Here is a 227,454-nt window from a genome sequence, read left to right as displayed (position 1 = left end):
GCGCTCCACCGGCCTGTCGCTCGCCTATAACTTCGCGGTGACCATCTTCGGCGGCTTCGCCCCGCTGATCGTGACCTGGCTGATCACCTCGAGCGGCAGCAAGCTGGCACCCGCCTACTACGTGATCGCCGCCGCCGTGGTGAGCTTCATCGCGCTGCTGTTCATGCACGACCGCACCGGCAAGCCGCTGCAATGACGGCCGCGCCGGCGCCGGATTGCGCCGGCGAGCCATGAACGGATAAAAAGAAGCCAACCGCGAGGTTGGCTTTTTTTTCAGGGCGGCGGATCGCGGGCGGGCGGCGCCGCCCCGAGCGAGCGCAGCAACCGCCAGGCCATGAAGCCGAGCACGCCCACCGCCACCAGCAAGGCGCCCCACAACACCAGGCGCCGCGTATCGGCGGACACCGCCGCGGACTGCGGCGAGGCCGTCATGCCCGCGATATGCGCGTTGCCGATTACCGGCGCGGGACCGGCGAGCAGTTCGTCGCGCGCAACGCGCCCGGGCTCCGGCGCCGTCCCCTGCGCCTCGCCCACCGCCAGCGAAAACGGCGCCGCGCCGCGCGCAACAAAGGTCAGCACGGCTGGCCGCCAGCCCAGCGCCAGCTCCGGCATGCCGCTGCCCAGGCCGCCACTGCGCCCCGCTACGCTCAGGCGCCAGAAACGGTCGGCATTGCGGCTGATCGCCAGCGGCGCATTTTCCTGCTCGGTACCGCCGGCGCCCGCCAGGCGAAAGAGTTGCATGCTGCTGGCCAGGCGCCAGGCCGATTGCGCATCGGGGCGCGACCACAGCGTGGCCTGCGCCACGGTATTGGCCTGCGGCAGGCGGATGCGCACGCGCTCGGCGGGAAAGCGGCCGCCGCTGTCGAACAGGTACTCGTCGCCGGTTCCCGCCTGTGTGGCGACGATACCGTCGCGCCATTGCAGCGACAGCGGCGGCGGCGCGCTTGCCGCCACGGTTTCGACCTGTACGCGCAGCGGGACCGGCGGCGTGCCCAGCCACTGCAGCCGCAGGTAACGCGCGCGCACGCGCGCAAGCGTCACGCGGTCCTGTGTGAGCGTGCTGCCGTCGCGCGTCAGGCGCAGCAGTTGCGCCGTGCCCGCGCCCTGCCATTGCTGCAAGTCGTCGCTCGTGGTCACTTGCACGCCGCCCTGGAAGTCGCCTTCGGGCAAGCCGATCACCACCGCGCTGGCCGCCGCGCGCAGCTGGCTCAGATCCAGCAGCCAGGCCGCCGGCTTGCCGGCGGGCGGCGGCGGGCTGGCCGCGCGCAGCGCGCCGTCGCTGCCGATCACCACGCCCATGGGCGCGCCCTGGACCGGTGCGCGCGCCGCCGGCAGCGCGAACCACGGCACTTCGTGCAGCGTGCGCACTTCGGCGGGCGCCTCGGCCGGCAGCGCCAGCGCATAGGGCAACAACTCGCCGGCGCCGTTGCGCACGCGCAGGTCGCCGAGTCCGCCTTGCCGCGCGTGGGCGTAGACGCTGGCATCCAGCGTCACCGCGTAGTACGCCGCGGCGCCTTCGGTGACCAGCGCGAAGCGCTCGGCCCACGCCAGGCCCGGGGCCAGCAGCGCCACGACGGCGCCCAGGAGCAGCGCCTTGGCCGGCCTGCCGGGGCCGGGGGAAAACCGTGTCATGCGGCCTCCTTCGCCTTCGGCGGCAAGGGCGAGAAATAGCCGATCAGCAACAGCAGGACGCCCACGCCGATAAACGAGATGATCCGCTCGATGCCCTTGACGAAGGACAGGTCGAGCAGGAACAGCTTGATCACCGTCACGCCGAGCAGCGCCCCGCCCACGAACCACAGCACGCGCGTGCCGCGCCGGGTGGCCGCCACCATCACGATCAGCGCCAGCACGGTCCAGAACACCGACAGCGAGGCCTGCACCAGCGTGGATGCGCCCAGCTCCTGCAGCGTGTAGGGCACGCCGGACCAGTGATGAAGCGTGCGCAGCAGCATCGCGTTGAGCCAGACGAAGAGCGTGGCCGCGGCGATGCCCCTGAGCCCGTCAGCGTACGGCTCCACCGGCATGCCGATGCGCCGCGCCCGCGCGAGCCACAACATTGCCACGCCGTAGACCAGCACCTGCACGAGATCCAGCGGATTGAGCAGCGGCACGCGGCCGAGGGTGGCGCCGGCCTGGGTCAGGTTGGCGTACAGCGTCCACAGCCACATCAGCACCACCAGGGGCGCCGAGGCCACGGCAAACAGGCGCAGCAGGCTGTCGCGCCGCGCCCAGACCATCCCGGCCAGCGCGAACGCGCTCCAGCCCGCCAGGAAGACCAGTTGCAGGTTCAGCGAGCGCAGTACGTCCGCCACGCCATAGCCGATGCCGAAGTGATGATGCAGGGTGCGCAGCAGGACCGCGTTGAACCACAGGAAGGCGGTGGCCAACGCGGCGTACTCCAGCACGCGCGGGCAGCCGGCCAGCCCCAGCGCGGCAAGGCGGCGCAACCACAGCACCAGCGCCAGCGCGGCGAGCAGCTGCGCCACGTCGAGCGGGTTGAGCAGCGGCAGGTAGAACAGCGGGGCGGCATCGCCGTCGCTGGCCACGCTGGCCACGCTCCACAGCCACAACAGCGCCGCCAGTGGCGCGGCGCCCCACAGCAGGTAGGCGCGCGCGAAGCGGGCCACCGGCCAGCGCAGGCGCCAGCCCCAGGCCGACAGCAGCGCCAGCAGCGCGCCGTAGCCGTAGGCCCACGCGCTCCAGCTCCACGCGCCTTCCGGCACGTAGGCGCGCAAGCGCCAGTAGCCCTCCGTGGTCAGCAGCATGCACAGCGTCCCGAACAGCAGCGCATGGTGTGGCGCCAGCAGCGCATCGGGCACATCGTCCTGCAGGCGTCGCAGCAGCACGTAGGTCGCAGCGAAGACCGCCAGCCAGGCCAGCGCGCCCGTGCCGGCCAAGGGCGAGGCCAATCGGGCCGCGCAGCTCAGCGCTGCCAGCACGGCCAGCAGCGGTGCCACGGCCAGCGCCGGCATGCCCGCCAGCGGCCATGCCAGGCCGCGCCGCGCCAGGTGCGCCAGCCATCCGCCGAGCGCCACGAACAGCGCCAGCAGCTCCAGCAGGGCCCGCGGCTGCCAGCCTCGCTGCATGTGCCAGTGCAGGATTTCGGCCACGCCGCCGCCCAGCCACCACAGCAAGCCCCAGCCGGCCGCCGCCAGGCCCAGCGGCGCGCACGGCGCGTACCAGGCGCGTGCCTCGGGCCGTCCGTGCAGGCGCCAGCCGCTGAAGATGCCTGACCCGGCCAGCAGCAAGGTGCCGATATAGCGGCTGTTCAGCACAGGCCACTCCAGCCGGGCGGTCTCGGACAGGCTGCCCGCGGCGAAGGCCATGCCGCCAGCCAGTTGCAGCAGCAAGCCGCTGGCCAGCGCCAGGCGGCGCTGCTGGCGCACGCCCAGCCACACCACGGCGGCGCCCTCCACCGCCCACACCGCGCTGGTGGTGCGCCCGTCGAAAGCCAGCGGCACGGCCAGCGTGGCAAAGATGACGCCAAGCGCCAGCATGGCCTCGAACAGCAGCCCCAGGCGCTCGCGCCGCGCCGACAGCCATGCGGCCAGGCCGAGGTAGAAGGCCGCCAGCGCGACCGCGCTCCATGCCATGGCAAACGGGATATTGCGCACCAGCGCGGCCTGCAGGCCCATCGCCAGCAGCGGCGTGCCGAACACCAGCGTGCCGTCCACGTAGTCCTTCAGGCTGACCTGCCGGCGCAGCGCATAGAGCAGCGCGATGCCGGTGTACATCAGGAAGAACAGGATCAGGAAGGGCTCGGTGCTGGCCAGCAGCGCGGGGCGGTAGTTGAACGCGCCCCATGCCGTGCCGATGCCGAAGGTGAAGGCAAAGCCGAGCAGGTTGAGCTGGCGCCAGGCGCGGAACCAGGCAATGGCGAAGATGCCGGCGTTGAGCAGCGCGTAGTAGCTGAACAGCATCACGTGGCTGCCGCCGCCGGTGGAGATCAGTACCGGGGCGAGAAAGCCGCCGGCGCTGCCCGTGAATGCCAGCACTGCCGCGTTCTGCAGCACCGCCAGGCCGCCGGCCAGCACGCAGATCGCCACCAGCAGCGGGAAGGCCGCCGCCGCCGGCAGCAGGCCATACAGCTTGGTGGCGGCGAACACCGTGAGGTACAGCACGCCCACGCCGCCGCCCTGCAGCACCAGCGCGTAGGTGGCGCGGCGCTCGCGCAGGAGCCAGCCCATCGCCAGCAGCGCCACCGCGCCGGCGGCCACGCCGGCAAGGCGGAACTCCACCGGCAGCATCGCGTTGTCGGACGCGTACTTGAGCAGGAAGGCTACGCCGAAGAACAGGATCAGCACGCCGACCCGCACCACGCTGTTGCCGCCGAGCAGCCAGTCGCGCGCGGCAGACAGCGCGCGCTGGACAAAGTCCGGCTCCTGCGGGCCGAGCGGCGTGGAGAGCGGCGGCGCGGGCGGAACCACCGCCGGCGATACCGGCGGCTGTGCGACCACCGGCGGCACCGGGATCGCCGCGGGCATGGCAATGGATGGTGGCGCTGCCGCCGCGGCCGGGACAGGGACCAGGACAGGGACCCGGACCGGCATCTCGCCTGCCTCGGTCGCGGACGAGGAAGGCTGCGCAACCGCCGGGTCCTGGAGCGCTTGCGCGCCCGCCGCGCCGCGCAGCTGCGCCAGCTCACCCCTGAGCGCGGCCAGTTCGCGCTCGAGGTTGGCCACGCGCGCCGCCAGCGGCAGCGGCGCCTGGCCGGCAGCGTCCTGCGTGGCGCCCTGCGCAGTGCCTGCGGGAATCTCCCACGCATCGCCCGGCGCGCGCGGCCGCGCCGGCCGCTCGCTCACCAGCCAGCCAAAGCCGAAGCCCAGCACGGCGCCCGTCAGGGCGCCCCCGAAGCCGGCCGCCACCGCGCCCAGCACCATGCCAATCACCGCGAAGATCCAGCGCATCAGTTATGTGTCGCCTTACAGGTTGACCAGGGGTTGATGCAAGATGAAGCGAAGCGAGCCATTGGGGTGCCCGGCGCGGCCGGCAGGGCCGTTCAGTCCTCGTCGTCGCTATGGATATTGATGACGTGGCGCGCCTCGAACCACAGCGGCATGCCGGGTGCCATTTCCTCGGTGCAATAGGGCTGGTTGTCGAGATCGCCGCTGTAGAGGCCGCCCTCTCGCCCGGTGACCACCACCCACATGCGCTCTACGTGCTGCTCCTCGCGGTCCTGCTCGTCGGTGGTGAGGATGCGGAAGATCAGCTTGACGATCTGGCCGGGCTGCAGCGCCTGGCGCTGCTCCAGCGGCGGGAGCCAGAAGGTTTCGGGATAGGCCGCGGCGATGGCGTCGCCATCGTCGAGCTGCCAGCCGTCTTCTTCCAGAGTGGCTAGTCGTTGTTCCATGTCGGTGTCGTGCATTGATGGGTTTAGGGGTTCGCACCCTCGATGGCACATCGTATCAAATGCCCTCATCGTGCATCACTGGCATGCGTCGCGGACACGACAGGCCACGCCGGCGGCCTTAAGATGACGCCTCCAAGGAGAAAAGCCAAGATGCCTGCCAAGAAGGAAGCCACCACGCCAGAACGCCAGCGCTGCGGCTGGTGCGGGACGCTGGAAGACTACTGCCACTATCACGACACCGAATGGGGTTTCCCCGTCGACGACGACCGCCGCCTGTTCGAGAAACTTTGCCTCGAAGGCTTCCAGGCCGGCCTGAGCTGGCTGACCATCCTGCGCAAGCGCGAGGCGTTCCGCCGCGGCTTTGCCAATTTCGATATCGAGAAGGTGGCGCGCTTCGGCGAGAAGGATATCCAGCGCCTGCTGGGGGATGCCGGCATCGTGCGGCACCGCGGCAAGATCGAGGCAGCCATCAACAACGCGCAGCGCGCCCGCGAGCTGCTCGAGACCGAGTCTTCGCTGGCAGCCTATTTCTGGCGCTTCGAGCCGGAACCGGCAAGCCGGCCCAAGGTGCTGACACCCGAAGTGCTGCGCACCATGGCGATCTCGCCGGAATCCACGGCGCTGTCCAAGGACCTGAAGAAGCGCGGCTGGCGCTTCGTCGGCCCCACCACGATGTATGCGCTGATGCAGGCGATGGGGCTGGTCAACGACCACCAGGACGGCTGCACCACGCGCGAGCAGGTGCTGCGCGCACGCAAGACGTTCAAGGTACCGCGCTGAACGGGCACCGGGCGGACCTGAGGCAGACGTAAACGCGGGGAGGCCCTGGCGACAGACGTATACGTCGTTTCGCGAGGCAGGCTGACGCGTATACGTTCACCCCGCCCGCCTCCGCAATGATTGCCTTAAGTCTTTCAGTATTGTTTACGTATACATAAATAGTAGTAGTAGGTAAACGCACCCATTTCCCGTGGATAAGCTGGTTTTCCCCTTTCGATTCAGTGACTTGCAGGAAAGATAAGTCATAGGGGAATACCCCTATGACTCGGGATATCTTTGTGCGTATACGTGAAGTGCTCTTGGCGCCACGAAGTTGTACGTATACGTCCCACAGCCCACCCCCAGCCAGGCCACAGCTTTCCGGCCCACTTATCCCCAGGACGAGGCGTGGTTATCCACAGTCGCAGCCTTCTGAAGTCCTAACATCCGCCGCCGAAAACGCTGAATCCACTGGCAGCCCACCGGGACCGACGGCGCATCGTGACCGGCGCCGCCGGCTGAGCCCCCGCCCCTGCCTGTGTTGCCCGCCGGCCAACCTTTGCGCAGCGCACCTGTCTGCGAACTTCCAACATGTGGCCGCCGCCAAGTGGCGGCGCATCCCCATTCGCGCCTCCGATCCGTTGCGGCGGGGATGGCACGGTCCATGCGGTCAGAGCATCAGGCGCGGGGCCGATGCCCGCCCTCCCGTCCCCGGGGCCCCAGGCCCCTTCGGAGAACCGCAAATGAAGATCCAATGCCCCGAGCGCCCAGAGAGCCATGCCGTCCCGCGGCTGCGCGTGGCATTGCGTAAACTGCGGCGCGCGGTGCTCCTGGTTCGGGTGCTCGGAATGTGCATGCAAAGCATCGCCTTCGCCCCGCCCGCGGCGCAGGCGGGCCCTGCGCTCACGCCCGACCAGGCCCAGCCGCCGGGCTACCTCGAAGCCGTTTCCACCGGCTACGGCAACGGCCGGGCGTTCAGCGCGCCCGAGGGCATCGCTGCCTTGCGCTTGCCGCGCGCGGTTGCCCCCGACGCGCGCTCGCCCTCGGTGCCGTCCCCGCCGGCACCGGCACCCGCCGCCACCCCGGTGATGCCCGTCCCGGGCAAGCCGAGGCGTGCGCAGTGACGATGGCGCCGCGGACCGCGCCGCATGCCCGGCAGTCGGTACGCACTCGCACGAACGCGCGGCCGCGCCCGGCGCGATTCTCCTGTTCAGAAGTGCGCGAACGCCTACACTGAAAGAGCCCCTAGCTGCCCGGTGGAGGACAATGTGACGCTTGCGCCTTACGTTTCCGCCTTGCTTGCCTTGCCCCTGTTGGGGCTGGCCGGCGCGGCCCATGCCCAGCCGACGATGCCCTCTGCCGCCAGTGCAGCGGTGAGCGACGCCATTTCCACTGCAGTGCAGCGAGGCGAGACGCCTTACCGCATGCCACCCACGGTCGCCAGCGAAGATGGCGAGTCCCTGCGCGTCGCATGCGCCGGGCTGTTGCAGAAAATCCGCACGGCGCAAGCGCAGCAGCCCCTGGTCGGCACCCGGCGCAGCATCGAGGCAACGCCCGGACTGACCAGCCCCAGCGCCGCCCGCGAGTCTGCGATCCATGCGCTGGAGTCCGACTACCGGGCGCGATGCACGACGGCCCGCGAAGGCGGCTAGCGACGCGGCCGCTGGCCGCGTGGTCGCACCCCCGTTGAAGAAGGCCAGCCGCCCGCGGCTGGCCTCGGTATCTGATGGTTGAGGGAGTCGCTGCCCCTCAGCCAAAAGCCGTACGCATAAATCATCCCGGCGCCGATGATTTCCGACACGCTTCCTGCGTGGCCACCGGACTCGGCGCGCGCCCCCCCCGTATCCACGACAACCCGGCCAGCCGGCTGCCGACCGCGCCACCGGCACTCCGCTAGCCAGGACACAGCAGCTGCGGCTGCGGCTGCGGCTGTCGCAACAACACACTTCGGCGGTACATCAACCCCGCGCCACGGGATGTATCGGCCATCGTCCTCATACCTTCCCGACACATCTTCCGGCCCGCCCTGAGCGGGCGGCCAGCGCTGCTTCCCGGCAGGTCCTCGCAGGGCCGCGCGCCGCCGCATCCCGAGCGCGGCAACGCTGCCGCGCCTGCCGGCTGCGCGCATTAGTTTCATCCACGTGACAAAGCCATGGCCATGCGGCTTAGACCTCGTCCCACTTTCGGCTAGGCCGTCTAATGCTTCTGGTCACTGTCGCTATGGGACGTATTCGCCAAATAATGCTCCGCACAAATAGGAAAAAACAGCAGGAAAGAGCGAGCGAGAAAAGTCATGGCGAGCACCCGAATGACCCGGCAGACCGCCCTGGCGGCAGCCGCGGGATAGAACAAATAAGCATCAGGAAACAAGTCCGCCGCAGTGCACGGCATTGCAAGGCGAGACGGTATTGGATGGGAATGACAGGGCGTAGCGCGCGACGAGCCGGTGGCGCCCTGGTATCTGGTTGAGTTTCAGCAAGGACATGTTTCGGTCGGCCGGCCTGGCCCGTTGCGTTGCGACGGTGCCTTCCGGCCGGCTGGGTGATGCCCGTCTCTCAGGTTGCATCGCAATGGCGCCGGCAAGGATATGTCGCACGCCAAGGGAGACGTTTTGCTTGTCGTTAGCAGTGCAATCCGGGGGAGTAACCGTGAACGCATCCCAGCAGAGTCGCAAGCGATTGCGAACCACGCTCAAGACCACAGCCGTGCTATTGGCCCTATTCGCCCGCGAACATTGCGCCGCAGAAGCCGTGCGGCAGGCAGCGCCGCGTCCGCAGCCGGCAGCCCGGGTGGAACAGCCGGCGGGGGCCGGGGAGAAGGATCAGACCCGGGAGCGCATCTTCGGCCTGGCCGAGGGTGGCTCGCCGAAGCTGGCGCTGGAACAGGCAACGGCGCGTCCGGACGTATTCGCGCTCCGCGACCTGCTGCTGCTGGAGCATCTTGTCGTAGCCCAGCAGATCCGTTGGGCACGACAGCAGGCCAGTGCTTCCAATGACCAGGACCGCCTGGTTCCGGCCGATGGTGCGCTCGCCGCGGCCGATTCGCTGCTGGCCCGGGTGGAGGCGCAAAAGGGGGACGATTTCAACGGCGTGCGGCGCACCGTCCAGGCCGACCGGCTGACTGCCTTGTCGGTGCGCGGGCGCATGAAGGAAGCCGCCGCGCTGTACGAGCAGCTCTCGCAGACGAACGAACCGTTGCCGGCCCCGGCCTACGTCGCCGCGGGCGATGCCTACGCCTATCTCGACAAGCCCGACCTCGCCGCGCGTGCCTACGAACTGTCCCTGCAGACGACGGTCGAGCCGCTCAAGGAAACCACCGAGCCCTACGCGCTATCGCTGCCGACGGTGCAGGAGAGCCTGTTCTTCGCCTACCTTGACCAGGGGCACTACGAAGCGGCGCGTGACCTGGTCGCGAACATGGCGCGCAACACGCCGGCGCACGACGAATTGTCGGAAGACGCAGACAAGACCAATCCGCAATACGGGCGGGTCAAGAAGCTGCAGGCGCAATACCTGCTCTATACCAATCACGTGCATGAGGGCGTGCAGGCGCTCGATGCGCTGCGCAAGGACGCGCCGTTCGACCCCTCCTTGCTGACCGCGCGCGCCGACGGCTCGCTGGTCCTGGAGCGCCCGTACGCCTCGCAGAGCATCTACCGCCAGGCCCAGGCCGACCACCCCGGCGATATCGAAAGCCTGGTGGGCATCGGCAAGACCGCGCTGGAGCTGCATCAGTATGACCAGGCCAACGCGGTCGCCAAGGTGTTCGATGGCAATTTCCCCGACAACAACAGCGTCAAGAACTTCCAGCGCGAGTACCACGTCTACGAGCGCCCGCAACTGATCATCGACGCCATTGGCGAACGCGGCAACGCGGCGCTGGCGGATCACGCCTGGGGCGTCGACACGCGGCTGTACTCGTCGCCGCTGGCCGACTACTGGCGCGTCTTCGCCCACCAGTACTCCGCGCGCGGCGATACCGGCGATGGCCTCAGTGTCAGCCGCATACGCAACGGCATGGGCGGCGAATTCCGGCGCGACGGCTGGGAAGCCTCGGCGGAGGTGCATCGCTCCACCGGCGGCCAGGCCAAGACCGGCGGCACGGGCACGCTGGCCTTCCAGCCCACGGACCGCTGGCGCTTCGGCGCCGGGGTCGACTCCGACGACAACACGCTGCCGCTGAAGGCGTACCAGGCTGGCGTCACCGGCCGCTCGGCCAACGCAAGCGCGCGCTTTTCGCAGGACGATCAGCGCTATTTCAACGTGCTGTATGGCGCGTCCCGCTACAGCGACACCAACCTGCACCAGCAATGGCTGGGCACCTGGTACGAGCGGTTGCTGAACCAGCCGCGCCACCAGGTGTCGATCTGGCTGGATGTCGGCACGAGCAGCAACACGCTGGACGGCACCGCGTACTTCAATCCGCGGCGCGACTACGTCGCGCAACTGCGCACCATGTACCAGTGGACGCCGTGGCGCTACGCCGAGAAGTTGTTCAGCCAGCGCGTGTACGTCACCGCGGGCGGCTACCGGCAGGACGGCTTCGGCGACAGCATGCTGTGGGAAGCCCGCCTCGAGCAGTACTGGCGGCTGGGCCGCAAGGCTTCGCTGACCTACGGCATCGGCGTCGGCAGCCGCCGCTTCGACTCCAATCGCGAGACGACCAAGCTGATCTACCTCAACCTCAACGTTCCCCTATAGGCCATCATGAATAAGCTGAACCGCCGAAAATTCATCGGGCTTGCCGGCGCGCTGTCGGTCACCCATAGCGTCCATGCCGCCTATGGGCTGTCCCTGCTGCCGCCGGCGGACCGGGACGACGGGCTGACCTTCCGCGTGCTGGCCTTCCACGATATTCGCGACGACCTGCGCGCCGATGTGGGAACCGTGGCCGACACCTGTGCCATCAGCACCGCCACGCTCAACAATATCTTCGCCTGGCTCAAGGGCAACGACTTCCATCCGGTCAGCGTCGAGCAGATCGTCGCCTCGCGCAACGGTGGCCCGCGGCTGCCGCCGCGCGCGGTGCTGCTGACCTTTGACGATGCCTACAAGAGCCAGTACACCAAGGCCTTCCCGCTGCTGCGTCAGTACAACTATCCTGCCCTGGTGGCCGTGGTGTCGCGCTGGACCGGCACGCCGCAGGAGGACCCGGTGCGCATCAGCCACAAGTCGGTGATGGCGCCGGGCTATTTCATGAGCTGGGAAAACCTGCGCGAAATGGCGGAATCCGGGCTGGTGGAAATCGCCTCGCACACCCACGACATGCACCACGGCGCCGTGGCCAACCCCCAGGGCAATGAATTGCCCGCGGCCAGCGCGCACCTCTACTTTGCCGACCTGAAGCGCTACGAGACCGACCAGGAATACGAGAGCCGGGTCGGAGGCGACCTGAAGAAGTGTTCCGACCTGATCCAGGCCAACACCGGCATCCGGGTGCGCTCGATGGTATGGCCGTATGGCATGTACAACGCCGCGCTGATCGGGGCATCGCACAAGCTCGGCATGAGCGTGCACTTCACCCTGGACGACGGGCCCAATACGCCCGACGTGCCCTTGACCAAGGTCCGTCGCCTGCTGGTTTCCTACGACTGGGATGCCGGCGTCATGATGGGCCAGTTCCGCCAGCAATCGGCCTACCGCGGCGACAACCAGCCGGTCGAACGGGTGGTCAACGTCTCGCTCGACGATGTGTACGATCCCAACCCGGACCGGCAGGAAGCCAGGCTCTCGCGGCTGATCGACCGGATCAAGGATCTCGAGCCGAAGTCGGTCTACCTGCAGGCCTATCACGACCCCGACGGCAGCGGCACCGCCCAGGCGCTCTACTTCCCCAACCGCCACATGCCGGTTCGCGCCGACCTGTTCTCGCGCACGGCCTGGCAGCTGATCACCCGCGCGGGGGTGCAGGTCTACGCGGCACTGCCGGTGCTTTCCTACAAGCTGCCGGCGGGCCACCCGGCCGAGTCGCGGCTGGTGGGCGTGTTGCCGGGCTCGCCGCCCACGCAGTTCGATCCGCGCCAGCGGCAGCGGCTCAGCCCCTTCGATCCGCTCGCCCGCGGCGTGATTCGCGATATCTACTACGACCTGGGCAGGTACACCGCGCTGAACGGCGTCGTGTTCGGCGAGGATGCAAGCCTGAGCGATGTCGAGGATGCCAGCGATGCGGCCCTTGCCGTCTACGCCGACTGGGGCCTGCCGCGCGAACTCGCGGCGATCCGCGCCAACCCCGACCTGCTGCAGAGGTGGTCGGGCGCCAAGCTCCAGTACCTGATCGACTTCACCAGCCAGCTGGGGGAAATCGTCAAGGACTACCAGGGCGGCGGCAATGTGCTGACCGTGCGCAGCCTGCCTGCCAACGCGGTCCTGCGTCCCGACGCGGGCATGCGCCTGGCGCAGGACATCGATGCCTTCGCCGCGCACTACGACTTCGTCAACCTGATGGCCTTCGCGGACACGGGCGGACCGCCTTCGACGCCGTGGCTGGAAAGCCTGGCGCGCGCGGTGGCGGCGCATCCCGGGGCGCTGCCGAAAACCATCTTCGCGCTGCAGACGCTCGACGGCCGCACGCAGGCCCCCATCGCCAGTACCGACTTGCTCCAGCAGATGCGGCAGTTGCGCATGGCGGGCGTGAAGCACCTCGGCTATTGCCCGGACCAGTTCATGGTGAACCAGCCGGACCTGGCGGTGCTGCGGGACGTCATGTCCATGCAGAACCTGGTACGGCCGCGCAGTGGCATGAAGGTCTAGCCAACGAGCACAGAAGAACAAGTGGGGGAAATGATGAAGAGCACCGCGAGCCTGATATCGAATTTCGTTTTCTACTATCCGCTGTTCATGTCCTATCTATGGATGACCGGCGGACTGCTCCACTACTTCCTGGTCGAGAGGAAAGAGCGCATGAAGAAGCGCGCAGACGCGACGCTCGACTGCCCCAAGGTCTCGGTGATCGTGCCGTGCTTCAACGAGGAGGACAACGTACGCGAGGTGATCGCGAACCTGGCGCAACTGCGCTATCCCAACTTCAACATCATCGCCGTCAACGACGGCAGCCGCGATGCCACCGGGGCGATCCTCGACGAGCTGATCGACCAGTACCCGCAATTGCTGGTGATCCACCAGAACAACAATGAGGGCAAGGCCATCGGACTGACCACCGCGGCCATGCTGACCGATGCCGAGTACCTGCTGTGCATCGACGGGGATTCCTTGCTCGACCGCGAGGCGATTGGCTGGATGCTGCGCCATTTCCTGCGCGACGCCGGGGTTGGCGCGGTGACCGGAAATCCGCGCATCCGCACCCGGACCTCGCTGCTGGGCCGCATGCAGGTCGGCGAGTTCTCGTCCATCGTGGGCCTGATCAAGCGGACCCAGGAGATGTACGGCCGCCTGCTCACCGTGTCCGGCGTAGTCTGCATGTTCCGCAAGAGCGCGCTGCGCAACGTGGGCTACTGGAGCCCCGACATGCTGACCGAGGACATCGACATCAGCTGGAAACTGCAGGTCAACGGCTGGCGCCTGCACTTCGAGCCGCGCGCGCTCAGCTGGATCCTGATGCCGGAGACCTTCAAGGGCCTCTTCAAGCAGCGCCTGCGCTGGGCGCGGGGCGGCATCCAGGTGTTGCAGAAGTACGCGGCGCCCATCGTCATCAAGAACAAGCCGATGATGTGGCCGATCTTCCTCGAGTACTCGATCAGCGTGATCTGGGCCTACTGCATGCTCTTCACCCTGGTCATGACGGCGGCTACCGCGCTGTTCGACCTGCCCGAGGCGTGGCGCTTCGCGGGGCTGCCGCGCGGGGCCGGTGTCTTCCTCTTTCTGACCTGCTGCGTGCAGATCCTGGTGGGCTGCGTCATCGATCGCCGCTACGACACCAAGCTGCTGCACTACTTCCTGGACACGATCTGGTACCCGGTCGCGTTCTGGACCATCAGCATGGTCGCATCGGTGATCGCCTTGCCCAGCGTGCTGCTGCACCAGCGCCGCACCCGGGCCAGGTGGGTCAGCCCGGACCGCGGCATCCGCGAAGGCGCGCCCGCGTCCACGCCGCCTACGTCACCGGCGCCGGCGTATGCCAGCCGGCTTGAAGAGCATTCTTGAGGAGGAGTGAGAAATGAAAGAACCGATCATTGACGCATCCGGCACGACGTTGCAGCAGTATCTGCAACAGCATGCGCGAGGCAAGGCAATCCGACGATATGTCTGGTACCGCCTGGTACGGCCCGTGGTGCTGGCATCGATCTGGGTGGCGGCTGCGTTCTACATCTACTGGTGCGTGGTCTCGGCGGGGAGCACCGAGTTCTCGCTCAAGGAGATCGTTCCCGATGCCCTGACCATCCTTGGCATGGGCCTGGTGTTCACGGTGTGGACCCTGGTGCGACGCCTGGAGAAGAGCGAGGTGGACCCGATGCGCAAGGCCCGCACCGTGCCCGGCTCCACGCTCGACCTGGCCAAGGATGTGGTGCTGTCGGTGGGCACCGGCCGCCGGCTGGTGGCCTATCACGACGAGGACGGCCTCGTTTCGCACGTGGCACAACTGCAGAGGGAGGCGGCCTGACCAGCATCGGCGGTTCGGCCTCGCGCAGGCAGCCAGGAGGTTGCCGCGCGAGGCCAGCGCGAACCAACTTCTGTATTCTCACGGGGAATCATCATGTGTGGCATTGTCGGCGCTATCGCGCAACGTAATGTGGCACCGGTCCTATTGGAAGGATTGCGGCGCCTGGAATATCGCGGCTACGACTCCTGCGGCATCGCCGTGCTGCAGGACGGAGAACCCAGGCGCGCGCGCAGCATGTCGCGCGTGGCCAAGCTGGCGGAGCAGGTCGGGCAGACCCGGCTCGAAGGCACCATCGGGATTGCCCACACGCGCTGGGCGACCCATGGCGCGCCGCTTACCCGCAATGCCCACCCGATCTTCTCCAGCGGCGAGATCGCCCTGGTTCACAACGGCATCATCGAGAATCACGATGCGCTGCGTGAATCGCTGCGCGCACGCGGCTACGAGTTCGATTCGCAGACCGACACCGAGGTCATCGCGCACCTGGTGCACCACTGCTTTCACCACGAAGGCGGCGGCGACCTGTGCAAGGCCGTGCGGCTCGCCCTCGCCCAGCTGCATGGCGCCTACGCCATCGCCGTGTTCTCGCGCAACCAGCCGGACCTGGTGATCGGCGCGCGCTCGGGATCGCCACTGGTGGTGGGCCTGGGCGACGACGGCAACTACCTTGCCTCCGACACCATGGCGCTGACCGGCAGCGCCGAGCATTTCATCTACCTCGAGGAAGGGGACCTGGTCTCGCTGTCGCGGGACGGCGTGCATATCCTGGACGCCGAAGGCGAGGCGGTCAGCCGCGAGATCCGCAAGATCGAAGCGACCGCCTCCGCCGTGGAGCTCGGTCCGTACCAGCACTACATGCAGAAGGAGATCTTCGAGCAGCCGGCCGTCATCGCCGACTCCACCGAACACCTGGAAGGGTTCGCGCCTGCCCTGTTCGGGGAGCAGGCCGAGGGCGCGTTCGCCGACATCGATTCAGTGCTGATCCTCGCATGCGGCACCAGCTACCACTCCGGCCTGACCGCCAAATACTGGCTGGAGTCGATCGCGCGGATGCCCACCAGCGTGGAAATCGCCAGCGAGTACCGTTATCGCGACAGTGTGCCGAACCCGCGCACGCTGGTGCTGGTGATCTCGCAGTCCGGCGAGACGGCGGACACGCTGGCAGCGCTCAAGCACGCGCAGGCGCTTGGCCACCGCCATGCGCTGGCGGTCTGCAATGTCGCCGGCAGCGCCATCATGCGCCAGGCGAACCTGCATTTCCTGACCCGCGCCGGCGCCGAGATCGGGGTTGCCTCGACCAAGGCGTTCACCACCCAGCTGGTCGGGCTGTTCGTGCTGGCGGCCACGCTGGCCAAGCAGCGCGGCCTGCTCGGCGCCTGGCAGGAGGCCGTCATGCTGCAGCAGCTGCATCACCTGCCGGCGGCACTGAACGGCGTGCTGGCGCTGGAGCCGCAGATCATCGCCTGGGCAGGCTCGCTGGCGCGCAAGGAGAATGCGCTGTTCCTCGGGCGCGGCATCCACTACCCCATCGCGCTGGAGGGCGCGCTGAAGCTCAAGGAGATTTCCTACATCCATGCCGAGGCCTATGCCGCCGGCGAGCTCAAGCACGGGCCGCTGGCGCTGGTGACGGAGGAGATGCCGGTGGTGGCGGTCGCGCCCAACGATGCCCTGCTGGAGAAGCTCAAGTCCAACCTGCACGAAGTGCGCGCACGCGGCGGTGAGCTCTACGTCTTCTCCGACGCCGACAGCATGATCGTCAGTGCGCCCGGGCTGCACGTCATCCGCATGCCGGAGCACTACGGGCTGCTCTCGCCGATCCTGCATGTGGTGCCGCTGCAGATGCTGGCCTACCACACCGCCTGCGCACGCGGGACCGATGTGGACAAGCCTCGCAATCTGGCCAAGTCCGTCACGGTGGAGTAGCGATGAGCTCGTTCGCCATGATGCGAAGCGCGACGCTAGTGCTCGCCGGCGCGCTGTTGTGCGCGCCGGCGGGCGCGCGCAACGACAGCCGCGGCGCCGGCCGCAACGACGCCCGCGCGCCGGCCAAGGTCCGCCCCGATGTCGATCAGCGCGCCTATATGCACGGCATCGGCGCGGCGGCCGGCCCCGGGGATGTCACCTACGTCTTCTTCAGCAGTTCCGGCCTGCCGCCGCGCGGGCCGGATCGTAATCGCAACTGGAGCCACGACATCTATGTGGCCGAATGGAGGCCTTCGCAGGCGAACCTGGGCAAGCCAAGGCTGCTGGTGGCGGAGAAGGAAGCCCAGGAGCCGGTCTCGGTAGCGCAGAATGGCGCGGGCCGCATCATGCTGACCTTCGAGGACGGCTCGAATACCGCCAACGGTGTCAGCCAGCGTTACCGCGTGTACGCCGCGGACCTGCAGCCGCAACAGGCGAAGTCGGTCGACGTCTGGTCCGGCGGGCACTCCGGGCACGTCGCGCGGGTAGGCGAGAGCTTCGTGGTGTTCTACTCGGACGACTGGATCGACGGCGGCGGCGTGGACAACCTGGGCACCGGCAACGGCGTCTACCTCAAGGCCTACGACGCCAACGGGCAGTTGCTGCGCAGCACCGACGTGGCTCGGGACAAGCGTGAATGGTGGCCATTGATCGCCGGTTCGGAAGACCACGCCTTGCTGGCCTGGCAGGAGTTCGTCCCCGGCGAGACGCACGCCAGGCTGAAGACGGCGGCCTATCGGCCAAGCGATGGCGCGCTGACCGGCACACAGGTGCTGAACGACAACCTGAAGTACTACACCTATGGCGTGACCTACGTCCCGGACCTCAAGCGCTTCCTGGTGGTGGGCACGACCGGTGCGGGCAAGGGCTTCGCCCATCTGCTCGACGCCGGCGGCAAGGTGACCGCCTCGCTCGCCTGCATGCCTGCCAGCGTGCGCGAGGCCGGCATCACGGTGGTCGGCGATACGGCGTTCACGCCCGCGCAGGACGGCCGCCTGCTCCAGCTGAAACTGTCGGCCGATGCCGTCGAGCTGCGCGGCAGCCAGGCATCGCCGATTCCGTGGACCATCCAGGGCAGCCTTGGCCTGGTGCGCTCCCGCTCACCGACGGTACTGCACTGGGTGTCGCTGACGCCGGAGGGGCTGCGCGAAGCCGACTTCGATCCGGGCCGGATGACGCCACCGACGGCGGCGGACCTGTGCGGATAGGGAACCGGGACTGCATCAGGTCTTTCTCCTGTGCACTGTCTTTGCTCAGTAGTCCGCCAGTGTCTCGCCGTCGACTTTTACGAGCTGATCCAGGCGCAGGGTCTCCCCAGTCTTGAGCGTCAGGTATTCAACGCCACCGCGGCCGTACACGTCGGTGATGGTGGCGGTGCGCTGCTGTGGTGTGCCATCGGCGTCACGATAGTGGATCTGCACGGGCTTGCGCACGGTGGCGAGGTCTTCCAGGCGGTCGTGGAACTCGCAGCTGATGGGGCGGTACGGGGCGGCTGTGCTGGTCATGGCAATGGATCCTGTGTGCTTGTTCGTCCGCTATCTTTCACGACAGCGCTGTGCTCGCGGCGGCCACCTTGTCAGTGGATTTCACCGGTCTCAGGTACGGGCGCCATCGGTGTAAGGGTCGAACCTGCCGACCCTGGCACCGTCCGTGTATGGGCTGCGCGCGCCATCGGAGTACGGATCGGCTACGCCGGTGACCGAGCGGGCGCCACTCGTGAAAGGATCGCGCGCGCCTGCATTGGACCAACCCGCGGCTTGCACGGCGGCAGCGTTCAGCAGGGCGACGGCGACAGTGGCGCAGCGGGCGATGGTGGTGATCGTGCTCATGGTATGCATTCTCGTTTCGGGTGAGTTATTACCGTATGCGATTGCATCGCATACGATGTATATGTGATGGTAAGACGGTCAGGGAATCACGACGTAAAGACGTTCAGCGCCACGTCGATATTGCCGCGCGTCGCCTTCGAGTAGGGGCAGATTGCATCGGCGACGTGGGCCAGTTCCGTCGCGACATCCTGCGGCAGGCCCGGCACGCGCAGGTTGAGCCGTGCCTGCAGGAAGTACTCCGCGCCGGTCATGCCCAGGTCGACTTCGATATCCACGGACAGGTCGGACGGCAGCTCCAGCTTCATTTCCTTGGCCACCAGGCCGACCGCGGCGATGTAGCACGCCGACCAGGCGCCCGCGAACAGCTGTTCCGCGGTCGGATGCGACTGGACGGCAGGGAACACGTGCTCCGGGGTGGCGCTGTTGCCAGGCGACAGCGCAATGTCCAGCGCGCCATTGTGGCCGCGCGAGGTAACGCCGGCGTTGCTGTGGGTGGTGTGGGTCTTGCCGGTGAAGAGGACTTTCTCGATCTTGCTCATGGATTGAATCTCCGTTGCTTGTCTGGTTTGTTTGTATCGTATTCGATTTGATCGCATGCGATGGAATGCATAATGGAACATGCGTCTGGCCTTGTCAAGGAAAAATATCGAGTGCCCGCAGCGGAGCGGGGGAAAGCGCCAGGGGCGCGGCCGTCGCCATCTCCCCCGTGACCAGGCTGGCCGGAACTTGTGCAGTGAGCGCTACCGCACGCGAACTCACCAACGGGCGCGGTTTCCCGGACACTTCCGGGTGAACAGGCCCTGGGAGCCAGTTGGGCGGATTTTGGACAACAAATCGGCTTCGGGTAAGAAAAAGGGCCTAGCACAGTGCTAAGCCCTTGAATTTGGTGGACCGAAGGAGGATCGAACTCCCGACCTCTGCATTGCGAACGCAGCGCTCTCCCAGCTGAGCTATCGGCCCATGACGAACGATTGTAGCGCAGTTTTCCTCGTCGTATCAATCATGCCGCGGTGCCGGTGTTGCCGTCCATGCCACGCACGATCGGCAGGTTCAGCGGCCTGGCCGTGACCTCTCCGGAGGCGCGCAGCCACTGGGCCATCAGGTCCCAGACCGGTGGGCTGCCGGACTGGCGGGCCTCTTCGGAAACCGGGGCCCAGCCGGCAACCTTGTAGGTCTTCGCGGCATCGACGGGCTGGCCCTTGAGGCGCATGTCGGTGATGCGCCGGCCCATGCCTGCGTTGGGTTCGATGGTGTACTGCAGGCCGCCCACGCGCACCATGTCGCCGCCCTGCTGGTAGTACGGATCGGGGTTGAACAGGTTGTCCGCCACGTCTTCCAGGATGGTCTTGATGGTCTCGCCCGTCATGCTGGTGACGGTGGTGTGCGGATAAGTGATGGCGGTCTGGTCCATCAGGTGTTCCATCGTGATGGCCTGCCCGGGCAGCAGCGTGGTGCCCCAGCGAAAGCCGGGCGAGAAGGCGATCTCGGCACCCTGCACTTCCATCAGGCCGTCGAGGATGAGCTGGTCGAAGGTGCCGTTGAAATTGCCGCGCCGGTACAGCAGGCCGCTGTTGCGCGCCAGCACTTCGCCGAGCTGCTTTTCGTACGGTGCGCGCACGCGGGCGATGAGCGCGTCCATGGCCGGGTCGGCGGCGAGGTAGTTGGCGAACACCGGCAGCAGGCGGTAGCGGAAATCGCGGATCTTGCCGCCCCTGACGTCGAAGTCGAGCACGCCGAGGAACTTGCCGTTGGAGCCGGCGTTGGTGACCAGCGTGGTGCCGCCGGCGTTCCTGACCGCCACCGGCGCGGGCATGCCATCGTGGGTGTGGCCGCCGAGGATGGCGTCGAGCCCGCGCACGCGCGAGGCGAGCTTGAGGTCCACGTCCATGCCGTTGTGCGAGAGCAGCACGACCACCTGCGCGCCCTTGGCGCGCGCCTGCCCGATGACCTGCTGCAGGTTTTCCTCCTGGATGCCGAAGGTCCAGTCGGGCACGAAGTAGCGCGGGTTGGCGATGGGCGTGTAGGGAAAGGCCTGGCCAATGATGGCGACCGGCACGCCGTTCATCTCGCGGATCACGAAGGGATCGAAGACCGGGTCGCCGAAGTCGTTGGTCTTGATGTTCTGCGCGAGGAAGGCGACCTTGCCCTTGAAGTCGCGCTCGACGATCTCGGTGACGCGCTCGGCGCCGAGCGTCATTTCCCAGTGTGGCGTCATCACGTCCACGCCGAGCGCGAGCGCGGCGTCGACCATGTCCTGCCCGCGCGTCCACAGCGCGGTGGCGGAGCCTTGCCAGGTATCGCCGCCGTCGAGCAGCAGCGCGCCGGGGCGGCCGGCCTTGAGCTGCTTCACGAGCGTGGCCAGATGGGCAAAGCCGCCTACCTTGCCGTAGCGGCGCGCGGCCTCGGTGAAATCGAGATAGGTGAAGGCGTGCGCCTGGGCGCTGCCGGGGGCGATGCCGTACTGGCGCAGCAGCGCCTGGCCGACCAGGTGCGGCGGCTTGCTGGCGTAATCGCCCACGCCGAGGTTGACGTTGGGCTCGCGGAAATACAGCGGGCGCAGCTGGGCGTGGCAGTCGGTGAAATGCAGCAGGTGCACATTGCCGAAGCGCGGCACGTCATAGAGCTTGCCCGCGGCCTGTGCGGCCTGCGCGTCGGTGGCGGGAAAGGCCATGCCGCCGGCACCGGCGATGGCCAGCACCTGCAGGAACTCGCGTCGGTTCATTGTCTCTTCCTGTGGATTGCGCGCCGGTGCCAGCGTGCAGCAGCGCGCGGCCCGGCGTCTGTCGTGGTCTGCCGCCTCGCCGCTACCGTGCCGGTTGCGGCTTCATCGCCGGCTGCGCATGCCTGCCCAGCGCCGCGACTTCTTCTTCCAGCATCTCGCCGACTTCCTTCTGCACTACCTTGCCGCCGGCGTCGATCACGTACAGCTCCGGCAGCCCGCGCCGCTTGCCGAGCACGGCGCGCAGCGCGGGCGTGTCCATGGCGGCGGGGAAGGTGTAGCCGTGCCGGGCCATGTAGGCACTGGCCTCCTTCGGCTCCTTGTCGATGCTGACGGCCAGCACCTGCAGCCCGCCCCTGGCGCCGCCCGTGCTGTCGTAGAGCTTTTGCAGGCGCGGGTTCTGCAGGGCGCAGAACGGGCACCACGACGCCCACACCTCCAGCACCAGCGGCTTGCCGGCCCACTGCGCCGGCGCCACGGTGCTGCCGTCGAGCAGCCGCACCGCCGGCAGGTGCACGATGTCGCCTACCTCGAGCGCAGCGGCAGCACCGCTCCACGCCAGCGCGGCGAGCAGCAGCGTGCCGCCGATGCCGCGCGCGAGGCGGGTGGGCTTCATGGCGGCGTCCTTACTGGTTCACCGGCGAGGCCGGGTCGAGCAGCAGCGCCATCACGTCGCGGATCTGCTGCTCGGTGAGGATGCCCTTGTGCCCGAAGCGCGGCATGTTGGAGCAGGCCGTGTACGCGCTGGAATCCCAGATCTTGCCCCAGGTGTACCTGACCACTTCCTGCGAATTGCCACGCAGCTTGCCGTACTGGTACAGCGAGGGGCCGATATTGCCGAAGGAGATCTCGGCCTTGGTCATCTGGTGGCAGGCGTAGCAGTTGGCGCCGTTGACGCCGCCGACGGGATCCGAGAACTGCATGCCGCGCCCGTTCTGCGCGGTCTTCTCGCCTTCCTTCCAGTCGCCGAGGTACTGGCCGTCGGCCGGGTACTTGACCTGCTTGAGCTCGATGGCCTCGATCTTCCTGGCCACCGCGGCCGGCACCTTGGTGCGGTCTGGGTAGTCGCTGCACGCCTTCTGCATGGCATCGCGGTCGAGCACGCCTTCCACCGTGGCGGGTCCCTTGGACGAGAAGGAGCCATCGATGAGCTTCTTCATGTCGGCATCGCTCACCGCGGCGGTCGTGGTGGCCGCGGCCGCTTTCGCGGTGGCCCTGGCCTTGACGGGCTTCACGCTGTCCTGGGCATGGGCGGTGCCCGCGCAGGCCAGCATGGCGAGGGCGGCGGTGGCGGCGAGCGCGGCTCGCTTCGCTTGTTTGGCTTGGTTCATTTGTGCTCTCCCTGGCTCAGCGCTTCAAGGCCGGGCCATCGTAGGTGCCGCCGTTGGCGTTCTTCGCCAGGAACAGGCTCAGCGCGGTGATCACGTCGGAACCATAGGCGGGCTCGGGAAAGCGCTGCTGGCGCAGGCAATCGTAGAGGCGGTGCTGCATCGTGCGTACCTCGCCCTGGGAGACGCGGTAGGCCGGCCAGGTGGTGTAGGCCGCCTGCGCGCCCTGCGGGGTCAGCAGGTTGGGCAGTTCCTGCAGACGGATGCGCTGGCCGTCCACGGCGTGGCAGGTGGCGCAGGCGAAGTCGTAGGCGCCGCCACGATAGAAGAACATCTTCTGGCCGAGTGCGTAGACGCGCTTTTCCTCGGGGTGGCTGAGCTGCACGTTCATCTTCACGCCGCGCGATTCGCCGGCCAGGAAGGAGGCCAGGCGCTCGATGTCGGACGGCTTGCCGGTGGAGCCAAACGGGTTCTTCAGCGCCTCTTCCTGCGTCAGGCCCTGCAGCGTCACGCGGCAGTAGGCCAGGCGCTGCTCCAGGTCCATCACGCGGCCGGTGTCCTTGAAGAAGCGCGGCAGCTCGGCGTAGGCGCCCTTGGTCACGCCCGGGCCCTTGCCGAGGTCGCATTGCTCGAGCGAAGCGTTCTTCGGCCCGGCGGGCTTTTTCCACAGCTCCTCGCCGGCGGCTTCCCACAGCTCGGCGGGATTGCCTTCGGCCAGCATCTGCCGGTACTTGGCGATTTCCTCCGCGGTGCTGCCCTGGGCGTGCACCGCCGGTGCGGTGGCGGCGGCCGTGATGGCCAGCGCCACGGTGCCGGCCAGCGCCAGCGCGGCGCCCGCGTGGCGGCGTCTGATGGTTTTCATGGGGCTCTCTCCTCGTGGCCTTGCGAGGCTGCCGCCATGTGGCGCCAGCTGCGCGGGCCGTCTTATTGCTCGTCTTTGCGCTGCCGTCTTCCCGGCGCCGTGCCCGTCAGGTGCGAGACGGCGCTCAGGGCTTGATATACGCGTAGCCTTCCTCGAACTGCAGGCGCGCCACTTCGACCACGCCGGCCGGCACGACCTTGGCTTCCATCGACAGGCTGGACTCCGGGATCTTGCGCGCCGTCAGCGTGTTGCGGCAGACGCGGAACTCCACGCCCGAGCTGGCCAGCGAGGCGATCGCCGCCTCGAAGGTATTGCCGCGCGCATCGCGCGCGCCGTCGATGATGAAATCCACGCCGTAGCCCAGCGCCACCACCACGATCTTGGTGTCGGGGGCGCCGTTCAGGTGATTGCGCAGGTTGCCCATCGCGCGCACTGCCTGGTCCGTGCCTTCTGACAACTGATAGACCACCTTGACGCGTTTGCCCTTGCCCGCAGCCGGTGCCGCCGCCGGGGCCGCCTGGGCCGCCGCCTTGGCCGACAGGCCGATGGCCGCCAGCGCCGCCGTGGCCCGAATGAATGCTCGCCGCATGATCGCTATCCTTCCGGTCGCGCCCCCGCGCGCAACATGCGCCGGCCCGGGCCCGACATTCGACCTGAACCATAGCAGAGGATGCCGCCGGCCGCTTGCCCGGGTGGGGTCAGGAAATGGTGGCTTCGTCGGTCCGCTTGTCGCCGCGGTTGTCGATCCACGTCACCGTGACCTTGTCGCCCTTGGCGCCGCCCTTGAACTTGAAGTTCAGGAACGGATCCTTGGAGACGGCCGGGCCGAACTGGGCCTGGAACACGTCCTTGCCCTTGCACTGGACCGTCACGCTCTGGATATGCCAGGCCGGGATGGTCTTGCCGTTCGCGTCCTTGCGCTGGCCGGTTTCCATGTCGTGCTTCATCAGGATCTTCACGTCGACCACGCCGCCATTCTCGGCGGCGCGTACGCGCATCGGGTCTGCCATGTTCTCTGCTCTCTCGGTGATGGTTCGGGTGCGGTAGGTTCGGTGGGCGGCGCGGGCTTCAGCCGCCGCAGCCGCCGAGCGTCACCTTGATTTCCTTGGACGCCACATACCATTTGCCGCCAGCCTTGACGGCGGCGTATATCACCGAGGTCTGCCCCATCTTCACGCGGGTGGAGACGAAGGGCTCGGTGCCCGCCGGGATGGTGAAATCCGCGGCCAGCGTATTGGGGTTCTTTTCCACCAGAATGGCGATCTGCTCGGTGCCGGGGATGTTGCTGGTCACGGCGACCGGCACCACGGCGCCGTTCTCGGCGATATCGGGCGCGGTGAAGACGATGGCGGTGCTCTTCTCGGTACTGCTGCCGCCAAGCGCCTTGATCACGTCGGCCACGCTCTTGCCGTCGAAGGCGGTCTTGTTCCACTCGGCAGCCTGGGCTTCGCTGATCAGGCCGGTGGCGGCCATCAGGGCGAGCACCGAGGTGACCCGCAGCACGTCTCGTCGTTTCGAATTCATTGTTTCCCGTACTCCTGCGTTTTTCGTTCCGGCTTGGTTTTCATGGCCGCCGCGCCGTGCGGCGCGGCAGCGGGCGGTGCATCGCCGCCTGTCTTCGGGGACGTTTGCGCGCCCCCTGGGGTCCCGAAGCCGTGGCCGGTCCGGGCAGGGCTTGCCCTGGATGCCTTACTTCGCCGGGGCGCCTGCCAGCACCCACTCGACGACCGTCTTCAGGTCGGCATCGCTCAGGCCCGCGTTGGCAGGCATCGGGACCGGACCCCAGACCCCCGCACCACCGGCCTTGACCTTCTTGGTCAGCGTGGCCAGGGCGTTCTTGTCGCCCTTGTACTTTGCAGCCACATCCTTGTAAGCCGGGCCGACGAGCTTCTTGTCGACCTGGTGGCAACCCATGCAGGCATTCTTGTTGGCGATTTCCTGGGCCTTGGCGGCGTCGACAGCTGCGTTGGCCGAGGCCGCGCAGGCCAGCATCAGGGTTGCAATGACAAACTGCTTCATGTTTCTGCTCCGAATCGTGAGAGCCGTGGGGACGGCGGTGAGCCGCACGCTTGCGCGGCGGCATGCCGGCCGCACCACCGGGGCATGGAAGCGGCCAGTGCGCTATTTTGCCTCAAGAATCCACCCCACCACGGTGCGCAGGTCCGAATCGGGAATCTGCGCCTGGGGCGGCATCGGCATGCTGCCCCAGGCGCCCTGCCCGCCGGCCCTGATCTTGCCGGCCAGCGCGTCGAGCGCGTCCTGGCCCTGGTACTTGCGCGCGATGTCGGCAAAGCTCGGACCCACCAGCTTGCGGTCCGGCGCATGGCAGGCGGTGCACTGGTACTGCCCGGCCAGTTTCGCGCCTGCCGCCAGGGCTGTCCCGCCCGTTGCCGCCGCCGGTGCGCCACCGGCCGCCACGCCGCGCGTGGGCCCCACGGTGCGCTGCTGGGCGGCGAGATCGCCGTGCGCGTCGCGCGCATAGGCGGGCATGGACGACACCACCTTCACCGCGTCCGCGCAATGGCGCATGCAAGCCGTGTTGCGCGTATCGGGCCGGCCGCGCCCGGGCCACATGCCGTGCTGCAGCGTCATGCCGTCGCGGTTCGGCATCTTCTGCTGCACCTCGCCGATGTTGCGCTCCGACAGCGTGAAATCCGCCGGCACGATATCGCCCAGGTTGAGCAGGTAGGCGGTGACCGCGTAGACCTCGTCCGCCGACAGGCTGCGCGGCGCGTTCCACGGCATGGCGCGGTGGATGTAGTCCCACAGCGTGCTGACCGTGCTGACCTTCATCAGGGTGGTGCGGTAAGGCTGGTTGCCGGTCAGGGACGCGACCCGCCCGCGCTTGATGTCGTCGGCCGTGGTGCCGCCGACGATGGGCGAGAACACCTCGTTGGATTCGCCGAAGTCGCCGTGGCAGGAGGCGCACTTGCCGTCCCAGATGGCCTGGCCCTGCGCCACCGTGCCGCTGCCGTGCGGCAGGCCCCGGAAATCCGGCCGCACGTCGATGTCCCAGGCCTTGACCTCGGCTTCGGTGGCGGGGCGGCCGAGCGCGGCACGTGCGGCACTGGCTGCAGGCGCGGCGATCGCATGCAGGGACGCCAGCGCGGCCGTCGCAGCAAGGGCGAGGGCGAGCGCGCGCAAGCGCGCGGACTCAATCCACGTGGACATTGGAGACCTCGCCGCTATCGGACACCTGCCAGCTCTGGATGGCATTGTTGTGATAGATCGAGCGCGCGCCGCGCACCGCGCGCAATTGCGCCAGGCGCGGCTGCACGTAGCCCGTCTCGTCGACGGCGCGGCTTTGCAGGATGGCGGGCGCGCCGTCCCACACCCAGTCCAGGTTGAAGCGCGTCAGGCACTTGGACAGCACCGGCGTCTCCAGCCGCGCGCTGCGCCAGTTGCGCCCGCCGTCCACGGAGACATCGACGCGGCGCACGCGCCCGCGGCCCGACCATGCCAGCCCGCTGATGTTGTAGAAGCCCCGCCCCACCATCTGCTGCCCGCCCGAGGGCGTGGTGATGACGGACTTGCATTCCTGGACCGAGGTGTACTGCCGCAGCTTGCCGTCCGGCATCATGTCGACGTAGTGCACGGTCTCGTCCTTGGTGTTCCACGGCTGGTCGCCCAGCTCGAGCCGGCGCAGCCACTTGACCCACGACACGCCCTGCACGCCCGGCACCACCAGGCGCAGCGGGTAGCCGTTCTCGGGGCGCAGCATCTCGCCGTTCATGCCCCAGGCGACGATGATCTCGTCGGCCAGCTCCATCGGGATGGTGCGCGTCATGCCCGAGCCGTCGCCGCCCTCGGCCAGCAGGAAGCGCCCGCGCCTGAAGTCCGCGCCGGCATCGTCGAGCAGGACCTTGAGCGGCACCCCGGTGAACTCGCAGCACGACAGCATGCCGTGCGTGTACTGCACGGTCGGCACCGCCACGTTGCCCCACTCCATGCCGGTGTTGGCGCCGCACTCGATGAAATGCATGCGCGACACGGCCGGCAGGCGCATCAGGTCGTCCATGGTGTAGACGCGCGGCGTCCTGACCAGGCCATTGAGCATCAGGCGGTGGCGCGCCGGGTCGATGTCCTGCCAGCCCTGGTGGTGGCGCTCGAAGTGCAGGCCGTTGGGCGTGATGATGCCGAAGAAGCCCTGCAGCGGCGCGAACGCCACCGAGGCGGCGGAGACCCGCGTGAGCCCCGGCGATTCGCGCCGCACCAGGTTTTTCTCATAGGCCGAAGGCTGGCCGTAGGGGTGCGCGGCGACCGGCTGGCCCAGCGAGGTGGCCCACGGCTGCGGGGTGAGGATGGCGTCGTCGCCGGCGCTGCCGGCGGCGCGCGCCTTGCCGCCGACACCGGCCGCCAGCGCCGCGGCGGCGCCCAGGAAGCTGGTGCGCAGGAAGTCGCGGCGCGCGCTGCCGGGCTCTCCCCAGCCGTGCTGCGCGACGTCCTGACGTAGCGATGCGCTGACGAAATGCTCCGGCGCGCGCACGATGCGTCCGGGGCGGATCTGGTCCGGCACTGCGGTCTCCTCCGGCCCGCTCGTGCGGCACGGGATGTGCCGCCGGCATGCCTGTTGTCGTGCGGCGCCCGTCTCGCACGGGGCGCCGGTACAAGCCTGGCGCCGTGGCCGCGGCGCTAGCGGGCCCGCCTGCGCGGCGCGGGCGCGGCCTGCGGCATGAAGCGGTCGACCATGCCCGCGGGCAAGGCGCTGTCTTCGAGCCGGCTGGCCACCTGCACGCACACCGTGCGGCACAGCTCCACCACGCTTTCGTCGGCGATGGCGTAGAACACCAGGTTCGCTTCCTTGCGCCGCGACAGCACGCCGGCGCGGTACATGGCGGTGAGATGACGCGACACATTGGTCTGCGACGAGCCCACCGTATCCACCACGGTGCCGACCGGCTTCTCGCCGTCGCACAGGGCGTGCAGGATCTTCAGCCTGGTGGGTTCGGCAAGCAGGCTGAAATACCCGGATACCTTCTCGAATACGCGATCCATCTCGTCCATGGCGTTCAATATATTCGTATATGCGTGATTGCGCATATAGTGTTTACACCGGTGTGGTGCATTTCCGCGTGTGCGCTGCGTGATGCCCGAAATGCAAGCCGGTCGCCCGCACCCGCACCCTCGCCTTATCCGAGCATGTCGCGCCAGATGGCATCGGCCCACGCCTGCGCGTAGATGCCTTCCAGCGCGTTGGGCGCGGGCGACAGCCCGCCCGCGCCGGGCACCGTGACCATGGTGCGCTCCTGCGCGTCGTAGCGATGCACGCTGGCGATGTGGATGGCCTCGCGCGCCGAGGTGAAGCTGTAGCAGGTGTTGTTGTAGAGCGGCTGCGGATTGGGCGCCCGCCCCGCCAGCAGCGCGACGATGGCCGCGGCGGCGACCTTGCCGTGCTGGTTGGCCATATGGCCCGACTTCGGCATCAGCGGTGCGATCTGGATGGCGTCGCCGAGCACATGGATATTGGCCGCGGCCTTGGCCTCGAAGGTAAGGAAATCCACCTCGCACCACTTGCCGTTGGCCGTGGCCAGCCCGCTGGCCACGGCGATCGCGCCGGCGCGCTGCGGCGGCAGCAGGTTGATCACGTCGGCGCGCTCGTCGTCCTGCACGTCGAACTTGAGCGTGCCCGTGGCGGGATCGACGTCGACCGTGTCGTACTGCGGCCGGTACTCGATCATGTTCTTGTAGCGCGTGGCCCAGACCTGTTTGAACAGCGCGCCCTTGGAGGTGACATCCGGGTTGGCGTCGAGGATAAGCACCTTGCTGCGCGGCTTGGCGCGCAGCAAGTAGTCCGCCGCCAGGCAGGCGCGCTCGTACGGGCCGGGCGGGCAGCGGTAGGGTGCGAGGGGGATGGTGATGGCGAAGGTGCCGCCGTCGCGCATGGCTTCGAGCTGGCGGCGCAGGGCGACGGTCTGCGGCCCCGCCTTCCAGGCGTGCAGGATCTGTTCGCCGCCGGGCTTGCCGAGGCCGGGAATCGCGCCGGACAGCACCTCCACGCCGGGCGACAGCACCAGCCGGTCATAGGAAAGGGTGCCGCCGCCGGCGAGCCGCACCACGCGGCGCGCCGCGTCGATCGCGCTGACATGGTCGCGCACCACCTTCACGCCGTGGCGCCCGGCCAGCGCATCGTAGGACAAGGTGATGTCGCCAATGGCCTTGCTGCCGCCGAGCACAAGATTGGAAAGCGGGCACGAGACGAAGCGGTCATCGGGCTCGACCAGCGTGACCTCGATGCCGTGCCCGCTCCATTCGCGCAGGTAGCGCGCCGCCGTGGCGCCGCCATAGCCGCCGCCCACCACCACCACTTTTGCCGCGCGGGTGGCGGCGGCCGCCCGCGTCGCCTGCATCGCCTGCGCGCCGAGCAGCGCCGTGCCGGCGAGCGTGCCGAGGAATTCGCGTCTTTGCATGGGAAGTTCTCCTGGCCTGGCCGGATTTCAGCGCGCCCTGGAGGCGCCGTCGAGATGAAGCGAAGCGGTCCTGGACAGGCGCGCGGCCGCAGACAGTGCAAGCGGTCCGGCAAGGCCGCGCAGCGACGCCAGGATATGTTTGACAGTGCCTCTTAGCGGACTGCGGCGAACCAGGCCGCGATCGCCTCGATCTGCTGGTCGGTGTAGCCCTTGGCGATCTGCTGCATGACGGTGGCTTCGCGCTTGCCCTGCTTGAAGTCCTGCATCTGCCGGACCAGTTCGGAGCGGCTGCGGCCGGCCAGGCCCGGCACCGCGCTGTTGGCCGGCGCGCGCCCGGCGGGGCCGTGGCAGCCAGCGCAGGCGGCGGCCCAGTCGCGCGCCTGCAGCGCGGTGGCGCCCGCCTCCTGGGCGGCTTGCGCGTGCGCGGCCCGGGCCGTGGCCAGCAGCGCGAGCGCGGCAACGACAAGGGTGACGAAAGGGATCGCTCGTACGGAAATGGGGATCATGGGATCGGCTCCGGTGCCGCGCCGGGCGGCGTGCCAAACCCTATCATATCGGGCGGGCCAATGTGATGCGCAATCCGCAGATCGAACCGCGGATTGCGCCGCCGCGCTGATATGCCGGCGCTGTAACGGGTACGCGCAAAGGCGAGCCGGGGGCCAGCTTTGCGCGTCACCCGCCCCGCTGCCCGCCTCAGGGCAGGTTGCGGCCCGGCGGCAGCGCCACCGGGGAGCTGACCGGCGCCGCGACCGGGCTGCTGGTGGCGCCGGGCGCCGTGGTGTCGGGCGCCGGCTGGACCGGTGCCGGCTGCGCGGGCTGGGCCGGTGCCGCGCCGGAACTCTCGCCCTGCGGCGGGTTCTGCGAGCTGGCGGTGGCATCGAGCCTGGCGCGTTCTGTCTCGCTCACGTAGTCGAAGGCCTTGACCACCTTGACCACGCCGCTGGCATTGCGCGCCACGTCGGTGGCGCGGTCGCCCTCGGCCGGGGTGACCACGCCCATCAGGTAGACCACGCCCTTCTCGGTGACGACCTTGATCGAGTTGGACGGGATGCCTTCGGTGGTGATCAGCATGGTCTTGACCTTGCTGGTGATATACGTGTCCTGGCTCTGCGTGGCGAACGAAGGCGACGACACGATCTCCAGCTCGTCGATCACCTCGCGCGCATTGGGCAGGCCGCGCACGTACTGCTCCACCTGCTGCTTGACGTCGTTGTTCTTGGCCTCGCCGGTCAGCAGCACCTTGCGGTTGTAGACCGTGACGCTGATGCGGGCCTGGCCGTTGTAGCGCGAGTTCAGTGTGTTCTCGGCCTCGAGCTGCAGGCCGCGGTCGATGGCCTGGGTGCCGGTGGGCCGGCGGTCGGTGGCCATGGTCACGCCGCCGGCCATGGCGCCGGCGAGCACCGGGAAGCAGCCGGCCAGCTGCGTGGCGGCCACCGTCAGCACCGCGACCGTGGTGGCGGTGCGGGCCAGGCGGGCCAGGCGTCCGGCAGGCCGGACGGTGCGGGATTCACGCGGGTTGGGCAGAGTCGTCATGCGGTCCTTGCTGAAAGCGGTGAGGCAAAAATGGGCCATGAAGCAGGGTTGCGGGAAATGGCGACAGCGCGTGGCGCGCCGGGCGGGCTCAGCCCTCGCCCAGCAGCGCCTCGTCGATGCCGTCGCACAGGCAATGCAGGGTCAGCAGGTGGACTTCCTGGATGCGCGCGGTGCGCTCGCTGGGCACGCACAGGCTGACGTCGAACTCGTCGAGCAGGCCGGCGACTTCGCCGCCGCCCTTGCCGGTCAGCGCGACCACGCACATGTCGCGCTGCTTGGCGGCCATCACCGCGGCCACCACGTTGGCAGAGTTGCCTGAGGTGGAGATGGCCAGCAGCACGTCGCCCGGCTGGCCGAGCGCCTGCACCTGCCTGGAAAACACCACGCTGAAATCATAATCGTTGCCGACCGCGCTCAGGATGGAGCTGTCCGTGGTCAGCGCGATCGCCGCCAGGCCCGGGCGCTCGCGCTCGAAGCGGCCGATCAGCTCGGCGGCGAAGTGCTGGGCGTCCGCGGCCGAGCCGCCGTTGCCGCAGGCGAGGATCTTGTTGCCGCTGGTGAGCGCGCCCACCATGCGCTCGATCGCCGCGGCGATATGGGGTGCCATCACCGGCGCGGCCTGGCGCATGGTGTCGGCGCTGTCGAAGAAATGTTGCTGGATGCTATCGATATGCATGGCTCGATCGGCCCTGTTTGGTGTCGCTGCCTGTGTCCGGGCGCGGGGCGAGCCGCGCGATACCGCGCATTATGACGCACCCGCCCGCGCGGGCTGCCGCCCGCTAGCCGCCATCGGCCCCGAAGGCGCCGCGGATCCATTCGAGCCGGCCCGGCTCCAGCGCCACCACGTCGAGCCGGCAGCCCGGCTCGCCGCCCGCTGCCGGCTGCGCGGCCAGGAAGTGGGCCGCCGCCAGCAGGATGCGCCGCTGCTTGGCCGGCGTGACGCTGGCCGCCGCCCCGCCAAACGTCCGGCTGGCGCGCTCGCGCACCTCGACGAAAACCAGCGTGCCGTCGGCCTCGCGCATGATCAGGTCGATCTCGCCGCCTTTGCAGCGATAATTGCGAACCACGAGCGCGAGGCCGTGCCGCTCCAGGTGGGCCAGCGCGCGTGCCTCGGCGCGGGCGCCCTGCGCCTGCGTGGTGGATTTGAATGATGGATTCAACGGAAGTTCTCAAGCATGACTGACTGGATCTCCCTGGCGGCCGGCCAGTCCTACCCGTCCGGCACCCTGTACGTGGTGGCCACGCCGATCGGCAACCTGGCCGATCTCTCGCTGCGGGCCCTGCATGTGCTCGGCCTGGCCGACGCGATCGCCTGCGAGGACACCCGCAACACCGGCCAGCTGCTCACGCGCGTGGGCCTGCACCGGCCCCTGCTGGCCGTGCACGAGCACAACGAGCGCGAGGCGGCCCAGCGCATCAATGCGCGCCTGGCCGCCGGCGAGCGCATTGCCTATGTATCCGACGCCGGCACGCCCGGCATCTCCGACCCCGGCGCGCGCCTGGTGGAAGCGGCCCGCGCGGCCGGCCACAAGGTGGTGCCGCTGCCCGGCCCGAGCGCCGCGGTGGCCGCGCTGTCGGTGGCCGGCGAGATGCTGGACAGCGGCGGCGGGCGCTTTACCTTCGCCGGCTTCCTGCCGCCCAAGGCGCGCGCGCGCGCCGAAGCCATCGCCGCGCTGGCCACGCTGGATCACGCCTGGGTCGTCTATGAGGCACCGCACCGCATCGCCGATACCCTGGCCGCGCTGGCTGCGGCGCTGCCCGGCGAGCGGCGTCTGCTGATCGGCCGCGAGCTGACCAAGCTGTTCGAGGAAATTCCCGTGCTGCCGGTCGGCGAGGCGCCGGCCTGGCTGGCCGCGGACGCGTCGCGCGCCAAGGGCGAGTTCGTGCTGGTGGTCGAAGGCGCGGCGCCGGCCGCGCAGGATGCGGGCCAGCCCGATGCGCGCGCACAGCAGGTGCTGGGGCTGCTGCTGGCCGAGCTGCCGGCCAAGCGGGCCGCCAAGCTGGCCGCCGCCATCACCGGCGCGCCCACCGATGCGCTGTACCGGCTGGCGCTGGCGCAGCGGGCCGGCGACGACGCGGACAGCGAAGACTAGGACCGGCGCGCCGGCCGCGGCGCGGACCCGGCAAGGCTGCATGGTCCGCATCGCAGGCTCAGCGGTGCTTGCGCCGGGCCGCCGGCTTGCGCGTCTTGCGGGCCACGCGCACGGGCTGCTCGTCCGGCTTGTCGGACAGGTCGGGGCCGCCATTGGCGTCGTCGCCGCCATCGCCGCCGGCATCGTCGCCCGGCGCGATCTGCGGACCCAGCGCGGCGACCTCGCTGCGCGACAGGCGGCGGATCTCCACCTGGGTCGAGCCGTGCTCGGTAAAGCCAAGACGCCTGGCGGCGCCGTAGGAGACGTCGAGCACGCGGTTGCTGTGATACGGGCCGCGGTCGTTGATGCGCACCACCGCTACCTTGCCATTGCGCAGGTTACGGACCAGCACCCAGCTGTCGAGCGGCAGCGAGGGATGGGCGGCGGTCATCGCGCGCATGTCGAAGCGCTCGCCGTTGGCGGTGCGGCGGCCGTGGAAGCCTTTGCCATACCAGGAAGCGGTGCCGCGCTGCTCGTAAGAGCCGAGATCGGGCCGCAAGCCCTCGAACGAGCCCTGCCCGCCATCGGCGAGGCCGTCGTTGCCGCCCCAGCGGAACAGGCCCCAGCCATTGCCGCTATCCTTCCCCCCATCTTTTTGCGCCTGATCCTGCCCATTGGACCTGGCGTCCCTGCCACCTTTGTCCGGCCTGGCGGCCTTGCCGGGCTTGGCAGGCTTGGCCGTGGTGGCGGTCGGCGCGCTTTCCTGCTCTTCGCCTCCCGGAGGCAAGGCGCAGGCCGCCAGCGCCAGCGCACAGGTGGCGTGCAGGCACAGTCGGGCGATCCGCCCGGGGCGGGAAAGTAGGGGTGGTAACCATGGCATCGCGCGAGTCTAGCATCAGGCAGTTGGGCCTATGCTCTTGATTTTGTTACGAATTGTCTGTAACAAAATCGAAAAATCACGAAAAAGCCGCCGCGACGGCGTACCCGTTGCAGCGGGCCGCGGGGCGCAGGCCCAGTCCTGGCAAGGCTTTGCGGTGTGATGCGGGCATGGCTTCGCGGCGCCGGCAGCCGCCCGGCACGGCCCGACGTGGCGGTGTGCCCGACGCTACAATGCACGACATCGTGCGCCGGCCCGGCGGCTCGCGCGCACGCAGAACCCACATTCCAGGTCCATCCCCGCCTTCTCATGCAAGTCCTCCTGATTCCCGTTACGCCCTTCCAGCAGAACTGCGCGCTCCTGATCGACGAGACCACCGGCCGGGCCGCGGTAACCGACCCCGGCGGCGACCTCGAGCGCATCCACGCGGCGCTCAGGGAACGCGGCGTCACGCTGGAGAAGATCTTCCTGACGCACGGCCACCTGGACCATTGCGCGGGTGCCGCGGCACTGGCGCGCGAGCTGGGCGTCCCCATCGAGGGCCCGCATGAGGACGAGCGCTTCTGGATCGACCAGTTGCCGGAGCAGACGCACCGCTTCGGCTTCGGCCATGCCGAAGTGTTCGAACCCCAGCGCTGGCTCGATACCGGCGACACCGTGCAGTTCGGCAGCGAGACGCTGGAGGTCTACCATTGCCCCGGGCACACCCCGGGCCACGTGGTGTTCTTCTCGCGCGCGCACCGGCTTGCCATCGTCGGCGACGTGCTGTTCGCCGGCTCGATCGGACGCACGGATTTTCCGCGCGGCAACCACGGCGACCTGATCCGCTCGATCCGCACGCATCTCTGGCCGCTCGGTGAGGATGTCACCTTCGTGCCCGGCCACGGCCCGGTCTCGACGTTCGGCGACGAGCGCAAGAACAATCCCTATGTGGCGGACCACCTGATCGACGCGGGCTGAGCGCCGCCGCCCTTTCCGGACTTCCTCTTCTCCGAGCAGCCATGGCCAAGCGACAGGCACCCGACACCCGCCCCGAGATCTATGTGAGCACCGACGTGGAAGCCGATGGCCCCATCCCGGGCCCGCACTCCATGCTGTCCTTCGCCTCCGCGGCGATGCTGGCGGACAAGACCGTGCTCGGTACCTTCTCGGCCAACCTGGAGACGCTGCCCGGCGCGGCCGGCCATCCGGCGCAGATGCAGTGGTGGCTGACCCAGCCGGAAGCCTGGGCGGCCTGCCGCCAGAACCCGGAGCCGCCGGCGCAGGCCATGGTGCGCTATGTGGAGTGGGTGGAAAGCCTGCCCGGCAAGCCAGTCTTCGTGGCCTTTCCGGCCGGCTTCGATTTCACCTGGATGTTCTGGTACATGATGCGCTTCGCCGGCCGCTCGCCGTTCGGCTGGGCCGCGCTCGACATCAAGACGCTGGGCTTCGCCATGACCGGCCTGCCTTACCGCAAGACGGTCAAGCCCGCCCTGCCCGAGGCCTGGAAGGATCCCCTGCCGCACACGCACGTGGCGCTGGACGACGCGCTGGAGCAAGGCGCGCTGTTCTGCAATATGCTGGCCGAGTTGCGCGCGCGCGAGGCCGCGGCGGCGGCGGTCAGCCCGCCCGGCACCGCGCCGGGCTGACCCGGGCGGTGCCGGGCGGGGCACCGCGATGTCACGCGAAGCTCGCATCCTGCGTCGCGCCGCCTATAGTTAAGTCGTATATGGTCCCGAACCATCCGCGTTCCGGGTTGCCACGCCGCCATCCCATATACGGCCCTAGCGTCCCGGCCGGCGCGTGCCACGCCCAGGAGGTGTTGCCCATGCGTTTCCACCCGGAGCTGCATATCAGGCAAATGGCCGGCCGGCTGCACTGGCCGCACCTGCACTGGCCACATCCGATGCAACACAGGCGCGAGGAGCGCCCCCGCCGCGACCAGGCGCACTGGCATTCGCTGCAGGAAGACGCCGAGGTCGCCAAGGCCACGCTCTACGTCAGCGCGGTGACGCTGGTGATCCTGCTGGTGGTGCTTGCGGCAATCGCTTTCGGTCAGGAGGCCATGCACTGGCTGGGTGTTCATTAGACGACCCGCCTGAAGCAGTCGTGTCTGTCTGACCGGGCCGGCCCCCACCTTGCGTGGGGGCCGGTTTTATTTGAGGGATTGACGGGGTGCGATCTGCCCGCCGCGGGGCTCAGGGCTAGCAAGCCCCGCGTGCCCGGGGACTTCCGTTTGCAGCCCGCGGCAACCTCAGGCCAGCAGCGGCACCACGTTCTTGGGCGGCCGCCCGATCGCCGCGCGGCGGTTACGCACCACCACCGGACGCTGCAGGAGGATGGGATTGTCGGCGACCGCGTCCAGCACCTCGGCATCGGTGAGGCCCGGATCGGCCAGGCCCAGCTCCTTGTAAGGCGCTTCGTTGTCGCGCACCATTTCGCGCACCGACACGCCGAGCATGGTGTGAAGCTGCTTGAGCGTGGCCAGCGTCGGCGGCGTCTTCAGGTATTCGACGATTTCCACGGGCTCGCCCAGCCGCGCTGCGGCAGCTTCGACCAGCGCCAGCGTCTCGCGCGACTTGGAGCAGCGGGGATTGTGATAGATGGTGATCATGGCGGTCTTCCTAGTCCGATACCCTGCGCACGGACGCGCAAACCCGCACTATACAAGCGGCACGGCGCGACCGCATCCCGCTCAGCCGGCGCCCGCCCGGGCCGGTGCAAGCGCGCGCACGGCCGCCACGGTGGCCCGCAGCCCGGCACGCAGCGGCTTGTCATGGCGCAGCACCAGCGCCAGCGTGCGCGCCAGCGGCGGTGCCAGCGGGCGTACGGCGATGCGTGCGCGCGGCTGCCCGGGCGGCAGGGCCATGCCGGGCAGTACCGAATAACCCAGGCCGGCGCCGACCAGTTCCTTGATGGCCTCCACGCTGTCCAGCTCCATCACCGGACGCGCGCTGATGCCGGCGCGCAGGAACCACTCGTCCACCAGCCGGCGCGTATTGCCGCCGGGCGAGAACAGCACCAGCGGGCGTCCGGCCAGGTCGGCGGGCGCCACGGTGGCCGGCAAGGGCTCGTCGTCGGCAGGGCCGATGGCGACGAAGGGGTCCTGCAGCACCGGCGTGATGTCCAGCGTGCGTCCCGCGGCCGGCAGCGTGACGAAAGCCAGGTCCAGCGCATTGTCTTCCACCGCCTTGAGCGCTTCGCCGGTATTGAGCGTGCTGACCACGATCTCCAGCGCCGGCAGGGTGCGGCGCAGTTCGCGCAGCACCGAGGGCAGCAGGTAGATGCAGGCGGTGGCCCCGGTGCCCAGCCGCACCCGCCCGATCACGCCGCCTGCGTGGCGCGCCATGCTGTCGTCGGCCGCCGCCAGCGCGCCGGCCACGCCACGCGCGTGCGCCAGCAGGTCTTCGCCGGCAGCGGTGGCGACCACGCGGCGCCCCACCCGCTCCAGCAGGCGCAGGCCGTAGCGCTGCTCGAGCTGGCGCACCTGCAGGCTGACCGCCGGCTGGCTCAGGCCGAGGCGCTCGGCGGCGGCCGAGAAACTGCCCAGCTCGCAGACCAGGGCGAACGCTTGCAGGAAATCGGGATTGAGGTGGCGCATGGCAAATAGCGAACGGCGGCGGCAAGCAGGATCGGGCAAGCGGCAAGCGGGCAAGCTGCAAGCGGCGAATGGCAAAGAAATACTTATGCACGGCATAAGTCAGCGAAGCTTCCTTTATAGCATCGCGGCGCGGTAAGGTAGCGGCACTACCTGATCGCCCAGCGTTCCCTCCGGGGTTCGCTCCTGCCCCAGACATTGCCGCCCATGAAGACGCCTCTCGCCACCCTTTCCGCAGCCTCGGCCACGCCGCTGGCCGTGGCCAACGCCACCGCCGCCGTGCAGGGCGGCGCCAGCCCGTCGGTACGCGATGCGACCGCGGCCGACATCCCCGCCATCCAGGCCATCTACGCGCACCACGTGCGCCATGGCCGCGCCTCCTTCGAGGAGGTCGAACCGGGTGTGGACGACATGCGCCTGCGCCACGCCGAGGTCAGGCGCCAGGGCCTGCCCTACCTGGTGGCCGAGCGCGGCGGCCAGGTGCTCGGCTATGCCTATGCCTCGGCCTACCGCACGCGCAGCGCCTACCGCTTTGCCATCGAGGACTCGGTCTATATCGACGAACGCCATCGCGGCCAGGGCCTTGGCCTGGCGTTGCTGGCGGCGCTGGTGTCGCGCTGCGAGAACGGCCCGTGGCGGCAGATGGTGGCGGTGGTGGCCTGCACCGCCAGCGGCGAGGGCGCCGGCTCGCTGGCCCTGCACGAGCGCTTGGGCTTCCGCACCATCGGGCGCTTGCAGGCGGTGGGGTTCAAGCACGGGCAGTGGATCGATACCGTGCTGATGCAGCGCGCGCTGGGCGACGGCGACGAGAGCCTGCCGGCCGGGCACGCCGCCAGGCTGTAGCGCCTGGCGCGCGGCGCCAACGCCGCGAATCATATCGGAGAATAAAAAATGGCCGCTTGAAAGCGGCCAGATTATTTATCCCCTGAATGCCCGGGTTCCGGGCCGGTGCCATACGGCCCCGGAGCACCAGCCCGGAACTCAAGCAACCTTGCTCCGGGCGGCGGCGCCAACGCACCGACGCCCGGATGCCCGCCCGCCGCGAACCCGTTGCAGCGGGCGGCGAGCCGGTTCAGCCCATCAGGTCCGACAGCGCCAGGGCCACCACCTTGGTGGCGCGGTTCAGGTCGTTCAGGCGCAGGTTCTCGTCCGAATTGTGGCCGCGGGCTTCCATCAGCGTGCGCGGGCCGGCGCCGTACAGCACGGTGGGAATGCCGCGTGCGGTGTAGTGGCGCGCATCGGTGTAGAGCGGCACGCCTTGCACGGGGATCTCCACGCCGAACACTTCCTCGGCGCGGCTCTTGAGCGCGTCGATCAGTTTCTCCACGCCCGGCAGCTCGGACAGCGGCTCGGCCAGGATGATGCGCTCGACCTTCGCTTCGATGCCCGGGCGCTGCGCGGCGGCCTTCTCGACCACGGCGCGGATCTCGCCTTCGGCATCGAAGCCGATTTCCTCGGGGATCATGCGGCGGTCGACACGGAAGGTCACCAGGTCAGGCACCACGTTGGTATTGATGCCGCCCTTGATCAGGCCGACGTTCAGCGTGGCGGTATCGATGCCCGGCGTCTTCGACTTGCGTGTGGCCAGTTCGGCGCGCAGGCCGTAGATGGACTGCAGGATATGGGTGGCGGCCTCGATGGCGTCCACGCCGGTATGCGGCATGGCGGCGTGGCCCTGCTTGCCCTTGACCGTCACTTCCACGTGCAGGCAACCGTTGTGGGCCGAGGTGATGCCGTAGGAGAAGCCCGCCGAGATGGCGTAGTCGGGCTTGCTCAGGCCCTGGTCGAGCAGGAACTTGGGACCGATGTCGCCGCCGGTTTCCTCGTCGTAGGTGAACTGCAGCTCGACCGTGCCATTGAGCTTTGCGCCCTGCTTCTCGGCTTCCATCAGCGCCAGCACCGCGTAGGTGTAGGTGGCGAAGTCGGACTTGGACACGGCCACGCCGCGGCCGTACATGACCGGGCCGTGCTCGCTGTCGCCGATCTCGGCGCCGTACGGGTCCTTGGTCCAGCCCAGGCCCGGGGGCACCACGTCGCCGTGCGCGTTCATGGCGATGGTGGGGCCGCCGCTGCCGAAGGTCTTGCGCACGACCAGGTTGGTGGCGCTGATCATGCCGGCGGCCTTGACCAGTTCGTCGGGCACCTTGTGTGCCTCGACCTGGAAGCCCAGCCCTTCGAGCAGGACCTTGGCGCGGCTGCCGTGCGCGTCGCAGTCACCGGGCGGATTGTCGGAGGGCACCTTGACCAGCTCGGCCAGGAAGGACTCCTGCGCGGGGCGCTGCGTGTCGATGTAGGTGGTGAGCGTGGTCTGCAGCGGGCTTACGTTGTCTCGTGCGGTCATATCCTGTCTCGGCGGTTTTCGGTTTTCGGTATAGCGGTATTGCGGGAATGTGGTTGCTGCCGCGCTCTTATCGCTGCGGCGCGGAATGCTTGTCGAAGTGCTCGACGAAATCGGTGAACACCGCGGCCGCGCTGGCGGCATCCCCGGCGGTCATGATCTCGGTGGGGTGGTGGCTGATGCCGCCGTTGCCGCAGCGCACGAACAGCATGGCCACGTCGGCGATGGCGGCGATCGCCATGGCGTCATGGCCGGCGCCGGACGGCAGGTGCCGCACCGGCAGGCCCTGGCGGGCGATGGCATCGGCCCACTGGCGTTGCAGCCACGGCGCGCACGGCACGCTGACGGCCTCGTGGGTCTTGCGGATCTGCACGCGCACGTTGCGGCGCGCGCACACGCGCTCGATCTCGGCCAGCACGTCGTTCACCGCGGCCTGGCGCACGGCGTCCTCGCCGGCGCGGATGTCGATGGAGAACACCGCGCGTCCCGGCACCACGTTGGCGGCGCCGTTGGGTACGTTGAACTGCCCCACGGTGCCGACCAGGCCGGCCATGCCGCCGCAGCGGCGCTCGATGAACAGGCCGATCTCGGCACCGGCCATGGCCGCGTCGCGGCGCATGTCCATGGGCACCGTGCCGGCGTGGCCGGCCAGGCCTTCGAGCTCGATGATGAAGCGCGTGGCGCCCGAGATCGCCGTCACCACGCCCAGTGCCAGCCCATCGTTGAGCAGCACCGGGCCTTGCTCGATATGCACTTCCACGAACGCCAGCACCTTGTCGCGCGGGTGCGCGGCGGCATCCAGCCCGGCGGGGTCGAAGCCGGCCGCGCGCATCACGTCGCGCATGGTCTGGCCAGCGTCGTCCACGTTGTCCAGCACCTTGGTGTCGAAGGTGCCGGCGATGGCGCGGCTGCCCAGCAGCGTGGCCTTGAAGCGCACGCCCTCTTCTTCCGCGAAGCCCACCACCTCGATGGCGAAGGGGAAGCGCTTGCCCTGGCGGTTCCATTCGGCCACGCAGGCGACCGGCAGGATCACGCCGAGGTTGCCGTCGTAGCGGCCGCCGTCGCGCACGGTGTCGAAGTGCGAGCCGGTGAGCAACGCCGGCGCATCCGGGCTGGTGCCCTCGTAGCGGCCGATCACGTTGCCGGCGGCATCGCGGCGCACCGTCATGCCGGCCTCGCGCATCCACGTGGCCAGCTGCGCCGCGGCGCCGTGATGGGCCTCGGTCAGGTAGGTGCGGGTGAGCATGCCGGGCTGCTCGGTGTGGACGGCCAGGTCGTCGGCCCAGGCCATGATGCGCGCGCCGGTATCGGGGGCGGGCGAGAGGGATGCTGCCATGCGTGTCTCCTGCTGGAAGTGCGTGCGCGGATGCGAAGGCGCCGTCTCAAGCAAGCACCGCGCCAGCGCTGCCATGGGGCAGGCCGGGCCGGGGTGCCGGGCGCCGCGACTCTCGTCGAGAGAGCTCTATTCTGTGCGATTCATCTTAGCACAGTGAATTCAAAAATTGCATACAAAAATGATATGCACTATATTGACCGGCACGTTCCAACAATTCGCTGCGGACAATCTGTCCCGGACAGCGAACTGCGTGGATTCCGCTCCAACAGGAGGGCCCATCCGCGAGCGCCGCCGCCTTCACCCGGCGCGGCGCACGGCACGCCAGGCCGGCCGCGCAGCAATGCAGCGCAGCGGCAGCCGGCATTCCTGCAGCCTTTGACAGGTCGCGCCAGCCAGGCATGGACGCGACCGCATGGAGACAACGATGCACCCAGCAGTCCAGCAGGGAGCCGCTTCCGGCCGCCCCCAGTCCGCTCCGCAATCCCCTTTCGCCCGTTTCGTTCGCTCGCTGTTCGGCCAGGTCCTGATCGCCCTGCTGCTCGGCACGCTGCTCGGCCTGTTCTTCCCTGAGTTCGCCGCCAGGCTCAAGCCGCTTGGCGATGCCTTCATCAAGCTGATCAAGATGCTGATCGGCCCCATCGTGTTCTGCGTGGTGGTGGCGGGCATCTGCGGCGCCGGCGAACTGAAGAAGGTAGGCCGGGTCGGCCTCAAGGCGGTGCTCTACTTCGAGGTGGTCACCACCATCGCGCTGGCGCTGGGCATCGCGCTGGCCTACCTGTTCCATCCCGGCACCGGCATGAACGTGAACCCGGCCTCGCTCGACGCCTCGGCGATGGCGGCCTACGTGGACACCGCCGACAAGATCAAGAGCGCCGGCACGGTGGACTTCCTGCTCAAGCTGATTCCCAACACGGTGATGGGAGCCTTCGCCAACGGCGACGTGCTGCAGGTGCTGCTGGTCTCGATCCTGTTCGGCTGCGCGCTGTCGCTGGTGGGCGAGCGCGGCCGCCCGCTGGTGGGCATCATCGATACGTTCTCGCACACGCTGTTCAAGATGATGGGCTTCATCATCAAGCTCGCGCCGCTGGGCGTGCTCGGCGCGGTGGCCTTCACCGTGGGCAAGTACGGCATCGGTTCGCTCAAGCAGCTCGGCTACCTGGTGATGGTGTTCTACGGCGCGGTCGCGCTGTTCGTGCTGGTGGTGCTGGGCACGGTGATGCGCCTGTGCGGCTTCTCCGTGCTCAAGCTGATCCGCTACCTGCGCGCCGAACTGCTGGTGGTGCTGGGCACGGCGTCGTCCGACAGCGTGCTGCCGCAGGTGATGAAGAAGCTGGAGTTCATGGGCATCAAGAAATCGGTGGTCGGCCTGGTGATCCCCACCGGCTATTCCTTCAACCTGGACGCGTTCTCGATCTACCTGACGCTGGCCGCCGTGTTCATCGCCCAGGCCACCAACACGCCGCTGGCCATGGGCGACCTGCTCGGCATCCTGGCGGTGGCGCTGGTCACCTCCAAGGGCGCGCACGGCATTCCCGGCTCCGCCATCGTGATCCTGGCCGCCACGCTGTCGGCGCACCCGGCCATTCCGGCCATCGGCCTGGTGCTGGTGCTGTCGGTCGACTGGTTCATCGGCATCGCCCGGGCGGTGGGCAACCTGGTCGGCAACTGCGTGGCGACCGTGGTCGTGGCGGCCTGGGAAAAGGACATCGACCGCGTGCGCGCGCACGATGTGCTCAACGGCAAGATCGATGCCACCGAGCTCGATGCGGGCCTCGCGCCGGCCCCGCATGAAGCGGGTCCGGCCACCCCCGGGGCAGCCCCGCTGCCCGGCGCGGCCGCAGGGCGCTAGAATCTCGGCATTCCTGATCACGAGAGGCCGCGCCAGCGCGCCACCATGCCCGAGCACATCGACCCTGCCATGACCGCCGAAGCGATCGCCGAAGACATCGTCGCGGCCATCGTTTCGCACCGGCTGCCGCCCGGCACCAAGCTGCGCGAGGAGGCGCTGGCCAGCGTCTACCGCGTCAGCCGCACCAAGGTGCGCGCCGCGCTGCTGATGCTGTCCAAGGACAAGGTCATCCAGATCGTGCCGGACAAGGGCGCCTTCGTGGCCAAGCCCAGCGCCGAGGAGGCGCGCGAAGTGTTCGCGGTACGCCGCATCCTGGAGGCGGCGCTGGCGCGCGAGTTCGTCACGCGCGCGACCGCCGCGGACTACAAGCGCATCGACCGCCATCTGGCCGCCGAGAAAAAGGCGCTGGCCGGCAGCGACGCGCAGGTGCGCACGCGCCTGCTTGGCGACTTCCACATCCTGCTGGCCGAGGTGGTCGGCAACGGCGTGCTGACCGGCATGCTGCAGGAACTGTCGATGCGCAGCGCCGTGATCACCATGCTCTACCAGTCCCGCCGCGATGCCGCCTGCTCCTCCGACGAGCACCGCGAATTCATCGAGGCGGCCCGCGCCGGCGACACCGAGCGCGCGGTGACGCTGATGGTGGAACACCTGAGCCATGTCGAGGCCGCGCTGCATTTCGAGCAGGCGCCGGCCGCGCGCGGCAAGGACCTGGTGACCGCGCTGCTCGCCTGAGCATGGGGGCCGCCCTGGCGCGGCCGCACATCAGCCTTGACCAGGGTCAAGACGCACCGGGCCGCCCTGCCCCATGATGGAACCGTCATGAAGCTGCGGGGGCGCGCTTCATGGCACTAGGTGGTCCGCGAGCGGATCCCCTGCCCGCACGCCGGCCTGGGTGCGGGCTTTTTCTTTTGCGCGGCCGCTTCCGTGCCGCCTGTTTCCTCGTCCTTGCCCTGCGCCGCGCCGGCCCGGCTTGTTGCGCGCCGCGCGTCCGCTTGTTGCTGCGGATGCGCGTGATCGAATCGCGGCATCGGAGTAGGATGTCGGAGGCCCAAGTCAGAGGCCGCTTAAAAGAAGATAAAAGAAGAGCAAAGGCACCCGCCAGGAGACAGACATGAACCGTTCCAGCCATTGCCCGGCCACGCCCGGGCCCGCCGCCATGCGGCCCGGCCCCGCGCTTGCGCGCGCCTGCCGCTGATCCGCCAGCCCGTCCTCCCGGGCCGGGCGCCATCCGATATTCGTCATCCGACCCCAACCGAGGGAGGGAAAGCCATGTCAAACGCATTCAGGGACGGCGTGCTGGCCGGCAAGGTCGTCTTTATCGCCGGCGCCTCGTCCGGCATCAACCTGGGGATCGCCCAGCACTTCGCCCGGGCCGGCGCGCGGCTCGCGCTGATCAGCCGCGATCCCGAACGCATCGCCGCGGCTGCCGCCACCATCAACGAGGCCGGCGGCAGCGCCATCGGCATGGCGGCGGACGTGCGCGACTACGGCGCGGTGGAGGCAGCACTGGCGCGCACGCGCGACGAGCTCGGCCCGATCGACATCGTGATCTCCGGCGCGGCGGGCAACTTCGTCGCGCCCGCGCTGGGCATGTCCGCCAATGGCTTCAAGACCGTGGTCGACATCGACCTGATCGGCACCTTCAATGTGTTCCGCGCGTGCTTCGCCTTCCTCAACGCGCCCGGTGCCTCGCTGATCGCCATCACCGCGCCGCAGGCCGTCAACGCCATGATGTTCCAGGCGCACGTCTGCGCCGCCAAGGCCGGCATCAACATGCTGGTGAAGTGCCTGGCGATGGAGTGGGGACCGGCCGGCGTGCGCGTCAACGGCATTTCTCCCGGCCCCATCGGCGGCACCGAGGGCATGGCGCGCCTGGCGCCCACGCCGGAGATGGAAGCCCGCTTCAAGGCGCGCCTGGCGCTGCGCGACTACGGCGAGAAGGACGACATCGCGGACACCGCGCTGTTCCTGTCCACCACCAATGCACGCTATATCACCGGCACCATCGTCGACTGCGACGGCGGCAGCAAGCTGGGCGATGCCTCGGCCGATGCCCTGCATCCGCCCAAGGCGCCCGGCAAGCCGGCCTGAGCCCGATTTTCTCCAGCCCTGATTGACAAGGATGACAGCATGACTTCTCCAGTGCTTTATCACGCCGCCGAAGGCGTGGCCACCATCACCCTGAACCGCCCCGACGTGCTCAATGCGCTCAACGCCGAACTGATGGCGGAACTGCGCGCCTCGGTGGAACGCGCCGCGCAGGACGCCGCCGTGCGCGCGGTGGTGCTCACCGGCAATGGCCGCGGCTTCTGCGCGGGGGCCGACCTCGCGGGCCGCCAGGGCGAGATGAAGGATTCCGGCACGCTGCTGCGCGAGCGCTACCACCCGATCATCCTGGCGCTGCGCAATATGTCCAAGCCCGTCATCACCTCGGTCAACGGCGTGGCCGCCGGTGCCGGCATGAGCCTGGCGCTGGCCGGCGACGTGGTGCTGGCGGGACGCTCCGCGTCCTTCATGCAGGCCTTCTCCAAGATCGGCCTGGTGCCCGACGCCGGCAGCACCTACTTCCTGCCGCGCTACGCCGGCGAGATGCGTGCCCGCGCGCTGGCCATCCTGGCCGAGAAGATCGATGCCGAGGAAGCGCACCGCATCGGCCTGGTATGGAAGGTCCATGCCGACGACGCCCTGGCCGCCGAGACCGCCAAGCTTGCCGCGCACCTGGCGCAGATGCCCACCTTCGCCTACGGCCTGATCAAGGAAGCGCTCAACGCCAGCATGGACAGCAACCTGCCCGAGCAGCTCGAACGCGAGGCTTCGCTGCAAACGCGTGCGTCGGGCAGCGAGGACTTCAGGGAGGGCGTGGCCGCCTTCCTCGAGAAGCGCAAGCCGGCGTTCAAGGGGCGCTGAGTTTTGCGCCGGCGTCCCGGCGCAAGCCGCCGGCCTCGCCCGATGCGGCGCCGGGCCGGGCCACCGCTCTGCCCTTGCGGGGAGAGGGCGGCCACCCGCCCCGGCGCACCCGAAAGAGTAGTCACCACACAGCAGCACAACGAAACCAGGAGACGCGCATCATGCTTGGCCTCATGCAAGACCGTCCGTTGCTGATTTCTTCCCTGATCGAGTACGCCGCGCAGTACCACCCGCAGCAGGAGATCGTGTCGCGCACGATCGACGGCGGCACGGTGCGCAGCAACTATGCCGAGGTGCATCGGCGCGCACGGCGTGCCGCCAGCGCGCTGGCCGGTCTCGGCGTTGCCCAGGGCGACCGCGTGGGCACGCTGGCGTGGAACACCCACCGGCACCTGGAGCTGTACTTCGGCGTTTCGGGCGCGGGCGTGGTGCTGCACACGGTCAATCCCCGCCTGTTTCCCGAGCAGGTCGAATACATCATCAACCATGCCGAGGACAAGGTCCTGTTCTTCGACACCAGCTTCGCGCCGCTGGTGGCGCAGCTCGCGCCGCGCCTGCCCACCGTCACGCACTACGTGGCGATGGCGGACCGCGCCGGCACCGCCGCGCTCGACCTTGCCGGCAAGCTGCCGAACCTGCTGTGCTACGAGGATCTCCTGGATGCCGGCAGCGAGGACTACGCATGGCCGCAGTTCGACGAGCGCACCGCTTCGTCGCTTTGCTACACCTCGGGTACCACCGGCAATCCGAAAGGCGTGCTGTACTCGCACCGCTCCACCGTGCTGCACAGCCTCAAGGCCTGCGCCGCCGACACCTTCGGGGTGGGCGCGGACAGCACGATCCTGCTGGTGGTGCCGCTGTTCCACGCCAATGCCTGGGGCATGCCATACGCCTGCGCCATGACCGGCGCCAAGATGGTGTTGCCGGCCCAGCACCTTGACGGCGAAAACGTCTATCGCATGCTGCGCGACGAACGCGTGACCTTCTCCACCGCGGTGCCCACCGTGTGGCTGATGCTGTTCCAGTACCTCGACGCGCATCCCGAGATCGACCCGCGCGCGCTCGGGCTCAGGCTCGCCGGGGTGGGCGGCTCGGCGGCGCCGGCGGCCATGATCGAGCGCTTCGAGCAACAGTTCGGCGCGCGCTTCGTGCAGGGCTGGGGCATGACGGAGACCAGCCCCATCGGCGTGATCAGCACGCTGCTGCCCAGGCACGAGGCGCTCGACGCGCAGGCACAGCTGAAGGTCAAGCTCAAGCAGGGACGCGCGCTGTGGGGCGTGGACCTGCGCATCGAGGACGACGAGGGGCGCGCGCTGCCGCACGATGGCGTGGCCTTCGGCCGGCTCAAGGTGCGCGGGCCGTGGATCGCTTCGTCCTACTTCAAGGCAGGGCACAGCGCGCTCGATGCCGACGGCTGGTTCGACACCGGCGACGTGGCCAACATCGACGCCGACGGCTACGTGCAGCTGGTCGACCGCGCCAAGGACGTCATCAAGTCCGGCGGCGAGTGGATCTCTTCCATCGACCTGGAGAACGCCACCATGGGCCATCCCGCCGTGGCGGAGGCTGCCGTGATCGGCGTGCCGCATCCCAAGTGRCAGGAGCGGCCACTGCTGGTCGTGGTGCGCCGGCCCGGCAAGGAAGTCGGCGGCGCCGAGCTGCTCGACTTTCTCGCCGCGCGCGTGGCGAAATGGTGGGTGCCGGACGACGTGGCCTTTGTCGACGCGCTGCCGCACACCGCCACCGGCAAGCTGCTCAAGGTCAGGTTGCGCGAACAATTCAAGGACCATGTCCTGCCCACGGCAGAACGATAACCAGGCACGGAGCAAGACCAGATGAGCAATGACAGCAACGCAGYGGACGGCGCGCAGCGCATCGTCCTCACCATCGACAACGGCGTGGCCGAAGTCAGGCTCAACCGCCCCGACAAGATGAACGCGCTCGACCCCGCCATGTTCGATGCGCTGATCGAGACCGGCGAGCGTCTCATGCGCGAACCGGACCTGCGCGCGGTGGTGCTGTCCGGCGAAGGCCGCGCCTTCTGCGCGGGGCTCGACATGCAGAGCATGTCCGGCCTGGCCAGCGGCGCGAAGAACGATGGCGACATCGCCGCGGGCCGGCTGGCCGCGCGCACCCACGGCATCTCAAACCGGCCGCAGTACGCGTGCATGGTGTGGCGCGAGTTGCCGGTGCCGGTGATTGCCGCGGTGCATGGCGTGGCCTTCGGCGGCGGCCTGCAGGTGGCGCTCGGCGCGGATATCCGCTACCTCGCCGCGGACGCGCGCATGTCGGTGATGGAGATCAAATGGGGCCTGGTGCCCGACATGGCCGGCATGGTGCTGATGCGCGGGCTGGTGCGCCCGGACCGGCTGCGCGAGCTGATCTACAGCGGCCGCATCGTGGGCGCCGAGGAAGCCTGCGCGCTGGGGCTGGCCACCGCGGTGGTGGACGATCCGCGTGCCGTGGCGCTGGCCACCGCGCGCGCGATCGCGGCGCGCAGCCCGGACGCGATCCGCGCGGCCAAGCGGCTGATGCAGGTCGGCGAGGACGGCGACGGCGCGGCTGTGCTGCAAGCGGAATCGGTGGAACAGGATCGCCTGATCGGCGCCGCCAACCAGCGCGAGGCGGTGCTGGCCAATCTGGAAAAGCGCGCGCCGGTGTTCAGGCCGGCCGCGTAGTGCGCGGGGCCGGCCCTATACGTGCCGGCCCGTGCCCCGCTGCCGGTCTTGCCGGCGCCGCCATAGCGCCACGTAGACCGTGAGGTTGAGCAGCAGGACGAGCACGCCCAGCACGAACTGCGTATGGCGCGTGAGGCCGTCCGGATAGATCAGCGGCATGATGTAGTGCTGCACGAAATCCCCGCCGTAGGCCTGCTGCCCGGCTTGCTCGCGCAGCGCGTTCTCCAGCGGCGTGAGCGGGCAGATCCAGCCGCTCCATTCCACCACCACGCCCCATGTGGCCGCCGGCAGGTGCAGCCACGCCAGCCGCGGCCAGCGCAGCACCAGCATGCCGCCGAACATGGTGAAGAGGATGAAGGCCAGATGCACCAGCACCACCGCATCGGCCAGCCATTGCGTCATCATGGCGTGCGCCGCCCGGTCCAGTAGCCCGGCACCGCGAAGGCTGCCTTGAGGTGCTCGATGAAGAAGCGGATCTTGGCCGGCACCGGCCGCTGCTGCGGGTACACCGCCAGGATGTCGTAGTCCGGCAGCGCATACTCGTCCAGCACCGTGATCAGTTCGCCGCTCTCGAGCTGCGGCAGGATCTCCCAGGTGGAACGCCAGCCCAGCCCCAGGCTCTCGCCGGCCCAGCGGTGCAGCAGTTCGCCGTCGTTGCAGTCCAGGTTGCCGTTCACGCGCACCGTCACCGTCTTGCCGTCCTGCTGGAAATACCAGCCGCGCTGCTGGCCGCCCTGCAGGTTGAACGCCAGGCAATTGTGCTTGGCCAGGTCGTCCAGCGTCTGCGGCACGCCGTGGCGCGCGAAGTAGGCCGGCGTGCCGCACACCACGCGCTTGTTGGTGGCGAGCTTGATGGCGACGAAGTTCGGGTCGATGGCGCCGCCGATGCGGATGCCCACGTCATAGCCCTCGCGCACCAGGTCGACCACGCGGTCGGTGAGGTTGAAGGAAATCTGCACGTCCGGGTTCGCGCTCAGGAACGCCGGCGCATGCGGCGCCACATGCTTGCGCCCGAACGCCGCCGGCGCCGACACGATCAGATGCCCCGTCGCCTTGTGCTTGCCCTCGGCAATCAGCATCTCGGCGCGGTCCAGGTCCGCCAGCGCCTTCTTGCACTGTTCCATGAACGCCGCGCCCTGCTCGGTCACCACGATGCGGCGCGTCGAGCGGTGCAGCAGCTTCACGCCGATGCGCGCCTCCAGCGCATTGATGCGCCGCCCGATCATCACTGGCGTCACGTCCTGCGTGAGCGCCGCCGCCGCCATGCTGCCGTGCTCCACCACGGCGATGAAGGCTTCGATCTGCTTGAGTTTATCCATGCTCTTGTGTCTCCTGCCCGCCATTGTGGCGCATTTGGCGGCAACCACGCATGCGCGGCGGACCGTGCCAGCGATCTGGCGGTGCGCAGGGCGGCCCGCGCCGCGTACCCGCCGCTGCGCGATTCAGCGCGCCCGCCCGGCCGGCCGCCCGCGCGGCATCGCCTGCGCCCGGTGCCGCACCTCCTTGCTGAATTCCGCGCACGCGTGGGTCATCAGGTCCTCCGAGCGGTACACCAGGAACACGCGGAAGTCCGGCAGTTCGTCGCTGACCGGCAGGCGCACCAGCGAGGCGGGGTCGAGCCGCAGCGGGCCGGTGCCGTCGAAGACGAAGTCGGACCACATGCTGATCAGGTCGGTGCGCGTGGCGAGTTGCAGGCCGAGCAGGTTCGAAGCGCTTTGCACCACGCGCTTGGGCATGTCGAAGCGGTGCAGGCGCATCAGGCTGGCCAGCGGGCTGCCGGGGTCGTCGAGCGGGTCGAGCACGAGCCAGTCGGCATCGAGCAGGGGCCGCAGCCGGCGTACCCGCCGCAGCGGGTGCCCGGCGCGCACGGCCAGCGACATGCCGGTGGAGAACAGCGGTTCCCACTGGAAGGCGCCGGTGCCGGGGCCGCTGTTGGTGGAGATCAGGCCGAGGTCGAGGCGCCCTTCGCGCAGGCCTTCGAGAATCTGCTGCGGGCGCATCTCGAAGCCGCGCAGCGCCACATTGGGAAAGCGCTGGCGAAAGGCTGCCATCGCGTCCGGCAAGGGGCCGCTGGAGGCCACCGCGGTCAGGCCGATATTGAGCTGGGCGTCGGCATGGCCGCGGATGGCTTCGATGTCCTCGAGCGCGTGGCGCAGCTCCTGCTCGACCAGGCTGGCGCGCTTGACCAGCGCCACGCCGTAGGCGGTGAGGCTGACGCCGCGCACCGAGCGCGACATCAGCGTGACGCCGAGTTCGCGCTCGAGTTCGGCGATGGCCTTGGACAGCGCCGGCTGCGACACATGCAGGCTGCGCGAGGCTTCGTGGATGCTGCCGTGCTGGGCCACCGCCAGCAGGATGCGCAGCTGCTGCAGTTTCATCGTGTCGTTTCCTCGTCCTGTGATTTTGCCCGCCGTGGTGCGCCGTGCCCTGCCGGAGTGAAGCGGCGACGCTTGCTGCACGCGCCCGGCAAGCCGGCCGGGCGCCCGCGAAGCCGCTTGCCGCCGGGCTTCTCGGTAGTTGCCCCGATAGCGGGCGGGTAACGGTTATGACGGCGATTCCATTTGGTTATCGGGATGAAAATATATGATTTTCGGCCTGCCGTGTTTGCCTGAATACTCCATCGCCAGGGAATCTTCCTCCCTACGCTGGACGCAGGCTCCGCCGGCCTCCACGCCCATAACCAGTTCGTGGAGATCCGACATGAACGATGCCACCCTGCCCGCCGCCCCCGCGCTGGCGCCTTCCCATGCCGCGGCGGCCAGCCCGGCGCGCCAGAGCCAGTTCCGCCTGATTGCCGCGTGCTCGATGGGCAATGCGCTGGAAATGTACGACTTCACCGTCTACAGCTTCTTCGCCATCCTGATCGGCAAGCTGTTCTTCCCGTCCGACAGCGCCTACGGCTCGCTGCTGCTGGCGGTGGCCACGTTCGGCATCGGCTTCGTGATGCGCCCGCTGGGCGGCCTCGTGATCGGCAACTACGCCGACCGCCATGGCCGCAAGGCCGCCATGACGCTGACCATCGGCATGATGGTGGCGGGCACGCTGTGCCTGGCGGTGGCGCCGACGTATGCGTTCGCTGGCGTGCTCGGCCCGCTGATGATCGTGGCCGGCCGGCTGCTGCAAGGCTTCTCGCTCGGCGGCGAGATCGGTGCTTCCACCTCCATGCTGATGGAGGCCGGCGGGGTCAGGGGCCGGGRCTTTCGCATCAGCTGGCAACTCGGCAGCCAGGGCATCGCGGCGCTGCTGGGCGCGCTCACGGCAGCCGTCCTGTACGCGGCGCTGCCGCCGGACGCGCTGGAGAGCTGGGGCTGGCGCCTGCCCTTCGTGCTGGGCCTGCTGATCGCGCCGGTGGGGCTGTACATCCGTTCGCACCTGGACGAGACCCATGTCGCCGAAGCCCATGCGCCCAGCCCGCTCGGCACGCTGTTCCGCGAGCACGGCGGCACAGTCGCGAAAGGCATCCTGACCATCATCGGCGGCACCGTCGGCACCTACCTGGTGGTGTATTTCATGCCGACCTACATGATCCGCGAACTGCATCTGCCGGCCTCGCTGTCGCTGCTGTCCGGCTGCGTCACGGGTCTGGTCTGCCTGCTGGCCTCGCTCTTGTCCGGCTGGCTGGCCGACCGCCTGGAGCGCCGCAAGCCGCTGGTGCTGAGCGCCATGACGTTTACGCTTGTCGCGCTCTACCCCGCCTTCTGGCTGATGACCCACTACCCGAGCGTGCCGCTGGTGCTGAGCCTGTCGGCGCTGCTGACCGCGAGCCTCTACCTGGGCTCCACGCCGATGCTGCTGGTGCTGATGGAGATCCTGCCGGCGCGGGTGCGCGCCAGCGGCCTGTCGGTGATCTACGCGGTGGGTGTGACGGTGTTCGGCGGCTCCTGCCAGTTCGTCGTCACCTGGCTGCTGGCGCGCACCGGCAACCTGATGGCGCCGGCCTTCTACATGATGGCCTGCGGCGCGGTGACCATCCTCGCGGTGCTGAGCATCCGCGAGACGAAATCCGCGTGAACCCCCTCTTCTCCCCCGCCCTGCCATTGCCGCAAAGGAATCCGACATGACCCGCGAACCGACCCTGACCCCGTTCCAGCTGCTGCCGCACCTGTTGCCGCAGATCCAGATCGATGCCGAAACGTTTATCGGCATCCGCCGCCAGATCCACGCGCAGCCGGAGCTCGGCTTCGAAGTGGGCGCCACCAGCAGGCTGGTGGCCACGCTGCTGCAGAGCTGGGGCTACGAGGTGCATGCCGGCATCGGCAAGAGCGGCGTGGTGGGGCAGCTCAGGCTCGGCAGCGGCAAGCGCCGGCTCGGCATCCGCGCCGACATGGATGCGCTGCCGATCGTCGAGGCCACCGGCCTGCCCTACGCCAGCCAGAACCACGGCAAGATGCACGCCTGCGGCCACGACGGCCATACCGCCATCCTGCTGGCCGCCGCCAAGGCGCTGGCCGACAGCCGCGATTTCGACGGCACGCTCAATCTGATCTTCCAGCCCGACGAAGAAAACCTGTGCGGCGCCCGCGCGATGATCGAGGACGGCCTGTTCGAACGCTTCCCGTGCGACGCGGTGTATGCCCTGCACAATATGCCGGGCGTGCCGGCCGGCACCTTCCGCGTGCTGCCCGGCCCGGTGAGCCTGTCGTCCGACGTGGCAGACGTGACCATCAAGGGCGTGGGCGGGCACGGCGCCATGCCGCACCGCGCGCGCGATCCGATCGCCGCGGCGGCGGCCGTCATCACGGCATTGCAGACGGTGGTGGCGCGCAATGTGGCGCCGGACGATACCGCGGTGCTGTCGGTGGGCTTCATCCGCGGCGGCGCCACCCACAACGTGATTCCGGAATCGGTGACGCTGGGCCTGAACGTGCGTGCCGCGCGCCCCGAGACGCGCGCGCTGGTGGAGCAGCGCATCCGCGAGATCGTCAGCCTGACCGCGCAGGCGCACGGCGCCGAGGCACACATCGACTACCGCCAGCTGACGCCACCGATGGTCAACACCGAAGCCGAGACGCGTATCGCGCAGCAGGTCTGCACTGCGCTGGTCGGCGCCGACAAGGTCGTGACGCAGGCGCCCAAGGGCCTGAACGGCAGCGAGGACTTTGCCTGGATGCTCAACGCGGTGCCGGGCTGCTACCTGATCCTGGGCAACGGCGAAGGCGAGTTCGGCGGCTGCATGGTGCACAACCCCGGCTACGACTTCAACGACCAGGTGCTGCCACTGGGCGCGGCCTGCTGGGTCCAGCTCGCCAGGACCTATCTGGTGGCATGATCCAGCGCATGCGGGCGCGTGGCGAAACTGGCCGGCGGCACCGGCGCCGGTGAGGGCACGGCGGGCCGCCTGCCCGCTGCAACGGGTTCGCCCTGTACGGCCTGCGATGCGGCTTCCGATGCGGCTTCCGATGTGGCCTCCGGCGCTGCTTCCGATGCGGCCTCGCGTATCGCTTCCGGTGCCGCATCCCGCGTCACGTCCGGCGCCTCGACCACTACCGTTGCCGGCGCCGCTGCCGCGCGCAGCGCACCGGCGGCGGCCGGCGGCAGCGGGCGCGCGAGCTGCGCGCTGATCTCGGCCGCTTCCGCCATCACATAGGCCAGCCGCCGCAGCGGCCGGGCTACCTGCAGTTGCAGGAACACCACGAGCGCGGCGCCCGCCACGAAAGCCACGCCGTACAGCGACAGCAGCGGCACCAGGCTCGCGCCGTTGCGCGGCAGCTCCAGCAGGCCGGTGACCAGCATCAGCGCCAGCGGGCTCACCGCGATCAGCAGGCCCGCGACCTTCGCCATGCCTTCCCACATCCGCAGATGCAGCTCGACCCGGCGCCCGCGCGCGCGCAGCGCCTGGGCCGGAATGCGCGCCAGCGAGCGCAGCAGCGCGCTTTCCGCATCGTCGTGGCGGTCGATCTGCGCGGCCAGCGGCCCGAGCGGATCGCGCAGCCTGCGCGCAAGCGCCGGCACATGGCTGAGCACCAGCCCGCCCAGCCCGGCCGCGCTGCCGGCCAGCAGGCAGTAGAGCAGCCGCGGCAGCCACGGCGCGGGCGCTTGCCGGTACTGGACCTTGGCGAACATCACCGCGCCGGCGACCAGCAGCGCGGCCACCGAGCAGCCCCAGAACAAGCCCAGCAGGCCGCGCTGCCACTGTGCCAGGCTCGCGCCGGCAGCAGGCGGCGTGGCGGCCGCGGGCAGGGAGGGCGGCTTGCGCCTGAGCGCGTCAAGCAGTTCGCGGGTAGGGGGGAGCCTGTTCAGCATGGCAATTCGGTTGGCGATGGATCATTTCCGCGCAATGCGCCGGTTCCTGGCGCGCGCCCGCACATTGTCCCCATTTGACGCGCAAGTAGCGATGCGCGACTGCAAGCCGCCGGCCTTTTCCTGCAAATTCGCACGTACCGTTGTCGTCACACAACGTGCGGTAATCCGGCCGCCACGCAGCGGTGGGTACGCCGTCTCCCGGTGCAATTCCATACCGACAGTATCGAATCAACTGATCCCGCTTCCCTTTATCCCGCCCCGCCTGCGGGAATAGCATGGGCTCCAACAGCGATTCAATGCAATTCGCGGCATTCCCGACATTCCCCGACATTCCCGGAACACATTGCAGGCACATTGGAGACAGACATGCCCAAGATGAGAGCAGTCGACGCGGCCATCGCCGTATTGGAAAAAGAAGGCATCACCACCGCCTTCGGCGTGCCCGGCGCCGCCATCAACCCGTTCTACTCGGCCATGCGCCGGGCCGGCACCATCGACCATTTCCTGGCGCGCCACGTGGAAGGCGCTTCGCACATGGCCGAGGGCTATACCCGCGCAGAGGCCGGCAACATCGGCGTGTGCATCGGCACCTCGGGCCCGGCCGGCACCGACATGATCACCGGCCTGTACTCGGCCTGGGCAGACTCGATCCCCATCCTCTGCATTACCGGCCAGGCCCCGCGCGCACGCCTGTACAAGGAAGACTTCCAGGCGGTGGATATCGAATCGATCGCCAAGCCGGTGACCAAGTGGGCGGTGACCGTGCGCGAGCCGGCGCTGGTGCCGCAGGTGTTCCAGCAGGCGTTCCACCTGATGCGCTCGGGACGCCCGGGCCCGGTGCTGATCGACCTGCCGTTCGACGTGCAGGTCGCCGAGATCGAGTTCGATCCGGAAACCTACCAGCCGCTGCAGCCGTACAAGCCGTCGGCCTCGCGCGCCCAGATCGAAAAGGCCATCGCCATGCTCAACGCGGCCGAGCGCCCGCTGATCGTGTGCGGTGGCGGCGTGATCAACGCCGATGCGGCCGACCTGCTGGTCGAATTCGCCGAGCTGGTCAACGTGCCGGTGGTGCCGACCCTGATGGGCTGGGGCGTGCTGGCCGACGACCACCCGCTGCAGGCCGGCATGGTGGGGCTGCAGACCTCGCACCGCTACGGCAACGCCACCATGCTGGCATCGGACTTCGTGCTCGGCATCGGCAACCGCTGGGCCAACCGCCACACCGGCAGCGTCGACGTCTATACGAAGGGCCGCAAGTTCGTGCACGTGGATATCGAGCCCACGCAGATCGGCCGCGTGTTCGGCCCGGACCTTGGCATCGTCTCCGATGCCAAGGCCGCGCTGGAACAGTTCGTGGAAGTGGCGCGCGCCATGAAGATGGCCGGGCGCCTGCCGTGCCGCAAGAGCTGGGTGGCGGACGTGCAGAAGCGCCGCCGCACCATGCAGCGCAAGAGCGATTTCGACAACGTGCCGGTCAAGCCGCAGCGCGTGTACCGCGAGATGAACCAGTACTTCCCGCGCGACGTGCGCTACGTCTCCACCATCGGGCTGTCGCAGATCGCCGCCGCGCAGTTCCTGTCGGTCAACCAGCCGCGCCACTGGATCAACTGCGGCCAGGCCGGCCCGCTGGGCTGGACCATTCCCGCCGCCATCGGCGTGAAAGTGGCCTCGCCGGAATCCGACGTGGTGGCCATCTCGGGCGACTACGACTTCCAGTTCATGATCGAAGAACTGGCCGTGGCCGCGCAGTTCAAGGTGCCGTACATCCACCTGGTGGTGAACAACTCCTACCTCGGGCTGATCCGCCAGTCGCAGCGCAATTTCGAGATGGACTACTGCGTGCAGCTCGCCTTCGACAACGTCAACTCGCCCGAGCTCAACGGCTACGGCGTGGACCACGTCAAGGTGGTCGAAGGGCTGGGCTGCAAGGCGATCCGCGTGTTCAAGCCCGAAGACATCGCGCCGGCCTTTGCCGAAGCGCGCGACCTGATGGCCGAGTTCTCCGTGCCGGTGGTGGTGGAGGTGATCCTCGAGCGCGTGACGAATATCGCCATGGGCACCGAGATCGACAACATCAACGAGTTCGAGCCGGTCGAAGACATCGAGGAAGCCATCCTCAACGAAGAAGTCGAAACGGCCTGAGCCGAGCAACGCAAAGACACCGGCTCCCGCTTCCAGGCGGGAGCGGGGGCGTCATTTTTCCCGGAGAGAGAGACATGCCGAAACTGGCCGCCAACCTGACCATGCTGTTTACCGAAGCGGGCTTCCTCGACCGCTTCGAAGCCGCCGCGCGTGCGGGCTTCCGTGGCGTCGAGTTCCTGTTCCCCTATGCGTTCCATGCGGACCAGATCGCGGACCGCCTCAACCGCTTCCAGCTCGACCTGGTGCTGCACAACCTGCCCGCCGGCAAGTGGGACGCGGGCGAGCGCGGCATCGCCTGCCATCCGGACCGCGTCGGCGAGTTCCAGGACGGCGTGGGCGAGGCCCTCAAGTACGCCAAGGTGCTTGGCGTGCGCCAGCTCAACTGCCTGGTCGGCATCCAGCCGCAGAACGTGCGGCGCGAACAGGCGCAGGAAACGCTGGTGGAAAACCTGCGCTTCGCCGCGCGGGCGCTCGCCGCCGAACAGATCGACCTGCTGGTCGAGCCGATCAATACCTTCGACATTCCCGGCTTCTTCCTGTCGGGCACGCAGCAGGCGCTGGCGCTGATCGAACAGGTCAGCGCGCCCAATCTCTACGTGCAGTACGACATCTATCACATGCAGCGCATGGAGGGCGAGATCGCCGCCACGCTCAAGGCCAACCTGCCGAAGATCAGGCATGTGCAGCTGGCCGACAACCCGGGCCGCAACGAGCCGGGCACGGGCGAGCTGAACTACCGCTTCCTGTTCCAGTGGCTCGACCAGATCGGCTACGACGGCTGGGTCGGCTGCGAATACAAGCCGCGCACGACCACCGTCGAAGGCCTGGGCTGGCGCGCCGCGCACGGCGTGCAGTAGCAAGGTTTGCTCCCTCTCCCGCCTGCGGGAGAGGGAGGAAAGCCTGTTGGCCAGGCCCGGCGCCCGCGGCGCGCCTTCAAACCGGTTTCGAATCTGAATCTTTCACCATCCCTAGGAGACAACAATATGGCAAACCAACGCAACGTCGGCTTTATCGGCCTGGGCATCATGGGCGCGCCGATGGCGGGCCACCTGCGCGCCGCCGGCCACACGCTGTTCGTGCATGACGTCAACCCCGCGCCGCAGGCGCTCGTGGACGCCGGCGTCACGGTCTGCACCAGCGCGGAAGAAGTCGCCAAGCGCGCCGACATCATCGTGATCATGGTGCCGGACACGCCGCACGTGGAGGCCGTCCTGTTCGCCGAAAAGGGCGTGGCCGCCGCGCTCAAGGGCGCCGGCAAGGAGGCCGCGCACAGCAAGATCGTGGTCGACATGAGCTCGATCTCGCCGATCGCCACCAAGGACTTCGCCGCGCGCATCAACAAGCTCGGCGCGTCCTACCTGGACGCGCCGGTCTCGGGCGGCGAAGTGGGCGCCAAGGCGGCATCGCTGACCATCATGGTCGGCGGCCCGCAAGAGGCCTTCGACGAGGTCAGGCCGCTGTTCGAGCTGATGGGCAAGAACGTCACGCTGGTGGGCGGCAACGGCGACGGCCAGACCACCAAGGTGGCCAACCAGATCATCGTGGCGCTGAACATCCAGGCCGTGTCCGAAGCGCTGCTGTTCGCCTCCAAGGCGGGCGCCGATCCGGCGCGCGTGCGCCAGGCGCTGATGGGCGGCTTCGCGGCTTCGCGCATCCTGGAAGTGCACGGCGAGCGCATGGTCAAGCGCACCTTCGACCCGGGCTTCCGTATCGAGCTGCACCAGAAGGACCTGAACCTCGCGCTGCAGGGCGCCAAGGCGCTCGGCGTGGCGCTGCCCAATACCGCCACCGCGCAGGAACTGTTCAATACCTGCGCCGCCAACGGCCTGGGCAAGCAGGATCACTCGGCGCTGTGCCGCGCCATCGAGATCATGTCGAACCACGAGATCGCCAAGGGCAGCAAGTAAGAGGCACCGCCGAGGCCTGCCGGCATGGCAGGCCCGTACCGCTCCCCGGCCGTGCCGGGGAGACAGCATTTCCGGATCCAGCCATGTACGCCACCGATTCCTACTCTGCCCTGCTGGTGCCGCCACGCCCGGCCGGCCTCAGCGATCCCCGCGCACTGCTGCGCGACCTGTTCGACACGGCCGTGGCGGCCGTCAGCGCCAGCCATTGCCTGCCGCCGCAATTGCCGGCACCGCCCAAGGGCCGCACCGTGGTGATCGGTGCCGGCAAGGCCGCCGCCGCGATGGCGCAGGCGGTGGAGCTGCACTGGCAAGGCGAGCTGTCCGGGCTGGTGGTCACGCGCTACGGCCATGGCGCGGATTGCCGCCGCATCGAAGTGGTGGAGGCCGCGCACCCGGTGCCGGACGAAGCCGGCCAGCGCGCCGCGCAGCGCATGGTGGAGCTGGTCGGCGGCCTCACCGCCGACGACCTCGTGCTGTGCCTGATTTCGGGCGGCGGCTCGGCGCTGCTGGCCGCGCCCGCGCCCGGCATCACGCTGGCCGACAAGCAGGCGGTGAACCGCGCGCTGCTCAAGAGCGGCGCCAACATCGGCGAGATGAACTGCGTGCGCAAGCACCTGTCGGCGCTCAAGGGAGGCCGCCTGGCGCTGCACTGCGCGCCGGCGCGCGTGGAGACCCTGCTGATTTCCGATATCCCCGGCGACGATCCCACGCTGATCGCCAGCGGCCCGACCTTGCCCGACGCCACCACCTGCGCCGACGCGCTGGCGGTGATCGCCAAGTACGGCATCGAGGTACCGGCCAACGTGCGCACGCACCTGGAGAGCGGCGCCGGAGAGACGCCCAAGCCCGGCGACGCGCGCTTTGCCGGCCACCTCAGCGTCACGCTGGCCAGCGCGCAGCAGTCGCTCGAAGCGGCCGCGGCGCGGGCGCGCGAACTGGGCTTCGAGGCACATATCCTGTCCGACAGCATCGAAGGCGAGGCGCGCGAGGTGGCGCTGGTGCATGCCGCCATTGCCCGCCAGATCGCGCAGCACGCGCAGCCGTTCGCGAAGCCCTGCGTGCTGCTGTCCGGCGGCGAGACCACGGTGACCGTGCGCGGCAGCGGCCGCGGCGGACGCAATGCCGAATTCCTGCTGGCGCTGGCCGTGGCGCTCGACGGCTTGCCCGGCGTGCACGCGATTGCCTGCGACACCGACGGCATTGACGGCTCCGAGGACAACGCCGGCGCGCTGCTGGCGCCGGACACGCTGGTGCGCGCGCAGGCGCGCGGCCTGTCGGCGCGCGCGCACCTGGCCAACAACGATGGCTACGGCTTTTTCGCCGGGCTCGGCGACCTGATCGTCACCGGCCCGACCCGCACCAACGTGAACGATTTCCGCGCGATCCTGATCGCGTGAGACGGGCCTGCAAGCCCCCGTGTTTGAACAAAGGCGCGCCCGCCGCGGCGCGCCGCCCGAGAATGGAAGAGGAGACAAAATGAGACGCCAGCGCAAAGCCAAGATCGTTGCCACGCTCGGACCGGCCAGCACCGACATCGAAGTGATCCGCCAGCTGTTCGAGGCGGGGGCCGATGTGTTCCGCCTGAACTTCAGCCACGGCAGCCATGAGGACCATCGCCGCCGCTACGACGCGGTGCGCCAGGTCGAGGCCGAGACCGGCCGGCCCATCGCCGTGCTGGCGGACCTGCAGGGTCCCAAGCTGCGCATCGGCACCTTTGCCGCGGGCAAGGTCGCGCTCAAGGCCGGCGACGTGTTCGTGCTCGACAGCGATCCCGGCGCCGGCGACGCCACCCGCGTGCACCTGCCGCATCCGGAGCTGTTCCGCGTGGCCGCGCCGGGCCAGTCGCTGCTGATCGACGACGGCAAGGTGCAACTGAAGATCGAGTCCGTGGCCAGCGGCAGCATCGTCACGCGCGTGGTCAACCACGGCACGCTGTCCGACCGCAAGGGCGTCAACGTGCCCGACGCGGTCATCCCCATCCCCGCGCTGACCGAGAAGGACCGCAAGGACCTCGATTTCGCGCTGGCGCTGGGCGCGGACTGGATCGCGCTGTCCTTCGTGCAGCGTCCGGCCGACATCGTCGAGGCGCGCGAGATCATCGGCACGCGCGCCGGCGTGCTGTCCAAGATCGAGAAGCCGGCCGCGCTGCAGCAGCTCGAGGAAATCGTGCGCGTGTCCGACGCGGTGATGGTGGCGCGCGGCGACCTCGGCGTGGAGCTGCCGCCGGAGCGCGTGCCGGGGGTACAGAAGCGCATCCTGCGCGTGTGCCGCCAGCACGGCAAGCCCATCGTCATCGCCACCCAGATGCTGGAGTCGATGATCGATTCGCCGGTGCCCACGCGCGCCGAGGCCTCCGATGTGGCGAGCGCGATCTACGACGGCGCCGACGCGGTGATGCTGTCGGCCGAGTCGGCCAACGGCCGCCACCCGGTGCCGGCGGTGGCGATCATGGACCGCATCATCAACGAGGTGGAGCGCGATCCGCTCTACCGCAACCTGCTCGACGCCCAGCACGAGGCACCGCTGTCCACGCGCCAGGATGCGATCTGCGCGGCGCTGCGCGAGGTCACCCAGATCATCGGCGCGGTGGCCACGGTGACCTACACCTCGTCGGGCGCCACCGCGCTGCGGGCGGCGCGCGAGCGGCCCTGCGCACCGATCGTCAGCATCACGCCGAACCTGGAGATAGCACGCCGGCTGGCGATCGCCTGGGGCGTGCACTCCACTGTCAGCCCGGACGTGCAGAGCGTGGACGAGATGGTGAACGCGGCCACCCGCGCGGCGCTGGCCGAGGGCTACGCCGAACCGGGCGACCAGATCACCATCGCGGCGGGCATGCCGTTCGGCCAGGGCGGTACCACCAACCTGCTGCGCGTGGCGGAGATCGCCGGCGCCGGGCCCGGGCGGGCGCAGCTTGCCGCGGCGGCAGGCGCCGTTACGGCCTGATACATCGCTCCCATTCGCTGGCTGCACCGCCATTGCTATACTGATCGGCACGCCGTGGCTCTCTTTTGCCGCGGCCACCAACCAGCAATGCGGAGCCACCATGCGTCTCGATGACGAAGCCGAAAGCCAGAATGTAGAAGATCGCCGGGGAGCGGGTTCCGGCGGCTTCGGCGGCTTCGGCGCCGGACCCAAGACGATCGGCATCGGCACCATCATCGTGGCGCTGGCGGCCTCCTACTTTTTCGGCATCGATCCTTCCGTGATCATGCAGGGCGCCTCGGTGCTGCAGGGGCAACAGCAGCAGGCGCAGCCGCAGCATGTGCCCAGCCATGCGCCCGCCACCGACCAGATGACAGTGTTCGTGCGCAAGGTGCTGGGCAATACCGAGCGCACCTGGTCCGGCATCTTCGAAACCGACCTCAACCGCCGCTACGCGCCGCCCACGCTGGTGCTGTTTACCGGCGCCACGCCCACCGCCTGCGGCACCGGCCAGTCGGCCATGGGTCCCTTCTATTGCCCCGGCGACCAGAAGGTCTATATCGACCTGGCTTTCTATGACGAACTGCGCAAGCGCTTCGGCGCGGGCGGCGACTTCGCCCAGGCCTATGTGATCGCGCACGAGGTCGGCCACCACGTGCAGAACCTGCTCGGCGTGTCCGGCAAGGTCGATGCGGCGCGCCGGCGCATGGGCGAGGCGCAGGCCAACCAGCTTTCGGTGCGCGTGGAATTGCAGGCCGACTGCCTGGCCGGCGTGTGGGCCGCCACCGCCGAGCGCCAGAACCAGCAGTTGCTCGAGCCCGGCGATATCGAAGAGGGCCTGAAGGCCGCGGCCGCCATCGGCGACGACCGGCTGCAGCGCCAGGCCCAGGGCTACGTGGTGCCGGAAGCCTTTACCCACGGCACCAGCGAGCAGCGCGTGCGCTGGCTGCGCCAGGGCCTGAGCAGCGGCGACATCCGCAAGTGCGACACCTTCGCGGCCAAGCAGCTTTGAAGCCCGCGCGCGGCTGAGCGGCCGCGCTCTCCTCTCAAGCGCCGACCCTGATGTGGACAATCGGGCACGCAAAGATTGTCCGCGTCACACGCCGTGTCTATAATCGCGGCCATGCCAGTGATCGGGAAGCCGCAGGCGTGACACACTGCTCCGCGCTGCCGGCCCGATTTCCGATTGCCGGTTCCGTCGATTCACGCTGCCGCGTGCCCGTCGTCCGGCGCTGCGTCCTGACGATGCCAGCGGCCGGCTGCCGCCGCTGACACAGCCGCGCCAAAGACAGCCTTCCCCCCAAAAGAACAGTGCTTCGCTGTCCGGCGCGCACGCGCATTGTCGCGCGCCGATCGTTGTTCCACCGCCGCCGGCGGCGGCCTTCGGGCACGTCGGCGCGACCAACACCGAGTCTCTTTTCATGGCGTCCTTTTTTCTTCGCCGGCCCGCCTTTGCGTGGGTGATTGCCATCCTGACCATGGTGGCGGGCCTGATCGCCCTCACCCGCATTCCCATCGCCCAGTATCCGGCGGTGGCGCCACCTACCGTGATCGTCTCGGCCGACTATCCCGGCGCCTCCGCGCGCACCGTGGAAGATGCGGTCACCGCCGTGCTGGAGCAGCAGATGCATGGCATTCCCGGCCTGCTCTACCTGGATGCCAGCAGCGAAGGCGGCACCGCCAGCGTGACGCTGGGCTTTCGCCAGGGTACCGACGCGCAGCTGGCGCAGGTCAATGTGCGCAACCGCGTGATGCAGGCCGAACCACTGCTGCCGGAGGCGGTGCGCCGCGGCGGCATCTATGTCGACCAGGCCAGCGCCAACCCCTTCATGTACGTCTCCCTGGTGTCTGACGACGGCCAGCTCGACGAGACCGCGCTCGGCGATTTCGCCGCCGGCTCGGTGCTGCCCATGCTGCGCCGGCTGCCCGGCATCGGCAAGGCCGAACCCTACGGCGCCGAATATGCGCTGCGCATCTGGTTCGACCCGGACAAGCTCAATGCGCTCGGCCTTACCGCCGCCGACGTGGAGCAGGCCATCAAGGACCGCAACGGCGATGTCACGCCGGGCCAGCTCGGCGGCGCGCCGGCGCTGCCGGGGCAGCCCTTCCAGGCACTGGTGCGCCCGCCGCGCCCGTTGAGCGACCCGGAAGCATTCGGGCGCATCGTGGTGCGCAGCGGCGGCGATGCTTCGCTGGTGCGGCTGCGCGATGTGGCCCGCGTGGAACTGGGCGCCAGCGACTACCGCTTCGGCTCGACGCTGGACGGCAAGGTATCGGCCGCGATCGGCCTCAAGCTGGCGGACGGCGCCAACGTGCTGGCCACCTCGCGCACCGTGCGCGCCGCGCTGGACGACGCCATGCGCAACTTCCCGCCCGGCGTGCGCTATGCGATCTCCGCCGACAACGCGCAGTTCGTCGACCGCTCGATCTGGCGCGTGCTGGCCACGCTGGCCGAAGCCGCGGTGCTGGTGTTCCTGATCCTGTACCTGTTCCTCGGCAACCTGCGCGCCACGCTGATCCCGATGATCGTGGTGCCGGTGTCGCTGCTCGGCACGGTCGCCTGCCTGTATGCCCTCGGCCTGTCGCTCAACGTCATCACGCTGTTCGGCGTGGTGCTGGCGATCGGCATTCTGGTGGACGACGCCATCGTGGTGGTGGAGAACGTGGAGCGCATCATGCGCGAGGAAGGCGTGGACGCGACCGAGGCCGCGGGCCGCTCGATGCGCGAGGTGTCCGGCGCGCTGGTGGCGGTCACGCTGGTGCTGTGCGCCGTATTCGTGCCGATGGCCTTCATGGGCAGCGCGGTGGGCGTGATCTACCGCCACTTCGCCGTCACGCTGGCGATCTCGATCGCGTTCTCGCTGTTCTTCGCGCTGTCGCTGGCGCCGGCAATGTGCGCCAGCCTGCTGCGCCACGCGCAGCATCCGGTGCGCGGGCCGCTGGCCTGGTTCGAGCGCGGCTTCACGGCGTTTGCCACCCGCTACGCCGGCTGGGTGACGGCGCTGCAGCGGCGGCGCCTGCGCTGGCTGGGCGTCTACCTGGCGCTGGCCGTCGCCGGCAGCGCGCTGCTGTGGCAGATCCCGTCCGGCTTCCTGCCCGAAGAAGACACCGGCGAGCTGGTGATCGATATCGAGCTGCCGGCCGGCGCCACCCAGGCGCAGACGCGTGCCATGGTGGCGGAGCTGGAAACATGGCTGCGCGCGCAGCAATATCCGGTGCAATCGAGCTTTGCCGTGCTGGGCTGGAGCAATTCCGGCAGCGGCGAGCAGCGCGCCAGCCTGTTCCTGGCGCTGGAGGACTGGGAGCGCCGCGGCAGCAAGGACCGCGCCGAGGCCGTGCTGGCCAGGCTCTCGGAGGGGCTGGAGGCGTGGCCCGGACGCGGCCGCGCGCAGCTCTACGCCTACAACGGCGCGGCGCTGCCCGAGCTGGGCAGCACCGGCGGGCTCGACATGCGCCTGGTGGCGCAGCCCGGCACCGGCCGCGCAGCCCTGTTCGCGGCGCGCGACAAGCTGCTGGCCGCGCTCGGGGACAAGCGCGACGATGAGCCGTCGCTGGGCGAGGTGCGCGCGGCCACCGCGCAGCCGGCGCCGGCGCTGGACCTGCATATCGACTACGAGCAGGCGCGCAGCTTCGGCGTGGAGCCCGAAGCGATCCATCACGCGCTGTCTGCCACGCTCGGCTCGCGCTATATCGACGAGGTGGCGCGCGAGGGGCGCATACGCCGTGTGATCCTGCAGGCCGACGCGCCTTTCCGCATGGATCCCGCGCGCCTGTCGCGCGTGCATGTGCGCAACGCGCGCGGCGGCATGGTGTCGCTCGGCGCCTTCGCCGAACTGGTGTGGGGCGCGGGCGAGGCCACGCTGGAGCGCTTCGGCGGCCTGGCCTCGGTGCGCATCAACGCCGAGGTGGCACCCGGCCACAGCACCGGCACGGCGATGGCGCGGCTTGCCGCCAGGGTGCGCGAGCTGGGCGCCGCCTACGACGTGCGCTGGACCGGGCGCGCCTTCGAGCAGCAGCAAAGCGGCGCCCAGGCGCCGTGGCTGTTCGCCTTGTCGATGCTGTTCATCTTCCTGTGCCTGGTGGCGCTGTACGAGAACTGGACGCTGCCGCTGGCCGTGCTGCTGGTGGTGCCGGCAGGCCTGCTTGGCGCGCTGCTGGCGATCTGGCTGCGCGGCATGCCCAACGATGTCTACTTCAAGGTGGGCGGCGTGGTGATCATGGGGCTGGCGGCCAAGAACGCCATCCTGGTGGTGGAGTACGCCGAGCAGCTGCGCCGCGGCGGCATGGGGCTGGTCGAGGCTGCCGGCCAGGCGGCCCGCCAGCGGTTGCGCCCGGTGGTGATGACCTCGCTGGCCTTCATCCTCGGCGTGGTGCCGCTGGCCGTGAGCAGCGGGCCGGGCGCGGCGGCCCAGCGCGCGGTCGGCACCGGCGTGCTGGGCGGCATGCTGGGCGCCACCGTGATTGGCGCGCTGGTGGTGCCGCTGCTCTACGTGCTGATCGGGCGCGGGCGTGCGCGGCGCGGGCAGCAGCAGGCACCGTCGTAAGACGTGCGGAGTACGGGTGGTGCGCGGGAGAAAATGCGGAAAAGCGGAAAAGCGGGCGGCGGGGAAAAATCACCCGCCCGGCGGGAGAGAGAGGAGGAGGAGGTCAGCCGGGCAGGTGGGAGATAAAGCGGTACTGCGGGGTGGCGCGTCAGGTGTCGCGATACTGGACGGGCTAATCAGCCGGCCCGTAACGCGAGGCGGTCACCGAAGTGACCGCCAGGAGACACGCGGTGCCGGGTCAGACCCGGTAGCCGTAGAGCGAACCGTCGCCCGAGCGCGAATTGTCGAGCGAGGAGGCCGAGATTTCGCCGCTGAAGGCGCGCGCGCCGTCGGTGAAGGTGTCGAACCTGCCTTGCTTGGCGCCATCGGTGAACGTGTCGAACTTGCCTTGCTTGGCGCCGTCGGTGAAGGTGTCGAACTTGCCTTGCTTGGCGCCGTCCGTGTACACGTCGTACCTGCCCGTGCGCAGCGCGTCGGCATACACGTCGAACTTGCCGAGCTTGCTGGCGGCAGGCGCGGCCAGCGCGGCGGCCGATGAAACGAGGATCAACACGCCTAAGGCGCTGCCGAGGATGCGTCTGGCATTCATTTGGGACTCCTTCAACTGATTTTGTTTCGTCTTTTTTTTGGTCTGCTTTACTAGCTGCTGCGGCAATCTATGTTGCGCTGCGAGCACGGACTGAAGATTAGTGGTTGGTTCGGCAAGGAGAAATACCACTGCGACGAATGGTGCGTTGCGAGTCGTGAAACGCTGGAAGTACGGACGAACGGCGCCCATGCCGCCGCGAATGGGCGACGCGCAGCGCGAATGGCGGTGGTGCGGGGTGGTGGGAAGGTCGCCTGGCGGCGGTGCCGGGCGCCGGCCAACCCAGGCTGGAGGCGGCCTGGCCAGGATCGGGGCAGGCCGTGGCGCTAGCTTTTTCCTGCCTCGGCAAGGCAGGCGGCGCGCACCGGGAAGCCGCGGATCGCACCGGGGCGTACCGCCAGGCGGCGTCCCCGTATCTGCGAAATGTGCGCCATGAGGCCCTGATTATTTTAGAGCGTGAACTGTCCGTTGGCCTCGGGCTGGAAAGAAAGCTCGACCACGGTGACCTTCTGTTCGCGTCCGTCCGGCAGCCGGTAGCTTACGGTCTGTCCGCTGCGTGCGCCGAGCAGCGCCTGGCCAACCGGCGATAGCACCGACAGGCGGCCGGCCTCGAAATCCGCGGTATCCGGATAGACCAGCGTCCAGTTGCGCGGCGTGGCCTCGCCCTCCAGCGCGCACGTCAGGCTGGAGTTCATGGTCACGACATCCTTGGGAATGGCTTCCGCCGGCACGATGGCGGCGCGCTCCAGGATGCCGTCGAGCATCTCCACCAGCGGTGCGGCGCCGGCGCGGCTGGCAATGCGCTCGAGCCGGGTGACATCGAGTTCGGTGAGGTAAAGGGTCGGTTGCTGCTGCTTGGATGAAGCCGTCATGATGGATCCTCGCTAGGTGGCGATGCGTGGCCCCGGCCCCCAGGCCCGACCCGCTGTGGATCGGCACGGTATTGCCAGGTCATTGGATTGATTCAGGCCGTCAGGAATGACGGGAAAGCCGCGAACAGGGTGAGACTCGGCCCGGTTCGGCGCTTGCCTGCGTGTGGGGTTACGTCAGGCTGGGAACCGGGCGGGATCAGGCGGAGCGCTGACCCGGCGGCAGGCCGTGGCCTGGTTGGCTTGTGCGCGCAATGCCGACGCCGCGCGCGCCCACGCGCCGGCCTGCCCGGTACGGGCAAGCACGGCAGCGGTCGGCGGCAGGCAGCAAGGCATCATCGGCATGCGGCAGGAATGTGGGAAGTCGGAAAACGCGGAAACGAAATACGGAAACGGCGGGGAAAACCGGAACAAGCGCGCTTTGCGTGGCGGCTGCAACGAAAGCGATGGCTTACTCGGGCAGGCGAAACCTGATTTCCGTGCGCCGGATCCGCCGCCTGCTCACCAGCCGGGTGCACGGCTGGCAAAGGGGATCGTAGCACAGGCGGCGCCTTCTTTTAAGACGCCATGCGTCGCCCTGGCCGCTTCGGCGGGTTCAGGCGCTTCAGTGGTGGTCCTGGGCGTGCGGGTGGCATTCGCACGCGGCACCGGCCGCGGCCTGCTGCAGGTTCTGCAGGATGCCGCACTCGCTGGCGGGGTGCGGCTGGTCGCAGGTGTGGCGCAGCGCCCGCAATTGCCCTTCCAGTGCCTCGAGCGCCACGCGCTGGGCATGGATCTGGTCGATCTGGCGGTCCAGCAATGCGTTGATATCGTCGCAGGCGAGCGTGGGATCGCGCTCGAAATCGCGCAGCCGGCGCACATCGGACAGGCTCATGCCGAGCGAGCGGCAATGCCGCACGAAGTTGAGCTGCAGCAGGTGGGCGTCGCCGTAGCGGCGATAGCCGTTGTCTTCGCGCTGGGGAGCGTCGAGCAGGCCCTCGCGCTCGTAGTAGCGGATGGTCTCCACGTCGCAATCGCTGTGGCGGGACAGTTCACCGATTCTCATGCGGACTCCGGGTGACGCCTGCATCAGGCAAAGACCCTGTAGTAATTACGGGGTTAGCTACGAGTGTAGACCATCGGGCGGCGTCTCGCCACCCGCGGGCGGCATGGCGCGATCAGGCCGGGGCAGGTCCGCGGGCCTGGTCGCGCACGCTCAGCGAGCGCGGCGCGAAGGCCGCGCGCATCACATCCACCGCCAGTTCCGGCCGGGCGGCGCCGCACATGAACACGTCCACCGCGGCAAAGCCGTATTCCGGCCAGGTATGGATGCTGATGTGCGACTCCCGCAGCAGCAGCACCCCGGTCACGCCGAGGCCGGGCCCGAAATGGCGGAAGCGTGCATCGACCACGGTGGCGCCGGCGGCCCGCGCGGCCTGGTACAGCACGCGCTCCACCAGCGCGGCGTCGGCCAGCAGCTCGGCGGCCACGCCTTGCAGGTCGGCCAGCAGGTGGTGGCCCAGCACGGCCGGGCAAGGCAGCATCGGGGCGTTCATGGCCGCGCGCCCGTCGGCGCCATCGGCCTGGCCTGTGTCACCCTTCTCATTTGTGTCCGCCGCCCGAGGACCAGCCGCTGGAGCCGGATGAGCCGCCGCTCCAGCCGCGGGCGCTGGAATAGCCGGATGCGCCGGATGCCCCGGAACGGCCGCTGTCGCCGATATTGAAGAAGGTGGTGCCGAACAGCACGATGATCCCGTAGACGAGGTAAAGCAGGCGCACGCTGACTCAATCCTTTCCGGCCCAGCGCTGGACCAGCCAGATCGGCGCCCACAGCAGCAGGAAACCGAACACGATGGTGAACCATCCGCGGTCCGTGACCAGGGCCACCGGCACGTTGAGGATGGCGAGGAGGATGGCGTAGACCTTGGCGCTCTTGCGGCAGAAGGCCAGGTCCGCGCCGCTGCCCGCCGGCCTGGCTGCCTGCGGCGCGCGGGCCGCCTGCGCCAGGGCGGGCACGGACCTGAACCATTGCGCCACCTGCGCGCGGGCCACCGTGGTGGACAAGGTCCAGACGATCTCGGTCTCGGAAGTCTCGCGCGTGAGGCGCCGCGCCGGCTTGCCGAACTCGGTCAGGCGCGTGGTGTCGCCCACCTGCACGCGCCAGTTGAAGGTGCCGGCCGCGTACAGCACCTCGCTCTCGTAGTCGAAGCCCTGCTGGAAATTCTGCCCCTGGTAGCTGGCGGCGGTGGCGGAGACCATGCGCGGCCAGGTATCGAGCACCTCGACGCGGTCCCAGCCGCTGTCCTGCTCGACCAGCCACAGCAGGCCGCGCTGCTCGTTGAACAGCAGGTATTCGACCCAGGTGGAAGCTTCGTCCTCATCGTTGTCCGTGCACTGCATCAGGCCCAGCACCGTGTACGGCTTGCCGTCGATGGTGCCGGTGTCGCCCGGTGCGAGGCTGGTCTTGAGCGCATCGAGCTCGCGCTGCTTTTCCAGCACCAGCGCGGTGGAGGTGGTGCAGTCGATCTGGCTGTGGCAGCTCGGGCAGACCACGAAGCTGGCCACGCCGGCGCGGTAGGCGATCGCGCCGCCGCAGCCCGGGCAGGCCAGCGGCACGGCCTTGCCGCGGTAGCGGTCGGCGGTGCCGGCGATCTGGTCCGGCTCGCGCAGCAGCTGGCACTTGAGCTGGTCCAGCGTGACCGCCGCGCCGGCATAGACCGCTGGCGGATAGCCGTGCGCGTAGTCGAGCGTGACGAAGCGGCCCTCGTCGCGGAAGTCCGCCACCTGCGCGGTCCAGCCCGCGCCGACCGCAAACGGCAACTCGCCCTGGCCACCGGTGCAGCGCGCGCTGCGCACATCGCTGGCCAGGTAGCGGTGCTTGTCGAAGAACAGGCTGGTGCCCGGCGAAAGATGCTCGTACTGCGGCAGCGGCGCGCCGTCGAGCTGGCCGGGAGATGCCTGAGCGGGGTCCGGCGGGGCGCGCCGGGTCAGCATGTACTGGCCCGAGGCATCGGCCAGCCAGCCGTCGCTGCCGTCGTCGAACAGCAGGTACCACTCGTTCCACAAGCCGGCGTCGTAGCGCAGCTGGATGCGGCCGACCAGGGTGAAGCCCTGCCCGTTCCACTGCCCGCTGGTACTGAGCTGCAGCGGCGTGTAGTCCTCCAGCACGGCGGACATCTTGCCGATGTCCTTGACCGTGTCGGCATCCTTGAGCAGCGTGCTGTGGCAGTACTCGCACACCACCATCACGGCGGCCGACGAGCGGAAGGCCGCGGGCGCGCCGCAACTCGGGCAGTTGATTTCTTGCATGCGCCGTGCGTGCTCAGCCGACCAGTTTCTTCAGGATCTCGGCCTTGGCGGTGTCGAACTCGGCCTGCGAGATCAGGCTCTTGTCGAGCAGCTCCCTGAGCTTCTGCAGGCGCGCGGCGGGATCGTCGGCCGCCGCCGGTGCCGCCGGTGCCGCCGCGGCGGGCGCGGCAGGAGCAACGGCAGGCGCGGCGGCGGCGCCGAGCCCGCCAGCCATCGCCTGGCCCATCACGGCGCCGGCCGCCAGGCTCGCGCCCAGGCCCGCCACGCCGCCCTCGTTCTGCGCGGCCAGCGGGATCGAGCTGGCCACCTGGTACTGCGTGTACCTGGCCATATCGCCCATCATGCCCATCGAGATGCGGGTGTCGATGGCCTTCTGCAGCTCTTCCGGCAGCGACACATTGGTCACCGCGAAGTTGTCCAGCGCCACGCCGTAGCGCTCGAACTCGGGCGCCAGCCGCTCGCGGATGGTCTGCGACATCAGCGCCTGGTTGGCGGCCATGTCGAGGAAGGGCACCGAGGCGCCGCCGAGCGTGGACGTCATGGTGGCGATCAGCAGGTTGCGCAGCTGCTCCTCCACCTCGTCGCGCGTATATTCGGCGCGCGTGCCGCTGATCTCTGCATAGAACTTCGCGACATCGGCGATCTTGTACGAATACAGGCCGAAGGCGCGCAGCCGCACCATGCCGAAATCGGCGTCGCGGATGGTGACCGGCTGCGCCGTGCCCCACTTGCGGCCGATCTGCAGGCGCGTGCTGAAGAAATACACATCGGACTTGAAGGGCGACTCGAACAGCTTGTCCCAGTTCTTCAGGTAGGTCAGCACCGGCAGCGTCTGCGTGGTGAGCTTGTACATGCCAGGCCCGAACACGTCGGCGATCTTGCCTTCGTTGACGAACACCGCCATCTGCGATTCGCGCACGGTCAGGCTGCCGCCGTACTGGATCTCCATGTCCTCCATCGGATGGCGCCAGGCCAGCACGCCGTCGCTGTCCTCGGTCCATTGGATGATGTCGATGAACTGCTTCTTGATGAACGATCCGATGCTCATGGCGATCCCCAGGTTTCTCGGCAATATGCGGGCAGGTTCAGGAAGGGCGTTGGTCCGCGCGCGTCACGACAGGCACGCCGCATTGATGGCGCCGACCACCACCGAAATGGCGCCCATCAGGCCGCCCATGCCGACGTTGTTCGACTCGATGGCCGCATCCATGTCGGGCAGTGCGCGCGCCAGGCCCGCATAGGCCAGCGCCTGCACCAGCATGGCTCCCACCGCCCACACCAGGAACATCACGAAGGTGTCGTTGTGCTGGATGCTGGACGACAGCGTGAAGCAAAAACCGAACATCGCGCCGGACAGCGAAAGCGCCGCCGCGAGGTTGCCCTGGCGGATCAGCGCGAACTCGCGGAACGGCGTGATCCTGGTGTAGACTCCGACGAACACGGCCAACAGGGCAAGGCCGGCCAGCAGGTGCAGCACGTACGCGTAGATGCCTTGCATCATCGATGTTCTCCGGCGGATTCCGCGGCGCCGCGACCAAACGGCAGCGCTGTAGCGCGTGGCGCTCAAGTATATCGTTGTCCATTTCCGCTCATCGCAACAATTTGCAATCCGCCGGGCGCCGGCACGCGCCCACGCCTGCGCCTGCGCCGCTCCCCTTCCACCCGCCCTGCTCGCCCGCCGACCGCTCCTGAATCGTCCCTGAACCGATGCGCGACCGTACCCTTGTTCTTTCGGTGTTGATCGTGGCGTCCTGCGGGCTCGGCTACGAGCTGATCGCCGGCGCCCTGTCCAGCTACCTGCTGGGCGACTCCATCCTCCAGTTCTCTTCCATCATCGGCTGCTACCTGTTCGCCATGGGCGTGGGCTCGTGGCTGTCGCGCTACGTGAAGGACGAGGATGTGCTGGCGCGCTTCATCGATATCGAGATCCTGATCGGGCTGATCGGCGGGGTCTCGGCGGCGCTGCTGTTCGTGGTGTTCGCCTGGCTGTCGGCGCCGTTCCGCACCGCGCTCTATGCGCTGGTGTTCGTGCTGGGCGTGCTGGTGGGCATGGAGATCCCGCTGGTGATGCGCGTGCTCAACGCGCGCCGCACCGCCTTCAGCGAGCTGGTCAGCCGCGTGCTCACCTTCGACTACCTCGGCGCGCTGGCGGTGTCGCTGGTGTTCCCGCTGGTGCTGGCGCCGCGCCTGGGCCTGTCGCGCACGGGCTTCCTGTTCGGCATGCTCAATGCCGGCGTGGCGCTGGTCACCATCCATATCTTCCGCGACGAACTCAAGGCGGCGGTGCCGCGCATGCTGCGCGCCTCGCTGGTGCTGGTGCTGCTGGCGGGCGGCTTCGCCGGCTCGGGGCGCCTCACGCACTGGGCAGAGCGCGGCATGTTCGGCGACGAGATCATCCACAGCGAAAGCACGCCCTACCAGCGCCTGGTGATCACGCGCTGGAAGGACGACCTGCGCCTTTACATCAACGGCAACCTGCAGTTCTCCTCGCGCGACGAGCACCGCTACCACGAGGCGCTGGTGCATCCGCTGCTGCAGTCGTTGCCGTGGGCGCGGCGCGTGCTGGTGATCGGCGGCGGCGACGGCCTGGCGGTGCGCGAGATCCTCAAGCACCGCAATATCGAACACATCACGCTGGTGGACCTGGACCCCGCCATGACCACGCTGTTCTCGCGCAGCGCGCCGCTGGTGGCGCTCAACCAGGGCTCGCTCAAGGACGCGCGCGTGCAGGTGGTCAACGCCGATGCCGCGCAGTGGCTGGAGCAGCACGACGACATGTTCGACGCCATCGTCGTCGACCTGCCCGACCCGTCCAACTTCGGCCTCGGCAAGCTGTACTCGGTGCCGATGTACAAGCTGCTCTCGCACCATTTGGCCGAGAAGGGCTATGCGGTGGTGCAGTCCACCTCGCCGTACTTCGCGCCGCGCTCGTTCTGGGACATCGACGCCACGCTGCGCGAGGCCGGGCTGCACACCTGGCCGTACCACGCCTATGTGCCGTCCTTCGGCGAATGGGGCTTCATCCTGGCCGGCAAGCGCGCCGACTACACGCCGCCGGCCAGCTACGACGTGCCGCTCAGGTTCCTCGATGCCGACAGCACCGCGCTGATGTTCCGCTTCCCCGCCGACATGGCGCCGCGCGAGGCGCGCCCGAACCGGCTCAACGAGCAGACGCTGGTGCACGATTTCGAGCAGGACTGGCGCAATGTCATCCGCTAGCGGCACCCTCAGCGTGATCCTGGCGACGTCGCGCGGCCTTGCCGTGCCGCTTGTCCTGCCTGCGGTCGCGCGCCGGGCCAGGACAGCTTCGCTTCATCGTCGCTGCGCTGCCGGACCAACCCGTGCGGGCGCTCACAGGGAGAGAGCATGGACCGCCGCCGCTTCCTGATCGCTGCCGCGGGCGCCGCCGGCACCGGCCTGCTGGCCGGCTGCGACCAGCTCGGCGACGAGGCGCGCCGCTTCCTGGCCGGGGTCGGCCTGCGCGAGCCGGCGCCCATGGTGCTGCGCCCGGGCATGGCCGAGGGCCATGCGCTGCGGGACGCCGCGAGCTGGACGGCGCCGCAGGAAGAGATCGTGACCGATGTCGCCATTCTCGGCGGCGGCGTGGCCGGGCTCAGCGCGGCCTGGCAACTGGCGCGCGCGGGCATGCGCGACTTCGTGCTGGTGGAGGGCCCGGAGTTCGGTGGCAACGCGGCGGGGGGCAGCTTCGGCGAGCTGGCGTTTCCGCGCGGCGCGCATTACCTGCCCCTGCCCTCGCTGGAATCCGTCCACATCCGCGAGATGCTGGCCGACACCGGCGTGATCGCGCGCGATCCGTTCGCGCCGCGCCCGGAGTTCGACGAGCGCGCGCTGGTGCATGCCCCGGACGAACGCCTGTTCTTCGATGGCAAGTGGCACGACGGCCTGCTGCCCAGCGAGGCCGTGGCGCCGGCAGAGGCGGCGCAGCACGCGCGCTTCCTGGCGCGCATGGAGCGGCTCAAGGACGCGCGCGGCAGCGACGGCCGCAAGGCCTTCGCGATTCCGCTGGCGCTCGCCTCGCAGGACCCGGCCTGGACCGCGCTGGACCGGCAGAGCATGCGCCAGTGGATGAGCGCCGAGGGCTTTACCTCGCCGACGCTGCATGGCTATGTGGACTACTGCTGCCGCGACGACTACGGCGCCGGCCATGACGTGATCTCGGCCTGGGCGGGCGTGTACTACTTCGCCAGCCGCGCCGGCCATGCCGCCAACGCCGCCGACGGCGCCGTGCTGACCTGGCCCGACGGCCTGCACACGCTGGTGACGCGGCTGTCGGCGCGCATCGATGCGCACCGCGCCGGCGCCGGGGCCGGGCCCTGGCGCCGGCCTGGCATGGCCGTGCAGGTACGCGAGCAAGGCCGCGAGGTGGAGGTGCTGTGCGCGCGGTGGCCCGGCGGCGGAGCGGCCGGCGCGCCGCGGCTGTATCGCATCCGCGCGCGCCGCGTGATCTGCGCCATGCCGCTGCACGTGGCCACCCATGTGGCGCAACTTGGCGCGTTCGGCTTCGACCCCGCCCGGCACCTTCCGCCCAGCGCGCCGTGGCTGGTCTCGAGCTTCCGCCTGCGCGGCTTCCCGCCCGAGCAGCCGGGCGTGCCGCTGGCCTGGGACAACGTGGTCCACGGCGGGCGCGGGCTGGGCTATGTGGTCAGCACGCACCAGCTGATCCGCCAGGCCATGCCGGCGGCCACCGTCTTCACTGCCTACTGTCCGCTGGACCCGGCCGCATCAACGGGTACGGCTCCCCGCGCGCCTGCGGATGTGCGCGGCTGGCTCGCCGGGGCCAGCCCCGCCGAGCTGATGGACTATGCCACCGCCGACCTGCACGCCGTCTACGGCCGCGCCTTCTGGCGCCACGCGGATGCGGTGGAGATCACCGTGCGCGGCCATGCCATGGCCTCGCCGCGCACCGGCTTCCTCTCCAATGCCGGCAGCGCGGCGCTGCGCGCGGCCGACGGCCGCATCCTGTTCGCGCACGCCGACCTGTCCGGCCTGTCGGTATTCGAGGAAGCTGCCTGGTGGGGCACGCGTGCCGCGCAGAAGATCCTCGGCTGAACCGCTGGCCGGTCCAGCGATCCAAGTGCGGCTTGCGCCACCGGGGATGGCAGCACCGCTGCGAATGCCGCATCCTGTAGAATTCCTGGCACGGTTTCGTGTCGAACACTGCGATTCACGATTCGATTCCACGATTCCGAACCAGACGTATTTTCCGTGCGCCCCATTCGCTTGCTGTTGCTGCTCCTGATGCTTGCCGTCATGCCCTTCCAGAGCTGGGCAGGCGCTAGCGTGTGCGCAAGCGGCAACACCGGATTGCCTGCCGACCGGACGCAGCATGCGTGCGCCGTGGCGGCCGGCGGTGCGGATCAGGACCGCGGGTCGCCCGCGGTCTTTGCCGCAACGGCCTTTGACCAGGCCGACCACGACGGCAGCGACGCCAAGGATCCGTCCCAGGGCGGCGCCGACCTCGCCGAATCCCTGCTGCCCGCCGCGCCGTTGCGCGTGGCCGCCGGCCTGGCGCGCAGCGGCGCGCCGCTGCACCGCCCGGGCCTGCTGCCCGACCCCGACCTCCCCCTCCAGCAGCGCCCGCCAAGCGCCTGAGCCCCGGCGCGCCGTCCTGGCGCGCGCCTCGTTTCCCGCACCTCGCCGTCAGCACCGGCGCGCCATCCGAGGCGTGCCGCGTGTGCGTCATCCGCGCATTGCCGCGCTGTCCGCGCCCGTGCGAGGTGCCAGTGCCCGTTTTGCCGTTTTTCCCTTTGATTCGACCGACTTTCCTCACAGACCAAAAATGAAACGCGTCCTGCTCTTCCTGGCGACCAACCTCGCCGTCATGCTTGTCCTCAGCTTCACCGCCAGCCTGCTCGGGGTGAGCCGATTCCTCACCGGCAACGGGCTCAACCTGGGCATGCTGCTGGCGTTCGCCGCCCTGATGGGTTTCGGCGGCTCGTTCATCTCGCTGCTGATGTCCAAGATGATCGCCAAGTGGTCCACCGGCGCCCAGGTCATCACACAGCCCGGCAACAGTACCGAAGTCTGGCTGGTGCAGACCGTGCAGAGGCTGGCCCAGCGCGCCGGCCTGCCGATGCCCGAGGTCGCCATCTACGAAGGCGAACCCAACGCCTTCGCCACCGGCGCGACCAAGAACAGCTCGCTGGTGGCCGTGTCCACCGGCCTGCTGCAGACCATGTCGCACGACGAAGTGGAGGCCGTGCTGGCGCACGAAGTGGCCCACATCGCCAACGGCGACATGGTCACGCTCACGCTGATCCAGGGCGTGGTGAACACCTTCGTGATCTTCCTGGCGCGCGTGGTCGGCTATTTCGTGGATTCGATGCTGCGCAAGAACGACGAGGAATCGAGCGGCCCCGGCATCGGCTACATGATCACCGTGGTGGTGTGCGAGATCGTGTTCGGCGTGCTGGCCAGCATCATCGTCGCCACCTTCTCGCGCCATCGCGAATACCGCGCCGACGCCGGCGCGGCGAAGCTGATGGGCTCGCCGACGCCGATGGTGGCGGCGCTGCGCCGCCTCGGCGGCCTGGAGCCCGAAGGCCTGCCGCAGAACATGCAGGCCATGGGCATCGCCGGCGGCAAGTCGTGGCTGTCGCTGTTCTCCAGCCACCCGCCGATCGAGCAGCGCATCGCCGCGCTGCAGTCCCGCGGCTGAACGCGCGCCTGGCGACGCGCCGGCCGCTCTAGGCTGGCGCAGCCGCCAGGCTCGTTGCGGGGCACGCCCGGAACGCCGCCCGGTAGCGCTCGGGCGTGGTCTGCATATGCCGCTGGAAGGCCTGCCGCATCACGTCGGCATTGGCGAAGCCGGTGGCATGCGCGATGCCTTCCAGGCGCCGGCCGTCTTCCTCTAGCAGGCGCCGCACCGCCTCCACCCGCAAACGCTCCACGTAGCGCGCCGGCGTCTCCCCGACCTGGCGCGCGAACACGCGGGCAAAATTGCGCGGGCTCATCGCCACGCGCTCGGCCAGCACCGGCACCGACAGGTCGCGCGCCAGGTGCTGCGCCATCCATCCCTGCAACTCGCGCAGTTCCGGGTTCTGCGCGCTCTGCGCCTGCAGCATGGTGGAGAACTGCGCCTGGTTGCCCGGGCGCTGCAGGAACAGCACCAGCTCGCGCGCCACCGCCAGCGAGGCGGCGTGGCCGAGATCGTCCTGCACCAGCGCCAGCGCCAGGTCCATGCCGGCGGTGACGCCGGCCGAGGTATAGAGGTCGCCGGCGCGGATCCAGATCGGGTCGGGATCGACCTCCACCTGCGGGTGCTGCGCGGCCAGCCGCGCGGCGTGGCGCCAGTGCGTGGTGGCGCGGCGCGCGTCGAGCAGCCCGGTATTCGCCAGCATGAAGGCGCCGGTGCAGACGGCACCGAGGCGGCGCACATGCGGCGCCTGCGCGCGGATCCAGTCGATCAGGCGCGCGTCGGTGGCCGCCGTGCGGTGGCCGGAGCCGCCGGCGATCAGCAAGGTATCGATGGGTCCCGGCAGCGTCTGCGCGATGCGGTGGTAGGGCGCGTCGGCCAGCAGCCGGATGCCGCTTTCGGTACGCACCACGCCGTCGTCGCTCACGCTGGCGATGCGGATGTCGTAGGCGGGCCCGCGCCTGCCTTCGAGCCGGTTGGCGTGGCCGAACACCGCGCTCGGCCCGGTCACGTCGAGTTCCTGCGCCGGATCCGGCGCGACGATCACCACGCTGCGTGGCGGATCGTCCGGCAAGGCAAGGCTGGCTGGCATGGCAGTCGCTCCGCGGCGGGAGCCTGGGGCAGTGGGTGGCCTGCCGATCATACCGGCGCGCGCGTTCATCCCGCCAGCACCGCCCGGCGCGCGACGCCGCGCTGCCAGCCCAGCGTGATCGCCAGCGCCACGGCCAGCGCCGGCAACACGGCCAGGTTCACTGCCTGCCAGCCGTAGCGGTACAGCACCTGCCCGGCAGCCAGCGTCGCGAGCGCGGTCAGCACGGCGGCGGAGAACTCGGCCAGCGCCTGGGTACGCGCGCGCTCCGCGGGGCGATAGGTCTCGGCCAGCAAGGTGGTGCCGCCGACGAACATGAAGTTCCAGCCCACGCCGAGGCACAGCAGGGCCACGTAGAACGCGGGCAGCGCCGTGGACGCCAGCGCCACCAGCGAACCCGTCGCAGCGAGCGCGATGCCGCACATCAGCATCGGCCCGCGGCCGAAGCGCTGCAGCAGCCAGCCGGAGAAGAACGACGGCGCATACATGCCGACCAGGTGCCACTCGATGATCTGCGCGCCTTGCGTGATGGTGTGGCTGCACGCCACCGCGGCGATGGGGGTGGCCGTCATCACGAACATCATGACCGCGTTGCCAATGCCGTTGTTGGCGAAGGCCGCCAGGAACAGCGGCTGGCGCGCGATCTCCGCGAGCGGGCGCGCGGGCAGCGCGGCCTCCGCGCGTTGCGCCTGCACCACAACGTGGGCCGGCGCGTCGCGATAAGCGAGCGCCAGCAGGAGCACGGTGGCGAGCCCGAACACGGCCACCACCGCGTAGGCGCCGGCGAATGGCTGCGCTGCCATCAGGTCGCTGCTCCACGCGGCGATGGCCGGGCCGCAGACCGCCGCCACCACGCCGCCGGTCAGTACGGTGGAGATCACGCGCGGCTTGTCCGCAGGCGCGGCGGCGTCGGCGGCGGCGAGCCGGTAGAAGCGCGCGAACGCCTGGAACACGCCGACCAGCGCGGTGCCAACGCAGAACGCGACGAAGTCATGGTGCGAGATGGCCCATACCGACACCAGGCCGCCGGCGCAGCAGGCCAGCCCGCCCAGGCAGAACGCCACGCGGCGGCCCAGGCGCTCGATCAGGAAGGCCGCCGCGATGGCGGTGACGGCGGAGGCCACGGTGATCAGCGCGAACGGCAAGGTGGCCAACGCCTTGTCCGGCGCGAGCGTGTAGCCGACCAGGCCGGTAAGCGTGAGGTCGACCGAGAGGGCCGAGGTAAACAGGGCCTGGCAGACCGCCAGGAGCCGGGCTTGCGATAGCGCGGAAGGTGTCATCGGGCGCTCCGGTGAAGGGCGTTGGGGATGACACCGAGCGTAGGGAAAGCGCCGCCACGCCGGCTGACAATGATCCGCAGATTTCTGCCATGCGGCGCGGGCGGATTCCCGGGCGGGCCAGCCGGTCAGTTGAAGACGTCCTGCCTGTAGCGCCCCTGCGCCACCATGCCGGCCAGCCAGTCCGACGCCGCCGCCTCTGCCATGCCGCCCTGCTGCGCCGCGATCTCGATCAGCGTGCGCCGCACCGCCGGCGCCATCTGCCGTCCGTCGCCGCACACGTAGAGCGCCGCGCCTTCCTGCAGCATCGTCCACACGGCGGCGCGGTCGCGCCATAGCAGATGCTGGACGAAGCGCTGGTCCGGCGCGCTGCCGGTCGAGTACGCCGCATGCGCCTGCACCACGCCCGCGTCCTGCCAGCGCGCGATGTCGTCGCGGTACAGCCAGTCGTGTTGCGGATGGCGGCAGCCGTAGTAGAACTGGCTGACGCCAACCTGCGTGCCCGCGGCCTTCTGCGCGGCGCGTTCTTCCAGGAAGCCGCGGAACGGCGCGATGCCGGTGCCCGGGCCGACCAGGATCATCGGCCTGGCGGGGTCGGCATCGGGCGCGAACGGCGGGTTCGGCGTGCGGATATGGGCAGCCACCACCGCGCCGGGCCCGAGGCCCTGCAGCCAGGTGGAAGCCACCCCGCGAAAGACGCCGCGCCCCGACAGCGCGGGCGACCAGACCGTGCCGACCGTGATGGTGGCCACATCGGGCGACACCGCGGGCGACGAGGCGATGGAATAGAAGCGCGGCCGCATCGCCACGGTGCAGGCCAGCAAGCCCGGCAAGGTCAGCTCGATGGCCGGATGGCGCACCAGCACATCCACCAGCCCAAGGCGCTGCGCGCTCGCCCTGGCCGCATAGCCTTCCGCAGGGTCGTCCGAAGCGAGGCGCTCGAGCGCGGCGCGCGTGAACGGGCAGCGCGTGTATTGCAGCAGCGTGCGCAAGGTCTGGCGCGACACCACGTCCTGCAGTTCGATGAAATGCGTGAGCAGCTCGCGCACCGGCAGCGCCTCTTCCAGCGGCAAGCCGCGCGCGGCGGCAGCATGCGCGGCGGACAGCGTCACCATCGCATCGGGATCGAGGTCGAGCCGCGCGCACAGGTCTTGCACCAGCGCCGGCTGGTTCTGCGGATAGACCGCGAGGTGGTCGCCGGTGGCATAGCGTGCGCCGGGCGGCAGCTGCAGGCGGATATCGCGCGTGGACGTGCGCGGTGCTTCCTGCGCGAAATCCCACAGGCCGGCGGGATCGTTGACCAGTTCGGTATTGGCGAGCACGGTAAAGGCCTGCGTGGACGGCGGCAGCGTGCCGGCGCGAATGGCCGCGATATCGCGCAGCCGCACTTCGACGCCGCCCGCCGCGGCCGCATCCGTCACGTCCGCTCCCTGCGCCAGGCGCAAGGCCTGCAGCGATTGCCACAGCGCCGCGAGCCACAGTTCGGCGGCGTGATCGAAGTCGCCGTTGCCGTCGGCTTCGCCGCGCGGCAGCAGCGGCATGGCGCCGGCCGCGCCGAAGAAATCGTCGAGGCGCTTGGGGAAGGCCTCGTACGTGGACCACTGCGAGTTCCCGCAGCCGAGCAAGGCAAAGCGCAGGCCCGGCGCGCGATAGTCCGCGCCGGAACCCGGCAGCGAGTCCGCCCGCCGCCGGTCGAGCATGGCCTCGAAGCGCCGCGCCGAATCGGGCGCGCGCCCGTTGTAGGTGGCCGCCACGATCACCGCCAGTCCTTCGGTGGGCAGCGCGTCCACCGCGTCGTCGAGGTCGCGCAGCGTGGCGGCGAAGCCGGCCTGCAGCGCGCCGGCGTGGATCTGCTCGGCCAGTTCGCGCGCGGTGCCCAGGCTGGAGCCGCACAGCACCGCCAGCGGCAGGCCGTCGCCCTGCACCGCCGGGCGCCCGGCCTGCACGCCGGCCACGCTCGCGGCGGCGGCCACGATGCGCTCGTGCGGACGGCGGCGGCGCGCGCGCAGCGTGAAGGCGTCCGGCTTGAGCGTGAGCGTTTCCTTGATGCGGAACTGGTAGTCGTGCGGATCGCTGAACTGGAAGTTGCGCAGCATCAGCGCGAGCGCCAGCTTGGCCTCGGTCAGCGCGAACTGGCGCCCGATGCAGGCACGCTCGCCGTTGCCGAACGGCTTGTAGGCATGCGGATGGATGCGCGCCTCGTTCTCCGGCAGGAAGCGGTCGATATCGAAGCGATCGGGATCCTCCCATACCTTGGGGTCGCGATGCAGGCCGGTAAGCACCACCGACACGCGCCGGTTCTTCTGGATCAGGTAGCGTCCGCCCAGCACGGTGTCCTCGAACGGCGCCACCGAGAAGCCCGGCGCGGTGGGCCACAGCCGCAGCGTTTCCTTGAGCACGCGGTCGATCACCTGCAGGCGGGCCAGGTCGGCATAGACCGGCGGCGCGTCGCCGGGCAGCACGGCGTCCACTTCGGCATAGGCCTGCGCCAGCACGCCCGGGTTGCGCAGCAGCTCGTACAGTGCGAAGGTGAGCATGCCGCTGGTGGTCTCGTGCCCGGCGATCAGGAAGGTGATGACCTGGTTGCGGATATTCACGTCGTCCAGGCGTTCGCCGGTCTCGGGATCGCGCGCGTCGAGCATCAGGTTGAGCAGGTCGGGCGCGGGCGCCTGGCCCTGCGCGGCCGCCGCGCGGCGCTGCCTGACCACGTCGTCCACCAGCTCGCGCATGAAGCCGACATCGGCGGCGAACTTGCGGTGCGCCGCATGCATGAACTTGTCCTTGATGGCGAAGCGCGTGAGCTTGCCCATGGCCTCTTCGAGCGCGCCCACCATGGCGTCGATGAAGGGATGCAGCTTTTCGCTGGCGAAGGAATCGAAGTCGTAGCCGAAGCCCGACAGCGCGATGGTGTCCAGCGTGAGGCGGGTCATGTCGTCGGCCACGGCGATGTCGGCGCCGGGGCCTTGCCGGTCCCATTTGCCGACCAGGCGCTCGGCCACGCGCAGCATCACGTCGAAGTAGCCCTTCATGGCGCGCTGGCTGAAGGCCGGCATCAGGATGCGGTGCGCACGGCCCCAGTTCTCCTCGTCGTGGTCGGCGGTAAACAGGCCGTCGCCACCCACCTCGCGCAGGTAGGACAGCGGCGGGCCGATCAGCTTGCGGTAGCGCTGGCCGTCGGACAGCTCCGCCACCAGCTCTGCATCGGAGATGAAGGCCACGCGCCGCCCGGCGAAGTTCAGCTCGAAGATGCCGTCGAACTCGCGGCTGCGCGCTAGCAGGTGCTGCGCGACCATGCCGGGCGTGACCTGCAGGAGATTGCCGACCACCGGCCAGCCGGGCGCCTGCGGGATGGGCTCGAGCGCGCGCGTCACCGGCGCGGCAGCCGCGGCGGAACCGGTAGCGGCGGAGACGGAAGCCGGGTTGGAGACTGGCTGCATGTTCAGGTCACCGTTCGAAGTCGGCGCGCAAGGCGCCGGGGTTGTGCCGGGCGGCCCGCGGGCCGCGCGTGTCTCGTGTGTCTTCGTTCTTGGACGTAGACAAGCGTCTACTTTTGCAGCAAAGTAGACGAATGTATGCCGAGTGTCAATTCCAAACGGTTTTTCGCAACGGCCTCGTGCAACAGGATCACGCAACAGGATCGCGCAACAGGATCGCGCAACAGGCCGTGCCCGGCCCGCTCCGGATATGCTTGCGCTATCCCAGCCTCAATTTTTCAGACCGATACCATGGATGACGTTGCCGCCGGCAAACGCAAACTGATCGACGCCGCGCTGCGCCTTGCCGCCGCGCGGCGCAGCTTCGCCGGCCTCGGCCTGCGCGAGCTTGCGCGCGAAGCGGGCCTCAATCCCAACACCTTCTACCGCCATTTCGCCGATATGGAAGAACTGGCACTGACGGCCGTGGCCGAGGTCAGCAACGAGCTGCGCCCGATGCTGCGCGCGGTGCGCTGGGCCGCGGCGCGCGACAATCCCGGCGAGGTCGCCACGCGTTGCTGCGAGGCCTTCTTCGCCTACGCCGAGGCGCACCCCGACGCCTTTATCGTCGGCGTGTGCGGCAGCACCGGGCCGCAGCCGGCGCTGCGCCACGCGGTGCGCCAGCTGCTGGCCGACATCGCCGCCGAAACGGCGGAAGACATCGAGCGGCTGGCACTCTGCCCGGGGCTGCCGCGCACGGCCATCGACGACCTGATCGCCTACGTGGTGTCCTACCTGTTCCATCTGTCGACCGACTATCTCGAAGACAACGCGCAGGGGCGCCGCAAGCGCATCGAACAATCGCAGCAGCTGATCTGCTGGCTGCTGCATGGCGCCGCGGAGCAGCAGCGCGGGCCCGCGCATGTCCAGGCCGCCGCGCCCACTGCGGGCCGCAAGCGCAAGCCGCAGCAGGGGCGGCCGCACTGAGCGGGGCGCCAGGACAAGGCCGGGTAACGACAAGCAGTGGTGACCAGCGAGCGAGGAGCCGATGAGCCTGCAGAACCTGTTGCTGTCCTATGGATTGAGAAAGCGCCTGAAGCGCGGGCCACCGCCCGCGCAGATCGACGTGGCCGCCGCGCGGCGGGCGATGTCGCAGTTCGGGCACAATGCGCGCGTGCCTGCGGGCTGGCGCATCGAGCGCTCCGGGGACGCCGGCTTGCCTGGGGAATGGACGCGCCGCGAAGGCGCCGGTGCGCATGCTGATCTGCAGGCTGGCTCGCAGGCCGATGTGCCGACGCTGTTCTACCTGCATGGCGGCGGCTACTACTTCTGCACGCCGCAGACGCATCGCCCGCTGACGCTCGCACTGGCGCGCAAGACCGGCATGCAGGCGTTCTCGCTGGACTACCGGCTGGCGCCGGAGCATCCGTTCCCCGCCGCGCTGGACGATGCGCTCGCTGCCTATGCGGCGCTGCTGGCGCGCGGCATCGCGCCGGGGCAGATCGTCATCGCCGGCGATTCGGCCGGCGGCGGGCTGGCGCTGGCGACGCTGCTCGCGCTACAGGCGCGCGGCCTGCCACTGCCCGCCGGGGCGCTGCTGTTCTCGCCGTGGACCGACCTCGCCGCCACCGGCGAAACACTGCGCAGCAACGACCGCCACGACGTGATGTTCCATGGCGAATCGATCGCACGCGCCGCCCGTCTCTATCTCGGCAAGACCGCCGCCACCGAGCCGCTGGCATCGCCGCTGTACGCGGATGCCGCCGCGCTGGCCACGCTGCCGCCGCTCTATGTGCAGGCCAGCGACAAGGAAGTGCTGCTCGACGATTCGCGCCGGCTGGTCGAGCGCTGCCTGGCCGCCGGCGGCCAGGCGGAGTTGCACATCTGGCGCGGCTTGCCGCACGTCTGGCAGCTCTATCACCCCTTCCTGCCCGAGGCGCGCCGCGCGCTGGGCGATGCGGCGGCCTTCGCCAGCCGCGTCACCCGGAACTGAGCGCGCCGGCGCGCTCACGCCAGCCGCGCATAGCCGGCGGCTGCCGCGGCGCGCGCCATGCGCGCCACCGGCGCGTAGTGCGCCAGCGCCGTGCGGGCGATGCCGCGCAGGCGCAAGCGTTGCGCCAGCGCCGGCTCGGCATCGATGACCTGTTCCAGCGCATCGCCCACGCGCGCGCTCAGCGCCGGGCTCGCATGGCGCGAGCACACCAGCGGCAGGCCGGGCGCGCAAGCGGTGCCGCCGATCTGGCGCAGCGCCGCCAGCCGTGCGGGCAGGTGGTCGCGCACGAAGGCCAGCGTGACGCAATCGATGGCGGCCACGTCCGCCTCGCCGTGCGCCACGGCGTCGAGCGACGCCAGGTGCGAGCCGGTGCGCAGCGCGGCGGCAAAAAAGCGCCCCTGGCGTGCCAGCGGCGCCACCGCATGACGCAAGGCGTTCATGCCGCTGTGCGAGGCGTCGTCGTTGTACGCCACGCGCAAGCCGCGGCAATCCGCCAGCGTGGCCGGGCCGCCGGCGCGCACCACGATGGCACTGCTGTAGTGCTCGCCGTCGCAGCCCGGCGCATCGAACCGCGGCGTGCCGACGACGCGCACATGGCGCTGCAGGCCCTGCACCAGGGGGTAGCCGCAGGCCTGCGACAGCAGCAGGTCCGGGCGGCGCCAGAACGCATGCAGCGCGTCGTGCGTGGTGCCGGGGTCGACGGCGCGCAGGTAGAGCGGATCGGGCCCGCGCGCCAGCACGTCCGCCACGCGCGCAATCAGCGCCAGCCAGTCCGCGCGCAATGCGGGCGTCACGTTGTACATGGGCAGCGCGGCCACCCAGTGCCTGCGGTCATCCATGCGCGTTCACCCTGTCAGCCGCGCGCGCGCATCATTGCCGGCGCGCGTACCCGTTGCCGCCACCGCGGCGGCATGGCGGCGCGCGTCGCGGAACAGCGGATGCACCACCGGCGCGGCCGGGCGCAGCGCGAAGCGCGCCAGCCATTCGCCGTAGCCCTTCACCACGAAGCCGCCGCTGCGCCGCCGGTAGCCCGGCGCGCGCGTGCGATAGATGCCGCCCAGCGCGAACCACGGCACTGCCGGCAAGTCATGATGGACCAGGTGATAGTTGTTGTTGAGGAAAAGCAGGCGCCACGGCCACGCCGCCTCGTTGATGACGCTGCGCCGCGCCGGCAGCGCATGCGGCCGGTGCTCCTGGAACGAGCGCACCGCCGACAGCGACAACGCCGGATACGCCACGCCCGCCAGCATCAGCCACGGCGCGATGCCGCACGCGCGGTCGAGCCAGGCCAGCAGCGCGGCCAGCGCCAGCAGGTGCGCGAGCCATATCGGCACATCGCGCAGGTCGCCGCTGCGCACCTGTCGCCATGCGGCGGCCATCGTCTGCGCGATGGCGAACGCCGGCCCCAGCAGCACGCGGCCGGCCATCGTATTGCGCCAGCGCAGCAGCATGCGCAGCGCGGGGCCAGACGCCTGCCAGTCGCCAGGCAGCAGAAAGTAGCTCTCCGGGTCGGCCCCGGGGTGCGTGAGATGGTCGGCCGCGTGATGGATCAGGTGTTCGCGGCGGTAGAGGCCGTACGGAAACCACACCGCCAGCGGCGCCGCGCCGAACAGCGCGTTGAGCCAGGGCAGCCGCGTGGGATGGCCGTGCAGCAATTCATGCTGCAGCGACATGTACCACGTGGTGGCGACGGTCAGCAGCGCCGCCGTCAGCGGCAGGCCGAGGCGGGCCGCGTTGAGCGCGGTGCCGAACCACGCCGCGTAGACCGCCGCGATCAGCAGCCAGGTCGGCAGTTCGGTGCGCCAGAGCCAGGCGCGGCTGGCGCGCGCGATCTCCGCGCGCTGGATGTCGTCCAGGTAGATTGCCATGGCTGCGTCATCGTTGAACGGTGGCGGGCTGTACGGCAATCGAGGCGATGCGGACACCCAGGGCATCCCGCGCCGCCTGTCAAGCCGATGGGCGGCGAGCGCGGGGATGTCAGACCAGCTTAGGCGCCGTGGCGGAAAACGGAACGAAGGAAAGCCGATATGGATATGCGCACGCAGGCACGGGTACGCGCCGCGCGCTCAGTCGAGCACCTTGCCGCGCTGCGCCTTGACCTGGCTGCGCTGGTTCTTGCCCTCCAGGCGCCGCATGCGTGAGCCGAAGGTGGGCCGCGTGGGCCGCCGCGCGCGCGGCGGCGTGGCCACGCTGCGCACCAGCTCGTGCAGGCGCCGCACGGCTTCCTCGCGGTTCATCTCCAGGCTGCGATGCTGTTGCGCCTTGATCACCACAACGCCATCGCGCGTGATGCGGTGGTCATGCAGCTGCAGCAGCCGTGCCTTGTGGTCGTCGTCCAGCGACGACGACGCGCGCACGTCGAAACGCAGGTGCACCGCGTTGGACACCTTGTTGATGTTCTGCCCGCCGGCGCCCTGCGCGCGGATCGCGGTGATCTCATACTCGGTGTGGGGGATGTGGATATCTGGCGCCATGGCACGGATCATAGCAAGGCCAGGCGCGTCGACGTGGTGTCGGGAGGCGAAGCCGGGCCCGCCTCGCGGCACCCGCTTCGCCAAGGGAACGCCAAGGGAGCGTCAAGGGAAACCCGGTATTGCGAATCGTTCTTATCCACACTATGCTGATGCGCCAATCCACATTCCGGAGACCTTTATGCAACGTATCGCCCTGCTCTTGCTGGCCGGCGCATTTTCGACGGGCGCCTTCGCCAGCGCCAAATGTGTTGCCCATCCCAAGGCGGAATGGATGAAGGAGGCCGACGCCAAGGCCAAGATCGAAGCGCAGGGCTACACCATCAAGAAGTTCAAGGTGGACGGCAACTGCTATGAGATCTATGGCACCACGAAGGAGGGCAAGAAGGCCGAGATCTACTACGACACCAAGACGCTCGAGGTGGTCAAATCGGAAATCGAGAAGTAAGCCGGGAAGCGAGCCGCGCGCCGGTCCCGCCGCAATGACGGCTGCCGCCTCCGTTCGCGTCTGGGACCGCGTCGTGCGCGCCACGCACTGGTGCGTGGCGGCCCTGGTCCTGTGGGATCTGTACGAGGACTCGGGCGGCCCGCTGCATCGCAATCTCGGCTACGTGGCGGCCGGCCTCGTGCTCGTCCGCCTGGCCTGGGGCGCGATAGGCAGCAAGCCCGCGCGGTTCTCCAGCTGGGTGCCGGGCCCGTCCGGCCTCGCCACCTATTGCAAGGCCCTGGCAACGGGCCATCCGCCGCGCTACCTCAGTCATAGCCCGCTTGGTGCCGTGATGATGCTTGCGCTCTGGTTCCTGATCCTCGCGCTGGCGGCGACGGGCTGGATGTCCCGCCTCGACGCCTACTGGGGCGAGGACTGGGTTACCCGCCTGCACGGCGTGCTGGCCTACATCCTCATGGGCCTGGTCGCGCTCCATGTCATGGCCGCCATCGCGATGGGACGGCTTCACCGCGAGAACCTGATTGCCGCCATGCTGACCGGCAACAAGCGTCAGGGCGATCCGCCCGGGACCGATCCGCCTCGCTAGCCCCGCGTGGGAATCCGTCCGGCCAGGCGAAGCCATCCCGCACCGCTGCGGACCGGCACGAGGCAAGGCCGCGCATTGAGGCATACTTCTCTCGTGCGGCCCGCCGCGCGCCCGCTTCTTTGATCCCATCCGAAAGCTCCGGAATCGTGTCGGCGCACGTGGAGCCACCGCCATGCCAAACGTCGGACGACTTGTTCGCAGTGCCAGCCTGAACGGCTACATCGAGCTGATGGAGTCGCTTGGGCGTGATCCCGGGACGTTCCTTCGGAAGGTGGGGCTGTCGGCGCGCCTGCTCCGGGAACCCGGTGCGGTCATCCCCAGCCATGCCCTGCGCGAGTTGCTGGAAGTCACGGCAAGCGCCACGGGCATGGAAGACCTTGCGCTGCGGCTGGCGGCGCGCCGCACGTTCTCCAACCTGGGACCGATCAGCCTGGTGCTCAAGGAAGAGCCCTCGCCACGGCAGGCGCTCGATGCCTTGTGCCGTTACCTGAAGCTGCTCAGCCCCTCCCTGATCATGCGCATCGAGGATGTCGGCCAAACCGTCGTCATCAGCGAAGACCTGCTGCCCGGCCCGGGCCCGGCGACTCGCCAGGCGATGGAACTGAGCGTGGCCATGATGTTTCGCATCCTGCGCGAACTGATCGGCCCGCAGTGGCGGCCGCAACAGATTTGCTTCACGCACCGTCCGCCGGCCGACATGTCGGCCCACCGCGCGTTTTTTGGCCGCAACCCGATGTTCAACCAGTCGTTCAACGGCATGGTCTGCGCGGCGGCCGATCTGGACAAGTCGCGCACGCCCGACGACTCAGGGGCTACGCAACTGGCGCGCGACTACCTCGACGCAGCCCTGAGGCGCCGCGGCGACGGCATGCGCGAATCGTGCCGCGAACTGATCATGGCACTGCTCCAGGGTGGACGCTGCACGGCCCAGCAGGTGGCGCGGCACCTGCGCATCGATCGTCGCACGCTGCATCGCCATCTCATCGCGGAAGGGCTGACCTTTTCGGTCGTGCTCGACGAAGTGCGCTCGGAGCTGGTGATGCGTCACCTGCGCGAGAGCGACCTGCCAATCGGCGAGGTCGCGGGCCTGATGGGATTTTCGAACCAGAGCAGCTTCAGCCATTGGTTCCGTGCCGCCTTTGGCTGCAGCGTCACGCAATGGCGCATGCAGACGGCCGACCATTCGGCAAATGCGGCGGCTTCAACCCTGAGGCGTCGCCGCCCGGTTCCCGCCGTCAGTCGGCAATGAGCACGATCTTGCCCATGTGCTGACTGCGCTCAATGTAGGCGTACGCTTCACCGATCGAATCCATCGGGAATGTGCGGTCGATCGGCAGGCGAAGCTTGCCTTTACGGAAGTACGGCAGCAGATCGCGCGCGCAAGCCTGGACGCACTCGACGCGCTCCTGCTCGCTGCGCGTGCGGAACGTGGCACCCATCAGCTTCAGGCGATTCAGCCACAGCAGGTTGATATCGACCTGCGCCGTGCTGGCCCCGCCCAGCCGCGCGAGATTGACCAGGCGCCCCTTTACCGCAAGGCTCTTGATATGGTCCTCGAAGACCGAGCCGCCAATGGTATCCATGATGACGTCAACGCCACGGCCGCCGGTGGCAGCCATGATGGCTTCGACCTGGGGCTCGCGGGATGCATCGATGCCGACATCCACCCCATGGCCGCGCAGGCGCTCCAGCTTTTCCGCCGACCTCGAAGACGCGATCACCGGCCGGGCGCCAAGTGCCGACGCGATCAGGATTGCGGCCATGCCGATGCCGCCCGAGGCACCATTGATGAACACCGACTCGCCGGCCTTCAGCTCACCGTTGCTGACCAGCGCGTCATGGGCGGTGATGAACACATTGGGGAACGCTGCCGCGTCGATCCACGACACATCCTCCGGGACCGGCATCAGCGCCAGCGGGGCGGCGACCACATATTGGGCGTGGCAGCCGCGGCCATGGCCCATGACCCGGTCGCCTTCGCGCCAACCGCTGACCTGGTCGCCAACGCTCTCGACCTCGCCCGCAAACTCGACGCCGGCGGTCATCGGGGCGCCCGTACGATGCTCCCGCATGTACTTGATCTCGCCATAGTTGATCCCCGACGCACGCACCCGGACCAACACCTCGTTGGGGCCCGGCCGCGGAACCGGAATGTCCTGCACCGCAAGCCGACCACCGTCGGCGCCGGGCAATACGCGTACTGATTTCATCCTGCCTCCTGTTGATCTCGTCCTGCTGGCGTCGTGACGCCAGCGCCTGCCTGCCTTTCAGTTGCTGCTTGTCGCGATGCGTTGGCGGTCGCGAGTTCCGGCGCCGCAACGACGTATGCAATGAACTTCATCCGCACGGCGACCGGATTCGGGAGTCATCACTCCGGGGTGAAGTGGATCGAGCGCAATAGCTTGCCCTGGCGCTCGTAGGATTCCCGCACGTCCCTTGAAAGCTCCTCCGAGGTAGCCGGCGAGCCAATTTCCATACCCAGGTCTTCGATCTTTCGCCGTAGCGAGGGCGATTGCATGGCCTTGAGCGTGGCCTCGCGCATTTTGGCCACCACGGCCGGCGGCACACCTGGCGCCGACCAGAGCCCCATCCAGCCCACTTCATTGAGATCGGGATAGCCCAGCTCTGCAAAGGTGGGAACGTTGGGAAGCGCGGAGATCCGCTGGGGGAAGGCCACCGCGAAGGCCCTGAGCTTTCCGGACTTGATGAACGGCAACGACGTTGCCGGGCCGTCGAACATAAGAGGCACCTGTCCGCCCATGATGTCCTGTAGTGCGGGCGGGGACCCCTTGTAGCTGACGGCACCGGTATCGAGTCCGGCGAGACGATTGAATTGCACGCCGATCGTCTGACCACGCAAGCCGATGCCAAAGTTCGCGTAGTCGATCTTGCCCGGGTTCGCCTTGATGTACGTGACCAGCTCGGCAAGATTCTTCGCGGGCAAAGCGGGGTTCCCGACGAATATGAGGCCCTGCCGGGTGAGCTGGGCAATCGGCACGATGTCCTTGAACGGATCGTAGGACACCTTGATGGCGTGCGGCACTTCGGCGGCAATCCCCTTCTGGATCAACAGGAATGTGTATCCGTCCCGCGGCGCGGACAGCAGGCCCTGGACGGCGACGACGCCAGCCGCGCCAGACTTGTAGTCGACGATAACAGTCTGGCCAAGCGGGCCCTGCAACTCATAGGCAAGGAGGCGAGCCACGATATCCGCGGTGCCGCCCGGCGGCGCGCCAACGAGTATCCGCACAGGCTTGGCTGGCCATCCGGCGGCCTGGGCGGCATCCATGGCCGGCATCCACGCGCCAATGGCGAACGTGAGCGCCAGGGCCTGGCTAGCAATCTTGGTGAGGCGTTTCATTGCGGTCTCCTTTCTGTCGGACCGGCCGCTACCGATGCGGGGTGGTCTCCGCAATCGGCATGCGTGGCCGGTAGCGAAGCACGTATCGCGTGGCAGCGTCGCTCGGCGGGCGGGCTGGGCGTCTCACTGCGTCTTGCGCAGGAAACCCTGAGTGCCGCCATTTCGGTTGGGCGCGAAGCCGTTGGCCTGCAAGGACTCCTCCACCGAGTCGTAGAACACGCCGATCTTGCTGATCTCCCGCGCTTGCTTCGCGGTGGCGATCTCGCGACCAAATTCGTGCGAGATGCGTACCAGTTGCTCGATCTGCTTCACGGTGCTCTGTTTCGCGGTACGCCTCTGGTTCCACAGCACGTCCTCCGTGCCGCATCGCACATGCAGGCCCATGGCAATTCCCATCATGTTGACCGGGAGCACGTTTCGCACGTTGCTCTCCACCGTCACGACCGCGCCGTCCGGCACGCCGCGCATGAAATTGGCGAGGCTGTACGCGTTGGGCGTATCCATGCCGCCACCGATCGCCACCCAGTTCATGACCAGCGGCCCTTTGTAGAAACCGCGGCGCATCAGCCGCTCCACAGACTCGAAGCTGTTGGTGTTGTAGCACTGGAAGGCGCTCTGGATACCCTTGGCGGTCAGGCGGCGGACGTGCTCCTCCACCCAGCCTGGCTGCGCGGGCACCGTCATTTCCTTGTAGGCGTTGAAGCTGGCCGGATTCGCGCGCGAGGTACCCCGGAAGTCCGCGTCTTCCGCATGATCGGTGACGTTCATTTGCGAGGTGTTGACCGTCACCGTGACCTGGTCCGGCGTGGGATCCAGCTCGGCCAGCATGTGGCGGGTATCGTCGGACAGCCACTTGGCGGCCTGGCCTTCGTCCTCGGGGGCGAAGGAAATGGAGCCGCCCACCTGGATGATCATTTCCGGCACCGCCTTGCGCACGCCGGCGATCAGTTCATTGAACTTCGACAAGCGCTTGCTGCCCTTGCCATCGAGTTCGCGCACGTGCAGGTGCAGAACCGTGGCGCCGGCGTTATAGCAGTCCACCGCCTTCTGGATCTGGTCTTCCATCGTGACGGGAATGTCCTCGGGGAAGTCGGAGGGCAGCCAGCCCGGGGCATAAGGTGCGGCCGTGATGATCAGCGGTTGCTGGTTTTCGGGAAAAAGGTGACCGTCGAGGAAATTCATGGTGATTCTCCGGAAAGAGGGGCTGTGTGCGAATCAGCAGGGGGTGTCGCCCACGATGCCGGCGCGCTCCATCTTGCGCGGTGCCGGCCAGTAGTCGTTGAGTGCGTAGTGCTGCGTGCAGCGGTTGTCCCAGACCGCGACGTCGCCCTCTTGCCACGACCAGCGGACCTGATATTCGGGAATGGTCGCGCGGCTGATCAGGTAGTTGAGCAGCAAGGAGGCGCCGGGCGCCTTGTCGATGCCGTGGCGCACGTTCGCCGGCGTGCTGTAGTTGGTGAGGTGCGTCGAGAACCCCGCGCCGACGAACAAGATCTTCTCGCCGGTCTCCGGATGAGTGCGCACCACGGGGTGCTCCACCGACGGATGCTCCTGGACCAGCCTGGCGCGCGCTTCCGGCGTCATGACAGCCCCGAAGCTTTGCTCGATGCTGGCCCTGGCCCGCAGGCCGTCGATCTTCTGCTTGATCTCCTCCGGCAGTTCCTCGTACGCCTTCACCATGTTCACCCAGATGGTGTCGCCGCCGATCTCGGGGCATTCTATGCAGCGCAGCACCGCCCCCATTGCGGGGTTGGGGCGCCACAGGCCGTCGCAGTGGTAGTTGTTCTCGTAGCTGTGCGGGTTGTCACTCCGGTACACGCGCACGAGGCCCGGATAGTCCGGATCGCTGCCGACCACCGGATGGTCTTCCAGCTTGCCAAAGCCGCTCGCGAAGGCCACGTGCTCCGCGCGCGTGATGGCCTGCTTGCGAAAAAAGAGGACCTTGTGCTTGAGCAGCGCCACCTTGATCTCGGCGAAGAGCGCCGGGTCGCGCGATGCCTCGCCGAGATCAACTTCCGAAATCTCGGCCCCGATGGCGGGGGTGATTTGCCTGATTTTCATTTTCTCGTCTCCTGCAGTCTGGTGAATCCAGGGACAGTTCAGTGCCTGGCTTCTGGAGAACGAGTATCTGGGGCTCCCGACTTCCGCGCTTGCTTTCCTGGGACATCCATTTGCTAATTTGGGACACGGCGAAGAGACCGCGACAAGCCGCCATGCGTTGCGTGAAAGCAGCCGGCACGCATCGGGTGCCGAATCCGTATCGCGTTGTGGGCAGAAAGGTTCGGTAACGCCGAAGCGCGGGGCGTGCCGATGCCGGGCGGTGCCGGATTGAAGGCATTTGGCCCCGATGCCTTACCTCGTTGCCAGGGACGCATGGACGGCCGCGAGATCGCAGGCGCAGTGAGACTGCCGGGCGCAATCGGGATCGCAATCGCGATTGGGAGTGGCTCGACGCCTGCCGCCGGGCGCCCCGGGAAGCTGCGATGCGAGGCGAGCCGCCAGCGCATGTCGGCGCATCTTCGGCCCTTCAGACCTCAGGCCTCAGGCCATGAATAACCAGTCCGACAGTAGCCGGACATTGATTTGCCCTTTCTCGAACGACTTCCCGATCGACGGACCGATGCATACCTGGTGGCGGGCCCGGTTGAGGCAAGACCGGCACACGGGAGGTCATGCGCGCAGGTAAGCGCAAAACGCCCGCGCCAGCTCTTCATCGAATTCGCCGCTCGCCAGCCGCAGTGGCCCGGGATTGTTGAGCATCGCATTGATGATGCTCCCGACGGCGAACTGGAAGGCGATCCGGATGCGCCGCTCCAGCAGCGCCGGGTCGGCTCCGCCGTGCAACGGCACGAGCAGCGGCAAGGCCTCCTCGATGAATGCGTGCCGACCTTCCTTGAAGCGGGGCCATGCGGTGCCCCGCGCTTCCAGGATCGTCGCCCGCAACACCCCCTGGTGGCGCAGCACGACGCGACGCAATTCGGCCAACAGCGCGTGAACGGCCGTCTCCAGGACCCACTCTCCTTCCTTCAACGTGGCGAGACGCGCCCGCATCGAGAGACGCGAGTCTTCCTCCGCCACTGCCTGCAGGGCGCGGAAGAACGCTTCCTTGCTGTCGAACCGCCCATAGAACGCCCCCGTGGTCACGCACGCCGCGGCACACACTTCCTGGATGGTTACGCTGTCGAGCCCGCGCTCGCACAGCAGCTCGCGCCCCGCCTTCAGAAGGGCGTCTGTCGTCCGCCCGGCGCGGGTGTAGCGCGGAGGAACGAAGCCGGGCTGGCCATCCAGCGCGGCCAGGGCCTTGTGTCTTGTCATGTCTTTCCCGCGCTTATGTCTCGTCGTGGTTTTCCCCTGCCCCCCCGAACTACTGGTTGCGTCCGCTCAGGGGACAAGCCCAAAATATATTCACCATTATAAATTGGAGACAGGCCATGAATGGCGTCCACGCTGCGCAAGCCACGATGTCCGCCCCCGCCGTGGTTCGCCCCGGCGCGCTGCATTCCACCTTTACCGTCGGCCGTATTTCGCCGGCGATCGGTGCCGAGATCGGCAATATCGACCTCGCGGCGCCCCTCGACGACGACACGATCGCCGCCCTGCGCCAGGCGCTGGTGGAGCACAAGGTGCTGGTGTTCCGCGACCAGGACATCACCCCCGCGCAGCACGTGGCGCTGGCGCGCCGCTTCGGGGAACTGGAGATCCATCCCACCTTCCCGCACCACGACGCGCTTCCCGAACTCGTGCTGCTCGGTGGCGACGACAAGCGCCCCGCGATGGAGAACGGCTACCACAGCGACGTGTCGTGGCGCGAAATTCCGTCGATGGCGTCGATGTTGCGCTGTGTGCAGTGCCCCGAGATTGGCGGCGACACCGTATGGGTCAACATGGCGCTGGCCTACGAGCGGCTGCCCGAGCACCGCAAGCAGCAGATCGAGGGACTGCTGGCCGTGCACGACATCGGCCCGGCCTTCGGCGACAAGATGACCCCCGAGCAGCGCTGGCAGTTTCCTCCCGCCACGCATCCGGTGGTGCGCACCCACCCCGAGAGCGGCGAAAAGATCCTCTACGTCAATGGCGGCTTCGTCACCCACTTTGCCAACTTCAGGACGTGCAATCCGGTGCGCGGTGCGTTTGAATCGCATTCCGAGAAGCAGGACCTGCTCGACTATCTGCTCCGGCAGCCAGCCATCCTTGAATACCAGATGCGGCTGCGCTGGCGCCCGAACACCATCGCCTTCTGGGACAACCGCTCCACCCAGCATTACGCGATCCAGGACTATTTCCCAGCCGTGCGACGCATGATGCGGGCGACGATCATCGGCGATCGCCCGGTGTGAGCCGCACGGTCGCGAGATAAACGAGACGAGCGAGACAATCGAACCAAACGAGGCAGGGAGGCAGCAGATGAAATGGAAAGCAATGGTCGGCGTCGCCGCGCTGGTTTGCAGCGTGGCGGCCCGGGCCGACACGTATCCGAGCCGTCCGATCACCTTCGTCGTTCCCTCCGCGGCGGGCGGCGCCATGGATTCCATCGCGCGGGCGCTCGCCGAATTGATGAGCAAGCGCATGGGCCAGCCAATCATCGTCGATAACAGGCCGGGCGCCGGCGGCATGCTCGGCACGCAGTACGTCGCCCGCGCCGCGCCCGATGGCTACACGGTGCTGGTTACGCATTCCGGCCCCTTGCTCACGGCGCCCTTCATGTACTCGAAGGTGCCCTATGACGTAAAACGCGACTTGAGCTTCGTGTCGCAGATCTGCACCGGGCAACTCGTGCTTGCGGTGAACCCGCAGAAGGTGCCGGCGAAGACGGTGAAGGAGTTCGTGGCGTGGGCGCAGCAGCACAAGGGCAGCGTGACCTACGGCTCGTATGGCGTGGGCTCGGCGGCGCATATCATGGGTTCGTATTTCAGCGAGTCGAACAGGCTCGACATGACGCATGCCGCGTACAAGGGCGAGGCGCCGATGGTGCAGGACCTGATCGGCGGGCAATTGGACTGGGGCATCGGCACCGTGGGCGTGATGGGGCCGCATTTCCAGAACGGCCGCCTGCGTCCGCTCGCTGTACTTGGTGACCGCCGCCCGGCGGAGCTGCCGAACGTACCGACCATGGCCGAATCGGGCTTCCCGCAGTCCGAGTACAAGCCTGTCGGCTGGGCCGGGATGCTGGCCCCGGCAAATGTGCCGCCCGCCGTGCTGGACCGGCTCGAGCAGGAAGTGCGTGCAGCCGTGCAGACCACGTCGATGAAAGCGCGCTTCCAGGTCTTCGGCATGTACGCGCTTGGCACCAGTTCCGCCGAATTCCGCCGCGACTTCGACGCCACCTCGCCCGTGACCGAACGGATGATCCGGTTGTCCGGCGCGAAGGCCGACTGACCAATACATCCGAATCCGGCGCGAAGGGCCTCACCGAAAGCGCGCTTGCCGGCATCACGCGCAACCCCTGGCGGACCGGCCGCACGCCAGGCGGCAGCGGCGTCGGCGTCGGCGTCGGCGAATTTCTCGATCATGCTCGATGGCTTGCGGGCACGGATGCAAATGTGGCGGGTGTGAAGAATCTTGCTTCAGATGACGCGCAAGGTCGCGGATGGACAGTACTGGAAGCTGGCGGAGATGCCCGGAATCTACGAAGAACAATATGCATGGCTGGATTCACGGCCATGTCGTTCCCTCATTGCCGGCAATCGTGAGAATGGCGCAGGCATTCGGCGGCCCAATCCCGGACGTGCTGCTGAGCAATGAGATCTTCCCGCGCTACCAGACCCGGTTCAGCAAGACGCTCTTGGGGCTTCATGCTCCGCGCCGCCGAAGCGGAAAGGTGAATTGAACGTCGGTGCAAGGCAAGATCGAGGAACTTGCGGGCGAGCAGTTGCCCCTCCGGGAGGTGGCGCCGGCTGTCGGCCGATCACCTGACACAGTGGGTCACGCCGCTGACAACGGTGCCGGCACCGAAGCTGGCTGCAGTTTAGCTACAGTCGCCCTTCGCGGCGGTGGTGGGAAAAGCGGGAGTCCCTTGTAGGGATTGGCGCGCCCGGCTGGGATCGAACCAGCAACCCCTGCCTTCGGAGGGCAGTACTCTATCCATTGAGCTACGGGCGCGGCGGGTACATCGCTGGCAGCGCGCGAATGGCGCCGCTGGAAAGTCGCATAGCATACAGCGTTTGCCCCGCAGCGTCCATGCCAGCCGCACAGGTGGTGGTGCGGCGACGTCCGGCGACGTCTCTTCCAAGCCGCTTTTGCCTCCATCCTGTAGGTCTTTGGGGCTATAATCGCGAGTTATTTGTGTACAAACGGGGCTGCGCAGCGTCCACATGGAGTCAGGGGACGGTGACGGCTGGCTCCGCCTGCTGGCGCTTTCACGGGCTGGCCGGGAAGGGATAACGGTCCGATGCGCACAACTGGCCGGGAGGGTTGGCCACTGGGCAAGCGGCCTGACAAGGCAGCCGATCGCGAGCTGCTACGGGTTTCCTGCAAAATCGAGAGTTGAGCATGAGCGACGTCCACAACGAGCACGAAGAACACGAGTCACCCATCAAGACCCCCAAGCAGTTGATTGCTGTCGTGATCGCCGCCTTCCTGGTGCCGATCATCGTGATCATCCTGCTGGTCAATTTCGTCGGGCACGGTTCCAAGGAAGGCGCCGGTTCGTCGACCACCGTCGAAGCCGTCAACGACCGCATCAAGCCGATCGCCTCGCTCGAACTGAAAGATCCCAATGCGCCGCGTGTCTACAAGACGGGCGAACAGGTCTACAAGGAAGTGTGCGCCGCATGCCACGCTACCGGTGCCGCAGGCGCGCCGAAGTACAGCAACGCCGCTGACTGGGCACCGCGTATCGGCCAGGGCTTCCAGGGGCTGCTGAACTCGGTGCTGCACGGCAAGGGCGCCATGCAGGCACGCGCCGGCACCACCGCCGACGACTACTCGGACTATGAACTGGGCCGTGCCGTGGTCTACATGGCCGACGCCGGTGGCGGCAAGTTCCCCGAACCGGCCGCTCCCGCGGCCGCCGCGCCGGCCACGGCTGCCGCTTCGGACGCTGCCCCGGCTGCCGCTGCCGCACCGGCTGCTGCTGCCGCACCCGCTGCTGCGGCCCCGGCTGCCGCCGCAGCTGCCGCGCCGGCTTCGGCCGAAGTGGGCAAGAAGGTCTACGAACAGGTCTGCGCCGCCTGCCACGCCGCCGGCGTTGCCGGTGCGCCGAAGTTCGGCGACAAGGCTGCCTGGGCACCGCGCCTGAAGGAAGGCATGGATGCCGTGCACGCTTTCGCGCTCAAGGGCAAGGGCGTGATGCCGCCGAAGGGTGGCTACGCCGGCTCGGACGCCGACGTGATCGCCGCGGTGGACTACATGGCGAACGCTTCGAAATAAGCTGCCATGCGCCGCGTGAGCGGCGCCGTGGTCCGACGAAAAAGCCCGCGGCATGCCGCGGGCTTTTTCATTGGTGCGGCGCCGGTCCGGCGCGGCGGGCTGGCCTCAGACCACGCGCGAGTAGCGCAGCGGCATCGCCACGGGCGTACCCGCATCAGCGTTGCGGGCCGGCGCGGCGGTCTTGCCGGCCCGGCCCGCGTCGTCGCGCAGGTAGCTGTCGAACACCATGGCCAGCCGGCGCACCAGCAGCCGGCCCAGTGGCGTGACCTCGATGCGCCCGGCTGCGATCCGTACCAGCCCGTCTTCGGCCAGCCGCGCCAGCTCGGCCAGTTCGGTGGCGAAGTGCGCCGCGAAGTCGATGCCGTGGCGGGCGGCCACCGCGTCCGTGTCGAGCACGCCGTTGCACATCAGGGCGCCGATGACGTCGCGCCGCAGGCGGTCTTCGCCGCCTGTGGCAAAGCCGCGCATCACCGGCAGCGCGCCCTTGTCGAGCGCCGCGTAGTAGCCGTCGAGCGTGCGGGCGTTCTGCACATAGCGGCCGGCCACCGCGCCGATCGACGACACGCCGAAGCCCAGCTGGTCGTAGCCGGCGTGGGTGGAATAGCCCTGGAAATTGCGCTGCAGCCGGCCTTCGCGCTGGGCCACGGCGAGCGCGTCCTGCGGCAGCGCGAAGTGGTCCATGCCGATATAGACATAGCCCGCCGCCGTAAGCTGCGCGATGGTGCCGGTCAGGATGTCGAGCTTTTCCGCGGGCGCGGGCAGCGCGCGCTCGTCGATGCGGCGCTGTGGCTTGAACACATGCGGCAGGTGCGCGTAGCTGTACACCGAAAGCCGGTCCGGGCACATCGCGAGCACCTGCTCCACGGTAGTGGCAAAGCGCGCCGCGGTCTGGTGCGGCAGCCCGTAGATCAGGTCCATGCTGACCGAGTGGAAACCGAGCCGTCGCGCGGCATCGACCACGGCGCGGGTTTCGGCCTGCGACTGCACGCGATGGATGGCCTGCTGGACCTCGGCATCGAAATCCTGCACGCCGAGGCTGATGCGGTTGAAGCCCAGTTCGCCCAGCAGCGCCATCTGCGCCTCACCCACGCGGCGCGGGTCGATCTCGATGGCATGCTCGCCTTCGGGCAGCAGGTCGAAATGCGTGCGCAAGGCGCCCATCACGCGGCGCATCTCGGCGGCGTCGAGGAAGGTCGGCGTGCCGCCGCCCCAGTGCGACTGCACCACCGCGCGCCGCGCGCCGAGCCGTGCGGCCACCATGCCGATCTCGCGCACGAGGTAGTCCACGTAGCGGCCGCTGCGGCGGTGGTCGCGCGTGATGATCTTGTTGCAGCCGCAGTAGTAGCAGATGTTCTCGCAGAACGGCACATGCACATAGAGCGAGAGCGGTGCCTGCCGGCCGTCGGTTGGTTCTGCCGCGCCGCAGTCGGCCAGCGCCCGCAGGTAGTCCGCTTCGCCGAAGCGGTCGTGGAAGCGGTCCGCGGTGGGGTAGGAGGTGTAGCGCGGCCCGTTGATGTCCATGCGCCCGGCCAGCGCGCGGAAACCGGCCAGGGCGTCTTGCCCGCCCGGCCGCTTGCCGGCGCAGGCCGCGCCGCAGTTGCCGGAGCAGGTGCGCGGCGGGCTGTCCGCCGCGGAGGCGGTGCGCTCGGAGGACAGCGCGAAGGATGGCGTGGCGGGGGCAGTCGCAGGCATGGGGCGGCCTTCGTATGGGATTTCGATGACCCATCGTAGAGGGGGCCGGCCCCGCCGGCGTTGACCGGCATCAAGCCGCCGCGATCGAGCGTGCAGCGCACTTGCGTCCGCGTCGCCCCGGCGTCACGCGCGGCGCGCGCGGCGCGCAGCATGCTCAGCAGCGCTCAGGCACGCGGCAGCGTGATGCGCACGCGCAGCCCGCCCTCGGGCCGGTTGGCCAGGCTCAGCTCGCCGCCGTGGCGCGCGACGATGTCCGCGGCGATCGACAGGCCCATGCCCACTCCGCCGGTGGCGCGGCTGCGCGAGGACTCCAGCCGGTAGAACGGCTCCAGCACGCGCGCCATTTCCTCGGGCGGAATGCCGGGCCCGTTGTCGCACACATCGATCACCACGCGCTCCGGGCTGTCGGCCAGCTCGATGCGGGCGCTGCCGCCGTAGCGGTGCGCGTTCTCCACCAGGTTGACCACGGCGCGGCGCAGTTCGGCCGGATAGGCCAGCAGCGGCGCGGCGTCGCCGCTCAGGCTGACGTCCTGGCCGATCTCGCTGGCATCGTCCACCACCGCCTGCAGCAGGGCATGCACGTCCACGCGCTGGCGCGGCGCGGCATTGCCGTCGCGTTCGCGCAGGTAATAGAGCGTGGCGTCGATCAGCCCGTTCATTTCCGCCAGGTCCTGGCGCAGGCGATAGCGCACCTGGTTATCGTCCACGCCTTCGATGCGCAGGCTCATGCGCGTAAGCGGCGTGCGCAGGTCGTGCGACACCGCCGCCAGGAACCGCGATTGTTGCGCGAGCTGGGTGCGGATGCGCCGCTGCATGTGATTGAAGGCCTTGGCCGCGGCGCGCGCCTCGGCCGGGCCGCTCTCCTCGTCCAGCGGCGGCGCGTGCACGTCCTGCGCCAGCCGGCCGGCGCTGCTGGCCAGGCGTTGCACGGGGCGCGCCAGCAAGCGCGCGCCGGCCCAGGATGCGGCGATGATGGCGGCAAGCTGGAACAGCAGCCCGAGGCGGGGCGGGCCAAAGCCGCGCGGCCCGCGCGGGTGGCGGTGCCGGGGCGGCGCGCTGTTGGCTTCGGGACCGGCGCCGAAATTCCCGCCCGGGCCGCCGGCGCGCGGTCCCGCGCCGGGTTGCCCCTCGTCGCCCGGCGGCGGAGGCGGCGGTTCGTCGCCCGGCACCAGCGTGAAGCCGCTCGCGCCGGGGCGCGGGAATACGCTTTCGATCACGGTGACGCCCAGCAGGTGAACGGCCAGCATGATGGCCGCCATCACCAGGAACAGGCGCACGAACATCGAGTCATGGCGGGCCAGCCAGCCCGCGCGCTCAGCCTTCGACGGTGCCGGTGAAGACATAGCCCTCGCCTCGAACGGTGCGGATCAGCGCCGGGTCGCGCGGATCGTCGCGCAGTTTCTGGCGCAGGCGCGAGACCAGCAGGTCGATGCTGCGGTCGAATACGTCCAGGTCGCGGCCGCGCGCCTGGTTGATCAGCAGCTCGCGGTCCAGCACCCGGTTGGGATGCTCGATAAATGCCAGCAGCAGGCGGAATTCCGCGTTGGAAAGCGGCACCACCGTTTCCTCGCCGTCCACCAGCTGGCGCAGCGTGGTGTTCAGCCGCCAGTTGCCGAAGCGCACTTCGTGGCCGCCCACCGCCGCCGGGCGCTTCGGGCCGGCGCCGCCGCCGCCGCGCGTGCGTCGCAGCACGGTGTGGATGCGCGCCACCAGTTCGCGCATCTCGAAGGGCTTGGTGACGTAGTCGTCCGCGCCCACCTCGAGGCCGACCACGCGGTCCGCCAGTTCGGTGCGCGCGGTCAGCATGATGACCGGCAGGTCGCCGCGCTCGCGGATCTCGCGGCACAGCGCCAGCCCGTTCTCGCCGGGCAGGGAAAGGTCGAGCACCACGAGGTCGTAGTCGCGCGCGGCCAGCGCGGCGCGCATGGCGGTGCCGCCCTCGGCGCCATCGGCTTCGATGCCGAAGGTGGCGAGATATTCGGCCAGCATGGCGCGGATCTGCGGGTCGTCGTCGACGACCAGCAGGTGCAGGGGCGAGGCGGGAGAAAGGTCCATCGGGATATCGGTATGGCAGGTGGCAGCCGTTGGCTGCGTGGTTTGCGGCGCGCCGGACGGCGGCCGACGCGGGATGCGCGCCGAGGCAGGCGGCGCATTGCCTGCGCCAGGCGAACACTCTACCAGCACGGCGGGGCGTCCTGATGGACACGGTGTGGCGGCTTTGTATCAGTTCCGATACGAAACGCCGGGCCCGGCGGCCAGCGTGTACGCCAATGCTTCGCCATGCTGACCAAGCGCTCAAGCAGATGCCGGCGCGTCTTTTTAAGATGACATGTCGGCAACCCGCCGCTTGTTTGGGCCTGCGCACGCTATGCTGGATGACAGCGGCATGAGGCCGGGGCCAGCGCGCCGGGTTGCTCCTTTCCCATGACGACTCTGGAAACTGCCATGAATCAGACACAAGGATCGCTGCCCCGCCCGCTGCCCCGCCCGCGCGCCTTTGTCGCGCTGGCCCTGCTTTGCGGCGCCTGCGCCACGGCGCTGCCTGCCTACGCACTGCCGGCCGGCGCACCCGAGCGGCCGGTGCCGCCTTCGCTGCGCGAAGACTTGGCGCTGACGCCGGCCCAGACTACCCTTTGGCATGCCGCGCGCGCCGCGCAACGCGAGGCCCGGGCGCACGCGCTGGAGCTGCGCGCCCGCTTTATCCGCGAAGGCGGCGAGATCGGCCCGATGGACCCCATGGACCTGATGGACCCGACCGACCCGACGGACCCGATGGACGAGCCAGGCACGGAGACGCCGCTGCGCGAGCGGGCGGCGCGCGAAGACCGCTTGCGCGATGCGCTGGAGCACGACCGGCGCATCGCGCGCGACCGGAGGATTGCGTTCGAAGACAGCCTGGACGCGGCCCAGCGCAGTCGCCTGCGTGCCCTGGCCGGCACGCCACGCTGGGCAGGGCCGCCGCCGGGAGCGCCAATGGGGGCCTTCCCAGGCCACGCGCATGGCCCGGCGCCCATGCCCTGCGCCATTGCCGGGCCCGGTCCGGCAGGCGTACCCGGTGCTGCGGCACCCTATCGACAGGAAGCCAAAGATGCACGATGAAGCACTCATGCCTGACGATGGCCGGCGCCGCTTTCTGGGCGGCGTACTAGGCACCGGCCTGCTTGGGCTGGCCGGCGAGACCGGCGCGGCCCCGGCCGCCCCGCCACTGCTTTGCCTGCTGACGCCCGAACTGATGGAAGGCCCCTTCTATATAGACCAGGCCCTGGTGCGCAGCGATATCCGCGACCACCGGCCCGGGATTCCGATGCGGCTGCGCCTGCTCGTGGTGGACAGCACGCGCAACTGCGCGCGGGTACCGGGCGCGGTGGCCAGCATCTGGCATTGCGATGCCGGCGGCGAGTACAGCGGATACGACCAGGCCAGCCTCCAGCCGCCCGGTGGGCCGCATGATGGCAATGGTCCTCCGCACGGTGGCGCCGCGGCGCCGGCGGAGCCGGGCGGCATGCATGTCGTGCCCGACAACAAGCTGCGTTTCCTGCGCGGCGTGCAGACCACCAGGGCCGACGGCAGCGCCCAGTTCCTCACCATCTACCCAGGCTGGTACGCGCCGCGCGCGGTGCATATCCACCTGAAGATCCATCTTGGCGAACAGCACGTCCTGACCACCCAGATGTTCTTCGACGACCGGGTCAGCCGGCTGGTGCACATGGGCCATCCGGCCTACCGCGCGCGCGGCGCCTCGCCGGTGTCGACGCGGCAGGACCCGATCGCCGGCGCGCATCCCGGCATCGTGCAGGTCCACCGGTCGGGCGATGCGACCCTGTTGCTGGAAGGCGAATTCGTGGTGGGGATCGCGCGGGCCTGATGCCGGCGGGGCAGAAAAGAACGCCCCCTGGCGCGCGAGCGCGGGGGCGTCGAAACAGGGAAGAAGTCGGGCATGCCGCCCGGCCACGCTCACTCCGAAGGGACGAAGCGGCGCGGCACCCGGACCAGTAAGGCAGTCCGGGCAATCGTGATGTTAGAAGGCCGGCCCGCTGCGATCTTGTCCCGCTTGTAGGCCAATGTATCGACTTTGTACAAAGCCGGCGCGCGTGCCGTGCGTGCGGCTCAGGACGCGGCGGTCTTGCCCGGCGTGCCGAGCAGTGCCTTGAGGCCGGCCAGGCGGTCCTTGGGGCTCATGGCGGGCGTGGCGTCCGCCGGCGCGGGCGCTTCCTCGAGCTTCATCTCGCCGATAAAGCGCGAAGGTTCGCAGGAGTAGGTGTCGCGCGCGCGCTTGCGCTTCTTGCACCAGCTGATGTGCAGGCTGCGCTGGGCGCGCGTGATGCCGACGTACATCAGGCGGCGCTCTTCCTCGATCTTCTCGTCGCCGAGGTCTTCGTCCTCGCGGCAATGCGGCAGGATGCCCTCTTCCACGCCGACCAGGAACACGTGCGGGTACTCCAGCCCCTTGGAGGCGTGCAGCGTGGACAGGCGCACCGCGTCGGGATCTTCCTCGCGGCCTTCGAGCATGCTCATCAGCGCCACGGTCTGGGTCAGCTCCAGCAGGTTCTTGCCTTCGTCGCCGAAGCCGTCGGCGGTGTCGAAGCCGGTGGCCTCGCCGCCCTCGGCGGCCTCGGGCTTGGTGCCCTTGCGCTTGAGCCAGTCGAGGAATTCGAGCGTGTTGGTCCAGCGCGACTGGGCCTGGCGCTCGTCGAACGTGTCGTACAGGTAGGCCTCGTAGTGGATGCCTTCCATCATGTCGTCGAGCACTTCGGTGGCGGGATCGCTGGCGGCGCGGCCGGCCAGGCGCACCATGGCTTCGCAGAACACGCGCAGCGGCTCGAGCTGGCGCGGCTGCAGCTTGCCTTCGATGCCGCCCATCATGGCCGCTTCGAACAGCGAGACCTTGGCCTGCCCGGCGAAGGTGCCCAGCACTTCCAGCGTGGCGTTGCCGACGCCGCGGCGCGGCGTGGTGATGGCGCGGATGAAGGCGGGATCATCGTCCGGATTGGCGATCAGGCGCAGGTAGGCGCAGATGTCCTTGATCTCGGCCTTGTCGAAGAAGCTCTGGCCGCCCGACAGCACATAGGGAATGCGCTCGCGCCGCAGGATCTGCTCGAACAGGCGCGCCTGGTGGTTGCCGCGGTAGAGGATGGCGTAGTCACGGAACTGCGCGCGCCGCTCGAACTTGTGCGCCGAGAGCCGGAACACCACCGACTCGGCTTCGTGCTCCTCGTCGTTCATCGGGTTGATGGCGATGGGGTCGCCCATGCCGTGCTCGCTCCACAGCTTCTTGTCGAACAGCTTCGGATTGTTGGAGATGACGGCGTTGGCGGCCTCCAGGATGCGCACGGTGGAGCGGTAGTTCTGCTCCAGCTTGACCACCTTGAGATCGGGGAAGTCGGTCTGCAGCAGGCGCAGGTTGTCCAGCGTGGCGCCGCGCCAGCCGTAGATGGCCTGGTCGTCGTCGCCCACCGCGGTGAAGGCCGGCGCGCGCAGGTGCGAGCCGCCGGCCAGCAGCTTGAGCAGCTGGTACTGGCAGGCGTTGGTGTCCTGGTATTCATCGACCAGGAAGTAGCGCAGGCGGTTCTGCCACTTCATGCGCACCGCTTCGTCGCGCGCGAACAGCTCGGCCGGCAGGCGGATCAGGTCGTCGAAATCCACCGCCTGGTAGGCGTTGAGCGTGGCCACGTAGTTGCGGTAGACCAGCGCGGCCTGGTGGTCGTCGGCGCTCTCGGCGGTGGCGATGGCGGTCTCTGGATCGACCATGCCGTTCTTCCACAGCGAGATGGTGCTCTGCACGCTGCGGATCAGCTTCTTGTCGGTGGTGGCGAGCTGCTCCTGCACCAGGCCGAAGCAGTCGTCCGAGTCCATGATGGAAAAGCGCGGCTTCAGCCCCACGTGCTCGGCCTCGGCGCGCAGGATCTGCACGCCGAGCGAGTGGAAGGTGCTGACCGTCATCTGCTTGAGCGGAATGCGGCGGCCCTCGCGCGTGGTCTTGCCTTCCATCAGCTTGGCGATACGCTCCTGCATCTCCTTGGCGGCCTTGTTGGTGAAGGTCACCGCGGCGATATGCTTGGGCTCGAACCCCTTGTCCTCGATCAGGTGCGCGATCTTCTGCGTGATCACCCGCGTCTTGCCCGAACCGGCGCCGGCCAGCACCAGGCAGGGGCCGTCGAGATAGCGGACGGCTTCGGATTGGGCGGGATTGAGTCCGTGGGTCATGCGTTTGGCGTGGTGGCGGAAGCGGATGGCGAAATGGCTGGCGAAGACGACGCGGCCAGGGCTGCCTGTGAAGACTGCGGCACCGGGGTGATGTCCCCGCAAGCGACAGCAGCCGCAGATGTTAACACGCCGGGTTGCCGGCCCCGGGGTGCCGGTGCCGTGCCGCGCGCCACGCGTTGACAAGCCACCGGGGCTGCCTGTAGAGTCGCGCCATCCGGCCGGGAGAGCGCGCAGATCTTGCGCCGCCGAAGGGGTATCACCCGAAAACTCTCAGGCACCATGGACTGGTCGGATCGGCTTGCAATATGCACACGATGCACGCCGTACTCTGGAGAGCGGCACCCGCCACGCGCGCAAGCGACGGCGAGCGTGCCCACCGAAGGGGCGCGCAGGGCACAGGTCCACCGGACCGCCTTGTAATCTCTCAGGTATCGAGGACAGAGGGGTCATCCGCCGCGGCGGATCTGGCAGCGCCATGGCGCGCCGGGTCTGGCGGCGGATGACCCTTTTTTCGTTTTCGAACCGAGATTTCCGCCTTCCCCCGAGGACTACATGACGCTCCAGGCCACGCCCCTCAATGCCATCCACCGCGCACTCGGCGCCCGCATGGTCGACTTCGGCGGCTGGGACATGCCGGTCAACTACGGCTCCCAGATCGAAGAACACAATGCCGTGCGCACCGACGCCGGCATGTTCGACGTCTCCCACATGTGCGTGGTCGACCTGGCCGGCGCCAATGTGCGCGCCTTCCTGCGCGGCCTGCTGGCCAACAATGTGGACAAGCTGCAGACGCCGGGCAAGGCACTTTATTCCTGCATGCTCGACGAGAGCGGCGGCGTCATCGACGACCTGATCGTCTACTTCTTCGCCGAGGACCGCTTCCGCCTGGTAGTCAATGCCAGCACCGCGACCGGCGATATCGAATGGATCACCGCGCGCAACGCCGCCACCGGCAGCGGCGTCACCATCACCCCGCGCCGCGGCGACAACGCCCCCGCGGGCGCCGCGCCGCTGGCCATCGTCGCCGTGCAGGGCCCGAACGCCCGCGCCAAGGTGTGGAGCGCCTTCCCCTCCACCCAGCCCAGCGAAGCCCTCAAGCCCTTCAACGCCATCGTGGTGCAGGATCCCGCCCTGGGCGAAGTCATGGTGGCGCGCACCGGCTACACCGGCGAGGATGGTTTCGAACTGGTGGTGCCGGCCGCGAACGTGGCCGGCCTGTGGGAGAAGCTGGTCGCTGCCGGCGTGCGCCCGGCCGGCCTCGGCGCGCGCGACACGCTGCGCCTGGAAGCCGGCATGAACCTGTACGGCCAGGACATGGATATCCACACCTCGCCGCTCAACGCCGGCCTGGCCTGGACCGTGGACCTGCAGAGCGAGCGCGACTTCACCGGCAAGGCGGCGCTCGTCGCCGGCGGCCAGACCCAGCAGTTTGTCGGCCTGATCCTGCGTGAAAAAGGCGGCGTGCTGCGGGCGCACCAGAAGGTGATCACCACTGCCGGCGACGGCGAGATCACCAGCGGCACCTTCAGCCCTTCGCTGTCCCTGTCCATCGCATTTGCCCGCCTGCCGCGCGACGTTGCCCTCGGCGCCGAGGTGCAGGTCGAGATCCGCGACCGCAAACTCGCCGCGACTGTGGTTAAACTGCCGTTTGTGCGCAATGGCAAGGCACTCGTGAGCTGAACGCTCGCACCGGTCACAGCGCGCCCGCCGGCGACGGATTGCCTCCGCCCGGCGGGCGCTGAAAAAACAAATTGAATCTGGAGAATCCCATGAATTTCCCCGCCGACCTGAAATACACCGAGTCCCATGAATGGGTGCGCGTCGAAGCCGACGGCACGCTGACCATCGGCATCACCGACCACGCGCAGGACGCGCTGGGCGACATCGTGTTCCTGGAGCTGCCGGAAGTGGGCAAGTCGGTCGGCGCAGGCGACGCGCTGGCGGTGGTGGAATCGGTCAAGGCCGCTTCCGACATCTACGCGCCGGTGGCCGGCGAAGTGATCGCCGTCAACGAAGCCGCCGTCGCCGCGCCGGAAAGCGTCAATGCCGACGCCTTCGATGCGTGGCTGTTCAAGCTCAAGCCGGCCAACAGCGACGACGTCAACGGCCTGATGTCGGTGGACGCCTACAAGGCCAACGTCGGCGCCTGACGCGACACCCTGCCGCTCCCGCGAGGCTTGCCTGCCACGGGAGCGGCGACTGAAGACTGATGCACGGCGGCGCGGCTGACCACCCGCCGCCCTGCGCCCAACGAGGTTCTTGCCATGAACGCCCCCCTGCCCATGAACGCAGCCAAAGGTGCCCGGCCCACGCTGGCCGAACTGGAGGCGCGCGACGCCTTTGCTTCCCGTCATATCGGCCCCGATGCCGCCGAGCAGCAACACATGCTCAAGGTACTCGGCTACGACAGCCGTGCCGCGCTGATCGACGCCGTCATTCCCGCCGCCATCCGCCGCCGCGACGGCATGCCGCTGGGCGAGTTCACCGAGCCGCTCACCGAGGAAGGCGCCCTGGCCAGGCTGCGCGGCCTGGCCAGCAAGAACCTGGTGCTCAAGAGCTTTATCGGCCAGGGCTACTACAACACGCTGACGCCCGGCGTCATCCTGCGCAATATCTTCGAGAACCCGGCCTGGTACACCGCCTACACGCCGTACCAGCCTGAAATCTCGCAAGGCCGCCTGGAAGCCATGCTGAACTTCCAGCAGATGGTCACCGACCTGACCGGCCTGGATATCGCCAACGCCTCGATGCTCGACGAAGGCACCGCCGCGGCCGAGGCCATGACGCTGCTGCAGCGGGTCAACAAGCACGCTTCCAACACCTTCTACGTGGCCGACGACGTGCTGCCGCAGACGCTGGAAGTGGTACGCACGCGCGCGCTGCCGCTGGGCATCGAAGTCAAGGTCGGCCCCGCGGCCGACGCTGCCGGCGCCCATGCCTTTGGCGTGCTGCTGCAGTACCCGGGCGTCAACGGTGACGTGGCCGACTACCGCGCCATCGCCGACGCCGTGCACGCCGCCGGCGGCCTGGTGGTGGCCGCCGCCGACCTGCTGGCGCTGACCCTGATCGCCGCGCCCGGCGAATGGGGCGCCGACGTGGCGGTGGGCAACTCGCAGCGTTTCGGCGTGCCGCTGGGCTTTGGCGGCCCGCACGCCGGCTACATGGCGGTCAAGGACGCGTTCAAGCGCTCCATGCCCGGCCGCCTGGTCGGCGTGACCATCGACGCGCAGGGCAACAAGGCTTATCGCCTGGCCCTGCAGACGCGCGAGCAGCATATCCGGCGCGAGAAGGCCACTTCCAATATCTGCACGGCGCAGGTGCTGCTGGCGGTGATGGCCTCGATGTACGCCGTGTACCACGGCCCGCAGGGCCTCAAGCGCATCGCCCAGCGCGTGCACCGCCTCGCCGCCACGCTGGCCGCAGGCCTGGAGGTGCTCGGCTACACCCGCACCAACGCGACCTTCTTCGACACGCTCACGCTGGTGACCGGCTTCAACACCGAGGCCATCCACGCGGCCGCCACCGCGCGCGGCATCAACCTGCGCCACGCCGGCGCCAACCGCATCGGCATCTCGCTGGACGAGACCACCTCGCGCGAAGACGTGATCGCGCTGTGGGAAATCTTCGCGCACGGCAAGCCGGTGCCCGGGTTCGACGCACTGGAAGCCGCCGCGCAGGACGCCTTCCCCGCGGCGCTTGCGCGCCAGAGCGCCTACCTGACCCACCCGGTCTTCAATACGCACCACGCCGAGCACGAGATGCTGCGCTACCTGCGCATGCTGGCCGACAAGGACCTGGCGCTGGACCGCACCATGATCCCGCTCGGTTCGTGCACGATGAAGCTCAACGCCACCAGCGAGATGATCCCGGTGACGTGGCCCGAGTTCAGCAAGATCCATCCGTTCGCGCCGCTGGACCAGACCGTGGGCTACCGCGAGATGATCGACCAGCTCGAAGCCATGCTGTGCGCGGCCACCGGCTACGCCGCGGTGAGCCTGCAGCCCAACGCCGGCTCGCAGGGCGAGTACGCGGGCCTGCTGATCATCCACGCGTATCACGCCAGCCGCGGCGAAAGCCATCGCGACATCTGCCTGATCCCCTCCTCCGCGCACGGCACCAACCCGGCCTCGGCGCAGATGGCCGGCATGAAGGTGGTGGTGGTGGCCTGCGACGAAGACGGCAACGTCGACCTCGCCGACCTGGCGAAGAAGGCCGAGCAGCACAGCCGCAACCTCGCCGCCATCATGATCACCTACCCGTCCACGCACGGCGTGTTCGAGCAGGGCGTGCAGCAGATCTGCGACATCGTGCACAAGCACGGCGGCCAGGTCTACGTGGACGGCGCCAACATGAACGCCATGGTCGGCACCGCCGCGCCCGGCCAGTTCGGCGGCGACGTCTCGCACCTGAACCTGCACAAGACCTTCTGCATCCCGCACGGCGGCGGCGGACCCGGCGTGGGCCCGGTGGCGGTCGGCGCGCACCTGGCGGACTTCCTGCCCAACCAGGACAGCGTGGGCTACCGCCGCGACGACAACGGCATCGGCGGCGTGTCCGCCGCGCCGTTCGGCTCGGCCAGCATCCTGCCGATCTCGTGGATGTACGTCGCCATGATGGGCTCGGCCGGCCTCACCGCCGCCACCGAGAACGCCATCCTCGCCGCCAACTACGTGGCGCGCCGCCTGTCGCCGCATTTCCCGGTGCTGTACACGGGCCAGCACGGCCTGGTCGCGCACGAGTGCATCCTGGACCTGCGCCCGCTGCAGAAGACCACCGGCATCTCCAACGAGGACGTGGCCAAGCGCCTGATGGACTACGGCTTCCACGCGCCGACCATGAGCTTCCCGGTGCCGGGCACGCTGATGATCGAGCCGACCGAGAGCGAGGCCCTGCACGAACTGGACCGCTTCATCGACGCCATGATCGCCATCCGCGCCGAGATCGCCCGCGTGGAGGACGGCAGCTTCGACCGCGAGGACAACCCGCTGAAGAACGCGCCGCACACTGCCGCCGTGATCACCGCCGACGCCTGGGAGCACAAGTACACGCGCCAGGAAGCCGCCTACCCGGTGGCCGCGCTGCGCACGCAGAAGTACTGGCCGCCGGTGGGCCGCGCCGACAACGTCTACGGCGACCGCAACCTGTTCTGCGCCTGCGTGCCGATGAGCGAGTACGCCGAAGAGTAAGCTGGCGGGAGCCGGGGCCTGTCCGCCGTTGCGGCAGCCCCCGGCGCTTGCGCCAACGCGCTATGCTCGGTGTGGTTGCCCGGCCACCCGGCCGCGCCCGGCAAACGGAGCACGCATGTGGAACCTCAGCGCCCCATGGTGGGAATTCGTCCTGCGCGGACTGATTGTCTACGGCAGCCTGCTGGTGCTGCTGCGGCTCTCCGGCAAGCGCCAGATCGGCCAGCTGACATCGCTCGACCTGGTGCTGCTGCTGGTGCTGTCCAACGCGGTGCAGAATTCGATGAATGCGGGCGACAACTCCGTCACCGCGGGCCTGATCCTTGCCGTGACGCTGGTCGGCGCCAATCTCGTGCTGGCCTGGCTGAGCTGGCGCAGCCGGCGTTTTGAGAATGTCGTGGAAGGCCGCCCGCAGGTCCTGATCCATGAAGGCCAGGTCTTTGCCGACGTGATGAAGCACGCCTACATCACCCGCGACGACCTGCACAAGGCATTGCGCCATGCCGGCTGCGAGCGCGTTGGCGATGTGCATTTCGCGATTCTCGAGAACGACGGCACCATCAGCGTGATGGTGAGGAAGGACGCCCCGCCCACTCCGCGCGACGCAGCCACCTCGCTGTGGCGCGCCCCCCTCAACAACGATAGCGACGCGCCGGTCTGACGCCGGTGGGTTGCAGATAGCCAAGATCCCCAGGAGCCTTGCCATGGCAGTCAGCGTCTTCGATCTGTTCAAGGTGGGCATCGGCCCTTCCAGTTCGCACACCGTCGGCCCGATGCGCGCCGCGCTGATGTTCGCCCAGGGCCTGGCACGTGATGGCCTGATGCCCCAGGTGGCCAGCGTGCGCGTCGAGCTGTACGGCTCGCTCGGCGCCACCGGCCGCGGCCACGGCACCGACAAGGGGGTCATCCTCGGCCTGCTGGGCGAAGCGCCCGACACCATCGACCCGGACACCATCGAGCTGCGCCTGGCCGCGCTGCGCGCCAGCCGCACGCTGTCGCTGCTGGGCGCGCACCCGGTGCCGTTCGTGGAGAAGGAGCACATCGTCTTCTACCGGCGCGAAGCCATGGCCGAGCATCCCAACGGCATGAAGTTCCATGCCTTCGATGCCGCCGGGCAGCCCTTGCGCGAGGGGCGCTACCTGTCGGTGGGCGGCGGCTTCGTCGTCACGGCGGGCGCGGCCAACACGCAGATCCTCGGTGCCGACCAGCAGTTGCCGCACCCGTTCCGCAGCGGACGCGCGATGCTGGAAATGGCGGCGGCCAGCAAGAAGAGCATCGCGCGCCTGATGATGGAAAACGAATGCGTGTGGCACAGCGAAGCCGATGTCAACGCCGGGCTGCTGCGCATCTGGGCCGTGATGCAGGCCTGCGTGGCGCGCGGCTGCCGCACCGACGGCGAGCTGCCGGGCCCGTTCAAGGTCAGGCGGCGTGCGCCCGAGCTGTTCCGCAACCTCACCGAGCATGCCGAGCGCGCGCTGGCCGATCCGCTCTCGGTGATGGACTGGGTCAACCTGTACGCCATCGCCGTGAACGAGGAGAACGCCGCCGGCGGCCGCGTGGTGACGGCGCCCACCAACGGCGCGGCCGGCATCATCCCGGCCGTGCTGCACTACTACGACCGCTTCGTGCCCGGGGCCAACCCGCAGGGCGTGATCGACTTCCTGCTGACGGCCGGCGCGATCGGCATGCTGTACAAGCTCAACGCCTCCATCTCCGGCGCCGAAGTGGGCTGCCAGGGCGAGGTCGGCGTGGCCTGCTCGATGGCCGCGGGCGCGCTTGCCGCCGTGATGGGCGGCACGCCGGAGCAGGTGGAGAACGCCGCCGAGATCGGCATGGAACATAACCTGGGCCTGACCTGCGACCCGGTCGGCGGGCTGGTGCAGATCCCGTGCATCGAGCGCAATGCAATGGCCTCGGTGAAGGCCGTCAACGCGGCGCGCATGGCGCTGCGCGGCGACGGCGCGCACTACGTGTCGCTCGATTCGGTGATCAAGACGATGCGCGAGACCGGCGCGGACATGAAGACGAAGTACAAGGAAACGGCGCGCGGCGGGCTGGCGGTGAATATCGTGGAGTGCTGAGCCGGCGCGCACCGGGGATCTGCCGCCGGGGCGGCAGGCGTGGCGGGCGGCGCGGTGCCGTCTCCAGTGCTTTCTGCTACGCTTGCCCGGCTTACAACCGAAACGGAGACCCGGCATGATCAAGATCAGCATCCTCTACCCGTACAGCAAGGACGGCAAGTTCGATTTCGACTATTACCGCACGCGCCACATGCCGCGCGCTGTCGAGCTGTACAGCGCGCAGCCGGGCTATCGTGGCGTGGCGGTGGAGCGCGGGCTGGGCGGCGGCGCTCCGGGATCCGATCCGGCCTATGCCGCGATGTGCCACTTCCTGTTCGACTCGCTGCCGGACTTCGTGGCCGCCTCCCGGGCCGCGGGAAAGGAACTGCAACAGGACATCCCCAACTACACTAATGCAGTGCCGGTAGTGCAGATCAGCGAAGTGGTGGACATCGCCTGAACCGGCGGACTGGTGCCGCGCGCGCCGCGGCGCTGTTTCTTGCATTCCCGATCCGACCGTGCCGTCGTGCAGACCGTCATGCAGACCTTCTACCAGCTGTTCGACGAGACCTCGTCAACCTTCACCTACCTGCTGATCGACGCCGCCACGCGCGAAGCCTTGCTGATCGACCCGGTCGACCGGCAGCTCGCGCGCGACATGGCTTGCCTGCAGGCCAGCGGCGCCCGGCTGGCGTGGGTGGTGGAAACACACGCGCACGCCGACCACATCACCTCCGCCGGCCATGTTGCGATGCAAACCGGCGCACACAGCGCGGCGCCGTCGGGCTGCGATATCCGTCCCGCGGAGAAACAGCTGATCGACGGCGACACGCTGCCGTTCGGCACGCAGGTGCTGCGCGCCATCCATACGCCCGGCCACACCGCCGGCAGCATGAGCTACCTGTGGGAAGAGGCCACGCCGGCCGGCCCGGTGCGACGCGTCTTCACCGGCGACGCGCTGCTGATCGACGGCTGCGGCCGCACCGATTTCCAGTCGGGCGACGCCGGCACCTTGTACGACAGCCTCACCCGCAAGCTCTTCACCCTGCCGGACGACACGCTGGTCTATCCCGCGCACGACTACAAGGGCCGCACGGCATCCACCATCGGTCACGAACGCCAGCACAACAGCCGCGTAGCCGGCCATACGCGCATCCAGTTCATCGAGATCATGAAGCAGCTCAACCTGCCCAGGCCGAAGCTGATCGACGTGGCAGTGCCGGCCAACCAGCGCCTGGGCCTGCGTGACGGTGACCACGTGCCGCACGGGGTCTAGGTCTAGCGGGCAATTGGGCAATTGGGCAAGCGGCCAACTGGCCGGAGGCAGCTGCGTGCCTCAGCTCGCCCAGCTGTCGCAGGTCTGCCGCACCGTCTCGCGCAGGCTGCGGGTGTCGGCATCGATCTGGCGCACGCGTTCGGCATCGCCGTTGCGGCTTTGCGCCAGCGCGCGGATATTGGCCAGCGCGTCGAGCGAGCCCAGCGCTTCTGCATGCGGCACCAGCGCGTCGCAGATCGTCACGATGTGATCGGCGATGGGCATGCGCGTCAGTTCGTTGGGATGCACGTACTCGCCTTCAAGGCCGAAGCGGCAGGCCTGGAAGCGATTGAAGGTATAGACCAGGTAATCGTCTTCCTGCGGCATGAACGGGCGCGACAGCAGCAGGTAGCGCGCCAGCGCCTGGATATAGGCGGCAATGTCGCACGCGCGCTGCACGGTCAGCGGCGTATCCATCACGCGGACTTCGATGGTGCCGAATTCCGGCTTGGGACGGATATCCCAGTAGAAATCCTTCATGCTCTCGATCACGCCCGTGGCGTGCATCTTCTCGAAGTAGGCGGTGAAGGCGTCCCAGGTGAGCAGGTGCGGTGCGCGCCCGCTCATGGGGAAGGCCGCCACGGAATTCAGCCGCGCCGAGGCGAAACCGGTATCCACGCCCTGCACGAACGGCGACGAAGCCGCCAGCGCGACGAAGTGCGGCACGTAGCGTCCGATCGCGTGCAGCAGGAACAGCGATTCGTCGGCGCTCGGGCAGCCGATATGCACGTGCTGGCCGAACACCGTGAACTGCTTGGCGAGGTAGCCGTACAGCTCGGAAATGTACTGGTAGCGAGGCGAATCCGAGATGGTGCGGTCGGCCCATTGCTGGAACGGGTGCGTGCCGCCGCCGCAGATGCCGAGGTTGAGCGAGCGCGAAGCGTCCACCATCAGGTCGCGCATGGTGCCGAGTTCATCCAGCGCCTGTGCATAACTGTGGCAGATGCCGGTACTGATCTCGATCATCGAGGGGCTGATCTCGGGCTTGATGTCGCCGGCATGCCGGGCGCCTTTCAGCGCACGCAGCAAGTCGGGCGCGAACGGCGCCAGGTCATAGTCATGACGGTTGACCAGCTGCAGCTCCAGCTCCACGCCAAAGGTCAGCGCTTCGGAGTGCTTGAACGGTTCGAGTGACATCAGCGGCCTCCTCCATTGCTTCTGACTTCGCCGGCGTAGCGAAGTGCCCAGGCGGCCAACGCCGGGCCGAGCAGTTGCTCGAGCGCCAGCGAGCACAGGATGATGGCGGCCAGCGGCTCGCCCGTGGACGGATAAAGGCGCGCCACGTCGCTCATCAGCAAGTAGGCCAGGCCCGACATGGGCGCCAGCGCCACCCCGAGCGCCACGCATTGCCTGAGGCTCAGGCCGGAGAACGAGCCCAGCGAGGCCACGCCGGCCAGCTTGGCCAGGTGGCGCAGCAGCACCAGCACCACCGCGGCGCCGCCGCCGATGGCCCAGTCATGTACGGTCAGCGGCAGGCCGAGCGACACCACCATCACGATGATCAGCAGGCTGCCGGCGCTGCCGAAATGGGCGGGCCATACGCGCGGCTGGCTGTCCTGGTGCTTGAACACCACACCGGCCAGCATCAGCGAGAGCGGCATCGACAGCTTGAGCACGCGCGTGAGGGCCAGCGTGAACAGCACCAGTCCCACCAGCACCAGGAAGCTGTAGTGATCGTCCGATGCCATGCGCGCATAGATGGCGTGGCCCAGCTTGCCCACGCCCCAGGCCAGCAGGCACGAGCCCAGCAGCAAATAGAGCGGGTGCAGCAGCGCGGCGCCCAGGTTGCCGTATTCGGAATGCAGCCACCCGGTGGCGAGCTGCACGATGGTCGCGGCGTAGATGCTGTTGAGCGCCGTCATGGCGAGTAGCCGCTCGGTCACCTGGCCCTCGGCACGCAGCTCGTTCTTGAGCTGGAGCACGATGGTGGGCGAGGTACTGACCGCGATGCCGCCGGCGAGGATGGCCACGGCGGGCGTCACGCCCATCCACTGCAGCGCGGCCGCCACCAGGCCCCATGTCAGCAGGCTCTCGAACGCGCTGGTAAACAGCAGCCAGCGGTTGGCCCGCAGCCAGCTCAGCGACAGCCGGTGCCCGAGCTCGAACAGCGCCAGCGCCAGCGCCATGTCGATCAGGATGCGCGTCTGCGCGATCATGTCCTCGTCCACGATGCCGCGGCCGAGCATGCCGGCGAGCAGGCCGGTGGCCGCATAGCCGACGATGCGCGGCAGCCGCAGGTACATGCGGCACACCTCGCCCGCCAGGCCCGCGCCCACCAGGGCAAGTCCGACCCAGAACAGCCCGCCCGGTGCCAGCGGCAGGCTTGGAAATAGTTGGCTCAATCCATTCATGGACTACATGGTAACGGAGCCACATGACATTCCGTGTCAGAGTTTGTCCGACAGCGCACCTAAGTTGCAGGGAACATGATGCGTACAGGCGTAAAAAAACGCCATCTGGTGCGATGGCGTTTTCTCGTGCCGGTCCGGCGGGTGGCTTGCTAGACGCCCCAGAACTTCCAGGCGGGCCGCGTGGCACGCAGGCCGGATTCCATGCGCGCGTACTGCGCGCGCATCCTGCCCTGGTCGGCGCCGGCGGCGCGGGCTTTCTCGAAATACGCCAGCGCGGTCTCGCGCTGCGCCAGCCCGAGCGCGGCCTCGACCGCGCCAAGATAAGCGTCGCCTTCCCAGCGGTCGCGCGCGGCAAAGGCCGCTTCGAAATCGGCCAGCGCCCCGGCGTACTGCTTTTCGCCGTTGCGGATCAGGCCGCGCTGCACGCGCGGCAGGGCCTGGTCCCACGCATCGCCTTCGGTCAGCGCGATGGCCTGCTCGAACAGCGGCAGCGCGCGCTCGGGCGCGCCCAGGTCACGCCAGATCAGGCCGAATTCGTTGCACAGCCAGGCGTCCTCGATCAGCAGCGCACGCCGTTGCAGCGCCTCGATCTCGGCCAGCGCATCGGTGCGGTCGTGCTGGTCCATGCCCGCGATGCCGTTGCGCAGCAGCCCGGCGAAATGCGCGCGCGCGTGCGCGAGTGCGTGGCCGGTCTGGCTGCGCTCCTCCACCGGCAAGGCATCGGCGCGGGCGTCCATGTGCGCAAGCGCATCGCGCGCCGCCGAGGTCACTTCGCTGCCGCCGATGCCCTTCCATGCATTCACCAGCCGGCTGAACACCCAGCCCACATTGGCCGGGTCGCGCTCGAGCGGGTAGCGGTTGAGCACGTCGCCGGCCACCTCGACCGCCTTCGCATGCTGGCCCGCGGCCACCAGGCAGTCGAGCAGGTCGATCCAGTGCTCGATGAATTCGCTGACCGCGATGCCTTTCTCGTGCAGCGCGATCCGTTCGGCGCGCAGGTCCGCGCCGTCCAGGCGCTGCGCCAGGTTGTGGCACAGCATCGAATAGAGATGCGGATCGGCATCGTCGTAGCCGCCCTCGCCGGTGGCGAAGTATTGCTCGAAGCGCGCCAGGCCGAGCCGGTATGCCGCGACCACGTGGGGCGCCAGCGCGGCCTCGGCTGCCGGCACGGCATCGATGAATTCGGCCAGCGCCACGCCGGCGTTGTAGTAGCCGGCCGCGTCGGTCGCGTTCTGCACGAAGGCAAAGCGCTGCCATGGCTGCTCTTCGCCGGCCTGGTGACGCCATTCCAGCTCGCGCACCTGGGCTTTCGGGTCCGGCACCTGGCGCTGATAAGTGGCGAAATCATCCCAGGCGCCCTCGAGGTCGCCGGCGCGGTAGCGCAGCGGCGCGCGGATGCGGCGGGCGTGGGGATGGTCGGGCTGCGCAGCCAGCACGATGCCCGCCTGCTCGGCGGCAAAGGCGTCGCCGGCGGCTTCGTCGAGTTCGAGCAGGTCGGGATTGTCCAGGCCGGCGCGCGCCAGGCAAAGGCGCAGCATCGGCTCGGCCTGCTCGCCGGCGGCGTTCACGTGGGCCAGCGCCTGGGCCAGGATCTCTTGCACGCCCAGGTCCGGCGCGCGGTACAGCAGGTCGTACCAATAGGCGCCGGCGCCGGCGAAATCACCCAGCCGGCAACGCACGAGTCCCGCGTGCAGCCGGGCGCTCCATTCGCCGGAAGACAGGCCGTTGCGCAGCGCCGCCTCGTCCAGCCAGGGCTGCGCCTCCTGGAAGCGCTCCATGCTCGTGAGCAACATGCCGTAGCGGTGCGCGATCACACCGCGCGATGACCAGCGGTGCGCGGGATGCAGGTTCAGTCCGGGCAGCTTGGCCAGCGCCGCATCGAGCACGGCGAAGGCTTGCTGGGCATCGCCGCGGTCGAAGTGCAGGCGCGCCCGCAGGCAATCGAAATCCACCACCTGCGGCTGCGCCTGCGAGAGCTGGTCGAGAATGACCAGCGCCTCGTCGTAGCGCTCGGCATTGGCTAGCTCGATGGCGTGGTCGTAACTGACTTCCTGCACGGACACGGACTGCTCCTTCTGGGGTGAAATGTGCGAGTGCGGGATTATGCGCCATGCGCAGGTTTCTTGGTCCGCAATGGAAGGGGCGCTTTTCCCGGCATTCGCCGGGCTCGCCCCGCAGCCCTACCCCGGGGCGGCGGACCGGGCAAGGCCCCAGGCGAGGCTCTTTGCCCATGCGCGCGCCAGTCAGGCGCGCCGTCCGGGCGGCCCGGCGCGGCGCCTGTCCTCGCGCAGGTCCGACCACTCGAACAGGCAGGCCAGCAGCAGATAGACGCAGGCCACTGCCTCGGCGCGGAACAGCGGCGTGGTTTCGGCATGCACCGGCATGGCGCCGGCCACGCTGCACAGGACCAGCAGCAAGGCCAGCCACCAGCCCTTGAGGCGGCCGTTAAGGATGGGATCGACGCCGAACACGGCGGCGTTCAGCCACAGCCAGCCGGCCACCGCCAGCCACGGCTCGCTCGCCAGATCCCACTGCATCTGCGCCAGCAGCAGCATGGCGCCGACCGCCAGCGCGGCGCACTGCCCTTGCAGCAGGCGGGCGCGGTGGCGCTGGCGCAGCCAGGCGCGCGCCGGCAGCACCAGCGACAGGTTGGCGCCGGCCAGCAGCAGGCCCAGCGCAAACGCCAGCGTATGCGCGAACGGCGCGAACAGCGGCACCGACAAGACCATGTACATGCCGCCGATGGTCAGCGCGCCGGCCACGCCGATGCGCTGCAGCGCGGGCAGGTAGAGCAGCGCGAAAGCGGCCAGCAGGGCATACAGCTCCACGCCGATGAACCATGCGTAGAGCGACGGCAGCGAGCCGGCGAACATGGCAAAGCCGCCGATCACCACGTAGAGGCCGAACCAGCCCCACTGCACGCCTGGCAGCGACCGCCAGCGCGCCAGCCGCACCGTGACGGATTGCTGCCAGACCCGCACGTACCAGGCCCAGGCCAGCATCGGCGCCACCAGGCTGGCGCCGCACACGGCGAGCGCCAGCCACGGCGCCACGGTATCGTGCCCGGCGCGTTCCTCCTGCCGCACCACGATCATCAGCACCACGCTGGCCAGGATGGCGCCGATCCACAGCGCATGGAACAACTGCCCCCACGACAACAGCGGCCGGGATACCGCCTGCTCCCAGGCCGCCAGCACCGCCTCGTCGAAATGGTAGTGGCGTGTCTGCGGCGTCTTCCAGCGCAGTTGTTCGAGCAGGGCCTGCATGTCCTTGACGAAGCCGCCGCGCATCAGCGCTTGCCGGCGGATGCGCGCGGGCGGCGGCGCCAGAAGCGCCTGCGCCGCCGCCGAGCCCTTGGCGTAGGTGCGGAAGTAGCTGAACTGCCGGTCCGCCAGCGCGCGTGCGACCGCCTGCTGGGTCAGGGCGCGGTCGCGCCGCGCCAGGTGATCGGAAGCATCTTCCCAGCCGAAGCCTTCGAACAGCGCGGTGCGCGCCGCGGGACTGGCATCGTCCCGGGCGCAGTAGCGCAGCGCCAGCCACTCGAAGCGGTCGCGCGCTTCGATGCTGACGAAGGCATCGTCCTGCAGGCAGCGCTGCAGCGCCTCGCCGACCGGCAGCGATTGCGCGGCCAGTTCACCGCGGTCGAGCCCGGGGTAGCGGCCGCCGGCCGGCGCGGGCGGAAAGCTGGCGCGCAGCCGCTCCCACATTGCAAGGGCCAGCTCGCCCGCATCGGGCAAGGCCCGGGCCGTCTGCGGGCGCTGCGGGTCCGCCTGCACGGCGGGCGGCAGCACCTGGCCGATTGCCGGCAGCCTGCCGCGCACGGGCGAGGCGGGCGAAGTCAGCGGCGAAGCGATCGCGGCGGGCCCCGGCTCTCCGGCGGGCGGGGCAGGCGGGGCAGGCGGGGCAGCGGCGCCCGGGTCGGGCACGGCGCCGGCATCTTCGTCCTGCGCATGGTGGCGCGCCCACTCGAGCGCGAATTCATAGGCGGCGCGCAGCGCCTGGAACGCCTGCGCGTCCTCGTCGGGGCGCGTGACCTTGAGGCGCGCGGCATAGGCCGAGCGGATGCGGCGCGTATCCGTGGTCGGCGCCAGTTGCAGGACTTGCCAGTGCATTGTTCGGATCGGGCCGGTAGCGAAGCGTGGAGAGGGGACGAGCCGGGATCAGTCCCAGAGTTGCGTGTCGAGTCCGTCGAGCAGGCGCCGGATGGGCGCGCGCAGCGTGCGGATGCGCTCGGTATCCTGCGCGTCCAGCGCGGCCTGGAATTGCGCCAGCGCGCCGCTGATCTGGTCGCGGTCGCGGCCCAGGCACTGCTGGTAGAGCCGGTCGGCGCGCGCCACCAGTTGCGCGTTCTCGGCCTGGTCGCGCGGATGGATCTTGATCTCGGCAAGCGCCGCCAGGCGCTCGCCCACTTCCTCGTCGCTCAGCACGCCGGGGTTTTCCTGGATCACGATGCGGTGCGTGGCGGCGGTGGCGAGCACGGTGGCCTGCACTTCGAGGATGCCGTTGACGTCATAGGTGAAGCGCACGTCCACGCCCGACTCGGCCGCGCTGATGCGCGGCAGCGGCACGGCGATCTCGCCGAGGAAGACGTTCTCCGCCACCATCCGCCCCTCGCCCTGGAAGACGCGCAGCGCCAGCATCTCCTGCTTGTCGGCCAGCGGATGGATGCGTTCCACGCGGCTGACCGGCACCACCGAGTTGCGGTCGATCACGGGCTGGTAGTGCCCGTGGGAAAACGCCTCCGGGCCGACCCGCTGGCTGGTTTCGATGCCCAGCGAATAGGGTGCGACATCGGTCATGACCACTTCGTCCAGCGCCGCGTCGCGCGCCTTCAGGCCGGCCTGGACGGCCGCGCCGAGCGCCACCACCTCGTCGGGATTCAGCTCGGTCACGGGAAAGCGGCCGAACATGCGGCTCACCAGCCTGCGCACCATCGGCATGCGGGTGGCGCCGCCGGCCAGCACCACGCTGTCCAGCTCGGCCGGCCGGATGCGTGCGTCGCGCATGGCCTGCTCGATGGGCTTGCGCAGCCGCTCCAGCAACGGCGTGCTCAGTTCGGCAAAGACTTCCTGGGTCAGCGACATGGTGAAGGTGCGGTCCTCCCAGGTCACGGCCATGTCCGCGCCGGCGGCGTCGCTGAGCGCGCGCTTGGCACCTTCGGCGGCGTGGCGTACCCGCTCGCGCAACTGCGCCGGCCAGCGCTCGGGCTGCGCCTCGCCTTCCTGCACGCCGCCGGCGCTCAGTCGCGCATCGAGCCCGCTGTCGCGGCTGAAGCGGCGCATCAGCGCCGCGACGAAGTCCTCGCCGCCGAGGAAGTTGTCCCCGGCCGAGGCGCGTACTTCCATCACGTTCTCGAACAGTTCCAGCACAGAGACGTCGAAGGTCCCTCCGCCCAGGTCGAACACCAGGAAGCGGCTTTCCCCGTTCTGCTGCAAGCCGTAGGCCAGCGCGGCGGCGGTCGGCTCGTTGAGCAGGCGCTCCACGCGCAGCCCCGCCAGCTCGCCCGCCACACGCGTGGCGCGGCGCTGGGCGTCGCTGAAATAAGCCGGCACGGTGATCACCGCTTCGCTGACCGGCGCGCCGAGCCAGGCTTCGGCATCGGCCTTCAACGCGCGCAGCAAGAAGGACGAGAGTTCTTCCGGGCGATAGCGCCGCTCGCCCAGCGGGGTCGCGCGGGCGGTGCCCATGTAGCGCTTGAACAGTGCCGCGCTGTGCGCGGGATGGGTCAGCAGGCGGTCGCGCGCGGCCTCCCCGACGACGACCGCGCCGTCGTCCAGCACGCTCACGCACGAGGGCGTCAGGCGCTTGCCGAGAGAGTTGGGAATGATCTGCGCCCGTCCATCGCGCCAGACCGCGACCAGGCTGTTGGTGGTGCCGAGATCGATGCCGATGATGGTGTGCTTGTCGTGGTCCATGTTTCGTTCTGGCTGGTGGCGACGCATCCTTTGCGCAGCAAGCGCAACATTAATCGGCAACGGGGAAAGAATGGGAACGGCGCCGCTTCCTTGTTGCGCCCGCGAGACATCGGCTGCCCCGCTGGCGTGCCGCCAAAAGAAAACGCCACCCGAAGGTGGCGTTTCCGCATGGCGCTGGCGAAGGCTTACTTGCCGCCGACCGTCTCCAGCACGGTCCACTTGCCGCCGACCACCTTGTAGACGGTGATGCCGCCGTCCTTCAGGTCGCCGCGCGCGTCGTAGGCCAGGGCCTTGGTGGTGACGCCCTGCATATTGGTGGCGGCCAGCACCGGCAGGTAGCGCGCCGGATCGGCCGAGCCGGCCTTGACCATGGCGCTCATCATCGCGGTGGCGCCGTCATAGGCGTACGGCGAGTACGTCTGCACCTTGCCGCCGAAGCGCTTCTCGTACTTCTTCTCGTAGGTGGCGCCACCGGGCATCTGCTCCAGCGGCAGGCCGGCCAGCGACACCACGGTGCCATCGGCAGCGGTGCCGGCCAGCTTCAGGAAGTTGTCGGTCTTGGACATTTCGCCCGACACCAGCGGCGACTTCATGCCGAGTTCCTTGACCTGCTTGGCCATCGGCGCGGATTGCGTCTCGGCGCCGCCGTAGAAGATCACGTCCGGGTTGCTGCGCTTGATGTTGGTCAGCACGGCCTTGAAGTCCACCGCCTTGTCGTTGGTGTATTCGCGGCGCACGATCTTGCCGCCGGCGGCGCGGGCGGCCTTCTCGAACTCGTCGGCCAGGCCCTGGCCGTAGGCCGTGCGGTCGTCGACGATGGCGATGTTCTTGGCGCCAAGCTTCTTCACCACGAAGGCGCCGATCACCGAACCCTGCTGGGTGTCGGAGGTCATCATGCGGAAGGTGGTCTTGAAGCCTTGCTTGGTGTATTCCGGCGCGGTCGCCATGGCGATCTGCGGAATGCCGGCGCGGTTGTAGACCATCGAAGCCGGGATGCTGGTGCCGGAGTTGAAGTGGCCGAGCATGCCCTGGATGCCGCCGTCCACCAGCTTCTGCGCCACCACCGAGCCAGTCTTGGGATCGGCCTGGTCATCTTCGGAAAGCAATACGAACTTGACGTCCTTGCCGCCGATCTTGGGCTTGGTGGCGTTCATTTCCTCGATGGCGAGGATCACGCCGTTCTGCATGTCCTTGCCGTATTGCGCCTGGCCGCCGGTCATGGGCGCGGCGAAGCCGAGCTTGATTTCCTGGGCCTGGGCAAAGGCGGCCGAGCTGGCGCACACGCCGGCGATCGACAGGGCAACGGTCAGTGCCGTCTTGTGGAAAGTCGAGTTCATCAGTTCTCCTTGGTGGCTTTTCGATAGCCTTCTTGCTGCGTTTTTGGACGCGTCCGGGTGCGGCGCGAAACGCTTCCCGATTTCACATACGCAAGGCGCGCGGGATCGCCGCTGCCTCGCGTCTCTTCGATCAACGCCCGGCCGGTCAGCCGATCGTCATCAAACTGGCATTGCCGCCCGCCGCCGCCGTATTGACGGAGAGCGAACGCTCGATCAACAAACGCTCGATGGCCACATTCGGTTCACCGTGCGCCAGGCCCTGGACCGAAATGATCGGGCCGGCGCGCGTGGCCAGTTGCTCGCTCACGGCGCGCAGCTGGTCGGAATCCCCGTGGTGCAGCACGGCATCGAATTCGGTGTCGCCCGCGGCCCAGTCGGGCACCAGGCGGACGCGCGATTGTACTGCCTTCGGCAGGCGCGCCGACAGCGTGCGCGCCATCGGGCTGTCCGGCCAGACCGCGCGGCTGCCGGCAGCCAGCACGGCCGCCAGCTGCATGGCCAGGTCGGCCTCCTGCTGGGCCAGGCACAGCACGGCCGCGCGCGGCAGCAGCGTGTACGTGTTGCGCTCGCCGGTGGGGCCGGGCAGCGTCACCGACAGGCCGGCCGGCGAGGCGGCGGCGAAGCGGTCGCACGCCGCGCCCAGCCCGGGCAGCGCGGCGCTCTCGCGCGCGGCCCATTCCTTGAGCATGCCCAGGGCATCGGTCATCGCCGCGCGCACCGGGCCGGGCTCGCCGGCGCCGTTCAGCACGTCCGAGGCGCGCACGGCGCGGGCCACGGCGTCCTGCGGGCAGACCGACAGCAGGCGGTGCAGGTAGAGCGGGCCGCCGGCCTTGGGGCCGGTGCCGGACAATCCTTCGCCGCCGAACGGCTGCACGCCGACCACCGCGCCGACCACATTGCGGTTGACGTAGAGGTTGCCCACTTCGGCGCGCTCGACGATATGCGCGATGGTCTCGTCGATGCGCGTATGGATGCCCATGGTGAGGCCGTAGCCGGTGCCGTTGATCTGGCCGAGCAGCGCGTCCAGGCCGGCGCGCTGGTAGCGCACCACGTGCAGCACCGGGCCGAATACCTCGCGCTGCAGCTCTTCGATGCTGTCGAGCTCGATCAGGGTGGGCGGCACGAAGGTGCCGTGGCGGGTGGCGGCATCCGCGGCTTCGCTGCGCTCGGCCTGGTGGATGCGGCGACCCTTGGCGCGCATGGCTTCGATATGGCGCAGGATGTTGTCGCGCGCTTCTTCGTCGATCACCGGGCCGACGTCGGTGGACAGGCGGTCGGGGTTGCCGATGGCGAGTTCGTTCATGGCGCCCTTGAGCATGGCCAGCACGCGGTCGGCCACTTCCTCCTGCAGGCACAGCACGCGCAGCGCCGAGCAGCGCTGGCCGGCCGAATCGAAGGCGGAGTTGACCACGTCGCCCACCACCTGCTCGGCCAGCGCCGAGGAGTCGACGATCATCGCGTTCTGCCCGCCGGTTTCCGCGATCAGCGGCACCGGGCGGCCGGCGGCGTCCAGGCGCCCGGCCACGCTGCGTTGCAGCAGGCGCGCCACTTCGGTGGAGCCGGTGAACATCACGCCCTTGACGCGTGCGTCGCCCACCAGCGCGGCGCCGACGGTCTCGCCGCGGCCCGGCAGCAGTTGCACGGCGCCGGCCGGCACGCCCGCTTCGCGCAGCAGGCGCACGGCCTGCGCGGCGATCAGCGGGGTCTGCTCGGCGGGCTTGGCCAGCACGGTATTGCCGGCGGCCAGCGCGGCCGCGACCTGGCCGGTGAAGATGGCCAGCGGGAAATTCCACGGGCTGATGCAGACCACGGGGCCGAGCGGGCGGTGCGTGTCGCTGGAGAAGGTCTCGCGCACCTGCGCCGCGTAGTAGCGCAGGAAGTCCACGGCCTCGCGCACTTCGGCGATGGCGTTGGAGAAGGTCTTGCCGGCCTCGCGCATGATGACGCCCATCAGGGACTGCATCTGCGCTTCCATCAGTTCGGCGGCCCGCTCCAGCGCCGCGGCGCGCACGTCGGCCGGCGTGGCCTGCCAGATCGGCGCAGCCTTGACCGCGGCCTGCAGCGCGGCTTCCACTTCGGCCATGCTGGCTTCGGTGACATGCCCGACGACGTCGCGCAGGTCGGCCGGGTTGCGCACCGGCACCGGCTGGTTCGCTTCCGAGCCGGGCGCGGCTTCGCCGCCGAGCAGCGGCGCCGCGGCAACCGCCTCGCTGGTCCCGGCCAGCAGCGCCGACGACAGCGAAGCCAGGCGATGCTCGTTGGACAAATCGATGCCGGCGGAATTGGCGCGCGACTGGCCATACAGCTCGCGCGGCTGCGGGATGCGCGGGTGCGGCAGGCCGAGGCCGCCCTCCTCGGCATGCATGCGCTCGACCACGGTGACCGGATCGGCCACCAGTTCATCCAGCGAAATGGTTTCGTCGGCGATGCGGTTGACGAAGGAGGTATTGGCGCCGTTCTCCAGCAGGCGGCGCACCAGGTAGGCCAGCAGCGTCTCGTGCGTGCCCACCGGGGCGTAGATGCGGCACGGGCGGTTGAACTTGCCGTCGGCCAGCGGCCCGACCACCTGGTCGTACAGCGGCTCGCCCATGCCGTGCAGGCACTGGAACTCGTACTGGCCGGGGTAGTAGTTGTGGCCGGCGATCTGGTAGATCGCCGCCAGCGTATGCGCATTGTGGGTGGCGAATTGGGGGTAGATCACGTCCGGCACCGACAGCAGCTTGCGCGCGCATGCCACGTAGGACACGTCGGTGTAGACCTTGCGCGTGTAGACCGGATAGCCCTCCAGGCCGTCCACCTGGGCGCGCTTGATCTCGCTATCCCAGTAGGCGCCCTTGACCAGGCGGATCATCAGGCGGTGGCGGCTGCGGCGGGCCAGGTCGATCAGGTAGTCGATGACGAACGGGCAGCGCTTCTGGTAGCCCTGCACGACGAAGCCGATGCCGTTCCAGCCGGCCAGCTCGGGCTCGAAGCACAGCCGCTCGAGCAGGTCCAGCGAGATCTCCAGGCGGTCGGCTTCCTCGGCGTCGATATTGATGCCGATGTCGTACTGGCGGGCCAGCAGCGTGAGCGACTTGAGGCGGCCGTACAACTCGCTGACCACGCGCTCGTGCTGGGCACGGCTGTAGCGCGGGTGCAGCGCGGAGAGCTTGATCGAGATGCCGGGGCCTTCGTAGATGCCGCGCCCGCGCGAGGCCTGGCCGATGGCATGGATGGCCTGTTCGTAGGACGCCAGGTAGCGCAGCGCGTCTTCCTCGGTCATGGCGGCTTCGCCGAGCATGTCGTAGGAGTAGCGGAAGCCTTCGGCCTCGTACTTGCGCGCGTTGGCGAGCGCCTCGGAAATGGTCTCGCCGGTGACGAACTGCTCGCCCATGAGGCGCATCGCCATGTCCACGCCCTTGCGGATCAGCGGCTCGCCGCCCTTGCCGATGATGCGGGTCAGGGCCTTGGACAGGCCGGCTTCGGTGTGGGTGGCAACCAGGCGGCCGGTCAGCAGCAGGCCCCAGGTGGCCGCGTTGACGAACAGCGACGGGCTCTGGCCCAGGTGCGACTGCCAGTTGGCGCCGCTGATCTTGTCGCGGATCAGCGCGTCGCGCGTGGCCTTGTCCGGGATGCGCAGCAGCGCCTCGGCCAGGCACATCAGCGCCACGCCTTCCTGGGACGAGAGCGAGAATTCCTGGATCAGGCCCTGCACCAGTCCTTCGCGGCCGGTGCCGACCTTGCGCTCGCGCAGGCGGGTGGCCAGCGTGCGGGCCATCGCGAGCGCGGCCTCGGCCTGCTGCTGCGGCAGCCGGGCCTGCTCGAGCAGCACGGGCACGCACTCGGTCTCGGGGCGGCGGTAGCCGGCAGTGATCGCAGCGCGCAGCACCGACTGCGGCTGCACGCTCTGGGCGAACTCGAGGAATGGCTGGGGCGCGCCCTCGCCCGCCGCGTCGAAGCCATCCGCGCCGTCCGCCGCGCCATCCGCCGGCGTGCCGGACGCGCCGGCCTCGGCCGGCACATGGCCGCGCTCGACCTGCTCCAGGTACGTGAAGATAGCCTGCTTGATCAGCCAGTGGGGCGTGCGGTCGATCGACTGGGCAACGCGCTTGAGGCGCTCGCGGGATGCGTCGTCCAGCTTGACGCCGAGGGTGGTGGTGGCCATGCGCTTGATTCTCCGAAGGATGCGGATGCAAGGCGCCCGATCTCCCGGATACGCCTGCCGATGGGCGCGATCATACTCCGCGGGAAACCGAAGGTGCAACTAGGTACAACCACTCATTCTGAATCCGGATGCGGGTTGCACCCAACCCGTCGCCGCGCCGGCCGTCAACGGTGCTCAAATACGAAGCGGGTCGATCTCCAGTTGCCACCGCACGCCCTTCGCATCGGCCAGCGCGTCACCGAAAGTTTGCACCCACTCGTCCACAAACCGCTGCAATGCGGCCCTTGAGGTACTTTCCACCAGCATCTGCGCACGCTCGCGGTTGGCCACGCGCACCATCGACATCGGCACCGGGTCGTGGAGTTGCACCTCAGGCGCCAGGCGGCAGGAGTCGGCACGATTGCGGGCGCTCTGCAGGAAGGCCAGCGCGCGCTCCAGCTGGCCGTGCTCGGCCGTGACGAGCACCTGGTACGCGAACGGGGGCAACCCGGCCTGGCGCCGCTCGCGCAACTGCGCGGCAGCGAATCCATCATAGTCATGGCGAACCAGTGCCTGCAATGCCGATGCATCCGGATAGCGGGTCTGGATCAGCACCTCGCCGGCCAGCCCGGCGCGGCCGGCACGGCCGGCCACCTGCATCAGCGAGGCGAACAGGTGCTCGGCCGCGCGGAAGTCGTGGCTGAACATGGCGGCGTCCGGGTGCACGATGCCGACCAGCGTCACACGCTGGAAGTCGTGCCCCTTGGCGACCATCTGCGTACCCACCAGGATGTCCACCTCGCCGGCATGGACCTCGTCGAACATTGCCTGGGCGCTGCCTTTGCGGCGCGTGGAGTCCGCGTCGATGCGCGCGATGCGGGCCTGTGGAAAACGTGCCGCCAAGGCTTCCTCGATCCGCTGCGTGCCGCGCCCGAGCGGCGCAATATCCACATCACCGCAGTCCGGACAATGATGGGGCACGGGCGATTCCAGCCCGCAGTGGTGGCAGCGCAGCCGGCGCTCGGGCCGGTGCAGCACCAGGTAGGCGGAACAACGCGGGCAACCCGACAGCCAGCCGCAACTGCCGCAGGCGAGCACGGGCGCGTAGCCGCGCCGGTTGAGGAACAGCAGGCTCTGCTCGCCACGCGCCAGGCGGGCCTCGATGGCGCTCAGCAGCGGCACCGAGAGCCCTTCGAAGAGCGCGCGCTGGCGCTGGCGCTCCTGGTTCAGGTCGACCAGCCGCACTACCGGCAGCGCCGCGTCGGCCTGGGCGCGCTCGCGCAGCACCAGCTTGCGGTAGGCGCCCTGCTCTGCGCGCCACCAGGTTTCCATCGACGGCGTGGCCGAGCCCAGCACGACGGCGATGCCGAGCTGCTTGGCACGCCAGATGGCCAGGTCCCGCGCGGAGTAGCGCAGGCCCTCCTGCTGCTTGTAGGAGGTGTCGTGCTCCTCGTCCACCACGATCAGGGCGAGATGCGGCAGCGAGGCCATCACCGCCATGCGGGTGCCGAGCACGATGCGGGCCTCGCCCCGGTGCGCGGCCAGCCATTGCAGCGTGCGCTCCTGGTCAGCCAGGCCGCTGTGCAGCACCGCCAGCGGCAACTGCGGGAAGCGCGCGGCGATGCGGCCCTGCAATTGCGGCGTGAGGTTGATTTCGGGCACCAGCATCAGTACCTGCGCCTGCGGGTCGCGCGCCAGGGCTTCGGCCATGGCGTGCAGGTAGACCTCGGTCTTGCCGCTGCCGGTCACGCCGTGCAGCAGGAAGGGCGCGAAGCCCTGCGCCTGGCTGATCGCCTCCACGGCCGCGCGCTGCTCGTCGTGCAACGGTGGCGCGACCGAAGGTTCGCTGTCGGCTGCAATGTCCAGCAGCGGCTGGTCGGCGTGGCTGGCGCTGACCCAGCCGGCCGCCGTCCATTCGGCCAGGCGGGCCGGGGCGGCGCTGCACAAGGCACGCGCCTCGGCCGCGGAAAGTGCCGCACCCGCCCCGGCGGCGGCCACCAGGGCCTGCGCCAGGGCCAGCACGGTGCGGGCACGCGCCGGCACGGCTGCCAGCAGGGCCGGCTCGTGGCCCGGTATCAAGCGGTAATGCTCGCAGCGGGCCCGTAGCGCCAGCCGCGGCCAGCTCTCGGCCTCGCGCAGCCCCGGGGGCAGCGCCGGGAGCATGACCTCGCCGAGACAGCGGTGATAGTAGAGCGAGGAGAACCGGGCCAGCGCGATCCAGTGCGCGCCCAGCGGCGGCAGCCAGTCGAGGCGCTGGGCGACAGGCCGCAGCCGATCGGGCGGCACTTCGGAATGGGCCGAACGGGCCACTGCCACGCCGACCATCAGGCGGCGCCCGAAGGGCACGGTCACCAGGTCGCCAGGCTGGATCTCCGGCGGGGCGAGATAATCGAAGACATCGTCGGCCGGCGTATCGAGCGCCACCCGCACGATGGCAAGCGGCGCGTCATCGGCGGCAGATGACGCTTCCGGGCCGGAGGCGGGGAGTGTCGGGGCGTTCACGCCCTGGCTCCGGCGCGCAGCACTGGGTACGGCCCAGATTGGGGCAAGGCGGCGGGCAAGCTGGCCCAATGCGGGTGCAAGGCAGCGCTGGGCCGCTTTCCAGACAAATTAAGTGTGCGGCGCAGCATCAACTTAAAGTAACGCTTCAAATGTGCCCCTAAGTCGATGATAGATGGCCGCTTTTCCCGCTGGCGCGCAGTGCCTGTGGATAACTTTGTTGAAAACTCGTCCGGCGTTCCCGCCAAGCCCCGTAAATCAAGGCTCCCACTGGCATTCCGGCGTCAGCCTGATCAGATGCAATTCCTTTTAAATCAAGGACTTGCGAGCCTCCCTCAGATGAGTTAAGGACTAACCCGCTCTTGCACTGCGGAAAACCCATTGATGTGCATAAGTCAAGCCTTGACAAGCGCGAACCGGCACCGAAAGAGCGAAAAATTGCAAAATAGTTTACTTGACAGCGCTTCGTGCCAGCCTCCCGCGCCACCCGGCTTCGGGAACGCGCCGCAGGCGTCACGCTCGCTGCGCCGCACAGCCGCCGCCGCCCGGCCGGCGGCGGGGCGTGCACCACGTATCACCCCGCGCTGGCCCGCAGCTGGCGGCTGTAGCGATGCACCTCGTCCACCAGCACCGTGACATTCTCAGGCGGCGTGAACTGGGAGATGCCATGGCCGAGGTTGAACACATGGCCGTCGCTGCCGCCGCCGGCGGCGTAGCTGTCGAGCACGCCGCGCACCTGCGTGCGGATGGCGGATTCCGGCGCGAACAGCACATTGGGGTCGATATTCCCCTGCAGGGCGACCTGGCCGCCGGTACGGCGGCGCGCCTGCTGCAGGTTGACCGTCCAGTCGAGTCCGAGCGCGTCGGCCCCGATGCCGGCCAGTTCTTCCAGCCACAGGCCGCCGCCCTTGGTGAAGACGATCACCGGCACTTGCTGGCCGTCTTGCTCGCGCTTGAGCCCGGCCACCACCTGGCGCATATAGGCCAGCGAGAACGCCTGGTACATGCCGTCGGCCAGCGTGCCGCCCCAGGTATCGAACAGCATCACGGCCTGCGCGCCGGCCTCGATCTGTGCGTTCAGGTAGGCGGATACGGCGCGCGCGTTGATCTCCAGGATGCGGTGCATCAGGTCCGGGCGGCTGTACATCATGCTCTTGACGGTGCGGAAATCCGAAGAGCCGGCGCCTTCGACCATATAGCAGGCCAGCGTCCAGGGGCTGCCCGAAAAGCCGATCAGCGGCACGCGCTGGCGGCCGTCCTGCACGAGCGCACGCCGGATCTCGCTGACCGCGTCGAACACATAGCGCAGCGAGGCCATGTCGGGCACCGCCAGCTTCATCACGTCGGCTTCGGTGCGCAACGGACGGGCAAAGCGCGGCCCCTCGCCCTGCGCGAACGACAGGCCCAGGCCCATGGCGTCAGGCACGGTGAGGATGTCGGAGAAGAGGATGGCCGCGTCGAGCGGGTAGCGCTCGAGCGGCTGCAGCGTCACCTCGGTGGCATAGGCCGGGTCCTTGGCCAGCCCGAGAAAGCTGCCGGCGCGCGCGCGCGTGGCGTTGTACTCGGGCAGGTAGCGGCCGGCCTGTCGCATCAGCCACAGCGGGGTGTACTCGGTAGGCTGCCGGCGCAGTGCGCGCAGGAAGGTATCGTTCTGCAGTGCGGTCATGGTCATCCTCGTAAGACCGCCATTCTACGGGATGCCCGCGCCGCGTTCCTCCCCGCCGTGCGGCGGCGTCGGCGCATTTGCGTCAAATGTCGTCCGCCAGTTCCTTGAAGGCCTGCGCGGCGCGGCGCATCCATTCGCGCGCGCGCGGCACATCGGGCTGCAGGCGGGCGAAACCATGCGTCATGCCACTGGCTTCCAGCGTGATCACGGCTGCGCCGTAGCGCACCAGGTAGTCGGCGTAGGCCAGGCCGTCGTCGCGCAGCACGTCATTGGCCGCCACCACCACCACGCTGGCGGGCGGCAGGTGCCTTGGCGCCGCGCCCATGAGGTGGATGCGCGTGTCTTCGATGGCGGCGCCCGCGGCGAGTTGCTCCGCGCCGATGAACTGGGTCCAGAACCAGGCCATTTCGTCACGCGTGAGGCCAGGGCCGTCGGCAAAGGCGCGATAGCTCTCGGTGGCAAGGGCCGGCGCCGTCACCGGATAGATCAGCAGTTGGGCGTTGACCAGCCCGGGATGTCCGTGCGCGTTCGCCCAGCGCGCCGCCTGCGCCGCCAGGTGGCCACCGGCGCTGTCGCCGGCCACGGCCAGGAAGCGGGTATCGAGGCGCAGCCGCGCGCGTTGCTCGGCGAACCAGAGCAACGACTGCAGCGCGTCGTCGCACGGCGCGGGAAACGGATGCTCCGGGGCGAGCCGGTAGTCGATGCTGGCGACGGCGCAGCCGGTATCGGCAGCCAGCAGCGCCGCCACGGTGTGATGCGTCTCGTGCGAGCCGACCACCCACCCGCCGCCATGGAAGTAGACCATGAGGCGCGGCTCCGTCACGCCCTCCGGGCGGTACAGGCGTGCCGCCAGCGTACGGCCGGGCAGCGCGATCTCCAGATCCGTGACGACGAGGCCTTCGGGGTCCGGCACCAGCGAAGTCGCTGCGATTTCGGCGAAGCGGGCGCGACGGCCCGCGGCATCGGCCGGCGCGGGTTGGCCGGCATAGCGCTCGGCAAGCCGGCGGTAATAGTCGAGGAGCTGGGGATCGATGGCCATGGCTGGGTCGGACGGGTTGATGGGGTCGCGGCGCAAGGCGCCTGCAACCCCGCAGTGTAGCGGCGTTCGCGCCTTCAGGCGTCCGCGTGCATCAGCTCGATCTTGGCGCAACGGTCCTGCACCGCGAGCAGCCCGGCGGCTCGGGCGCGGGCGAAGGCCTCGTCGTTGACGATGCCGAGTTGCAGCCAGACGCCGCGCGCACCGATGGCGATGGCGTCGTCCACCACCGGCGGCACGTCGTCGGCGCGGCGGAAGATGTCCACCCAGTCGATGCGCTGCCCTTCGGCGGCCAGTGCCCGCGCCGCGTCGGCCAGGCTGGCATGGCAGGTCTGCCCCAGGATACGCGCGCCGGCATGGTTGGGATTGACCGGCACGATGCGATAGCCGCGTGCCTGCATGAAGGCGGCCACTTCGTGGCTGGCGCGGGCCGGGTTGTCGGACAGGCCCGCCACGGCGACGGTCTTCATCGCCAGCATGTCCCGGATGGCTGTCTGCATCTCGCTCACGTCTGCGTTTCCTTCGGTTCGGGTTGGGGGGATTCTTCGCGGCTTGTGCCGGGCGGGCGGGCGCAGCCGCCCAGCCGAGCAAACGGCACCGCCACCTGGTAGGCGCCCTGTGCGAACGGTCCCACCGCATAGGGTGCATAGTGCAGCACCAGCCCGCCGCGGTACAGCGTATAGGGAGTGCGGTCATCGCGCAGCGCCTGGTCGTCGAGTGCGCCGCGCTCCGGGTGGGCCGCGCCCTGCTGCGTCAGCGACGCTTGCAGCTCCGCGTTGAGCTTGCGCACGCAGCCTTTGCCTCCCAACAGGTCGGCGAGCCGGATTGGCGCATAGGCGGGCCGGCCGTCCCTGCCGGCATCGTTGCGCCACGTTGCGCCGGCGTAGTCCAGGCTGCCGTGCGCACCGCCGCTGTAGCGCCAGGTGGTACGCAACAGGCTGACCGCATCGGCATCAAGCCTGACGAGTTCCACCGCGCTACGGCATTCCAGCTCGCCCTCGCCGCAGCCGCTGGTACGCAGGGAGGCGATCAGCGCGTCGATGTCCTGCCGACCGGTTTCGGGATAGCGTTCTGCAAGGCGCGCCCCCGCCACCTCCGCCTTGTTCTCGCGATAGACTGCCTTGCGCGTCAGCACGAGCTGGCGCGCGCTGCCATCGGGACTTGTCCACAGCCCGTTGGCGGTGTGCCTGTCGGCAGAGAGCGTGCCCTCGAAACGGGCGCCATCGCTTGCTTCGGCGGAGTCGAGGGAGGGGGGGAAAGCCGCCTGCTCGCGCAGGCTCAGGGCGCCGCCCGATGTCAATTGGCCATCCAGCTGGCGAGGGATGGCCGAGAGCATTGAATCGTAACGAACGGTTCCGTCGACTATATCGGTCCCGGCGCGTGGAAATATCGTCAGCGATACCTGCTCGCCACCGCCGAGATCGCCCTGCCAGAAGGAACCGGCGAGCGTGTGCGGGCTGTCCGCGCGCGCCACGCCGCTTGCCGCCGGCGCGCCAGCGACAAGCCCCGCGAGGCCAAGCTGCACAAGGGCATTTCGTACCTGGGCGCGGGGGCGGCGGGAAACGGGAAAGACAGGAAAGGCGGAAAAGGACGGCATGGCAATCGGCGGCCAGACCGCGAGGCGGATGGCTGGGTCAGCGAAAGCAATGGGACTGGCGTGGTCCGGCGATGTTCCCGCTGCGATGCAGCAAAACGGCCGATATGAGATTAAAGAGGCTTATTTGGCTGACATTTCGGTTACGGCGTTTTCAACTTCTTGCAAACCGATACATTTTGTTACTGCCATCCCCAAAAGTTTCCCCCACAATGCTTTAACACAATCAGTTTTTTGTGAAGGCGTTCCCTCCCCCAAACAGAAAGGGAGGGCGTCGTGAAGAAAGCCTTTAGGAAGCATTCCCACCCAGATTGACCGGATCGCAGGCGACGCCTGCGGTCGGTGTACCAGGTTGAGATTGTTGGCGCGCTCCGTTTCCGGCTGGTTGGATCGTCTGATTGCGATCGGTACCGCCTGACCGGATGCCTGACCACCTTGCCGTATGGAAAGTGGCTGGCGCCTGTTGGATGACCTGGACCTTACCCGTTCCTTCGAATTGACCCCTCGAAGGGATTTTCCCGTCCGCGCGGAGCCTCCCCGGCCCGCGCGCTTTTTTTTGGTCTGAGCCGACAGAATAGTCGCAGGCTCATGAAAAAGGCAGCCTTGCGGCTGCCTTTTTTCTCGCCACTGCCAAAAAACAACAGGCGGGGCGAGACTGCCTTTTCTCAGCGCTTGCGACGCAGGCGCGCGATGGCTGCCAGTTGCGCAGTAGCCACAGCCAGCTCGCCCTGCGCACGTGCCAGGTCGAGATCGCTGCTCTGGTTCTGCATCAGCTCCTCGGCGGCGCGCTTGGCTTCCTGCGCCTTGGCTTCGTCGAGGTCGCCACCGCGGATCGCGGTGTCCGCCAGCACGGTGACGTGCTTGGGTTGCACTTCGAGGATGCCGCCGGCCACGAACACGAACTCTTCGCTACCGTCTTCCTTCTCGATGCGCACTGCGCCCGGCTGGATACGCGTGATCAGCGGCGTATGGCCCGGCAGGATACCCAGCTCGCCCGACTCGCCCGGCAGTGCCACGAACCTCGCCTGACCGGAGAAGATCGACGATTCGGCGCTGACGACGTCTACAAGAATGGTTGCCATGTGAATTCCTTTGTCCCTGAAAGCTTCGGCTTCCCGTTGCCAGGAAGCAAGTATTCCGCCCTTGGGGCCGAGCGTGACCCGCCTCGGACATTGTGCTGTCCGGGGCGGGCCGCCGCTACGACGCCCGCAGGCGAAAGACGCCGCTTACTGGAGCTTCTTGGCCTTCTCGAAGGCTTCGTCGATCGAACCGACCATGTAGAACGCTTGCTCCGGCAGGTGATCGCACTCGCCGTCCACCAGCATCTTGAAGCCACGGATGGTTTCCTTCAGCGGCACGTACTTGCCCGGCGAACCCGTGAACACTTCCGCGACGTGGAAGGGCTGCGACAGGAAACGCTGGATCTTACGAGCGCGCGACACGGCCTGCTTGTCTTCCGGCGACAGTTCGTCCATGCCCAGAATCGCGATGATGTCGCGCAGTTCCTTGTAGCGCTGCAGCGTTTGCTGCACGCGACGGGCCACGTCGTAGTGCTCCTGACCCACCACTTGCGGGTCGAGCTGACGCGAGGTCGAATCGAGCGGATCGACGGCCGGGTAGATACCCAGCGCGGCGATGTCACGCGACAGCACGACGGTCGAGTCCAGGTGCAGGAAGGTGGTGGCAGGCGACGGGTCGGTCAAGTCATCCGCAGGCACGTACACGGCCTGGATCGACGTGATCGAGCCGGTCTTGGTCGAGGTGATGCGCTCTTGCAGCTTGCCCATTTCCTCGGCCAGCGTCGGCTGGTAACCCACTGCGGAAGGCATACGGCCCAGCAGTGCCGACACTTCGGTACCGGCCAGCGTGTAGCGGTAGATGTTGTCGACGAAGAACAGGATGTCACGGCCTTCGTCGCGGAACTTCTCGGCCATGGTCAGGCCGGACAGTGCCACGCGCAGACGGTTGCCCGGCGGCTCGTTCATCTGGCCGAACACCATGGCCACCTTGTCGAGAACGTTCGAGTCCTTCATTTCGTGGTAGAAGTCGTTCCCTTCACGGGTACGCTCGCCCACGCCGGCGAACACCGACAAACCGCTGTGCTGCTTGGCGATGTTGTTGATGAGCTCCATCATGTTCACGGTCTTGCCGACACCGGCGCCGCCGAACAGACCCACCTTGCCACCCTTTGCGAACGGGCACACCAGGTCGATCACCTTGATGCCGGTTTCCAGCAGGTCCACGGAAGGCGACAGTTCGTCGAACTTCGGGGCCTTCTGGTGGATCGCGCGCAGTTCTTCCGAAGCGATCGGGCCGGCGTCGTCGATCGGACGACCCAGCACGTCCATGATGCGGCCCAGGGTGCCCTGGCCAACCGGCACCGAGATCGGCGCGCCGGTGCTCTTCACTGCCATGCCGCGGCGCAGGCCGTCCGACGAACCCAGGGCAATGGTACGCACCACGCCGTCACCCAGCTGTTGCTGCACTTCGAAGGTCAGGCCCTTCTCGGCGAACGAGGCTTCGTTGCTCTCTTCCAGCACGAGCGCGTCGTACACCTTCGGCAGCGCGTCGCGGGGGAACTCGATGTCCACCACGGCGCCAATACACTGCACAATATTTCCGATACTCATTTCGTATCTCCGATAGCTTGAATACTTGACGCCTTAGACGGCTGCGGCACCGCTGACGATTTCCGACAGTTCCTTGGTGATCGCTGCCTGACGGGTCTTGTTGTAGACCAGTTGCAGTTCGCCGATCACGTTCTTGGCGTTGTCGGATGCCGCCTTCATGGCCACCATGCGCGCCGATTGCTCGGACGCCATGTTCTCGGCCACGGCCTGGTACACCAGCGCTTCGACGTAGCGGACCAACAGTTCTTCCACCACGGTCTGGGCGTCGGGCTCGTAGATGTAATCCCACGAGTAGGCGCGCTTTTCATCTTCGGTCTGGGCAAACTTGTCGGCGGGGAGCGGCAGCAGCTGCTCCACCATCGGCTCCTGTTTCATCGTATTGATGAACTTGGTGTAAGCCAGGTACACGGCATCGACCTCACCATTGGTGAAAGCGTCGAGCTGGACCTTGATCGCGCCGATCAGTTTTTCCAGATGCGGGGTGTCACCGAGCTGCACCACGTGCGAAACCACCTTGGCGCCGACGCGGCCCAGGAACTGCATGCCCTTGGAACCGATGGCGGTGCTTTGCACCTGCACGCCGCGGTTCTGCAGCTCACGCAGCTCATTGGTGACCGCGCGCAGCACGTTCGTGTTCATGCCACCGCACAGACCCTTGTCGGTCGTCACCACGATCATGCCGGCGCGCTTGACTTCGCGTGCCACCATGAAGGGGTGCTTGAACTCGGGGTTGGCCGAAGCCAGGTGCGCCGCGATATTGCGCACTTTCTCGGCATAGGGACGGGCGTTGCGCATCCGTTCCTGCGCCTTGCGCATCTTGGACGCGGCGACCATCTCCATCGCCTTGGTGATCTTGCGCGTGTTTTGCACGCTCTTGATCTTGGTTCGAATTTCTTTCGTTCCGGCCATATCTTCCTCTCCATTCGTGCCGCGCCGGCACCGTCATGGCAACGGTGCCGGCGCAGTTTCGTGGAATTGCGCGGTTAGAACGCGGCGGACTTCTTGAAATCCTCGATCGCTGCACGCAGCGCGGCTTCATCTTCCTTCGACAGATCCTTGGTATCTTCGATGCGGTTGATGAGGTCGGCGTACTTGGTCTTCAGATGGTCGTGCAGGCCCTTCTCGAACGGGAGAATGTCCTTCACTTCCACGTTGTCGAGGAAGCCGTTGTTGGCTGCGTACAGCGACGCGGCCAGCTGCCACACCTGCAGGGGCAGGTACTGCGCCTGCTTGAGCAGTTCGGTCACGCGGCGGCCGCGCTCCAGCTGCTTGCGGGTGGCATCGTCCAGGTCGGAAGCGAACTGCGCGAACGCAGCCAGCTCACGGTACTGGGCCAGGTCGGTACGGATACCGCCGGACAGCTTCTTGACGACCTTGGTCTGGGCGGCACCACCAACGCGCGACACCGAGATACCGGCGTTGATTGCGGGGCGGATACCAGCGTTGAACAGGTCGGTTTCCAGGAAGATCTGGCCGTCGGTGATCGAGATCACGTTGGTCGGCACGAAGGCGGACACGTCGCCAGCCTGCGTTTCGATCACGGGCAGCGCGGTCAGCGAGCCGGTCTTGCCGGTCACGGCACCCTTGGTGAACTTCTCGACGTAGTCGGCGTTCACGCGGGCTGCGCGCTCGAGCAGACGCGAGTGCAGGTAGAACACGTCGCCGGGGTAAGCTTCGCGGCCCGGCGGGCGGCGCAGCAGCAGCGACACCTGGCGGTAGGCCCAGGCTTGCTTGGTCAGGTCGTCATAGACGATCAGCGCGTCTTCGCCGCGGTCGCGGAAGTACTCGCCCATCGTGCAGCCGGCGTAGGCAGCCAGATACTGCATGGCGGCGGAGTCCGAAGCCGTTGCGGCGATGACGATGGTGTATTCCATCGCGCCGAGTTCTTCGAGCTTGCGCACCACGTTGTTCACGGTCGAAGCCTTCTGACCGATTGCCACGTACACGCAGAAGACGCCCTTGCCCTTCTGGTTGATGATGGCGTCGACAGCCACGGCGGTCTTGCCGGTCTGGCGGTCGCCAATGATCAGCTCGCGCTGGCCACGGCCGATAGGCACCATCGCGTCGATCGACTTCAGGCCGGTCTGCACCGGCTGGCTAACCGACTGACGTGCGATCACGCCAGGGGCAACCTTTTCGATAACGTCGAATTCCTTGGCGTTGATCGGGCCCTTGCCGTCGATCGGCTGGCCCAGCGTGTTGACCACGCGGCCGAGCAATTCGCGGCCGACCGGCACTTCCAGAATGCGGCCGGTGCACTTGACCGGGTCGCCTTCCGAAATGTGTTCGTAGTCGCCCAGCACCACGGCGCCGACAGAGTCGCGCTCGAGGTTCAGCGCGAGGCCGAAGGTGTTGCCGGGGAATTCCAGCATCTCGCCCTGCATCACGCCGGACAGGCCGTGCACGCGGCAGATACCATCGGTCACGGAGATAACCGTGCCGGTGTTGCGCACTTCAGCGTCGGCGCCAAGACCCGAGATGCGGGACTTGATCAGCTCGCTGATTTCTGAGGGGTTCAGTTGCATAACAATGCTCCTAATTCTTCAATCCGTCGGCCGGTGAGCGCTTGCGCGCATCAGGCGGTCAGCGCGACTTGCATCGCAGCCAGGCGCGCACGCACGGAGGTGTCGAGGACTTCGTCGCCAACCTTGACGCGCACACCGCCGATCAGCGACGGGTCTACCGCAACCGAGGGCTGCAGCTTGCGGCCGAACTTGCGTTCGAGCGCGGCGACGAGGTCGGTCAGGGTTGCGCCTTCGATGGGGAAGGCACTCGTGATCTCGACATCGGCCGACCCTTCACGGGCGTTCTTGAGCGCATGGAACTGCTCGGCGATTTCCGGCAACACGGCCAGGCGGTGGTTGTCCACCAGCAGGCCGACAAAGCGCTTGGCTTCGTCATTGACCGGAGATTTCAGGGCCGACAGGAACAGTGCAGCCAGCTTGTCGCCGTGCACGTTCGGATCGCCAGCCACCGCCTTCATGTCGGGATTGGCGGCGACTTGCCCCATTTCCGACACCAGCTCGGACCATGCATCCAGATTGCCGCTCGATTCGGTCGCGACGCGGAACAGCGCCTCGGCGTAGGGACGGGCAATGGTTGCGGTTTCAGCCATGATTAGAGCTCAGCCTTGAGTTGATTGAGCAGGTCGGAGTGGACCTGCGCGTTCACTTCGCGCTTGAGGATCTGCTCGGCACCCTTGACGGCCAGCACGGCAACCTGGTCGCGCAGCTGTTCGCGCGCGCGGGTGACTTGCTGGTCCGCTTCGGCCTTGGCCTGGGCAATGATGCGTGCGGCTTCCGCCTGGGCGTTATGCTTGATCTCGTCTGCCGTCAGCTGGGCGCGCTTCTCGGCGTCGGCGACGCGTTGAGCACCTTCGGTGCGGGCTTCGGCCAGGGCCTGGTCCACACGCTTGTTGGCGAGTTCGAGCTCAGCCTTGCCCTTTTCGGCAGCGGCGAGGCCATCGGCGATCTTCTTTGCGCGTTCGTCGAGCGCCTTCACCAGCGGCGGCCAAATGAATTTGGCAACTACCCACCACAGGATGAAGAACACGACCATCTGCGCAAGAAACGTTGCGTTCAGATTCATGGTGTGTTCCTTTCGGTAATCAAACTACAGATAAATGCGCAAGGGCGGCCAGGCTAAGTGGCCCGCGCCGCCCGTCAGCATCATGCAGACCGAAAAGAATTACTTGATGACAGCCAGCAGCGGGTTGGCGAATGCGAACAGCATTGCAACGCCCACGCCGATCAGGAATGCTGCGTCGATCAGGCCAGCCAGCAGGAACATCTTGGTTTGCAGCGGGTTCATCAGCTCGGGCTGACGTGCGCACGCTTCGATGTACTTGCCACCCATCAGGGCGATACCCAGGCAGGCGCCGATTGCGCCCAGACCGATGATGATGCCGATACCAATAGCGGTCAGACCCTGGATGTTGGCGAGATATGCTTGCATGACGACTCCTTTAATTTAGAGAGACTTGGAACTTGAAAAACTGAAAACCAAAAAACCAAAAACCGGAAAATCAGTGGTGATCATGTGCCTGGCCGATGTACACCAGCGTCAGCATCATGAAAATGAAGGCCTGGAGCAGGACGATCAGGATGTGGAAGATCGCCCATACGGTACCGGCCAGCACGTGACCGACGAAGCCCAGCGCGGACAGGTCCGCACCGAACGTCCAGATGGAACCCAGCAGCGCGATCAGCAGGAACACCAGTTCGCCGGCGTACATGTTGCCGAACAACCGCATGCCCAGCGAAACCGCCTTGGCGAGGAATTCGATGAGATTCAGGACCAGGTTGAACGGGGCCAGGTACCACTTGGCGCCGAACGGGGCCGAGAACAGCTCGTGCATGAAGCCGCCGGCGCCCTTGATCTTGAAGCTGTAGTAAATCATCAGCACCAGCACCGAGCACGACATGCCCAGCGTACCGTTCAGGTCGGCCGTGGCAACCGCGCGGTGGTGCGGCAGGTGGATGTGGAAGATGCCCAGCAGGCCGTTCAGGCCGGTGACCCAGTCGACCGGGATCAAGTCGATGGCGTTCATCACGGTGATCCAGCAGAACACCATCAGCGCCAGCGGGGCGATAAAGGAACGGTCGCCATGGATGATGCCCTTGGCCTGGTCGTCGACCATTTCGACGATCATCTCGACGAAGGCCTGGAAGCGGCCCGGCACGCCGGCCGTGGCGCGGCGCGCGGCGGCGTACAGGAAGATCACGGCGATCGCCCCGCACAGGACCGACCAGAACACCGTGTCGTAGTTGAGGACGCTGAAATCGACCACGGAGGCTTGCTTGCCGCCAACCGTGTTCAGGTTCTGCAAGTGTTCGGCGATATAGCCGGAGGGGGTGAGCGCCTGTTCGGCGCCTTGAGCAGCTGACATGTCGAAACGAACCGTAATATTGCGAAACCAGTGGCCGGCATTCTGCCGGTACGCTTCTTGCACCGCCTTCAGCATGAGTCGCTGGTCACCGCGGGCAAGGACGTCTTAACCTTATCTGCGCCGCGCTTCACCGTTGTGACGCGCCACGCCAAAAAACTCTTGATATTCCGTTTTCGTGCCCCAACTCGATGGGATGCACTGTATTCGAACCACCGCGGCCGCCTTGTCTGTGGACAAGTCCGCAGCGACGCGTTCAGCGAATCGCCAGCGCCACCCAGTAGGTCTTCAGCGCCAGCAAAAACGTGACCAGCATCGGCACCCAGCGCAACTCGCGGTACAGCACCACCACCAGCACAAACAGGGCGACGGTGGCAAACACCTTGATGGCCTCGCCGACGACCAGGCCGCCGACCGAGGTACGCTCGCGCGACAGCCACAGGCGCAACGCGAAAAAACCGCTCGGCACGAAACATACGACGCCGCCAAACAGCGCGGACCAGCCAGCCGCCGCGGCATCGCCGCTGGCGAACACTCGCCACGCAATGGCCGACAGAACCGTCACCGCCACCTGCGCCAGCACGACCCTGCCGGGCGTCATGCGCGAAGGGCGCAGCGCACGCGCACCGAGCAGCGTTTCCGCTTCCGCGCGCGACAGCGGCTCGACCGCCTCTTCCTCGCGCTCTGCCTCGTCCTCCCAGGCATCGCGCGCCTGCCAGTCCTTGTCCTGACGGGCATCTCGACGATCAGAAACCACCTGCGTATTGCCTCTGCTGGTTGTTAACTCCATGCTCGGAACTTTCTTGGACCGGCTGGAATTCAAACCGCACGATTTTACGAGGAATGCACCATCAGAGTCAATCTGCTTACAGTCTCCTTGCAACGGTGCGCAATCTCCTTTCGCCCACGAGGCCATACTGCGCGCGAAGCGACGGCGCGCCAATAACGCGGCAGGTAATTGAGACTTTCGGCCCGCGTGGCGCAACATCATCGTTTATTGGCCTTGCGTAAACCTGACAAAGCCTGACAAAGTCCGTCGCGCAGGCGCAACCGCGGCGCCCGCTTCGCGAGCGCCGTGCGTTAATCGCGCACTATTTTAGGAAAATAAAGCTGAGCCTGTCGTCAGGCCGGGGACTGGCTTTCGCCCTGCTCGCGCAGACGCGTGAGCACACCGTCGAGCGCATCGTTGCTGGTGAAGTGAATGGTGAGCTGGCCCTTGCCGCGCACGCCCAGCTTGATCTGCACCGGCAGGCCAAGCACGTCGGACAACTCCTCCTCGAGACGCGCGACATCGCGTGCCGGCGCCACGCCATTCTGCCGCATCGAGCGCAGATCGAGCGGCCTGAGCGTGGATGCGACCAGCTTCTCGGTTTCACGTACCGAGAGGCGTTTGTTGACGATCTGGTTGGCGAGCGTGATCTGGTTGGCGCCGTCCACGGCGAGCAGCGCGCGCGCGTGTCCCATGTCGAGATCGCCCGCCATCAGCATGGTCTGCACCGGCTGGGCCAGGTTGAGCAGGCGCAGCAGATTGGACACCGCGCTGCGCGAGCGCCCCACCGACTCGGCCGCCTGCTCGTGCGTGAAATCGAATTCGCGCACCAGCCGCATGATGCCTTGCGCCTCTTCCAGCGGATTGAGGTCCTCGCGCTGGATGTTCTCGATCAGCGCCATTGCGGCGGCGGCGTCGTCGGCCACATCCTTCACGAGCACCGGCACTTGTTCAAGCCCGGCGATGCGCGACGCGCGGAAGCGGCGCTCGCCGGCGATGATCTCGTAGCGGTCCGGCTCCGCCACCCGGCGCACCAGGATCGGCTGCATCAGGCCCTGCGCGCGGATGCTCGCGGCCAGCTCCTGCAGCGCGCCTTCGTCCATGCGCGTGCGCGGCTGGTACTTGCCGGGCTGCAGCTGATCCAGGCGCAGCACGGAGGGCGCGCCCTCCTGCTTCACGGCATCGACGATTTCGGCGGGGCCGCCAAGCAAGGCTTCCAGTCCGCGGCCCAGGCCCTTTTTCTTTGCAGTGCTCATCTCGTTATCCCGCTTGCTATCTTCTGTACGAAGCCCGCTCAGTCGAGCAACCTGACCCGAGCAATCATCTCTGCGCCAAAGTCCAGGTAGGCCTTCGCGCCCTTGGAGGACGGATCGAAGGCCACGCCCGGCACGCCGTAGGACGGCGCTTCCGCCAGCCGCACATTGCGCGGGATGACGGTCTTGAACACCTTCTCGCCGAAATGCGATTCCAGCTGGGCGGACACTTGCTGCTGCAAGGTCACACGTGGATCAAACATCACACGCAACAAACCGATCACCTTGAGGTCGCGGTTGAGATTGGCGTGTACCTGCTTGATGGTATTGACGAGATCGGACAGCCCTTCGAGCGCGAAGTACTCGCACTGCATCGGCACGATCACGCCGTTGGCGGCGCACAGGCCGTTGAGCGTCAGCAGCGACAGCGACGGCGGGCAGTCGATCAGCACGAAGTCGTACTCGGCATCGACTTCGGCGATGGCATTTTTCAGGCGGCGCTCGCGCTGGTCCAGTTCGACCAGTTCCACTTCGGCACCGGCCAGTTCGCGATTGGCGGGCAGCACGTCGTACTTGCCCGACTCGGAATACTGGCGCGCCTGCGCGATCGACGAAAGGCCCACCAGGACCTGGTAGACGCTATGTTCAAGCGATTGCTTGTCGATGCCCGAGCCCATCGAGGCATTGCCCTGCGGATCGAGGTCGACCAGCAGCACGCGCTGCTGCTGGGCCGCCAGTCCGGCGGCAAGATTCACCGTGGTGGTGGTCTTGCCGACGCCGCCCTTCTGGTTTGCGATCACGAATACCTTGGCCATAAGCTCTTAGCTGCTCCTGCTTGATTTCAACCTGCCGGGGTGGACGCCGGCGACAACCACCGGCCGGGTCAGCGGCGCGACAGCACCACCAGGTGACGTTCTGCATCCAGTTCCGGCACGGTCAGGCGCGGCACCGCCTCGACCTGCCACTCCTCCATCATCCCCGCCGCTTCCATGCGGTCGATTTCGGGCTGCGGATAAACGCCCTTCATCGCGATCAGCTTGCCTTGCGGCGCGAGCAGGTGGCCGGCGAGCGAGACGAAGTCGCTCAGCTCGGCAAACGCACGCGAGGTGATGACGGCGTAGCCCCTGGCATCGTCCAGCTTCTCCACTGGTCCCCAGTGGGCGGCGGCATTCGACAGGCCAAGCTGCGCCCGGCACTGCGTCAGGAATGCCGTCTTCTTCTGCACGATGTCGACCATCAGCACGGACAGGTCCGGGCAGGTAATGGCCAGCGGCAGGCCGGGCATGCCGCCGCCGGAACCGACGTCGAGCACGCGGGCGCGCGCGCCCTCCTCCACCGCAACGCTGCGCGCGGCCTCCGCCAGCGCCGGGACGGCGGCCAGCGAGTCGAGCATATGGTGCGTCAGCATCTCGTCGGGATGGCGGATGGCGGTCAGGTTGTAGATTGCATTCCACTTGCGCAGCAGCGCCAGGTACGCGAAGAGCTGGTCGATCTGTGCCGCGCCAGGTGCAAGCCCGATGGCGGACAGCCCGGCTTCCAGGCGGCGGCGCTGGTCGGCGTCATCCACGGCGGGGTAGCGTTGGCCCCGCACTCAGGCTGCCTCTTGGCCGGAGCCGGACTTGGTACGGCCCATGCCCCGCTTCTTCAGGTGAACCAACAGCAGCGAGATCGCGGCCGGCGTCACACCCGAGATACGCGAAGCCTGGCCGAGCGTCTCGGGTCGGTGCTGGTTCAGTTTCTGGCTGACCTCGAAACCGAGGCCGCGCACTTCGGTGTAGTCGAAGCCGTCCGGCAGGCGCGTGGTTTCATTCGCCTCCAGCTTGACGACCTCGGCGGCCTGGCGTGCGATATAGCCGTGGTACTTGATGCCGATCTCGATCTGCTCGCGGATCTGTCCGGTCAGCAAGGGATCGGCGTCGAGCGGCTGCTTGGGTGCGTACTTCCCATCCTGCAACGCCATCAATGCGTCGTACGCCACGGCGGGGCGGCGCAGCAAGTCGGCGAGGTTGTACTCGCGCTCGATGGCCTTGCCGAGCAAGGGCACGGCATCGGCCTCCGGCAGCAGGGCCGGATTGACCCAGGTGGTCTTCAAACGCTCTGTTTCACGTGAAACGGCGTCGCGTTTACGGTTGAATGCATCCCAGCGCACATCGTCGACCACGCCGAGCTCCCGACCAGCCTCTGTCAGACGCATATCGGCATTATCTTCCCGCAGGCTCAAACGGAATTCTGCGCGGCTGGTGAACATCCGGTACGGTTCCGACACCCCGCGGGTGATCAGGTCATCGACCAGAACCCCAAGATAGGCCTGGTCCCGGCGCGGCGTCCAGGCTGCGCGCTCGCGTACGAAGCATCCCGCGTTGATGCCGGCCAGCAGGCCCTGGGCGGCGGCTTCTTCGTAGCCGGTGGTGCCGTTGATCTGCCCTGCGAAGAACAGGCCCTGGATTGCCTTCGATTCCAGCGACGCCTTCAGCGCACGCGGATCGAAGTAGTCGTACTCGATGGCATAGCCAGGGCGCAGGATATGCGCGTTCTCCATGCCGCGGATCGAATGCACCAGTTCGAGCTGCACATCGAACGGCAGGCTGGTGGAGATGCCGTTGGGATAGAACTCGTTGGTGGTCAGCCCTTCGGGTTCGAGGAAGATCTGGTGGCTGTCCTTGCTGGCAAAGCGATGGATCTTGTCCTCGATGCTCGGGCAGTAGCGCGGCCCCACCCCTTCGATCACGCCCGTGTACATCGGCGAGCGGTCGAGGCCGCCGCGAATGATGTCGTGGGTGCGGGTGTTGGTATGGGTGATCCAGCAAGGCAGTTGCTGCGGATGCTGCTCGGCGCGCCCCAGGAAGGAGAACACCGGCACCGGGTCGAGATCGCCGGGCTGCTCCTCCATCACCGAGAAATCGATGGTCCGGCCATCGATACGCGGCGGCGTGCCCGTCTTGAGGCGGCCCTGCGGCAGCTTCAGTTCTTTCAGGCGCGCGGACAAGGAAACCGATGCCGGATCGCCAGCGCGTCCACCGGTGTAGTTGTCCAGGCCCACGTGGATCTTGCCATCCAGGAAGGTACCGGCGGTCAGCACCACCGCGCGGGCGCGAAAGGCGATACCGACCTGGGTCACGGCCCCGACTACGCGATCCCCTTCCACCATCAGGTCGTCCACTGCCTGCTGGAACAGCATCAGGTTGGGCTGGTTCTCCAGCCGTGTCCGGATTGCCTTGCGGTACAGCACGCGGTCCGCCTGGGCGCGCGTGGCACGCACAGCCGGGCCCTTGCTGGAGTTGAGGATACGGAACTGGATGCCCGACTCATCCGTGGCCGCGGCCATGGCGCCACCCATTGCATCCACCTCTTTGACGAGATGGCCCTTGCCGATGCCGCCGATCGACGGATTGCAGCTCATCTGGCCGAGCGTTTCGATGTTATGGCTCAGCAGCAGCGTCTGGCAGCCCATACGTGCAGCGGCGAGCGCGGCTTCGGTGCCGGCGTGGCCACCACCGACGACAATGACATCGAATTCTTTTGGGTAAAGCATGGACGGGACCTCCTCCGGGAGGCTGACGGGAATCATTCGGGATGCCGAATTATAGCGGCAATCGCTGCTGCTTTTTTGCGCAGCAACACGTTTCACGTGAAACATGCCGCATAGAAGACTCGAGTGTGTTCCACGTGAAACAAAAAAGCCGGGCACCAGGCCCGGCCTTCCGTCACGCCACGATTGCGGTGGCGCTATGCGCCGCCCTGCTCCCGGACATAGGCGGCAATGCGTTCTACCAGCCTGCCCAGGTCGGCTTGCACCCGGGCAAATCCGGCATTGCGCTCGCGCGTCGCCTCATCCATATACAGCGGCCGCCGGATCTCGATCTGCAGGCTGTTGCGCCGCTCCGCCGGGCGACCGATCTGCGCAATCAGCTGCACCCCTTTGTACGGATCATTGCAGGCCACCGTATAGCCCATCGCCCGCAACTCGGAAGCTACCAGCCCGACGAAGGCCGGCTCGCAGGTACTGCCATCCCGGTCGCCGAGCACGAAGTCGGCCAATGCATGCGCGCTCTGTATCTTGAGCCGCTCATAAGCATTGTTCGGCATCGAGTGCAGGTTCAGGTGCCAGAGCGCGCCGAAGCGGCCGTAGGCCTCCTCCACCGCCGCGGACAGCGCCTGGTGATACGGCAGGTAGTAGCGGTCTATCCGGTTGCGTACCTCTTGCAGCGAGAGCTTGCGGTCGTAGATCGGCGTGGACGCATCCAGGTTGCGCCAGATCAGGCCATAGCCCAGGCGTGTCTTCTCGCCTGGCGCCAGTGGCTCGGGCCAGGTACCGTCGAGCAGGCCCGGATCCAGGTCGTCGAGGGTACGGTTGGGATCGATATAGACGCGCGGGAAATTCGCCGCGATCAGCGTCCCGCCATGCCGCGGCACCGCTTCCCACAGGGCCTCGACATGGGTATCCTCGCCGCCGCGCAGCGGCTGTCCGGAGATGGCGGCGCCAAAATCCCGTGGATACCGCGTGCCGCTATGCGGTGAATCACACACCAGCGGCAACGGCTGGCCCTGCGGCGCGAAGTAGGCGAACGGCGCGAATTCGGCGGCGGACTGCGCCAGGTTCTCAGGCTTGCAGCTCATGCGATCAGTCCAGCTTGATGTTGGCTGCCTTGGCCACGCGTGCGTAGCGTGCCATGGCTTGCTGGATCTGCACCTTGAATCCGTCCGGCGTGGTCGGCACCAGGGTGCCACCCGACTCCTCCACCTTGCGCTTGAACTCCGGATTCAGCATGGCCTTGTGGACAGCGCGGTTGAGCTTGTCGACGATCGCCGGCGGCGTTCCTGCCGGCGCCACGATGCCGAACCAGCCGCCATCGCCCATCTCCTTGTAGCCCAGTTCGGCGTAGGTCGGCACATCGGGCAGCTGCGGCGAGCGGGTCGCGCCCAGCACGGCCAGCGCGCGCAGGCGCCCCGATTTCACGTGGGGAAGCGTGGATGAGAGGTTGTCCGTGATGGCGTTCACCTGCCCTGCCACCGCATCGTTGAGCGCCAGCCCCGCGCCCTTGTAAGGCACGTGCAGCAGATCGATCTTGGCCAGCATCATGAAGTTCTCGATATTGGCGTGACCGAGCGAGCCGGCCCCCGGGGAAGCAAAGCTGTACTTGCCCGGGTTGGCACGCGCCAGCGCGATGAACTCCTGCATGGTCCTGGCAGGTACGCTGGGATGCACGGCAAAGACGCTCGGGATCGCCACGACATTGGTCACCGGCGCGAAATCCTTGAGCGGATCGTAGTTCAGCTTGGCGAACACCGCCGGATTGGAGCCGTGCGTGCTGACCGTCGCCATGCCGATGGTGTAGCCGTCCGGGGCCGCGCGCGCGACCTGCTCCATGCCCAGCGAACCGCCCGCGCCTCCCTTGTTCTCCACCACGATAGACTGGCCCAGTTCACGGCCGCCGAACTCCGCTACCAGGCGTGCCGACAGGTCGGTCGAGCCACCGGCGGCGAACGGCACGATCAGGCGGATCGGGCGATTGGGATAGGCGGCCTGTGCCAGCGCACCGCCGGCACCGGCTGCGCCAATGGTGGCTGCCAGGCACGACAGGACTAGGCGCCTGCGCGACTGCTGGGCTCGGTTCATGAAGACGTTCTCCTTGGCTTTATCTGAGCAAGTCTGAGTAAGTCGCCAAGTGTCGGGCAGTTTACCGGTGACGCACAAACGACTATATTGCACGATTGCATTACCAAAGCTCATCGTCAGTTCACCTCCCACTGGTCTGCTCCCGGACCCGCCCTCCCCCATGCGGCTGCGCTCACCGTCGATGTCCGAACTGCATGCCTTTGCCGCGGCCGCCCGGCTGGGGAGCTTCACGCGGGCGGCAGAGGATCTGTGTGTGACGCAGGGTGCCATCAGCCGCGCCATTGCCCGGCTCGAGGCGCATTTCGGCATTTCCCTGCTCCAGCGCAACGCCCACCGCCTGACCCTGACGGACGCTGGCCGGCAGCTGCTGGAGTCGGTGGCCGGTCCGCTGGCGGCGATCGAAAGCGCCAGCGCAGCCCTGCTCTCGCGCGACCGCCGGCATCACCTCACCCTTTCCGCCGTACCCACCCTGGCCAGCGTCTGGCTGGTACCGCGGCTGCCGGCGTTCCACCGCCGCCATCCCGACATCCGCCTCGATTTCGTGCCCTACCGTCGCGACGAGGACTTCTCCGGGCCGGCCCCCGACGCCGCCATCCTGCCCGGCACCGCTGACCACTGGCCAGGCCTGCAATGCGACTACGTGATCGGCAGCGAGGTCGTGCCCATCTGCCATCCCGACCGCGCCCGCGCGCGCCGCGAAGCCGGGCGCTGGTCCAGCCCCGCCGCACTGCTGGACGAACCCCTGCTGTTCCACACCACCGCACCGGCCAACTGGCAGCACTGGCTGGAGGCTGCGGGCGTACCCAGTGCTGCGCCCGCGCTCGCCACGGGCTTCGACCAGGTCTCGATCCTGGTGCAGGCGGTCAAGGCGGATATGGGCGTGGCAGTGCTGCAGCGCTGCCTGGTGCGCGAGGAGATCGAATCCGGGCGCGTGGTAGCGCCGTTCGACCTGCCGATCCGGCTGACGCGCGGCTACTTCCTGTGCACGCCGCGCGAGCGGCATTCGTACCCGGCGCTGGCGTGCTTCAGGGAGTGGTTGCTCGAGACGGCAGCCCAGGACCCCGATGTGAAGGGTGTCCAGGCTCAATATTCGCCGGATAGATGATTATCTTTTAATTTTGATGTCTCAAAGTCGTACTGCGAATGAAATCGGTATCGTCAACACTTCGTTGTCATTGCGACGAATTTCAATGCAGCAATTCTGAGCAAGTACATTCATCCAGTGAATATTTAGCGTACCAATCGCTGCGCTCTCGCCGGGGCCGAGCCCTTCCGCCCAATGCCACCGACCTTCCCGGAGTCGAATCCGCCGCACAAATAAATAACGACGAGCTTGGCCCGCCGTTATTCATCCCGGGAATTTTAGACGCCGATTGAAGGCTCAGGCCGCCTTTTTCGCCAGTCCCAGGTACGTCTCGATCACCTTCGGATTCGCTGCCAGTTCCTCCGCCGGTCCTTCCATGGCCATGTCCCCGGTTTCGATGACATAGCCGTAGTCGGCCACCTGCAGCGCTGCCCGCGCGTTCTGCTCGATCAGCAGCGTCGCCACGCCGGTTCTGCGCAGATCGTTGATGATGTGGAAAATCTCCTTCACGATCAGCGGCGCCAGCCCGAGGCTGGGCTCGTCCAGCATCAACAGCTGCGGCTTGGCCATCAGCGCGCGGCCCACCGCCAGCATCTGGCGCTCGCCGCCGGAGAGCGTGCCCGCATCCTGCCGGGCGCGCTCCTTCAGCCGTGGGAACAGGCCATAGACGACCTCCATCTGATCGAGGAAGTTCTTCTCGCCGGCACGCTTGCGGCGGTATGCGCCAAGCACCAGGTTGTCTGCCACGCTCATCGAGGCAAACAGCTCGCGCTTCTCCGGGACCAGGCACATGCCGCGCGCGACCCGCCCTTCCACGGGCAGGCCGGCCATGTCGTGGCCGAGGTAGCTGACCGTGCCGGACGACGAGCCGCTGACCGGCAGCGCGCCCATGATGGCGTTGAGCATGGTGGACTTGCCCGCGCCGTTGGGACCGATCACCGTGACAATCTGGCCGGCCTCCACCTTGAGGCCGGCGCCGTGCACGGCCTCCACCTTGCCATAGCGCACATGGAGGTCTTTCACTTCGAGGATCAGGCTCATCTCTTTTCCTTACTCCACGCCACCGAGATAGGCTTCGAGAACCGCGGGGTTCTTCTGCACGTCCTCGGGCACGCCTTCCGCGATGCGCGTACCAAATTCCATCACCACCAGGCGGTCGGTGAGGTTCATGACGAAGTCCATGTCGTGCTCGACCAGCAGCACGCTCATGCCTTCGCCCTTGAGCTTCTTCAGCAACTCGGCCAGTGCCTGCTTTTCCTTGTAGCGCAGGCCCGCGGCGGGCTCGTCGAGCAGCAGCAGCGCGGGATCGCAACACAGCGCGCGGGCGATCTCGAGGATGCGCTGCTGGCCCAGTGCCAGGCTGCCGGCTTCCATGTACATGCAGTCGGCCAGGCCCACGCGCTCGAGCTGCCGCGCGGCTTCATGCAGCAGCTTGTCTTCCTCGCCGCGGTTCATGCGCAGGATGGCAGCCGTGACGCCGCCCTGCGCAGCGAAGTCGCCGCGCAGGTGCGCGCCGATTGCCACGTTCTCGAGCACCGTCATGGTCGGCAGCAGATGCACGTGCTGGAAGGTGCGGCCGATGCCGCGCTTGACGATTTCGCGCGACGGCAGCCCGGAGATCGCCTCGCCGCGGTAGCGCACTTCGCCGCGCGTCACGGGCAGCACGCCGGTGACGAGATTGAAGGTAGTGGACTTGCCCGCGCCATTGGGGCCGATCAGCCCTACGATCTCGCCGGCGCGCACCTGGAAGCTGACATCGTTGACCGCCACCAGCCCGCCGAACTCCTTGCGCGCGGCCTGCAAGTCGAGGATCAGCTCGCCTGCCTGCGGCTTCGCGCGCAGCGGCAGCGGCTCCGCCTGCGCGGGCGCCAGCACCGGCGGCCCGCCGGGCACCAGCTTGCGGATAAAAGGCCAGATGCCATCGCGTGCGTACTGCAGCAGCAGCACCATCAGCACGCCGAACACGATCGTCTCGAAGTTGCCGTTGGCGCCGAGCAGCTTGGGCAGCACGCCTTGCAGGACGTCCTTCAGGATGGTGAGGATGCCGGCGCCGAGCACCGCGCCCCACACATGCCCCACGCCGCCCACCACGGCCATGAACAGGTACTCGATGCCGTAGTTCAGGCCGAACGGCGTCGGGTTCACCGCGCGCTGCAGGTGCGCGTAGAGGAAGCCCGAGATGCAGGCCAGCACGGCGGCCACCACGAAGATCACTACCTTCATCCACGCCGTGTTCACGCCCATTGCCTCGGCCATGGTGCCGCCGCCCTTGAGCGCGCGGATGGCGCGGCCCGGACGCGAGTTGAGCAGGTTCTGCATGGCGATCACCGCCAGCAGCACCACGGCCCAGATCAGGTAGAACATCGAGCGGCCCGAAGCCAGCTCGATGCCAAGCACGTGCAGCACGGGGATGCCGTTCAGACCATCGTACTTGCCGAGGAACTCCAGGTTGCCGAACAGGAAGAACAGCGACAAGCCCCATGCGATGGTGGCCAGCGGCAGATAGTGCCCGGACATGCGCATGGTGATCAGCCCGATCACATAGGCCGACCCCATCGTGATCGCCAGTCCCACCAGCAGGCCAAGCCACGGAGACAGCCCGAACTGCGTGGTGAGGTACGCCGTGCTGTACGCGCCGAGGCCGACGAACGCAGCCTGCCCGAACGACGTCATGCCGCCCACGCCGGTGAGCAGCACCAGCCCGATGGCGACGATGCTGTACAGGCCGATGTAGTTGCCCAGCGTGATCCAGAATTCAGGCGTGGGCAGCACCGGCAGCAGCGCCAGCACCACCGCGAAGGCCAGCAGGAAAAGCCGGTTGCGTCCGGCGGAGTTTGTCCGGCGGGTCCTGTTGCCGGTCGCGCCCGCGCTGCCCGCCGCGCCGGTGCCGGCCACGGCGCTCTTGCCATTCGCATTCTTGGCGTTTGCATTACTCATGGCCTGCTCCTTATTCTTCGTCTTCCACATGCTTGCTGTTCAGCGAGCGCCACAGCAGCACGGGCAGGATCAGGGTGAACACGATGACCTCCTTGAAGGCACTGGCCCAGAAGGAGGAATAGGATTCGAGCAGGCCCACGAGAATGGCACCCGCGGCAGCCACGGGATAGCTCACCAGGCCGCCCACGATGGCGCCGACGAAGCCCTTCAGGCCGATCAGGAAGCCGGATTCGTAGTAGACCGTGGTCAGCGGTGCGATCAGGATCCCGCACAGCGCGCCCATCGCCGCGGCCAGCGTGAACGACAGGCGCCCGGCCTGCGTGGTGCCGATGCCGACCAGGCGCGCGCCGAGCCGGTTGACCGCGGTGGCGCGCAGCGCCTTGCCCGCGATGGTGCGCTCGAAGTAGAAATACAGTGCGGCGATCAGCAAGCCGGAGACGCCCACCACCCACAGGCTCTGTCCCGATACCGTCAGGCTGCCCACGTCGAAGCGCATCTCCGAGAACGCCGTGGTGCGCGAGCCCTCGGCCCCGAACATCACCAGGCCGAGGCCCACCAGCGCGAAGTGCACGCCCACCGAGACGATCAACAGGACCAGCGTGCTGGCCTCGGCCAGCGGCTGGTAGGCCAGGCGGTACAGCATTGGCCCCAGCGGCACCACGATCAGCAAGGTCAGTGCAATCTGCGCTGCCATCGGCATCGGTTGCGCGGCATATTGTTGTGCCAGCACATGCACCGCGAGCGGGAACACCAGGTACTTGCCCGCCAGCACCGCGAACCGTGTGCCCGCGGTTCGGCGCAGTTCGGCGCTGCGCAGCACGGTGACGGCCTCGTAGAGAAAGGTGAGCACGCCCATGGCAAGCAGCAGCCAGCTGCTCTGCGGCGCATGGCCGGCCTGGATCGCCGCCAGCGTGAGCGCGCCATAGGCGACGAATTCACCCTGCGGAATGAAGATGACGCGGGTCACCGAGAACACCAGCACCAGGGCCAGCGCCAGCAGCGCGTAGATGGCGCCCGAGGTGATCCCGTCCTGCGCCAGGATGGCGGCGATCGAGAGGTCCATTGTCTCCCCGTATTTTGTTGGTGCGTCCGGCCGGCGAGGAATGCCGGCTGGCGCGAATCACGGATTACGAAATAGTAAACAAATTACGCATAGCACAAATCCCGACCAACCCTAGCTTGCGCGGTGCGGCAAGCCCAGGGTCGGCTCCGAGCGCCGATCCGCATACACGGTTCGGGCAGCGTATTCGCAGCGCAGCACGGCCGCCATGCACCTTTGCGGCTTTGCGGCTTTGCGGCTTTGCGGTTTCCCGGCGTGGCGCAGCAATTCATTAACACGTTAAAGATCGTGCATGACGGAAACGGTGTCAAGTACGGGATTGCCTGTAGACCGCGCCACGCGTCCCGCGCTCGCGGCACAAACAAAAAGGGCGCATGGCTGAGCATGCGCCCTTTTTGCGGCTACCCCCGAAGCCAACCTACTTGGTCTGCAGCTTCCACTTGCCGTCCGTGATCAGCACCATCACGCGCGAGCGCTGGTCCAGCCCGAGGTGGTCGGTCGGCGTCATGTTCATGATGCCGTGGGAGATCGGCAGTTCCTTGGTCTGCTCCATGGCATCGCGCAGCGCCTTGCGGAATTCCTTGGTGCCAGGCTGGCCCTTCTTCAGTGCCTCGGGAATGGCCCGCTGCAGCAGCAACCCCGCGTCCCAGGCGTGGCCGCCGAAGGTGGAAACCTGGCCGCCAAAGGCCTTCTCGTAGGCCGTCTTGTAGGCCATGGCGGGCTTCTTCACCGGGTTGCTGTCCGGCAGCTGCTCGGCCACCAGCAGCGGGCCGGCAGGCAGGAAGGTGCCTTCGCAATCCTTGCCGCAGACACGCAGGAAGTCCGCATTGGCAACACCGTGGGTCTGGTAGATCTTGCCCTTCCAGCCGCGCTCCTTGAGCGCCTTGGCCGGCAGTGCGGCGGGCGTACCCGAACCAGCGATCAGCACCGCGTCGGGATTGGCGGCCATCATCTTCAGTACCTGGCCGGTGACCGATGTATCGGTGCGCGCAAAGCGTTCGTTGGCCACCACCTTGATCTTGCGCATCTCGCCGACCTTGGCGAATTCCTGCGCCCAGCTGTCGCCATAGGCATCCGCGAAGCCGATGAAGGCCACCGTCTTCACGTTGTTGTTGGTCATGTGCTCGGCAATGGCGGTCGCCATGTGCGAGTCGTTCTGCGGCGTCTTGAAGACCCAGGCGCGCTTGGCGTCCATCGGCTCGATGATGCGCGCCGAGGCGGCCAGCGTGATCATCGGCGTCTCGTTCTCGGCCACCACGTCCACCATCGCCAGCGAATTCGGCGTCACGGTCGAACCCACCACCACATCGACCTTGTCCTCGCTGATCAGCTTGCGCGTGTTCTTGACGGCGGTAGTGGTATCGGAGGCATCGTCGAGCACGATGTACTCGATCTTCTTGCCGGCGATTTCCTTCGGCAGCAGCGAGATCGTGTTCTTTTCCGGGATGCCCAGCGAAGCCGCCGGTCCCGTGGCCGAAACCGTCACCCCCACCTTGACCTGAGCGTTGGCGGTGCCCGCGCACAAGGCGGCGGCGGCGAGAGCCAACAGGCTGGCGCGCTTGAATGTCATCGTGTCTCCTTCCATAGCGGCAAACGGAAAAGGCATCCGTGCCGGCTTCCGGCCGGTCGGATGCCTCAATCTGGTCTTCTTGTCTTTGTATGCTTGCGGTGTCCTTGCGGACCCGTGTCCAGGCGCAACGCCGGCGCCTGCCTGCTGCCCGGTGCGCGCGGAACCAGTCCGCACCACACCGCGATCTCCCGTCCTGCGCGTTTCCCCGGCGGCGCGCTGCGCCACCCGGTGCCGCTCATTCACCGACCGCACGGTCGAAAATGCGTAGCGAGTCTAACAATAGCGATATGGGCCGGAAAGCCGGATTAACCCGGAGCGCCGCCAGGGTGCGGCACGCCACGCGACACGCCACGAGAATCCGGCGGCCGCGCCCTGCCCGCTCAGTGCCCGAAGGCATCCCATGCGGTCTTCACGATCAGCGCCGCCACCACCACGATGAAGACGCGGCGCACGAAGCCGCTGCCATGCTTGAGCGCGAGGCGGCTGCCCAGCTGGCTGCCGGCGACGTTCGCCACCGCCATCACCAGGCCGAGCTGCCACCATACGTGGCCCTTGGCCGCCAGCAGCAGCAAGGCCGCCAGGTTGGTGGCAAGGTTGACCACCTTGGTCGATGCCGACGCATGCAGGAAGTCATAGCCGAACACCCGTACGAACACGATCATCAGGAAGCTGCCAGTGCCGGGTCCGAACACGCCATCGTAGAAGCCGATTGCCGCCCCCGCGAGCAGCGCTGCCGCGCGCTCCTTGCTGCCCGAAAGCGTGGGCGCATGCTCGGTGCCCAGGTTCTTCTTGGCCACCGTGTACACCAGCAGGATCACCAGCACGAACGGCAGCGACTTGCGCAGCGGCCCGGCGGGAATCAGCGTCAGCGCGTAGGCACCGGCCATCGAAAAGACAAAGGCCGACAGCATCGCCGGCATGGTCGCGCCCCAGTAGATGCGCACGCTGCGCCCGTAGCGCACCGCGGCGTTGGCCGTGCCCGCCAGCGAAGCCACCTTGTTGGTACCGATCAGGGTGGCCGGCGACATATCGGGATAGGCGGAGAACAGGGCGGGGATCTGCACCAGGCCGCCGCCACCGGCGACGGCATCGATCATGCCGGCCAGAAAAGCCGCGACCGCGAGAAACACGAAATCCATGGAACGCTCGGAAGACCAGGGAGGAGAAGAAGGGAAGGAAGGAGAGGCAACGCAGGAAGGCGACACGCCGGGACTGGCCTGCGGCAAGCCCCCGCCGCGTGTCAGCCGAGGTCTTTGTGCGCCGGTGCCAGATTGCAGTGCCACAAGCCGGCACACGGCACGAAGCCCGCTGCCTCGGCCTGCCGCACCGTCAGCAAGGCAGGCGACAGCAGCAAGTGCCGTACACCATGCGCGCGGCACCAGTCGGCCAGCAGGTCGCAGCACCCCTGGAAAAGCGCCGCATTCGCCACAGCCGCCGTACCCGTCTCTGCAACTGGCCGGGCCCACCATTCCGCCACGAACGCCGCGAGCCCGGCGAGCCCGAGATGCGGCACCAGCGTGACGGGCAAGCAGCCCAGCACTTGCTGCCCCGCTGCTTCCGCCACCACGCAAGCCCCGCGCTCCGGCCTGGCCAGCAGGCTCTCCACCAGCGCGCTCCGCGCGCGCGCGGCAGCCACCGGCAGCGGCCGGGCGGCCTGCAGCCAGTCGCTCAGCGCTGGCGCGTCGGCGGCGGTAGCAAGGCGGATATGGGGATACGAGCCGGCAGCGGAGGAAGCGTCCTCAGAAGGCGGTTTATGTGGCGCCGGAGGCACCGCTGATGGGAATTCGGGGGACATGGCAGGCGTCGGGGAGAGAAGCAGATTGTCTCATGTGGCCCTCGCCCTTCTTATGCCGATTCCGCATGGTGGCGTGCGATGCACCAGAAACAGGCATTAAAAAAGGCGTTGCCGGGGATCACCCGGCAACGCCCTCATCTTATATGACACTGCAGCCTAGTGACCGCGCGCCTGTCGTCTCCTCGCTTCCGCCTCCATTTAACCTGCGAAAACCGTATATGGAATGTAACTAAGCGGTGCGTTCCGAACAAGCTAGAAGAAACCCTAGCCCCAAAACCGGGCATGTTGCCCCGTAATCACTCCCGGGCCTTGCCGAAGCGCGCCAGCAGCTCTCCCATGATGCCGCGGCGGAAGGTCAGCACGCAGATCACGAAGATCACGCCAGTGACCATGGTCACCGATTCGCCCAGCGAACCAAACCACTCGATTCCGGTGAGCGAGGCGAGGAAGTTGCCGATATCGCCCAGCTTGTTCTCGAGTGCCACCACCACGAAGGCACCGACCAGGGGACCCGACAGCGTACCCAGCCCGCCCACCAGCGTCATCAGGATCACCGAGCCCGACATCGACCAGTGCACGTCGGTCAGCGTGGCAAAGCCCAGCACCAGCGCCTTGATGGATCCCGCCAGTCCCGACAGCGCCGCCGACAGCACAAATACCATCAGCTTGAAGCGGTCGGTGTCGTAGCCCAGCGAGATGGTACGCGGCTCGTTCTCCTTGATCGCCTTGAGGATCTGCCCGAACGGCGAATGGACCGTCCGCACGATCAGCGCGAATGCCAGCACGATGATCAGCAGCGCCACGTAGTACAGCGTCAGGTCGCTGGCCAGCGGCAGCACCCCGAACAGCTTGCCGCGCGGGATCCCCTGCAGGCCATCCTCGCCGCCGGTATAAGGCACCTGAAGGCAGAAGAAGAACAGCATCTGCGCCAGCGCCAGCGTGATCATCGCGAAGTAGATGCCCTGGCGCCGGATCGCGATCCAGCCCACCACGTAGCCGATCAGGGCGCCCGTCAGCGTACCCAGCACCAGGCCGACCTCCGGCGTCACGCCCCAGGCCTTCATGGCATGGCCGGCCATGTAGGCCGCGCCGCCGAAGAAGGCCGCATGGCCGAACGACAGCAGCCCGGTGTAGCCGATCAGCAGATTGAAGGCGCACGCGAACAGCGCGAAGCACAGCACCTTGAGCACGAACACCGGATACGCCCCGGCCATCGGCGCCACGATCAGCGCCACCAGCAACAATCCGTACCACAGTTTCTTCTGCACGCCCTGCCCCTGTCTTGTCTGCCCCGCGGCCACTGCCGCGCCCGATGGTTGGCTCATCACTTCTCCCTCCCGAACAGCCCGGCCGGGCGCAACATCAGTACGATGACCATGATGAAGAACACCACCGTGGAGGAGGCCTCGGGATAGAACACCTTGGTCAGGCCCTCGATCACGCCCAGCCCCAGGCCGGTCAGGATCGAACCCATGATGGAGCCCATGCCGCCGATCACCACCACCGCGAACACGATGATGATCAGGTTCTGCCCCATCAGCGGCGAGATCTGGATCACCGGTGCGGCCAGCACGCCGGCGAACGCCGCCAGCGCCACGCCGAAGCCGTAGGTCAGCGTCACCATCAGCGGCACGTTGACGCCGAATGCTTCCACCAGCTTGGGGTTCTCGGTGCCGGCGCGCAGGTAGGCGCCAAGCTTGGTCTTCTCGATCAGGAACCAGGTGGAGAAGCACACCACCAGCGAGGCCAGCACCACCCAGGCCCGGTAGTTGGGCAGGATCATGAAGCCGAGGTCGGTGGCGCCGGTCAGCAGTTCCGGTGGCGAATACGGCAGGCCGGACACGCCGTAGATCGAGCGGAAGATGCCTTCGACCACCAGCGTGATGCCCAGCGTGAGCAGCAGGCCGTAGATATGGTCGAGCTTGTAGATCCAGCGCAGCATGGTGCGCTCGATCAACACGCCGAGCAGCGCCACCACCAGCGGCGACAACACCAGCATCACCCAGTAGTTGAGCTCGAAGTAGTTCATGCCCATCCAGGCCAGCACCGCGCCAAGCATGAACAGCGCCCCGTGGGCGAAATTGATGACGTTGAGCAGGCCGAAGATCACCGCCAGGCCGAGGCTCAACATCGCATAGAAGGCACCGTTGACCAGCCCCAGCAGCAGCTGGGACAGCATGGCGGGCAGAGGAATACCGAAGATGTCCATCGCGGGCGTTACCGTTCGCGCACCAGCCGGGATTCGTCGTGGCCTCCCGGGAAGGCGCAGTCAAATGAAGCGAAGCCGCGGCGCCCGGGTCACGAGCCGCCGCGGCAGGGACAACACACTCAGCTCAGGCGCTTACTTCTTGAGCAGCGCGCACTTCGACTCCGCCACCGTGGCGAAAGCCTGGTCACCCGGAATGGTGGCGACCACCTTCAGGTAATCCCACGGCTTCTTCGATTCCGCCGGCGACTTCACTTGCATCAGGTACATGTCGTGGATGCCACGGCCGTCCTGGCGGATATAGCCCTTGGTGTAGAAGTCGTTGATCTTGGCCTTCTTCAGTTCGGCCATGACCTTGTCCGGATCGTCCGTCTTGGCCGTCTCCACCGCCTTCAGGTAGGTGCGGATGGCGGAGTAGTCGGCGGCCTGCAAGCTGCTCGGCATCTTCTTCATCTTGCCGAAGAAGCGGTTGGCGAACTTGCGGGTCTCGTCGTTCATGTCCCAGTACCAGCTGTCGGTCATCAGCAGGCCTTCGGTGTTCTTCAGCCCCAGGCTGTGCACGTCGTTGATGAACATCAGCAGCCCGGCGATCTTCATCGACTTGGTGATGCCGAATTCCTTGGCCGCCTTGATCGCGTTGATGGTGTCGCCGCCGGCATTGGCCAGGCCCAGGATCTGCGCCTTCGACGACTGCGCCTGCAGCAGGAAGGAGGAGAAGTCGGAGGCGTTGAGCGGATGGCGCACCTGGCCCACCACCGTGCCGCCGTTGGCCTTCACCACCGCGGCGGTATCCTGTTCCAGCGAGTGGCCGAAGGCATAGTCGGCGGTCAGGAAGAACCACGACTTGCCGCCCTGCTTGACCACCGCGCTGCCGGTGCCCTTGGCCAGCGCAATCGTGTCATACGCATAGTGCACCGTGTACGGCGAGCACTCTTCGTTGGTCAGGCGCGCCGAGCCTGCGCCGATGTTGAAGTAGACCCTCTTCTTCTCCGATGCGACCTTGGCCATGGCCAGGCCGGTAGCGGAGTTGGTGCCGCCCAGCAGCATGTCCAGGTTCTGCTGGTCCATCCACTCGCGCGCCTTCGAGGCGGCGATGTCGGCCTTGTTCTGGTGATCCGCCGAGACCAGTTCGATCGGCTTGCCCAGCACCTTGCCGCCGGCATCCTCGATCGCCATCTTGATGGCCTCGAGACCGCCCGGGCCGTCGATGTCGGCGTACAGGCCGGACATATCGGTGATGTAGCCGATCTTGACCGTATCGCCCGAGACCTGGGCCGAAGCCGAACCCATTGCCACGCCCGCTACGATAGCCGCCAGAGCAACCGCCAGCCGAGTCATCTTCATTGCTTGTCTCCTTAGTTTCGGCGGCCCTTGTCGCCACCCGTTCCTGCCCTAAAACAATGCCTGCGATGCATGCGCGCCATACCTGTCAGGCGCGCCGCATCAGACCCCAAGCAACTCGTTGAGCACCGGCATCTTGGCCTGCAGTTCCGCCGCGGCGAAACGCTCGACGATGGTGCCGTGCTCCATCACGTAAAACCGGTCGGCCAGCGGCGCGGCGAAGCGAAAGTTCTGCTCCACCATCACCACCGTGTAGCCCTTCTTCTTGAGCATCAGGATCATGCGCGCCAGCGCCTGCACGATCACCGGCGCGAGACCCTCGGAGATCTCGTCGAGCAGCAGCAGGTTGGCGCCGGTACGCAGGATGCGCCCCACCGCCAGCATCTGCTGCTCGCCGCCCGACAGGCGCGTGCCCTGGCTCTGGCGGCGCTCCTTCAGGTTGGGGAACATCTCGTAGATCTCGGCTTCGCTCATGCCGGCGCCGACGCCGCTGCCCTTGGCTTTGAGCAATGGCGGCAGCATCAGGTTTTCCTCGCACGACAAGCTGGCGAAGATGCCGCGCTCCTCCGGGCAGTAGCCGATGCCGCAGTGCGCGATCTTGTGTGTCGGCATGCCGATGGTCTCGGTGCCATTGACGCGGATCGAACCCTTGCGCTGGCCGGTCAGGCCCATGATGGCGCGCAGCGTGGTGGTGCGCCCGGCGCCGTTGCGGCCCAGCAGCGTGACCACCTCGCCGGGGTTCACGGTCAGGTCCACGCCGTGCAGGATGTGCGATTCGCCGTACCAGGCGTGCAGGTCCTTGATTTCAAGTGCGGGCGTTGTACTCATCCTGGCTCCTCAGTGCGCGCCCTGCAGTTCGGCCTCGACGGTGCCCATATAGGCTTCCATCACGCGCGGGTCTTTCGATACCTCGGCGTACGGCCCTTCGGCCAGGATCGCGCCGCGCTGCAATACGGTGATCTTGTCGGCGATCGACGACACCACGTTCATATTGTGTTCGACCATCAGGATGGTGCGTCCCACCGCGACCTTGCGGATCAGGTCGGTGACGCGCGCCACGTCCTCGTGGCCCATGCCCTGCGTGGGCTCGTCGAGCAGCATCAGCTCCGGCTCCATCGCCAGCGTGGTGGCGATCTCGAGCGCGCGCTTGCGGCCGTACGGCAGGTTGACGGTGACGATCTGCGCCGCGTCGGTCAGGCCGACCTGATCGAGCAGTTCCATGCCGCGCGCATTGAGCGCATCGAGCGTGCGCTCGCTGCTCCAGAAATGATAGGAAGTGCCGAGCTGCCGCTGCAGGCCGATACGCACGTTCTCCAGCACCGTCAGGTGCGGGAATACCGCCGAGATCTGGAACGAGCGGATCACGCCGCGCCGCGCGATCTGCGCCGGCTTCTCACGCGTGATGTCGATGCCGTTGAAGAGGATGGTCCCCGTGGTCGGCTCGAGAAACTTGGTCAGCAGGTTGAAGCATGTCGTCTTGCCGGCGCCGTTGGGGCCGATCAAGGCATGGATGGAGCCGCGCCGCACCTTCAGGTTGACGTCGCTCACCGCGGTGAACCCCTTGAATTCCTTGGTGAGGTTCCGCGTTTCCAGGATCGTGTCTTGCTCGTTCATGGTCTCCTGCCCGCCCTCTTGCTGCGGCACCGGCTTCTGGTCGGCACCGCCAAATGGTCAGAACCGTGGCGCTGTTTGCGCCACCACCGCACGAGTCACGCCAATCCAGTTGCGCTCCCCGTGGCTATTGCGGCTTGCACGCCGCTTCTCTTCTTGTCGCCGCCGCCCGGCATGCTCACCAAGGCGCGACGCGCCCTGGGAGGGGCGCGCCAATGTGAGCGCTGCTGCACGGCATATGGGCGTCTATTGTGTGCGTCTGCTGCGTCGCAAAACATCCGGGTTTGCACTGATTATGAAACATGAACCAGATGTCAGGTCTGTGTCGTGGCTCCGTCTTTCTCTTGACCCACGTCATTGAGCGTGCCGCGCGCGCGGGCTTCGGCGGAGGAAACCTGCAGATTGGCGGGCGCGGCCGGCGCCGCGCCCTCGCCCGCCGCGCCGGCCATGCGCCGGCGGCGGTCTTCCCGGATCATGTCGCTGGCGCGCTCGGCGATCATGATGGTGGGCGAATTGGTGTTGCCCGAGGTGATCAGCGGCATCACCGACGCATCGACCACGCGCAGCCCGTCGATGCCGATCACGCGCAGGCGCTGGTCGACTACCGCGCCCGGGTCGTCGGCGCGCCCCATGCGGCAAGTGCCGACCGGGTGGAAGATGGTGGTGCCGATCTCGCCGGCAGCCTGCGCCAGCTGTTCATCGGTCTCGAAAGCCGGGCCGGGCAGCCATTCCTGCGGCTTGTATGGCGCCAGCGCGGGCGAGGCCACGATGCGCCGCGTCAGCCGCAGCGAATCCGCCGCCACCTTGCGGTCCGCTTCGGTGGACAGGTAGTTCGGCGCGATCACCGGCGCCTTGCGGAAGTCGGGGTCGCCGATGTGCACGCTGCCGCGCGAGGTCGGGCGCAGGTTGCACACGCTCGCGGTAAACGCGTTGAAGCTGTGCAGCGGATCGCCGAACTTGTCGAGCGAGAGCGGCTGCACGTGATACTCCAGGTTGGCCCGGCCCTGCGCGGCATCCGAACGCGCGAAGGCGCCGAGCTGCGACGGCGCCATGCTCATCGGCCCGCTCTGGTTGATCGCGTACTGCAGGCCGATGCCCAGCTTGCCCCACCAGCTGCCCGCGCGCGTATTGAGCGTGCGCACGCCCTCCACCTTGACCACGGTGCGCAGCTGCAGGTGGTCCTGCAGGTTCTCGCCCACGCCCGGCAAGGCGTGGCGCACCGCGATCCCGAGCGCCTGCAGGCGTTCGGGTTGGCCGACGCCGGACAGCTCCAGCAGCTGTGGCGTATTGACCGCGCCGGCCGCCAGGATGACCTCCTCGCGCGCGGCCACCGCATGCGCGGTGCCGCCGCCGAGATAGGCCACGCCACTGCAGCGGCGGCCGTCGAAGCTCAGCGCGCTGACCTGCGCCCCGGTGACGATGGTCAGGTTGGGCCGTTCGGCCGCGCGGCGCAGGAAGGCCTTGGCGGTATTCCAGCGGATGCCGCGGCGCTGGTTGACCTCGAAGTAGCCCACGCCGAAATTGTCGCCGCGGTTGAAGTCCTCGGTGCGCGGGATGCCGGCCTGCTCGGCGGCTTCGATAAAGCGCTCCAGGATATCCCAGTGCAGCCGCTGCCCCTCGACCCGCCACTCGCCGCCGGCGCCGTGGAACTCGCTGGCGCCGCGATGATGGTCCTCGCTGCGCTTGAACAGCGGCAGCACGTTGTCCCAGCGCCAGCCGTCGTCGCCCGTCAGGCGCGCCCAGTCGTCATAGTCCTCGCGCTGGCCGCGCATGTAGATCATGCCGTTGATGGACGACGAGCCGCCCAGCACACGCCCGCGCGGATAGCCGAGCGCGCGGCCGTTGAGCCCGGCCTGCGCCGTGGTGCGGTACATCCAGTCGGTACGCGGGTTGCCGATGCAATACAGGTAGCCCACCGGGATATGGATCCAGTGATAGTCGTCGCGCCCGCCGGCTTCGAGCAGCAGCACGCTCACCTCGGGGTCCTGCGTCAGGCGGTTGGCCAGCACGCAGCCGGCCGATCCCGCGCCGACGATGATGTAGTCGTAAGTCTCCATGTTCTTGTCTTTGTCTGGCCTTGCGCCGCGAGTGGAAGGATTGAGGAAGGGCCTGCGCCCTGGCGCGGCCCGCCGTTCTTGGGCTACCGATGCGCGCGATGGTTCATCGCGCACGCCATCATGCACGCATTCACGCCTGTGGCTGCAGGTGCCTGCGCAGCCAGCCTGCCAGCACGTCGAACACCTGGCCACGCAGCGGCTGCGCCTCGTTGAAGATCTCGTGATAGGCGCTGTCGAACCAGTGCGCCTCGCACAGGTCGGGCGGCGCGCCTTCGGCGAAGCGCCGGCTACCGGCCGGGTCGACGATATGGTCGTCGCCGCCCACCAGCAGCAGCGCCGGGGCTTCCAGCATGGCCGCATCGGCCTGCGCCTGCGCCATGCCCTGGATGAAAGTCTCCAGCACGCTGGCGCTGATGGTGCCCTGCACCAGCGGATCGGCGCGGTACCGCGCCACCGCCGCCGCATCGTGCGACAGGTAGCGCGCATTGATCGGATTGGGTACGCGCAGGCGCGGCGCCAGCACCAGCAGCGTGCGATGCACCGCCAGCATCGCGCCGGACAGCCGCAGCGCCAGCGCCGGCGACGACAGCACCAGCGCCCGGATCGGCCGCACGCGTGCGGTGGCGAAGCGGGCCGCCACCAGGCCGCCCATGCTGTGGCCCAGCAGGAACGGCAGTTCCTGCCACTGGCCCACGGCCGCGTCGTGGATCTCGGTCAGGTCTTCGACATAGATATCGGGATGGCCGGCCACCATGCGCGGGCCACCGCTGGCACCGTGGCCGCGCTGGTCGTAGGCGCGCACGCGCAGGCCGAGGCCGCACAGCAGTTCGGCCACATGCTGGTAGCGCCCGCAATGCTCGGCCAGTCCGTGTACCAGCAGCAGCGAGCCGGTCGTCTCGGGAAACAAGGCAGGATCGGGCTGCCAGGTGCGCAGCAACAGTTCGGTGCCGTCGCGCATGCGTTGCCGGCTTTCGGTCGGCACCAGGGGCTGGGCGGGCTGCGCGGCCATGCCGGCACCCTCGCCGGCATGGCCGCCGGCACCGGCGCCCGGCAAGGGCTCGGCAGGGACAGCGGTACTCGGTTGGTCCATCCGGTTGGTCTCCATCTCCGTTCCGCCATGCTGCGCACCCACAACAGCGCTAGGCCGCCGTGCTGTCCTCGCCATGGCGATGGCAGGCAGGCATCCTCATTGCGCCATCGCCATCGCCATCGCCATCGCCATCGCCATCGCCTCCGCCGTCGCCGCCCTCGCCCTCGCCCGGCCGCGCCATGTCGGCCAGGATCGGGCAGTCGGGCCGGTCGTCGCCGCTGCAGGCCTCGGCCAGCTGGCGCAAGGTGTCGCGCATGGCGGCCAGTTCGGCGATACGCTGCTCGAGATCCGTCACGTGGCGCAAGGTGAGCGCCTTGACGTCGGCGCTGGCGCGCGCACGGTCGTGCCACAACGACAGCAGGCCGCGAATCTCGTCCAGCGAGAACCCGAGATTACGGGCACGCCGCACGAAGCGCAAGGTATGCACCGCGCGCTCGTCGTAGCGGCGGTAGCCGCCTTCGCTGCGCGGCGGCGCCGCCACCAGGCCGATCGACTCGTAGTGCCGGATCATCTTCGCGGAGACGCCTGAGGCCTGGGCCGCTTCACCGATATTCATACCTTCTCTCCCACCGGCTTCCAGCGCCGCAGCAGCAGTGCATTGCCGACCACGCTCACGCTGGAGAAAGCCATGGCCGCCCCCGCCACCACCGGGTTGAGCAGGCCGGCGGCCGCCAGCGGGATGCCGATCACATTGTAGAAGAAGGCCCAGAACAGGTTCTCGCGGATCTTGCGCACGGTGCGGTGCGAGATGCGCAGTGCATCGGCCACCAGCACCGGATCGCCGCGCATCAGCGTGATGCCGGCGGCATGCATGGCCACGTCGGTGCCGGTCGACATGGCGATGCCCACGTCGGCCGCGGCCAGTGCCGGCGCGTCGTTGATGCCGTCGCCCACCATCGCCACCACGGCCCCTCCCGCCTTGAGCGCGAGTACGCGCTCGGCCTTGTCGGCGGGCAGCACCTCCGCCTGCACTTCGTCCAGGCCAAGCGCCTGCGCCACGCGCGCAGCGGCGCCCTGGTTGTCGCCAGACAGCATCACGGTGCGCACGCCGGCGGCGCGCAGCCGCTCGATGGCGCGGCGCGCGCCAGGCTTGATGGCATCGCCGAAGGCCACCAGCCCCAGCACGCGCGGTGCATCCTGCGCGCTGGCGTCGATCAGCCATGACACCGTGCGCCCCTCGTCCTGCAGCGCGCGCGCGCGCGGCTCCAGCGCCCCTGCCGCCGCGCCCAGCGAGGCTCTCAGGCGCTCGCTGCCCAGTTGCAGCACCGCGCCGTCCACCGTGCCGGTCAGGCCCATGCCGGGCAAGGCGCGCACCGCGCCGGCCACCGGCGCCGTCACGCCGCGCGCGCGTGCCGCGGCCAGCACCGCGTGCGCCAGCGGATGCTCGCTGCCGGCCTGCAGCGCGGCCAGGCTGGCCAGCAAGCGCTCCTCGGCGCCCGCGCCGGCGTCGGCGGGTACCGCCAGCGCCACCACCTCGGGCTTGCCCACGGTGAGCGTGCCGGTCTTGTCGAAGGCGACCACCGTGACCCGGTGCGCAATTTCCAGCGCCTCCGCGTCCTTGATCAGGATGCCGGCACGCGCGCCCGCGCCGGTGCCGGCCATGATGGCGGTCGGCGTGGCCAGGCCCAGCGCGCACGGGCAGGCGATCACCAGTACCGCCACTGCATCGAGCAGGGCCGTTTCCCAGTTGCCGCCGATCACGCCCCAGCCCAGCAGCGTCAGCAGCGCGATGCCCAGCACCACCGGCACGAACACCGCGCTGACGCGATCCACCATGCGCTGGATCGGCGCCTTGGCCGCCTGCGCATGCTCGACCATGCGGATGATGCGCGCCAGCACCGTTTCCGCCCCCACCGCCACGGTGCGCGCCACCAGCCGGCCCTCATAGTTGATGGCGCCGCCGGTCAGGCGCGCGCCCGGCGCCTTGGGCACCGGCAGGCTCTCGCCGGTCAGCATCGATTCGTCGGCATGGCTGTTGCCTTCGATCACTTCGGCATCCACCGGCACGCGCGCGCCCGGCAGCACCACGATCTCGTCGCCCACCTGCACCGAGGCCAGCGGCACCGTGGTTTCGGCGCCGCCACGGCGCACGATGGCGCTGTCCGGGCGCAGCGCCGCCAGCGCGCGGATGGCGTCGGCGGTCTGGCGCTTGGCGCGCGTTTCCATCCACTTGCCCAGCCGCACCAGCGTGATCACCACCGCCGCGCTCTCGAAGTAGAGGTGCGGCATGCCGTCCGCGCCGCGCCACATCAGCCACAAGGACAAGCCGTAGGCCGCCGAGGTGCCCAGCGCGACCAGCAGGTCCATATTGCCCGCGCCGGCGCGCACCGCCTTCCAGCCCGCCTTGTAGAAGCGCCAGCCGAACACGAACTGCACGGGCGTGGCCAGCAGCCACTGCACCCACGCCGGCAGCATCCAGTGCACGCCGAACCACGCAAGCACCATCGGCGCCACCAGCGGCAGCGACAGCGCCGCCGAGATCGCCACCGGCCACGGACCGGACCAGAAGCCCTCGCCCGGCGCCGCGCCGGCCGGCTGCCCGCTGCTCACGGGCACGGCGCCATACCCTGCCCGCGTCACCGCCGCCGCCAGCGCGGCGGCATCCACCGCGCCGCGCAGCACGGTCACCGCGGCCTGCTCGGTGGCCAGGTTGACCTGGGCGTCGACGACGCCCGGCACGGCCTTCAGCGCGCGCTCCACGCGCGCCACGCAGGACGCGCAGGTCATATCGCTGATCGACAGGTCGATGGCCTGGCGCGGCACTTCGTAGCCGGCCGCCTTCACGGCCTCTGCCGCGGCCGGCAACACGGCCGCGCTGTCGGCCTGCAGCGTGGCCTCCTCAGTGGCGAGGTTGACCGCAACCTGGCGCACGCCGGGCACCTTGCCCAGCGCGATCTCGACACGCCGCACGCACGAGGCGCACGTCATGCCCCCAATGGGCAAACGCCATTCGGCATCCGGCGCGCCTGCTTTCGCGCCCGGCAGGGGGAGGGTCTGGGATTGAGCTGACATGGCTTTTGAGAGTGGTCCTGGTGACGACGAACTCATCATGGACCTTACCATGTTGGGAAGGTCAAGGCCGGATACAAGCAGCGAATCCGGCACGTCATGGCGCGGCGGATGCGGGCGAGAAAGCCCTTGCGCTTCCCACCATGGGAAGGTGCAAACTCCAGGCTAGATTGCAATCCGGCCGCCGCAAGCGCAGCGGTGGGTACGCGCCCGATGCAACACTTTTCACCCGTTCCAGCAGGAGAACCCAGATGATCCAGTTCCAGGTTGAAGGCATGTCGTGCGGCCATTGCGTGGGCGCCATCACGCGAGCCGTGCAGGCGCTCGATCCGGCCGCCAAGGTGTCCGCGGATATCCCCGCGCAGGCTGTCACCGTGGAGGCCACGGCCAGCAGCGAAGCGCTGCGCGCAGCGATCGAAGAGGCGGGCTACCCCGTCAAGGGATAAGGTGCTGGCGGCGGTGCGGTCGCGATGCCGCCCGCTCGCCTGCCCGCGGCCCCAAAGAAAAAGCGCCTCGCAGGCGCTTTTTTGTTTGCCCCGCGCAAGCGCGGGAGAAGTCCGCTCAGAACCGGTAGCCCACGTTCAGGAAGGTCACGACCGGGTCGATCTTGATCTTGGTATGCGACTGGACCGTCTGGTTGCCGGCCGCACCGGCGTTCTGCGCCGTGAAGCTGGCCGTGGTCGACAGCGGCACGTAGGAAACCGAGATGCCGACGAACCAGTTGTCGGTCACGGCGTAGTTCGCGCCCACGTTGAACACCGGGTTCCACGAACTCTTGGCGCTGGCCGACATCGTGGCATTCGGGCCGAACTCGGACTTCACGAAGGTCTGGTTGGTAATGGTTTCGCCGGTAAACCAGGTGTAATTCACGCCAATGCCGATATACGGGCGGAACTTGGACTTGGCATCCAGGAAGTGGTACTTCACCAGCACCGCGGGGCTCCACTGCTTCACACTGCCCAGCATGCCGTACTTGGCAAAGCTGCCCTCTCCCGCGACGTCGTGCTTGGGCGGGATACCGAAAACGAAATCCACGCCGATGTTGTCGGTGAAATAGTGCTCGAGCGAGATGCCGACCGTGTCGGCGGACTGGATCTCGGCGCCGGTGCCGGGCTTGGGCTGGCCAACCGGGAAGCCGTTGACGCTGTCCACGGTGAGCGGGTCGGCCGAGCTGTTCGGCATCACGCGGAACCAGCCCAGGCTGAGGACATTGCTGCCGGCACTTTGGGCTTGCGCCGCACCGGCGATTAGCATGGCAACGCTGGCCACCAGGATTTTTTTATGGGTCATGCCTACTCCTTGAATGCTCTTCTGCCTTGAGGTGAGGCGTGCATTATCCAGTCTGGTGTGAAGCGTCTGTTTCAAACCTGTAACGTTTTCATAGAAGCACCCCCCTAAAGGGCGGGTTAACCATTAGAAAAACGGGAAATCGGCAAGGAATCGGCGCCAAAACTGTACCGAAATTGCGACGCCTCTCCGCCGCGCGTGCTGCTGTGCGGCATAGGCCTACTGGCAAGGAGGGAATTCGGGCAGCGGCCGCCACCCGGAGCGGCTTCGGCCGCCCCTGGCGAATGCCTTACACGGCACCCGATCCGGCCGAAAGGCCGGCGCTGGCCAGCACGCAGGCCGCAAGATCCCACAAGGCATAGCCCACGCTCTTGAACACCAGGGGACTGCCGCCCCGGGCGCGTAGCGCGTCGGCAGCCAGGATGGCCTGCTCGAACGGCTGCACGGTGGCCCAGTCGATACCGGCCTGCAGCAGGTCGCCCGCCTCGTCCTCGATACCGAAGAGGGTGTCGGCCAGCAGGCGGCCATGGGCGGATGCGGCCTGGCACAGCGCGGGCGGCAACTCGCACATCTCGGGCCGGAAGGCGCCCACCGCGGCAATGAAATGGTCGTCGCGCCACAGGCCGCTGTCGAGGTCAGGCAGCACCGGCACGAGGCTCGAAGTCACGGTGACCACCATCGACACGCGCGCCAGCACGCTGCGCACGTCGTCCACCACCTGCGCCTCGGTCCCCAGCGTGCGGGCGTGCGCGGCCAGCGCCTGCGCCTTGGCGGGCGTGCGCGAATGCAGCCACACCCGGCGCGGCGCCAGGCCCGCGACAAAGGCTTCGAGATGCGTCTCGGCCTGCACGCCGGCGCCGATGATCAGCAACTCGCCATCGGGGCGCGGCGCGAACTGCTGGGCGGCAAGCAGCGATACCGCCGCGGTGCGCCGCCCGGTCACGGTGGGCCCGTCCAGCAGCGCCAGCCGCTGGCCGCTGTGCGCATCGGCCACCACCACTTCACCGAGGATGCTGGGCAGGCCGCGCGACGGATTGCCCGGGTGCACGGTGATGTTCTTGGTCATCACCAGCTCGCGGTTGCGCGCCGGCATCACCAGCAGCGTGCCCGCACCGTTTTCGGCGTCGCCGACCGGCAGCGCGATGCGCGGCGGCGCCACGGCGGTACCGGCGCGCAGCTCGGCCAGCATGTCGGCGATGGCGCGCGCCAGTTCCGGGTAAGGCAGGCGGGCGGCGGTCTGGGCGGCGTCGAGCAGGGCGAGGGACACGGCGAATGGCTCCGGAGGCGGTTTGCGATGGCGGATTATCCGCGATCTCCGTCAACGGCCCGCCGCCGGCCTGTCCTGCCCCTGCCTGCCCCACCCTGCCCGGCTACTGCGCGCTCAGCGTGCCAGCAGCGACATGGCCTGCTCCGGATAGCGCGAACCTGCCGCTGCGTCCGGCGGGAACACGGCGTCGATGGCCGCCAGGTCCGCCGCGCCGAGTTTCACGGCCAGAGCCCCCAGGTTGTCGTCCAGGTTTGCCACGCGGCGCGTGCCGGGAATCGGCAACAGATCCTCGCCCTGCGCCAGCACCCAGGCCAGCGCCAGCTGCGCCGGCGTGCATCCCTTGCCGTGCGCGATCTCCTTCACCTTGTCCGCCAGCGCAAGGTTGCGCGCGAAGTTCTCGCCCACGAAGCGCGGGCTGGTGCGGCGATAGTCGTCCGCCGCGAAATCGTCCGGGCTGCGCAGCGCACCCGTGAGGAAGCCGCGGCCGAGCGGGCTGTACGGCACGAACGCAATGCCCAGCCGCCGGCAGGTGCCGAGGATGCCCTGCTCGCCGCCCGCCTCCACGTCGCGCGTCCACAGCGAGAATTCGCTCTGCAATGCTGCGATGGGATGCACCTTGTGCGCGCGTTCCAGCGTCTGCGCGCCGGCCTCGGACAGGCCAAGCCAGCGCACCTTGCCCGCCGCCACCAGGTCGGCCATCGCACCCACGGTCTCCTCGATGGGCACCTGCGGGTCCACGCGATGCTGGTAATACAGGTCGATGTGGTCCACGCCAAGCCGTTTCAGGCTGGCATCGCAACTGGCACGCACGTACTCGGGACGGCCATCGACGCCGCGCGCGACCGGATTGGCCTGATCCCGCACGATGCCGAACTTGGTGGCCAGCACCACGCCGTCGCGGCGATCGGCAATGGCGCGCCCGACCAGGCTTTCGTTGGTATGCGGGCCGTAGATATCGGCGGTATCGATCAGGTTGACGCCGCGCGCCAGCGCATGGTGGATGGTGCGGATGGATTCGGCGTCGTCATGCGCGCCGTAGAACTCGCTCATGCCCATGCAGCCGAGGCCGAGCGGAAAAATCTCCGGGCCGTGGCGGCCCAGCTTGCGTAGTGCGGTCATGCCGACTCCTGGAAAGACGTTGGCGAAACAGCGGGACTGCCGCGCCGGCCGGCACGCGCAGCCTTGCAGCATATGCCTGTTTGGCGGCCGCCGCCGGTGCCCGCTCAGCCGCGCGCTGCGGGCCCCTTCGCCACCGCGCCGCGCACCTCGATGCCGATGCGGTCCACTATCTTGCCGTTGCCGTCGAGCAGTTCCACCTGATGCCGGCCCGGCCATGGCAGCCACGCCAGTTGCGCACCGCGCCCGAGCGGCTTGCCGTCGATGCGCCAGCGCACGCGCGGCGCCGCCTGCCCGCCCGCGCCTTCGGCATGGAACCACACGCGCTGCGCCTGCGGCGGGATATCGGGATCGAGCGCGAACACGGTGCCGTCGGCAGGGCTGGCGATGGCGGCGACGCCATCCTGCGCGGCGGCCCCGGCCTTCGCCACCGGCCGCGCACCGGCCATCTCGACCACGCGCATGGCCGTGCCCGCGAGGAACACTTCCTCGCGCGCCGGCTCGAGATCGCCGGCAAAACGCAGCGCCACGCGCTCCACGCCCGCGGGCATGGCCGGCGCCGCGCTCGGTACCGAGCGATGCAGCGCTTCCATGATGTCGTGCCACACGGGCGCCGCGCCGGAAACGCCCGATACCTCGTGCATGCTCGCGCCGCTGGCGTTGCCGACCCACACGCCCACCGTATAGCGCTGCGACCATCCGATGCACCAGTTGTCGCGCATGTCCTTCGAGGTGCCGGTCTTCACCGCGGTCCAGAAGCGCGTGGTGAGAGGGCTGTCGAGGCCGAACGTGCGCGCCCGCGCGTGACGGTCCGACAGCACGTCGGCGATCAGGTAGCTCGCCGCCGGCGACATCACCGCGCGCGCGGGCGCCGCCGGCGCATCCGCGCGCATCCGCACCGCGCCGTAGCTGCCGCCGTTGGCCAGGGCGCGATACGCATTGGCCAGCGCCAGCAGCGGCACGTCGGCGCTGCCCAGCGCCAGGCTGTAGCCGTAATAGTCGCCTGCCTGCGGCAAGGGCAGGCCCAGCGCGGTGAGGCGCTGGTGAAAACGGTGCGGCGTCACCATCACCAGCGTGCGCACCGCGGGCACGTTGAGCGACGAAGCCAGCGCCGCCCGCATGCTGACCCAGCCAGCGTAGCGGCCGTCGTAGTTCTGCGGCACGTAGAGGCCGCCACCGCCGCCGGTGGGCAGGTTGACGGGCCGGTCGTCGAGCAGCGACGCCGGCGTCAGCCTGCGCGTCTCCAGCGCCTGTTCATAGAGGAAGGGCTTGAGCGTGGAGCCGGCCTGGCGCGGCGCCGCCGCGTGGTCCACCTGGGCGGCGCCGGACAGCACGCCGGACGAGCCCACGTAGGCCAGCACATCGCCGCTCGCGTTGTCGATCACCACCACCGCGCCGTCTTCCACGTTGCGCCCGGCGAGCTCGCGCAGCTGGCGCCCCAGGCTGCCCGCCGCGATGCGCTGCAGGCCAGCGTCGAGCGTGGACGTGATCGACGGCGGCAGCGTGCCCCCCGCGGCCCCCATGCGCACCTGCGCCCTCGCCTGCGCCACCAGCAGGCGCGCCAGGTGCGGCGCAAGGTCCTGGCCGAGGGTCGCGGCCTGCGCGCCGGCCGCGCCCGGCCCGCTGCGCAGCAGGGTCAGTTGCGCGAAGCCGTCCAGCCCTTCGCAGGCTTGCGGCAACTGCTGCTCGCGCAAGATGCCGCACGCACGTTGCGCGACCTGCCCGGCGCGTGCGTTGGGCGCACGCACCAGCGCCACCGCCAGCGCGGCTTCGCGCGCGTCGAGCCCGCTGGGATATTTGCCGAACAGCGTCTGCGACAAGGCGGAAAGACCGACCATTTCACCGCGGAACGGCACCAGGTTGAGATAGGCCTCGAGGATCTGCTCCTTGCTCCAGCTGCGCTCCAGCGCGGCGGCGCGCATGGCCTGCGCCATCTTCTGGCCCACGTCGCGCCCGCTGCCGGCGCGGCGCAGGTCGTCGTCGAGCAGGCCGGCCAGCTGCATGGTCAGCGTGGACGCGCCGCGCGTGCGCGTGTTCCAGAGATTGGCCCATGCCGCCGCAGCCACGCCCTGCCAGTCCACGCCGCTGTGCGCATAGAAGCGCCGGTCCTCGGACAGCACGATGGCGGAGCGCACCGCCGGCGACATATCGGCCAGCGTGACCCAGTCGCCGCGCCGCGCGCGGAAATCATCGCGCACGCGGGACAGCGGCGCGCCGTGGCGGTCGAGCACGATCACATCCGCGCTGCGCCATCCCGCACGCACGCTGTCGAACGACGGCAACGCACCGGCACCGGCAGCACCGCCTGCGCACACCATGCAGGCGGCGACGAATACGGCGCGCAGCATCGGCTTCACTTGCCCCGCCCCGCCACCACGCCCGCCACCAGCAGCACCTGCGCCACCGCGTAGGTCCACCAGATGCCAAGCGCGAAAGTATCGAAAGGGACCAGGAAGCGCGCGCTGCCGATCAGCGCATCGGAAATGGTGAAGCACAGCGCGCCGATGGCGGCCAGCGGCGTGGGCAGCTTCGCCACCATGGCGGCGCAGGCCATGGCAGACAGTGCCGTGACATAGAGGCAGACGGGCACCACCAACGCGCCGAGGTTGGGCCAGAAGCGCAGGAGCATGGCCAGCGCCGCGCCCAGCACCAGGCCGCAGCCGACCAGGCGGTGCGCGCGCCAGTCGCCGGCCATCGGCACGAACAGGCCAAGGTAGGCGAGGTGCGCCAGCAGGAAGGCGCCGAGCCCGCCGATGAACGAGACCGACAACCACGGCATCGCCAGGAGGAAATCACCGATCGCCGAGAACAGCAGCGCCGCCATCAGCCAGCGCCGCTCGCGCCGCGCSGGGTGGTAGCGCGCGGCGCGCGCCAGCATCAGCGCCATCGCCGTCTTCCAGAGCGGCTGGAAGACGATCTGTCCGTTGAGCGGCGCGCCGGGCTGCGCATCCATCGCCACCGTGACCAGCAGGCCGCCATAGACCACGCCGGCCATGGTGCCGGCCAGCCACCACTCGCGCACGCGCGCGGGCATCATCATTGCAAGCCAGCTCACGGGCGCGCTCCTACGATCATCCTGGCATTGGGCTGGGCGCCGAAGACATCGGGCGCATACATCGCCTCCACGCGCGTGGGCGGCAGCGCGAACTCGCCCGCGTTGTTCAGGCGCACCGTGTATTCGACCGTGGCGTTGCCGCGCGGCAGGTAGGCGTAATACTCGCGGTAGGCCTGCTGCGTGCGCTCGGTGAAGGCGGGCCACGCGCCCTTGCGCCGCTCGCCGCGCGTGGCGATCTCCGAATCGCGCCCGAGGCCACTGCCGAGGATGGTCGCGCCCGCGGGTAACGGATCGCTCACCACCACCCAGGTCATGTCGGCCTGCGCGTCGATCTGCAGCTTCACGCGGTAGGTGTCGCCGCGCGACCACTTGCCCGCCACCGCCTGCTCCACCGCCGTCACGCTGCGCGTGATGCGGTAGCCCGCCGACAGCGGCGCGGACAGCGGCACCGCCGCCAGCGCGCGCACCGTGGCCCATGGCCTGCCCGCGCCCTGCTGGTCGGCCTGCAAGGTGGCCGTGCCTTCCTTCGGCCACGGCAGGTTCATGCTGCCGCCCGCCACGCCATCGCGACTGGCCGCGCGCGCCCAGTCGAACGTGCGCGCGGCATCGGGCACGCCTTCCAGCGTGACGCGCGTGCTGCCGGCGACCGGCGTCTTCTCGAAGGCCTGCGCGAAGCGCGCGATGGCCAGCGAGCCCCAGGCGTTGGCGGTGGTGGTACCCCACGCGCCGCGCACCTGGCGGCCAAGCAGGCCGGTGGCAAGCTGCGCCGCCTCGTCCTTCCAGCCCGGCAGGTCGAGCGACAGCGACAGCAGCCGCGCGGCATTGAGATCCGCGCCGCTCATCAGCCACCACCAGTTGTCGTCGCGCTCCGTGGAGAACGCCAGCCGCGTGCCCTGCACCGTCAGCCGTGCGCGCAGGATCTGCTGCGCCTGCGCGAGCCGCTCCTCGCGCTGGGGAATTTCCTGCACGCGGCCGAGCAATGCGATCCAGTCGAGCAGCGCCGAGGTGGGCCATTGCTGCGGCAGGATCTGGATCGAGCCGAGCATGCGCGCCTGCGCGTGGCCGCTGCGCGAAAGCGCTTCTAGCGCGGCCAGCTTGCGCACTTCCAGGTCCTGCGTGGGCGCCCAGCGGTCGCGCTTGATGCGGCCCTCGACGAAGGCCGTCAGCCCGCGCTCCATGCGCGCACGGGTCTCGTCGGGCAAGCGCAGCGGCAGGCCAGCGCGTACCGCTTCGTCGGACATCGCCAGCAGATAGGCCGTGAGCACTTCGCTGCCGGCGGCGGCGTCGTTCTGCAGCGGGAAATACGCCGCCAGGCCATCGTTGTCTAGATAGCCCGGCAGTTGCGCGGTGAGCGCATCCCACTGCGCCGCATCGCCCAGCCCCACCGCGCGCGAGGCCCGCTGCTCCAGGCAAGAGAACGGATAGTTGCGGAACCACTCTCGCACGCCCGGCATGCCGCCCGCCAGCGACGATTGCAGGCTGACCTGCAGGCCGCCGCGCGGCAGGCCCGCGGCATCGGCCAGCGCGCCTTGCGGTGCGCGCACCGGTACCGACAGGGTCGGCGCGAGCTGCGCCATGGTGGCCTGCTGCACCGCCAGCGGTACTGCCGGCACCAGTTGCTGGCTGAGCTTGATGCGGTCGGCGGCAAGGGCCGCGCCACCGCCCTTTGCCTGTTCGCTGGCTTCCACCTCCCACTGCACCGTGCCCTGCTGCGCAAGCCCGCCCGCCGGCATCAGCGGCGCGCTCACGTCCCAGCCGATCTCGCGCGATGCGCCGGCGGGAATCTCCACCGTCTGCGCCGGCAGCGCCTGCCCCTGCGCGGCCTGCTGGGCGGACTGCAGCGGCGCGCTCACGCGCGCCACCGCCTGCACCGTCATCGCGCGCTGCGTGGTATTGCGCAGCGTGAACATGGCGCGATAGCGGTCTTCCTCGCGCACCAGCGGCGGCAGGCCTGAGATCAGTTGCAGGTCCTGCGTGGCGGCGACGGTGGCGCTGCCGCTGCCGAAACGGCCGATGCCCAGGTCGGCCACGGCGACGATGCGAAAACGCGTCAGCGAATCGTTCAGCGGCACGGCCAGCGTGGCGCGTCCCGCGCCATCGAGCTGCACGCGCGGATTCCACAGCAACAGCGTATCGAACAGCTCGCGCGTGGGACTCTTGCCGCCGCCCCCGCCGGCCGGCACCGCCTTGCGGCCATAGTGCCGGCGCCCGATGATCTCCATCTGCGCGGTGGCGGTCTCCACGCCGTAGCTGCGCCTGCGCAGCATGGCGTCGAGCAGGTCCCAGCTGGTGTTTGGCATCAGCTCGAGCAGGGCCTCGTCCACCGCGGCCAGCGCCACTTCGCCGTTGGCGGCGGGCTTGCCGTCGGGCAGCGTGACCTGCACCACGACCTGCGCCTTCGCGCGCACGGGATAGCTGGCCTTGTCCGGCGTCACCTTCACATCGAGCCGGTAGCCTTCGTTGCCGACGCGGATCTCCGCCAGGCCGAGGCGGAAGGCTGGCTTGGCCAGGTCGACCAGCGTGCTGGGCGCCACGTACTCGCGTCCTTCGCTGCGAAAGGCCTGCCACCATTCGAGCGGCTGGCGCCAGCCCCACGTGAAGAGGGAATACCACGGCACCTCGCGCAAGCGCCCGCGCAACGCCAGCACCGATACGTACACGTTTGGCCCCCACTCCGGCCTGACCTTGACGCGCACCGTCGGATCGCGGCCGTTCAACTCGACCACGCTGCTCTCCAGCACGCCTTCGCGCTCCACCGTGACCAGCGCCGTGGCGTGACGGAACGGCATGCGCACCTGGAATACCGCGGTTTCGCCCGGCGCGTAGGCCTTCTTTTCCGGCAGCAGGTCGATGCGGTCGTTGTTCTCGCCGCCGAACCACAACTCGCCCTGGCGCGTCACCCATACCGTGGTGGCGGCCTGCGACACGCGCCCGGCGTTGTCCCTGGCCTGCGCCACCAGTTCGACTTCGCCGGCCTCCGGCAAGGACACTTCGCATTGCATGCGGCCCTGCGCATCGCTGCGGCCTTCGCAGATGCTGCCGAGGTCCCTGGTCTGGCTGCTGTTGTCGTAGCGGTAGAAGCCGCCCACCACGCGCTTGCGCACCGAGGTGGTGGTGCGCAGCAGCGCGCGCACGGCGATCGGCGCATTGGCCTGCGGGCGGCCCTGCGTATCGAGCGCGAGGCCATGCACGACCAGCTTCTGCTTCACCGACACCCAGTTCTCGGTGCGGATGCCCGCCACCACGGCCGCAGGCCACAGTGGCACGCTCTGGCGCAGCGTCTGGATCTCGCCGTTGGGATCGGCAAAGCCGGACTCCACCACCATGACCTTGGGCGCGTCCACGCGCGGCAGGTTCTTGAGCGTAAGCGCCCCGCCGCCGTTCTTGTCGAGCCTGAGGGGCAGCTTGTCGGCCACCAGCGTCTGCGCATCGTCACGCGCCGCGCTGCTCTCCTCGCTCTCGTCCTCGTCGCCGCTGTATTCCGTGCCGCCCTTGCGCTGCGCGCGCGGCGCGGCGAAGGCGTAGCCCGGGTAATCGCCGAAGCTCACGGCCTTGTCGCGCAGCAGTGCCGACACCTGCACCGGCAGGCCCGCCGCGCCGCCACCGGACACGTAGTGCACTTCGAGGTTGAGCGGCACCTCGGCCGGCGCCACCAGCGCGCCGCCGCTGCCGGCCTTGAGCGTGCCGGCCAGCACCGGCAGGCGGAACGCCTCCACGCGGAAGCTGCCGCTGTCGAGCACGCGCTCGCGCGCGTCCTGGAATGACACCGCATAGACACCGAGTTTCGCCGCCGGCGGAATCGCGAACACGCTTTCCGCGCTGCGCCCTCCGGTGGCGGTAGTGCGCCACTGCACCGCCTGCTCGTAGGTCTGCCCGCTGCCCTCGTGGCGGATCACCAGTTTCTCCGGCACGCCATCGTTGCCGGACGGCAGCGCGAAGCCGGCGGCGGTCTCGGTGCGGATCAGGTGCTTCATCGACACGGTCTCGCCGGCGCGCAGCAAGGTGCGGTCGAAGATGGTGGCCACGCGCACGTCCGGCGTGGCGCTGGTGTCGGTGGGCACGTTGAAGCGCCAGCTCTCGATGCCCTGGTTCCAGTCGGACATCACGAAGGCCATGTCGGCCTGGCCGCGCGCCTGCGGGTGGTCAGCACCAATGCGCGCCGAGACGAAGTAGCCCGACAGCGCGGTGTCGCTGCACTCGCGTTCGCGCACGTCGTCCACCGCGCCGAAGCTGGCCACGCCGGCGGCATCGGTGCGCACCGAGCCCAGCAGGCGGCCGCTGCAGTCGCGCAGCGCCACCGCGGCATCGGCCACGGGCTTGCCGTCGTCGAGCGTGGTGACCCACGCCAGCGCGGTCATCTTGCCGGGGCCGCGCGCCAGCTTGAAATGCACGCCGAGATTGGTCACCAGCGCGGCGGTGCGCACATACATCGGCGTGTTGCGGCCGAGCAGCGCCTGCCCCAGCATCGGCGAGGCGATCTCGACCACATGGAAGCCCGCTTCGGGCAATGGAATGCCGACCACCTCGAACGGACGCGGCGCCTTGCCGCCGGGCTCGGCGAGTTGCGGTATGGCGAGCTTGCGCGCGCCGGGCACACCGTCGAGCAACGATACGGAGCGGGTCTCGATGGAGGGCGCGTTGCGCGGGTTGCTGACATCGGCAGGCGAATGGCCGGCCAGGATGGCGTCGAGTTCGCCGCGGGTCCAGCTGCTTTCGTGCAGGCGCCGCACCAGCGCGTACCAGCGCATCACCGCGCCGTCGTCGTCGACCTTGAGCCGGCGCACCGTGCCGGCCTGCGCACGCATGCCGAGGGCGGGCAGATCGGCCTCCACATTGCGCAGCGTGACCGGCAGCAGCGCGGGATAGTCGGCCGGCGACTTGCCCTTCGGCAACTCGCCAAAGCGCTCGAGCACGCCGAATGGCGCCGCGGAGAACTTGGCCAGCGGCGGCATCGCGGCGGTGGCGAACTTGAGCGGGAACAGGTCGGCATTGGCGAGCGCGCGGCCGCTGTCGTCCTTCAGGCCGGCCGGCAGCGTCAGCGTGAACTCTGCCTTCTCTGCAAACGGCGGCGCGAAGCTGACGCTGCTGACCGGCGCATCGCGCGCCGCGCGGGGCTCGAATTGCGGCGCACGCGGCCCCTTGGGCGTATTGAGCAGGATATGCTCGGCGTCCTTGCGCGAGACCGGCGCGGAGAACGACACGGAGACCGGCCGCAGCGGCGTGCAGGGCGACTGCGCGCGTTCACGCTCGCACGAGAAGCTGGCCCTGAAGGGTTCGCGCACGGTGTAGTCGAAGCGCCGTTCCTCGCGCGTGGCAAGGCCCGATGGCGTGGCGATGCCCTTGCCCAGCACCAGCTGCATGCGGGCGCCGGCCGGCAGGCGCTGCTGGCAGGCCAGCAGATGCACGGTATCGGCCTGGTCGGGCTTGAGTTTCCAGCGCAGCGCGGCCAGCACGGCCTCGCGTTCCTTGCCGGCAAGCAGGCGCACGGGGATGCGCTCGCCCAGGCCTTGCGCCTGGCACCACGCGGCGGCGCGCACGGAGTCCGGCGTGGCCGCGCCGTTGAAGCGCAGCGCGAAGACCTGTTCTTCCTCGATCTCGCCACCGCCCGGGCGCGCCGACACCACGCTGGGCCCGCCGGTCTCGAAGCGGTATTCCGGCTTGCCCGCATAGGCCTTGCCGGCCTCGCTCTTGAGGCCGGGCGCCATGCGCAGCGAGCATTTCACGCCGGGCGGCAGGTCGCGCAGGAAATCGAAGACCCAGTTCCGTGCATCGACCCAGCGCGCCTGGCCCTCGACGGCCGCGCCGCTGCAGGACAGGATGGCGGGGGGTGCGGCCTGCGCATCGCCCAGCGGCACCATGGCCTCGTCGAAGCGGATCGCCACCTGCCGCACGCGGGACACCTCGCCCTCGGGCGCGAAGCGGACCACCTGCGCGGCCTGGGCCATGCCGGGCAGCGCGGCGAGCATGGCCGTTGCCACCGCGCCCCGCAGGCAGGCCATGAGAGCACGCCCGCGCCTTGCGCGCTTGCCAATCCGAGCGACGATCTGCGTCATCCTGTCCTCATCCGTTTACGGCTCCGGGCGAGGGTGACATGCGCCGATGGCAAGTGCAAGCCCGCGCACGCGGGCGCGGCGCCGGCGCGGCATCGGCGCGACAGCGCGCCGCGCTAGCGCAGGTGCGACAGCGGCAGCGGCCCGTCGCGCTTGAGCGCGGTCAGCACGATGTTGGAGCGCACGCTCTCCACGCCCGGCACGCGCATGAGCTTCTTCATGGTGAATTCGGCCAGCGTGGGCAGGTCCGGCACCATGATGCGCAGCAGGTAGTCCGCCTCGCCCGCCACCGAGTAACACTCCTGCACTTCCTCGAGCAACAGGATGTCTTCGCGGAAGCGCTCGATGATGGTGTCGCCGTGATGCGCCAGCTTGACGCTGGTGAAGACCTGCACGCCAAGCCCGAGCAGCGGCGGCGACAGCACTACGCGGTAGCCGGTGATGACGCCGTCGGCTTCCAGCCGCGCCAGGCGCCGCCCGATCTGGCTGGGCGACAGGTGGATGCGTTCGGCGAGTTGCTGGTGGGTGGAGCGGCCGTCGGTCTGCAGGGCCGCCAGCAGTGCCAGGTCGAAGGGGTCTAGATTGAGCATGATGGGTTCGCCCGGGAAGCGTGACTTGTCATGAGCGGCGCGGGGCAGACGGGGCTGGCAATGCACACGCGCATATTTCCCGCAAACAATACCAAAATTCTGCGTGTTCCGCGCGCCATCAGACGAAAACAGGCCCATTTTGCGGACCATCTGCGGCATCTCCTGGCTAAACTGTGCGGCAAATCTGCAGGAGATACGACATGATGGAAGCCACCGCAAGCCGCCAGCCACGCGATAGCCAGTCCGACGCGCAACCCGGCTTTGCCGGCACGCTGACCGACAAGCTCAGGGAGCAGTTCGACGCCGGCCTGCTGTCGGGCCAGACGCTGCGCGACGATTTCACCATCGAGCAGCCGCTGGAGCGCTATACCGACACGGACCACGCGGTATGGCGCAAGCTGTACGAGCGCCAGGCCTCGATGCTGCGCGGGCGCGTCTGCGACGAATTCCTGCAGGGCCTGTCCACGCTGGGCATGGAACGCGACCGCGTGCCCAGCTTCGCGCAGCTCAATGAAACCCTGATGCGCGCCACCGGCTGGCAGGTCGTGGCCGTGCCCGGCCTGGTGCCCGACGCGGTGTTCTTCGAGCACCTGGCCAACCGCCGCTTTCCGGCCAGCTGGTGGATGCGCAAGCCAGAACAGCTCGACTACCTGCAGGAGCCGGACTGCTTCCACGATGTGTTCGGCCACGTGCCGCTGCTGATCAACCCGGTCTTCGCCAATTACATGGAGGCCTACGGCAAGGGCGGTCTCAAGGCCGCGTCGCTCGACGCGCTGGACATGCTGGCCCGGCTGTACTGGTACACGGTGGAATTCGGCCTGATCCGCACGCCGGCCGGGCTGCGCATCTACGGCGCGGGCATCCTGTCGAGCCAGGGCGAATCGATCTACAGCCTGGATTCGGCCAGCCCCAACCGCGTCGGCTTCGATGTGCGCCGCATCATGCGCACGCGCTACCGCATCGACACCTTCCAGAAGACCTATTTCGTGATCGACAGCTTCGAACAGCTGTTCGACGCCACGCGGCCGGACTTCGCGCCGCTCTACGAATCCCTGCGCGCGCTGCCGACGCTTGGCGCCGGCGACGTGGTCCCCGGCGACCTCGTGCTCAACCGCGGCACCCGCGAAGGCTGGGCCGACAGCGACGACGTCTGAGCGCGCGGCGCTTGTTGCGCTCCCTGCGTTTTCACCGGCGCGCGCCCGCCCGGACACTTTGTGGAACAATGGCTGCATGCCCGCCGCGCCGCCCGCCGCAACCAGGCCGGACAGCGCGGCGGGCGGGCCGGTATTCCGCTCAGCTTCTTTTCCTCCATACCATCTAGCCCCCATCATGTCCCTCGTGCCCCTCACCCAGGAACAACGCGCACCGCTGCTTGCCAGCCTGCCCGGCTGGCAAGCCGTCGAGGACCGCGACGCGATCCACAAGCGTTTCACCTTTGCCGATTTCAACGCCGCCTTCGCCTTCATGACGCGCGTCGCGCTGGCCGCGGAAAAGGCAGACCATCACCCCGAATGGTTCAACGTCTACAACCGCGTCGATATCACGCTGTCGACCCATGATGCCAATGGCCTGACCCAGCGCGACATCGACCTGGCCGGATTCATCGAGCGCGCGGCGGCCTCGCTGGGCAAGAAATGAGGGGCGGACTGTAGGGAAACCGAAAGGTCGGTGTCGGTCGCCGCCTGTACAATTGGCGGCTCCTGCTTCTCTCCCGGACCCTCCCTGCAGCCATGCGTATCCTTCTGATCGAGGACGATCGCCAGATCGCCAGTGGCGTCGAAGCCGGCCTGTCCCAGGCCGGCCATCAGGTGCGCGTGGTGCACGATGGCGTCTACGCCACCGAGCACCTGCTGCGCGAACAGCACGACCTGGTCATCCTCGACCTCGGACTGCCCGGCATCGACGGCATGACGCTGCTGGCGCGCTACCGCGCCCGCAACCGCACCACGCCGGTCATCATCCTCACTGCGCGCGACGAACTCGAAGACAAGCTCTCCGGGCTGAACGCGGGCGCCGACGATTACCTAGTCAAGCCCTTCGCGCTGCCTGAGCTGGAAGCGCGCGTGCGCGTGCTGCTGCGGCGCAGCCAGCACGGCGAGGCCGCTCCCGAGCGCGACGTGCGCCTGGGCCGGCTGCGCCTGTCGGGCAATGACCGCCGCATGTTCATCGACGGCAAGCCGCTGGAACTGTCGCCGCGCGAGTTCGCCGTGCTGGAGTTGCTGCTGCAGCGGCAGGGCCGTGTGGTCAGCAAGGCACAGCTGCAGGACCACCTTGCCACGTTCGCGCATCCGGCCGGCGAAGGCGGCGACACTGTCGGCGACACCGCCATCGAAGTCTATGTGCACCGCGTGCGCAAGAAGCTGGAGGAAAGCGACGTGGAGATCGTCACCGTGCGCGGCTTCGGCTACCTGCTGCAGATCCGCGCCAGCGCCTGACGCTGCGCAGCGCGAGCAAGCCCGCCATGTGGCCGCGTCCACGCCCCCCCAAGCCGCCGCAGGCCACCGGCGCTGCCACCAAAGCCACAGAGCGCGCTCCCGGCCCGGCCGCGCGCGCCGCGTCCACGCAAAGCCTGCGCGTGCACCTGCTGCGCGCGCTGGCCACGCCGCTGTTCGCGCTGGTGCTGACCAGCGGCTCGCTGTCCTACTGGCTGGCGGCCCACTACACCACGCAGGTGTTCGACCGCGCGCTGTACGGGGTGGCCAACAATATCGCCCAGCAGATCCGGATTGCCGGCCCGCGGCTCGAGCAGGACATCCCCATGATCGCGCAGACGCTGGTCGAGGCCGAAGGCACTGATCGCATCTACTGGCGCATCCATGGTCCCGATGGCCTGATCGGCGGCATGGACACCTGGCTGGGCTACGGCACCGGCCAGACCTCGCTGCACGATGCGCGCCTGTTCTATGCGTGGTTCAGCGGGCGCCAGGTGCGTGCGGTGCGCCTGCCGGTCAACCTGCCCAGCCCGGCATCGGACGAGCTGGCCACCAGCGAGGCCGGGCGCGTGCCGCGCGGACCGGTGGTGGTGGAAGTGGCCGAACTGCTGGACCGGCGCGAGACCGCCGCCAACGAGATCCTGCTCTCGGTGTCGGTGCCGCTGATCCTGCTGCTGGTGGTGGGCAGCCTGATCCTCTCGCACGTGCTCAAGGAAGAGCTGGTGCCGCTGCAGATCCTGACCGACAAGCTCAACCGGCAGACCGCGCGGTCGCTGGCGCCGCTCGATGAAACCCAGGTGCCGGCCGAAGTGGAGCCGCTGATCCGCGCGCTCAATGCGCTGCTGGCCAGGCTGCGTGATGCGCTGGACGCGCAGCGCAAGTTCATCGCCGACGCCGCGCACCAGTTGCGCACGCCGCTCACGGCGGTCAAGCTGCACGCCGACCGCGCCGTGCAATCGGACGATCCGGAGGTAACCGGCCACGCGCTGCGCGAGCTGCAGGCGGCGGCCGACCGCGCCGTGCGGTTGTCGAACCAGCTGCTCTCGCTGGCGCGCGCGGAGCCGGGGCTGTCGCTGGAGCGGCTCGGGCCGATCGAGCATTTCGACCTGGCCTCGCTCGCCTTCGAGACCGGCGCCGAGTGGGTGCCGCAGGCGCTCTCGCGCCAGATCGACCTGGGCTTCGAGACCCTGCCCGGCCCCACCTTCACCGGCGCGGCGCCATCCACGGTGCGCGGCAACCGCCTCCTGATGCGCGAAGCGCTCAGCAACCTGATCGACAATGCCGTCAAGTACGTGCCGTCGGGCGGGCGCATCACCGTGCGCGCCGGCGGCGAGGCACTAGGCCATCGCGGCATGGCGGTGGTGATGGTGGAAGACAACGGCCCCGGCATCGCCCTGGCACGCCGCGAGGAAGTCTTCAAGCGCTTCTTCCGCGGCGACCACACGCCCGAGGGCAACGCGCCGGCGCAAGCGCCCGGCGGTGCCGGCCTGGGCCTGGCCATCGTGCACGAGATCATCGGCTTGCATCACGGCACCATCCGCATCGAGGATGTGCCGCCCGCCACCCCCGGCGCCGAGACGCGCGGAATGCGGTTCGTCATCCGCATTCCGTGCGAGGCGGCCGGCACCGCATGAGGCTGCCGTGCCCTGCCCGGCCCTGAGGCCTAGCGCTTCTTCTTTTCCTTCGGCGCCAGCATGGTGCCGCGGCATTGCGGGCTGCCGCAGCGGCACTCGAATTCCTTCTTGAGCTTCTTGGTGTAGCGCGCGTCGATCACCAGGCCGTAGTCATAGAACAACTCTTCGCCGGCGGCGATGTCGCGCAGCGCGTGGACGAACACGCGGCCCTTCTTCTCGCGCGCCTCGCAGTTGGGCTCGCAGGCATGGTTGATCCAGCGCGCGCGGTTACCGCCGAACTTGGCGTCGATCACGTCGCCGTCTTCCAGGCTGAAATAGAAGGTGTGGTTGGGATCGTCCGGATCGTGCGGATGGCGCTCGAGCGCTTCCTTCCACGAAATATGCTCGCCCTTGTACTCGATGACGCGTTCGCCCTCGGCGATCGGCGCAATCGCATAGACGCCCTTGCCGTGCACGCCTGAGCGGCGCACTTCGACGCGGTCGGAAGCGGTCTTGCGCTTGCCGGCCTTTGCCTTCTTCTTGCCTTGCCCGGCTTCCTTCCCGGCTGCCGCCGCGTCAGCCGTTCCTTCCGTACCCTGCCTTGCGTCCCCGCTTTGCAGCTCCGCACCGCTCCGCTTCACCTGTTCCACCATTTGCCATCCCAAAGTGATCCGCCGGCCTGCCACCCCACGTGGCTGCGCGCTGGCGATGATACCTGCGCCCCATGGCGGCGGCATCCCCTTCCACGGCAAATGTCGGTATACGGCAGCGCCATGCGACACCGCCGTATACCCGGGTCGGCCAGGTATACGGAATGGCGTCAGGCCAAGGCTGACGTATACGTCAGCCCGACCCGCGCCTGCGCACGGGGAAACCACCGCGCCGCCGACGACGTAAACGGGCGCCCAAGGTCAACAAGGCATGTGGATAAGCCCGCAAAAATCTGTGGATAAGAACGCGTGATTCATGTGGGCTGCCTGGGGTTGAGATGGGGACGCATCAGGCATAAGTCGGAGGCTTGCGTTTACCGCCTCGGCCGGAAGGCGGAGTCATCCACGCCGGCCAACATGGCGTTCCAGCACTTCTACTTTCTGTAAACCGTTGATTTACATGACGTTAACGGTGTTATCCACAGAAAGGCGCGACGTTTACCTACTACTACTATCTGTATACATGAAAGAAAGATGTAAACAGAAAGGACTGCGTCCGGCCGCCGGGAACAGACAGGGCTGGCAGGAAAACCAAATGAACCGGAAGCCGCTTTTCACATGGCTTCTTTTTTGAGCAGCCTGTGATTGACGGCTGCGGCGTATACGCTCGCGATGTATACGCCGCCAACAAAGGGCCGAGCCCGGGACGCTGGCGCCACGTATACGCACCCGAAGATGGCCGGGGATACGCAGGTGCAGGTGCAGCCGCAGGGCGGCACCCAAGGCTGGCATTCGCGGCGCGAATATGACTGTTTTCACCATGCACGATAGTGCAGGCCGCCCCGCCGGGTCGCCGGCCATCGCGGTTTCGGCGCCCCGCCGGCAGAACGGTGCGATCGGCATCCTTTCCCTAGCCAGACGGAGTCCGGCCGGCCAGGCCGCCCTTGCAGCGCGCCAGGCACGCTATGCGGGTCCCAGGCGCTCCGGAGAGGCCTGGGCGGGCCTGGGGGCCGTATACGCGTCTCGATGGTGATGGGGGGCGCCTGAGGGGCTCTGCGAGCGTTCAGGAGGCCCCTGACGCCGTTTTTTCCTTCCGTATGCCCTGCGGGACGCCTCGCAGCCGTGCTTCGCCTGGGGCGTTCTCCCGGTCCGTCGTGGTCATTCCGGAGCCCGGCCGTTGCCTTCAAAGCCCCAGCCGGCGCGGCCTGGCGCGGGATACGCTGTAACAATCTGTTCCCGGTCAGCCTTGCCCGACACGGTATGATGTGGCCCGCGGCGCCTTTGCCAGGGCCGGCGCCCAGCGTGCCGGTCCGGTCGGGCGTCCCTGTTTTATCAACTCGAGACGGAGTGAAGCATGACGAAAACCGAACTGATCGACGCCATCGCGGCCGGCGTGGACGGCCTGACCAAGGCCAAGGCTGAACAAGCGTTGAATGTGACGCTGGGCGCCATCATGGACGCCGTCGCCAAGGGCGACACGCTGAGCCTGATCGGCTTTGGCACCTTCAGCCAGGGTGAACGCGGCGAACGCATGGCGCGCAACCCGCGCACCGGCGAAGAAATCAAGGTCGAAGCCGCCAAGACTGTCAAGTTCAAGGCCGGCCAGAAGTTCAAGGATGCTGTGAACCAGTGAGCATCAATGTCCCGCAGGCAGCCCTCGTGCCGGCCTCGCAGGAACAACCCCGCCGTGTCGCCGCCAGCTGCCGCCTGGCGCGGGCGAGCGCCAGGCGGGGGGCGTTATCCACAATATCGGCGCACTGGTTATCCTGACGCTTCGCGGTATACGCCGCACCCTTCCTCCAGCCCGGTAAGATGGTGTCCTATCGGCGCCTTCCCTCAATAAATACAAGGGCCTAGGGCGTCCTGCCGTGTAGGGACCCGCATGGAACCCAGATCGCCGCCAGGCAGATTTCCACAGTTTTATTCACAGCGTTTCCCACAAAATTTTCCACAGGCGCGCCGGCTTGGACTGAGCGTGCTGGTGACACTCGCGCTGCTCGGCGGTTGCACCACGCCATCGCAGCCGGCCCGCCCGCAGGCGGTGCCGTTGCCCGACACCGAACGGCCGTCTACCACGCCCGGCGCCAGCCAGCGCCAGCGCATCGTCGAGATCGCCTGGCAGGAGTGGCAGCGCTGGGGTGGCCAGACCGTGCGGCTGGGCCGCGACGACACATCCTGCGTGGCCGACAGCCCTCTTCCGGCGCCGGTAGTGCCCGGCATGCCCGCCCCGCCGGCAGACGCAGCGGCGGGTACGGATGCCCCCGACATGGCGAGCCGTTCGGCCGACCGTGAGGATGACCGCGACGAAGACGACAGCGGCGGGCCGAGCTGCCTGCGTTTTCCCGACGGCACCGGCATGGAGGCCACCGCGCAGGGCTGCAAGCTGGCGCAGCGCTACTGGGGCATCGTCGGCAAGGCGGTCACGTGCCGGCAGATCACGCAGGGAAGCTGGGCCTGGTCGGCGGTCTTCATCTCGTGGGTGATGCGCAAGGCGGGCCTGGACGAGCGCCAGTTCCTCACCGGCGATTCGCATTCGATGTACGTGGTGGATGCGCGCGACGGCATCCTGCCCGCGCCGGCCTTCCGCATCGAACCGGTGCCCGCCATGCCCCGGCCGGGCGATGTGATCTGCGCAGGACGCGGAGCCGACAAATACCTGGCCAGTGCCGCGGATATCGGCTTCGGCACCACGCCGATGCATTGCGATATCGTCGTGGAGGTAGATCCGGCCGCGCGCCTGGTCAAGGCCATCGGCGGCAACGTGCAGCAATCGGTTTCGATGGAGCTGATCGAGCTGGGCGACTCCGGCATGATCGACAGCGCCACCAATTCGCACATGCCGTGGGTGCTGATCATGCGCAATACCCTGCCGTAAGCCCTGCTTGACCGGCCCCGCAAAATCATTAACATGGTAATTAATCGGGCCGGCAACCAGGGTGCCGCGACCCGACCCCACCCTGGCAGTACCGGGCAAGCGCGCGCATCGACGCCGCACGACACGCAGAGGAGACCTGCATGGCTGTCGCCAACATTCATCCCATGGAATGGGAGGCCCGCGTCAAGCTGGCCGCCTGCTACCGCATCTTCGACCGGCTCGGCTGGACCGAATTGATCTACAACCACATCACGCTGCGCCTGCCGCCCGAGGCGGGCGGCGATCCGGCCAGGCCGCATTTCCTGATCAATCCCTTCGGGCTGCGCTATGCGGAGGTGACTGCCTCCAACCTGGTCAAGATCGGCCTGGACGGCCAGGTGGTCGGCGAGAGCGCGTGGCCGGTCAATCCGGCGGGCTTTACCGTGCACGCGGCCATCCACGCCGGCATCGAGGGTGCGCATTGCGTGATGCACACCCACACCACGGCCGGCATGGCAGTGGCCTGCTCGGCGCAGGGCCTGTCGATGAGCAACTTCTACGCCGCCCAGCTGTTCGGCAAGGTCGCCTACCATCCCTTTGAAGGCATCACCGTGCATGAGGACGAAGGGCCGCGCCTGGTGCGCAATATCGGTGACAGGCCGGCCGTGATCCTGCGCAACCACGGGCTGCTGGCGTGGGGCGACAGCATCGCACGTACCTTCTCCACGCTATGGCTGCTCAACCGCGCCTGCGAGATCCAGATGGCCACGCTGGCCATGGGCGATGCGCTGGCGGTGCCGGAGGAGATCCAGCGCAAGTGCACGCGCGATTCGCTCCAGTTCAATCCCGCGTTCGGCGCCGGCGAGGATGTTTTCGCCGCGCTGACGCGGGAAATCGACCGTATCGATGTGTCTTATCAATCTTAGTTTGCGTTCATTCTTCCCGAGAATGATTCTGGCAATCACCAGAGAGGCAACACAGCCATGACTTCCATCTGCATCGTCGGCGCCGGCGCCGTTGGCGGCTTTATCGGCGCCAGGCTGGCCCGCTCCGGCCAGCCCATTCATGTGCTGGCGCGCGGCCAGACGCTGGCCACATTGCGCGAACGGGGCCTGACGCTGATCGAGGGCGAGCGCACGGATACTTTCCGCGTGCGCGCCGAGGGCGATTCCGCAGCACTCGGTACGCAGGATGTGGTCATCCTGGCGGTCAAGGCACCCGCGCTGCCAGCGCTGGCCCAGACCATCGGGCCGCTGATCGGCCCGGGCACGGTGGTGGTGACGGCGATGAACGGCGTGCCGTGGTGGTTCTTCGAGCGGCCGGGCCAGTTCTCGGGCTTGTCCCTGCATGCGGTGGACCCGGGCGGCGTCATCGCGCGCGCCATCCCGGCGGCGCAGGTGATCGGCTGCGTGGTGCACCTCACTGCGTCCTCGCCGGCGCCGGCCACGGTCCGCCATGGTTTTGGCGCGCGGCTGATCCTCGGTGCCGCGGGCGGCGCAACCAGCCCGGCCGGCGCGCGGCTGGAGATGCTCGCGGACGTGCTCATGCGCGGCGGCCTGGAAGTGGAGCGTAGCGCCGCCATCCAGCAGGACATCTGGTTCAAGCTGTGGGGCAATATGACGATGAACCCGGTGTCCGTGCTGACCGGGGCCACGTGCGACCGCATTCTCGACGATCCGCTGGTCAATCGATTTTGCCTGGCCGTGATGGAGGAAGCCGGCCGCGTGGGCGCCGCCATCGGCTGTCCGATCGCCCAGAGCGGGGAAGAGCGCAGCCAGGTCACGCGCAAGCTGGGCGCCTTCAAGACGTCGATGCTGCAGGATGCCGAGGCCGGGCGTCCGCTGGAGATCGACGCGCTGGTGGCCTCCGTGTGCGAGATTGCCGGGCATGTCGGCATCGCCACGCCGAATATCGATGCGCTGCTTGGCCTGGTGCGGCTCCATGCGCAGGTCAAGGGGCTCTATCCGGCGGGGTAGGGTTGCATGTCATTCCCACCAAGAATGACATGATTGAATAGACGAGCTGCTTGATAAATGCGGCGAATGAAATGGGCAGTGAATCGAACTGGATACGGCCTTTCGCCTCATCGACCTATCGCGGAATACGCCAAAAGCATCGCCGCGACAAATAATTGATCAATTCTGATCGCCTGATTCATTGATAGCGCGAATCATTGCCGGGGCGCGCAGAACGCGCCCTGCCCTTCAGCTTCCCGCCACGGCGGCAACCCGGCGCCTGCCCGCGAGGATGCCCTCCACCGCATAGACCGCCAGCGAGATCCAGATCAGCGCATAGCCGGCCTGCTTGCTGGCCGGGAACGGCTCGTGCCACAACCACACTCCCAGCAACAGTTGCAGCGTCGGGCCGGTGTATTGCAGCAGCCCGAGCAGGGAAAGCGGGATGCGCCGGGCGCCGGCGGCGAACAGCAGCAGCGGCACCGCGGTCACCGGGCCGGCCAGCAGCGCCAGCAGTTGCACGCCGCCCGCGGCATGGCTGAAGCCGGCCTGCCCGCTGACAAACAGGTAGGCCAGCGAGGTGGCCGCCAGCGGGAACAGCAACAGTGTCTCGAGCGAGAGGCCTTCGAGCGCGCCCAGCGTCGCGGTCTTGCGCAGCAGCCCGTAGCCGCCGAAGGTGCCGGCAAGCGCCAGGGCGATCCAGGGCAGCTGCCCGGCGGCCACGGTCAGCCACAGCACGCCGGCCGCCGCGATGGCGATCGAGAGCCACTGGACGGGCCGCAGCCGCTCGTGCAGGAACAGCACGCCCAGCAGCACATTGAACAGCGGATTGATGAAGTAGCCCAGGCTGGCGTCAACCACCCGCCCGTTGGAGACCGACCAGATGTAGAGGAACCAGTTGCCGCTCAGTAGCAGCGCGCTGGCCACGAAGCCGGCCAGCAGGCGCGGGTTTGACCACACGCCGCGCAGCCAGCCCCAATGGCGGCGCCAGGCCAGCACCAGGCCCAGGAAGACCAGCGACCACACCATCCGGTGCAGCAGGATCTCCATCGGCGCGATGCCGTGCAGGGATTTGATATAGAGCGGCAGCAGGCCCCAGATGATGTAGGCCAGCAGCGCGTAGAGAATGCCGATTTGCATGAGAAGTCCCAAAGAATCGGGCGATTCTACCGGCGTAAAAAAGCCCGCGCTGGGCACGGGCTTGCAGGCGGCTGGCAAGGGTGCGGGCCGAGGCCCGCCTCCCTCGTGCGCATGCCTAGAGTTTGCGCGCGAAGCTGAACTGCGAAAACGCCTGCTCGGCCACGTTGAACCATGCGGCCTCGTTGTTGCGGAACACGCGCCAGTCGTCGTAGATCTTCTTGAACGACGGGTTCTTGGCGGTCTCTTCGGCGTAGGCTTCCTGGGTAGCCTTGAAGCAGGCTTCCATGATTTCCTTGGAGAACGGGCGCAGCTTGACGCCGTTTTCCAGCAGGCGGGCCAGGGCTTGCGGATTGACCGCGTCGTACTTGGCCATCATGGTGGTGTGGGCCTCGATGGTGGCCGTTTCCAGCGCGCGCTTGTACAGCGACGGCAGCTTCTCGTATTCGGTGGCCGAGGCGTAGAACGACAGCTGCGCGCTGCCTTCCCACCAGCCCGGGTAGTAGTAGTACGGGGCCACCTTGTAGAAGCCGAGCTTCTCGTCGTCATAGGGGCCAACCCACTCGGCCGCGTCGATGGTGCCCTTTTCCAGCGCCGGGTAGATATCGCCGCCGGCGATCTGCTGCGGCACCACGCCCAGGCGCGACAGCACCACGCCGGCAAAACCGGCGATGCGGTACTTCAGGCCCTGCAGGTCCGCCACGGTCTTGATTTCCTTGCGGAACCAGCCGCCCATCTGGGCATTGGTGTTGCCGCCCAGGAAGTTGATGACGTTGTATTCCTTGAAGAACTCGCGCATCAGCTTCATGCCGTTGCCCTGCAGCATCCAGGCGTTCTGCTGGCGTGCGGTCAGGCCGAACGGGATGGTGGTGTCGAAGCACAGCGTCGGGTTCTTGCCGAAGTAGTAGTAGCCGGCCGTGTGGCCGATCTGCACCGTGTTGTTCTGCACGGCATCCAGCACCTGCAGGCCCGGCACGATCTCGCCCGCGGCGAAGACCTTGATGTTGAACTTGCCGTCGGTCAGTTCCTTGACCCGGGCGGACAGCAATTCAGCACCGCTAAAGATGGTGTCGAGTGATTTCGGGAAGCTCGAAGCCAGGCGCCATTCCACGGCCGGATTGCTGCCCACCACGGCCGGTGCACCGGCAACGGCGGCGGCCGGCGCCGCGGGTTTTTCTTCCTTGCCGCAAGCGGCCAGCGCGCCGGTGGCCGCCACGGCCGATGCCTTCAACAGAAAGGAACGACGTTCCATTACTTCTCCTCTTTATCGATTTTGTAGTGCGGCAGCAGGACCGGGACAGCCCGCGTCTTGCGCGAACCTCCGCCCCCGTACCGAGACGCGCATGGAGCCGGGATACGGCTGCGGCGCAACAATGAGCCTGTTACGGAGACTTGCCATGGCAATGACGTATGCTGGCATGCCTTCGTAACAGGCTCGAGAGGCCGGCCCGTACCCGTCGGGCTAGCCCGCTGATTATAGCGGTGGCCCTTTCGCCACGGGGGGCCGGGAAAGTCCGGGTTTTCGCTAGGAGCGAGCCGCGGGAGAACACGACATGCGGAGTGGTGGACAGCATTTGCCATGCTGCGGCCGCACATGATGTCCCAGGTGCTTTCCGGTAGCCCTGACCCCGTTTTTCGTATGGTGAGAAGGCCGCTTCGCCGCGGATTTTGTAACCCCGCTTGCTGTCCAATTGCTCGACTGTTAAAAAATCACGCCTTGCCCGTATCGCCTATGTTGTTCGCCTCGCCTGTCCCCCGCTTCCCGCCGGATCGTCTCCCGCGCTGCCTCGTGCTGGCCATCCTGGCCACCTGGGGTTTGAATGCGTGCGCGCAGACGCCTGCCGGCGCGGATGTGACGCCGCCGGCGGTGCAGGCGACGCCGCACGGCGTTGCGAAGCAGTCGCTGGCAATGATTCCAGCGGCGGCGGAAAGTGATCCGCTGGCAGCACTGATCGCGGGCGCGCAAGACCCGGCGCCTGCCGCCGCACCTGCTGCACCGGCCGCACCGGCCGCACCGGCCACACCGGCCACACCGGCCACACCGGCCACATCCGCCCCACCTCCCGGCGCGGAGCCTCAAACAGCAGCCGGCGCTGCCGCATCCGGGGCAGTGGCCCCGCCGCCGCCCGCGCCCGCCAGCTGGGTCAATGCCGGCTTGTCTGACGATGGCACCGAACTCGCCGGGCCGCCCGATCCCGAATTCCCGCTGCAGCCCTACATAGCCCCGCCGCCGCCGGTGGTGCTGTTCCCCAAGCGCCTTGGCCAGTTCGTGGCGGAAACACCACCCAGGCTGCCGGACGGCGACGCCCCCGAAGCGCCCGCCGCGGAAGGTTTCTCCCTGGCCTCCCGATTGCCGGCCGACGATCCCGCCGGCGACCAGGTCTGGCGCCTGGGCTACAGCGGCCGCGCCGCCTACGATGACCGCACGACCACCACGCGCGCCTGCGCGGGCGGCGGCACGCCGTCCGCCGGCATCGGCGGGCTGGCCTGCCGCAGCACCGGCGAGGTCAAGGTGAAGGAATCGCTGTTCTCGCTCGATGGCGGCGCGCAGGTGCAGCTGGTGGCGCAGGCCAAGGGCACGGATGCCACCTCGGTCAATGGCCGCCCCGCCGCGGTCGACCCGTATGCGCTGCTGCCGCAGTTCTACACGGCGGTCAGCGGCCTTTCCGTGCTCGACGGCGCCACCATGTGGGCCGGCCGGCGCGAGGATTCGTCCTTCCTGATGTCGTCGGGGCTGCTGCCGCCCACTTCGCCGGCCATGCGTTTCGGCGTGGATAACGCGCGCTTCGGCGATATCGCGCTGAACTACCAGTACACCTCGCGCAACGATCTCAATGGTGCCAACCTGCCGAGCTACCATTCGCTGCGCACCGCGCCCATCAACACCAACGAGAAAGGTTCGGTGCAGCTGGGCTATACGCGCGTGGAAGCCGAGCCGCTGATAGCGCAGACCGGCAGCGCATGGTGGGTTTCCGCCATGCATGAACAGAAAGGCGTGCTGGCAGGCACCAACCGCTTCGGCATGCAGTTCGGCGAAGGCAGCCGCAACGCCCTCACCGGCTATACCGGCATGGGGCCGTCGCTGTCGCGCGTGCGCGTGGCGGAATCGATGGAGTGGAAGCGGGCTTCGGGCCTGGGACTGGCCGGCTCGGTGGAATCCAGCATGCAGTTCGACCGCTCGCCGGTGGGCACCCTGCAATGGACTGCCACGCGCGTGCGTCCGGCCTACATCGCCAGCGACCAGTTCAAGCTCACCTTCGAGGTCGCGCACGACCAGATCACCTCTGGCTTCGGCACCAGCGGCCAGCGCACCGCGCTGACGGTGGCGCCGACCTTCACGCTCGGCAAGGCTGCCGGTAACGCCAACCTGCGCGCGTTCTACACCTACAGCCGCGCCAGCGATGTCGACGGCATCGCCTTCACCGCGCCCTCGGACACCTGGGCGACGCAGAACTCCGGCTCGGTCTTCGGCGTACAGCTCAATCGGCGCTGGTAGGCGCCGCCCCGGCGCGCCACCTGGCACCGCGCCCTGCCCCCGGCAGGCTGCGGCGGGGCACGCCCAGCAGCCATTGGAACACCAGCGTGGCCCCCAGCCCGCCGGCCAGTTGCGCCAGCACGAAACCGGGTACATCGATGGCGCGGATACCGGTGAAGGTCGCCGTCAGCGCGCACCCGATGGTCAGTGCCGGATTGGCGAACGAGGTCGATGCCGTGAACCAGTATCCCGCCGTGATGTACGCTGCCACCGCGAACGGCACCACGCCAGGCCGGCTGCGCGCGGTGCCCATCGCCACGCCGATCAGGCCGAAGGTGGCAACGCATTCGCTCCACCACATCGATGCGCCGCTACGGCTTTGCGCCGACCAGGCCAGCATGGGCTCGCCGAACATCGCATGCGCACACATCACGCCGCCAACGGCACCGCCCACCTGCACCAGCGCATAGCGCCATGCATCGCGCGCGGCCAGTTCCCCGCGCAGCATCGCCGACAGGCTCACCACCGGGTTGAAATGCCCGCCCGACACCGGCCCCAGCGCAAGCAGCAGCGCGATCAGCCCGCCACCCGTGGCCAGCGCATTGGCCAGCAGCGCCAACGCGACATTGCCGCTCGCCAGCTGCTGCGCGCGAATGCCCGAGCCCACCACCACCGCTACCAGCAGGGCCGTACCCAATGCCTCCGCCACCAGGCGCCTGGCGAGCGGGACCGCAGGCGTGGGTACGCGCGGACTGCCGTCTTGCGGGCCAAGGGAGCGGACCGGGGCCGCGGTCACATCGTGGGAAGCGTGCATCGGGTTTGCAAAGGAGGGGCGCGGAGGAATCCAGCGCGAATGGCAGAGGGCGCAGTGTTCCGTTTTTCCGCCTGGAGCGTCAATGCATGTCCGGCATCTTATGAATGAACCGGAGGTATCGAATGTAGGAAGGGGTCGGTTTTCCGCAGGTATCGGGAATGCCCGATCTACTCCATGCGACGACGAATTTCGGCGCGCAGGATCAAATTCAAAAGGCGGATTTCAAGGGGAATTGACGCAATGCCGATAATCGCTGACGCGGCGGCACTCGAGCAGGAATTCGCGGCGGAATTCGTGCATGAACATTAGGCGGTGAGGGGCAACAATGCAAGCGCGCATGCGCCGCGCCACAGGATGGCGAGGCGTGCCTGAAGGGGCGTCGGGGACAAGGTGCGATGCAAGCTCGAAGGCGCTGTGCAGGCGCGCGTGATGCCCTCCTGCTCGACAGTGCAATACGTCGTGTTACGTCGCAATACAGTGCAATGCGGTGCAATACGCCGCCTTCGTCGCGACACGCTACGCTACGCCGCGACACGTCGATACGCAATCGTGCGCGCAGGCGCGCTGCGGGAAACGGAAGCCCATATGCAATTGCAAGCGCATGGGCGATATGCGCGGCGAATGCCCTGGGAAGGCACGGGCCATATGCTGGCCCCAATGAAAAAAGCCCAAGACCTTTTCAGATCTTGGGCTTTCTCATTAATGCTGGTGGCCTGGGACGGAATCGAACCGCCGACACAAGGATTTTCAATCCTCTGCTCTACCGACTGAGCTACCGGGCCAAAGAAGCGAAATAATAGCAGTGCTTTTTTGCCCGGTCAAGCACTGCCCGAAAAATAACTTACTGTTCCGCCGGCTCCGGCTTGTTGCGACCCAGTTCCACGCCGAGTTGCTTGAGCTTGCGGTACAGGTGGGTGCGTTCAAGGCCGGTTTTCTCGGCGACGCGGGTCATGCTGCCGTGTTCGCGCACCAGGTGGTACTCGAAATAGGCACGCTCGAACAGGTCGCGTGCTTCGCGCAGGGGCATGTCGAAGGAGAAATGCATCTCGGCTTCGGGCAAGCGTTGCGGGCTGCCGTTGACTGCCTCGGCAGCGGCCTCCGTGGCCACCAATGGTGCGGCTTCGCCGTTACTGGCGGTGGGCAGTGCGGTGCCGGCGCCAGCGCTTGCGCGCGGACGTTCGACGCCGCGTGCGAGCCCCTGCTCGACGGCGGACAGCAGCTTCTGCAGTGCGATCGGCTTCTCGAGGAAGTTGAGCGCACCGATCTTGGTCGCCTCCACCGCGGTATCGATGGTGGCATGGCCCGACATCATGATGACAGGCATGGAAAGCAGGCCCTGCGCCGACCACTCCTTGAGCAGCGTGACGCCGTCGGTATCGGGCATCCAGATGTCAAGCAGCACCAGGTCAGGCGTATTGCCGGCACGGTACTCACGCGCTTTCTGCGCGTTTTCTGCCACTTCGACCACATGGCCTTCGTCGCTGAGGATCTCCGAGAGCAACTCCCGGATACCCATTTCGTCGTCGACTACGAGGATGGTTGCCATACTTCCCCTCTTGACCCCACCGCGGCTCACCGGGTTCGGGGCCGCTACATTGTGACTATGCCAGTTTAACGAACAGGATGGAGATCTGCGCCCCGATGAGTTCGGTGCCCTCCATGCGATTGCGCAGTTCGATGCGGGCGCCGTGTTCGTCAATGATCTTCTTCACCATCGCGAGCCCCAGGCCGGTACCCTTGGCCTTGGTGGTCACGTAGGGTTCGAACGCGCGGCTGAGGATGCGCGGGGCGAAACCGGGACCGTTATCCGCAATGGTGAGCTTGACGGCCTGCCGGTCTTCGCCGGCAGAATCTTTGTATTCTACAGTCTCGGTGTGCAGAGCGATACGGGGCGCCGGACGGGCCGCCGCAACGTTGTCCGCCACCGCGTCCTGCGCATTCTGCAGCAGATTGTGAATCACCTGGCGCAACTGGGTCGGATCGCCCTTGATCTCGGGCAGGCCGGCCGCCAGCGCCGGATGAATCACGGCATGCTCGTGCACGCCGGCGTCGTCGATGCCGTACAGGTGCAGCACCTCGGCAACCAGGGCATTGATCTGCAGTGACTGCAACATCGCCGGCGGCGTGCGCGCGTAGTCGCGGAAGTCGTCGACCATGCGCTTCATGGCCGCCACCTGGTTGACGATGGTGGTGGCGCCACGCTTGAGCACGTCGGCATCGGGCCCCTCGAGCTTGGGCGAGAGCTTCATCTGCAGGCGCTCGGCCGAGAGCTGGATCGGGGTCAGCGGGTTCTTGATCTCGTGCGCGAGGCGCCGCGCCACTTCGCCCCACGCCACCGAGCGTTGAGCGGAAATCACATCGGAGATGTCGTCGAACACCACCACGTAGCCCGGCTCGTCGCGCTCGCCGACACTGCCACCCGGCAGCCGTGCTCCGCGCACCAGCAGCGTCAGCGCCTGTTCTTCGTCGCTCTGCGGCAGCTCGATCTGCTTTTGCCAGTGCTGCGAGCCGCCCAGCATCTCGCTGGTGCTCTGCTCGGAAAACGCTTGCCGCACGATGTCGCCGAACGCGCCGAGCACCGGGATGCCTTCGATGGGCTGGCCCAGCGCGCCGGCAAAGGGCTGGCGGAAGATGCGCTCGGCGCCGGGGTTGGCCGTGATCAGCACGAAGCGGCGGTCGAATACGAACACGCCGGCGGTCAGGTTCTGCAGCACGCTCTCCAGGTAGGCGGTGGATTTCTCCAGCGCGCTGCGGTTCTGTTCCACCGCGATGCGCGCCTCCGACAACTGGCGCGTCATCATGTTGAACTGCTGCGTGAGCATGCCGAGCTCGTCGCGGCTCTTGAGCTCGCGCTTGGGCGAGAGGTCGCCCTCGGCGACTTCCTTGGTCCCTTGCAGCAGCATCAGCAACGGCCGCGCCAGCTGGCCACCGAGCAGCAGCGCCAGCATCACGGCGATGAACACCGCGAGGAACAGCGTGAGCGTCAGCGTGCCGATATACATCTTGCGCAGGCCGGTGCGCCCGAGCGCCTTCTCCTGGTACTCCTGGTAGGCGCGCTGGACCTCGTCGGCATTGCGCGCCAGCGCCGTCGGCACGGGATGCACGACTTGCAGGTAGCGCTCTTCGCGCACGGTCTCGCCCATCAGGCCGAAGCCCGATGACGCGGCATCCTCGGGCCGGCGCTCCACCGACAGGCCGGAGCCGGCCCAGCGGCTGGCCAGGTTCAGCGGCGCCTTGGCGCCCGGCTGGCTGGCGGTGCCGGCGGGGCTCGCCGCGCTGGCCTGCGCCGTGGGCGCGGGGCCCAGCGGCACGATCACGCGCAGGCGGTAGAGGTGGCTGGCATCGGTGCGTTCGGGCGGGTGATGGCCATCGACGGCCGGGTCGGTGCCGCCTTCCACCGCGGCGTAGCCGCCGGCCAGGCGGGCCTGCTCTGCCAGCACGCCCGAGGGCAGGTCCGGCACCAGCGATGCATAGCTGCTCGAGGCCGTGGCGATCACGCGTCCGCTGCCGGTGAAGATCGCGGCTTCCTGCACGCCGTATTGCTCGCGCAACCGGTTGAGCTGCAGCGAGGTGGCCACGTTGGACGAACTGGTGAGCTGGTCGGCCATCAGCCGGGCCTTGCCCTGCAGGTCGGACAGCGCGCTGTCGATGGTGGAGCGGCCCAGGTTGAGGCCGGCCTCGAGCGCAGTCTCCACGCGCACGTCGAACCATGACTCGATGCTGCGCGAGACGAACTGCAGCGATACCAGGTAGATCAGCACGCCCGGCAGCACGCCCACCACGCCGAAGAACACGGCGAGCTTGGTCATCAGGCGCGTGCCGAACTTGCCGCGGCGATAGCGCAGCCACAAGGTCAGCGCCAGCGCACCGATGATCAGCACCAGCAGCACGCCGATCACCAGGTTGATCTTGAACAGCAGCGTGAAGTAGCGGTCGAAGAATTCCGTGTTGGCCGAGGCGCCGGCCAGCAGCGCCACCAGCACCAGCGCCAGGAAGACGATGATGCCCGCCACCACGCGATAGAGCACGCGCCGGAAGCGGCTGTCCCACAGGCTGTTGCTGGCGATCATGGCTGGCCCGGGGCCGGCTGCACCAGGGCGGTGGGCGACAGCGCCGTGGACACGGTCTGCGCGAACGGCACCGCGCGCGTTTCGCCGGCCACGGGCGCCGGAGCGGCCGATGCAGGGGCCGGCGCAGGTGGCGGCACTGGCACCACCGGCGGCGCGGGCGGCGGCGCCGGATACTCGGTAGGTACGGTGAAGCTGAAGCGGCGCCATTCCGAGGCGAGATTCCATTCGCGCGTGTTCACGGCGTTGATCTGGAATGGCTTGGGCAGCTGGGTCAGGTCCAGTCGCATGCGCGCCTCGGCCTGGTAGGTTTCGCCGGCCTTGACCATGCCGCGGTCGAATACGCGCCAGCCGCGCACGCGCTGGATGAACTGCAGCGCGCCCTTCAGGCGCGTGAACGGCAGTTGCAGCCCGCCGGTGGAGACGCGGTACTGGCGTGTGAGCGGATGGTAGGACAGCCGCACGCTGCGGCTGGCATTGACCGGCTTCTCGTCGAACCAGTACCAGCGCGGGCGCGTGAGCTGGAAATCGACCACGAAATAGAGCGAGATACCTTTGTTGAGCGCGTCCTCGAGCGGTGCCGGCAGGTCGAAATCGAAGCTTGCGGCGAGGTCGAAACCGCCATCCTGGTATTCGATGCGGGCCTCGTTGACTTCGATGACGTCGGCGCGCGCGCTACCCGGGAGCGCCGTCAGCGTCAGCAGCACGGTCAGCGCGACGGCTGCCGCGAACCACCACGATGCGAGCCAGGCGCGCGCGCCGCGCCTGCCGCGTGCACCATCCCGGCCACCGCCTGCCGCCACGCAACCGCACGCATTGTCGTCAGGGACGCGAAGGACGAACAAGCGCAGCGGGTTCGGCATTGGAATCGGTCGGGAGCGGTCAGGGTCGTTTCTGGAAGCGCGCGTAGAAGAAGCCGTCGTGATCGGAGGGCAGGCCTTCCTGGCTGGCACTCCCGCCGCCGGCCGCCTGGCCTCCATGGTCTCTACTGCCGGGCAGCATCTGGCCGGGCGCTTGCAATCGTATCGCATCTGGTAGCTGTGCACCAAACCAGCGCGCCTGCTCTTCCCCCTCCGTTGGGAAAATAGAACAGGTGACGTAGACCAGGATGCCGCCCGGCTTGAGCAGGTTCCACAGCTGGGAGACGATGCGCCGCTGCTCGGTCACCAGGCGCGCGATATCCACCTCGCGGCGCAGCCAGCGGATGTCCGGGTGGCGGCGCACGATGCCGGAGGCCGAGCATGGCACGTCGGCCAGGATGCGGTCGTAGGGCTGGCCATCCCACCAGTCCTGCGGGCGGCTCGCATCGCCCACCACCACCTTGGCCTGCTGGCCCAGGCGGGCCAGGTTCTCGTCGATGCGCGCGGCGCGCAGGGCATCGCTCTCGAGCGCGGTGACATCCACGCGGGCCAGCTCCAGGATGTGTCCGGTCTTGCCGCCGGGCGCGGCACAGGCATCGAGCACGCGCTGGCCGTCGGCCAGCTGGAGCAGCGGCGCGGCCAGCTGCGCGCCGGCGTCCTGCACCGAGACGTCGCCCTGGGCAAACCCGGGAATCTGCGACACCGGGAAGGCGCGCACCAGGCGTACCGCCTGCGTGCCGATGGCCGTGGCCGCCATGCCGGCATTGGCCACATGCGTGAGGTACTCAGGCACCGAGACGCGCGCGGTGTTGACGCGCAGGGTCATGGGCGGGCGCACATTGGCGCTTTCGGCAAGCGCCGTCCACTGCTCGGGATACGCCTCGCGCAGCATCTTCAGCCACCACGCAGGCAGGTTCCAGCGCGCCTCGTCGTCGCGGCGCACTTCGTCGAGCAGCGCGCGGCGCTCGCGCAGGAAACGGCGCAGCACGGCATTGACCAGCCCGCGCGCGTGCGCGGTCTTCGGTTCGGAGGCGGCCGCGCTGACGGCCTGGTCCACCACCGTGAACTCGGTGTAGCCGCCCTCGCCCTGCTCGTCTTCGACCAGCAGCGCCAGCGCCACCGCCAGCAACGAGTCCACCTGCGCGCCGGGCGGGCGCGTCACCAGCTTGGTGACCAGTGCGCGCGCCGTGCCGAACTGGCGCATGGTGCGGTAGGCCAGGTCCTGCAGCGCGCCGCGCGTGGCGGCATCGCGCACGCGGTCGAGGCGGAACTGCGCGGCGGCATTGTCGATGGCCAGCGGCAGCGCACTGCCTTCGTTGACGCCGCGTACGGCAGTCGCGGCAGCGAGCATCTGGAAGGCGAGGGATTCGTGTGGCAGGCGCATGACAGTGGGCAGCGAAGCGGTGAGGCAGTGATACGGAATGGCAAGGGACCCGGCCGCAAGCACTGGCGGCAAGACCCGACAGGCCGGACAGGCCCGGAACGGCCGGAAACGAACTGCCCGCCGTTTCCAGGGGAAGCACGGCGGGCAGTTTACCCTGTATGCGCCCCGGGCCGGCGTTTTTGCCGGCCTTCGGGGCGGCTCGGCGCGGGATCAGGCTCCGATCGGGCGCTGATCGGGCGCCATCACACCGGATAGGTGCCGGTTTGCGCCATCTGCATCAGGCGGGCGATCCGTTCCTCGGTGGCCGGGTGGGTCGAGAACAGGTTGGCGATGCCGCCACCGGAGAGCGGGTTCATGATCATCATCTGCGCGGTGGCGGGGTGTTGCTCCGCGGTCTGGAACGGAATGCCCTGGGCGTAGCGGTGGATCTTGTCCAGCGCCATCGCCAGCGCCTGCGGGTCGCCGCTGATGGTGGCGCCACCCCGGTCGGCCTCGAATTCGCGCGCGCGCGAGATGGCCATCTGGATCAGCGAGGCCGCCAGCGGCGCCAGGATCGCCACCGCGATGCTGGCGATGGGATTGCTACGGTTGCCGTTCTCGTCGCGCCCGCCGAAGAACATGGCGAAGTTCGCCAGCGCGGCGATGGCGCCGGCCATGGTGGCGGCAATGGTCGAAATCAGGATGTCGCGATGCTGCACATGGGCCAGCTCGTGCGCCATCACGCCGCGCAGCTCGCGCTCGGACAGCACGCGCAGGATGCCGGTGGTGGCCGCCACCGCGGCGTTCTCGGGGTTGCGGCCGGTGGCAAAGGCATTGGGCGCGTCCTCGTTGATCAGGTACACGCGCGGCATCGGCAATTGGGCGCGCTGCGCCAGCTCCTGCACCATGCCGTAGAACTGCGGTGCCGTGCTGGCATCGACCTCCTGCGCGTTATACATGCGCAGGACCATCTTGTCCGAGAACCAGTACGAGAAGAAATTCATGCCCAGCGCCATCACCAGCGCGAACATCATGCCGCTGCGGCCCCCGATCATGCCGCCGATGACGATGAACAGGGCCGTGATGGCCGCCATCAACATGAAGGTCTTGACCCAGTTGAACATTGCCTTGATCTCCGAAGAAGTCATTGCCGGCCGTGGTGCGCACGACCGGGCCGGCCAGTTCGCGCAAGCGCGGCGCGGTGATGTTTAGATGGGCGCCACAGGCGGAAATTCAACGGGTCGCTGCCTGAAAAACAGGCAGTGGCCCGGCCCTGGCTAGCGCTGCACCAGGGCCAGCCGGGCACCCAGGGCGATGAACGCCGCGCCGACAAAGCGATCCAGCCAGCACTTCAGGCGCGGCGCCTGCCCGACCTTGCGCGTCAGCGTGCCGGCCATCCAGGCCACCAGCCCGTTCCACAGCGTCGACATCAGCACCATCACCCCGCCCAGTGCCAGGAAGGCCGCGGCCTGGTGTCCCGCCTGCGGATCGACGAACTGCGGGAAGAAGGACACGAAGAACAGGATCACCTTCGGATTCAGCACATTGGTGAGGAAACCCTGCATGAACAGCGAGCGCAAGCCGCGCGAGCCCGGCGGCACGGTGGCGGCCGCCTCGGCGCGGCCTGGCGCCTGCCGTTGCCAGATCAGGCGCAGGCCCAGCCACACCAGGTAGGCGGCGCCGGCGAACTTGATGACGGTAAAGGCCGTGGCCGAGGCCGCCAGCAGCGCGGTCAGGCCAAAGGCGATGGCCACCGAGTGCACGCAGCAGCCGGCGCTGACGCCAAGTGCCGAAACCACGCCGGCCGCCCTGCCTTGCGCGACGCTGCGGCCGACGATATACGCCGTATCCGGGCCCGGCGTCACATTGAGCAGGAATACGGCGCCGACGAACAAGGGGAAGTCAGTAATGCCTAGCATCGGGGGCTCCTGGCGGCGAAAGCGGGTCGGGGTGCCTGGCGGACTATGCCGCGCCTTCGGGCAAGGCGCAGCGCGTGCCCGGCGGCAGCGGCATGCCTTGCAGGAACTGCTGCGCCGGCAGGCGGCGCCCGCCCGGCTTCTGCAGCTCGGTCACGCGCAGCGCGCCGTCGCCGCAGGCGATCACCACGCCGCCGGCGTCGGCCGCCAGCACCGTGCCCGGCGCCTCGCCCGCGCCCGCCGCGGGCAGCGCATCGGCCTGCCAGCACTTGATGACGGTCTGGCCGACCTGCAGCGTGGCGCCCGGGAACGGGTTGAAGGCGCGCACCTGCGCGGCCAGCGCCGTGGCGGGGCGGCGCAGGTCCAGCGGGGCTTCGTCCTTGCCGATCTTCTCGGCGTAGGTGACGCCCTCGGCGGGCTGCGGCGTGGCCGGCAGGCGCTCGCCGGCGGCCAGGCGGCGCAGCGCCTCCACCACCATGCGGCCGCCCAGCGCGGCCAGGGTGTCGTGCAGCGCGGCGGTGGTGTCGTGCGCAGAGATGGGCACGGCCTCCAGCGTCAGCATGTCGCCGGTGTCCAGGCCTTCGTCCATCTGCATGAGCGTGATGCCGGTCTGCGTGTCGCCGGCCTCGATGGCGCGGTGGATCGGCGCGGCGCCGCGCCAGCGCGGCAGCAGCGAGCCATGGATATTGAGGCAGCCCAGGCGCGGCAGCGCCAGCACCTCGGCCGGCAGGATCAGGCCGTAGGCGGCCACCACCATCACGTCCGGCGCGATCTGCGCCAGCGCATCGACGGCGGCGCCGGCTTCCTCGGGATACTTGCCGTGGCGACGCAGGGAACGCGGCTGCAGCACCGGCGCCAGGCCATGCTCCAGCGCGTACTGCTTGACCGGGCTGGCCTGCAACTGCAGGCCGCGCCCGGCGGGGCGGTCCGGCTGGCTGAGCACCGCCACCACCGGAAAGCCGGCCTCGTGGATGGCGGCCAGCGCCACCCGGGCGAATTCGGGCGTGCCGGCGAAGGCGACGCGCAGCGGCGCGGGCTGGCTGGCTGGTTGGGACACGTCTGACATGGAGCGCTCCGGCGTAAAGCGGCACCGGCCGCATCAGCGGCCGGCGAGGGAATCATCGGGAAGGCAATACGATAGCAGAGCGCGCCGGAGCGGCGAAGCCGCCGGCTGTTCTTGCGAGATTGCTTCGGCATTCAGGGCGAAGCGCAGCGGTTCTGGCCTGGCGCGTGGCCGCAGGCAGCACAAGCGGTACGACAAGGCCGCGCAATGGCGCCAGCACCGTTGCGCAGCCGCCCGGGCCTACATGCGGCTGCGTTCGCGCTTGTGCAGCTTGGACTTGATGCGCTGGACCTTCAGCGGCGACAGGTATTCCACGAAGACCTTGCCCTTGAGGTGGTCCATCTCGTGCTGGATGCACACGGCCAGCAGGTCGTCCGCGTCCAGCTCGAAGGTCTCGCCCTTCTCGTTCAGGGCGCGCACGCGCACGCGGTCCGGGCGTTCCACGCGGTCATAGACCTCGGGCACCGACAGGCAGCCTTCTTCCCACACCTTGCGGTTATCGCTGGCCCAGGTGATTTCCGGGTTGATGAAGACGCGCAGTTCGTCGCGGCTTTCGGAGATGTCGATCACCACCACCTGCTCGTGCACGTTCACCTGTGTCGCGGCCAGGCCGATGCCCGGCGCCTCGTACATGGTCTCGGCCATGTCATTTACCAGCTGGCGGATGCGGTCGTCCACCGCGGCAACCGGTTTTGCCACGATATGCAGGCGGGGATCGGGGTAGGTCAGGATATCGAGTTTGGCCATGATGCTGGGGCGCAACGCCCCCACTGCTCACACATGTGGCCCGCGTTGCGGCAACGGGTGTTTACATGCAGAATCGGGGCGCAAGTACAAAAATTCAAGGCGCGTCGCAGCAGGCGCGCTCTCCAGGGTCAATCCGGCTGTTCTGCCAGCCGGTTCGAGAAAATGCGCGATCTTACCAAAGAACACCAGGCGGCGCCGGGCCGCAGGACGTACGCGTTTGCCTGTTCAATGCTGTGTGCGGCTGGCATCACTGTCGCTACGGGGGCGATGGTCCAGGCTGCCGAACTGGTCGTCACCCCTGCCCAGCAGGCGCGGGCGTCGACCACGGCGCAGCAAGGCATACCCGCCGCCGACCTGGCCGCGAACGCGCCCACCCAATATGTGGTGCGCGGCGGCGATACGCTGTGGGGCATCTCCGGGCGCTTCCTGCGCCAGCCCTGGCGCTGGCCCGAACTGTGGGGCATGAACCGGCAGCAGATCCGCAACCCGCACCTCATCTATCCGGGCCAGGTCCTGTACCTGATCCAGCGTGACGGCCGGGCCTGGCTCTCGACCACGCCCGCGGCGGGCGACACGGTGCGCCTCACTCCGGCCGTGCGTTCCGAGGGCGGCCCCGACGGCGCCATTGCCAGCATCCCCGCCAAGGACATCGAGCCCTTCCTGATCCGCCCGCAGGTGGTCGACGAGGGCACGCTGCAGACGTCCGCGCGCATCATCGGCCTGCCCGAGTCGCGCGTGTACCTCGGCATGGGCGACACCGCCTACGCGCGCGGCATCTCCCCGCCCGAGGCCGTGGTCGGCAGCGACTGGCAGGCGTTCAAGCCGGTCAGGCCGATCAAGGATCCCGTCACCGGCCAAGTGCTGGCTTTCGAGGCAGAGTACCAGGGCAACGTGCGCATCTCGCGCCCGCCGGAAGGCTTCGAGGCCGTCACCACGCTCAAGGTCACCCAGGCCCAGCAGGAAATGGGCACGGGCACGCTATTGATGCCGCAACCCGCTCGCGAGGCCGTGCGCTATATCCCGCACGCACCGGATGCCCTGCTCGACGGCCGCATCGCGGCGGTCTACGGCGGCGTGCAGTTTGGCGGCGCCAAGCAGGTGGTGGTGCTCAACCTGGGCACCGCGGCCGGGCTCGAACCCGGCCATGTGGTGGCGCTGTCGCGCGCGGGCCTGGTGGTGCGCGACCGCACCGATGGCAACCGCCCGGTCCAGTTGCCCGATGAGCGCTACGGCCTGGCCTTCGTGTTCCGGGTCTTCCCTGGCGTTGCGTACGCCCTGGTCACCGACGCCTCGAATGCGATCGAGGTGGGCGACCACGTCACATCGCCGCGTTGAGCGCATGGCCAGCAGCCGGCCCGGGCGCGGCGCCGGCCGCCGTGCCTGACGCCGCCGAGATCGCGGCCTGGCTGCGGCTGACCCAGGCGCCGGGTCTTGGCAAGGCCGCGGTGCGGCAGCTGCTGGCGGCCTTCGGGCTGCCGCAGCAGCTGTTCGCGCTGGACTTCGCCACCCTGTCCCGGGTCATACCCGCCAGGCAGGCCCGCGCCCTGCTGGCGGACCCCGACGCGGCCACGCTGGCGCTGATCGAGCGCACCGTGGCCTGGGCCGGCGAACCCGGCAACCATCTGCTGACTCTGGCCGATGCGGCCTACCCGCGCGCCTTGCTGGATCTGTCCGATCCGCCCCCCATGCTCTACGTGAAAGGCCGGCCCGAGGCGCTGGCCGGCCCGGCCGTGGCCATGGTGGGCGCGCGCAATGCCACCGTGCAGGGCGTGGAGGATGCGCGGCGCTTTGCCACCGTGCTGTCCCGGGCCGGGCTGACCGTGGTCTCGGGCATGGCGCTGGGCATCGATGGCGCCGCCCATGACGGCGCGCTCGCCGGCCCCGGCGGCACCGTGGCGGTGATCGGCACCGGCGCCGACCTGGTCTACCCGGCGCGCCACCGCGAGTTGGCCCACCGCATCGCAGCCGAAGGCGCGATCGTCAGCGAGTTTGCGCTTGGCGCGCCGGGACGCAGCCAGCATTTTCCCCAGCGCAACCGCATCATCGCTGCGCTGGCGCGTGGCGTGCTGGTGGTGGAGGCGGCGGCGCGCTCGGGTTCGCTGATCACGGCACGGCTTGCCGCCGAGCTCGGGCGCGAGGTCTACGCCATGCCCGGCTCGATCCACGCCCCCTTGTCCAAGGGTTGCCACCTGCTGATCCGGCAGGGAGCCAAGCTGGTCGAGACTGCGCAGGACGTGCTGGAGGAGCTCGGCATGGAAGCCGGCGGCGTGCCGCGCGTGGCGCCAGCGCAGGTGCCGCGGCTGGACGACCTGCTGGGCCAGGCGCTCACCCACGATCCGGTCACGCTGGACGCGCTGTGCGCGCGCTCCGCCCTGCCGCCCGAGCAGGTGGCGGCCACCCTGCTGGCGCTGGAGCTGGAGGGCGCGGTGGAGCGCCTGCCCGGCAACGTTTACCGGCGCATCGGGTGAGCGCGCCGAACGGTTTTCCCGCCGCCCGCTACAATCAAACGATTCCCGTGCCTGAAAAGGCTCATGTTTATTCCGCCATGACCGTTTACTTTCCGGAGCACAATGCGGGCGAGATCGCCCAGGCGCTGGCAGCGCGTCCGCAAGGCCGCCTGGTGGCCTGCCTGTGCGCCGAGTGGTGTGGCACCTGCAAGGACTACCTGGAGGCGCTGCGGCGGCTGGCGGCGCGTTTCCCGCAAGACTGCTTTGTCTGGATCGATATCGAGACCCACGCCGACCGGCTTGGCGACCTCGACATCGAGAATTTCCCGACCGTGCTGGTACAGCCTGCGGCCGGTGGCGCGCCGCAGTTCTACGGCACGTTGCTGCCGCATATCGAAGTGCTCGAACGCATGCTGGCGCGCGGCGCCGCCATGCGGCTTGCAGCCGGCACGGAGCTCCCGGAGGTGCTCGAGTGGCTGCAGGCCGGAGACAGCAACGCCTAGCCGGCGGGGCGGGCCGGATGGCACCGCCCGGGGGCAGCGACGCACGGGCCAGCTTGCACCGCCGTCGAAACCGCGCTTATTATTGGCGCCTCAAAGCCCAGGCTCGCTGTTTACATATAGTGCATAGCCTTCAGTGGCAATAATTCGCAGGCCGCCAGTGAGCGGCCAGCAAGGACCCGATCCATGTCAAAAGCCCTCATCATCGCGGAAAAGCCATCGGTTGCGGCCGATATCGCCCGTGCCCTCGGGGGCTTTACCAAGCATGACGAATACTTCGAAAGCGACGAATACGTCCTTTCGTCGGCCGTCGGCCACCTGGTTGAGATTGCCGCCCCGGACGAATACGAGGTCAAGCGGGGCAAGTGGAGCTTCGCCAACCTGCCGGTGATCCCGCCCCACTTCGACCTGCGCCCGATCGCCAAGACCGAGTCGCGCCTCAAGGTGCTGAACCGCCTCATCAAGCGCAAGGACGTCACCGGGCTGGTGAACGCCTGCGACGCGGGGCGCGAGGGCGAACTGATCTTCCGCCTGATCCAGCAGCAGGCCAAGGCCCGCCAGCCGGTGCAGCGCCTGTGGCTGCAGTCGATGACGCCGCAGGCCATCCGCGACGGTTTCGCCCGCCTGCGCGACGACGCCGACATGCTGCCGCTGGCCGATGCCGCGCGCTGCCGCTCCGAGGCCGACTGGCTGGTGGGCATCAACGGCACGCGCGCCATGACGGCCTTCAACAGCAAGGGCGGCGGCTTCTTCCTGACCACCGTGGGCCGGGTGCAGACCCCGACGCTGTCGATCGTGGTGGAGCGCGAGGAGAAGATCAAGAAGTTCGTCCCGCGCGACTACTGGGAAGTGCGCGCCGAGTTCATCGCCGCCGCGGGCCTGTATGAAGGCCGCTGGTTCGATCCCAAGTTCAAGAAGAACGAGTTCGATCCCGAGGCGCGCGAATCGCGCCTGTGGAGCGAGGCCGAGGCCAAGAGCATCGTGGTGGCCTGCCGCGACAAGACCGGCACCGTCACCGAGGAATCCAAGCCCTCCACGCAGCAGTCGCCGGCCCTGTTCGACCTGACCACGCTGCAGCGCGAGGCCAACTCCCGCTTTGGCTTCTCGGCCAAGAACACGCTCGGCCTGGCGCAGGCGCTGTACGAAAAGCACAAGGTGCTGACCTACCCGCGTACCGACGCGCGCGCGCTGCCCGAGGACTACCTGGACACGGTCAAGCAGACCATGGACATGCTGGCCGACAGCTCGCCGAACTACCTGCCGCACGCCAAGAAGGTGCTGTCCAGCGGCTGGATYAAGCCGAACAAGAAGATCTTCGACAACAGCAAGATCAGCGACCACTTCGCCATCATCCCGACGCTGCAGGCGCCGAAGAACCTGTCGGAGCCGGAGCAGAAGCTGTACGACCTGGTGGTGCGCCGTTTCCTGGCAGTGTTCTTCCCGGCGGCCGAGTTCCTGGTCACCACGCGCGTCACCGAGGTGGCGGGCCATCATTTCAAGACCGAGGGCAAGGTGCTGGTCAACCCGGGCTGGCTCGTGGTCTACGGCCGCGAGTCCCAGGGCGACGAGTCCAACCTGGTGGCGGTGGCCAAGGACGAGCGGGTCAAGGTCGACAAGGTCGATTCGGTCGGCCTGACCACCAAGCCGCCCGCCCGCTACAACGAAGCCACGCTGCTGTCCGCCATGGAAGGCGCCGGCAAGCTGGTGGACGACGACGCGCTGCGCGAAGCCATGGCCGGCAAGGGCCTGGGCACGCCGGCCACGCGCGCGGCCATCATCGAAGGCCTGCTCGCCGAGAAATACCTGGTGCGCGAAGGCCGCGAACTGATTCCCACCGCCAAGGCCTTCCAGCTGATGACGCTGCTGCGCGGCCTGGGCGTGCTGGAGCTGACCCAGGCCGAGCTGACCGGCGAATGGGAGCACAAGCTGTCGCAGATCGAACGCGGCGGCCTGAAGCGCGACGAGTTCATGCGCGAGATCGCGCAGATGACGCAGCAGATCGTCAAGCGCGCCAAGGAGTACGACAGCGATACCATCCCCGGCGACTACGCCACGCTGGCCACGCCGTGCCCGCAGTGCGGCAGCCAGGTCAAGGAGAACTACCGCCGCTTTGCCTGCACCGCGTGCGAGTTCTCCATCAGCAAGATCCCGGGCGGCCGCCAGTTCGAGATCGACGAGGTGGAAGAGCTGCTGCTCAAGAAGGAGATCGGTCCGCTGCAGGGCTTCCGCAGCAAGATGGGCCGCCCCTTCGCCGCCATCCTCAAGCTGGCCCGCGATGACGAAGGCCACTACAAGATGGAGTTCGACTTCGGCCAGAACGACGACGACAACGACGGCGAGCCGGTGGATTTCACCGGCCAGGAATCGGTCGGCGCCTGTCCCAAGTGCGCCGGCGCTGTGTACGAGCACGGCATGAAGTACGTGTGCGAGAACGCCGTGGCCAGCCCGAAGACCTGCGATTTCACCACCGGCAAGATCATCCTGCAGCAGGAGATCTCGCGCGAGCAGATCGGCAAGCTGCTGGGCGCAGGCCGCACCGACCTGCTGATCGGCTTCAAGTCCTCGCGCACCGGGCGCAACTTCAAGGCCTACCTGGCCAAGCAGCCGGACGGCAAGATCGGCTTCGAGTTCGAGGCACGCGAACCCAAGGCGGGCGCGAAGGGCGCGGCGGCGAAGACGGCTGCCGCCAAGAGCGGCGGCGACGAAGCACAGGCCGAGGAAAAGGCCGGCAAGGCGCCGGCCAAGGCCGCCACCAAGACGGCGGCCAAGGCACCGGCAAAGAAGGCGCCCGCGGCCAAGAAGGCCGCTGCCAAGGCGCCAGCTGCCAAGCGCGCCACCGGCAAGTCGCGCACCGGCGACGAAGCCACGGCCGACGCCGAGGAGTAAGTCCGCGGCGCGGGCGGGGCCAATGTGGCGCCGCCCGCGCCAACCGCACCGGGCTGGCTAGACCTGGTGCTTGCTGCGCTCCATGCCATCCGCCAGCAGAAAATCGATAAAGGCGCGCACCTTGGTCGGCAGGAACTTGCGGCTGGGGTAGACCACGCTGACGTCGCGCCGTGGCAACTGGTACTGCGTCAGGATGTGCGTCAGCCTTCCGGACTCGATATTGGGCCGCGCAAGGTAGGACGACAGCATCGCCACGCCCATGTCGGCCAGGGCCGCCTGGTGCGCCAGTTCCGCATTGCTGCACAGCAGGCTGGGCCGGATCGGCACCGTCACTTCGCCCTCGGGCCCCGACAGCGTCCACTCATGCTCCGCCGTGGGCAGGCGCATCGCGATGCAGCGGTGATGGCTGAGTTCGTGCGCGTGGCGCAGCGGCGCGTGCTGGCGCAGGTAGCCCGGCGAGGCGCACAGGATGATCTCGGCGGAAATCAGGGGACGCGCCACCAGGTGCGAGCCCAGCCCCAGGTCCGACAGCACCACGCCTACGTCGCGGCCTTCTTCCACGATATCGACAATGCGGTCGGACAACTGCACGTCGAACACCACATCCGGGTACATGGCCTGGAAACGGGCCAGCGCTTCCGGCAGCAGGTGCAGGCCGAACATCACCGGGGCCACCAGCCGCAGCGTGCCTGACAGCGACTGGCTGCGCGCCGTTACCACCGATTCGGCCTCTTCCACGTCCTCCAGGATCTGCTGGCAACGCTGCAGATAGGTCTCTCCGGCGTCCGTGAGCGACAAGCTACGGGTCGTGCGGTTGAGCAGCCGGGTGCCCAGATGGCTCTCCAGGTCGGCCACGTAGCGCGTCACCACGGCATTGGACATTTCCAGTTGCTGCGCTGCACGTGCAAAGCTGCCCAGCTCCACTACTTTGGAAAAGACGCGCATCGATTGCAGCCGGTCCATGACATAGTCTCCAGTCTTGCTCGTGAACTCTTACGGATTGTGGGCTATTTATTGCGAAAACTAGAACTAATCATTGTCCGCAACAATATTTATTCATATGAGGGAAATGCCTAATATCGAGCCATCGGATGCCGCATTGCAGCGAAGCTGCTGAAAAAAAGAGCCGGTGTCCTCGCCAGTGGAAAGGAACCATCATGAAGACCCAACGTTTTGCCCTGATCGCCGCTGCCGCCACGCTCGCCGCCACCCTGTCGGCCGCGCCCGCGTTTGCCAAGAGCGGCAAGTTCGATGTGTTCGCCGATGGCGCCCGCATCACCCAGACTTCGGTGTACAGCAACGGTGGCAAGACCGGCAAGTTCGACAGCTTCACCGATGGCGCCCGCGCCGGTAAGTTCGACCCGTTCACCGACGGTGCCAAGGTCGGCAAGTTCGACCCGTACACCGACGGCGCCAAGGGCGGCAAGTTCGACGTCTTCACCGACGGCGCCGCTGCCCTGTAAGGCAGCCTGCCCGTTGGCCGGGGCCGCCCGTGGCGGCCCCGCCCCATTCGGCTGATCTCCACAGGCCGGTGGGGAGGGAGCGCAAGCGCTCTCCCCGCATCTACCGGAGAACACGCCCGTACCGCGCCGGTACGGGCGTGTTTGTTTTTGGGCTCCACCCCGGGGCTCCGCATTGAGGGTCCGCAAACCCGGTTCCGCAAACCCGGTCCCGCAAACCCGGTCCCGCAAACCCGGTCCCGCATCGCCCCGGCGAAGCGGCATGAACGTGATCCATGATACCCCCGGCATGGCCCGCATTCGTGCACCGCTTCGCCGTGCCTGGTCGAGCGCCCACCCGGGCCAATGAAAAACGGGCCCCTCGGGGCCCGTTTTGCTGCTGATCGTCCGATCCTGCCGATCAGTCGTCGTGGTGGTGATGCTTGTGCTTGCGCTTGTAGCCGCCACGATAGCCGCGGCCGCGGTCATCGTCGTAGGAATTGCTGCGCGACACATTGCCGCCCAGCGCCGCGCCCGCGCCGCCGCCCACGGCCGCGCCCAGCAGGCCGCCGGTGCGCCCGCCCATGGCATTGCCGGCCGCCGTGCCCGCGCCGCCGCCCAGCGCGCCGCCGATGATGGCGCCGGTGCGCTCGCGGCGGTTGGAGGTGACCGCGCCGCCTGCGCCGCCGCCTACTGCGCCGCCGATCACCGCGCCGGTCGAGCCGCCGAGTGCGCCGCCCACCGCCGCGCCGGCGACACCGCCGAGTGCGCCGCCGAGGGCATTGTTCATATCGCCCGCAAACACCGGCAGCGCGGATGCCGCCAGGGCGATGGCCAGGGTGAAACTGCGAACGGTGTGCCGAGACATGTTCTTCTTCCTTGGGTTAGCAATGATTATCAACTTTTGACGCAAGTGTAGAGAGGTCGCCCCAAGCTTGCTGTAACCACGTGTAAGGCGCTGTAACGGCTAGGGAAACGCAAAAAGGGCCGCTTTCGCAGCGGCCCACCTAAAGCATCACTTGCACCCCGGATTACGCGCCGGACTGCGCACAATCCGGCGGCTTAGCAGCACTTGCCTTGTCCCCCGCCGTAGCGCGCTTCCTGGCGTTCGCGGAAAAATTCCTCGTAGCTCATCGGCGCGCGGTCGGGGTGGGTGCTTTCCATGTGCGCCACGTAGGTCTGGTAGTCCGGCAGCCCCACCATCAGGCGCAGGGACTGGCCGAGGTAGCGGCCCATGGTTCCCAGTTGCTCGATCATGACGATTCTCCTGTTCCTGTAGCGGGTTCGGGCGTACTCAGTGCTGCGCCGAGGTCGTTGCCGGCATCGGCTCGAACGGCGTCTCGCGGTCGGTCGGGCGGCTCGCGGCGCGCGCGGCCAGCGCGGTCTTGAAGCCGTAGAACACGACCGACAGCACCACGAACATGAACAGCGCGCACAGGCCGGCGTCCAGGTAGTCGTTGAAGACGATGCGGTGCATCTGCTCCATCGACTTGGCCGGGGCCAGCACCTTGCCCGCGGCGATGGCGTCGCTGAACCTGGCCGCGTGGGTCAGGAAGCTGACCTTGGGATCGGCGTCGAACAGCTTCTGCCAGCCGGCGGTCAGCGTGCAGATCAGCAGCCAGATGGTGGGCACCAGGGTGACCCAGGCGTACTTGCCGCGCTTCATCTTCACCAGCACGCAGGTACCGAGCACCAGTGCCACCGCGGCCAGCATCTGGTTGGAGATGCCAAACAGCGGCCACAGCGTGTTGATGCCGCCCAGCGGGTCGACCACGCCCTGGTACAGGAAATAGCCCCAGAACGCCACGCACAGCGCGGTGGCGATCAGGTTGGCAGGCAGCGAGTCGGTGCGGCGGAACGAGGGCACGAAGCTGCCCAGCAGGTCCTGCAGCATAAAGCGCCCGGCGCGGGTGCCCGCGTCCACGGCGGTCAGGATGAAGAGCGCCTCGAACAGGATGGCGAAGTGGTACCAGAAGGCCATCATGGCCTGGCCGCCCACCACCTGGTGCAGGATGTGGGCAATGCCCACCGCCAGCGTCGGCGCGCCGCCGGCACGCGAGATGATGGTGTTCTCGCCGACGTCCTTGGCGGTCTGGATCAGCACGTCAGGCGTGATCACGAAGCCCCAGCCGGACACCACCGCGGCCACCGCTTCCGGCGACGTGCCGATCACGGCGGCCGGGCTGTTCATGGCGAAGTACACGCCCGGCTCGATCACCGAGGCGGCCACCAGCGCCATGATGGCGACGAAGGATTCGGCCAGCATCGCGCCGTAGCCGATGAAGCGCATGTGCGACTCGCTCTCCAGCAGCTTGGGCGTGGTGCCCGAGGAGATCAGCGCATGGAAGCCCGACACCGCGCCGCAGGCGATGGTGATGAAGAGGAACGGGAACAGGTTGCCCGACCACACCGGCCCGCCGCCCTTGGCGAACTGCGTGAACGCCGGCATCTTCAGCTCCGGCGCCACGATCACGATGCCCACGGCCAGCGCGATGATGGTGCCGATCTTGAGGAAGGTCGAGAGGTAGTCGCGCGGGGCCAGCAGCAGCCACACCGGCAGCACCGCGGCGATAAAGCCGTAGACGATCAGCATCCACGTCAGGGCCTTGCCGTCGTACGTGAACAGCGGCGCCAGCACGGCGCTCTCGTGCACGTACTGGCCGCCGATGATGGCCAGCATCAGCAGCACGAAGCCGATCACCGACACCTCGCCGATGCGGCCCGGGCGGATGTAGCGCGTGTACACGCCCATGAAGATGGCGATGGGAATCGTCACGCCCACGGTGAAGGTGCCCCACGGCGAGCCGGCCAGCGCCTTCACCACGATCAGCGCCAGCACCGCCAGGATGATGATCATGATCATGAAGCAGCCGAACAGCGCGATCATGCCCGGCACCGTGCCCATCTCGGACTTGATCAGGTCGCCCAGCGAGCGGCCGTCGCGGCGCGTGGAGATGAACAGCACCATGAAGTCCTGCACCGCGCCGGCGAACACCACGCCGGCCAGGATCCACAGCATGCCGGGCATGTAGCCCATCTGCGCGGCCAGCACCGGGCCCACCAGCGGGCCGGCGCCGGCGATCGCGGCGAAGTGGTGGCCGAACAGCACCGCCTTGTTGGTCGGCACGTAGTCCAGCCCGTCGTTGTGGCGCCAGGCCGGCGTCATGCGCCTGGGGTCGAGCTGCATGACCTTGTCGGCGATGAACTTGCTGTAGTAGCGGTAGGCGATCAGGTAGATGCAGATCGCGGCGACCACGATCCACAAGGCACTGACGGCTTCGCCGCGAGACAGTGCAACGGTGGCAAAGGCGAAGGCGCCGAGTACGGCGACGGCCAGCCACACCAGGTGTTGCCCGATGCGATTCATGATGAGGGTCTCCTCAGACCGTTTATGGAAATGCCGGCGGCGGCAGGTCCGGCATGCATGGCGCGGCGCGCGAGGGCGTCCAAGCGGACGGCGCGCGCCGGGGACGGCGGGCTGACGAGGGGGTGGCGTGGTTGTCTCCTGCCAGTTTTTCGTCGGTGCCCGGTGAGTCTCGCAAGCTCCGGATCTGGTCGTCGCAGGCGGGCGATGCTGCCGGCAATCGCTGGCCGCACCCGCTGCGCAGGACGCATGCATGATGCTGCGTGGCAGCGGTCGCACGTCCGGCGTGTAGTATTGACACCCGCCCCTGGCGGCACAAGCGCGGAACTACGCAGCGACGTTGCGTGTTACTACGTAGATCCACGGTCATATGCCGCTTGCGCGTCATCCGTGTTTACCCCGGGGACGCACCCGGCGCCATCCCGGCACCACGCAAGCACCACGCGAGCACCACTCGAGCACTACTCAGGCACTGCCCCGGCATCGATGAAACTCCGTCAGAAGATCCTGCTGCTGGCCGTCGCGCCGCTCGCCGTCGCCATGTTCGGCATCGCGCTGGCGGTGCGCTACCAGGCCACCGCGCTGGCCCGCCACGAGCGCACCCTGGTCGAGGCGGCCTACCTGCAGAGCAAGGAGGTCGAGCTGCGCCACTACGTAGAGCTGGCGCAGAGCGCGATCGCGCCCATGGTGCACTCGGGCCGCAACGATGACGCCACCCGCCACGCCGCCATGGAAGCGCTGGCGCGCCTGGACTACGGCCCCGACGGCTACTTCTTCCTCTACGACATGCAGGGCCGCAACCTGATGCACCCGCGCCAGCCCGAGCTGGTCGGACAGGACCTGTGGAGCCTGCGCGACCCGCAGGGCGCGCTCACCATCCAGCGGCTGATCGCGGCCGCGCGCGCCGGCGGCGGTTCGGTACGCTACATGTGGAAGAAGCCGTCGTCCCAGCAGGTGGCGCCCAAGCTCGGCTACGTGGTCGGGGTGCCGGAATGGAACTGGATGCTTGGCACCGGCATCTACCTGGACGACGTCGAGCGCACCCTGCGCCAGCTCGATGCGCGCGCCGAGACCGATATCCGCGAAACCATGGCATGGATCGGGGTGATCGCCGCCATCAGCATCCTGCTGGTGGCCGCCAGCGGGCTGGCCCTCAACGTGAGCGAGCACCGCGAGGCCGACGCCAAGCTGCGCCAGCTGGCCCAGCGCGTGGTGCAGTCGCAGGAAGAAGAACGGGCACGGCTGTCGCGCGAGCTGCATGACGGCATCAGCCAGTTGCTGGTGTCGGTCAAGCTGCTGCTGGAAACCGCGGCCAACCGCCTGCGCCTGGCGCCGGGCGAAGGCGCCACGGTGTCGCCCGTGCTCGGCACCGCGCTGGCGCGCCTGGACAGCGTGTTCAACGAGGTGCGGCGGGTGGCGCGCAACCTGCGCCCCGCCCTGCTCGACGATCTCGGCCTCTACGCCGCGCTGGAGCACCTGGCGCGCGAGATGCAGGAAGGCAGCGGCCTGCGCATCGCGGTCTCGCGCAGCGGCACGCCGCGCGAGCTGCCCGACGAACAGGCCACCGCGCTGTTCCGCATTGCCCAGGAAGCGCTGACCAATGTGGAGCGGCATGCGCACGCGCGCCATGTGGCGCTGGAACTGGCCTTCGACGCCGACGCCACCCGGCTGACGGTGCAGGACGACGGCGCCGGCTTCGACGTGGCGCGCATGCAGCACGACCCCAAGCGTGGCATCGGCCTGCGCAACCTGCGCGAGCGCACCGCCGCGCTGGGCGGCGAGTTCGAGATCAGCTCCCGTCCCGGCGCCACCCGCCTGCACGCCGCGGTGCCACTGCCGCGCCCGGGCCCCGCGCCCGCCGCGGCCCGACAAGACAGTTCAGGAAATCCATCATGACCCAAGCCCCTGCCCGCGTGCTGCTGATCGACGACCACGCGCTGGTGCGCGACGGCATGCGCATGCGCCTGGGCCTGCAGCCCGAGCTGAGCGTGGTCGGCGAAGCCGACGACGGCGAGGCCGCGCTGGCCTGGCTGGCCCGCGCCGCGCCCGAGCAGATGCCCGAACTGGTGATCACCGATATCGGCATGCGCGGCATGGGCGGCATCGCGCTGGCCGCCGCGCTGCACGACGACTATCCCGAGCTGGCCGTGCTGGTGGTGTCCATGCACGACAACCTGGAGTATGTGCGCCAGGCGATCCGCGCCGGCGCGCGCGGCTATGTGCTCAAGGATGCGCCCGCCGACGAACTGATGGCGGCCATCGGCGCCGTGCTCGCCGGCCGCGTCTTCTACAGCGCCCGCATTGCGCGCCGCATGGTCGAGGAAAGCCCCGCCGCCGGGCCGCTCGATGCGCTCACGCCGCGCGAGCGCGCCATCCTCAACTGCATCGGGCGCGGGCAGGCCAACAAGGACATCGCCGCCGCGCTGGGCGTATCGGTGCGCACCATCGAGACGCACCGGCTCAATCTGCGCCGCAAGCTCGGCATCGAAGGCCGCGCGGAACTGGTGAAGTACGCGGTGGAGCAGCTCGGCGCGGGCACGGCGGGCGATACGCCGCCGGGCACGTAGCCCGTGGCGGCTCTGGCGAGCATCGGCGCGCAATACGCCGGCCAAAAGAAAAAGCCCCCTGTTTCCAGGGGGCTCTCGCCTGCAGCCGGAATCGCGGCGGCTTAGTCAGCCAGGCGCTTGGCCAGTGCGGCCTTGGTGTCCACCAGCGCCTGCGGCAGGTTGTGCTTGAGCTGGGTGAACAGCTCTTCGTGCAGGGTCAGCTCGCGCTGCCATGCGGCGTGGTCGATCGAGGTGACCTGGTCGAACTGCTGGCGCGTGAATTCCAGCCCTTCCCAGTTCAGGTCCTCGAAGCGCGGCGAGGTGCCGAACACGTGGTCGGTGCCCTTGCCGTGTCCTTCGACGCGGTCGATCATCCACGACAGCACGCGCATGTTCTCGCCGAAGCCCGGCCACACGAAGTTGCCGTCCGCGTCCTTGCGGAACCAGTTGACGCAGTAGATGCCCGGCAGCCTGGCGCCGCTGGCTTCGAGCTTCTTGCCCAGCGCCAGCCAGTGGCCGAAATAGTCGGCCATGTTGTAGCCGCAGAACGGCAGCATGGCGAACGGGTCGCGGCGCACCACGCCTTGCTGGCCGGCCGCCGCGGCGGTGGTTTCCGAGCCCATGGTGGCGGCCATGTAGACGCCTTCGGTCCAGTTGCGCGCCTCGGTCACCAGCGGCACCGTGGTGGAGCGGCGGCCGCCGAAGATGAAGGCGTCGATGGCGACGCCGGCCGGGTTGTCCCAGTTATCGTCGATCGACGGGCACTGCACGGCCGGCGCGGTGAAACGGGCGTTCGGGTGCGCGGCCTTGGCGCCGGTCTCGCGGGCGATGGCCGGGGTCCAGTCCTTGCCCTGCCAGTCGACCAGGTGGGCCGGGGCTTCCTTGCTCATGCCTTCCCACCACACGTCGCCGTCGTCGGTCAGCGCCACGTTGGTGAAGATGACGTTTTCCTTGAGCGTCGCCATCGCGTTGAAGTTGGTCTTCTCGCTGGTGCCCGGGGCCACGCCGAAGTAGCCGGCTTCCGGGTTGATGGCGTACAGGCGGCCGTCCTGGCCGGGCTTGATCCAGGCGATGTCGTCGCCGATGGTGGTGACCTTCCAGCCTTCGAAGCCCTTGGGCGGGATCAGCATGGCGAAGTTGGTCTTGCCGCAGGCCGACGGGAAGGCGGCCGCCACGTGGTACTTCTTGCCCTCGGGCGAGGTCACGCCCAGGATCAGCATGTGTTCGGCCAGCCAGCCTTCGTCACGGCCCATGGTGGAAGCGATGCGCAGGGCGAAGCACTTCTTGCCCAGCAGCGCGTTGCCGCCATAGCCCGAGCCATACGACCAGATCTCGCGCGTTTCCGGGAAATGCACGATGTACTTGGTGGCGTTGCAGGGCCAGGGCACGTCCTTCTCGCCCGCGGCCAGCGGCTTGCCGACGGTGTGCACGCAAGGCACGAAGTCGCGGTCGGTGCCGAGCACGTCGAACACCGCGCGGCCCATGCGGGTCATGATGCGCATGTTCACCGCCACATACGGCGAATCGGACAGTTCCACGCCGATATGGGCGATCGGCGAGCCCAGCGGGCCCATCGAGAACGGCACCACGTAGAGGGTGCGGCCACGCATGCAGCCTTCGAACAGGCCGGCCAGGGTCTGGCGCATTTCGGCCGGGGCGGTCCAGTTGTTGGTGGCGCCGGCATCTTCCTGCTTTTCCGAGCAGATGAAGGTGCGGTCTTCGACGCGCGCCACGTCCGACGGATCGGACAGCGCGAGGAAGGAGTTCTTGCGCTTGGCCGGGTTGAGGCGCTTCATGGTGCCCGCGGCGACCATCTGGTCGCACAGGCGGTCGTACTCTTCCTGCGAGCCGTCGCACCAGTAGATGTTGTCGGGTTTGGCAAGCGCCGCGATCTCGGCTACCCAGGCGACCAGCTTCTGGTGCTTGACCCAGGCCGGAACGTTGAGTGCGGGCGTGCCCTGCATGGCGGGATGGTTCATACAGTTACTCCAAAGCGAAAAAGAATTCTTTCCAAAGCCTGGGCCGCGCCATCGCGTCGCCGCGTGCAGGCGGCACCGGGACATCCACGGGCCAACATCGTCACATCCCGTTACAACTGAGCGGCAGCCCCGACCCAGCAAAAGGTCGCGGCGGGCCTCGTGGCTGCGCTACAGTTGCGCTTTCCGCGCGACAGGGCCGGGCAGGCTTTGTCCGGCACAATCCGGCGGACGGGAGCGTGGCTCGACCGACAATCCGGTAGCATCGGAGCCGGCAAGGATACCACTGCCTCGGGCCGCTGTTTTTTGCTCCGCAGCAATGTTGGCGCAGTGCCGGCGCATCTTTCCTGCCGTGCCGTATTGTCCTGTTCACCTGCCTGGCAGCGCACTTCTGCCTTGCGCCAAAAAGTCTGCGCCGCACGCCGCACCTGCGGCAGTGTCGCGCGGCAGGTAGTAAAACAATACAGTGGATGCGCGCGCCGCTTTGTGGTCGCGCGCACCTTAGCCATTGCCAAACCAGAGTTGCCGATGAAGATTGCCGTACTCGACGATTACCAGGACTCCGTTCGCAAACTGCCCTGTTTCAGCCTGCTCGACGGCCATGACGTCAAGGTGTTCAACAACACCGTGAAGGGCGTCGGCCAGCTGGCGGCGCGCCTGTCGGACGTGGAAGCCGTGGTGCTGATCCGCGAACGCTCGCGCATCCCCCGCCAACTGCTGGAAAAACTGCCTAAGCTCAAGATCGTCAGCCAGACCGGCCGCGTCGGCGGCCATGTCGACATCGATGCCTGTACCGAGCGCGGCGTGGCAGTGCTGGAAGGCTCCGGCTCGCCGGTGGCGCCGGCCGAACTCACCTGGGCCCTGATCATGGCGGCCCAGCGCCGCATTCCCCAGTACGTGGCCAGCCTCAAGCACGGCGCCTGGCAGCAGTCCGGGCTCAAGTCCACCACCATGCCGCCCAATTTCGGCCTGGGCCAGGTGCTGCGCGGGCAGACGCTGGGCATCTGGGGCTACGGCAAGATCGGCAAGCTGCTGGCCGGCTACGGCCGCGCCTTCGGCATGAATGTGCTGGTGTGGGGCCGCGAGAACTCGCAGAAAAGCGCCCGGGAGGACGGCCTGGCGGTGGCCGAGTCGCAGGAGCAGTTGTTCGCCGAAAGCGATGTGCTGTCGCTGCACCTGCGCCTGAACGACGAGACCCGCGGGCTGGTCAAGCTGTCCGACCTCACTCGCATGAAGCCGACCGCGCTGTTCGTGAATACCAGCCGCGCCGAGCTGGTCGAGGAAAACGCCCTGCTGACCGCGCTCAACCGCGGCCGCCCGGGCATGGCGGCGGTCGACGTGTTCGAGTCCGAGCCCATCCTCCAGGGCCATGCCCTGCTGCGCATGGAAAACTGCATCTGCACGCCGCACCTGGGCTACGTGGAGCGGGAGAGCTACGAGATGTACTTCCGCATCGCCTTCCAGAACATCCTCGACGTACTGGCCGGCAAGCACGACAGCATCGCCAATCCCAAGGCGCTGACGCCGGCCCTGTCGCGCTAGAGCCGGCACCGGAGTCCGCGGCGCGGTGCCCGGTTCGCCGCAAACGCGAACCGGGCAAACCCGCTACACTCGCCTCATCCCGCGCGGCCTCCGGCCGCGTTTTTCGTCTTTCCGCCCTCTTTTTTCTAGCGCCGCCCGCCATGGATCCCAGGCTCCTGACGCTGTGCTTCGGCAATTTCGTCATCGGCACCGGCGCGATGATCGTCACCGGCATGCTCAACGACATCGCCGGCGACTTCGGCCTGAGCGCGGGCACCGCCGGCCAGCTGATCGCGGTGTTCGCGCTGGCTACCTGCGTGGGCGCCCCGCTGTTCGCCACGCTCGGCTCGCGCATCGACCGCCGCCTGCTGCTGGCCGGATCGCTGCTGGTCTATGCCGTCATGCACCTGGCCGCGGCGCTGGCGCCGAGCTTTGCCGCCCTGATGGCGGTCCGCTTCCTGACC

The 227,454-nt window shown here is 68.3% G+C and carries 193 protein-coding genes, 3 tRNA genes and 2 riboswitches (2 of these 198 cut by a window edge); of the genes, 73 read left to right on the top strand and 123 right to left on the bottom strand.

Going from position 1 to position 227,454, the window contains the following annotated elements; genetic code table 11:
• A protein-coding gene (locus AB4Z48_RS06200) for an MFS transporter (protein ID WP_441613006.1) crosses the window boundary here: on the top strand, nucleotides 1-196 show its final stretch. It extends 1,121 nt beyond the left edge of the window; only the last 196 of its 1,317 coding nucleotides appear in the window; its start codon lies beyond the left edge, outside the window; it ends in the stop codon at nucleotides 194-196.
• A gap of 77 nt (nucleotides 197-273) precedes the next feature.
• Here the strand turns inward: AB4Z48_RS06200 and AB4Z48_RS06195 are convergent, their stop codons facing one another.
• The 3 genes from AB4Z48_RS06195 to AB4Z48_RS06185 form a co-directional block, all read right to left on the bottom strand.
• Nucleotides 274-1,632, bottom strand: a complete 1,359-nt coding sequence (locus tag AB4Z48_RS06195; protein ID WP_441613005.1) for a DUF3999 domain-containing protein — start codon at nucleotides 1,630-1,632, stop codon at nucleotides 274-276.
• A complete protein-coding gene (locus tag AB4Z48_RS06190) occupies nucleotides 1,629-4,910 on the bottom strand; it encodes a DUF2339 domain-containing protein (RefSeq protein ID WP_441613003.1) in 3,282 nt (1,093 codons plus the stop codon). The genes AB4Z48_RS06195 and AB4Z48_RS06190 overlap by 4 nt, the downstream gene beginning before the upstream one ends.
• A 92-nt stretch (nucleotides 4,911-5,002) precedes the next feature.
• Nucleotides 5,003-5,353, bottom strand: coding sequence for a DUF2314 domain-containing protein (locus AB4Z48_RS06185; RefSeq protein ID WP_441613002.1), 351 nt, complete (start codon nucleotides 5,351-5,353; stop codon nucleotides 5,003-5,005).
• A gap of 150 nt (nucleotides 5,354-5,503) precedes the next feature.
• On the opposite strand from AB4Z48_RS06185, the gene AB4Z48_RS06180 reads away from it, so the two are divergent.
• The 9 genes from AB4Z48_RS06180 to AB4Z48_RS06140 all read left to right on the top strand — a co-directional run bounded on the left by AB4Z48_RS06180 (nucleotide 5,504) and on the right by AB4Z48_RS06140 (nucleotide 17,838).
• Entirely contained in the window at nucleotides 5,504-6,133 is a 630-nt protein-coding gene (locus AB4Z48_RS06180; protein ID WP_441613001.1) for a DNA-3-methyladenine glycosylase I, read from the top strand.
• A gap of 833 nt (nucleotides 6,134-6,966) precedes the next feature.
• Nucleotides 6,967-7,236 carry a hypothetical protein gene (locus AB4Z48_RS06175; protein WP_441612999.1) on the top strand — a complete coding sequence of 90 codons (270 nt, stop codon included), beginning with the start codon at nucleotides 6,967-6,969 and terminating at the stop codon, nucleotides 7,234-7,236.
• A gap of 144 nt (nucleotides 7,237-7,380) precedes the next feature.
• Entirely contained in the window at nucleotides 7,381-7,764 is a 384-nt protein-coding gene (locus AB4Z48_RS06170) for a hypothetical protein (protein ID WP_441612998.1), read from the top strand.
• Between the two features lie 996 nt (nucleotides 7,765-8,760).
• Nucleotides 8,761-10,812, top strand: coding sequence for a poly-beta-1,6 N-acetyl-D-glucosamine export porin PgaA (gene pgaA, locus AB4Z48_RS06165; RefSeq protein ID WP_441612997.1), 2,052 nt, complete (start codon nucleotides 8,761-8,763; stop codon nucleotides 10,810-10,812).
• Between the two features lie 6 nt (nucleotides 10,813-10,818).
• Nucleotides 10,819-12,861, top strand: a complete 2,043-nt coding sequence (pgaB, locus tag AB4Z48_RS06160; protein ID WP_441612996.1) for a poly-beta-1,6-N-acetyl-D-glucosamine N-deacetylase PgaB — start codon at nucleotides 10,819-10,821, stop codon at nucleotides 12,859-12,861.
• A 33-nt stretch (nucleotides 12,862-12,894) separates the two neighbouring features.
• The gene (pgaC, locus tag AB4Z48_RS06155) at nucleotides 12,895-14,211 is read left to right on the top strand and encodes a poly-beta-1,6-N-acetyl-D-glucosamine synthase (RefSeq protein WP_441613055.1); all 1,317 of its coding nucleotides are present in this window, start codon (nucleotides 12,895-12,897) and stop codon (nucleotides 14,209-14,211) included.
• Between the two features lie 13 nt (nucleotides 14,212-14,224).
• On the top strand, nucleotides 14,225-14,668 hold the full coding sequence (locus tag AB4Z48_RS06150; RefSeq protein ID WP_441612995.1) for a hypothetical protein: 444 nt from the start codon (nucleotides 14,225-14,227) through the stop codon (nucleotides 14,666-14,668).
• 93 nt (nucleotides 14,669-14,761) lie between these two features.
• Nucleotides 14,762-16,591, top strand: a complete 1,830-nt coding sequence (glmS, locus tag AB4Z48_RS06145) for a glutamine--fructose-6-phosphate transaminase (isomerizing) (protein ID WP_441612994.1) — start codon at nucleotides 14,762-14,764, stop codon at nucleotides 16,589-16,591.
• A gap of 2 nt (nucleotides 16,592-16,593) precedes the next feature.
• Nucleotides 16,594-17,838: a hypothetical protein gene (locus AB4Z48_RS06140; RefSeq protein WP_441612993.1), complete on the top strand. Its 1,245-nt coding sequence runs from the start codon at nucleotides 16,594-16,596 to the stop codon at nucleotides 17,836-17,838.
• Between the two features lie 45 nt (nucleotides 17,839-17,883).
• Here the strand turns inward: AB4Z48_RS06140 and AB4Z48_RS06135 are convergent, their stop codons facing one another.
• The 20 genes from AB4Z48_RS06135 to AB4Z48_RS06040 all read right to left on the bottom strand — a co-directional run bounded on the left by AB4Z48_RS06135 (nucleotide 17,884) and on the right by AB4Z48_RS06040 (nucleotide 32,468).
• Entirely contained in the window at nucleotides 17,884-18,135 is a 252-nt protein-coding gene (locus AB4Z48_RS06135) for a hypothetical protein (RefSeq protein WP_441612992.1), read from the bottom strand.
• A gap of 90 nt (nucleotides 18,136-18,225) precedes the next feature.
• A complete protein-coding gene (locus tag AB4Z48_RS06130; protein WP_441612991.1) occupies nucleotides 18,226-18,459 on the bottom strand; it encodes a hypothetical protein in 234 nt (77 codons plus the stop codon).
• An 86-nt stretch (nucleotides 18,460-18,545) separates the two neighbouring features.
• Nucleotides 18,546-18,998: an Ohr family peroxiredoxin gene (locus AB4Z48_RS06125; protein ID WP_441612990.1), complete on the bottom strand. Its 453-nt coding sequence runs from the start codon at nucleotides 18,996-18,998 to the stop codon at nucleotides 18,546-18,548.
• A gap of 345 nt (nucleotides 18,999-19,343) precedes the next feature.
• Nucleotides 19,344-19,419: transfer RNA gene (locus AB4Z48_RS06120), tRNA-Ala, on the bottom strand.
• Between the two features lie 40 nt (nucleotides 19,420-19,459).
• Nucleotides 19,460-21,181 carry a thiosulfohydrolase SoxB gene (gene soxB, locus AB4Z48_RS06115; protein WP_441612989.1) on the bottom strand — a complete coding sequence of 574 codons (1,722 nt, stop codon included), beginning with the start codon at nucleotides 21,179-21,181 and terminating at the stop codon, nucleotides 19,460-19,462.
• A gap of 82 nt (nucleotides 21,182-21,263) precedes the next feature.
• Nucleotides 21,264-21,794 (bottom strand): TlpA family protein disulfide reductase, encoded by a 531-nt coding sequence (locus AB4Z48_RS06110; RefSeq protein ID WP_441612988.1) that lies wholly within the window; start codon nucleotides 21,792-21,794, stop codon nucleotides 21,264-21,266.
• 10 nt (nucleotides 21,795-21,804) lie between these two features.
• A complete protein-coding gene (gene soxX / locus AB4Z48_RS06105) occupies nucleotides 21,805-22,509 on the bottom strand; it encodes a sulfur oxidation c-type cytochrome SoxX (protein WP_441612987.1) in 705 nt (234 codons plus the stop codon).
• A gap of 16 nt (nucleotides 22,510-22,525) precedes the next feature.
• Nucleotides 22,526-23,368, bottom strand: a complete 843-nt coding sequence (gene soxA, locus AB4Z48_RS06100) for a sulfur oxidation c-type cytochrome SoxA (protein WP_441612986.1) — start codon at nucleotides 23,366-23,368, stop codon at nucleotides 22,526-22,528.
• 124 nt (nucleotides 23,369-23,492) lie between these two features.
• Nucleotides 23,493-23,957, bottom strand: coding sequence for a DsrE family protein (locus AB4Z48_RS06095; RefSeq protein ID WP_441612985.1), 465 nt, complete (start codon nucleotides 23,955-23,957; stop codon nucleotides 23,493-23,495).
• Nucleotides 23,958-24,066: 109 nt separating this feature from the next.
• Nucleotides 24,067-24,378, bottom strand: a complete 312-nt coding sequence (gene soxZ / locus AB4Z48_RS06090) for a thiosulfate oxidation carrier complex protein SoxZ (protein ID WP_441612984.1) — start codon at nucleotides 24,376-24,378, stop codon at nucleotides 24,067-24,069.
• Between the two features lie 58 nt (nucleotides 24,379-24,436).
• Nucleotides 24,437-24,892: a thiosulfate oxidation carrier protein SoxY gene (gene soxY / locus AB4Z48_RS06085; protein WP_441612983.1), complete on the bottom strand. Its 456-nt coding sequence runs from the start codon at nucleotides 24,890-24,892 to the stop codon at nucleotides 24,437-24,439.
• A 165-nt stretch (nucleotides 24,893-25,057) separates the two neighbouring features.
• Nucleotides 25,058-25,387: a c-type cytochrome gene (locus AB4Z48_RS06080; protein WP_441612982.1), complete on the bottom strand. Its 330-nt coding sequence runs from the start codon at nucleotides 25,385-25,387 to the stop codon at nucleotides 25,058-25,060.
• 102 nt (nucleotides 25,388-25,489) lie between these two features.
• Entirely contained in the window at nucleotides 25,490-26,539 is a 1,050-nt protein-coding gene (locus AB4Z48_RS06075; RefSeq protein ID WP_441612981.1) for a c-type cytochrome, read from the bottom strand.
• A complete protein-coding gene (gene soxC / locus AB4Z48_RS06070) occupies nucleotides 26,523-27,884 on the bottom strand; it encodes a sulfite dehydrogenase (RefSeq protein ID WP_441612980.1) in 1,362 nt (453 codons plus the stop codon). Before soxC ends, AB4Z48_RS06075 begins: the two co-directional genes overlap by 17 nt.
• A gap of 116 nt (nucleotides 27,885-28,000) precedes the next feature.
• Nucleotides 28,001-28,408 carry an ArsR/SmtB family transcription factor gene (locus tag AB4Z48_RS06065; protein ID WP_441612979.1) on the bottom strand — a complete coding sequence of 136 codons (408 nt, stop codon included), beginning with the start codon at nucleotides 28,406-28,408 and terminating at the stop codon, nucleotides 28,001-28,003.
• Between the two features lie 89 nt (nucleotides 28,409-28,497).
• Nucleotides 28,498-29,775: an FCSD flavin-binding domain-containing protein gene (locus AB4Z48_RS06060; protein WP_441612978.1), complete on the bottom strand. Its 1,278-nt coding sequence runs from the start codon at nucleotides 29,773-29,775 to the stop codon at nucleotides 28,498-28,500.
• 152 nt (nucleotides 29,776-29,927) lie between these two features.
• The gene (locus tag AB4Z48_RS06055) at nucleotides 29,928-30,281 is read right to left on the bottom strand and encodes a c-type cytochrome (protein WP_441612977.1); all 354 of its coding nucleotides are present in this window, start codon (nucleotides 30,279-30,281) and stop codon (nucleotides 29,928-29,930) included.
• 187 nt (nucleotides 30,282-30,468) lie between these two features.
• Complete coding sequence (locus tag AB4Z48_RS06050) at nucleotides 30,469-31,308, bottom strand: BON domain-containing protein (RefSeq protein ID WP_441612976.1); 840 nt, start codon at nucleotides 31,306-31,308, stop codon at nucleotides 30,469-30,471.
• Nucleotides 31,309-31,396: 88 nt separating this feature from the next.
• The gene (locus AB4Z48_RS06045; RefSeq protein ID WP_441612975.1) at nucleotides 31,397-31,984 is read right to left on the bottom strand and encodes a phosphoheptose isomerase; all 588 of its coding nucleotides are present in this window, start codon (nucleotides 31,982-31,984) and stop codon (nucleotides 31,397-31,399) included.
• 103 nt (nucleotides 31,985-32,087) lie between these two features.
• Nucleotides 32,088-32,468 carry a YraN family protein gene (locus AB4Z48_RS06040; RefSeq protein WP_441612974.1) on the bottom strand — a complete coding sequence of 127 codons (381 nt, stop codon included), beginning with the start codon at nucleotides 32,466-32,468 and terminating at the stop codon, nucleotides 32,088-32,090.
• Nucleotides 32,469-32,483: 15 nt separating this feature from the next.
• Between AB4Z48_RS06040 and rsmI the strand changes: the two genes are divergently transcribed.
• Nucleotides 32,484-33,401 (top strand): 16S rRNA (cytidine(1402)-2'-O)-methyltransferase, encoded by a 918-nt coding sequence (gene rsmI, locus AB4Z48_RS06035; protein WP_441612973.1) that lies wholly within the window; start codon nucleotides 32,484-32,486, stop codon nucleotides 33,399-33,401.
• A gap of 58 nt (nucleotides 33,402-33,459) precedes the next feature.
• Here rsmI and AB4Z48_RS06030 read toward each other — a convergent pair whose 3' ends face one another.
• On the bottom strand, nucleotides 33,460-34,260 hold the full coding sequence (locus tag AB4Z48_RS06030) for a septal ring lytic transglycosylase RlpA family protein (RefSeq protein ID WP_441612972.1): 801 nt from the start codon (nucleotides 34,258-34,260) through the stop codon (nucleotides 33,460-33,462).
• Between the two features lie 306 nt (nucleotides 34,261-34,566).
• Here AB4Z48_RS06030 and AB4Z48_RS06025 point away from each other — a divergent pair, with 306 nt between their 5' ends.
• The 3 genes from AB4Z48_RS06025 to AB4Z48_RS06015 all read left to right on the top strand — a co-directional run bounded on the left by AB4Z48_RS06025 (nucleotide 34,567) and on the right by AB4Z48_RS06015 (nucleotide 36,325).
• Complete coding sequence (locus AB4Z48_RS06025; RefSeq protein ID WP_441612971.1) at nucleotides 34,567-35,217, top strand: MBL fold metallo-hydrolase; 651 nt, start codon at nucleotides 34,567-34,569, stop codon at nucleotides 35,215-35,217.
• Nucleotides 35,218-35,258: 41 nt separating this feature from the next.
• Nucleotides 35,259-35,885 carry an exonuclease gene (locus tag AB4Z48_RS06020; RefSeq protein WP_441612970.1) on the top strand — a complete coding sequence of 209 codons (627 nt, stop codon included), beginning with the start codon at nucleotides 35,259-35,261 and terminating at the stop codon, nucleotides 35,883-35,885.
• 179 nt (nucleotides 35,886-36,064) lie between these two features.
• Nucleotides 36,065-36,325 (top strand): hypothetical protein, encoded by a 261-nt coding sequence (locus AB4Z48_RS06015; protein ID WP_441612969.1) that lies wholly within the window; start codon nucleotides 36,065-36,067, stop codon nucleotides 36,323-36,325.
• A 165-nt stretch (nucleotides 36,326-36,490) separates the two neighbouring features.
• On the opposite strand, the gene arsC is transcribed toward AB4Z48_RS06015, so the two are convergent.
• Together arsC and AB4Z48_RS06005 are read right to left on the bottom strand one after the other, a co-directional pair.
• Nucleotides 36,491-36,850: an arsenate reductase (glutaredoxin) gene (arsC, locus tag AB4Z48_RS06010; RefSeq protein WP_441612968.1), complete on the bottom strand. Its 360-nt coding sequence runs from the start codon at nucleotides 36,848-36,850 to the stop codon at nucleotides 36,491-36,493.
• 81 nt (nucleotides 36,851-36,931) lie between these two features.
• A complete protein-coding gene (locus AB4Z48_RS06005) occupies nucleotides 36,932-37,837 on the bottom strand; it encodes a LysR family transcriptional regulator (RefSeq protein WP_441612967.1) in 906 nt (301 codons plus the stop codon).
• 204 nt (nucleotides 37,838-38,041) lie between these two features.
• Between AB4Z48_RS06005 and AB4Z48_RS06000 the strand changes: the two genes are divergently transcribed.
• The gene (locus tag AB4Z48_RS06000; protein ID WP_441612966.1) at nucleotides 38,042-38,677 is read left to right on the top strand and encodes a GNAT family N-acetyltransferase; all 636 of its coding nucleotides are present in this window, start codon (nucleotides 38,042-38,044) and stop codon (nucleotides 38,675-38,677) included.
• A 229-nt stretch (nucleotides 38,678-38,906) separates the two neighbouring features.
• Here AB4Z48_RS06000 and AB4Z48_RS05995 read toward each other — a convergent pair whose 3' ends face one another.
• Nucleotides 38,907-40,175, bottom strand: coding sequence for a M20/M25/M40 family metallo-hydrolase (locus AB4Z48_RS05995; protein WP_441612965.1), 1,269 nt, complete (start codon nucleotides 40,173-40,175; stop codon nucleotides 38,907-38,909).
• A gap of 67 nt (nucleotides 40,176-40,242) precedes the next feature.
• Nucleotides 40,243-41,508: an allantoate amidohydrolase gene (locus tag AB4Z48_RS05990; protein ID WP_441612964.1), complete on the bottom strand. Its 1,266-nt coding sequence runs from the start codon at nucleotides 41,506-41,508 to the stop codon at nucleotides 40,243-40,245.
• A gap of 424 nt (nucleotides 41,509-41,932) precedes the next feature.
• On the opposite strand from AB4Z48_RS05990, the gene AB4Z48_RS05985 reads away from it, so the two are divergent.
• The 6 genes from AB4Z48_RS05985 (at nucleotide 41,933) to AB4Z48_RS05960 (ending at nucleotide 48,945) form a co-directional block, all read left to right on the top strand.
• Nucleotides 41,933-43,357 (top strand): C4-dicarboxylate transporter DctA, encoded by a 1,425-nt coding sequence (locus tag AB4Z48_RS05985; protein WP_441612963.1) that lies wholly within the window; start codon nucleotides 41,933-41,935, stop codon nucleotides 43,355-43,357.
• A gap of 45 nt (nucleotides 43,358-43,402) precedes the next feature.
• Nucleotides 43,403-44,092, top strand: a complete 690-nt coding sequence (locus tag AB4Z48_RS05980) for a GntR family transcriptional regulator (protein WP_441612962.1) — start codon at nucleotides 43,403-43,405, stop codon at nucleotides 44,090-44,092.
• Nucleotides 44,093-44,629: 537 nt separating this feature from the next.
• A complete protein-coding gene (locus AB4Z48_RS05975; protein ID WP_441612961.1) occupies nucleotides 44,630-45,451 on the top strand; it encodes an SDR family oxidoreductase in 822 nt (273 codons plus the stop codon).
• 39 nt (nucleotides 45,452-45,490) lie between these two features.
• Nucleotides 45,491-46,267, top strand: a complete 777-nt coding sequence (locus tag AB4Z48_RS05970) for an enoyl-CoA hydratase-related protein (RefSeq protein ID WP_441612960.1) — start codon at nucleotides 45,491-45,493, stop codon at nucleotides 46,265-46,267.
• 161 nt (nucleotides 46,268-46,428) lie between these two features.
• Nucleotides 46,429-48,081 carry a long-chain-fatty-acid--CoA ligase gene (locus AB4Z48_RS05965; protein ID WP_441612959.1) on the top strand — a complete coding sequence of 551 codons (1,653 nt, stop codon included), beginning with the start codon at nucleotides 46,429-46,431 and terminating at the stop codon, nucleotides 48,079-48,081.
• Nucleotides 48,082-48,102: 21 nt separating this feature from the next.
• Nucleotides 48,103-48,945: a crotonase/enoyl-CoA hydratase family protein gene (locus tag AB4Z48_RS05960; protein ID WP_441612958.1), complete on the top strand. Its 843-nt coding sequence runs from the start codon at nucleotides 48,103-48,105 to the stop codon at nucleotides 48,943-48,945.
• A gap of 15 nt (nucleotides 48,946-48,960) precedes the next feature.
• Here AB4Z48_RS05960 and AB4Z48_RS05955 read toward each other — a convergent pair whose 3' ends face one another.
• From AB4Z48_RS05955 to AB4Z48_RS05945, 3 genes are all read right to left on the bottom strand, one after another.
• On the bottom strand, nucleotides 48,961-49,350 hold the full coding sequence (locus AB4Z48_RS05955) for a DUF2784 domain-containing protein (protein ID WP_441612957.1): 390 nt from the start codon (nucleotides 49,348-49,350) through the stop codon (nucleotides 48,961-48,963).
• Nucleotides 49,347-50,264: a LysR family transcriptional regulator gene (locus tag AB4Z48_RS05950; RefSeq protein ID WP_441612956.1), complete on the bottom strand. Its 918-nt coding sequence runs from the start codon at nucleotides 50,262-50,264 to the stop codon at nucleotides 49,347-49,349. Before AB4Z48_RS05950 ends, AB4Z48_RS05955 begins: the two co-directional genes overlap by 4 nt.
• Before the next feature lie 123 nt (nucleotides 50,265-50,387).
• A complete protein-coding gene (locus AB4Z48_RS05945; protein ID WP_441612955.1) occupies nucleotides 50,388-51,323 on the bottom strand; it encodes a LysR family transcriptional regulator in 936 nt (311 codons plus the stop codon).
• Nucleotides 51,324-51,645: 322 nt separating this feature from the next.
• Between AB4Z48_RS05945 and AB4Z48_RS05940 the strand changes: the two genes are divergently transcribed.
• Nucleotides 51,646-52,956, top strand: coding sequence for an MFS transporter (locus tag AB4Z48_RS05940; RefSeq protein ID WP_441612953.1), 1,311 nt, complete (start codon nucleotides 51,646-51,648; stop codon nucleotides 52,954-52,956).
• Nucleotides 52,957-53,002: 46 nt separating this feature from the next.
• Nucleotides 53,003-54,214 carry a M20 aminoacylase family protein gene (locus tag AB4Z48_RS05935; RefSeq protein WP_441612952.1) on the top strand — a complete coding sequence of 404 codons (1,212 nt, stop codon included), beginning with the start codon at nucleotides 53,003-53,005 and terminating at the stop codon, nucleotides 54,212-54,214.
• Here AB4Z48_RS05935 and AB4Z48_RS05930 read toward each other — a convergent pair.
• On the bottom strand, nucleotides 54,199-55,188 hold the full coding sequence (locus tag AB4Z48_RS05930) for a hypothetical protein (protein WP_441612951.1): 990 nt from the start codon (nucleotides 55,186-55,188) through the stop codon (nucleotides 54,199-54,201). The two genes, AB4Z48_RS05935 and AB4Z48_RS05930, sit on opposite strands and share 16 nt — an antisense overlap.
• Nucleotides 55,189-55,554: 366 nt before the next feature.
• Here AB4Z48_RS05930 and gcl point away from each other — a divergent pair, with 366 nt between their 5' ends.
• The 7 genes from gcl (at nucleotide 55,555) to AB4Z48_RS05895 (ending at nucleotide 66,706) form a co-directional block, all read left to right on the top strand.
• Complete coding sequence (gcl, locus tag AB4Z48_RS05925) at nucleotides 55,555-57,330, top strand: glyoxylate carboligase (protein WP_441612950.1); 1,776 nt, start codon at nucleotides 55,555-55,557, stop codon at nucleotides 57,328-57,330.
• Nucleotides 57,331-57,404: 74 nt separating this feature from the next.
• Nucleotides 57,405-58,187, top strand: coding sequence for a hydroxypyruvate isomerase (hyi, locus tag AB4Z48_RS05920; RefSeq protein ID WP_441612949.1), 783 nt, complete (start codon nucleotides 57,405-57,407; stop codon nucleotides 58,185-58,187).
• A 126-nt stretch (nucleotides 58,188-58,313) separates the two neighbouring features.
• Nucleotides 58,314-59,237: a 2-hydroxy-3-oxopropionate reductase gene (gene glxR, locus AB4Z48_RS05915; RefSeq protein WP_441612948.1), complete on the top strand. Its 924-nt coding sequence runs from the start codon at nucleotides 58,314-58,316 to the stop codon at nucleotides 59,235-59,237.
• 83 nt (nucleotides 59,238-59,320) lie between these two features.
• Entirely contained in the window at nucleotides 59,321-60,634 is a 1,314-nt protein-coding gene (locus AB4Z48_RS05910) for a glycerate kinase type-2 family protein (RefSeq protein ID WP_441612947.1), read from the top strand.
• Nucleotides 60,635-60,713: 79 nt separating this feature from the next.
• Entirely contained in the window at nucleotides 60,714-62,183 is a 1,470-nt protein-coding gene (pyk, locus tag AB4Z48_RS05905; RefSeq protein ID WP_441612946.1) for a pyruvate kinase, read from the top strand.
• 100 nt (nucleotides 62,184-62,283) lie between these two features.
• A complete protein-coding gene (gene ypfJ / locus AB4Z48_RS05900) occupies nucleotides 62,284-63,174 on the top strand; it encodes a KPN_02809 family neutral zinc metallopeptidase (RefSeq protein ID WP_441612945.1) in 891 nt (296 codons plus the stop codon).
• Between the two features lie 409 nt (nucleotides 63,175-63,583).
• Nucleotides 63,584-66,706, top strand: a complete 3,123-nt coding sequence (locus AB4Z48_RS05895; RefSeq protein WP_441612944.1) for an efflux RND transporter permease subunit — start codon at nucleotides 63,584-63,586, stop codon at nucleotides 66,704-66,706.
• Between the two features lie 238 nt (nucleotides 66,707-66,944).
• Here the strand turns inward: AB4Z48_RS05895 and AB4Z48_RS05890 are convergent, their stop codons facing one another.
• The 8 genes from AB4Z48_RS05890 to AB4Z48_RS05855 form a co-directional block, all read right to left on the bottom strand.
• The gene (locus AB4Z48_RS05890) at nucleotides 66,945-67,295 is read right to left on the bottom strand and encodes a hypothetical protein (RefSeq protein WP_441612943.1); all 351 of its coding nucleotides are present in this window, start codon (nucleotides 67,293-67,295) and stop codon (nucleotides 66,945-66,947) included.
• A gap of 446 nt (nucleotides 67,296-67,741) precedes the next feature.
• The gene (gene rnk, locus AB4Z48_RS05885) at nucleotides 67,742-68,164 is read right to left on the bottom strand and encodes a nucleoside diphosphate kinase regulator (protein ID WP_441612942.1); all 423 of its coding nucleotides are present in this window, start codon (nucleotides 68,162-68,164) and stop codon (nucleotides 67,742-67,744) included.
• A 601-nt stretch (nucleotides 68,165-68,765) separates the two neighbouring features.
• Nucleotides 68,766-69,206 carry a Cd(II)/Pb(II)-responsive transcriptional regulator gene (locus AB4Z48_RS05880; protein WP_441612941.1) on the bottom strand — a complete coding sequence of 147 codons (441 nt, stop codon included), beginning with the start codon at nucleotides 69,204-69,206 and terminating at the stop codon, nucleotides 68,766-68,768.
• A gap of 112 nt (nucleotides 69,207-69,318) precedes the next feature.
• Nucleotides 69,319-69,696: an adenosylmethionine decarboxylase gene (gene speD / locus AB4Z48_RS05875; RefSeq protein ID WP_441612940.1), complete on the bottom strand. Its 378-nt coding sequence runs from the start codon at nucleotides 69,694-69,696 to the stop codon at nucleotides 69,319-69,321.
• A 46-nt stretch (nucleotides 69,697-69,742) separates the two neighbouring features.
• Nucleotides 69,743-69,919, bottom strand: coding sequence for a hypothetical protein (locus tag AB4Z48_RS05870; protein WP_441612939.1), 177 nt, complete (start codon nucleotides 69,917-69,919; stop codon nucleotides 69,743-69,745).
• Nucleotides 69,920-69,925: 6 nt separating this feature from the next.
• Nucleotides 69,926-71,449 carry a DUF4178 domain-containing protein gene (locus AB4Z48_RS05865; RefSeq protein ID WP_441612938.1) on the bottom strand — a complete coding sequence of 508 codons (1,524 nt, stop codon included), beginning with the start codon at nucleotides 71,447-71,449 and terminating at the stop codon, nucleotides 69,926-69,928.
• A 13-nt stretch (nucleotides 71,450-71,462) separates the two neighbouring features.
• Nucleotides 71,463-72,497, bottom strand: a complete 1,035-nt coding sequence (locus AB4Z48_RS05860) for an SPFH domain-containing protein (RefSeq protein ID WP_441612936.1) — start codon at nucleotides 72,495-72,497, stop codon at nucleotides 71,463-71,465.
• A 63-nt stretch (nucleotides 72,498-72,560) separates the two neighbouring features.
• Entirely contained in the window at nucleotides 72,561-72,947 is a 387-nt protein-coding gene (locus AB4Z48_RS05855) for a DUF350 domain-containing protein (protein ID WP_441613054.1), read from the bottom strand.
• A 209-nt stretch (nucleotides 72,948-73,156) separates the two neighbouring features.
• Here AB4Z48_RS05855 and AB4Z48_RS05850 point away from each other — a divergent pair, with 209 nt between their 5' ends.
• From AB4Z48_RS05850 to htpX (AB4Z48_RS05835), 4 genes are all read left to right on the top strand, one after another.
• A complete protein-coding gene (locus AB4Z48_RS05850) occupies nucleotides 73,157-74,668 on the top strand; it encodes a polyamine aminopropyltransferase (protein WP_441612935.1) in 1,512 nt (503 codons plus the stop codon).
• Between the two features lie 147 nt (nucleotides 74,669-74,815).
• Nucleotides 74,816-76,519: an FAD-dependent oxidoreductase gene (locus AB4Z48_RS05845; protein WP_441612934.1), complete on the top strand. Its 1,704-nt coding sequence runs from the start codon at nucleotides 74,816-74,818 to the stop codon at nucleotides 76,517-76,519.
• 171 nt (nucleotides 76,520-76,690) lie between these two features.
• A complete protein-coding gene (locus tag AB4Z48_RS05840) occupies nucleotides 76,691-77,062 on the top strand; it encodes a hypothetical protein (RefSeq protein ID WP_441612933.1) in 372 nt (123 codons plus the stop codon).
• Nucleotides 77,063-77,249: 187 nt separating this feature from the next.
• Nucleotides 77,250-78,128 carry a protease HtpX gene (gene htpX / locus AB4Z48_RS05835; protein WP_441612932.1) on the top strand — a complete coding sequence of 293 codons (879 nt, stop codon included), beginning with the start codon at nucleotides 77,250-77,252 and terminating at the stop codon, nucleotides 78,126-78,128.
• Between the two features lie 28 nt (nucleotides 78,129-78,156).
• On the opposite strand, the gene AB4Z48_RS05830 is transcribed toward htpX (AB4Z48_RS05835), so the two are convergent.
• The 3 genes from AB4Z48_RS05830 to AB4Z48_RS05820 form a co-directional block, all read right to left on the bottom strand.
• Nucleotides 78,157-79,197, bottom strand: a complete 1,041-nt coding sequence (locus AB4Z48_RS05830; RefSeq protein WP_441612931.1) for a GlxA family transcriptional regulator — start codon at nucleotides 79,195-79,197, stop codon at nucleotides 78,157-78,159.
• Between the two features lie 65 nt (nucleotides 79,198-79,262).
• Nucleotides 79,263-80,474, bottom strand: coding sequence for an MFS transporter (locus AB4Z48_RS05825; RefSeq protein WP_441612930.1), 1,212 nt, complete (start codon nucleotides 80,472-80,474; stop codon nucleotides 79,263-79,265).
• 125 nt (nucleotides 80,475-80,599) lie between these two features.
• A complete protein-coding gene (locus AB4Z48_RS05820) occupies nucleotides 80,600-83,908 on the bottom strand; it encodes a bifunctional cytochrome P450/NADPH--P450 reductase (protein ID WP_441612929.1) in 3,309 nt (1,102 codons plus the stop codon).
• A gap of 288 nt (nucleotides 83,909-84,196) precedes the next feature.
• On the opposite strand from AB4Z48_RS05820, the gene AB4Z48_RS05815 reads away from it, so the two are divergent.
• Nucleotides 84,197-84,871 carry a TetR family transcriptional regulator gene (locus AB4Z48_RS05815; protein ID WP_441612928.1) on the top strand — a complete coding sequence of 225 codons (675 nt, stop codon included), beginning with the start codon at nucleotides 84,197-84,199 and terminating at the stop codon, nucleotides 84,869-84,871.
• A gap of 61 nt (nucleotides 84,872-84,932) precedes the next feature.
• Nucleotides 84,933-85,877 carry an alpha/beta hydrolase fold domain-containing protein gene (locus AB4Z48_RS05810; protein WP_441612927.1) on the top strand — a complete coding sequence of 315 codons (945 nt, stop codon included), beginning with the start codon at nucleotides 84,933-84,935 and terminating at the stop codon, nucleotides 85,875-85,877.
• Nucleotides 85,878-85,891: 14 nt separating this feature from the next.
• Here the strand turns inward: AB4Z48_RS05810 and AB4Z48_RS05805 are convergent, their stop codons facing one another.
• The 3 genes from AB4Z48_RS05805 to arfB all read right to left on the bottom strand — a co-directional run bounded on the left by AB4Z48_RS05805 (nucleotide 85,892) and on the right by arfB (nucleotide 88,351).
• Nucleotides 85,892-86,716 carry a phosphate/phosphite/phosphonate ABC transporter substrate-binding protein gene (locus AB4Z48_RS05805; RefSeq protein ID WP_441612926.1) on the bottom strand — a complete coding sequence of 275 codons (825 nt, stop codon included), beginning with the start codon at nucleotides 86,714-86,716 and terminating at the stop codon, nucleotides 85,892-85,894.
• 6 nt (nucleotides 86,717-86,722) lie between these two features.
• Complete coding sequence (locus AB4Z48_RS05800; RefSeq protein ID WP_441612925.1) at nucleotides 86,723-87,745, bottom strand: fatty acid desaturase; 1,023 nt, start codon at nucleotides 87,743-87,745, stop codon at nucleotides 86,723-86,725.
• Between the two features lie 198 nt (nucleotides 87,746-87,943).
• On the bottom strand, nucleotides 87,944-88,351 hold the full coding sequence (arfB, locus tag AB4Z48_RS05795; RefSeq protein WP_441612924.1) for an alternative ribosome rescue aminoacyl-tRNA hydrolase ArfB: 408 nt from the start codon (nucleotides 88,349-88,351) through the stop codon (nucleotides 87,944-87,946).
• A gap of 178 nt (nucleotides 88,352-88,529) precedes the next feature.
• Between arfB and AB4Z48_RS05790 the strand changes: the two genes are divergently transcribed.
• The 3 genes from AB4Z48_RS05790 (at nucleotide 88,530) to AB4Z48_RS05780 (ending at nucleotide 90,631) form a co-directional block, all read left to right on the top strand.
• The gene (locus tag AB4Z48_RS05790) at nucleotides 88,530-88,796 is read left to right on the top strand and encodes a PepSY domain-containing protein (RefSeq protein WP_441612923.1); all 267 of its coding nucleotides are present in this window, start codon (nucleotides 88,530-88,532) and stop codon (nucleotides 88,794-88,796) included.
• Between the two features lie 34 nt (nucleotides 88,797-88,830).
• Nucleotides 88,831-89,382, top strand: a complete 552-nt coding sequence (locus tag AB4Z48_RS05785) for a cytochrome b/b6 domain-containing protein (RefSeq protein WP_441612922.1) — start codon at nucleotides 88,831-88,833, stop codon at nucleotides 89,380-89,382.
• A 172-nt stretch (nucleotides 89,383-89,554) separates the two neighbouring features.
• Nucleotides 89,555-90,631, top strand: coding sequence for an AraC family transcriptional regulator (locus tag AB4Z48_RS05780; protein WP_441612921.1), 1,077 nt, complete (start codon nucleotides 89,555-89,557; stop codon nucleotides 90,629-90,631).
• Here the strand turns inward: AB4Z48_RS05780 and AB4Z48_RS05775 are convergent.
• The 5 genes from AB4Z48_RS05775 to AB4Z48_RS05755 form a co-directional block, all read right to left on the bottom strand.
• A complete protein-coding gene (locus AB4Z48_RS05775; RefSeq protein WP_441612920.1) occupies nucleotides 90,618-91,592 on the bottom strand; it encodes a quinone oxidoreductase family protein in 975 nt (324 codons plus the stop codon). The genes AB4Z48_RS05780 and AB4Z48_RS05775 overlap by 14 nt on opposite strands.
• 158 nt (nucleotides 91,593-91,750) lie before the next feature.
• Nucleotides 91,751-92,743, bottom strand: a complete 993-nt coding sequence (locus AB4Z48_RS05770) for a Bug family tripartite tricarboxylate transporter substrate binding protein (protein ID WP_441612919.1) — start codon at nucleotides 92,741-92,743, stop codon at nucleotides 91,751-91,753.
• A gap of 123 nt (nucleotides 92,744-92,866) precedes the next feature.
• On the bottom strand, nucleotides 92,867-93,925 hold the full coding sequence (locus AB4Z48_RS05765; protein ID WP_441612918.1) for a 3-keto-5-aminohexanoate cleavage protein: 1,059 nt from the start codon (nucleotides 93,923-93,925) through the stop codon (nucleotides 92,867-92,869).
• A gap of 33 nt (nucleotides 93,926-93,958) precedes the next feature.
• Complete coding sequence (locus tag AB4Z48_RS05760) at nucleotides 93,959-94,804, bottom strand: TauD/TfdA dioxygenase family protein (protein ID WP_441612917.1); 846 nt, start codon at nucleotides 94,802-94,804, stop codon at nucleotides 93,959-93,961.
• Nucleotides 94,805-95,413: 609 nt separating this feature from the next.
• Nucleotides 95,414-96,058 (bottom strand): TetR/AcrR family transcriptional regulator, encoded by a 645-nt coding sequence (locus tag AB4Z48_RS05755; protein WP_441612916.1) that lies wholly within the window; start codon nucleotides 96,056-96,058, stop codon nucleotides 95,414-95,416.
• Nucleotides 96,059-96,204: 146 nt separating this feature from the next.
• Between AB4Z48_RS05755 and AB4Z48_RS05750 the strand changes: the two genes are divergently transcribed.
• From AB4Z48_RS05750 to AB4Z48_RS05740, 3 genes are all read left to right on the top strand, one after another.
• A complete protein-coding gene (locus tag AB4Z48_RS05750) occupies nucleotides 96,205-97,080 on the top strand; it encodes a TauD/TfdA dioxygenase family protein (RefSeq protein WP_441613053.1) in 876 nt (291 codons plus the stop codon).
• 67 nt (nucleotides 97,081-97,147) lie between these two features.
• Entirely contained in the window at nucleotides 97,148-98,119 is a 972-nt protein-coding gene (locus tag AB4Z48_RS05745; protein ID WP_441612915.1) for a Bug family tripartite tricarboxylate transporter substrate binding protein, read from the top strand.
• A gap of 262 nt (nucleotides 98,120-98,381) precedes the next feature.
• A complete protein-coding gene (locus AB4Z48_RS05740; protein ID WP_441612914.1) occupies nucleotides 98,382-98,570 on the top strand; it encodes a hypothetical protein in 189 nt (62 codons plus the stop codon).
• Between the two features lie 196 nt (nucleotides 98,571-98,766).
• Here the strand turns inward: AB4Z48_RS05740 and AB4Z48_RS05735 are convergent.
• Nucleotides 98,767-98,842, bottom strand: a tRNA-Arg gene (locus AB4Z48_RS05735).
• A 390-nt stretch (nucleotides 98,843-99,232) separates the two neighbouring features.
• Here AB4Z48_RS05735 and AB4Z48_RS05730 point away from each other — a divergent pair.
• Nucleotides 99,233-100,111, top strand: a complete 879-nt coding sequence (locus AB4Z48_RS05730; RefSeq protein WP_441612913.1) for a c-type cytochrome — start codon at nucleotides 99,233-99,235, stop codon at nucleotides 100,109-100,111.
• Between the two features lie 105 nt (nucleotides 100,112-100,216).
• Here the strand turns inward: AB4Z48_RS05730 and hemN are convergent, their stop codons facing one another.
• From hemN to AB4Z48_RS05715, 3 genes are all read right to left on the bottom strand, one after another.
• Entirely contained in the window at nucleotides 100,217-101,632 is a 1,416-nt protein-coding gene (gene hemN / locus AB4Z48_RS05725; RefSeq protein WP_441613052.1) for an oxygen-independent coproporphyrinogen III oxidase, read from the bottom strand.
• A 335-nt stretch (nucleotides 101,633-101,967) separates the two neighbouring features.
• Nucleotides 101,968-103,146, bottom strand: coding sequence for an ATP-binding protein (locus AB4Z48_RS05720; RefSeq protein ID WP_441612912.1), 1,179 nt, complete (start codon nucleotides 103,144-103,146; stop codon nucleotides 101,968-101,970).
• On the bottom strand, nucleotides 103,118-103,858 hold the full coding sequence (locus tag AB4Z48_RS05715) for a response regulator (RefSeq protein ID WP_441612911.1): 741 nt from the start codon (nucleotides 103,856-103,858) through the stop codon (nucleotides 103,118-103,120). Before AB4Z48_RS05715 ends, AB4Z48_RS05720 begins: the two co-directional genes overlap by 29 nt.
• 390 nt (nucleotides 103,859-104,248) lie before the next feature.
• On the opposite strand from AB4Z48_RS05715, the gene AB4Z48_RS05710 reads away from it, so the two are divergent.
• Together AB4Z48_RS05710 and AB4Z48_RS05705 are read left to right on the top strand one after the other, a co-directional pair.
• Nucleotides 104,249-104,902, top strand: coding sequence for a hypothetical protein (locus AB4Z48_RS05710; RefSeq protein WP_441612910.1), 654 nt, complete (start codon nucleotides 104,249-104,251; stop codon nucleotides 104,900-104,902).
• The gene (locus tag AB4Z48_RS05705; protein WP_441612909.1) at nucleotides 104,892-105,668 is read left to right on the top strand and encodes a protocatechuate 3,4-dioxygenase; all 777 of its coding nucleotides are present in this window, start codon (nucleotides 104,892-104,894) and stop codon (nucleotides 105,666-105,668) included. The genes AB4Z48_RS05710 and AB4Z48_RS05705 overlap by 11 nt, the downstream gene beginning before the upstream one ends.
• Nucleotides 105,669-105,910: 242 nt before the next feature.
• Here AB4Z48_RS05705 and AB4Z48_RS05700 read toward each other — a convergent pair whose 3' ends face one another.
• A complete protein-coding gene (locus AB4Z48_RS05700) occupies nucleotides 105,911-108,007 on the bottom strand; it encodes a UvrD-helicase domain-containing protein (RefSeq protein ID WP_441612908.1) in 2,097 nt (698 codons plus the stop codon).
• A 209-nt stretch (nucleotides 108,008-108,216) separates the two neighbouring features.
• Nucleotides 108,217-108,304: riboswitch (glycine riboswitch) on the top strand.
• A gap of 21 nt (nucleotides 108,305-108,325) precedes the next feature.
• Nucleotides 108,326-108,458: riboswitch (glycine riboswitch) on the top strand.
• 101 nt (nucleotides 108,459-108,559) lie between these two features.
• Here AB4Z48_RS05700 and gcvT point away from each other — a divergent pair.
• The 7 genes from gcvT to AB4Z48_RS05665 all read left to right on the top strand — a co-directional run bounded on the left by gcvT (nucleotide 108,560) and on the right by AB4Z48_RS05665 (nucleotide 116,526).
• Nucleotides 108,560-109,687, top strand: coding sequence for a glycine cleavage system aminomethyltransferase GcvT (gcvT, locus tag AB4Z48_RS05695; protein ID WP_441612907.1), 1,128 nt, complete (start codon nucleotides 108,560-108,562; stop codon nucleotides 109,685-109,687).
• 89 nt (nucleotides 109,688-109,776) lie between these two features.
• Nucleotides 109,777-110,157 (top strand): glycine cleavage system protein GcvH, encoded by a 381-nt coding sequence (gene gcvH, locus AB4Z48_RS05690; RefSeq protein WP_441612906.1) that lies wholly within the window; start codon nucleotides 109,777-109,779, stop codon nucleotides 110,155-110,157.
• A gap of 114 nt (nucleotides 110,158-110,271) precedes the next feature.
• Nucleotides 110,272-113,193: an aminomethyl-transferring glycine dehydrogenase gene (gcvP, locus tag AB4Z48_RS05685; RefSeq protein WP_441612905.1), complete on the top strand. Its 2,922-nt coding sequence runs from the start codon at nucleotides 110,272-110,274 to the stop codon at nucleotides 113,191-113,193.
• Nucleotides 113,194-113,308: 115 nt separating this feature from the next.
• Nucleotides 113,309-113,851, top strand: a complete 543-nt coding sequence (locus AB4Z48_RS05680; RefSeq protein WP_441612904.1) for a DUF421 domain-containing protein — start codon at nucleotides 113,309-113,311, stop codon at nucleotides 113,849-113,851.
• A gap of 43 nt (nucleotides 113,852-113,894) precedes the next feature.
• Entirely contained in the window at nucleotides 113,895-115,271 is a 1,377-nt protein-coding gene (locus tag AB4Z48_RS05675; protein ID WP_441612903.1) for an L-serine ammonia-lyase, read from the top strand.
• A 115-nt stretch (nucleotides 115,272-115,386) separates the two neighbouring features.
• Nucleotides 115,387-115,710 carry an EthD family reductase gene (locus AB4Z48_RS05670; RefSeq protein WP_441612902.1) on the top strand — a complete coding sequence of 108 codons (324 nt, stop codon included), beginning with the start codon at nucleotides 115,387-115,389 and terminating at the stop codon, nucleotides 115,708-115,710.
• 78 nt (nucleotides 115,711-115,788) lie between these two features.
• Nucleotides 115,789-116,526 carry an MBL fold metallo-hydrolase gene (locus tag AB4Z48_RS05665; RefSeq protein ID WP_441613051.1) on the top strand — a complete coding sequence of 246 codons (738 nt, stop codon included), beginning with the start codon at nucleotides 115,789-115,791 and terminating at the stop codon, nucleotides 116,524-116,526.
• 60 nt (nucleotides 116,527-116,586) lie between these two features.
• On the opposite strand, the gene AB4Z48_RS05660 is transcribed toward AB4Z48_RS05665, so the two are convergent.
• The 12 genes from AB4Z48_RS05660 to AB4Z48_RS05605 form a co-directional block, all read right to left on the bottom strand.
• The gene (locus AB4Z48_RS05660) at nucleotides 116,587-117,702 is read right to left on the bottom strand and encodes a YbdK family carboxylate-amine ligase (RefSeq protein ID WP_441612901.1); all 1,116 of its coding nucleotides are present in this window, start codon (nucleotides 117,700-117,702) and stop codon (nucleotides 116,587-116,589) included.
• Entirely contained in the window at nucleotides 117,702-118,916 is a 1,215-nt protein-coding gene (locus AB4Z48_RS05655; protein WP_441612900.1) for a cation:proton antiporter, read from the bottom strand. The genes AB4Z48_RS05660 and AB4Z48_RS05655 overlap by 1 nt, the downstream gene beginning before the upstream one ends.
• Before the next feature lie 149 nt (nucleotides 118,917-119,065).
• Nucleotides 119,066-120,979, bottom strand: coding sequence for a hypothetical protein (locus tag AB4Z48_RS05650; RefSeq protein WP_441612899.1), 1,914 nt, complete (start codon nucleotides 120,977-120,979; stop codon nucleotides 119,066-119,068).
• 180 nt (nucleotides 120,980-121,159) lie between these two features.
• Nucleotides 121,160-123,028, bottom strand: a complete 1,869-nt coding sequence (locus AB4Z48_RS05645) for a hypothetical protein (RefSeq protein WP_441612898.1) — start codon at nucleotides 123,026-123,028, stop codon at nucleotides 121,160-121,162.
• Between the two features lie 48 nt (nucleotides 123,029-123,076).
• Nucleotides 123,077-124,831, bottom strand: coding sequence for an Hsp70 family protein (locus tag AB4Z48_RS05640; protein WP_441612897.1), 1,755 nt, complete (start codon nucleotides 124,829-124,831; stop codon nucleotides 123,077-123,079).
• A gap of 185 nt (nucleotides 124,832-125,016) precedes the next feature.
• Nucleotides 125,017-126,168, bottom strand: coding sequence for a branched-chain amino acid ABC transporter substrate-binding protein (locus AB4Z48_RS05635; RefSeq protein ID WP_441612896.1), 1,152 nt, complete (start codon nucleotides 126,166-126,168; stop codon nucleotides 125,017-125,019).
• A gap of 145 nt (nucleotides 126,169-126,313) precedes the next feature.
• Nucleotides 126,314-130,312 (bottom strand): trifunctional transcriptional regulator/proline dehydrogenase/L-glutamate gamma-semialdehyde dehydrogenase, encoded by a 3,999-nt coding sequence (gene putA, locus AB4Z48_RS05630; protein ID WP_441612895.1) that lies wholly within the window; start codon nucleotides 130,310-130,312, stop codon nucleotides 126,314-126,316.
• A 174-nt stretch (nucleotides 130,313-130,486) separates the two neighbouring features.
• Complete coding sequence (locus AB4Z48_RS05625; RefSeq protein WP_441612894.1) at nucleotides 130,487-132,793, bottom strand: primosomal protein N'; 2,307 nt, start codon at nucleotides 132,791-132,793, stop codon at nucleotides 130,487-130,489.
• Nucleotides 132,794-133,364: 571 nt separating this feature from the next.
• Nucleotides 133,365-134,462 (bottom strand): uroporphyrinogen decarboxylase, encoded by a 1,098-nt coding sequence (hemE, locus tag AB4Z48_RS05620; protein ID WP_441612893.1) that lies wholly within the window; start codon nucleotides 134,460-134,462, stop codon nucleotides 133,365-133,367.
• A 76-nt stretch (nucleotides 134,463-134,538) separates the two neighbouring features.
• On the bottom strand, nucleotides 134,539-135,495 hold the full coding sequence (locus tag AB4Z48_RS05615) for an alpha/beta hydrolase (protein WP_441612892.1): 957 nt from the start codon (nucleotides 135,493-135,495) through the stop codon (nucleotides 134,539-134,541).
• Nucleotides 135,496-135,569: 74 nt separating this feature from the next.
• The gene (locus AB4Z48_RS05610) at nucleotides 135,570-135,992 is read right to left on the bottom strand and encodes a CoA-binding protein (protein ID WP_441613050.1); all 423 of its coding nucleotides are present in this window, start codon (nucleotides 135,990-135,992) and stop codon (nucleotides 135,570-135,572) included.
• Between the two features lie 5 nt (nucleotides 135,993-135,997).
• Nucleotides 135,998-137,017, bottom strand: a complete 1,020-nt coding sequence (locus AB4Z48_RS05605; protein ID WP_441612891.1) for an RsiV family protein — start codon at nucleotides 137,015-137,017, stop codon at nucleotides 135,998-136,000.
• Between the two features lie 70 nt (nucleotides 137,018-137,087).
• Between AB4Z48_RS05605 and AB4Z48_RS05600 the strand changes: the two genes are divergently transcribed.
• Nucleotides 137,088-137,366: a hypothetical protein gene (locus AB4Z48_RS05600; protein ID WP_441612890.1), complete on the top strand. Its 279-nt coding sequence runs from the start codon at nucleotides 137,088-137,090 to the stop codon at nucleotides 137,364-137,366.
• A gap of 385 nt (nucleotides 137,367-137,751) precedes the next feature.
• Here AB4Z48_RS05600 and AB4Z48_RS05595 read toward each other — a convergent pair whose 3' ends face one another.
• The 15 genes from AB4Z48_RS05595 to AB4Z48_RS05525 all read right to left on the bottom strand — a co-directional run bounded on the left by AB4Z48_RS05595 (nucleotide 137,752) and on the right by AB4Z48_RS05525 (nucleotide 152,240).
• The gene (locus AB4Z48_RS05595; protein ID WP_441612889.1) at nucleotides 137,752-138,168 is read right to left on the bottom strand and encodes a F0F1 ATP synthase subunit epsilon; all 417 of its coding nucleotides are present in this window, start codon (nucleotides 138,166-138,168) and stop codon (nucleotides 137,752-137,754) included.
• A gap of 144 nt (nucleotides 138,169-138,312) precedes the next feature.
• Nucleotides 138,313-139,716: a F0F1 ATP synthase subunit beta gene (gene atpD, locus AB4Z48_RS05590; RefSeq protein ID WP_441612888.1), complete on the bottom strand. Its 1,404-nt coding sequence runs from the start codon at nucleotides 139,714-139,716 to the stop codon at nucleotides 138,313-138,315.
• 33 nt (nucleotides 139,717-139,749) lie between these two features.
• Nucleotides 139,750-140,625, bottom strand: a complete 876-nt coding sequence (gene atpG / locus AB4Z48_RS05585) for a F0F1 ATP synthase subunit gamma (protein WP_441612887.1) — start codon at nucleotides 140,623-140,625, stop codon at nucleotides 139,750-139,752.
• A gap of 74 nt (nucleotides 140,626-140,699) precedes the next feature.
• Nucleotides 140,700-142,241 carry a F0F1 ATP synthase subunit alpha gene (gene atpA / locus AB4Z48_RS05580; protein WP_441612886.1) on the bottom strand — a complete coding sequence of 514 codons (1,542 nt, stop codon included), beginning with the start codon at nucleotides 142,239-142,241 and terminating at the stop codon, nucleotides 140,700-140,702.
• 50 nt (nucleotides 142,242-142,291) lie between these two features.
• Nucleotides 142,292-142,831, bottom strand: a complete 540-nt coding sequence (locus AB4Z48_RS05575; RefSeq protein WP_441612885.1) for a F0F1 ATP synthase subunit delta — start codon at nucleotides 142,829-142,831, stop codon at nucleotides 142,292-142,294.
• 2 nt (nucleotides 142,832-142,833) lie between these two features.
• Nucleotides 142,834-143,304 (bottom strand): F0F1 ATP synthase subunit B, encoded by a 471-nt coding sequence (locus AB4Z48_RS05570; protein WP_441612884.1) that lies wholly within the window; start codon nucleotides 143,302-143,304, stop codon nucleotides 142,834-142,836.
• Between the two features lie 99 nt (nucleotides 143,305-143,403).
• Complete coding sequence (gene atpE, locus AB4Z48_RS05565; RefSeq protein WP_006157246.1) at nucleotides 143,404-143,670, bottom strand: F0F1 ATP synthase subunit C; 267 nt, start codon at nucleotides 143,668-143,670, stop codon at nucleotides 143,404-143,406.
• Nucleotides 143,671-143,740: 70 nt separating this feature from the next.
• Nucleotides 143,741-144,604 (bottom strand): F0F1 ATP synthase subunit A, encoded by an 864-nt coding sequence (gene atpB, locus AB4Z48_RS05560; RefSeq protein ID WP_441612883.1) that lies wholly within the window; start codon nucleotides 144,602-144,604, stop codon nucleotides 143,741-143,743.
• Nucleotides 144,605-144,857: 253 nt separating this feature from the next.
• Complete coding sequence (locus tag AB4Z48_RS05555) at nucleotides 144,858-145,391, bottom strand: ATP synthase subunit I (protein WP_441613049.1); 534 nt, start codon at nucleotides 145,389-145,391, stop codon at nucleotides 144,858-144,860.
• A 332-nt stretch (nucleotides 145,392-145,723) separates the two neighbouring features.
• On the bottom strand, nucleotides 145,724-146,626 hold the full coding sequence (locus AB4Z48_RS05550; protein ID WP_441612882.1) for a ParB/RepB/Spo0J family partition protein: 903 nt from the start codon (nucleotides 146,624-146,626) through the stop codon (nucleotides 145,724-145,726).
• A 38-nt stretch (nucleotides 146,627-146,664) separates the two neighbouring features.
• On the bottom strand, nucleotides 146,665-147,438 hold the full coding sequence (locus AB4Z48_RS05545; RefSeq protein ID WP_441612881.1) for a ParA family protein: 774 nt from the start codon (nucleotides 147,436-147,438) through the stop codon (nucleotides 146,665-146,667).
• A gap of 68 nt (nucleotides 147,439-147,506) precedes the next feature.
• The gene (rsmG, locus tag AB4Z48_RS05540; protein WP_441612880.1) at nucleotides 147,507-148,214 is read right to left on the bottom strand and encodes a 16S rRNA (guanine(527)-N(7))-methyltransferase RsmG; all 708 of its coding nucleotides are present in this window, start codon (nucleotides 148,212-148,214) and stop codon (nucleotides 147,507-147,509) included.
• Entirely contained in the window at nucleotides 148,215-150,155 is a 1,941-nt protein-coding gene (gene mnmG / locus AB4Z48_RS05535; protein ID WP_441612879.1) for a tRNA uridine-5-carboxymethylaminomethyl(34) synthesis enzyme MnmG, read from the bottom strand.
• 194 nt (nucleotides 150,156-150,349) lie between these two features.
• Complete coding sequence (locus AB4Z48_RS05530) at nucleotides 150,350-151,240, bottom strand: N-formylglutamate amidohydrolase (RefSeq protein WP_441612878.1); 891 nt, start codon at nucleotides 151,238-151,240, stop codon at nucleotides 150,350-150,352.
• A 4-nt stretch (nucleotides 151,241-151,244) separates the two neighbouring features.
• Nucleotides 151,245-152,240, bottom strand: a complete 996-nt coding sequence (locus AB4Z48_RS05525) for a tripartite tricarboxylate transporter substrate binding protein BugE (protein ID WP_441612877.1) — start codon at nucleotides 152,238-152,240, stop codon at nucleotides 151,245-151,247.
• A gap of 160 nt (nucleotides 152,241-152,400) precedes the next feature.
• Between AB4Z48_RS05525 and AB4Z48_RS05520 the strand changes: the two genes are divergently transcribed.
• Nucleotides 152,401-153,345 carry a LysR substrate-binding domain-containing protein gene (locus AB4Z48_RS05520; protein WP_441612876.1) on the top strand — a complete coding sequence of 315 codons (945 nt, stop codon included), beginning with the start codon at nucleotides 152,401-152,403 and terminating at the stop codon, nucleotides 153,343-153,345.
• Between the two features lie 276 nt (nucleotides 153,346-153,621).
• On the opposite strand, the gene AB4Z48_RS05515 is transcribed toward AB4Z48_RS05520, so the two are convergent.
• The 15 genes from AB4Z48_RS05515 to AB4Z48_RS05445 all read right to left on the bottom strand — a co-directional run bounded on the left by AB4Z48_RS05515 (nucleotide 153,622) and on the right by AB4Z48_RS05445 (nucleotide 172,003).
• A complete protein-coding gene (locus AB4Z48_RS05515) occupies nucleotides 153,622-154,365 on the bottom strand; it encodes an ABC transporter ATP-binding protein (RefSeq protein WP_441612875.1) in 744 nt (247 codons plus the stop codon).
• A gap of 9 nt (nucleotides 154,366-154,374) precedes the next feature.
• Complete coding sequence (locus AB4Z48_RS05510; RefSeq protein WP_441612874.1) at nucleotides 154,375-156,261, bottom strand: branched-chain amino acid ABC transporter ATP-binding protein/permease; 1,887 nt, start codon at nucleotides 156,259-156,261, stop codon at nucleotides 154,375-154,377.
• Nucleotides 156,262-156,271: 10 nt separating this feature from the next.
• On the bottom strand, nucleotides 156,272-157,324 hold the full coding sequence (locus AB4Z48_RS05505) for a branched-chain amino acid ABC transporter permease (RefSeq protein WP_441612873.1): 1,053 nt from the start codon (nucleotides 157,322-157,324) through the stop codon (nucleotides 156,272-156,274).
• A 415-nt stretch (nucleotides 157,325-157,739) separates the two neighbouring features.
• A complete protein-coding gene (locus tag AB4Z48_RS05500) occupies nucleotides 157,740-158,891 on the bottom strand; it encodes an ABC transporter substrate-binding protein (protein WP_441612872.1) in 1,152 nt (383 codons plus the stop codon).
• A gap of 380 nt (nucleotides 158,892-159,271) precedes the next feature.
• Nucleotides 159,272-160,030, bottom strand: a complete 759-nt coding sequence (locus AB4Z48_RS05495; RefSeq protein ID WP_441612871.1) for a sulfite exporter TauE/SafE family protein — start codon at nucleotides 160,028-160,030, stop codon at nucleotides 159,272-159,274.
• A 101-nt stretch (nucleotides 160,031-160,131) separates the two neighbouring features.
• Nucleotides 160,132-160,686 (bottom strand): hypothetical protein, encoded by a 555-nt coding sequence (locus tag AB4Z48_RS05490; protein WP_441612870.1) that lies wholly within the window; start codon nucleotides 160,684-160,686, stop codon nucleotides 160,132-160,134.
• Nucleotides 160,687-160,982: 296 nt separating this feature from the next.
• Nucleotides 160,983-162,011, bottom strand: a complete 1,029-nt coding sequence (locus tag AB4Z48_RS05485; protein ID WP_441612869.1) for a branched-chain amino acid ABC transporter permease — start codon at nucleotides 162,009-162,011, stop codon at nucleotides 160,983-160,985.
• The gene (locus AB4Z48_RS05480; protein WP_441612868.1) at nucleotides 162,011-162,895 is read right to left on the bottom strand and encodes a branched-chain amino acid ABC transporter permease; all 885 of its coding nucleotides are present in this window, start codon (nucleotides 162,893-162,895) and stop codon (nucleotides 162,011-162,013) included. The genes AB4Z48_RS05485 and AB4Z48_RS05480 overlap by 1 nt, the downstream gene beginning before the upstream one ends.
• A 132-nt stretch (nucleotides 162,896-163,027) precedes the next feature.
• The gene (locus AB4Z48_RS05475; RefSeq protein WP_441612867.1) at nucleotides 163,028-164,236 is read right to left on the bottom strand and encodes an ABC transporter substrate-binding protein; all 1,209 of its coding nucleotides are present in this window, start codon (nucleotides 164,234-164,236) and stop codon (nucleotides 163,028-163,030) included.
• Nucleotides 164,237-164,335: 99 nt separating this feature from the next.
• Nucleotides 164,336-165,061 (bottom strand): ABC transporter ATP-binding protein, encoded by a 726-nt coding sequence (locus AB4Z48_RS05470; protein ID WP_441612866.1) that lies wholly within the window; start codon nucleotides 165,059-165,061, stop codon nucleotides 164,336-164,338.
• Between the two features lie 9 nt (nucleotides 165,062-165,070).
• On the bottom strand, nucleotides 165,071-165,847 hold the full coding sequence (locus AB4Z48_RS05465) for an ABC transporter ATP-binding protein (RefSeq protein ID WP_441612865.1): 777 nt from the start codon (nucleotides 165,845-165,847) through the stop codon (nucleotides 165,071-165,073).
• A gap of 311 nt (nucleotides 165,848-166,158) precedes the next feature.
• On the bottom strand, nucleotides 166,159-167,901 hold the full coding sequence (locus AB4Z48_RS05460; protein ID WP_441612864.1) for a GMC family oxidoreductase: 1,743 nt from the start codon (nucleotides 167,899-167,901) through the stop codon (nucleotides 166,159-166,161).
• Nucleotides 167,902-168,031: 130 nt separating this feature from the next.
• On the bottom strand, nucleotides 168,032-168,991 hold the full coding sequence (locus AB4Z48_RS05455; RefSeq protein WP_441612863.1) for an alpha/beta hydrolase: 960 nt from the start codon (nucleotides 168,989-168,991) through the stop codon (nucleotides 168,032-168,034).
• Between the two features lie 49 nt (nucleotides 168,992-169,040).
• Nucleotides 169,041-169,547 carry a Cu(I)-responsive transcriptional regulator gene (cueR, locus tag AB4Z48_RS05450; RefSeq protein ID WP_441612862.1) on the bottom strand — a complete coding sequence of 169 codons (507 nt, stop codon included), beginning with the start codon at nucleotides 169,545-169,547 and terminating at the stop codon, nucleotides 169,041-169,043.
• Nucleotides 169,544-172,003: a heavy metal translocating P-type ATPase gene (locus tag AB4Z48_RS05445; protein WP_441612861.1), complete on the bottom strand. Its 2,460-nt coding sequence runs from the start codon at nucleotides 172,001-172,003 to the stop codon at nucleotides 169,544-169,546. Before AB4Z48_RS05445 ends, cueR begins: the two co-directional genes overlap by 4 nt.
• Before the next feature lie 248 nt (nucleotides 172,004-172,251).
• On the opposite strand from AB4Z48_RS05445, the gene AB4Z48_RS05440 reads away from it, so the two are divergent.
• Entirely contained in the window at nucleotides 172,252-172,446 is a 195-nt protein-coding gene (locus tag AB4Z48_RS05440; RefSeq protein ID WP_441612860.1) for a heavy-metal-associated domain-containing protein, read from the top strand.
• 115 nt (nucleotides 172,447-172,561) lie between these two features.
• On the opposite strand, the gene AB4Z48_RS05435 is transcribed toward AB4Z48_RS05440, so the two are convergent.
• The 7 genes from AB4Z48_RS05435 to AB4Z48_RS05405 form a co-directional block, all read right to left on the bottom strand.
• Nucleotides 172,562-173,290 (bottom strand): OmpW/AlkL family protein, encoded by a 729-nt coding sequence (locus AB4Z48_RS05435; protein ID WP_441612859.1) that lies wholly within the window; start codon nucleotides 173,288-173,290, stop codon nucleotides 172,562-172,564.
• Between the two features lie 286 nt (nucleotides 173,291-173,576).
• Entirely contained in the window at nucleotides 173,577-174,554 is a 978-nt protein-coding gene (locus AB4Z48_RS05430; RefSeq protein WP_441612858.1) for a delta(1)-pyrroline-2-carboxylate reductase family protein, read from the bottom strand.
• Between the two features lie 114 nt (nucleotides 174,555-174,668).
• A complete protein-coding gene (locus tag AB4Z48_RS05425) occupies nucleotides 174,669-175,673 on the bottom strand; it encodes an aldo/keto reductase (protein ID WP_441612857.1) in 1,005 nt (334 codons plus the stop codon).
• Nucleotides 175,674-175,777: 104 nt separating this feature from the next.
• On the bottom strand, nucleotides 175,778-178,018 hold the full coding sequence (gene pbpC, locus AB4Z48_RS05420) for a penicillin-binding protein 1C (protein WP_441612856.1): 2,241 nt from the start codon (nucleotides 178,016-178,018) through the stop codon (nucleotides 175,778-175,780).
• 5 nt (nucleotides 178,019-178,023) lie between these two features.
• Nucleotides 178,024-178,725, bottom strand: a complete 702-nt coding sequence (locus AB4Z48_RS05415; RefSeq protein WP_441612855.1) for a lysoplasmalogenase — start codon at nucleotides 178,723-178,725, stop codon at nucleotides 178,024-178,026.
• The gene (locus AB4Z48_RS05410; RefSeq protein ID WP_441612854.1) at nucleotides 178,722-184,724 is read right to left on the bottom strand and encodes an alpha-2-macroglobulin family protein; all 6,003 of its coding nucleotides are present in this window, start codon (nucleotides 184,722-184,724) and stop codon (nucleotides 178,722-178,724) included. The genes AB4Z48_RS05415 and AB4Z48_RS05410 overlap by 4 nt, the downstream gene beginning before the upstream one ends.
• A gap of 167 nt (nucleotides 184,725-184,891) precedes the next feature.
• Nucleotides 184,892-185,365, bottom strand: coding sequence for an Lrp/AsnC family transcriptional regulator (locus tag AB4Z48_RS05405; protein ID WP_441612853.1), 474 nt, complete (start codon nucleotides 185,363-185,365; stop codon nucleotides 184,892-184,894).
• 203 nt (nucleotides 185,366-185,568) lie between these two features.
• On the opposite strand from AB4Z48_RS05405, the gene phhA reads away from it, so the two are divergent.
• The 4 genes from phhA (at nucleotide 185,569) to AB4Z48_RS05385 (ending at nucleotide 189,431) form a co-directional block, all read left to right on the top strand.
• Complete coding sequence (gene phhA, locus AB4Z48_RS05400) at nucleotides 185,569-186,519, top strand: phenylalanine 4-monooxygenase (protein WP_441613048.1); 951 nt, start codon at nucleotides 185,569-185,571, stop codon at nucleotides 186,517-186,519.
• A 175-nt stretch (nucleotides 186,520-186,694) separates the two neighbouring features.
• Nucleotides 186,695-187,003: a 4a-hydroxytetrahydrobiopterin dehydratase gene (locus tag AB4Z48_RS05395; RefSeq protein WP_441612852.1), complete on the top strand. Its 309-nt coding sequence runs from the start codon at nucleotides 186,695-186,697 to the stop codon at nucleotides 187,001-187,003.
• Between the two features lie 92 nt (nucleotides 187,004-187,095).
• Nucleotides 187,096-187,800, top strand: a complete 705-nt coding sequence (locus AB4Z48_RS05390) for a response regulator transcription factor (RefSeq protein WP_441612851.1) — start codon at nucleotides 187,096-187,098, stop codon at nucleotides 187,798-187,800.
• A 26-nt stretch (nucleotides 187,801-187,826) separates the two neighbouring features.
• A complete protein-coding gene (locus tag AB4Z48_RS05385; protein ID WP_441612850.1) occupies nucleotides 187,827-189,431 on the top strand; it encodes a sensor histidine kinase in 1,605 nt (534 codons plus the stop codon).
• A 29-nt stretch (nucleotides 189,432-189,460) separates the two neighbouring features.
• On the opposite strand, the gene AB4Z48_RS05380 is transcribed toward AB4Z48_RS05385, so the two are convergent.
• On the bottom strand, nucleotides 189,461-190,063 hold the full coding sequence (locus AB4Z48_RS05380) for an SET domain-containing protein (RefSeq protein ID WP_441612849.1): 603 nt from the start codon (nucleotides 190,061-190,063) through the stop codon (nucleotides 189,461-189,463).
• Between the two features lie 1,351 nt (nucleotides 190,064-191,414).
• Between AB4Z48_RS05380 and AB4Z48_RS05375 the strand changes: the two genes are divergently transcribed.
• The 4 genes from AB4Z48_RS05375 (at nucleotide 191,415) to AB4Z48_RS05360 (ending at nucleotide 194,890) form a co-directional block, all read left to right on the top strand.
• A complete protein-coding gene (locus AB4Z48_RS05375) occupies nucleotides 191,415-191,693 on the top strand; it encodes an HU family DNA-binding protein (protein WP_017227089.1) in 279 nt (92 codons plus the stop codon).
• Between the two features lie 249 nt (nucleotides 191,694-191,942).
• The gene (locus tag AB4Z48_RS05370; protein ID WP_441612848.1) at nucleotides 191,943-192,935 is read left to right on the top strand and encodes a DUF2272 domain-containing protein; all 993 of its coding nucleotides are present in this window, start codon (nucleotides 191,943-191,945) and stop codon (nucleotides 192,933-192,935) included.
• 107 nt (nucleotides 192,936-193,042) lie between these two features.
• The gene (locus AB4Z48_RS05365; protein ID WP_441613047.1) at nucleotides 193,043-193,840 is read left to right on the top strand and encodes a class II aldolase/adducin family protein; all 798 of its coding nucleotides are present in this window, start codon (nucleotides 193,043-193,045) and stop codon (nucleotides 193,838-193,840) included.
• A gap of 57 nt (nucleotides 193,841-193,897) precedes the next feature.
• Entirely contained in the window at nucleotides 193,898-194,890 is a 993-nt protein-coding gene (locus AB4Z48_RS05360) for a 2-dehydropantoate 2-reductase (protein ID WP_441612847.1), read from the top strand.
• Between the two features lie 228 nt (nucleotides 194,891-195,118).
• Here the strand turns inward: AB4Z48_RS05360 and rarD are convergent, their stop codons facing one another.
• Together rarD and AB4Z48_RS05350 are read right to left on the bottom strand one after the other, a co-directional pair.
• Nucleotides 195,119-196,009 (bottom strand): EamA family transporter RarD, encoded by an 891-nt coding sequence (gene rarD, locus AB4Z48_RS05355; protein ID WP_441612846.1) that lies wholly within the window; start codon nucleotides 196,007-196,009, stop codon nucleotides 195,119-195,121.
• A 115-nt stretch (nucleotides 196,010-196,124) separates the two neighbouring features.
• On the bottom strand, nucleotides 196,125-197,258 hold the full coding sequence (locus AB4Z48_RS05350; RefSeq protein WP_441612845.1) for a TRAP transporter substrate-binding protein: 1,134 nt from the start codon (nucleotides 197,256-197,258) through the stop codon (nucleotides 196,125-196,127).
• Between the two features lie 480 nt (nucleotides 197,259-197,738).
• On the opposite strand from AB4Z48_RS05350, the gene AB4Z48_RS05345 reads away from it, so the two are divergent.
• Nucleotides 197,739-199,502 (top strand): carbohydrate porin, encoded by a 1,764-nt coding sequence (locus tag AB4Z48_RS05345; RefSeq protein WP_441612844.1) that lies wholly within the window; start codon nucleotides 197,739-197,741, stop codon nucleotides 199,500-199,502.
• Here AB4Z48_RS05345 and AB4Z48_RS05340 read toward each other — a convergent pair.
• The 10 genes from AB4Z48_RS05340 to def form a co-directional block, all read right to left on the bottom strand.
• Entirely contained in the window at nucleotides 199,486-200,295 is an 810-nt protein-coding gene (locus AB4Z48_RS05340; protein WP_441612843.1) for an aquaporin, read from the bottom strand. The two genes, AB4Z48_RS05345 and AB4Z48_RS05340, sit on opposite strands and share 17 nt — an antisense overlap.
• A 706-nt stretch (nucleotides 200,296-201,001) precedes the next feature.
• Nucleotides 201,002-201,077 (bottom strand) — tRNA-Phe (locus tag AB4Z48_RS05335).
• Between the two features lie 59 nt (nucleotides 201,078-201,136).
• Nucleotides 201,137-201,841: a response regulator gene (locus AB4Z48_RS05330; protein WP_441612842.1), complete on the bottom strand. Its 705-nt coding sequence runs from the start codon at nucleotides 201,839-201,841 to the stop codon at nucleotides 201,137-201,139.
• Between the two features lie 55 nt (nucleotides 201,842-201,896).
• Nucleotides 201,897-204,365: a sensor histidine kinase gene (locus AB4Z48_RS05325; RefSeq protein ID WP_441612841.1), complete on the bottom strand. Its 2,469-nt coding sequence runs from the start codon at nucleotides 204,363-204,365 to the stop codon at nucleotides 201,897-201,899.
• Nucleotides 204,362-205,225 carry a DUF4390 domain-containing protein gene (locus AB4Z48_RS05320; protein ID WP_441612840.1) on the bottom strand — a complete coding sequence of 288 codons (864 nt, stop codon included), beginning with the start codon at nucleotides 205,223-205,225 and terminating at the stop codon, nucleotides 204,362-204,364. The genes AB4Z48_RS05325 and AB4Z48_RS05320 overlap by 4 nt, the downstream gene beginning before the upstream one ends.
• A 19-nt stretch (nucleotides 205,226-205,244) precedes the next feature.
• Nucleotides 205,245-206,606 carry a 16S rRNA (cytosine(967)-C(5))-methyltransferase RsmB gene (gene rsmB, locus AB4Z48_RS05315; protein WP_441612839.1) on the bottom strand — a complete coding sequence of 454 codons (1,362 nt, stop codon included), beginning with the start codon at nucleotides 206,604-206,606 and terminating at the stop codon, nucleotides 205,245-205,247.
• 242 nt (nucleotides 206,607-206,848) lie between these two features.
• Nucleotides 206,849-207,709, bottom strand: a complete 861-nt coding sequence (htpX, locus tag AB4Z48_RS05310) for a zinc metalloprotease HtpX (RefSeq protein WP_441612838.1) — start codon at nucleotides 207,707-207,709, stop codon at nucleotides 206,849-206,851.
• Between the two features lie 153 nt (nucleotides 207,710-207,862).
• Nucleotides 207,863-208,504 carry a LysE family translocator gene (locus tag AB4Z48_RS05305; RefSeq protein ID WP_441612837.1) on the bottom strand — a complete coding sequence of 214 codons (642 nt, stop codon included), beginning with the start codon at nucleotides 208,502-208,504 and terminating at the stop codon, nucleotides 207,863-207,865.
• A 43-nt stretch (nucleotides 208,505-208,547) separates the two neighbouring features.
• Complete coding sequence (fmt, locus tag AB4Z48_RS05300) at nucleotides 208,548-209,567, bottom strand: methionyl-tRNA formyltransferase (RefSeq protein WP_441612836.1); 1,020 nt, start codon at nucleotides 209,565-209,567, stop codon at nucleotides 208,548-208,550.
• A 237-nt stretch (nucleotides 209,568-209,804) separates the two neighbouring features.
• Nucleotides 209,805-210,311 (bottom strand): peptide deformylase, encoded by a 507-nt coding sequence (gene def, locus AB4Z48_RS05295; RefSeq protein ID WP_441612835.1) that lies wholly within the window; start codon nucleotides 210,309-210,311, stop codon nucleotides 209,805-209,807.
• Between the two features lie 162 nt (nucleotides 210,312-210,473).
• Between def and AB4Z48_RS05290 the strand changes: the two genes are divergently transcribed.
• The 4 genes from AB4Z48_RS05290 (at nucleotide 210,474) to AB4Z48_RS05275 (ending at nucleotide 216,144) form a co-directional block, all read left to right on the top strand.
• Nucleotides 210,474-211,646 (top strand): LysM peptidoglycan-binding domain-containing protein, encoded by a 1,173-nt coding sequence (locus AB4Z48_RS05290; RefSeq protein WP_441612834.1) that lies wholly within the window; start codon nucleotides 210,474-210,476, stop codon nucleotides 211,644-211,646.
• A 41-nt stretch (nucleotides 211,647-211,687) separates the two neighbouring features.
• Nucleotides 211,688-212,779, top strand: a complete 1,092-nt coding sequence (gene dprA / locus AB4Z48_RS05285; protein WP_441612833.1) for a DNA-processing protein DprA — start codon at nucleotides 211,688-211,690, stop codon at nucleotides 212,777-212,779.
• 77 nt (nucleotides 212,780-212,856) lie between these two features.
• Nucleotides 212,857-213,261, top strand: coding sequence for a thioredoxin family protein (locus AB4Z48_RS05280; RefSeq protein ID WP_441612832.1), 405 nt, complete (start codon nucleotides 212,857-212,859; stop codon nucleotides 213,259-213,261).
• A 183-nt stretch (nucleotides 213,262-213,444) separates the two neighbouring features.
• On the top strand, nucleotides 213,445-216,144 hold the full coding sequence (locus tag AB4Z48_RS05275; protein ID WP_441612831.1) for a DNA topoisomerase III: 2,700 nt from the start codon (nucleotides 213,445-213,447) through the stop codon (nucleotides 216,142-216,144).
• 57 nt (nucleotides 216,145-216,201) lie between these two features.
• On the opposite strand, the gene AB4Z48_RS05270 is transcribed toward AB4Z48_RS05275, so the two are convergent.
• Entirely contained in the window at nucleotides 216,202-217,107 is a 906-nt protein-coding gene (locus AB4Z48_RS05270; RefSeq protein WP_441612830.1) for a LysR family transcriptional regulator, read from the bottom strand.
• 194 nt (nucleotides 217,108-217,301) lie between these two features.
• On the opposite strand from AB4Z48_RS05270, the gene AB4Z48_RS05265 reads away from it, so the two are divergent.
• A complete protein-coding gene (locus AB4Z48_RS05265) occupies nucleotides 217,302-217,607 on the top strand; it encodes a hypothetical protein (protein ID WP_441612829.1) in 306 nt (101 codons plus the stop codon).
• 397 nt (nucleotides 217,608-218,004) lie between these two features.
• On the opposite strand, the gene AB4Z48_RS05260 is transcribed toward AB4Z48_RS05265, so the two are convergent.
• From AB4Z48_RS05260 to AB4Z48_RS05250, 3 genes are all read right to left on the bottom strand, one after another.
• Nucleotides 218,005-218,451: a hypothetical protein gene (locus AB4Z48_RS05260; protein WP_441612828.1), complete on the bottom strand. Its 447-nt coding sequence runs from the start codon at nucleotides 218,449-218,451 to the stop codon at nucleotides 218,005-218,007.
• A 194-nt stretch (nucleotides 218,452-218,645) separates the two neighbouring features.
• Entirely contained in the window at nucleotides 218,646-218,840 is a 195-nt protein-coding gene (locus tag AB4Z48_RS05255) for a YbdD/YjiX family protein (RefSeq protein ID WP_441612827.1), read from the bottom strand.
• Nucleotides 218,841-218,877: 37 nt separating this feature from the next.
• The gene (locus AB4Z48_RS05250; RefSeq protein WP_441612826.1) at nucleotides 218,878-220,950 is read right to left on the bottom strand and encodes a carbon starvation CstA family protein; all 2,073 of its coding nucleotides are present in this window, start codon (nucleotides 220,948-220,950) and stop codon (nucleotides 218,878-218,880) included.
• A 483-nt stretch (nucleotides 220,951-221,433) separates the two neighbouring features.
• On the opposite strand from AB4Z48_RS05250, the gene AB4Z48_RS05245 reads away from it, so the two are divergent.
• Together AB4Z48_RS05245 and AB4Z48_RS05240 are read left to right on the top strand one after the other, a co-directional pair.
• A complete protein-coding gene (locus tag AB4Z48_RS05245) occupies nucleotides 221,434-222,843 on the top strand; it encodes a cache domain-containing protein (RefSeq protein WP_441612825.1) in 1,410 nt (469 codons plus the stop codon).
• Nucleotides 222,840-223,514, top strand: coding sequence for a response regulator (locus tag AB4Z48_RS05240; protein ID WP_441612824.1), 675 nt, complete (start codon nucleotides 222,840-222,842; stop codon nucleotides 223,512-223,514). The genes AB4Z48_RS05245 and AB4Z48_RS05240 overlap by 4 nt, the downstream gene beginning before the upstream one ends.
• A 101-nt stretch (nucleotides 223,515-223,615) precedes the next feature.
• On the opposite strand, the gene AB4Z48_RS05235 is transcribed toward AB4Z48_RS05240, so the two are convergent.
• Nucleotides 223,616-225,472, bottom strand: coding sequence for a phosphoenolpyruvate carboxykinase (GTP) (locus tag AB4Z48_RS05235; RefSeq protein WP_441612823.1), 1,857 nt, complete (start codon nucleotides 225,470-225,472; stop codon nucleotides 223,616-223,618).
• Between the two features lie 525 nt (nucleotides 225,473-225,997).
• Between AB4Z48_RS05235 and AB4Z48_RS05230 the strand changes: the two genes are divergently transcribed.
• Nucleotides 225,998-227,011 carry a D-2-hydroxyacid dehydrogenase family protein gene (locus AB4Z48_RS05230; RefSeq protein WP_441612822.1) on the top strand — a complete coding sequence of 338 codons (1,014 nt, stop codon included), beginning with the start codon at nucleotides 225,998-226,000 and terminating at the stop codon, nucleotides 227,009-227,011.
• A gap of 140 nt (nucleotides 227,012-227,151) precedes the next feature.
• On the top strand, nucleotides 227,152-227,454 hold the 5' portion of the coding sequence (locus AB4Z48_RS05225) for an MFS transporter (protein WP_441612821.1). 873 nt of this gene lie beyond the right edge of the window; 303 of the gene's 1,176 nt are visible here — the first part of the coding sequence; its start codon is at nucleotides 227,152-227,154; its stop codon lies beyond the right edge, outside the window.

The organism is Cupriavidus sp. 2TAF22 (assembly GCF_052115045.1).
Lineage (GTDB): Bacteria > Pseudomonadota > Gammaproteobacteria > Burkholderiales > Burkholderiaceae > Cupriavidus.
The sequence above is the reverse complement of the archived record's forward strand: the minus strand, read 5'-3'. Positions and strand labels throughout refer to the sequence as shown.

Bases quoted from the DNA above. Each gene is read 5' to 3' on its own strand.
- AB4Z48_RS05660 (WP_441612901.1), bottom strand. From the start codon at position 117,702: ATGTCACTCGAACCGTTCAAGCACTCCGAAGCGCTGACCTTTGGCGTG.
- AB4Z48_RS05710 (WP_441612910.1), top strand. From the start codon at position 104,249: ATGAATCAGACACAAGGATCGCTGCCCCGCCCGCTGCCCCGCCCGCGC.
- AB4Z48_RS05305 (WP_441612837.1), bottom strand. From the start codon at position 208,504: ATGCTAGGCATTACTGACTTCCCCTTGTTCGTCGGCGCCGTATTCCTG.
- AB4Z48_RS05470 (WP_441612866.1), bottom strand. From the start codon at position 165,061: ATGAGTACAACGCCCGCACTTGAAATCAAGGACCTGCACGCCTGGTAC.
- AB4Z48_RS06110 (WP_441612988.1), bottom strand. From the start codon at position 21,794: ATGAAGCCCACCCGCCTCGCGCGCGGCATCGGCGGCACGCTGCTGCTC.
- AB4Z48_RS05700 (WP_441612908.1), bottom strand. From the start codon at position 108,007: ATGACCCACGGACTCAATCCCGCCCAATCCGAAGCCGTCCGCTATCTC.
- AB4Z48_RS05395 (WP_441612852.1), top strand. From the start codon at position 186,695: ATGTCCCTCGTGCCCCTCACCCAGGAACAACGCGCACCGCTGCTTGCC.
- soxX (WP_441612987.1), bottom strand. From the start codon at position 22,509: ATGAACCAAGCCAAACAAGCGAAGCGAGCCGCGCTCGCCGCCACCGCC.
- speD (WP_441612940.1), bottom strand. From the start codon at position 69,696: ATGAACGCCCCGATGCTGCCTTGCCCGGCCGTGCTGGGCCACCACCTG.
- AB4Z48_RS05855 (WP_441613054.1), bottom strand. From the start codon at position 72,947: ATGCAAGGCATCTACGCGTACGTGCTGCACCTGCTGGCCGGCCTTGCC.
- AB4Z48_RS05635 (WP_441612896.1), bottom strand. From the start codon at position 126,168: ATGAACTCGACTTTCCACAAGACGGCACTGACCGTTGCCCTGTCGATC.
- AB4Z48_RS05235 (WP_441612823.1), bottom strand. From the start codon at position 225,472: ATGAACCATCCCGCCATGCAGGGCACGCCCGCACTCAACGTTCCGGCC.
- AB4Z48_RS05775 (WP_441612920.1), bottom strand. From the start codon at position 91,592: ATGAAATCAGTACGCGTATTGCCCGGCGCCGACGGTGGTCGGCTTGCG.
- AB4Z48_RS05890 (WP_441612943.1), bottom strand. From the start codon at position 67,295: ATGAATGCCAGACGCATCCTCGGCAGCGCCTTAGGCGTGTTGATCCTC.
- AB4Z48_RS05480 (WP_441612868.1), bottom strand. From the start codon at position 162,895: ATGGACATCTTCGGTATTCCTCTGCCCGCCATGCTGTCCCAGCTGCTG.
- AB4Z48_RS05325 (WP_441612841.1), bottom strand. From the start codon at position 204,365: ATGATCGCCAGCAACAGCCTGTGGGACAGCCGCTTCCGGCGCGTGCTC.
- fmt (WP_441612836.1), bottom strand. From the start codon at position 209,567: ATGTCAGACGTGTCCCAACCAGCCAGCCAGCCCGCGCCGCTGCGCGTC.
- AB4Z48_RS06060 (WP_441612978.1), bottom strand. From the start codon at position 29,775: ATGCAAAGACGCGAATTCCTCGGCACGCTCGCCGGCACGGCGCTGCTC.
- AB4Z48_RS05330 (WP_441612842.1), bottom strand. From the start codon at position 201,841: ATGGCAACCATCCTCGTAGTCGACGACGAAATGGGTATCCGGGAGTTG.
- AB4Z48_RS05455 (WP_441612863.1), bottom strand. From the start codon at position 168,991: ATGGACCAACCGAGTACCGCTGTCCCTGCCGAGCCCTTGCCGGGCGCC.
- AB4Z48_RS06175 (WP_441612999.1), top strand. From the start codon at position 6,967: ATGCAAAGCATCGCCTTCGCCCCGCCCGCGGCGCAGGCGGGCCCTGCG.
- AB4Z48_RS05510 (WP_441612874.1), bottom strand. From the start codon at position 156,261: ATGAGTAATGCAAACGCCAAGAATGCGAATGGCAAGAGCGCCGTGGCC.
- soxB (WP_441612989.1), bottom strand. From the start codon at position 21,181: ATGAACCGACGCGAGTTCCTGCAGGTGCTGGCCATCGCCGGTGCCGGC.
- atpB (WP_441612883.1), bottom strand. From the start codon at position 144,604: ATGTCAGCTGCTCAAGGCGCCGAACAGGCGCTCACCCCCTCCGGCTAT.
- AB4Z48_RS05770 (WP_441612919.1), bottom strand. From the start codon at position 92,743: ATGAAACGCCTCACCAAGATTGCTAGCCAGGCCCTGGCGCTCACGTTC.
- AB4Z48_RS05230 (WP_441612822.1), top strand. From the start codon at position 225,998: ATGAAGATTGCCGTACTCGACGATTACCAGGACTCCGTTCGCAAACTG.
- AB4Z48_RS05370 (WP_441612848.1), top strand. From the start codon at position 191,943: ATGGAACCCAGATCGCCGCCAGGCAGATTTCCACAGTTTTATTCACAG.
- AB4Z48_RS06050 (WP_441612976.1), bottom strand. From the start codon at position 31,308: ATGACGACTCTGCCCAACCCGCGTGAATCCCGCACCGTCCGGCCTGCC.
- AB4Z48_RS05270 (WP_441612830.1), bottom strand. From the start codon at position 217,107: ATGGACCGGCTGCAATCGATGCGCGTCTTTTCCAAAGTAGTGGAGCTG.
- atpA (WP_441612886.1), bottom strand. From the start codon at position 142,241: ATGCAACTGAACCCCTCAGAAATCAGCGAGCTGATCAAGTCCCGCATC.
- AB4Z48_RS05610 (WP_441613050.1), bottom strand. From the start codon at position 135,992: ATGCAGACAGCCATCCGGGACATGCTGGCGATGAAGACCGTCGCCGTG.
- AB4Z48_RS06045 (WP_441612975.1), bottom strand. From the start codon at position 31,984: ATGCATATCGATAGCATCCAGCAACATTTCTTCGACAGCGCCGACACC.
- AB4Z48_RS05350 (WP_441612845.1), bottom strand. From the start codon at position 197,258: ATGGAACGTCGTTCCTTTCTGTTGAAGGCATCGGCCGTGGCGGCCACC.
- AB4Z48_RS05785 (WP_441612922.1), top strand. From the start codon at position 88,831: ATGACGGCTGCCGCCTCCGTTCGCGTCTGGGACCGCGTCGTGCGCGCC.
- AB4Z48_RS05955 (WP_441612957.1), bottom strand. From the start codon at position 49,350: ATGATGACGCAATGGCTGGCCGATGCGGTGGTGCTGGTGCATCTGGCC.
- pgaB (WP_441612996.1), top strand. From the start codon at position 10,819: ATGAATAAGCTGAACCGCCGAAAATTCATCGGGCTTGCCGGCGCGCTG.
- AB4Z48_RS05790 (WP_441612923.1), top strand. From the start codon at position 88,530: ATGCAACGTATCGCCCTGCTCTTGCTGGCCGGCGCATTTTCGACGGGC.
- AB4Z48_RS05520 (WP_441612876.1), top strand. From the start codon at position 152,401: ATGCGGCTGCGCTCACCGTCGATGTCCGAACTGCATGCCTTTGCCGCG.
- putA (WP_441612895.1), bottom strand. From the start codon at position 130,312: ATGGCCACCACCACCCTCGGCGTCAAGCTGGACGACGCATCCCGCGAG.
- gcvH (WP_441612906.1), top strand. From the start codon at position 109,777: ATGAATTTCCCCGCCGACCTGAAATACACCGAGTCCCATGAATGGGTG.
- AB4Z48_RS05780 (WP_441612921.1), top strand. From the start codon at position 89,555: ATGCCAAACGTCGGACGACTTGTTCGCAGTGCCAGCCTGAACGGCTAC.
- AB4Z48_RS05665 (WP_441613051.1), top strand. From the start codon at position 115,789: ATGCAGACCTTCTACCAGCTGTTCGACGAGACCTCGTCAACCTTCACC.
- htpX (WP_441612932.1), top strand. From the start codon at position 77,250: ATGAAACGCGTCCTGCTCTTCCTGGCGACCAACCTCGCCGTCATGCTT.
- AB4Z48_RS05380 (WP_441612849.1), bottom strand. From the start codon at position 190,063: ATGGTGGAACAGGTGAAGCGGAGCGGTGCGGAGCTGCAAAGCGGGGAC.
- AB4Z48_RS05340 (WP_441612843.1), bottom strand. From the start codon at position 200,295: ATGCACGCTTCCCACGATGTGACCGCGGCCCCGGTCCGCTCCCTTGGC.
- AB4Z48_RS06065 (WP_441612979.1), bottom strand. From the start codon at position 28,408: ATGCGCAATCACGCATATACGAATATATTGAACGCCATGGACGAGATG.
- AB4Z48_RS05500 (WP_441612872.1), bottom strand. From the start codon at position 158,891: ATGACATTCAAGCGCGCCAGCCTGTTGGCTCTCGCCGCCGCCGCCTTG.
- AB4Z48_RS05490 (WP_441612870.1), bottom strand. From the start codon at position 160,686: ATGTCCCCCGAATTCCCATCAGCGGTGCCTCCGGCGCCACATAAACCG.
- hemN (WP_441613052.1), bottom strand. From the start codon at position 101,632: ATGGACATCAACGGGCCGCGCTACACCTCCTACCCCACCGCGGACCGC.
- mnmG (WP_441612879.1), bottom strand. From the start codon at position 150,155: ATGCTTTACCCAAAAGAATTCGATGTCATTGTCGTCGGTGGTGGCCAC.
- AB4Z48_RS05460 (WP_441612864.1), bottom strand. From the start codon at position 167,901: ATGGAGACTTACGACTACATCATCGTCGGCGCGGGATCGGCCGGCTGC.
- cueR (WP_441612862.1), bottom strand. From the start codon at position 169,547: ATGAATATCGGTGAAGCGGCCCAGGCCTCAGGCGTCTCCGCGAAGATG.
- AB4Z48_RS05260 (WP_441612828.1), bottom strand. From the start codon at position 218,451: ATGTCTCGGCACACCGTTCGCAGTTTCACCCTGGCCATCGCCCTGGCG.
- AB4Z48_RS05935 (WP_441612952.1), top strand. From the start codon at position 53,003: ATGACCCGCGAACCGACCCTGACCCCGTTCCAGCTGCTGCCGCACCTG.
- rsmI (WP_441612973.1), top strand. From the start codon at position 32,484: ATGACTGACTGGATCTCCCTGGCGGCCGGCCAGTCCTACCCGTCCGGC.
- AB4Z48_RS05990 (WP_441612964.1), bottom strand. From the start codon at position 41,508: ATGGCAGCATCCCTCTCGCCCGCCCCCGATACCGGCGCGCGCATCATG.
- atpG (WP_441612887.1), bottom strand. From the start codon at position 140,625: ATGGCCGGAACGAAAGAAATTCGAACCAAGATCAAGAGCGTGCAAAAC.
- AB4Z48_RS05435 (WP_441612859.1), bottom strand. From the start codon at position 173,290: ATGACCCATAAAAAAATCCTGGTGGCCAGCGTTGCCATGCTAATCGCC.
- AB4Z48_RS06075 (WP_441612981.1), bottom strand. From the start codon at position 26,539: ATGTCCACGTGGATTGAGTCCGCGCGCTTGCGCGCGCTCGCCCTCGCC.
- AB4Z48_RS05720 (WP_441612912.1), bottom strand. From the start codon at position 103,146: ATGTCTTCACCGGCACCGTCGAAGGCTGAGCGCGCGGGCTGGCTGGCC.
- AB4Z48_RS05675 (WP_441612903.1), top strand. From the start codon at position 113,895: ATGGCAGTCAGCGTCTTCGATCTGTTCAAGGTGGGCATCGGCCCTTCC.
- AB4Z48_RS06080 (WP_441612982.1), bottom strand. From the start codon at position 25,387: ATGAAGCAGTTTGTCATTGCAACCCTGATGCTGGCCTGCGCGGCCTCG.
- AB4Z48_RS06025 (WP_441612971.1), top strand. From the start codon at position 34,567: ATGCAAGTCCTCCTGATTCCCGTTACGCCCTTCCAGCAGAACTGCGCG.
- arsC (WP_441612968.1), bottom strand. From the start codon at position 36,850: ATGATCACCATCTATCACAATCCCCGCTGCTCCAAGTCGCGCGAGACG.
- AB4Z48_RS05815 (WP_441612928.1), top strand. From the start codon at position 84,197: ATGGATGACGTTGCCGCCGGCAAACGCAAACTGATCGACGCCGCGCTG.
- AB4Z48_RS05440 (WP_441612860.1), top strand. From the start codon at position 172,252: ATGATCCAGTTCCAGGTTGAAGGCATGTCGTGCGGCCATTGCGTGGGC.
- AB4Z48_RS05880 (WP_441612941.1), bottom strand. From the start codon at position 69,206: ATGAGAATCGGTGAACTGTCCCGCCACAGCGATTGCGACGTGGAGACC.
- AB4Z48_RS05595 (WP_441612889.1), bottom strand. From the start codon at position 138,168: ATGGCAACCATTCTTGTAGACGTCGTCAGCGCCGAATCGTCGATCTTC.
- arfB (WP_441612924.1), bottom strand. From the start codon at position 88,351: ATGGCGCCAGATATCCACATCCCCCACACCGAGTATGAGATCACCGCG.
- AB4Z48_RS05715 (WP_441612911.1), bottom strand. From the start codon at position 103,858: ATGGACCTTTCTCCCGCCTCGCCCCTGCACCTGCTGGTCGTCGACGAC.
- AB4Z48_RS05280 (WP_441612832.1), top strand. From the start codon at position 212,857: ATGACCGTTTACTTTCCGGAGCACAATGCGGGCGAGATCGCCCAGGCG.
- AB4Z48_RS06005 (WP_441612967.1), bottom strand. From the start codon at position 37,837: ATGCGCCACCTCAATCCCGATTTCCTGCAAGCGTTCGCCCTGGTCTGC.
- AB4Z48_RS06125 (WP_441612990.1), bottom strand. From the start codon at position 18,998: ATGAGCAAGATCGAGAAAGTCCTCTTCACCGGCAAGACCCACACCACC.
- htpX (WP_441612838.1), bottom strand. From the start codon at position 207,709: ATGTTCAACTGGGTCAAGACCTTCATGTTGATGGCGGCCATCACGGCC.
- AB4Z48_RS05755 (WP_441612916.1), bottom strand. From the start codon at position 96,058: ATGACAAGACACAAGGCCCTGGCCGCGCTGGATGGCCAGCCCGGCTTC.
- AB4Z48_RS05375 (WP_017227089.1), top strand. From the start codon at position 191,415: ATGACGAAAACCGAACTGATCGACGCCATCGCGGCCGGCGTGGACGGC.
- pbpC (WP_441612856.1), bottom strand. From the start codon at position 178,018: ATGCTGCGCGCCGTATTCGTCGCCGCCTGCATGGTGTGCGCAGGCGGT.
- AB4Z48_RS05475 (WP_441612867.1), bottom strand. From the start codon at position 164,236: ATGAAGATGACTCGGCTGGCGGTTGCTCTGGCGGCTATCGTAGCGGGC.
- AB4Z48_RS05680 (WP_441612904.1), top strand. From the start codon at position 113,309: ATGTGGAACCTCAGCGCCCCATGGTGGGAATTCGTCCTGCGCGGACTG.
- AB4Z48_RS05405 (WP_441612853.1), bottom strand. From the start codon at position 185,365: ATGCTCAATCTAGACCCCTTCGACCTGGCACTGCTGGCGGCCCTGCAG.
- AB4Z48_RS05810 (WP_441612927.1), top strand. From the start codon at position 84,933: ATGAGCCTGCAGAACCTGTTGCTGTCCTATGGATTGAGAAAGCGCCTG.
- AB4Z48_RS05600 (WP_441612890.1), top strand. From the start codon at position 137,088: ATGGCAATCGGCGGCCAGACCGCGAGGCGGATGGCTGGGTCAGCGAAA.
- AB4Z48_RS05845 (WP_441612934.1), top strand. From the start codon at position 74,816: ATGGACCGCCGCCGCTTCCTGATCGCTGCCGCGGGCGCCGCCGGCACC.
- rsmB (WP_441612839.1), bottom strand. From the start codon at position 206,606: ATGCGCCTGCCACACGAATCCCTCGCCTTCCAGATGCTCGCTGCCGCG.
- AB4Z48_RS06030 (WP_441612972.1), bottom strand. From the start codon at position 34,260: ATGCCATGGTTACCACCCCTACTTTCCCGCCCCGGGCGGATCGCCCGA.
- AB4Z48_RS05525 (WP_441612877.1), bottom strand. From the start codon at position 152,240: ATGAACCGAGCCCAGCAGTCGCGCAGGCGCCTAGTCCTGTCGTGCCTG.
- AB4Z48_RS06180 (WP_441613001.1), top strand. From the start codon at position 5,504: ATGCCTGCCAAGAAGGAAGCCACCACGCCAGAACGCCAGCGCTGCGGC.
- AB4Z48_RS05445 (WP_441612861.1), bottom strand. From the start codon at position 172,003: ATGTCAGCTCAATCCCAGACCCTCCCCCTGCCGGGCGCGAAAGCAGGC.
- AB4Z48_RS05360 (WP_441612847.1), top strand. From the start codon at position 193,898: ATGACTTCCATCTGCATCGTCGGCGCCGGCGCCGTTGGCGGCTTTATC.
- AB4Z48_RS05485 (WP_441612869.1), bottom strand. From the start codon at position 162,011: ATGAGCCAACCATCGGGCGCGGCAGTGGCCGCGGGGCAGACAAGACAG.
- AB4Z48_RS05980 (WP_441612962.1), top strand. From the start codon at position 43,403: ATGCCCGAGCACATCGACCCTGCCATGACCGCCGAAGCGATCGCCGAA.
- AB4Z48_RS05655 (WP_441612900.1), bottom strand. From the start codon at position 118,916: ATGAATGGATTGAGCCAACTATTTCCAAGCCTGCCGCTGGCACCGGGC.
- AB4Z48_RS06195 (WP_441613005.1), bottom strand. From the start codon at position 1,632: ATGACACGGTTTTCCCCCGGCCCCGGCAGGCCGGCCAAGGCGCTGCTC.
- soxY (WP_441612983.1), bottom strand. From the start codon at position 24,892: ATGAATTCGAAACGACGAGACGTGCTGCGGGTCACCTCGGTGCTCGCC.
- atpE (WP_006157246.1), bottom strand. From the start codon at position 143,670: ATGCAAGCATATCTCGCCAACATCCAGGGTCTGACCGCTATTGGTATC.
- atpD (WP_441612888.1), bottom strand. From the start codon at position 139,716: ATGAGTATCGGAAATATTGTGCAGTGTATTGGCGCCGTGGTGGACATC.
- AB4Z48_RS05985 (WP_441612963.1), top strand. From the start codon at position 41,933: ATGCACCCAGCAGTCCAGCAGGGAGCCGCTTCCGGCCGCCCCCAGTCC.
- AB4Z48_RS06015 (WP_441612969.1), top strand. From the start codon at position 36,065: ATGCGTTTCCACCCGGAGCTGCATATCAGGCAAATGGCCGGCCGGCTG.
- glmS (WP_441612994.1), top strand. From the start codon at position 14,762: ATGTGTGGCATTGTCGGCGCTATCGCGCAACGTAATGTGGCACCGGTC.
- AB4Z48_RS05550 (WP_441612882.1), bottom strand. From the start codon at position 146,626: ATGAGCACTGCAAAGAAAAAGGGCCTGGGCCGCGGACTGGAAGCCTTG.
- AB4Z48_RS05555 (WP_441613049.1), bottom strand. From the start codon at position 145,391: ATGGAGTTAACAACCAGCAGAGGCAATACGCAGGTGGTTTCTGATCGT.
- AB4Z48_RS05255 (WP_441612827.1), bottom strand. From the start codon at position 218,840: ATGATCGAGCAACTGGGAACCATGGGCCGCTACCTCGGCCAGTCCCTG.
- AB4Z48_RS05830 (WP_441612931.1), bottom strand. From the start codon at position 79,197: ATGCCAGCCAGCCTTGCCTTGCCGGACGATCCGCCACGCAGCGTGGTG.
- soxA (WP_441612986.1), bottom strand. From the start codon at position 23,368: ATGAAAACCATCAGACGCCGCCACGCGGGCGCCGCGCTGGCGCTGGCC.
- AB4Z48_RS05505 (WP_441612873.1), bottom strand. From the start codon at position 157,324: ATGGACCTCTCGATCGCCGCCATCCTGGCGCAGGACGGGATCACCTCG.
- AB4Z48_RS06140 (WP_441612993.1), top strand. From the start codon at position 16,594: ATGAGCTCGTTCGCCATGATGCGAAGCGCGACGCTAGTGCTCGCCGGC.
- AB4Z48_RS05850 (WP_441612935.1), top strand. From the start codon at position 73,157: ATGCGCGACCGTACCCTTGTTCTTTCGGTGTTGATCGTGGCGTCCTGC.
- AB4Z48_RS06000 (WP_441612966.1), top strand. From the start codon at position 38,042: ATGAAGACGCCTCTCGCCACCCTTTCCGCAGCCTCGGCCACGCCGCTG.
- AB4Z48_RS05410 (WP_441612854.1), bottom strand. From the start codon at position 184,724: ATGGCCTGCCTGCGGGGCGCGGTGGCAACGGCCATGCTCGCCGCGCTG.
- AB4Z48_RS05765 (WP_441612918.1), bottom strand. From the start codon at position 93,925: ATGAATTTCCTCGACGGTCACCTTTTTCCCGAAAACCAGCAACCGCTG.
- AB4Z48_RS05290 (WP_441612834.1), top strand. From the start codon at position 210,474: ATGCGCGATCTTACCAAAGAACACCAGGCGGCGCCGGGCCGCAGGACG.
- def (WP_441612835.1), bottom strand. From the start codon at position 210,311: ATGGCCAAACTCGATATCCTGACCTACCCCGATCCCCGCCTGCATATC.
- AB4Z48_RS05975 (WP_441612961.1), top strand. From the start codon at position 44,630: ATGTCAAACGCATTCAGGGACGGCGTGCTGGCCGGCAAGGTCGTCTTT.
- AB4Z48_RS05385 (WP_441612850.1), top strand. From the start codon at position 187,827: ATGTGGCCGCGTCCACGCCCCCCCAAGCCGCCGCAGGCCACCGGCGCT.
- AB4Z48_RS05730 (WP_441612913.1), top strand. From the start codon at position 99,233: ATGAGCGACGTCCACAACGAGCACGAAGAACACGAGTCACCCATCAAG.
- hyi (WP_441612949.1), top strand. From the start codon at position 57,405: ATGCCGAAACTGGCCGCCAACCTGACCATGCTGTTTACCGAAGCGGGC.
- AB4Z48_RS06185 (WP_441613002.1), bottom strand. From the start codon at position 5,353: ATGGAACAACGACTAGCCACTCTGGAAGAAGACGGCTGGCAGCTCGAC.
- AB4Z48_RS05825 (WP_441612930.1), bottom strand. From the start codon at position 80,474: ATGACACCTTCCGCGCTATCGCAAGCCCGGCTCCTGGCGGTCTGCCAG.
- AB4Z48_RS05745 (WP_441612915.1), top strand. From the start codon at position 97,148: ATGAAATGGAAAGCAATGGTCGGCGTCGCCGCGCTGGTTTGCAGCGTG.
- AB4Z48_RS06055 (WP_441612977.1), bottom strand. From the start codon at position 30,281: ATGATCCCCATTTCCGTACGAGCGATCCCTTTCGTCACCCTTGTCGTT.
- rarD (WP_441612846.1), bottom strand. From the start codon at position 196,009: ATGCAAATCGGCATTCTCTACGCGCTGCTGGCCTACATCATCTGGGGC.
- AB4Z48_RS06150 (WP_441612995.1), top strand. From the start codon at position 14,225: ATGAAAGAACCGATCATTGACGCATCCGGCACGACGTTGCAGCAGTAT.
- AB4Z48_RS05615 (WP_441612892.1), bottom strand. From the start codon at position 135,495: ATGGCCATCGATCCCCAGCTCCTCGACTATTACCGCCGGCTTGCCGAG.
- ypfJ (WP_441612945.1), top strand. From the start codon at position 62,284: ATGCGTCTCGATGACGAAGCCGAAAGCCAGAATGTAGAAGATCGCCGG.
- AB4Z48_RS06020 (WP_441612970.1), top strand. From the start codon at position 35,259: ATGGCCAAGCGACAGGCACCCGACACCCGCCCCGAGATCTATGTGAGC.
- pgaC (WP_441613055.1), top strand. From the start codon at position 12,895: ATGAAGAGCACCGCGAGCCTGATATCGAATTTCGTTTTCTACTATCCG.
- AB4Z48_RS05910 (WP_441612947.1), top strand. From the start codon at position 59,321: ATGTACGCCACCGATTCCTACTCTGCCCTGCTGGTGCCGCCACGCCCG.
- AB4Z48_RS05530 (WP_441612878.1), bottom strand. From the start codon at position 151,240: ATGAGCTGCAAGCCTGAGAACCTGGCGCAGTCCGCCGCCGAATTCGCG.
- AB4Z48_RS05245 (WP_441612825.1), top strand. From the start codon at position 221,434: ATGAAACTCCGTCAGAAGATCCTGCTGCTGGCCGTCGCGCCGCTCGCC.
- AB4Z48_RS05945 (WP_441612955.1), bottom strand. From the start codon at position 51,323: ATGAAACTGCAGCAGCTGCGCATCCTGCTGGCGGTGGCCCAGCACGGC.
- AB4Z48_RS05865 (WP_441612938.1), bottom strand. From the start codon at position 71,449: ATGCAAGAAATCAACTGCCCGAGTTGCGGCGCGCCCGCGGCCTTCCGC.
- hemE (WP_441612893.1), bottom strand. From the start codon at position 134,462: ATGACCATGACCGCACTGCAGAACGATACCTTCCTGCGCGCACTGCGC.
- soxZ (WP_441612984.1), bottom strand. From the start codon at position 24,378: ATGGCAGACCCGATGCGCGTACGCGCCGCCGAGAATGGCGGCGTGGTC.
- AB4Z48_RS05250 (WP_441612826.1), bottom strand. From the start codon at position 220,950: ATGAATCGCATCGGGCAACACCTGGTGTGGCTGGCCGTCGCCGTACTC.
- AB4Z48_RS05425 (WP_441612857.1), bottom strand. From the start codon at position 175,673: ATGACCGCACTACGCAAGCTGGGCCGCCACGGCCCGGAGATTTTTCCG.
- pyk (WP_441612946.1), top strand. From the start codon at position 60,714: ATGAGACGCCAGCGCAAAGCCAAGATCGTTGCCACGCTCGGACCGGCC.
- AB4Z48_RS05495 (WP_441612871.1), bottom strand. From the start codon at position 160,030: ATGGATTTCGTGTTTCTCGCGGTCGCGGCTTTTCTGGCCGGCATGATC.
- gcl (WP_441612950.1), top strand. From the start codon at position 55,555: ATGCCCAAGATGAGAGCAGTCGACGCGGCCATCGCCGTATTGGAAAAA.
- AB4Z48_RS06095 (WP_441612985.1), bottom strand. From the start codon at position 23,957: ATGCGGCGAGCATTCATTCGGGCCACGGCGGCGCTGGCGGCCATCGGC.
- AB4Z48_RS05760 (WP_441612917.1), bottom strand. From the start codon at position 94,804: ATGAAAATCAGGCAAATCACCCCCGCCATCGGGGCCGAGATTTCGGAA.
- rnk (WP_441612942.1), bottom strand. From the start codon at position 68,164: ATGACGGCTTCATCCAAGCAGCAGCAACCGACCCTTTACCTCACCGAA.
- AB4Z48_RS05820 (WP_441612929.1), bottom strand. From the start codon at position 83,908: ATGCAGCCAGTCTCCAACCCGGCTTCCGTCTCCGCCGCTACCGGTTCC.
- AB4Z48_RS05705 (WP_441612909.1), top strand. From the start codon at position 104,892: ATGCACGATGAAGCACTCATGCCTGACGATGGCCGGCGCCGCTTTCTG.
- gcvP (WP_441612905.1), top strand. From the start codon at position 110,272: ATGAACGCCCCCCTGCCCATGAACGCAGCCAAAGGTGCCCGGCCCACG.
- AB4Z48_RS05995 (WP_441612965.1), bottom strand. From the start codon at position 40,175: ATGACCGCACGAGACAACGTAAGCCCGCTGCAGACCACGCTCACCACC.
- AB4Z48_RS05640 (WP_441612897.1), bottom strand. From the start codon at position 124,831: ATGGACCACGACAAGCACACCATCATCGGCATCGATCTCGGCACCACC.
- glxR (WP_441612948.1), top strand. From the start codon at position 58,314: ATGGCAAACCAACGCAACGTCGGCTTTATCGGCCTGGGCATCATGGGC.
- AB4Z48_RS05670 (WP_441612902.1), top strand. From the start codon at position 115,387: ATGATCAAGATCAGCATCCTCTACCCGTACAGCAAGGACGGCAAGTTC.
- phhA (WP_441613048.1), top strand. From the start codon at position 185,569: ATGGAAGCCACCGCAAGCCGCCAGCCACGCGATAGCCAGTCCGACGCG.
- AB4Z48_RS05575 (WP_441612885.1), bottom strand. From the start codon at position 142,831: ATGGCTGAAACCGCAACCATTGCCCGTCCCTACGCCGAGGCGCTGTTC.
- AB4Z48_RS05645 (WP_441612898.1), bottom strand. From the start codon at position 123,028: ATGCACTGGCAAGTCCTGCAACTGGCGCCGACCACGGATACGCGCCGC.
- AB4Z48_RS06190 (WP_441613003.1), bottom strand. From the start codon at position 4,910: ATGCGCTGGATCTTCGCGGTGATTGGCATGGTGCTGGGCGCGGTGGCG.
- AB4Z48_RS06130 (WP_441612991.1), bottom strand. From the start codon at position 18,459: ATGAGCACGATCACCACCATCGCCCGCTGCGCCACTGTCGCCGTCGCC.
- AB4Z48_RS05570 (WP_441612884.1), bottom strand. From the start codon at position 143,304: ATGAATCTGAACGCAACGTTTCTTGCGCAGATGGTCGTGTTCTTCATC.
- gcvT (WP_441612907.1), top strand. From the start codon at position 108,560: ATGACGCTCCAGGCCACGCCCCTCAATGCCATCCACCGCGCACTCGGC.
- AB4Z48_RS05240 (WP_441612824.1), top strand. From the start codon at position 222,840: ATGACCCAAGCCCCTGCCCGCGTGCTGCTGATCGACGACCACGCGCTG.
- AB4Z48_RS06135 (WP_441612992.1), bottom strand. From the start codon at position 18,135: ATGACCAGCACAGCCGCCCCGTACCGCCCCATCAGCTGCGAGTTCCAC.
- AB4Z48_RS05265 (WP_441612829.1), top strand. From the start codon at position 217,302: ATGAAGACCCAACGTTTTGCCCTGATCGCCGCTGCCGCCACGCTCGCC.
- AB4Z48_RS05805 (WP_441612926.1), bottom strand. From the start codon at position 86,716: ATGGATGACCGCAGGCACTGGGTGGCCGCGCTGCCCATGTACAACGTG.
- AB4Z48_RS05390 (WP_441612851.1), top strand. From the start codon at position 187,096: ATGCGTATCCTTCTGATCGAGGACGATCGCCAGATCGCCAGTGGCGTC.
- AB4Z48_RS05895 (WP_441612944.1), top strand. From the start codon at position 63,584: ATGGCGTCCTTTTTTCTTCGCCGGCCCGCCTTTGCGTGGGTGATTGCC.
- AB4Z48_RS05515 (WP_441612875.1), bottom strand. From the start codon at position 154,365: ATGAGCCTGATCCTCGAAGTGAAAGACCTCCATGTGCGCTATGGCAAG.
- AB4Z48_RS05740 (WP_441612914.1), top strand. From the start codon at position 98,382: ATGCATGGCTGGATTCACGGCCATGTCGTTCCCTCATTGCCGGCAATC.
- AB4Z48_RS05345 (WP_441612844.1), top strand. From the start codon at position 197,739: ATGTTGTTCGCCTCGCCTGTCCCCCGCTTCCCGCCGGATCGTCTCCCG.
- AB4Z48_RS05320 (WP_441612840.1), bottom strand. From the start codon at position 205,225: ATGCCGAACCCGCTGCGCTTGTTCGTCCTTCGCGTCCCTGACGACAAT.
- AB4Z48_RS05970 (WP_441612960.1), top strand. From the start codon at position 45,491: ATGACTTCTCCAGTGCTTTATCACGCCGCCGAAGGCGTGGCCACCATC.
- AB4Z48_RS05860 (WP_441612936.1), bottom strand. From the start codon at position 72,497: ATGAGCATCGGATCGTTCATCAAGAAGCAGTTCATCGACATCATCCAA.
- AB4Z48_RS05750 (WP_441613053.1), top strand. From the start codon at position 96,205: ATGTCCGCCCCCGCCGTGGTTCGCCCCGGCGCGCTGCATTCCACCTTT.
- AB4Z48_RS05930 (WP_441612951.1), bottom strand. From the start codon at position 55,188: ATGCTGAACAGGCTCCCCCCTACCCGCGAACTGCTTGACGCGCTCAGG.
- AB4Z48_RS05950 (WP_441612956.1), bottom strand. From the start codon at position 50,264: ATGGATAAACTCAAGCAGATCGAAGCCTTCATCGCCGTGGTGGAGCAC.
- AB4Z48_RS05545 (WP_441612881.1), bottom strand. From the start codon at position 147,438: ATGGCCAAGGTATTCGTGATCGCAAACCAGAAGGGCGGCGTCGGCAAG.
- AB4Z48_RS05465 (WP_441612865.1), bottom strand. From the start codon at position 165,847: ATGAACGAGCAAGACACGATCCTGGAAACGCGGAACCTCACCAAGGAA.
- AB4Z48_RS05800 (WP_441612925.1), bottom strand. From the start codon at position 87,745: ATGGCAATCTACCTGGACGACATCCAGCGCGCGGAGATCGCGCGCGCC.